Origin of the sequence: Peribacillus simplex, assembly GCF_900156045.1 — a bacterium.
GTDB lineage: Bacteria > Bacillota > Bacilli > Bacillales > DSM-1321 > Peribacillus > Peribacillus simplex_D.
This window is the reverse complement of the sequence record NZ_FTMX01000001.1, coordinates 230,687-461,372: the sequence shown is the minus strand read 5'-3', so window position 1 is coordinate 461,372 and position 230,686 is coordinate 230,687. Positions and strand designations below refer to the sequence as shown.

Below are 230,686 nucleotides of genomic sequence, written 5' to 3'. Positions count from 1 at the left end.
TCAAAATTAAATATACACAGCTCCATTGAAAATCAGGCAAGAATAACATCCGTTAAATAAAGCTAAAACAAAAACCGGGCACATAGCGCCCGGTTTCTTAGGATTGCATCTTATTTTGCCGCTTTAGCCGCTTCGATTGCACCTTCGTAATTTGGATGGTTGGTACCTTCACTCACATATTCTACATATGTGATTTCATCAGAGCTGTTCACTACGAATACAGAGCGTGCCAATAGACGAAGTTCCTGCATGACGACACCATATGCTTCACCGAATGATAGGTCACGGTGATCGGAAAGAACTTGAACATTGTCCAAGCCGCTTGCAGCACACCAGCGTTTTTGTGCGAAAGGAAGATCGTTACTGATCGTCAGTACTTTCACATTATCCAATTTTGCAGCTTCTTCATTGAATTTACGTGTCTGTGCATCACATACACCTGTATCCACGGATGGAACCACGCTGATAATACGGACAGAACCTTTGGATTCGCTTAATGTAACCGGTGATAAGTCATTAGCCAATACTGTAAAATCAGGTGCTTTGTCCCCAACTTTTAGTTCTTGCCCCACTAAAGTGATCGGGTTGTTTTTAAATGTAACTGAAGCCATTAATAATTCCTCCTTTTTCTGCTATATGTACAAGCATAATCATATTTGTTTTACCGGAATTTTGCAATAAATTGAATTGGGAAATGTGAAGGGTGCTTGCACATTTCCGACATCCAGGCCTTTTATGGTCTATTGGCAGACTGCAGCAAAAAGAAAACTCGGCGGGTGCCGAGTCACAGTTAGAAATCTATATCCTGTTTTGGTTCTTGGTACCTCTTTACAGCTGGTTGACTGCCGCCTTGATTACTGCCTTGCTTTTGATTACTGCCTTTCTTGGATAGCATGGACTGAATTTTATCGACGACTTGAGGAGCTAAATCCATCATTTTTTCGAGAAGATGCGTCCCTTCATCCAGATGAATCATTTTCACCCCATGGGAACCGACAATCAAAAAGGCAATCGGTGTTATGGAAACCCCGCCGCCGCTACCGCCGCCAAAAGGCTGCTTGGAACCGCCTTGCTGTCCTTGATGGTTCCCATCCATCATAAATTCGCTGCCACCGGCTGCAAAACCAAATCCCACTTTGGATACGGTTAAAATGACACTTCCATCCGGAGTTTCCACCGGATCCCCGATGATCGTATTCACATCGACCATTTCTTTCAGATTTTCCATCGCTTCTTTCATTAAACCTTGGATCGGATGATCTGACATTTAAATTCCTCCACTCTAGAACGATTGTTTATTGGAATCACCTGATAGCTTCGCTAATCTCCTGGACTTGAAATGCGGCTTTCCGCCTTTCCAATAACGAAGCAGTTTTATTCCAGTCACCATAGCTTGCCCGATTCTAAATTGTAATATGCAGGAAATCGACGTGTTTGCCTGCCATCTCTGAAAGTCGGGTGTAATGGAATAGGAGGGCATGATCCGGAAGTTGAAATAGGTTGTCAGCAACCCGATGATGGAACCTTTAAGTGCCCAGCACGCTCCAGTTAAAACACCGGTGTGTGCAGCGTTTTTAGTACCGACCATGCTATGCCAGGTGAATTTTTTGACTTGGACTTTCCCTGTGAATTGACGGACGATCCTATGAAATCCGATTATATGCTGAAGCATCTCCAGACTGTCTGCGAATTCGTTACGCAAATCTTCGGCTGTGATTTTTTTCTTTTCTTCCTTTTCGGTTTTTCCGTTCATTTCTTTCTCTTCCTTTACTACTATAGCGGCAGAGTCAGCTTCCATTTTGATGACCGGAACCTTGAATGTATAGTGAAAAAGTCCATACCAAGCTGATAATTTAATATGTATTAGGTCATCCGTTTGGATACGTTTGTAGTCGATGGACATTCTTACTTTAGTGAAAACAACAATCAGCAGCACCAAAAGGAGGATACCTATAATCAACAAAAGCCACTTCATGCACCCACACCCCTTCAGCCTATCATTATCGGCATATGAAAAAAAAATAAACCTGCAAAAGCGAAAATCCCGCTCTTACAGATTTATGTATGGAAGAATCATCTTCTGATCAGCACAACGCCCGTGTCTGCAAAGACATCATGCAATGCCTGTTTCTTCGGTAAAAGGCCTGCCAAGAGATAGCCAATCCAAGTAACTTTTGAAATATAGCGGCCAATCAGCTCCCTGAACAATATCGTCCCCCATGAAATGGTTTTTTTCTCTTCCTTCAATGCAACGACCTTCAGTCCAAAAATCATCTTGCCAAGGGTTTGGTTCAAGAATTTGGTCATCAAAACAAAGTATAAGAAGAATACGATCCCCGTTAAGAAGCCCTCTGCGGAAAACCAGAGATCATCTGTCCCTTCATAAAACTTGAAGATGGGATGAATCAAAATCCGGTTCAAACTTCCAATAACCAATAGATCGGCTAAATAGGCCCAAAACCTCATCCAAAAACCAGCAAAATGCACTTTCTTGACTCCGTCATCATCCACGGTCTTACTGGCTGGTGTAAATTCCTGCTGAACGGGAACCCCTGGATCTGCCATTAGATTGGATGAAGCGATTTGTTCATTGTTTTCATTTCGTTCCGTCATCCTTCAGCCCCCCTATTCCGCATACAAATACATTAAGCGTGGAGAATTTGAAGAGGAAAGGATTTTTGTCAAGACTGCCGTTTCCACATCATTTCCCAACATTTTTTGCGCACCCATACTGAATAATGAACCGAAACCAGCCTCATCTGTATAACGGATAACTTGAGCATCCTTTTTACCGATATCCGTTTTCATTGCGGCAATTACATCATCCAAATGGCCGAAATCATCGATTAGATGGTTTTCTTTAGCCTGACGCCCATCATAAATGCGGCCATCGGCAATTTCCCTTACTTCCTTCTCTGTCATACCGCGACCGTCTGCAATGACTTTTACAAATTGATCATAAGAATTATTAATCATATTTTGCAGTATTTCACGTTCTTCACCAGTCATTTCCCGAGTCGGGCTCATAATATCCTTGTGTGGTCCGCTTTTGATGGTTTCGAACTCGACACCATACTTCTTGGCCAGCTTCTCGTAATTATACCCATGCATGATGACACCAAGTGAACCCGTCATCGTTTCTGGGCTAGCATATATCTTATCGGCTGGTGCAGAAATATAATAACCGCCGGAAGCTGCCATTGATCCCATGGAAACATAGACAGGTTTTTTCGCTTTCTTGATATCAAGGATCTTGTCATAAATCTCTGCACTTTCGACGACACCGCCGCCTGGAGAATTCACCCGAAGGATGATGCCTTTGATATCATCATTCTCCTCTGCCATCTTCAGCTTATCCATGAAGGCACGGTGATTATATGTTGCAGAACTAAGTAATGAGGCTTCCCCTGTATCTTGGATCGTACCCTCTACATCAAATACGGCAATAACATTTGAGTAATCATCACCTTCTATGACTTCCTCGTAAAATGCACTTTCGGAAGCAAATAATTCATCAATGATATTTTCCGTATCCGCTGTAACTAGAGTCGTAGCCGCCCCAACAGCAATAGAGACAAAAAATAAAACGGCCGCGATTCCAAGTGCCGCCCAACGCTTTCCATTCATCTGTTTTCCCCCTTAAATATATGTATCCTTCTTACCATACGAACTAATAACAAAAATGTTTCATTCCATGATAAACTAAGTCATATAAAATTGTAGCAAATAATCCTCAAATTGGAAATGCATTGGTCCATTTTGCACAAATTGCATTTATCGTAAACAGGATAAAGAAAGCCCTTTCATCACCATACATACATACTAGGGGGGAACATGATGAACACTCGAAGGAATATTTATTTTTTCCATGCACCGAATGCAGAGATGATTAGCAAGGTAGAATACTTGTCAGACTTGGCGAAGCAACATTCGTATGAAGTCATCCAGGATTTCACGAAAGCAAACATCATCGTAAGCATCGGTGATGACGGCACATTCCTGCAGGCAGCCCGAAAAACCGGATTCAGGGATGACTGTTTATATGCGGGCATTTCCACCACAGGTAACTTGAATATGTATTGCGATTTCCACTTGGAAGACAGTGATAAAATGATCGATGCCATGACAAAAGAGCAAATCGAGGTCCGTAAATACCCAACCATCGCTATCCAGTTGGACGATCAGCCCTCCTTTTATGCCCTTAATGAACTCAGTATCCGGTCTTCCATCACCAAAACGTTCATCATGGATATCTTCATCGATCAACTCCATTTTGAAACTTTTCGCGGGGACGGAATCATCATTGCGACTCCGACTGGAAGCACCGCCTATAATAAATCGGTCAATGGGTCCGTTGTCGATCCCCTCCTCCCTTGCTTTCAAGTGAGCGAGCTTGCTTCCGTCAATAATAATACCTATCGGACCCTAGGTTCCTCATTTATTTTAAGCGGTGATAAGACGCTGACCGTCCGCCTTGAAGAAAATGGGCCAAGCTATCCGATCATCGGAATGGACAATGAAGCACTAAGCATCAATCATGTCGAAAAGGTAAAGGTCCGGTTAAGCGGTAAAGTCATCAAGACCGTTAAATTAAAAGACAATTCCTTTTGGGAAAAGGTTAAAAGGACCTTTCTATGAACTAAAAAAGGTACCGGGTATGGTAACCGGTACCTTTAAATATGATAAAAACCTTTCGTATTTTGATAAAGGATTTCATAGACATCCTCAATCGGCAACCCTTTAATCGAAGCAATCTGGCGCACACTGTCATGCATCATGCCAGGGTGGGTCCATTTCCCATTGAAATCCCCTTCAAACAGCCATGGTCCATCCGTTTCAATCATCATCAGCTTAAGTGGGTATACCGAAACTAATTCCTGTATTTCCCTCTCATAACAAACATCAGGTGTAATCGAAATGCGGTAGCCCTTTTCGGCCATTCTTTCGACTGTCCGGATATCGCCTTTAAACCAATGAAAGTGTGCCTGTGTGATTTGATGCTTATCCAAAAGGTCGCAAACGATTGGTGCATCGTCATGGACGGCATGGAGGATAACCGGCTTTTCAACCTCTTTAGCTAAGGTCAGGAACCTCTCCAGTATCACTATATACGCTGAGTTATCAATATCGGGATTTTCCTGCCTTAAGTAATAGGGTAGCCCAACCTCACCTATCGCAACCATATCTTGACGATGTTCCCGCATCCAGTTCAAAAGTTCGTTCACTTCTTCATCACTTGGGAGGGGCTGCTCTGGATGAAAACCAAAGGCAGGCTTTATTCGTGAATCCTGCTGTGAGAGCTGATAATTGTTAATCGAAGAAGCCAAATTCATGGAAACAGTCAGCAAGGATTCCATATGAACCTTTTCCATGTCAGTCAGAATCTGCTTCCGCTTAACAACATCATACCGGTCCAAATGGACATGACTGTCGATGATCCTCAAGTTCAATCGCCTCCCTTAAGTAGAAATAGTTGGCTTCAGTGCTGCATATAAGTCTCTCTTCAGATGAAAAAACTCATCACTAAGAAGCTGTTCTTCACTTCTTGGCCTTGGAAATGGAATTTCCACTTCTTTGATGACAGCAGCCGGTTTTGCTGATAACACATAGATTCTATCTGAAAGGAAAACCGCTTCATCTATGCTATGCGTAACAAATAGCACCGACCTCCGATTTTCTTCCCAAACCGACAATAGCCATTTTTGCATTTGCAATCTTGTCAGTTCATCCAAGGCAGAAAAGGGTTCGTCCAGGCACATCAAGTCCTGTGGACTTAAGATACTCCGAATGAATGCGGCCCTTTGCTTCATGCCTCCAGATAATTCATGCGGATATGCTTTCTCGTACTCTCCTAATCCAGCTTTCATCAAAAGGGCTTTTGCCTTTTCTTTATCTCTGATTCCAGCAAGTTCACTTCCAAGCAAAACATTTTCCAATACCGTCCTCCAAGGTAAAAGGGAAGGCTGCTGAGGCATATAGCTGATATGGCCCTTTAAGCCATTTATCTTTTTACCATCCAGTGAAATGATGCCCTGATCCGGCTTCAAAATGCCGCCGATCAAGTGGAACAACGTACTTTTACCGCTGCCTGATGGCCCAAGGATCGTGACAAACTCCCCATCATCCACATGGAAATTCATATTCTCCACTATATTCTGTTTACCATCGAAAGAATAGGAAACGTCTTTAATTTCCACCTTCATCCTTTTCGCCCTCCTTTCTCTTCCAAGAAACTAAGTATTTCTCCAGGAAGGTGATGATTCCAAAAAAGATCAGGCTCATTCCCATGATGATGAAAATGGCAACAAACACCCGATCTGTCCTGAACGCAGAGGAAGCGAGAGTCATATAAACACCAATCCCCGATTTTGCCCCAAGCCATTCCGAAATAACCGCACCCATTACACTATAGGTGGCCGAAATTTTCAGGCCGGAGAAAATGAACGGGATCGAGTGAGGAAGTTCCAGCTTCCAAAATAACTGGTTTTTTCCCGCTCCCATCATCTTGAAATAATGCTTAAGTTCGTATGGTGTCTGGCGAAAACCGTCCAATGATGCAACCGCAACCGGAAAAAAACATACAAGCGAAATGACTATTAACTTAGGCAGCATGCCAAAGCCAAACCAGATCACCAAGAGCGGCGCCAAAACAATGATGGGTATATTTTGTGATAGTATGAGCAGAGGATAAACCGCGTCCTTCACACCTGGAAATAGGTGTAAGATTGCTGCGATCAGTAAGCCGATGCAGCTTCCGATAAAAAAACCCGACAACGCAAGCTCGGTTGTGGATATAAGGTGTCCGTAAAGATTGCGGGACGACTCAATTCCTTCAATGAAAATGGCCGATGGAGCGGGAAGCAGCCATTCTTCGACTTTCAATAAGACTGTCACTGACTCCCATACTATCAGCAACAATAATAAAAGAAAGAAGGGAGCCCCCTTCTTCCAAATTTTCCTTCCGATCATGCCCGATATTTCTCCGTTAACGTATCCATCGTTATCCCGCTTGGCTGATATAATATTTTCACTTGGGAAATGACATTCGGCGATCCTATTTCAATCATTCTTACATTCATTTTTTCTATCACGGCAAAAAGTTCGGAAAGCTCACCCTCCATTGTCGTTTCAAGCGGGTGAACCTCATACTTGACACCTGATTCTTCAATGATCTTGATTGCTTCATCGACCATAGGGATGACATTTTCCCCTTTAGGAATAATTTGTATACTAATTAATGAGTTGGCCATTGCATTTCCTCCTATTTTGGTAAAAATTCATTGGTAAATGCCTTTTCAGGATCGAAATCACCTTCAAGAAGCTTATTTTCAGTCATCCAATCACTGTAATTCTTCCAAATTTCAAGTTTTTGTTCACCCCATCGCGGAGCATCATCCTGATACTTATCTGCAAGCCACTCCTGGCTTTTCTTCACTAGTTTTGCATCAAGATCCGGTGCAGACTTGGTTAATATGTCTGCTGCATCGGCAGGATTCTTGATCGCAAACTGGTACCCTTTCGATGCTGCATGAACGAATGCTTTAACAGTCTCGGGATCTTCTTTTATCATCTTTTCATTTGTAGTCAAAACAGGCGTATAGTAATCAAGCTTATCAGAGTATTCGGTTAAGTAAACCATATTAAGCTTCTCATTTCGTAATTCAGCCTCAATGCCTGTCCATCCATAATAAATCCAGGCAAAATCTATATCCCTTTTAACCGAAGTGAAAAAATCCGTGTCTCCTGTATTGACTATATCCACTTTATTTACATCCGCATTTTCTTTTTTCATGAGTGAATCAATAATGGCCTTTTCAACCGGAGACCCCCAGCCACCATACGTTTTCCCTTCAAAATCCTTGGGGGTTTTAATGTTCTTTGCCTCAGGGGAAGCGAATCCCGAGGTATTATGCTGAATGACGGCAGCTACCGAAACAATCGGCACACCCTGCACGCGGGCCTGCGTTATGCCCTCCTGGTAACTTACGCCAAATTCAGATTTCCCTGAAGCGACAAGCTTATCAGCCCCGGCTTCACCTGGCATGATAATTTCCACATCAAGACCTTGTTCTTTAAAATAACCTTTTTCCTTGGCTACATACAATCCTGTATGGTTTGTATTCGGTGTCCAATCGAGCACGACCGATACTTTTTTTAATTGTTCATTTCCTTCATTTTTAGATGCTTCTTCTTTTTCATTAGTTCCGCCTGCACCGCATCCACCCAAAAGGAACAACGAAGTTAACAGTGGCAAGAATTTATTCAAGTTTTTATCCTCCTACACATCATATAAGATCCATATGCCCGGAACCATAATGGGGCTCAAGGGTTTATTCAAATACTTGATAAAAAAGCAAAAAACGCCCGAAGATGAATTCGGACGTTAACATACAAAACAGAAAGTCAGTAATAATATGTTCCCTCCGCTGGCATCATCCAGATCAGGTTCAAAGAGTCAGCATCTAAAGGATGCAATCTCAGCCAGCAGTACTGGCCCCCCTACATTTCTCGCACATATGATCTTTTCTCTCTCATTATATCAATTCATGGGGAAAAAGGAATACTAATTTGCTTCTTCTCGCTAATTGGAAAGGTATTCCTTGCACTCTAGGATATCTAGCAAAACATCTTTTGGGATGAAAGCAATAAAATTCTGCCTCTTTTTCATTCCAATCATTCACGGCTGCACTGGTGACTGACACGTTCCAAATAGTCAATTCCTTGCCGGCATTCATATAATGAGCATTACATGTAGACATTTTTGTTTACCGGTTTTATAAACCGTTAATTTCATAAGTAAAAGGTGGATATGATCATGATAAAGATTAATCACAAATGGTTAGATGTCAGTCAAATCCAACCAGGAATAGCATCTGCTAAATCGCTTGAAATTGTCCAATTGCTGGCGGAAGATTCTAACGTTTTTGAATACCGGAACTTTGGAGATTTTAATTTCGAGATACAACTGAGGAACCGAGTCATTGCGGCAGCTATTGCGTTGGATAAAAGTAATGCAGAATTTTCCACACTCGAGGAATCGGAATCCAATAAACAATATTGGCGCCTTTCAAGGGATGGCACCTTTACCCTTCAGCCAGGGGTTCTCCCCCATGCTGCAATCGTTGACATTTTTATAAATGGAAGGCTTTATGCTTTCGAATGCGGGACAGCAATGGTCGTCACTTTTTTAAAGGCCATTTTGGATTTAATCGGCCCTAGGAATTTCGACGACCTTTTTTCAAACCTATTTTTATATGACTGGCACCCTCCACAAAATATGGCTCTCAATATTCATCAAGGAAGGGATTATATACCGGGTGATTGCGTTTACTTCAAAAACCCTGATCACGACGAGGCAACTCCTGAATGGCAAGGTGAAAATGCCATATTATTAGGGCAAAACCTCTTTTATGGCCACGGTATCGGGATTACCAGTGCACAGGGAATCATCACTGAATTAAATAGCCATAGAAAGCCGTTCGCCACCATATCAGCATCCCTGACAGATCATATCATTTTCCTGGATAGTTCCTTCTATAGTCAATTCCAACTAAATATCCCCCGTGCAATGCCAGATCACAGCCCTTTCAGCCTTTCCAATTGTATTGTTTCTGAGATAGGTTCGAATATTTACCTTTTATGACCCTGGCATTTCCCCTATGCCGTAAAACCGTTTCATTAAATACCGCCATAAAAAAAATGCTTGGAGAGAATTCTCCGAAGCATTTTTTGTTATTCACGCACCAATATTCCCTTTGCCTTTGAACCTGCGGGCACTTGCCTGACCCCATTTCGTTATGGATAATGTATAAACAGCCAAGGCTGACCATATGAACAAAAAGGCTAAAAGATGTGCTTTGGTAAAACTTTCATGATAGACGAATACCCCAATCAATAAAGATAAGGTCGGAGCGATATACTGAAAAATGCCAAGCATCGATAACGGGATCTTTTCCGCCCCTTTCGCAAAATATAAAAGTGGCAATGCCGTGACAATCCCGCCGCCCACCAACAGTAAGCTTGTGCTCCACTCTGTAAAGAATTGCATTTCTGATTGGTTCATCAAGTATATCAGGTAGCCCAGGGCAAGCGGCGTTACCATCATCGTTTCGAGCGTCAGCCCGATCGCCGATTCGGCCTTGATCATTTTTTTTGCCAGACCGTATAATCCGAACATCATGGCCAAAACAAGCGAGATCCACGGGATCGTGCCGAAATGAATGCCAAGGATCAAGACTCCGATTCCTGCAAGCAGGAAAGAAATGATTTGGGCCCGGCTCAATTTTTCTTTTAAGACTATCACTCCCAATAGTACACTGACTAGCGGATTGATATAATATCCAAGGCTCGTGTCGAGGATCCGTCCTGAGTTAACGGCCCAGATGAACACTCCCCAATTAGCTGTAACAAGCAGTGACGCCGTTAGTAATGCCGTAAAGAGTTTGGGATTTCCCATAATGTTTTTGACATAAACAAGAAACGCTTGCCATTTTTTCATGAACATCAATAAAACCAGCATGAACACGAAAGACCATAATACCCTCTGAGCTAAAATTTCTGTTGCACCGACTCCCTGAAGGAACTTCCAGTAAATCGGCACGATTCCCCACATCATGTAAGAAAGGGCTGCATAGATCGCCCCTTCTTTTTGTTCATCCACTTTCATAACAAGCCTTCTTTCCATTTACATTCCTTTATCTAATTCCATCTAACAATTTTGTATTTCCATTTCTTTTTTTGCAACTGTTATTTTTTATCATACATGATTTTGTCATCGATGACCGTCATGACCGCCTCAGCTTTTAGAAGATCATCCGGCGCGACAGCAAAAACATCCAGATTAAACACAGTAAAATCGGCATCGTACCCATCTATGATCACACCGCGGCGTTTTTCCTGGCCGATTGCTGCAGCACTGCCTTTTGTATACAGTGAGAAAGCCTCGTATACGGAAAGCCTTTCACCCAAGCCATATACGGTCCGGTCCTCACTGTTGATTTTCATCCTTGTGACAGCTGCATGAATGCCCAAAATTGGATTTAATGGTTCAATGGGTGCATCCGACCCTCCCGCACAAATGATGCCCAAATTCAAATAGGTTTTCCAGGCATAGGAGGATTCCAATAAATCCGCTGGCACCTTTTCTTCCACCCACGGAAAATCGGACGGGACGAAACCCGGTTGGATATCAAAGATTACCGGCAGCTTTGCCGCCCGCTCCAACAGCTCCGGCCGGACAATCTGCGCATGGATGAGCCGGTCCCTCTGCCCCTTTTTCGGGGGAAGGGCTTCTATTGCATTCAAGACGTATTCAAAAGCGAGATCGCCAATCGCATGGACAGCAATCGGCATTCCGGCATCCCTTGCTTTTTTCACCCATTCCTGAAGCTCGTTTTCAGTGAATATCGCGACTCCATTCGTATCCTTTTGATCTACATAAGGCTCGCTCAACAGGGCTGTGCGTCCGCCCAAGGAGCCGTCGGTAAATATCTTCATACTGTCGAATTTGATATATCGCGTACCTTTCTGATAGCCCCCGCCTGCTGCCAGCATTTCTTCAAACGCTTCGTGATGGACGAGCAAATTGGCGCGAAAGGCCATTTCCCGGTCCTCGATTACCGATTTAAACGCCTGATATGTCGGCATGAAGCCATTGTAATAATAAAGGTCCTCAGTATGCCCGCCAGTCAAACCTAGCTTATATGCGTCTTCTATTGCCTCTGTGAGTGCGTTTTCGATATACTCTTGATCAATGCCGGGAAGGCTGTCTAAAATAAGGTTCTGCGCCTGGCTTTCTTTAAATAAACCATTTAAACGCCCGCCGGGATAACGGCAGATCACCCCGCCTGAAGGTTCTTTTATATCCTCTTTAATATCGGCTTCCAAAAGGGCGCGGGAATTGACCACCAAGGCATGACGGCAAATCCTTTTCAATACGATGGGATGTTCTGTCGATATCGCGTCAAGCTCATCCCGTAATATCAATTCAGGACTCGGCCATTCATTTTCATTCCACCCTTCGGCAACAATCCACTTTCCTGCTGGGGTTTTAGAGCACTTTTCCTTCAAGGATTTCAAGATGGACTCCCTGCTATCCATCAAAGAAAGGTCTAAACGAAGCAGCCTTTCACCATGCCCGACCAAATGAAGGTGACTATCCACTAACCCCGGCAGCATCGTTTGTCCCTTTAAGTCGATTTCCCTGGAAATATTGCCGGCATATTCATTTTTCAAATAGTCCAGGCTGCCGGTATCAACAATTACCCCCTTTTCAGTGAAGACTGCCTCCACTTGATCGTTTTCTTTAATCATCGTATAAATCGACCCATTGAACCATAACGTTCCCATACCGGCTTTACACTCCTTATTAAATGATTGTTACTGTGCAGATATGCAGTAAGTGTACCATCTCATATCATGAATTCCCATATTTACGCTTTTATCCAAGCACCTATTAATAAAAAAACGCCAGCCTTGGAGGCTGACGGTAATGCTTTCATTCAATTGTTAAGGAGTGCTTCTTCCCTTTTGCGTAAATCCACCCGTTTGATTTTACCTGATGTCGTTTTGGGCAGCTCTTCTAAAAATTCGATTTTCCTTGGATATTTATATGGGGCAGTCAATTCCTTCACGTGCGATTGGAGCGTCTGGATCAAGCCTTGGCTGTTCGGATCGATATCCTCCATCAAGACTACATATGCCTTGACCACATTTCCCCTTATTTCATCAGGGCTTGCTATAACGGCACACTCTTTAACAAATGGATGCTTAACGAGTGCATCTTCCACTTCAAACGGTCCAATCGTATATCCCGAGCTGATGATGATATCATCAGAACGACCTTCAAACCAGAAATAACCATCTTCATCCTTTTTCGCTTGGTCGCCGGTGATATAATAGTCCCCACGGAACTGCTGCGATGTCCGCTCGGGATCTTTAAAATATTCTTTAAAGAGAGCAGGTGTATCTACATGTACGGCAATATCCCCCACTATGCCAGGAGAACAAGGTTTACCGGAATCATCAATGATTTCCACATGGTTGCCCGGAGTCGGTTTGCCCATGGAGCCCAATTTAATTTCCATCCCTTTCGTGACGCCTACCAACAGGGTATTTTCGGTCTGTCCATATCCATCACGCACTTCAATATGGAAATGGTTTTTAAAGACCTCGAACACCTTTTGATTTAAAGGCTCTCCCGCTGATACTGCACTATGAAGATGGGATAAATCATAGTCATCAAGGTTATCCACCTTTGCCATCAATCGATACTCGGTCGGTGTGCAGCATAATGCATTCACTTTGTAGTCCTGAAGCAGCTGAAGATATTTTTTCGCCTCGAACTTCCCATGATAGGCAAGACCGGCCGCTCCCGTTCCCAGAACCGCCAGGAAAGGACTCCAGATCCACTTTTGCCACCCTGGGCCAGCAGTTGCCCAAACCACATCCGTTTCGCTGATGCCAAGCCAGTTTGCTGCAGACGTTTTCAAATGGGCATAAGCCCATCCATGAGTATGGACGACCCCTTTTGGGTTTCCTGTCGTTCCGGAAGTATACGATAAGAACGCCATATCCTCACTCTTCGTATCGGCCATAGTCAGCTGATCTGATTCCTCATCGGCAAGCTCATTCAAATCCAGCCAATTTTCGATTCGTTTTCCGATTGAAAATTTCAGGAGGCCTTCCGCCCCTTCTATTTCATTCAATTCATGAGTATATTCATGATAACTGATGATTCCTTTGACATTACCATGGTTGACTCGATACTGTAAGTCCTTCGCACGAAGCATTTCGGAACAAGGTATGACAATCATGCCAATTTTCAATGCGGCTAAATACACTTGATAAGCTTCAACCAAACGAGGGATTATGATAAGGACCGTATCACCTTTACCCAGTCCTTTTTTCTTGAAGGCATTTCCAATTTTATTTGCACTCTTTAATAAATTCTCATATGTAAGTTGTTTTTTGTCACCGGTTTCGTTCTCCCAGAGGACGGCAACTTTTTTTGGATCTTTTGCAAAACGTTCCATTTCACTCACTAAGTTGTAATGTTCCGGAGCCAATAAGTCTTCACGCTTCATATTCTTCCCCTCCAATTATGAACTCTTAGTACCTACTCATTATACAAGATAATTCTCTAATATTTCTATTTATTTTTACAAATAAATAAAGGGAGCGGGTGTTACAACCCGCTCTCTTTAGACTGTAGAATTCGATAAAAATCCAGTTTTCACTAAAAAAACCGTTCCAGTTGATTTCAGAAACCCGATCCCTTTCCGCCGACTGTCTGCCAAGCCTCCTCGACGCAAGCGTCTGTGGGGTCTCGGCTAGCCAGTTTTTCGGCAGGAGTGTCGCACATTTCTTCAATCCAGTGAGTTTTCATTTTATATAAAACAGTAAAAAATCATGTAGTATAGCTAAATCTTGTTTAAAATAATGGTTCACACTTTATTCGGACGCCACGAATTTTGTCAACAAAAATAAAGAGAGCGGGTGTAAGAACCCGCTCTCTGTAGCCATATTTATTAAATTATCTGTTGAATCCTCCGCCTAATTGTTGTTCAGCCATTTGAACAAGGCGTTTTGTGATTTCTCCACCAACTGAACCGTTAGCGCGAGATGTTGTGTCGGCACCAAGTTGTACGCCGAATTCTGTAGCGATTTCATATTTCATTTGTTGTAGAGCTTGTTCCACTCCAGGTACCAATAATTCGTTTGAGCTGTTGTTGTTTGCCATGTGTTTTTCACCTCCTTGTGATTATAGAGTGTGTTAAAACACATGGCTTCATTCGTACAATTTTATTGGTAATTACAGGATATTAAAATAAGTCTTCCATCGCTTCTTCCTTATCGAAAGTCTGACCAGGTTTAACCGTTAATATTTCTGTTTCGGAGACCGCTTTTTCAATCAAGGATTCAAAGTCGACGAAGCTTTCATAGTAATTGACTTTTTCACGTTTCGGTTTCGTTTTTGGACTTGCCGGCGTAAAGACCGTGCAGCAATCCTCGTACGGCAGATTGGATATTTCAAAAGTATCAAGCTCTCTGGCAATCTTGATGATTTCTGTCTTATCCATTGTAATCAGCGGACGCAGGATCGGTGTATTCGTCACCTCATTGATGGCAAACATGCTGCTCATCGTCTGGCTCGCAACCTGTCCAAGGCTTTCACCGGTAATCAGCGCCATGGCTTCTTCCTTTTCACGGATTCGATCGGCGACCCGCATCATTAAACGCCGGGTTGTAGTCATTGAGTAGTTTTCCGGGATTTGTTTTTGAATCAATAATTGGATTTCCGTAAATGGAACGATATGCACTTTCATGCTTCCATTTATTTCTGCAAGCTTGCCTGCCAAATCAATGACCTTTTGACGTGAACGTTCGCTTGTGAACGGCGGGCTGTAAAAATGGATCGCTTCCACGTCCAATCCCCGTTTCATCGAAAGGAATCCCGCAACAGGGCTATCAATCCCTCCTGAAAGCATCAGCATCGCCTTCCCGCTTGAACCGAATGGAAGACCGCCTGCCCCCTGGATGATTTCACCTGTCAAATACACGGCTTCGCGTCTCACTTCCACTAGCAGGTTCAAATCAGGGTTCTTTACATCCACTTTTAAATCTTCTGTATTTCGGAGTAAATGCCCGCCGATTGCCCTGTTGATTTCATCCGTATTATATGGAAAATCTTTATCCGCGCGTTTTGTCGTGATTTTGAACGTGTTCACCTCTTCAAGAGTATGATTAAGATAATACAATGCTGCCGTTTTCATCACTTCCAGATCACGCTCTATTTTTATTGCAGGGCTTAATGACTGAATTCCAAAAATGCCTTTCAACCGGTCAATGACAGGCTTATGGTCCGCACCGTTCAAGAGAACGTACATCCGCTCCCGGTTGGCTGTAAGCACTACGCCTTCTATATCTTTTAAACTCCAGCGGATATGTGCCTTCATTTTGTCCACAAAGCCTTTACGGTTTCTTTTTTTCGTGGAGATTTCTCCATAACGGATAATTATATGATCAAATTTCATTTTGCAACCCTCATTATTTTTTCTAAATTAGCGACTATTTTCTGTATCGCCGCCAGAACTTGCTTTGCTTCTTCCATTTCATTTCCATAGGTAGTGCTGATTCGGATGACGCTTTCGGAACGGGCTGAATTATGGAACATCGCATCCACCGTTTTGCTTAAAGTCCTTTTTTTCGAAGAACAGGCACTGGTCGTCGAAACATATATTCCTTCCGATTCAAGTGCATGCAGCAATACCTCGGATTTAAGCCCCGGAACGGAAAAATTCACAATATGGGGTGCACCCTCTTCAGGACTGTTAACCTGTACCCCGTCCATTTCCTTCAAGCCTTTATATAAATAAGTTTTGATTTGCTGCAGCTTATCATGATACAGCAATTGATTGTCCATACTAATACGAAAAGCCTTCGATAGGGCGACGATTCCCGCAACATTTTCGGTGCCGCTCCTGATTTTCGTTTCTTGATTGCCACCATGGAAAAGCGGATCGACCCGAACGCCTTCACGAACATAGAGGATGCCTGTCCCTTTCAAGCCGTGAACCTTGTGGCCGGAAATTGTACATAAATCCACATTGGCTTCACGCAATGACAACGAAACTTTGCCTGTTCCCTGTACATTATCGACATGAAAGAGCACGTTGGGACATTGTTTTAACAACTTGCCAATTTCAGCAATCGGCTGAATCGAGCCAACTTCATTATTAACATGCATGACGGAAACCAAAATGGTATCTTCCCTCAATGCTTCCTTAAGATCCGTTACATCAATTTGCCCAAATTCGTTAACCGGAAGATATGTGATCTCATAGCCCATTTTCGTCAATGATTGGCATGCATCTTCTACAGAAGGATGTTCAATCGCTGTCGTGATTATGTGTTTGCCGCGATTTCCCTGGGAGTGGGCGGCCCCTTTGATGGCAAGATTATTTCCTTCCGTCCCCCCGGAAGTGAAATATATTTCCGAACTCTTCACCTTTAGTAAATCAGCGATCTGCTTTCTAGCTGCGGAAAGCAGTTTTTCGGATTGCACCCCAAGTCCATGAAGCGAAGAGGGGTTCCCGAAATAATTCGAAGTAACCTTCATGAATGATTCGATTACTTCGGGATACGGTTTTGTTGTTGCGCTATTATCAAAATAAATCATGGGTTCACCTTCCATGTTTTTGTATCTATGATGGTCACTCGACTAAATATATGTTTCAATGTTGCTGTTGCAACTTCTAATATTAACATAATTGAATTTGAAAGAGAATGTAAAACACTGGTCTAGGAGACCTGCTTCTTTATAGTCCCGCAGATTTAACTTCCCGCCTAATCTATTACAGGGTCCGGTAAAAGAAAAAACCCGCCTTGGCGGGTTTTTCAGGAAAGGACTTCTTCTATGTTCGCCCCGATTTTTCGTAAACTGCCTGGGTCGACCTTTTCTATGGCCGTGGCTGCCGTTTCCAATGCGGCTTGATATTCATAGCTTCGGAATTTGGCCTCGGCATCCCTAAGGCTCTCGGCAATCATATCATGACTGCTTCGATAGCGATTTCCAAATTGGATCACCTTTTCGGCCAAATACATATGTTCGATCAATTCATTGGTTTTTTCGTGGACCTTATCCACCTGTTGAACCGCCTTTTCCAAATAAATATAAACAACGGCCATGTCAAGCGGCTTTTCTTCAAGTTTCCCCTGAACGTCGTCCATGCTTTCTTTGGCGTCCTGAAGCACCACTTTATACTCTTCTGGAAGACCTGGAATATTGCTTTTGGCAATTAAACGTCCAGTATCGACCATTTTGCGTTTCAAGTCGGCCAATGCATCCCTGGCATCCATTTCATCTTTTCGTAAAGCCTGTAATTTAAGGGTAAAGTCTTTCTGATTTTCCTGTAATTCCTTCAACTGTACAGCCAGTCCCTGCATCTCTTCGCTGATAAGGGAGCTTGCCATCACATTATCCTCCATCTTCAAGACGAGCAATTGATGGCGTTTCGAAATCTGGGCAATCTGCTTTTCCATTTTCCGTTGTGCATCGAGCTCATTTTCCGTCAAATGATATGTGTGTTGAACATGTATGGTTTCAACTTTAAGTTTATCGTTTTCATATTCAAGGTCACTTAACGTTTTTCTAAGAACTTCATCATTTTTCAAGATATACTGTTTTGAAAGTACTTCTTTTTCCAAAAGGTCATAAAGCACCTCAATGCTTTCGCGCATTTCCTTTATGCCCTTTTCCACGGCTTCCGTTTCGGCATTTTCCAATTGTGTTTTATATAGTTCCAGTTCTTCCTCAAGCCGTGATATTTCCAGCTCGAATTGGATATGGCTCAACAGATACCCTTGTCCTGACATCTCCTCATAACCATCCTTCAATTCATGAAGCTGGGAATGCAGCTCTGATTGGCTATCTACCAATAATTTTGGGAGCATTTCCATTTTAACTGACAGAACCGCCAATTTTTCCTTAATGGATAGAACAAGCTCCCTCGCATTCAAATAATTGCCGTTCACGGTCTCTTCTTCATACTTCTGGAGGATTTGCACTACTTCATCCAAGGAATTTTCCAGCTTATCAGCCGCTTTCCCATAATTATGCCTATGCGCAAGCAGGGATTTCTTCAATTGACGGTAGGATTCCTTGATATCCTCAATTTCCAATCGATTCTTTTCCTCACTGCCTACGAGTTCATTCAGTTCGTATAAGATCTTTTTGATCATTTCCTCGATTTCATTCAGCTTGACTGTAATTTTGCGCTGTACCTCTTTTGATCGGCTGAAACGGTATTTATCGACGAATTCCTCGGCATCGAATAAAAGCTCTTCGACTTCGGGCATATGATCCGTAATGATGGCGTCCCATTCAATGCGCCAGTTTTCGAACATTTCCTCTGTTTCACCTGTCATGTTCAATTGTTTGACTTTAGAAAGCTCTTCCAGCACGGGGCGGTGCATGATGCTTATTTTCCAGGATTCCAATCGATCGATTTCTTTAAAATATCTCTTTTTGAAAAAATAACCCCAAATGATGAAAATCAAAATTAATACAATTACCCCAATTATGTAATCCATGGTAAGCCCCCTGTTCTAATCCTTACAGTCTTGCTCGTTTATATATCAATTTTAAAAATGTTAAATTTAATGCTTTTATGATACCATGTTAGCAATAATTTTTGACGAGAAAAATGATTTTTTTGTAGAAAATTGCTACAAATACCTGTTTTTTGGGAGGGAAGAACCATGAAAGCTGACGGCCATGTGCACACTCCGTTTTGCCCACACGGCTCTACGGATAAATTCGATGAATATATTACGCGGGGAATCGAGCTAGGATTAAAGGAAATCACATTTACGGAACATGCTCCATTGCCACGAAATTTTCAAGATCCTACTCCTGAAAAAGACAGCGGCATGGACGCTGCCCTGCTCCTGAATTACTTTCAAGAGCTCCGCGTACTGAAAGAACGCTATAAAGACAAAATCCTGATCAAAACAGGCCTGGAGGTTGACTTTATAGAGGGATATGAAATTGAAACGAAAGAATTCCTCGACGAAATCGGAGAATTCCTTGATGATAGTATACTTTCCGTCCACTTCATCAGGCATCAAAACAGTTGGCATTGCATCGATTTCAGCGATGATGGGTTTGGCGAGATTGCCAATGAACTAGGTTCAGTGGATTCGGTTTATACCAAATATTACGATACACTGGAAAAATCAATAGAAGCTGATTTAGGCATATATAAACCAAAACGGATCGGGCACATTACGCTTGTCCATAAATTCCAGCATCGATATCCGCCGGCATCAAGTTTTGACGAGCGGGTTTACAAGGTTCTCGACATGATCAAGGATCAAAGGTATGAACTAGATTATAATGGAGCAGGACTTGTAAAGCCGCTATGCGGTGAACCCTATCCTCCTGAACGATTTGCAAATCGTGCTTTAGATCTCGGCATTCCGCTTATTTACGGTTCCGATGCCCATCAGGCTAAAGATTTGGGTCAGGGCCATCAGGCACTGATTGCAGGGTTTAAAGGGTAACTCATGTATACACTTAAGGCCGGCCGGCTAACAGTGGCTGTAAGTCTTCGGCAATGAAAAGGGTATCTTGCAGAAAACGTCCGACTTCATTGGCATAAATATTCGTGTAATAGGCTTCTTGCGGGAAGACATGAAGCACATCCATCGCATAATGGGTATGCAGGACAGGTGCCGTCAATAATCCCTTCAACTGCAGCATATACATGGGAACGGAGACCTGCTGGAAACTCCTGCTCTTGATCCCTTGTTCCAAAATATATTGAAAGTAAGACTTTTCCTTAGTAAAATAAGTCGAATGAATTTCGCGGTTCAAATTGGAATCAAGTGAAGATTCCCCATATATGAACCGTGCAGCAAGGAAGTTTTCCCTCTGGAAAGCGAGAATATCCTTTACAAGATTCATCAAGCAATGCTGCGGGCCTTTAAGTTCGAGCAATGTCATGTTCTTCTCAAGGACCAGGATATACTCTTCTAAATAGGAAATGAAACAGAATTCCAGCAATCCCTGCTTATTCTTGAAATAGTAGGCAATATTTGCAGCGTTCACTCTCGCTTTATTCGCAATATCCCGTATGGATGTAGCATGATAGCCTTTTAAATGAAATAAATGCAATGCAGCTTCCACAATGGCTTGTTTCGTTGGCGTCTGGCGATTCATTCAGGCAATCCCTCGCTTTCTTTGAGACAAGTCTTGTGGACTACTTCTTCACGGAAGAGCCTGAATCCTTTAGTAAGTTCTCGACAATTTCCCAACAATAAAGCATCATGATTAGATAGTGCTGTAAAAATATGCGGAAGACAGGTGAACGCTTTTGTTTAATGTCGAAATGTATCAAGGAAAAAAAGAAAAAAACTATGAACTGGTCCAAAAACAACTACTTGCCTTAATCGAAGATGAAACGAACCGGATAGCCAATTTAAGCAATGCGGCAGCTTTACTTAATCTGTTTCTCGATGAGATTAACTGGGTAGGCTTTTATTTATATGAAGATGGCCAATTAATTCTAGGACCCTTTCAAGGTCTTCCAGCCTGTGTCCGCATTCCAATGGGCAAGGGCGTATGCGGGACTTCAGCGGCAACTGAAAAAACCCTGCGCGTAGAGGATGTCCACCAATTCCCTGGACATATCGCCTGCGATGCGGCATCAAGATCTGAAATTGTCATACCGCTCATGAAGGATGGCAAATTGCTCGGTGTCCTCGATATCGACAGCCCGATAACGGACCGTTTTGACGAAATGGATCAGCAAGGACTGGAGAAGTTCGCTGAAATCCTTTCCAATCATCTATAAAGTAAAAGGGAGCGGCAAACCTTGCCTGCTCCCTTTTCCATTACTTGTACATGTACCCGTTCCTTCCTGAATTCATCGACCCTTTTGACATTTTTAGCAAAGAAACAGGATTGAACCACACCCATGGCTCAGGCACCCAAGAAATGTCTCAAACCCTCCATGATTTTTGGATCCATTACCTCATTACGCTTACAATGGAAAAAACCTCTCTATAGATTGCATTTTTTTAATATATTATATTTTCTTGCTGCGATTCACTTTATCTATTCATTAATTAATCACAACTGTCCTTGACTCATTGAGCAGAATATTATACAATACTCTTTGTGTAAAATATTGCAGCCTATGTGACAGCCTTTATGTTCTCATTTTGTTCCTCAATACAGAGGTGTATCTCGTAACTCTCTGCTGCTAGGGCGAAGGTACATGAAAACAAAATGGTCATGATCGTACATTCACACGGTTTTTATTTTACCAAAATAAAAACATTTAAAGGAGGAGTCATCCTATGGCTCGTTATACTGGCCCAAGCTGGAAACTATCCCGTCGTTTAGGAATTTCCCTAACAGGTACTGGTAAAGAATTAGAAAAACGCCCTTATGCTCCAGGACAACATGGTCCTAACCAACGCAGAAAAATTTCTGAATACGGAATGCAACTGCAAGAGAAACAAAAACTTCGTCACATGTATGGAATCACTGAACGTCAATTCCGTACAATGTTCGACCGCGCTGGCAAACTTAAAGGTGTTCATGGTGAAAACTTCATGATTCTTCTTGAATCACGTCTTGACAACCTTGTTTACCGTCTTGGTTTAGCTCGTACACGTCGTCAAGCACGTCAACTTGTTAACCACGGTCACATCACTGTAGACGGAAGCCGCGTAGACATTCCATCTTACAAAGTGTCTCTTGGACAAACAATCTCAGTTCGTGAAAAATCACGCAACTTCTCAATCATCAAAGAATCAGTTGAAGCAACTAACTTCGTTCCTGATTTCCTTACTTTCGATGCTGAGAAATTAGAAGGTACTTTCACTCGTTTACCAGAACGTTCTGAATTGCCTGCTGAAATTAACGAAGCTCTTATCGTTGAGTTCTACTCTCGTTAATAACTTCAAAAAACCCCATCCTTGGATGGGGTTTTTTTTGCACCTAAACATATCCTTGCATGACAAAGCCCGGCTGGGATTCAGCCAGGCTTTGAACAATCATTTCACTAATGTGTATTTCTTCTTGCCGCGACGAACAAGGATGAACTCCCCTTCAATCTTGGAAGCTTCCGTCACTACATATTGCAGATCAGTCACTTTCTCCCCATTTATGGAGATTGCCCCATTCTGAATATCTTCACGGGCTTGACGCTTGGATGGCGAAATTTTCGCTTCAACGATTAAATCGACCAAACCGATATCTTCTTTGCTTTCACGTTCGAAGCTTGGGACATCCTTAAAGCCCAATTTGATTTCCGCTGCACTTAAATTCTTCACCTCACCGCTGAATAGGGCGGCAGAGATTTTGATTGCTTGGTCAAGAGCTTCCTGACCATGAATCAAACGGGTCATTTCTTCCCCTAAAGCTTTTTGCGCTTTACGCAAATGCGGTTCGGACTGTACGGATTGCTCTAACTCTTCAATCGTCTCACGAGATAGGAATGTGAAGAATTTCAGGTATTTCACAACATCAGCATCGGCTGTATTGATCCAGAATTGGTAAAATTCATACGGAGTCGTCTTTTCCGGGTCAAGCCAAATCGCTCCGCCTTCCGTTTTACCGAATTTCGTTCCATCCGCTTTCGTTACGAGCGGGATCGTCATACCGAATGCTTTAGCATTCTCATCATTGGATTTCCTGATCATTTCAAGACCGGTCGTAATGTTTCCCCATTGATCACTGCCGCCAATTTGCAATTTACAGTCGTAATTGCTGTATAAATGACCGAAATCAATCCCTTGTAAGATCGTGTACGCAAATTCAGTAAAGGAAATTCCCGTATCCAGGCGGGAAGCAACCGTATCTTTTGCCAGCATGTAGTTAATGCCGATGTATTTCCCGTAATCACGCAAGAATGTAACCATATCGATTTTACCTATCCAGTCATAGTTATTGACCATGACCGCACCATTTTCACCGTCGAATTCAAAGATGTGGGATAGCTGCCCTTTTATGCAGTCTGCATTATAAAGCACTTTTTCCAGTGTTTGCAGCTGGCGTTCCTCTTTTTTACCGCTTGGATCACCAATAAGTCCAGTCGCACCGCCTACTAGCACAAGCGGACGATGACCGTGCTGCTGGAAACGGCGCAATGTCAAGAATGGCAATAGATGTCCGATGTGCATACTATCCGCAGTTGGATCGACACCACAGTATAAAGAAATTTTCTCTTTTTCCAAAAGGTCCTTAAAACCCTCTTCATCCGTTTGTTGATAAATAATCCCTCTCCACTCGAGGTCTTTAAGCAATTCCATTAAATATTCCTCCTCCATCATAGAAAAAAACCGCAAAAAGCACACAAAAACGCCCCTTCATAAATATGAAGGGACGAATGAATTCGCGGTACCACCCAACTTGAGGACATAATATGCCCTCCGCTCAAGACGAATAACGGTCGTCAGCCGTTTCCTGCTACTAATCATTTCACAGCAAATGCTCCAGGAAGTAATTCATCATACCATTTGTACCGATTTCCACTAACCACCGGCTCTCTGAAACAGGGATAGTCTGACTACTGGGTCCTATCATCGCGATCATTTAATCATTTTATTGTTGTTAATAAACTTTTATCATACATAAGTATCCTTGTCAACATCACCCTTACAGATTATAGAAAAATAAGAAAGATGCCCTTTCCCCTACCTGTTATATGCTATAATATATGTGATTTCAGGGGGTATGATACGATGAATAATAATCAAAAAGATAGATTTCAAACAGTCTGGAAGCAGCTGACCCGTTTTTTTCAAAATGAAAAAACACAAAAGAATGCGCGGGTTACATACCAAGTCATTTGGAATTTAACGCTGATCCTCATTATTGTCGGGATCCTAGGATTCTCATTCGCCGGCGGCGTCGGAGCCGGCTATTTCGCTGCCCTCGTCAATGATGAGCCAGTACGCTCAAAAGAAGATTTGAAAAAAGACATTTACAATTATGAAGAGACCTCTGAAGTATACTTTGCAGATGAAGTATACTTGGGCAAGCTTAAGAGTGACCTTGAGCGTGAAGAAGTGTCCATCGATAAAGTTTCCGAGTATCTTAAAAATGCAGTCATCGCTACAGAAGATGAGTATTTTTATGAGCATGACGGAGTTGTCCCGAAAGCCATCCTGCGTGCCGTTTACCAGGAATTTTCGAATGCAAGCGTCCAATCGGGAGGAAGTACATTAACACAGCAGCTCATTAAAAACCAGGTCCTCACCAACGAAGTATCATTTGAACGGAAAGCAAAAGAAATCCTTCTTGCGCTCCGGGTCGAAAAGTTCTTTGAAAAAGAAGAGATTTTGGAAACCTACTTAAACGTCTCCACTTTGGGACGAAACTCTTCAGGCCGTAACATCGCTGGTGTCGAGTCCGCCGCTGAAGGTATTTTTGGCGTGGAGGCCAAAGATCTGACATTGCCCCAATCAGCCTTTATCGCTGGATTGCCGCAAAGCCCTTTCGGTTATACACCATATACCCAGAAAGGAAAACTGAAAGAAAATCAAGAGCCCGGCATCAACCGGATGAAAACCGTTTTAAAGCGGATGTATAGTAACGGATACATAAAAAAAGAAGAATATGATAAGGCAGTCGCATACGACATAACAAAAGACTTTATCGGTAAAACGGAGATGCCATCCGAGAAATATCCATGGCTCACCTATGAAATCGAAAAACGCTCCATCGAAATCCTATCTGTCAGTCTGGCAAAAGATGATGGATATGAAGAGAAAGATTTAGAGAATGATGACTTAAAAGATCAATATCTAGCACTTGCCGATCGTAAGCTGCGTCAAAACGGCTATCAGATCTATACGACAATCGATAAAAAGATTTATGACAAGATGCAGGAAGTAACGAAAAACTATCCGAATTACGGATATGATAAAACGGCACAAGTTGTCGATCCTGATACGAAAGAAATGAAAACGGTGAGTGAGCCCGTCGAAGCCGGGGCCATTCTTATCGAAAATAAAACAGGAAAAATCATCAGTTTCGTAGGCGGCCGTGATTTCAAGCGGGAACAGACGAACCATGCAACCGCATCACTGCGATCAAATGGATCAACGATGAAGCCTTTGCTCGTATATGGTCCAGGGATTGAGTTAGGAAAGATCTCACCTGGAAGCGTATCGGCCAACGTACCCATTTCCATTCCAGCAGGCAGCAAAGCGTGGCGTCCAGGAAACTATGGCGGCGGAAGCTATACGGGGGTAACGACAGCCCGTGAGGCACTGAAGAATTCCTATAATATCCCGGCAGCGCTCTTTTACATGAAAATAATCAACCAAAGGCCTGCTGCCTATTTGGAAAAAATGGGCTTTACAACTGTAACGAATGGGGATTACTCAAATCTTGCCATGTCATTGGGTGCCATGGACAAAGGTGTAACCGTTGAAGAGAACGTCAATGCATTTGGCACATTTGCCAATTCAGGGGAATTCGTCGATGCTTATATGATCGATAAAATCGTATCGAAAGATGGCGAGGTCATCTATGAACATAAAGCGAAACCAGTGGAAGTATTTTCTCCGCAAGCCGCTTACTTGACGCTTGATATGATGCGTGATGTCGTAAACAGCGGGACGGCCGCTTCGGTCAGGAACCGACTTGCTTTCTCAAGTGATTGGGCAGGTAAGACCGGAACTTCCCAAAACTATTGGGACGCTTGGTTCGTCGCAAGCAATCCAAATGTATCATTCGGTACATGGCTCGGATATGACACACCTAAATCCTTGCAAGGGACCTACAATGGTCTGGAATATAATAAACGTAATATGTATTATTGGGCAGATCTGATCAATGCCGCATACAAAGTCGATCCTAAACTCATCGACCCTGATAAGCGATTTGAAATGCCGGGCGGAATTGTCAACCGTTCCTTCTGTGGCGTTTCAGGACTGCTGCCTTCAAGTGCATGCCAAAAGGCAGGTCTTGTAAAATCAGATTTATTCATCGCCAAATATGCTCCATCCAGGGCGGATGATAGTTTCATAGATGGACAATATGTATCAGTCGGCAGCAAACGCTATGCAGCCCTTCCGCAAACGCCTGGCGAATTCACAAGCGGCGGGTTCATGTTGAATCCCGATTCCTTTGCAGATATCGGATTGAAATATGTCGATGACCCGGGATCCGTGATTCCTGGAGGCGAAAAATCAGGAAATGTCGTCGGGGCGAAAGCGAAATTGAATGATAATGGCAAAGCACCAGATCCCCTATCCATAACGATCAGTAACGGTAAGATTACATGGGGCCTGCATCATGAAGGAGATGTCGTCGGTTATCGTGTCTATAAAAACGGCAAAAAAGTGGCGAGCATCAATGCCGGAGGGAGTCTTGTTTACAAAGTCGGCTCAGGCGGTTCCTATTACGTAACGGCCGTAGACATAGTCGGTAAAGAATCAGCCCCTTCCCAACGTGTTGAAAGCGGCGCTAAAAAAACAGGTTCAAAAGAAGATTCCGCAAAAAATAAAGATGATCGCGGAAAAGATAAAGTAGCTAACGAAGATAAAAAACCAGACTCAAAAGAAGATACCGTTTCAGATAAAAATAAAGAAAAAGAACCAGAAAAAGAAACGGATAAAGATAAAGAGCCAGCTCAAGACATAGATCAAAACAAGGAAAATACAGATAAAGAAAATCAAGAGACCGACAAAGGTCAAAACACAGTCAATGATAAAGAGCAAGACACGGATAAAGCTGAAGAAGAGGAAGAAGAATGACCCTCTTTCTTGAACTAAAACAGGCTGTCGGGTTTGCCCGACAGCCTGTTTCCATATAATCTCCCAAAAAGGCATCCATGAAAGTGACCATGGATGCCTTTTTCCTTCTCAATAATCAGCATGAACCAGATTCTCAATCCTCCATCGATGATAAGTCACCAGTTGGCAAATCAAGTTCCCAAGCCTTCAGGACACGGCGCATGATTTTACCGCTTCTTGTTTTAGGAAGTTTATCCCTGAATTCAATTTCACGAGGTGCCGCATGTGCTGCTAGACCATGTTTTACAAATGTACGAATTTCCTCAATCAACTCATCGTTTGCATCGTATCCGTCACGAAGGGCGATAAACGCTTTGATAATTTCCCCCCGAACCGGATCCGGCTTACCGATGACCCCCGCTTCAGCTACGGCTGGATGCTCGACCAACTTGCTTTCCACTTCGAAAGGACCGACTCTCTCCCCTGCCGTCATGATGACATCATCCACACGTCCTTGGAACCAGAAATAACCATCTTCATCCATATATGCGGAATCTCCAGAAACATACCAATCACCTGGCATAAAGTAGGATTCATATTTCGCTTCATTCTTCCAGACGGTCTTCATCATCGAAGGCCAGCCTTTCTTGATGGCAAGGTTCCCCATTCTATGCGGCGGGAGCTCATTGCCTTGATCATCCACTATTGCCGCCTTCACCCCAGGAATCGGTTTGCCCATCGAACCAGGTTTGATTTCCAGGCAAGGATAATTGCAGATGACCTGAGCCCCGGTCTCCGTCATCCACCATGTATCATGGATACGGTGATTGAACACCTTCATTCCCCAGCGAACCACTTCCGGGTTCAACGGTTCACCGACACTTAAAATATGGCGGAGAGTGCTTAAATCGAACCGCTTAACGATTTCGTCACCTGCGCCCATCAGCATCCTGAAGGCCGTCGGGGCACTATACCATACCGTGACACCAAAGTCTTCCAAGGTCTTGTACCAGGATTCAGGCTTGAACCGCCCCCCTACAATGACATTCGAGGTCCCTGTCAGCCAAGGTCCAAAGATCCCGTAAGACGTCCCTGTCACCCATCCAGGATCCGCTGTGCACCAATACACGTCCTCATCCTGCAAATCAAGGACCCATCTTGCCGTTTGATAATGCTGGATCATCGCATTATGAACGTGAAGCACTCCTTTTGGTTTACCTGTGGAACCGGAGGTATAGTGAAGAATCAGACCGTCATTACGATCCACCCATTCAATTTCGAATCTTTTGTCGGCTTCTTTTAATTTTTTATTGAAGTGATGGTACTTCCCTTCTTCTTTTATATTTTCCCCCACCAAGAAAATATGCTTTAAATGAGGTAGCTCATCCACTGGGACGCGCGGCAAAAGTTCAGGTGTCGTCACAATCACACTTGCCTCACTATCTTCAAGACGATCCCTTATTGCACCTTCCATGAAGGCTTCGAACAACGGCCCTACGACCGCTCCCGTTTTAATCGCACCCAACAATGCAAAATAAAGCTCCGGGGAGCGAGGCATGAAGATGAAAACACGATCACCTTTTTCCACATTGGCAATGTTCCTGAACACATTGGCCGCTTGATTCGTATAATCTTTCATTTCCTTGAATGTATACTTTTCATTTCTTGTATCGTCTTTGTAATAAAGGGCCACTTTATTCTTTTTATATGTTTCGACATGGCGGTCAATTGCTTCATATGCAAGATTCACTTTACCGGTTTCAGACCAGGTGAATTCCTTTTCCGTCTCAGACCAGTCAAACTTCTTGTATTTTTCATCATAATTCTTTAAATTAAAATTACCTTCCACTACTGGTAACGCTTTCACATTCATACGACAAACTCCCCCTTCATTCGGCTCTATATTTTTATTATAGTATAAGAAGACAATTTTCTCAATTTTTAAAATATTGTGCACTTCCATATTAGGGAAAATCCAGCTTGCTGAATTTTGAAAATTACAAGTATGCTATAGTTAAGGTGAATTCATGTTGATGGCTGGAAAAGAAGAAGCACTGTAACAAAAGATTCATATATGTGTTGAACTTTCTAAATTATGCCCCTTGTTTTTATGTATAATTTATTTAAGCTTTCCATTCGGTCAGTTTTTAAAGCAACGCTTCTTATACTCCGGAATGCTAGAGTGTGAGATTACTACATAACAAGGGTGGTGAAAGAATGGAATATAATAAGACCTTTTATACTAAGGAACTGCAGACATTAAGCGGGACGCTCATCATCGAGGGGCCGTTAAGCGGCGAAAAAATGTCCGCTTATGAGTTTCACGAAGACTTGGTCGCCTTCCGCCCGCCTGCTTTGCAGCATAAAGCGTTAATAGAGATCGCAGACTTACCTGAGGGCAGGATCTTTATCGCCCGTGAAAATGAAACGATTGTGGGTTATGTAACATACTTATATCCCGATCCCTTGGAGCGCTGGTCGGAAATTAAGATGGAGGACCTGATTGAGCTTGGTGCAATCGAGGTCATCCCTAAATACCGGGGTGCCTCCGTCGGGAAGAACCTGATCCGCCTTTCCATGGAAGACGATTCGGTTGAAGACTTCATCATCATCACCACTGAATACTATTGGCATTGGGATTTGAAAGGGACAGGTCTGAATATTTGGGACTATCGCAAGGTCATGGAAAAAATGATGAGTGCGGGTGGCTTGGTCTACTTTGCAACAGATGATCCAGAAATCAGTTCCCACCCGGCCAATTGCCTGATGGCCCGTATCGGCAAAAAAGTCCCGCCGGAATCCATCCAGAAGTTCGACCAATTGCGTTTTATGAATCGGTTTATGTATTAAAGAGGCGAGGAAGAGGAGGAAGGAAAATGATTGTAGAAACAATAATGAATGAGGATATTATCACCCTCACTCCAACGGATACAATCCATAGCGCTGTCATGATCATCAAGGAGAAGCGAATTCGCCATATACCCATTGTCGATGACAGCTATCAACTTGTGGGATTAGTCAGCGACCGTGATATTCGGGATGCTGCCCCTTCTATATTCCGTACCGCAGAATACAAAAATGATTTACAAAAACCATTATCAAGCATCATGAAAACGGAAATAATCACGGGGCACCCGCTGGATTTCGTGGAAGAAATCGGGGCTGTTTTTTGTGATAACAATATCAGCTGCCTTCCAATCGTAAAGGGAAGGAAGTTAGTGGGCATCATAACCGGTTCCGATTTACTTCATTCATACGTTGAGTTGACTGGAGTCAATCAGCCCGGTTCCCAAATCGAAATCAGAATCCCGGATAAGGCAGGTTCCCTTCATGATATTGCCCATATTTTCAAAAGGCGCAATTCGAATATCCTGAGCACCCTTGTTTATCCTGAAAAAAATGGAACCGATTATAAAATTCTTGTAATTCGTGTACAGACGATGAATCCATTTATGGTGGTGGAGGATTTGAAGAAAGAAGGCTATACCGTTTTATGGCCTAGCCTACCGGGGATTTCACATGAATGATACATCCCTTTTCGTCTATTCGGATGAACTCCTTACCTACAAATTCAACGATGAACATCCATTCAATCAAAAACGGCTTAAACTCACGCTTGATTTATTAAAAAAACACCATGCCATCAATGATGATCAAATTATCAAGCCCAGAATGGCTACCGATGCAGAATTGGAACTGATCCATGATCACCATTATGTAAACGCTGTCAAATTGGCGGGCCAGGGAAAGCTCCCCCCTGAAAAGGCAGTAAATTATGGGCTGGGAACAGAGGATACCCCCATCTTCCCCAATATGCACGAAGCGAGTGCCATGCTTGTAGGCGGTACCTTGACGGCTGTGGATGCCGTCATGACCGGTCAGTCCCTGCACGCACTTAATCTTGGCGGGGGCCTGCATCACGGTTTCCGCGGGAAAGCCTCAGGCTTTTGCATTTATAATGATAGTTCGGTCGCGATCAAATACCTGCAAAAAAAATATGGGGCACGTGTCTTGTATGTCGATACCGATGCACATCATGGTGACGGAGTCCAATGGTCATTTTATGATGATCCCGATGTATGCACCCTATCCATTCATGAAACGGGGCGCTACTTATTTCCCGGCACCGGCAATATTAACGAGCGGGGCCAGGGAAAAGGCTACGGCTATTCATTCAACATCCCGGTCGATGCGTTCACTGAAGATGAATCCTGGCTCGAATGCTATAGGGCTTCCTTTAAAGAGGTCATTGAATTCTTCAAACCGGATGTCATATTAACGCAAAACGGGGCCGATTCCCATTATTACGATCCGCTCACGCATTTATCTGCCACCATGAAGATTTATAGGGAAATACCAAAGTTGGCCCACGAAATGGCCCATAAGTTTTGCGAAGGACGGTGGATTGCAGTAGGCGGCGGCGGATATGATATATGGCGCGTCGTCCCGAGGGCTTGGGCGAGGGTCTGGCTCGAAATGACGAACAATGATATATCGGGTCCCCTATCAAAGGAATGGCTCGATTGCTGGCAGCCTGAGTCCCCTGTTACCCTGCCGGATGAATGGGATGACATGGAGGATATATACGAACCCATTCCGAGGAAGCCTGAAATTACCGAGAAGAATGCCCTGACGCTTGAAAAGGTCCTTTATCCCATCAGGTCCTCCAAGCAAACGTCGAAAAGCAATGAATAAAGTTAACCAAAAGATCGTTGAAAAACGATCTTTTTTGTTCGGGTGGGAAACAAAAAGAGAGTGCCCCCCGGGACACTCTCCAAACAAGTTTATTTCGTTGATTGACGGTTTTCAATCCGATGCGGCAGGATCACTTTTTCAAGACCTTCCTCCACTTGTTCTTTATTCATCAGCTTTGTAAGAAGCCTCATCGCAACCGCACCAATGTCATATAAAGGTTGGACGATCGTCGTGATTTGCGGACGCACCATCAATGTTAATCTCGTGTTATCGAAGCTGATCACTTCAAAGTCTTCCGGTACATTATACCCTTTGTCCTGTGCGGCATGGACAATTCCAAGCGCCATTTCATCAGCACCGGCGATGAATGCCGTCGGTCTGTCTTCAACTTCCAGGTACTTTTCAAAAGATTCAATTCCTGAATCATATGTATAATCACCTTCAACAATATATCTTTCATCAAATGAAAGACCAGCTTCTTTCAATCCTCGTTTATAACCAGTCAATTTCATTTCATTAATCAGCGCGGAAGGATTTCCGCTTACAAAAGCGATATGCTTGTGTCCTTTTTCAGCAAAGAATGTCACTGCGTCGAATGCCGCCGCCTCATAATCAATATTAACCGATGGAACTTGCCCGCTTTCATCCACCGAACCTGCCAAAACGATTGGAACCGGTGAATTCTTAAACTCTTTGACATGCTCATCAGAAATGTTGCCGCCCATGAACACGATACCATCCACTTGTTTTCCAAGCATCGTATTCAGCAAATGGAATTCCTTATCTATATTCTCATCAGAACTGCTTAGAATGATATTGTATTTATACATCGTGGCTATATCTTCGATGCCCCGTGCCAATTCGGCAAAAAAGATGCTCGAGATATCCGGGATGATGACCCCGACTGTAGTCGTTTTCTTTGAGGCAAGTCCCCTTGCCACTGCATTGGGACGGTACCCTAACTTCTCAATCACATCGGAAACTTTCTTCCTTGTTGCAGGCTTTACATTTGGATTCCCGTTAACTACACGGGAAACGGTGGCCATGGAAACATTCGCCTCACGCGCCACATCATAAATGGTTATATTATTCATTCATCCATTCCTCCATTTCTTTCATTTTCCCCATAAAAGCCCGAATTATTTCGGAAAAAAATCTTTTATGCGTTTTTCTCTATAAGGAAGATTATTTTAGGAACGATCTGCCTAACAAAAATGCAGTCCTACTCTCTTCTCAGTCAAATATTCAATACCCTATTCAAGTATAAAATTCACATAGATATCACTTTATGTATGACTCAATCTTCCGAACAGTTCTCATTCTTGTTATTTATCATACGATAGTAGAATCTTTCCTGCAATCCAATAGTGCTTATTTCGAAGGTTTTTCTGCAAAAACTAGTATTTTACCATTAAAAAAAGCCCTTGCCAAGTTGGTAAGGGCCGTAAGTAGATCATATAAAGACTTTCTTGGCTTATACAGTTACCCAGTTCAAACGTTTAATTTCATCGTAGAATTCATCAAATTGTTTGAAGTCCATTTGCTGTGCAGAATCCGATAAAGCAACGGAAGGATCTGGATGCACTTCAGCCATAACTCCGTCAGCACCGATTGCAAGAGCCGCTTTAGCCGTAGGAAGCAGAAGGTCGCGACGTCCAGTTGAATGCGTTACATCAACCAAGACCGGTAAATGAGTTTCTTGTTTTAAAATCGGTACAGCAGAGATATCAAGCGTATTCCTTGTTGCTTTTTCGTAAGTGCGGATACCGCGTTCACAAAGGATGATGTTGCCATTGCCCTGCGACATGATGTATTCCGCTGCATGAATGAACTCTTCAATCGTTGCAGCCAGTCCGCGCTTTAAAAGAACTGGTTTATTTACAGCACCTGCCGCTTTTAGCAAGTCGAAGTTTTGCATGTTGCGCGCCCCGATTTGGATGACATCGATATGATCGATCGCCGCTTCAATATCGTTGGCACTCACGATTTCACTGATGACAGCCAAGCCGTATTCATCAGCAACACGTTTAAGTATTTGTAACCCTTCCAAACCAAGCCCTTGGAAGTCATATGGAGATGTACGTGGCTTAAATGCACCGCCGCGCATCAATTTCAGACCTTTAGCTTTAATGACTTCCGCCACCGCAGCTGTCTGTTCATAAGATTCAACGGCACATGGTCCGAAAACGAAGCTAGGGATCCCGTTACCTACCAATTCACCCTTAATGTCGATGATCGTGTCTTCAGCCTTTTGTTTTCTTGATACAAGAAGCGTTTTCTTCTGATCATCTTTTTGCAGCTCCAAGCCCAATTTAAAGATTTCTTTGAAAATATGTTTAATCGAACCAAGATCAAGCGGTCCTTGATTATTGGCTTCGATAAGATCCAGCATAGTTCTTTCACGGACCGGATCGTAACGGTTTACACCTTGTTTTTCTTTAACGCGACCAATTTCCTGTACAAGTTCAGCACGTTGATTAATAAGATGTAATAACTGAAGGTTCACATCATCCAGTTGATTACGAAGTCCATCAAGCTCTTTGTTGCTCATTACATATCCATCCCTTCGTTTTTTAAAATAGAAATCGGTTCAGCGGACTTAACCTAAAAAAATCCCATCTGGATCCTCGAACATCCACCCCGATTGTATTATCAATGAAAAATTTAGAATATTTCATGTATGATTAAATCAATTATAAATGAAGTGCCCATAAATGTCACTATATTTTTCTTTAATAATTAAACGCTTTTAAGCATTAAAGTTATGAATGCATAAAATCAGGTGTCACACATGCAGGAAAAAGGATTTAGACTGAATATTTGAACAATCCATTGTAGGAATTATATTGGAAATAGAACAAGAAAGCTATAATTTAATTGATATTTATCTCAAAGAGCATTGGATCATGATCAAACCGTCTGCCACTTGCCTGGAGCTACATGAAAAAAAGGACCTTTAAAGAAAAGGTTTCCCCTGGAGTCCGTTTAAAATTCCCATGGCCACAATAAAAGGCCGGACCCCTTACTAAAGGGATCCGGCCTTCGTCATTCATTCAGTAATGGCCTTGCTCAATGATTCATATGTAATCCGCCAATGAGATTCATTCCAGGCAGGTTTCCCACTTTTAAAAAGGATGGCCTGAGGTGATTGATGTTTGACATCAAATGTTTCTGCCACAAAATTAGATAGTGGACGAGCTTCCTGAACAGCTAAATAGGCCGTTTTAAGTTGTTCGTTTTCCAAGATGTACCTCTCATATTGTTCAAATGCTTCAGCACTGACCGGGCATGTTACACTATGCTTGAAAAGCAGGAATGTATCCTCTTTTAGAAGCTCATTGAATTGTTCTTCTGTTTCGATTTTGCTCATGACCATAAAACATTCTCCTTTCCTTGTCCATATAAATTTTACCATCAAAAAGGCGATGAAGCCATCGAAGCACTCACCGCCTTATTCTTCGTCCCTTTATGCCTCTTCATCCCCATTAAAGGAATCCAAGGAGTTTATTTCATTAGTTTATTCTCTGTTTCATCAAATGCCTTTTTCGCTTCATCAAGTTTTAATTTTGCCGCATTCTTGTTTCCGCTTGCAGGATCTGCAGGATTATTTTCCGAGCCATTGCCGCTAGCAAAGTTCGTTTCGACGGATACGATAGGAGAATCGGAAGTTCCGGTTACATCTATATCCTTATTGCTGGAATTCGTCGTATCATCAGCCGCGTCCCCGTTTTCTTTACCCGTTTTTAGGCTTTTCACTTTATTGACGATATTTGAAGATTTATTGGAAACGATTTCCGTGACGGAACTTGTTTTTTCTTTTGCAGTATCAGCAAGGACTGTCCCTTTTTCCATCGCCGTTTGTCTTAATCTTTCTGTTTTCTCTGAAATGTTTCTAGCTTGTTCATTGAAGTCATTCCTTAATTCCTTGCCTGTTTTCGGAGCCATGAACAAAGCTGTTGCCGCTCCGATCATGCCGCCGATCAAGGCGCCAATCATAAAGTCCTTCGAATTGATCGAGTCGCGTTCGTCCTCATAAGATTTCTGATAGTCCTTTGCCGCAAATTCTTTTTGAGTCATAATACATTCCCCTTTCAATTTTCAGTTCATTTTTTATTTAACTAGATTTTAAGATCTAGAACGTAAAAACCTTTTTTTAGGCAGGTTATCTGTTTCAAGCGCTTCCCTTTCTAACTCCGCCCTTTCAGTCGGGGTCGGGGCAGCCTGTTTGCTTCTGGCCTTCCACTTGTCCCTGATCTCCATGGCTACATTGCTCCATTGTACAATTTGTGAGATTCGTTCTTGATTATTATCAATCTCAGCCTGCACTTTATGGGAAACCTTTTGGATCGAAGAATTAAAGCTAGAGATGGATGTGCCTACATCCTTCACGGCATCCACCACCGTATTCAGGTTTTCCGACTTTTGCTGCAAATCTTCAGCCAACGTATTCGTTTTATGTAATAACTGAGTAGTTTCGAGCGTTATGCCCTGCATTTGGCTCTCTAGTCCTGTCAGCGTCCGGGCCACACTGTCCAGGGTAGTTTGAAGTGATGTCAGTACTTTTGTTAGAAAAATAACAAGTACCAAAAAAGCTATCGCTGCAACAGCAGCACTTACGTATAAAATAATCTCCATTGGAACACCTCCGAAAAAAATCGACTTATTTAATAGCTGTTAGATATTAATTACCCCTTCCCTATTATTATAAACTTATTTATTTTTTCAATATACCCTATCAAACCCTAATCTGGAAATATTGTTGTCTGCATCCAGTTCCTCCGTGAAATTCATGGGTGACACTTATGGCAGGAAATCGGGTATGATAGAAAAGATAAGTCGAATTTAAACAATGGAGGTATTTTTTATGAAAGATCCCAGAATTGGTACATTGGCCAAAAACTTAATCAATTATTCCGTGAAGCTTCAAAAAGGTGAAAGAATCTTGATCGAAAACTTCGGATTGCAGCGTGAACTTGTTAACGCACTTGTGAATGAAGCCTATGCAGCAGGTGGTTACCCATTCGTCCTTTTAAAGGATCACCAAGTGGATCGTGCCTTGCTGATGGGTGCCAAAGAAGAACAGTACAAGTTGATGGGTGAGTTTGAAGCAAACGTAATGAAACAGATGGATGCTTATATCGGGCTTCGTGCCGGGGATAATATCAATGAACAATCCGATGTCCCTTCAGAGAAGATGGCGATCCATGGACAGACAGTCGGTAAAGTACATAGAAATATCCGCGGGCCAAAAACAAAATGGGTCGTACTTCGCTACCCGACAAATTCAATGGCCCAATTAGCCAAAATGAGCACAGAAGCATTCGAAGACTTTTATTTCGAAGTCTGCAACCTCGACTATGGCAAAATGAGCGCAGCAATGGACAATCTTGTTGAATTGATGGATAAAACGGATAAGGTCCGCTTAACTGGGCCCGGTACGGACCTAACCTTCTCCATCAAAGACATTAAAGCCATCAAATGTGCGGGTGAGCTGAACATTCCTGACGGTGAAGTATATACGGCTCCGGTTAAAGATTCCATCAATGGAGTGATTTCGTATAATACTCCGTCCCCTTATCAGGGTTTTACTTTTGAAAACGTGAAGTTGACATTCAAGGATGGAAAAATCGTTGAAGCGGTTGCGAATGATACGGAACGCATCAACAAAATTTTTGATACTGATGAAGGCGCACGATATGTCGGTGAATTTGCAATTGGTGTAAATCCTTATATTCTACATCCGATGCAAGATATCCTCTTTGATGAAAAAATTGATGGAAGTTTTCATTTCACTCCCGGACAATGCTATGATGATGCCTTTAACGGAAACCATTCAGACATTCACTGGGACCTGGTCAATATCCAGCGGCCTGAATATGGCGGCGGGGAAATCCATTTTGATGACGTCTTGATACGTAAGGACGGACGCTTCGTGTTACCGGAACTGGAAAATTTAAATCCAGAAAATTTAAAATAACATAAGGCTGTTTTCGCATACTTTGTAGCTATTTACCAAGTAAATCGGTGTGGTTGATTTCCCATCCAGATGCTCGCTTTCCACGGGGCGGGCGGTGAGCCTCCTCGGCGTGAACGCCTGTGGGGTCTCACCTGTCCCGCTGCTCCCGCAGGAGTCTCGCACTTCCGCTCCAATCAACCTTAAATCGTTTCGTTTTAAAAACAACATCTTTACAAAAAGAGCCTAACATCAAAACCAATAAAAAAACGACCGACCCGCTACTAACGGATGGTCGTTTTTTTTATTTTACCTGCAGTGAATGCTCATAGGCTGCCTGGAACTTTTGAATGTCCCCCGCACCCATGAATAACACGACACTGTTTTCATGATGTTGCAATTTTGATGTTGTATTCTCCGTAATCAGCTCTGCACCCGGAATCTTATCTTGAAGGTCTTCGATCGATAACTTCCCTTGATGTTCACGAGCAGATCCAAAAATTTCACATAAGTATACTTTGTCGGCCAAATTCAAGCTGTCGGCGAATTCATCCAGGAATGCCTGCGTTCTCGAGAAAGTATGTGGCTGGAATACCGCAACAACTTCACGCTCTGGATATTTCTGACGCGCCGAGTCGACAGTCGCAGAAATCTCGGTCGGATGGTGTGCATAATCATCAATGATGATCTGACTTCCGATTTCCTTTTCGGAGAACCGGCGTTTAACTCCGCCAAAAGTCCGCAATTGGGCTTTCACAGCTTCCGTATCCAAGTTTTCATATTTACAAAGTGCAATGACACCAAGTGCATTCAACACATTATGCTTTCCAAAAGTAGGAATAGTGAATGTATCATAGTAATTGTTCCTTACATGCACATCAAAAGTCGTGCCATCCGGAGTGACGGAAACATTTTTCGCTTGAAAATCATTTCCTTCTGCAAATCCGTAAAAAATAACCGGTACTTTCGCCTGAATATGTGGTAAATGCTCATCATCCCCGCACGCAATGATGCCTTTGTTGACTTGAAGGGCCATCGTTTGGAAAGCCTCGAACACGTCTTCGACATTAGCGTAATAATCAGGATGATCAAAATCGATATTCGTCATGATTGCATAATCCGGATAATAGGAAAGGAAATGACGGCGATATTCACATGCTTCGAATACGAAGTAATCAGAATTCGCGATTCCCTTACCCGTTCCATCCCCAATCAAGAAGGATGTCGGTTTAGCGCCCCCCATTACATGGGCAAGCAGGCCGGTCGTCGATGTTTTACCATGCGCTCCCGTAACAGCCACGCTGATGAAGTTTTTCATGAAATCACCCAGGAAGCGGTGATAACGGATGATCGGCAAATCAAGTTCTTTTGCCTTCACGATTTCCGGATGACTATCCGGAAACGCATTTCCTGCAATGATGGTCATTCCAGGTTGAATATTTTCCTCGTTGAAAGGAAGGATTTTAATCCCGGCTTTTTCTAATGCCAATTGTGTAAAAAATTCTTTTTCGTAATCGGAACCCTGCACTTCAATATTCATATCATGCAGTATTTGTGCAAGAGCACTCATACCCGATCCTTTAATTCCCACAAAATGGTAAGCAGTCATAAAGCGAACCTCCACCAATCGTCTACCTGTATGACAGTATATGACGTCATCTTTTATTTGTTTTTTCCATTACGAGACTTGTTAGTAACGCAATTTCTTAATAGGTTTTTCAAGCTCTTATTTTCAATCATTCATCAACAAAAAACTATTATATCACTTTTTTATTCATTCATCCATGTCAGGCAGATGCCAATTTATCAAAACATTGGTTTTTCCCGCAATTAAGGTGATAAAAAAGGGTTTTCACCCTTTCACATTATATTCAATTTCCTTTTATTAGGTTCTCTTAATTAACATGTAAAAATTCCAGTTCTTCTTCCGTAATCAATACATCCCTGGGCCTTGAACCCCTGGATTCGGAAACGACTCCACGTTGCTCCATCATTTCTATTAGACGCGCCGCACGGTTATAACCGACACGGAAACGCCTTTGGACACTCGATGCAGATGCAGCCTGCTGGCTCACGACAAATTCACAGGCCTCGAAAAACAGTTCATCCGCTTCTTCCGTGACCTCGGCCCTGTTCAGCAAGTCTTCCTGTTCAAACAGGTATTTCGGCTGCTGCTCCAGTTTAACATGGTTGACGACTTGATCGATTTCTTCATCACTCACAAAAGTCCCTTGCAGGCGCACCGTTTTCGATGAGCCGTTTTCAGCGAATAACATATCTCCTCTTCCCAGTAACTTTTCTGCTCCGCCGCTATCGATGATTGTACGGGAGTCGACTTGTGAAGAAACCGAAAAAGCGATCCTTGTCGGGATATTTGCCTTGATCAATCCAGTTATGACATCGACTGAAGGTCTTTGAGTGGCTACAATCAAATGGATGCCGCAGGCACGGGCCTTTTGCGCAATCCGGCAAATCGCTTCCTCTACATCAGCCGGGGACATCATCATCAGATCCGCAAGCTCATCGATGATCACCAGGATATAAGGCAGCTTGCTTGAATATTGACCGGCTTTTTCCGCTTGGTCATTAAAGCGGGTGATATCACGCACACCGGCATGTACAAACAATTCATAACGCCGTTCCATCTCCTCTACAGCCCATTTCAACGCAGCCGTAGCGGCTTTTACATCGGTTATGACCGGACTGACCAAATGCGGGATCCGGTTATATGGGGCGAGCTCGACCATTTTCGGATCGATCAACAGTAATTTCAACTCCTGCGGCGTCGCTTTATACAGCAAGCTGACCAGCATGGTGTTGATACAGACACTTTTCCCCGATCCAGTTTGCCCGGCTATCAATCCATGCGGCATCTTTCTCAAATCCGTGATGATCGGCTGACCGGATATATCGAGTCCCAAAGCGACAGCAAGCGGTGATTCATGCTCTTGAAACTCAGTACTTTCCAAAACCTCACGCAAAAATACCGGTTTGCTTTTCCTGTTCGGAATCTCGATGCCAATTGTATGTTTACCCGGAATTGGCGCTTCCATCCGCATATCCTGAGCGGCAAGGCTTAATTTGATGTCATCCATCAAGTTCGTCACTTTATTCACCTTCACTCCCGGCTCCGGATGCACCTCGAAACGAGTTACTGCCGGTCCTTGAGTGACATTGACGACCTTTGCACGGACATTGAAATTTTTCAATGTCTCATCAAGTAATACAGTCTGTTCCTCGAGCCACTCATCGTCATGCACAGCATAAGTGGGAGGCGTCAGCAATTCGATATTCGGAAACACATAATATGGATTATCCTCCGCTTCCACGGAGCCAAAAACTGCCGGGGTATCGCCCTGGCCGCTTACTGCTGCCGCCTCTGTATTAACAACCGCTTCTTGATACCCATTTCCGGAAGTGGGGGATTCCTGTTCCATGAGCGGCTTAATGAACGGGCTGGAACCAATATTGGATTCAACTGTATTTTCAGGCACGGCGGCGGTTTGCGAACCAGCCTTCGTGTCCAAAAAGGTTGATGTAATGACCGGAGTCCCCTCTTTCGGCATAACTCTGCCATCCTCCTGTTCCCGTTCAGGAATGGCGGATGGTTTCGTTTGTCCTGCCTCCGTTTCAGCAGCATCATTCATTGTTCGCTTATCAGGGGAAACTACTGCCCTTTCCGAATTAAGGCTTTTTTTTTCCGGCATCATTTTATTCATGAAGCTGTTTTTTTCCCGGTCTTGCTTAAGCATCATCACATTGAATGGCATATGTTTTTTTGGACGTTTTGGCTGCACTTCAGGTATTGCCTCAGATGGATCACTTTCAGGCAGTGTCCCTTGACTAACGGATGGTTGATTAGATTGTGCAGGAACCGATATGGCTTCAGGCGGTGTGTCGACCGCCTGTTCCATGATGGATACAGCGACTTCGCGTCCAAAATCTACCTGGTCCTGTTCAATGGCCTCTTTTTCCGCCGCAGGCTCAATGATGTCAGTCCGGCTTACCGCTTCTTCTGGCAGTGACTCAATGGAATTCCTGCGAAAGAAAGCGGGTATCTCCGTATCTTCCCTTTTTTCTTCCGCTTGTTCCGGTATTAGAACGGATGGTTCTACCGTCATTTCCTCATGTGACACTTCTTTTGAGCTTTCAGGGATCGATACCGGAATCTCGATATCGGGTCCTTCTTTTTTAAAGATGGGCATTTTGCTTTCTAATTCATATTCGACAATTTCTTCAGAAGGGACTATTTTTTTTTCCGGACGACGGAACCCATAAATGGGTGAAGGGGTTTCCGTTGGGCGGAATGGAGTATTTTTACTTTCTAATTCATATTCGACATTTTCTTCAGAAGGGACTATTTTTTTTCCCGGACGACGGAACCCATAAATGGGTGAAGGGATTTCCGTTGGGCGGAATGGAGTATTTGACGGGACTATTTTTGAGGTTTCCTCCCGGTCGAAGTTTCTCCGTTTTGATTCCGTATCCCTTACAGGCCTTCTCGTTGTTTCTTCGGTCACATTCTTCCCCTGTTTGGGTTCGTTGTCTTCCCTGTTTCTTTCCCTAGGCTTTCTTTTATTCTGCTCCCGGTCTGGAATGAGCGGAAACTTGAACTGTCCTTTTGGATATTGAAACAGGATTTTCGTATCCGGGTCTGGCGTCTGGGACATTTTTTCGACTTTTTGATTGTAAACCTTTATTTCTTCTTCCTTTGACTTCGAAAGCTTCGAAAAATCCATTTTCCTTAATGTCTCTTCATCAAGCGGCTCATCTATAATAATTTCTTCGATTTCAATAATTTCCTCTGCTTGGAACCATTTTTTCATCTTATTTAGCCATTTCAAAACTATCACTCTTTCTACATCTGTAGTTATGTAACTAATTCTACCAGTTATTTTAAAAATATCGAGAAAATTTAAGCTGAATTGGGATTAGTATCTATTTTTTTATCGCTTTCTTACTAACTTAACGTATTTCGCAGAACTCCTACCCTATTAAACCCCTTCTGGAATGAGTCTAAACCTATCCATCACGAAATAACATTAGCCCCTAGTCTACTATTTAAATAAAACACCGCTGTTAAATCGCGTTTACAAAGAGATTAAGTTTTCATGCAGCCTTGGAAGCAGGGCCAATTCATTGCAACATCCTTCAGTGAAACCTCCGGCGGCATCCAATCATCTGCCGCAACCCACAAAACACCGTTCGTTAATACCGAACGGTGTTTTGTGGGTTTCTGCGTTTTTTTTGCAAACAAGGACCAAAGGTACTAGTTCCATTCATAAAAACTGCATACTACCTGCGCCACTGATTTGGAAGCGATCAAAAGGGCATCTTCATCAATGTCGAATTTAGGATGGTGATTGAAATATGCCTTCTCCACCCCTTTCGGTTTACAGCCAATGTAAAAGAAGCAGCCAGGAATCTTTTCTGCATAATACGAAAAATCTTCCGAACCAGAGAAAACCGGAAATTCCACGACCTTCTTAATATCATTGTCATCCATGCTTTCCAGGCTATTTTTCACGAATCCAGTCAGTTCAGGGTCATTATATAACGGAGGATAATCAGGGACATATGTAAGTTCGCACTGAACATCAAATTCCGTTTCTATCCCTTTAACGATCCGGTGGATTTCCTTATCGATCAGCTGTTGGGTCTCTGCCGTCATATAACGGACGTCCCCTTCAATTACTATACGGTCTTTAATGACATTAAAACTTCCTTTTCCATCGAAGGAACCGATTGTGACTACACCCATATCAAAAGGGTTCAAGCGACGGCTGATTACGGTTTGTACGGCTGTCACGAAATGGGCGCCTGCCACGATGGTATCATTAGCCATATGCGGGGATGAACCATGCCCGCCTACACCCTTTACGGCCAATTTGAAATAGGTCCGGCCTGCCATCGAATAGCCGCCGCGATACCCGACAACCCCTGCTGGATGAGACGGAAATAAATGGATTCCAAAAACAGCATCCAGTTCATCCAAAAACCCTGACTCCATGATGCTTTTGGCTCCACCAGGGGGTGTTTCTTCTGCATGTTGATGAATTATTTTGATCGTACCTGATAGGGAATCTTTTAGCTCAATGATGCAGTCCGCCAGTACCAATAAATAAGCGGTATGCCCATCGTGTCCGCAGGCATGCATGACACCTTCATTTTTTGAACGGAACGGAACCTCCGCTTCTTCCGTAATCGGCAGTGCATCGAAATCGGCACGGAGTCCTATCGTTTTCCCTGGTTTTCCGCCTTCGATCGTCACGATGATCCCCAATCCATTTCCTACATTCGTTTGGATCGATACATCTTTCCCCTTATAAAAATCAATGATATATTTTGCCGTTTTCTCTTCTTTGAAGGATAGCTCCGGATTCTCGTGTAAATGACGGCGGATTTGAACCATTTCCCCTTTACGGGCTTCCAGCATGTTCATTAATTTGCTTTTAACATTCACGATCAATCTCCCCCATTATTTCAAGTTGATTAGCATATTAGTAAGTTCATGTTCGCTGCAGACCTTCTGTATGCAAAAAGCCGAATAAAAAAGGACAGGGAAGGGTTGCGTAAACTTACCGCCCCCTTCTCTGTCCTTTTACCTGAGAGTTTAACTCCATTTTGGCCATGGAGATTCCCCCGTTGGCGGCACATTTCCTGCGCGCTCTCCAGAGTTGCGTCCAGCTGCGGTTCCATTTACCTGAGAGATTTGCTCCAAGGGATATTTTTGGAACTTGCTCCTTCGGTGGCTCAATGCTTTGCACTCTCCCACAACGTTCATCCGCTCGTTCTATTGTTTTATTCCATATTTTCAAAATATTACAATTATATTATCGCCGATTAAAAAATAAATATCAACTCCAAGAGTCATGAACTCTATTAAACTTTAAAAGGACCGCTGCCAGATGCTGACACGGTCCTTTTGTGATTCAATATATTATTGTTCACGCTTTTTGTTTTTACCCATAATGAAGATGGGCTCCAACTCATTTTCTTCATAAAGAAATGATAGAGCCGTTATCGGAACATGACCGCTGGCAAAGAAGCTCATCGCCATTTGCGCAAGAATATCATAGCCCGTATCATTCTTCACATCGGCAATGATGATGACGTCCTGATGGGGAATGGCCACAGCCATGGTTCCCTCAATCTTGTCCTTCATTTCCCGAAGCCATGATTCATTCAGGATCCTGCTGGCATCATATCCATCATTCGTGTTCAAAAAATAAAATGCATTACCTGCAACGATATCCGACTTCATTTCAGTGGAGAGGGAACGGGCATTAAAAAGGGCAATTTCACGGATCCTGTCACCCTGCCAATTTTCCCTTTGAATCATCTTTTCATCTATAAGACGGTAGGTTTTCCCTAGATCAAGGGCATAAAAAATCCGGGTTTCAGCCGTATGCTCATCGAATAAAAATGGATTTCCTTCTTCCGATTCCATTGGAAAGGAGGTCGAGCGGATGACTGGGAAAATGAATTTCTCCTTGCCTTCCATGCTGTGTTCTCCCCCCATCACATTCAGGGCCTCTTCCACGTAATAGATAATTTCATCGATGGCCTTTTCCTGTACGTTTTCATAGTTAGCAAGTACAGGAGGCAATTCGATGGTGATCCCCTTCCCGGTCTTCACATTTTCCACCCGTAACGTATCTTGCTTGCTATCGAATTTGAATGCGCGATTTTCATCTTTTAAACGTTCCTTCAGGATATTTTTCAGCTTCGTGCTGTCCATTTTCATGACTGACCCTCCTCTTCATTGAAAAATCCCCAGCGAGAAGGGGAAATTGATTATAGTGATTGTATGAATTCCTCAATTTGTTCTTGCGTTTTGCGATCCTTGCTCACGAATCTGCCTAGCTCTTTACCATTATCATACGCGATGAAACTTGGTATACCGAATACATCATTAGCCGCACACACATCGATGAATTCATCACGGTCCACATGAATGAATGTAAAGTCAGGAAATTTCGTTTCAATCTCCGGCATTATCGGTTCGATTACACGGCAATCCCCACACCATGTCGCTGAGAAAAGAAAGATATGTTTGCCTTCATTTTTTAATGCATCATATTGCTCGACTGTTTGTAAATTTTCCATTTGAATATTCCTCCTGCTCTAAATGACACCTTAGTATTTATAATCCCATCATACCAGACTCTCCAGAAATCAACCATTAATACGGATCGGTTGAAAGGAAGGAATCAGCTTATTTCTGGGGCACGGATGAAACGATTTCCATCATTTGTTTCGCATCGGCTTTTAATTGGTCTTTATCCGTTTCGGTTGTCAGCTTCACCCCGCCGATCCCCACTGCAAGCTCATACTTTTCTTTCGGTATCTCTTTGATCGAAATAAAGCCGAATTTATCATCAGTTTGAAAAGAATGCAGCATTATATTTTGATCATCTTGGTCCTTTATCGCCAAATATAGCACGGAGCTGTCTTCTTTTTCATTTGGATTGACAAATAATATATAAATCTTATCACCTTTTTGTAAAATCAAATTATTATCATGTTCTTCCACTACTTTATAATCCTTTGGCAGATAGACTTGAATTAGCCCTGCCTCTTGATTTGGCTGTTTTTCATCGTCACGAAAAGCCACTTCAGCAGCCTTCATTGCCTTTTCGGTTTGTCTCTCTATACCTGAGCAGCCCACGATCAAACTGCTTATCAACAGGAAAGCAAGGATATTCTTATTCGATAAAGCCATCGTCATTCCTCCAGCCGTCTCTTTTACTATCTTATGGATAATATTATCCTTATTTATGGAATTCATCCATTTTCCAAAAAACATGGTACAATGAAAGCAATTTTAATACCAAGGAGGAAAACTATGAAGTTAACCGTGTATCTTGCTGGGGAGATCCATTCCAATTGGAGAAGTGAACTGAGAGATAAGGCCGCTGCACTGAAGCTTCCTTTAGAATTTGTCGGCCCGATGGAAAATCATGAACGCTCCGATAATATCGGTGAAGATATCCTCGGGGAACAGCCGAATTCCATCCTGAAGGATGCGGCCGCTTCCCAAATCAATAATTTGCGGACAGGTCTTTTGATGAAAAAAGCTGACCTTGTCGTCGCTCTGTTTGGCGAGAAATATAAACAGTGGAATACTGCCATGGACGCAAGCACCGCCATTTCCCTGGGTAAACCGCTTATTTTGATCCGTCCTGAATCCCATCATCATGCCTTAAAGGAATTATCGGAAAAGGCGAGTGTCACGGTAGAATCCGTTAACCAAGCCATGAAGGTGCTTTCTTATATTTTTGAAGAAGGGCTGTAAATCTCCCTGTCCTTAACTGTCCGGCTCAGATTTATAAAGAAACGAAAAAAGCTTGCAGGGCATCCCCTGCAAGCGAAAAACGAATCGTTTATCTTATCCCTTTTTAATGGGAATCCAAATTTCGGAGTAATAGTCAGGGTTTGATGCGTCGTCATTCGCGTATACTTCCAATTCTGGAGTTCCGGCATGTTCATAACCGCTGGTAGGGAACCATTCGGAAAAAATTCGTTTCCAAGCTTGTTGGATGGCTTCAGGCATAGGACCGTGAACTTCGAATGCAACCCACTTGGAAGCCGGTATCGTAAGGGTTGAAAACTCTTCAGGCACTTTCCCGGAATACTCTGCACCTATCCAATAATCCATCGTTTCATTTTTTTCCACAGCCCGCTTATCGACACATACACCAATCAAGCCATCTATTTGGCCATTGTTCAACTTCGCTAACCTATCTCCTGTTCCATCCGAATTCACTTTCTCCCACAACTTTGGAATCCCAATCAAATTCTCTCCATTAACCAAGGAAAACTCTTGCATGATTCCAATCAATTGAAAGGAATCCATTTCAAGGATATTGTATTTCATCGGTTTTGCCCCTTTCAGAATCACCTGTATCACCAGGCGTTCATAGAATTTCAGCTTCCCTATATACTTTCGGGCTTCGCTTGGAGATACCCCATGCTGCCTTCGAAAAGCTTTCGAGAATGCCTCGGGGGTGTCATAGCCATACTTGTAGGCTAAATCAATGACCTTTCCATTTGTTGATGAAATTTCCTGGGCCGCTAAGGTCAGTCTTCGTCGACGGATATAGTCACCAATGGTTATATCCGTTAAAATCGTGAATGTCCGTTGAAAATGAAAAGCTGAGGCATTCGCCTGCCTGGAAATATTCTCGATCGTCAGGTCCTCCAATAAGTGCTCCTCGATATATTCGATGGCCTTTTGGATTGATTCAACCCACCCCATTTCGCTCCCCCCTTATCACTATACTAACAATGCCGCTCTATAAAATCCTGTCCGTTCCTGCTCTGTTTTGGCAGTGTTCGTTTCCATCATTCGAAATTCGCTTTTCCATGACAGTGATTCAAGAATCCTGCTTTCCCATTTTCAGCCTATACTCGTGTTGACCGGCTAACATCCTCATGATATGAAGAAACATTTCCCCCCTGGTGATTCGCTCATTTGTAAATACGCCGATCGCACCTTCCTTTTTGCTAATATTCTCTTGCCTTGTGAAGGCGTCCATCACCGGTCCCAACTCTTCACCGTCCAGCAGCTTCCCAGCAACAATTCCCGGAACCGGGATTCTCGCTCCGGCAGCTACAAAGACCTCACCGTCCCTTGTTGCCATTGCACCCCAATTACATAGAAACAACGCTTGTCCCATTTTCACGACACCGCCTTCAAGCCCGATACCCATTTCGGCATCACTGTGAATCAAGCAGTTCCGGGCACGTGTCATTGCCCCCTCCATCGTTTCCTCGTCTGAAAAAGGCTGTTCCGGGACCCCGCTCTCCACTTGAAGCGAAATGATTTCTGCATCTTCATATACACCAAGCACGGCACTTACTTTTGCCGGATTTTTACTGCCTACTGCTATTTTCAATATAATTACCTTCCTTCTATGTAAAAAAAGCTGATGGAATAGGATTCATGACATCATCCCTTTCCCATTCAGCTTCCACCATCAACCGTTATTAATCAAGGTCTCGAATGTCGTTTTATCACAGGAACGAACCAATTTCCCAATCAGTTCACGTGCAGCGGCATAATCATCAATATGAATCATGGATGCATGTGTATGAATATAGCGGGAACAAATGCCAATCACCCCGCTTGGAATGCCTTCGTTTGCAATATGGACTTGCCCTGCATCCGTGCCGCCTTGGGAAACGAAATATTGATACGGAATCTCATTCGACTCGGCCGTATCAAGGATGAATTCCCTCATGCCGCGATGAGTGACCATCGAACGATCGAAGATGCGGAGCAGTGCCCCTTTTCCTAGCTGGCCAAATTCACTTTTGCTGCCGGACATATCGTTCGCCGGACTTGCATCCAAAGCGAAGAAAAGATCCGGTTTGATCATATGAGCTGCAGTTTGCGCACCCCGTAATCCGACTTCCTCCTGGACGGTTGCCCCGGAATATAAGATATTCGGTAACGTTTCACCTTTTAAATCTTTTAACAATTCTATCGCAAGTCCGCATCCGTAACGATTATCCCACGCTTTTGCGAGGATTTTCTTCTCATTGGCCATAGGAGTGAATGGACAAATCGGTACAATCTGCTGACCTGGCTTAATACCGATTCTCTTCACATCTTCCTTATCATCCGCCCCGATATCAATCAGCATATTTTTGATATCCATTGGTTTTGACCGTTGCGATTCATCAAGCAAATGGGGCGGAATCGAACCGATGACACCAATGACCGGACCGTTATCGGTTATAATCTCGACTCTTTGGGCCAATAGCACTTGGCTCCACCAGCCTCCCAGAGTCTGAAAGCGGATCATTCCATTTTCCGTTACTGAGGTGACCATGAATCCCACTTCATCCATGTGTCCGGCAACTAGTACAGTCGGCCCATCCTCATCGCCTCTTTTAACGCCAAATATTCCGCCAAGGCGATCCTGGACGATTTCATCCGAATACTTTTCCAGCTCCCTCTTCATGAAACTCCGAACTGCATGTTCATTTCCCGAGGCTCCCGGCAATTCCGTCAATGTTTTAAAAAGTTCCAAAGTCTCATGATTCATTTTTATAACCCCTAACCTATGTATTGTTTCTTACTATTTTACAAAACTTAGCATCGTGATACACTAGAAAGTTCTAATTTATCAGTTAATGGGTAAAATTTCAAATTATTAGTCAAATAAAGCGTTCTTCTGTATACTGGAAGAAGCGATTTTAATAAATGCAATGGAGGAGAAATCAATGAATTGGAAAACGTTTTTACTAGGTACTGCAGCCGGGTTTGCTGCTGGCTATGCGACAAAACAACTATTGGATCAATCAAGTAAACCTTCTCCCGATAAAGTCTTGGCCCAAGTGAAGGAAACAGTCAAAAAGGATGGAAATATATATGGCTCATGGATCTTGATGAAGCCGGAGAATTATACAAAAAATGACTTGGACTATGAAGTGTACAAAGGCGGGATCACCAGAAACACAGAGGGTAAACGTGAGCAATTCGAATTTGTTGCAGATGCCTCAACAGGAACGATATTGGAGCTTAATGCGCAAAATGATTAAAACAACAACAGGAGGGCCGTCAAATGACGTCCTCCTTTTGCTTTCCCTCTTATCGCTCCCGTTTCAATTCGGCTATGATTTCCTTACCCGTTACATCCCATTTGATGGCACAATATTGGGCATCATGGTAAAAGCTGTACCAGGACCCATTTTCCAGTCCGGATTTCATCCACTTTTCCTTCGCCTCAATGGAAGTCATGGGATAATCATCATAAGCGAGGACCCAGAGAACATTCGCATGTGCGTGCGTCGGCATGATATCTGCCATGTGAATCAATCTATCCCCGCCATCCTCAATGATGATGATCGCATGTCCATCACTATGCCCCCCGGTATGGATCATTTTAATGCCGTCCGTAATTTCCTGCTCACCTTCAAAAGGACGTACAAGAGAAGCGACAGCCTCCCAGTTTTCTGCCCAATATGTACTTTTTGAACGAATATTCGGGTTTTTCATTTCCGTCCATTCTGTTTGTGTCGTGATGATTTCTGCACGCTCGAAAACAGGCACCCAAGTTTCACCTTCACGTTTCGTCAAACCGCAGGCATGGTCGAAATGTAGATGGGTCATTAAAATGTAATCGATATCATTTGGCTGAATCCCAAGTCTGCCAAGATCTTCGACGAGGTTGGATTCCTCCGTCACCCCAAAATTCCGTTTCTGCTTGTCATTCAGCTTTCCATTGCCAATACCGGAATCTATAAGCATGTTCAATCCATTGGCCTGCACCAAAATCGGATCCGTACGTAACTCGATTTGGTTATTTTCGTTAACAGGATACTTCTTGGCCCAAAGCGGTTTCGGTACAACACCGAACATCGCACCGCCATCCAAGTGAGTCACACCGCCATTCAACCATGTTAATTTAATTTCCCCTATTTGCATCGTTTCCATTTTACCCCTCCTCTCCCTTTAGTTTAACATCCACTTCCATATATTGAAATCGATAACAATCAAGTCATCCTCGTGAATGAAATACACCGCCTTAACAAGGAAAAAAACCAGATGCCGTGCACCTGGTTTTTGATCGATGATTATTGGAACATTGCTTCCAAACGGTATATCCGGTTGCCTTTACTCGAGAACTTTTCTTCATATTCAGTCATGATGTTGCCTTCAAAATTGCTATTGTGTAGATCAAGGCTTACATATTTCAAGAGCATGCCGTACTCGGAAATACTTTTCAAGGAAGATTCGAATAACCCTTGGTTATCCGTCTTGAAGTGAATCTCGCCTTTGTCTGGCAGGATGCCTTCATATACTTCGAGGAAGGTCTTATACGTTAACCGACGTTTTGCATGACGTGATTTCGGCCATGGATCAGAGAAATTCAAGTAGACGCGGTCCACGTCACCTTTTGCAAAATAGTCCCCTAAGTTCGCTGCGTCAACATTCAACAGCTTTAAATTTGGAACATTCGCTTCAATCAGCAAATCCAAAGCAGCTACAATGACGCTTCCATATACTTCAATCCCAATGAAATTCACATCAGGATGGGCTTTTGCCATTTCTGTGATGAAACGGCCTTTTCCCGTACCCACTTCAATATATAACGGATTATCGTTACCGAAAACTTCATGCCATTTACCTTTATGGCTCACTGGCTGATGAATTACATATTGTGGAAAATCATTCAAACGGTCTTCAGCCCAAGGTTTATTTCTTAAACGCATGATGACACCCCTATTTAAAATATAATCGTTCAAACCATAACACGAGTGCATGGATTCCTGCAAGTTGATTTTTTCAGGAAACACACACTGACCAAATAAAAAAACTGCCGGCCATCCAGGCGACAGTCTCTGTAGTTTTCATGTATAAAACTTTCAGCAAAACACACCATAAATAAGTGAAGGGCAGGCGAGAACCGCCTGGGAATCCCTTGAATCATATTCAAGAAAGGAGAGGTATTATATGCCGCTTTCCCATGAACATCAAATGTCACTATTGAAAGATATATTGACCAACCATCAAACAGACTGCTGCGGATCCGTTTCTGAATGTGAACAGGTTGAAAGGCTCGTCAAATCATTAATGATCAATATGGAAATTGACAGCAATGTGAAAACGATACTGTCGGAGATTTACGAATACAGTCAGACAGGCATCGGTACCGCCGATTTAGATGCACATATTTCAACCCACCAGAACGACCTGTCCCAGTGGGTGGATGATATAGATCAATTCTGATCAGCCAACCATCAATAATGCTTCCAGTTTTTGCAGTAACTCATTTCTTTCCTCGTACCGCTTTCTGCGATGATGCCATTGGATGGAAAGCACAAGTTGTGAAACCGTGTGCCATTTCATCCTCATCTCCAGGCCTGCGTCAAGCTTCTTGCCGTAACGGGCAAGCCATTGATTCCACTCTTCCCTTGGGACATAAGAATACAGGAGTATGCCGAGGTCAATGGCCGGATCGCCAATGACCGCTCCGTCCCAATCAATCAGGAACAATCCGTCGGTTTCGGTCATGAGCCAATTATTATGGTTCACATCACAATGACAGACGACTTTTTCGTCGCATTCAATCAACAGGAGATTATTCTGTAAAAAATGGATGGCCTGCTTGATCATCGGAATATCCGTAACATCCGAAGATAACCCGGTTTCTATGTCTGTAAGTATACTTTCAGGTCGTAAAGGGGATTTCCCAAGCCTTTTGAGCATGCTTAACAAAGGATCGGATTGATGAATTTTTTGAAGCAGCTTTGCGACTCTTATATTGTTCATTTCCTGCTGAGATAGCTCCCTGCCTTCCATCCAATGCTGGGCCGTAATTACATCCCCATTTTCCAGGCGTTTTGTCCACATTAACTTTGGAACAATGCCCTCAGCCGAAAGAACAGCTAAAAATGGCGATGAATTTCGTTTAAGGAAGAGCTTCTGCCCCTCTTTCTCGGCAATAAAGGCTTCTCCCGTAGCTCCTCCGGCAGGGGATATATCCCACTCCTGACCTAATAAATGTTCCAACTGGTTCACCTTCGATTTCCTCGCTTAATCATACAAATGTGGGTACGTTCACCTAGTGTATGTATTACCACTACTTTGAGTCCATGTTTTATAAAAAATCCGCCTGCTGGCGAAGCTGCATATATACTTGCATCGGGATGATACCCGCAATTAAAAACATCCTCATTTTAGAGAAATAAAAAAATAGCTATTGAGCAATTAAACAATAGCCATAAATTAAATTTTAGTTGAAAAACGGTTTCTTCGTCAAGTACTATAAAACGATTATACTCATAAAACAAAAACAAATAAATCATTTCATATTTTTGCATGGGTCATCACCCTTGAACATGACGCGCATTTTCTCTTTCAGAACCATTGCAGCTACTTCATGCGTACCAACAATTTCCCCATCGGACTGGATTTTTACTGACCCTTGATTCTTCATTTTTATCATTTTACCGGAAAAAGAATCAACATTTTTAATGTTTAGGTGACCGCCCCAAAAAACGGTGATGAAGACGGTCAATAATTTCAACAAAGTAATATCATGGACCGCAATCACGTTCAACCTGCCATCATCCAGTTTTGACATCGGTGAAATTTTCATCCCACCGCCAAAGTAGGGCTGGTTCGCAATAACAATGAACCAAACCTTTTTCAAAAGATGCCGATCACCATCAATGATCAATTCCATGCAACTGGGCTTGTAAGTAAATATCTTTTTTATAAAAATGAACAGATAAATTAATTTACCCGCCCTGACAAAATTAAACCATTTTTTCAGAGGGGAACGTTCTGCTTCATCGGATATTTCAGCATCAATGCCCATTCCCAGGCAGTTCACGAAATAACCCGCCTTGCCATTCGTCTCGTACCGTCCAATATCAATGGCACGGAAGGCATTATCCTGAAATAAAGAAAGAGCTTCTTCCACACTCTCCGTTTTTTGAATGCCCCTTACATAATCATTGCCGGATCCAGCCGCAATTGAGCCGATGATAGCGTGAGGGAACCCGATGGCGCCATTTATCATTTCATTAATCGTGCCATCTCCCCCGACAGCGATCACCCTGGTATCCTGATTCGTCCCTGATAGAATTTCCTTCGTCAATCTTAGCGCATGCCCCTTTTCACGTGTAAAGAACACCTTATGGGGAACGGCTTTTGATTTCAGTATTTCCTCGGCTTTTTTCCAAATCTTCAAACTTTCTTCATTTCCAGCCATTGGATTGACAATGAAATATACCGTTTCATTAAGGTGCGGCATGCTCATTTCCTTCTGTTTGGTTATAATCGGCTTCCCATTCAGGTCGCAAGCTGGATGTAGTTTGGCAATATTCAAGCAATGCCTGCGCCCCTTTTAACTGCTGTGCCTTAAGAGGGGACGATATAGCCCGCAGCCTTTCAAACCATTCCGGGAAGGTCCGTTTATCCAATATCGTAATATCATAAGGGGCTTCGGGATAATCGACATATCCATTCCGGGATAAAACCACCTTTTTAATCGGCATGTTCACTTCATATAGCTCAAATAACCGGGAGACGATGTTCGTCATCCGATTTGCACCCAACAAAGGGCTGAGCACTTTTTTATCAGGATGCTTATGATGCCTTCGGACCCAGAACCGTTCACTCGAACCGATGAAAGCAGCGTCTTCTTCCGCTTCCAGAAAAGTGATGCACCAAGCATCAACAGGGGTCAATAAAATGACTTCGACTTCAACAGGCGCATTTTTCAATAGAAAGATAGGTTTATATAATACGAGAAACGTATCCGGAAAACGCTGCAGAAAAAAGCGGAGCCTCTCATCCAAAAAGAATGATTGGTCCACAAATGACTTTTCACGAAGCGTCGAACTCCCCCATTTCATTTGAAAACGGAGCAATTGATTTAAAAAATTTTGCTTTAATTCATCCAGACTGTCCGGCTGGAACGGAATTCTTAACGAAAAAACATTAGTATCTTCGATTTGGTTCGGTATTAGCAGTTCTTCCGCTTCTGCCTCCTGTTTACCTGACCGGTGGAATATACCTTTCACTTTTTTAAACAGGCCCTTTGAAGCTTCCTGAGTCGGATCAAATTTGACCTGCGTTTCACTTTCAGTATGTTCGCTATACAGCCCTAGCTCGCCCGCATTATAAGCAGCCTTTAATTTATCCCATTGCTGTTTTTTCAACCGTGCAAATTGTGTTGGATAACGATAAATATCCTGCTCATACCGTGAAATATAATCCTGCATCTTTATGAGCTGTGCCATTCGACCACCACCCATTTCTCTCTATTTTTGAAGGTTTATCGTGAAAATCTTTTCATATGAAGGGGAAGCTCCAAGATGTGTTTGATATAACGCAACCTGAACTGCCTCAAAATGCTTATCCTCCAAATTCGCTATCTGGCGAACGCTCTCCAACGAAAAGGGACTATCCCCCTCGAATTTTCTTGCAAGCGTAATATGAGGCTTAAACGGCTTTTTATCAAGTTCAAAACCTGCTTCGATACAAGAATTATAGACTTTCCTTTGAATGGAAAAAAGCCTTTCTTGCTGCTTGACGCCTGCCCAAAGGATCCTTGGACTCTCACTCTTGCCAAAACCGCCGATATCGCCGAGTTCCAAGCCGAATGAGGCCTCATTGGCAAGCTCGTTTTCCACACGCCTCAAAGCATCCTCTTTCAATGTATCGGGAGCATTGCCCAAAAATGCCATCGTAATATGATAATCGGCTGGATGCAGCCATTTCTTAAATGGAAAGTCTTGCTTTATTTGTTCCGTAACAGCATATAAATAAGCCTTAATATCATCAGGCAATACTAAAGCAAAGAAAAAATGAGTATTCATGGTCACTTACATTCCTTCCTGTTTTCCCTTTAATTTTACCATAATCCCCATTGCATATACCTTTTCCTGGGCTTCCTAATAAATATTCCCTCCTTCAGGAACATTCCCAATCTACCATACTATGAACGAAGGGTCGCATAAAACGAAAAATACAGCAAGAATAAAATAAAAAAGGACCAAAAAATTGGTCCTTTCCTGACATTTCTTCTTTTAGCTGAACAGTGTTTCGTACAGCAGGAACAAGTTCAGTCCAATGATAAGTACAGCTATAAGCCATGCGATGCCCGAGGTGATTTTATGGTTTACCAGGCTGCCCATGATTTTTTCATTGCTTGTAAACATGATCAATGGCACTAAGGCAAACGCGATGCCGAACGAGAGTACAATTTGGCTCATAACAAGTGCTTTGGATGGGTTCACTCCCCATAATATTATGAGCAGGGGCGGAACGGTGGTAATGACCCTTCTTAAATAAATCGGTATATGCCTTTTAATGAATCCTTGCATGACTACATCACCTGTCATTACACCAACGGATGAGCTGGATAAACCGGCAAATAATAATCCTATTCCAAAGAACATCGCGACTGATGGTCCAAGCATCGCACCGAATTGTTGATAGGCAACATCCAAGTCCTCTACAAGTATTCCATTCTTATGAAATAGGGCAGCTGAAACTATGACCATGGCGGCATTGATCGCGCCTGCAATCAACATGGCGATGACAATGTCAATTAGCTCAAAACGATAAATCCTTTTTCTTTCCAAATCGTTTTTTCCGACTATTCTTCTTTGAGTCAAAGAAGAATGAAGGTAGATCGCATGTGGCATAACTGTGGCTCCAAGCATACCGGCCGATAGTAAAATACTGTCCACTCCCTCAAACTTTGGAGTGAAGAGTCCTAATACAACGGCTGAAGTGTCAGGTTTTGCATAAAAAACTTGAGCACCAAATGCTATCACAACGACAAATATCATGACCGTGATCAGAGCTTCGAATGTTCGATAACCCCTGCGCTGGAATTCGAGAATGGCAAAGGAACCAATCGCTGCAATTATTGCCGAAGTGATAAGCGGTAAGTCAAATAGCAAATAAATCCCTAGTGCAGCTCCTATGAATTCAGCTAGGTCGGTTGCCATTATAACGGCTTCGGCCTGAATCCATAATAAGAAAGATGTTTTTTTCGAAAATCTTTCCCTGCATAGCTCTGGAAGGTTCTTTCCAGTGGCTATCCCCAATTTAGCTGATAGTGATTGGATTAGCACAGCCATTAAATTGGATGCGAAGATAACCCATAATAACGTATAGCCATATTTTGATCCGGCTGTAATATTGGTCGCATAATTCCCTGGATCAATATAGGCCACAGCCGCTATAAAGGCAGGCCCTAGATAGGGAAGCAGTTTTTTTATTCCTCTTGAAGAAGATTGATGCAACACATCGGACATATCTATTTCAACTCCTTTTTACACGCAACTCAAATTGTTGCGACAGGTAAACTTTTTAGGTTATTAGCAAGTATATTCCTGGTTCTTGAAAATGTCAAAAAGAGATGATTGCAAAAAGATGTAATTAACGTAAACGGGGATTCGGTGATGGCATCCGCTTCCGGCTACAAAGATAAAAACCCCTTTGCCAATAGTGGCAAAGGGGGTTTTATCTATTTAACGGAACCGCATTGCTTCTCGATTTCCTCGGAAAACAGTTTTTGCAGTCTTTTGGTTATCGGACCGGGTTCCCCGGCTGCAATCGATTGGCCATCGATATTAATAATTGGTGTCACTTCGACGCTTGTGCTTGTATAAAGGACTTCATCGGCTGCCATCATTTCCTCGACGGTGAAGGCCTCCTCGACATATGGAATCCCATGATCAGCGCAAAGTTTCAGCATCACCTGACGGGTAATTCCATTCAGGATCAAGTTTGTGGCCGGATGCGTTTTAAGTAGGCCATCCACCACGATTGAGACATTGGACGAACTTCCCTCCGTCACCGTACCATCACGATGCTGGATCGCTTCATCACAGCCGGCCTCTACCGCTTGCTGTTTAGCCATTATATTACCCAGTAGATTCAAGCTCTTGATATTACAGCGCAGCCAGCGTATATCGTCGGTGGTCACTGCCTTGACCCCTGGCTTGTTTTTTCCTGTATAAGGAATTTCCTTGGTATAGGCAACAAAGACCGGTTCCACCTCAGCCGTTGGAAATGAGTGTGTACGCGGAGATACGCCCCTTGTCAGCTGCATATAGACGATACCGTCCTTCAGTTGATCTTCAGCGATCAGCTCTTCCATGCGGGTTTTGATTTCCGCTGCAGTAAAGGCAACTTTCATCTGTATCAACTTCGCACTGTCCATCAGCCGGTTCAGGTGCATGTCCCCCGCAAATAATTCGCCATTATAAACCCGGATGACTTCATAGACGCCATCTCCGAATTGATATCCCCGGTCTTCAATATCTACCTTTACTTCGGACCTGCTTTTTAGGTCGCCGTTAAAAATGATTTTCCCCATGTCTTTCTCCCTCTTTGCCTCTTATTTAGCCAATTCATGAATGGCACGTGCATAAATGGACGTAGCCTTAAGCATATCTTCAATATCAATATATTCATCTTTCTGATGTGCAATGTCTTCGCTTCCAGGGAAAAGCGGGCCAAATGCAACGCCTTCTTTCAATGAACGGGCGTATGTGCCGCCGCCAATCGAAAGGAGTTCAGCTTTATCACCTGTCTCCGCTTCATAAACTTCCTGCAGCGTCTTGATCAAGAAGCTTTCACTGGCCACAAAATGTGGAGTTGAATGCGAATTGGTCTTCACTTTCAAATTATATGCCGCAAGTCTTTCCTCCAATGCCGCCTTTTGCTGTTCCCACTCAAACGTCACCGGATAACGCATGCTGAAACCAATCGAGCTGTCACCTTGTTTAGAATAATTGAAAACGCCGGCATTGACCGTCAATTCCCCTGTTTGCTCATCCGAATAAGCCACACCCAAATTATTTCCGCGGGAATCTTCAAACAAACGATCCTTTACGAAAGTGAAGTAGGCTTTCGCATGCGGATCAAGAGTAAGATCAGCTAAAAATACGGCTAAATGCAGACCTGCATTCTTTCCATTTTTCGGTTCCATCGCGTGTGCCGAGACACCGATCATTTCAAGCAGCACTTGATTTTTTTGCGGAACTGCTTGGCCCCTCAATGAGTATTTTTGCAAATAATCCTGATAGTTTGCCGCCACTTCAGCAGGGTTGGCCGCTTCCACAATGGCCGTAGCAAAATCCGGTACCATATTCGTCCTTCGACCTGAAGAAAATTCCATAACATTCACTTCAGAGTTCGTGCCATTTCCTGCATCGGCAGGGTGTATAACCGAGAAATCCCAGATTCCTTTTTCCGCACTGATGATCGGGAAGTCAGCATCTGGTGCGAAGCCGATCGAGGGCATTTCCTCCACTTCAAAGTACCGGTCAACGCAGCGCCAGTTCGATTCTTCATCGGTTCCAATGATCATCCTCACACGTTTGTTCAAAGGTTCTCCTAGCTCCCGGACCAGCTTCATCGCATGATAGGCAGCCATCGTCGGCCCTTTATCATCGATTGCCCCGCGAGCATATATGCGGCCATTGCGGATTTCAGCACCGAACGGATCCGAACTCCAGCCATCTCCCTCAGGTACCACGTCGACATGGCATAATATCCCGATTAACTCCTCGCCTTCACCCATTTCGATATGACCAGCGACATTATCGACATTCTTAACAGTAAAACCGTCTTTTTCGCCTAATTGAAGCATGAAATCAAGCGCTTCCTTCACACCTTTACCGAATGGGGCCTCCTCTGTCGGATCTTCTTCATCCAATACACTTTTTATTTTCAATAAGTTTTGTGTGTCCAGTAATAAGTCCATTTTCCGTTTTTCAACTTCTTCTCGCCAATTCAATTCACTCAAAATACGACAACTCCTCTTTTATATATATTTTTCATTTTATCACTTTTACTACCTGATTCGCCAAGCGTTGCTACCTATTCTTCGTATTCCCGTATTATCGCCAACATCAAACTACCGAAAATTCCCTGCATTTTTAAAAAAACATCCTCTTTTATTAAGGCTGTTTTCGTATACTTTGTTGCTATTCACCAAGAAATGCGGTGTGGTTGATTTCCCCTCCATCGCTCGCTTTCCGCGGGGCGGGCGGTGAGCCTCCTCGGCGTTAACGCCTGTGGGGTCTCACCTGTCCCGCTGCTCCCGCAGGAGTCTCGCACTTCCGCTCCAATCAACCTTAAATCGTTTCGTTTTAAAAACAATCTTTACGAAAAGAGCTTTTATTAAAAAGAAGATGATTTCATTAGACTATCGGCATCCATAAGCTTTGCCACTTTTCGGTTCAGCCTTGGGATGTATAGAGCTAAAAATACGGAACGCCCTAAACTGAAAGCCAGGAATGCAAGCCATAATCCATGATTGCCATGATTGCTGACCGCTGTGAATTGGACAAGTAGAAAAGCGAATAGTGCAAGGAGCATTGAGTTCCTTACTGGAACGGCTTCTGTGGCACCGGTAAACACTCCATAAAAAATGAGTCCGATAAAGGCACTGAATGGGAATAGGACTATCCAAAGTCCATATTCATGGGCAAGTTCGATGACGCCGGGAATGTCCGTGAAAAGGAGAATGACCCTATCGCTGAATAGATAGTAAGATGCGGCAAGTATGAACGAAGCATACAAGCCCCACCGCGCCGATAGTGAGAGTGTTTTTTTATAAAGGTTTATATCTCTCGAACCAATCGCCTTCCCGACCAGAAGACTCGACGCGTTCGCGAAGCCATCAAAGCAATAGGCCATCAGGTAATGGATTTGAATGAGTACGGCATTGGCCGCCAGTGTCTCTGTCCCGAAAGTGGCTCCCTTGGCCGTAAAAAGATTGAAAACCGTGATCAGGCAAATGGTCCTGATGAATAAATCCCTGTTGACCACCATCATTTTTTTCAAGGAAGCCCGATCGAACCCCTCCCGGAATGAAAATGAATCCGGTACGTTAACCGCTTTCCGGATGACCCATAGGCCCAGCAAAAAAGCGGAAATCTCTGATATCAATGAAGCGGCAGCAACCCCTGATACAGACCACGAAAAGCCATTTACAAAAACGAGGCATAAGACAATATTGATCACATTCATGAAAACTTGAATGAACAAAGATGTTTTTATCCTGGATTTCCCGATTAACCAGCCTAAGATGACATAGTTCAATAATGCAAAAGGTGCACCCCATATCCTGATGCCGAAATAATCTGCGGCGAAGGCGGAAACGTCCGAATCCGGACCGATTGCACCTAACGAGATATTCAAAATGGGTTTTTGGATCACGATAAAAAGCAGGCCGATGATCGCTGCAATGAAAAAAGGCCGAATCAAGGCCATCAGGCTTTGCTTTTCATCCCGTGCCCCCTCCGCTTGTGCAGCAAAGGCAGATGTACTGACCCGCAGAAAACCAAAAAGCCAATACATCGTATTAAAAATTATCGTTCCGACAGCCACCCCGCCAATATAAGCGGGATCACTCAACTTTCCAACCACAGCCGTATCGACCGCACCGAGCAAGGGCGTACTCATCGTCGAAATCGTAAGCGGGATGGCCAAGGAAAGATACATTCTGTTATTCATAAAATGATGACCTCCTATGTACATAAAAGTTCTGAAAAGTCAGAATTGGAATGACGTTATAAAAATTTGTATTCAAAGTACAAAAAGATTGCAGTGTTCAATTTTAATCACTAGAATTGAACATATGGTGCACCCGACATGCATGAGATGCCTCTACAAGATTACTTGTGAATTGTTTCAAATAGAACGGGTAAAACTATTTTGGATATTGATAATTTACGGTTTCAATATTAGAAGATTGAAAGATTGATACTGCTTTCAACCAGCATCAGTTATGGGAAGTCCATTTTTTCCACAGGCATTCATGCACTTTTTATCCAGCAAGAAAAAGGAAATTCGGAAGCCGGAAAATAAAATGCTTGACGGATTTCCGAAGGAGTTATAGTATTGCTCGTTGATAATATTACTTTTGAACCATGCTTGAACATATATTCATCGTTATAACAACTAATTAGGAGTGATCATGATGGGAAGATTAACTGATAAAGTGGCCATTATCACTGGCGGAGCATCTGGTATGGGCAAGAAAATGGTAGACCTATTCACAAAAGAAGGAGCACAAGTCATTGCTGCTGATATCAATGAAAAAGCTGTAGCTGTTGTGAATGAACTGGATAATGTCCATGGAACTGTACTTGATGTATCTTCAGACGAAAGCTGGAAAAAGGTGACGGACGAAGTTATCGCTAAATTTGGCAAAATCGACATTTTGGTAAACAATGCCGGTATCTCAACAGAAAAAGGCATCAACGATACAACATTGGCCGATTGGCAGCTAATGTTAAGCATCAATGGATTTGGACCATTCCTTGGAATGAAACACGTTGTTCCTCACATGGCTAAAGAAGGTAAAGGCGCAGTTGTAAACATTTCTTCCTTCACCGCTCAAATCGGAATGGGCTTAAACTCTTACTCAGCTTCAAAAGGTGCCGTTCGTGCTATTTCCAAGGCTGCCGCAACGCAATATGGCCGCATGGGCGTCCGTGTCAATGCCGTATTCCCTGGTATCATCGAAACACCAATGACTCAAAAATTAGAAGAGTCAAAAGAGTTAGTCAACCAAATGATCAAAGCAACTCCATTACAACGTTTAGGTCAGCCGGCGGATATTGCAAATGCCGTGCTTTATCTAGCATCCGATGAAGCTTCATATGTAACTGGTGCAGAGCTTGTCATCGACGGCGGATACTCAGCTCAATAATTATAGGCAGAAGAAATGGAAAATCCCGTTTCTAAAGATCCAGAAACGGGATTTTCTGATTCCAATAAAGAAATTTGGTAAGTTGAAATGAGTTACGTTAAAACACCAATGAAATAACCAAAAGTCGTAAATACCAAACACCAGCTGAAAGCCCCTGCTCCTGCAAAGATAAAGTACTTTCGTTTCCCCATTCCATTCATCCCGGAAATGTAACTGGCGAAGTGACGGACTCCTGGGATGAAATAGGCTATGATAATGGTCCAAGGACCGTATTTATTGAACCATTGCTCCAATCTCTCCAACCTCGCGGGGGTCATTTTAATCCACTTGCCATGCTTCCTCAAAAAAGGCTTCCCCACCTTTTTTCCGATGAAATAACTGACAAGCATCCCGGATATCGACCCAAGGAAACTGACAAGGAATGCTCCCTGGACATTCAAAACGGAAATGGATGACAAATAGCCGACAAAAGTCATCATGAACTCATCAGGTACCGGCAAGCCAATAATCCCAATGGCCAACAGTCCATATATCGCAAAATAACCATAGTTTGATATTAAATCTTTTACTATATCCATCTAAAGTACTCCATCTCAGCACCCTATTTTAAAGTAATCCATTTTCTTATGCGGGCCTGGGTAACGTGATTACTCCTTTTTAATAGGATAACCTAATTTAACCCAAATGAGTGGATTTTCATAAAAAAAATAGAAAAAAAAGAAGAATGGACACGTTTTTTGTTGAAATGCCTGTATGATCATGCTAATCGAAGTTTCCTCTTTACGGAAATGAAAAAACGGCAACAATAAAGCGGACTCTATACCTGAGTCCGCTTCTTCTTAATTAACTAGCTTTATTTCATTGATTGGCCAATACACTAGATTCGCCTTGCCTACAATTTCATCGACGGAAATCGTGCCTATTTCACGACTATCCAAACTATTTTGGCGATTGTCCCCCATAAGGAACAACTGGCCTTCCGGCACTGTCATGCTGCCTGTTAAATCTTCTAGCTTGAAGGATTCAGTCAGCGGCACCCCTGCCATCTGATTCTTATATTTGTCCAAGTAAGGTTCTTCATAAGCTTTCCCATTAATATAAAGCGTATCATCTTTATATTCAATATGGTCACCTGGCAGACCGATAACCCTTTTTATATAATCTTTATCTACCGTTGCATGAAAAACGACAATATCAAACCGGTCTATATTATCAATATTCGTTCCAAACTTGGTAAGAACAATTCTCTCGTGGTCTTGCAGAGTCGGCATCATTGACTCACCGTCCACGACAATCGGTGCAAAAATATACGTTCGAATTAAAAAAGCTAGAATGACTGCAATCAATATCGCCTTTATCCATGAAAAAACTTCTTTTCTTTTTTCCAATCGAAGTCCCTCTCTCTATTTTTTATTCATGTCATTATATCATAATCCTTTAATGATCACGTCATACAAATACCTACATTTTACGCACTAACAATTACTTCCATTTCCCATACTGAATTTCGATGCTTTCCAACTCTATTTCCCTGCGCTGCATTGTGGCTGGACAAATCGCATTATATGTACGGACTTTCTCATTTATCTCATCCATTCGTTTCATTAATTCAGATTCCGTTCCATTCATTTTTTTCAATTGAACCAATCCGGATAGCTCTTCCCGAATTTCCTTTTGCCATTTTATCCAAAGCGGAAGGTATCCGGCATCCTTGGCCTTCGTCAAGAAGTTGTCATATATATTTCCCGATAGCGCCGACTCCGGAAGCGGTTTTCCAAAGCCAGGATTATTCTTCAGCCCGCCGTCCCTTTCATATTCCTTAAAAATCTGATCCATCCAGTTCACATGCCCGTGTTCTTTGCCCATAAACATTCCCCCTTCAGATCACTTTTAATTACATGTATTTACAATTATAACATTTTTATCAATATCCACTCCACCCTGGAGAAACAGTCGCTGAACACTTTCTACTATTATATATGCATATCTTTCAGCCAAACACATTCATGCAGCAAAAAAAAGGATCCCCCTATTGCGTAACGGGTTCCCTTTGAGGTGCAAACATTGCAAATCTCATCATATTTTTGTCACTAATATCAAGGGAATTCTCTGATTAAATAACATCAATAAACGCAAAGAAGGGATAGCTTAATGGCTATCCCTTAAATTCCTATCGACTACCTTTAATTAAATAAATTTGTTGTCTATTTTTATAGCTCTTTTCGCAAAGATTGTTGTTTTTAAAACGAAACGATTTAAGGTTGATTGGAGCGGAAGTGCGAGACTCCTGCGGGAGCAGCGGGACAGGCGAGCAATGGAGGGGAAATCAACCACACCGCATTACTTGGTGAATAGCAACAAAGTATGCCAAAACAGCCATTTTTATTGAGTGTCTTCGTCGCTTTTGTATTCCAAAATATCACCTGGCTGACAATCCAAAGTCTTGCATATCGCTTCTAATGTTGAAAAACGAACCGCTTTTGCTTTTCCATTTTTCAGAATGGAAAGATTCGCCATAGTAATTCCAACCCTCTCCGAAAGCTCCGTTACGCTCATTTTTCGTTTTGCTAACATCACATCAATATTAATAATAATTCCCATATCCTCCACCTCAGACCGTCAAATCATTTTCTGATTTAATGTTAATCGCTTCTTTTAGAAGCCGTTGGAGGACAGCAGCAAATACAGCGATAACGATAGAGGCGAAAATAATGATCAATCCGATTGGTATGAAACTTGGAGGGTCAACTCTCTTCCCCATGAGATAGTAGAGCGGCATACCTAGCAGATACAAGGTACTGATTGTGATGGCACAGTATTTTATATTCTGTAATGCTTTTACCGATAATGCCGAGAACGCTTGGTTCTTATCAATATAGCTTAAAAGTTTAAAAGCCTGATAAAGAGCAAAGTAAAAAGGAATCGCTGCTGCGTACATATCGATTATAACGAGAAATTTCATATAAGCCATTTTTGGATACAATTCTCCAGCAAAATCCCCAATCTTAGGCACTAAAAATATGCACAAAGCGAGAATTGGGATTCCAATAAGAATAACAGCCATCTTCAAAAAGAGTGTTGTTCCTCGTTTCATAAAGTCACCTCACTTATTTAATGTCAGTTTTGACTTTACCACGCGTTTTATTGTTTTACAATAAATTATTATTGTTATCAAAATATCCTTTTAATTTCGACAAAAATGCATTTCTCATTACAAAGAAATGCTCTTACTTTAAAATGTTAAATTTACAACTTGTTCAACAAAACTTCCAAATAGTTTAATAAAGTAAATCAACAATGAAAGATAACAGAGCCTACTTAAAATAAATAAAATCCTTCGTAATTCACAGTTAAATTCGCACTGTACAATACTTATTTCCATATTCGAGAAAAAACATCAAAGAGTGTAGTAATATCAAGGAAATAAAAAACGTGAATTCATGTGTGAATTCACGGTAAAAATGTATTGTGAAATTGACTTTTTCCCTTCTATTTAACAGTGATTTTCCGTTTTACTTCTGCCTTGTTCTTCGATTTATCCGTAACTGTGTAAGTCAATGTATAGGTGCCTTTTTTCTTCGTATTCACAGTTCCTGTTATTTTGATCTTACTTGTTAAACTTCCATCAAGATTATCTTTCGCGGATACACCTGATTTAGGATTGAATGACGAGTTATAGGCAATGGTTTTGCTTTTTGCACCGGAAATGACCGGATTGGTGCTGTCTACGGTAATCTTTCTTGTGACTGCCGCAGTATTTTTCGATGAATCAGTGACTGTATACTTTAATGTATACGTTCCTTTTTTCTTTGTATTCACCGTACCTGTCACCTTTATTTTACTAGTCATGTTGCCATCCAGGTTATCTTTCGCGGATACACCTGATTTAGGGCTGAATGTCGAATAATAGCCGACGGTTTTACTATTGGCTCCCGAGATGACTGGCTTGGTGCCATCTATCGTGATCTTTCTTGTGACTGTCGCTGCATTTTTCGATGAATCGGTGACCGTATACTTCAATGTATAGGTCCCCTTTTTCTTCGTATTCACTGTACCCGTCACTTTGATTTTACTAGTCAAGCTGCCATCGGCATTATCCATGGCATTCACGTTTGTTTTTGGATTGAATGAAGAATTAAGTTTGATGGTTTTATTCCCGGCACTTGAAATCACAGGCTTGACTTTATCATAAACGGTTATTTTCCTTGTGACCTTGGCAACATTCCCAGCTTTGTCAGCTACCGTATAAGTCAAATTATAGGTGCCCACTTTCTTGGTATCCACCTTACCTTCCACACGTATGGCACTCGTTAAGTCACCATCTTTATCATCCTTCGCCTTTACGCTGGTTTTAGGATTGAAAGATGAGTTGAACGGAATCGATTTACCAGCAGCACCTGAAATCACAGGCATATTCGTATCCTTGATGGGCAGGACAGCCGATGGCCTATTGGAGATGTAAGCCGATGAAACATACCCCTTAATACTCTTGTCTTCCGTTTGTACAGGGTAAAAGACAAATTTATTTCCCTTGGATTCGTGATAGACAAAATCCCCTGTGACGATCAAGCTTGTATTGGGCGGCACAAGCACCGCTCCTGCCGTAGTGCTTATTTCTTTCCTGATATTTGCACTGGATGTCGTCACAACTTTGTCTCCTGCCTTGAACCAATAAACAGAGTCATGCGTTTGGTCTGTCAGTGTGTATTCAAGATTTTTAAAGATGATATTTTCTGTGCTTTCCCGGTCATATTGAAAATCCGTTGTTTTGAATGGATATTTGGCCAGTTTTGTGCCATCCAAATAACTTTGCTTTTCTATCTCGGAAAAAACTTCCTCTTGGTAGGCATTAGGATTTATTTTACCGTTTTCCTGGTAAAGAGGACTGTTAACCGGTTTTGTCCCATTGTATGCCATGACAGGGAAATACCAATTTTCGATGACCCTGCGTCCTGCACCTTTGATCTTGGGCAAATCCCTTCTTGAATACATGCCACTCAGTACCTCGACGCCTGCCTCTATATTGTAGACTATATCATTTTCCAGCTTTTTCTGGTCATACCCACTTTTATTGGTAAGCTGCATAAGACCGGTACCGCCATCGCCTGATATAATCGGTTTACCGTCCTCATTAAATTGCCTCCAATCCCCGTTTTCCTGCGTAGCCACCGCTTTTACAACTTCAGGAGGGATTTCGGCCTCTATTGCCGCATTCGTCAGTAAGCAGTTAATCTGCTTATGGGAAGGATTCACATTGGATTGAATCTCACCGAATGATGAACACGCATTGGTTATTCCAGACTCCGCAAAAGCCTGTCCATTGAACAAACCGAGCGTTAAACAGGTCAGTGCCCCAACCTTCATTAAAGGTATCTTCATCGATCGAACTCCAGTCTATCTATATTTAAATCTATAATAATAGTAACATGATAGACTGGTGATTGCAGGTATAAAAAGGTATATTCCCCTAAAATATCCCCACAGTACAAAAGGAGCTTACCCGCATTTTCGGGACAGCTCCTTTGTTCTCAACTCACACTATGTACAGTGTCGGATCAAACGATCACTTCCACCGTTTCCCTCGGCTTCCTTACAAGGCACATAATGCCCGGTATGATGAAGAAAATAAGCGGCCACACATGAAAGATCGTCAGAATGCCCGTAATGATCAATAAGATCCCGGCTCCCTTCGCTTTGCCGCCTTTTAATAGAAAGATAGAGATCAAACCGCCCGCCAATGCAATGAACAGCGATATGACTCCCGCCCATAGTATGCCCATGAACAACTTGATCGACATATCTACCTCAGACGAGGAAAACTCAGAATCTGTCATTAAAGAGTAGTCCATCATTTCTTTCATATCGATACTGTTGACATAAACGGCCGCTATGATCATCATGATTAAAAAAATCGCAGCGATACCTACGCCTATGATACTTAATACGAATTCCCATGTCCGTTTCATTTACTTCGCCTCCCTGGAAAAGTCACTTATATATAATACCCAATCTGTGAAGGAATAAAAGACTTTTATTCCTTACTCCTCAAATCCTATGAAGGTCCATTGTCTGACCAAATCCATTAACACCCACCTCTACCCTAATGACCAGAAGAAAGGGCAGTCTATCATCATTTTTTTCAATCGTTCATGTAATTCATCTCTTTTAATTTCTAAATTATTCATCTTTGTCATATGTATATCGCCAATATTAAACATGAAGTCACCCCCCATTCCTGAAATCCCCAATAAAGGCAGTAAGTGCGGGCTGTTATTAAGGATTTCCAGATTCTCCCGTAATTAAATGATAACACGATAGGCCATAATACTGAACGCAAACAACATTTCAACAGGTATGAATAACGAATCCCCACCAAAGGAAATAGACTCTGTTTTATCAGAGCCTAGAGACATTCCTATTCAAGATTAACTCCACCAATTGTTCGACAGACGGTTCTTTCGGCATCATGTCCAATGTAAATCCATAGTCTTTAAGTCTATTGCCGGTACTTTCCCCAATTACCCCGATGGAGGCTTGGTTTAGAAGCCCTTCAACATCCACGTCTGCCTTTTTCCCATATTGCATCAGCATATCAACTGAATGCCGATTCGAAAATAGTACCGTTCCGACAGCTATCCCTTCCAGCATTCTCGGAAGGATTTCAAGAAATCTTTCATCGACGGATTTATCGACTGATTGAAAATAGTCTCCGTCCCCATGAGCCGGATCTCTTTGATCTCTGTTTCGATCTCCAACAACCAACAGGGTTCCGGCTTCCGACATCTCGGATATGAGCTCGGCCATCAGTCCCCGTTGCTGTAAAGCCTTTTTCGATTTCCTTGATAACACATAAAGTTTAGAAGAAATCCGGCGGAAATCAATAGCATGTTCAGTAAGTGAATCCAAGAATCCATGGACACTTTCGGGCGAAGTGAAGAGAATCCGATCATACAAAAGAAATGAGAGCAGCTGACTTTCATCTATTTTCACTTTAGCCGCATTCCATTTAGGAAACTCGATGACTTCGCCGCCAAGCTCATGCAGGGTTTCTGCCAAGGAGCTTTTTGCCGTCCCTGTCCGGGCCACTAAAAATCGTTGCCCAAAAAGTGGCTTCTTTTCGAACCATTGCAGTTTTCCCCTTAGTGAAATGATATCCCCGACCAAGGTTATTGCAGGATTGCCAAGCGACCTTTCACTTACCCTTTCGACGATATCATCCAAGGTCCCCTCGACACTTTCCTGTCTTCCATAAGTGCCCCATTGTATGACGAGTGCCGGCGTATCCCTCGGCTTTCCATGATTGATCAAATTTTCACGGATATACGGAAGGTTGGCCACACCCATATAAAAGGCAACCGTATCGATACTTTTCACAAGCCCGTTCCAATCCATATCCTTCTTCGTTTGGTCATGGCCCGTCACCATCGCAAAGGAACGTCCATAATCCCGATGCGTGACGGGGACTCCCGCGTACATGGATGCAGCAATGCTGGAAGTAACCCCAGGAATGACTTCAAATGGAATTCCCACATCTATCAACGATTCAGCTTCCTCCCCAACTCTTCCAAAAACGGATGGGTCCCCGCCTTTCAAGCGAACGACCCGATGCCCTGCCAATGCTTTGGAAACAAGCAGCTCATTGATTTCCCCTTGACTGATGCCATTCGTATAAGGTGTCTTGCCACAATATATCAATTCACAATCGAGGGTGGCAGCCTCCAACAGCTTGGGATTAAGCAATCTGTCATATAAAATGATGTCCGCCTTTTCAATCGCTTTTTGACCTTTTACGCTAATAAGGCCCACATCACCCGGACCAGCACCCACAAAAAAGACCTTGCCCTTGGTCATGCCGAACTCACCCCTATCTGCTTGCTATTCCATGATAATATTTCACCAGCTCCACCATTGCACTGCCCATCCGCTGATCTTCAGGATATATGACCCGCTCGATCCCTTCATCGATTACAACCTGCGCCGTTACCTTTCCGACCGCAAGAGCGATTACATCTGATGCAAACAGGTCGGTTATCTTATCCTCCACACCTTGTTCACGAACAAATCTCATTAAATTTCGCGGCTGCGGTGCACTCGTGAACACAACCGAATCAATTTTGCCTTCAAGGATTTCTTGGATCAGCTGCTGCATCGTTTCTTTTTCAGGCGGTATATGTTCATATGGCAGGATTTCTTTATGTTCCACTTTTTGTTCATCCAACCAGTTCATCAAAAGAGGCGCCGGATCGCCGTGAAGCTGCAAAGCGACCTTTACACCTTTAGGCAGATGGCCTTCCAGATTGCGAACAAGCCCTGCCGTACTGCCATCATCATCCCGGATTAATGGCTGCAGGCCAAGCTTTTTCAGCATATTCACCGTTTTATAGCCCCTGGCTGCAATTTTCATGGACTTTAAAGCTTCTATGAAACGATCTCCCGCTTCCATCTTCACTGCCGTTTTATATAATAATTCCGTCCCCACTCCCGTCGTAAGGATGATCCAATCGAACTCCCCTGCCATCAACCGGGTGACATCCTCTTCCAAATGGGAATCATCCAGGAATACCGTCCCCTGTGCCGGGCGAACGAGCGGGACTCCTCCAAGATTTTGAACGATTTTACTAAGTTCTTCCGTCTTCCGCGCTCCCAATAAAGCAACGGTCCTGCCATTAAGCTTACTCATCCATGCCCCTCCTATATGTACATTCAATTGAATCCATCTCAACCATTATACAAATTTTCAGTCTTTGAAACTATAAAAAACGAATTCCATATCAAAATCAACGCTTTTTCTTTCTCATATCCTATATAGATTCAATGGATTAGCAGCATTTTTCTTCTTATAAGTCCCATACTCGTGAATTTCGGGCTTTTACTCGTAAATTTTGAGCTTTTACTCGTGAGTTTGGAGCAAATACTCGTGAGTTTTGGGCTTTTACTCGTGAGTTGGAAGCACAGTAAAAAAAGCTGCCAGCAGGACAGCAATTTTTCAACGATCTGACTTTTGTTAATTCTTGTTTAGTGCCCTTTGGGCAATATGCTCCTGTTCCTTTTTTACAAAAACATCATATTGAGTATTTTCATGGCGATTTTGAAAGTTTTCAGAGCCTAAATTCATAGGCGTTTTCGTTTTGAATCGTATCTCTTCCCTTTCCAATTTCGCAACCACTTTAAAATAATTTTCATTCCCGAATGCCGTATAAATACATGTCCAATATTTATAGGAAATTAGTTTGGCAGTTACTGCACATGCAATCACGAAGACTAGTATTCCAATCATTATATACACATTTTAGCTCCCTTTCGTTTCGGACTTTTTCGAAAAGCCATCCCGTACACTATATTCTTTGCCATACATAACATTTCCTTTAAGTAAAAAAGGAGACCCAGTTTTGGGTCTCCTTCTTCATATCTGCATTATTTTTCCGGCACGTTACAAGATCCGTCCGTACAGGTGTCGCCTGTTGCTGGATCATTCACGATTGTAAGCGGATTTTCCTCAGCCCATACTTTTTTTATCGTATCCAGGAATGCTTCCGTCGGCTGGGCGCCGGAGATTCCATACTTGCGGTTAATGACGAAGAATGGCACACCTGTAATACCAAGCAGGCTTCCTTCTTGCTCATTTCCCCTAACCTCTGCAGTGAATGCCGTTCCTGCCAGCATGGTCTCCGTCTCGGACTTTTCAAGGCCAACCTCTTCAGCCAAACTAGCCAATGTAGCGTGATCGCCAATATGTTTGCCTTCCGTAAAGTAAGCTTTAAATAGGCGTTCATTCATTTCTTTCTCTTTACCTTTTGATTCAGCAAAGTGCATCAAGCGGTGGGCATCGAACGAATTCGTTAAGACCACTTTGTCCAAATGATAATCGAGTCCCAATTCTTTAGCCTGTTGAGTCAGGTTTTGGCTGCTCGCTTCCACCTGCGCCGGAGACATGCCGTATTTCTTGGCCAGCATTTCATTTTGAGTCATATTGATATCCCGCTCAGCCTCTGGATTCAACTCAAAACTGCGAAATGAAACCTCTACCTTATCTTTATTCTCAAACTGCTTTAACGCCTCTTCGAATCGACGCTTTCCTATATAACAGAACGGACATTGATAATCCGACCAAATTTCCACCTTCATGTAAAATACCTCCTCATTTTAAATGCAATCGCATTAAGCACATTATATAATCCTGGGTATCCTCTTGCAAGGATATTACCCCAGACACTCATTTTCAAAGTTGGTGAAATCGACTTTTTTCATGAATTCTTCCAATGTATAGCCCTTTAGCAGGCGCAATGTTTCCTTTTCGGCTTCGTTCATGATCTCCTCCAAGGCCGTATCAAGCTGCTTCCCGACTTCACCGCATTCGCTCGTTTCCAAACAAACAAGGCATTCCGGCCTTACCGCTTGATACACATCGGCCAAAGTAAGCTGATACGCAGGCACCTTCATGCTATATCCGCCTTCCCGTCCTTCCTTCGTTTCGACGATCCCCGCAGCTGCAAGCTGGGCCATCACCCTTCTTAAAAAAGTGGCGTGTGACTTCACCTTTAAGGCGATTGCCGAACTTGTCAGGAGCTTTTCACTTTGTGCGAGCCAAACCAGAGAGTGAATGGCAATAGCAAACCGCGGCGGCCCGATTTGATTGTTTCGATTACCTGAAGACATGATTATCCCCCCTTACACCTTATCCATGGTAAGGCCATTATACTATGTTACGTGCTCCCGAACAAATGTCGCCGTTTCCGTTTTTTTCGATCGCAGCGCAAGATTTCCATCCTTTTGCCGGGTTTTCCAATTCTACTGAATGATTTGTACATTTTCATATAAATAAGCTTCTTCGGGCGCCTTTATTTTCTTCGACTCTTTTAAATCGATCACAGGTACGGGTTCCCCTTTATAGTTTCCTTTTTTTAACGTCCCTGTAATCGTATACCAATCATTTGTCTTCATTCCTTCCACATTCCCGTTGACCATATATCCGTATAACGTCGCATCGACCACACAGCAGGACATGGAGAGGCGGGAGATGGCCATTTGTTTTTTCGTAAATGCATCCTCACGGTATATGAACCCCGAAATCTCTATTTCCTTCCCCTCGATCGTATCGAGGTTGTTCAGTAAATCATCCAGCACTTCAAAATAATTATCATCGGTTACGGAGATTTTCTCCCCATTCGCATGTTTCCCTGAATCATATGAACTTACCATCTGTGCCTTCTGCTTCGCCAGCCCCCTTTTCGCCAACACTTCACCGCTTAATGTAAAATCGGTCAAGATGAAGCCCAGAAGAATCGGAATGAAGAACAAACTATATTTCAGGATCAGTGCGGACGCGGAAGACTCTCCATTCGATCCGCAATCACAATGATGTCCACCTTGTTTTTGTTTTTTCATTCGGATAAGGCTGATCACTAAAAAGGCAAAAAGCGCCGCCAATGCATATGGAATCATTTTGGGTGCAATCAATTTCGTTAAATATCCTGAAACATACAATTTAAAGATCATGAGACCCAGTCCAAGCAGCAGCAATCCTTCAAGTCTTTGGATAAATAAACGTTTCATCAGAAGCCCCCCTTACTGATCAATCCGCCTGCAATCAGGCAGAGGCTGAAGACGACTGCGAAAACAAGCAGGACATACGTGACGACGAAGCTCCGCTTAAAACAGGACATCATGATCAGGACATTTTTCAAATCCAGCATGGGACCAAATACAAGGAAACCGAGTATGGAGCCTGGCAGAAAGCTATGGGAAAAGGAGGCGGCAACGAATGCATCAGCTGATGAACAGAGTGAAAGCACAAATGCTATTCCCATCATCAATGCCGTGCCTTTTATTGGCGCCTGACCAATATCGGCCATCACGGACCGATCCATCAACACTTGAAAAACACTGGCAAACAAGGCCCCGATGATAAAGTATCTGCCGACCATAAAAAACTCCTGTGAAGTATGTTCAATGAAGCTTGTCCATTTACTGGACTGAATATCATGTTCATGCCCGTGTACCAGTACCAGTTCCAGCTTCTCCTCTTTCACCACATCTTTAGTGCTGAATATATGAATGAATAAACCTGCGATTATGGCCGTCAGGACACAAAGAATGATTCTTCCATATAGAATGGCCGGATTATTTTGGAACGCATAATAAGTGGAGCCGAACACGATGACATTCAATATTGGGGCAGTTACGAGCAAAACCACACCTGCATGGACCGGGACACCCTTTTGGATCAATCTCCGGACGACCGGGATGATTGCACATTCGCAAACCGGAATGACCAGCGCCGCCCCTATCGCAGCAAAAATGGCCGTCAGGGGTCTTTTTGGGATCATCCGCTGAATGATTTCTTCACTGATGAACAACTGGATGAACGATGAGGCAATGGCCCCCAGGAACAGGAAAGGAATCGATTCTAAAAACAATCCCAAAAATACGACGAACACGGAGTGAAGCATCGGGTAACCTGAGAAATCAATCGCTTCGGGAATGAATACATCGCCTAGAAAAAAGAATGCCAGCATCAAGAACAGCAGAACCACTAACAGCAAATTTCCCGTGTATCGTTTCAAAAGCATATTCTACCACCTCGCAAATCATAATTATTACGATTTAAGTTCGGATTCGGTCTAGTATATGCTTTTGATAGGATGAACAGAACAAGATAAAAAGAGAATGGAAGACATTCCCCACCCTCATTTATTTCTTCGATATAGATCCCTGCTCTTGTAACCTTCCCCTAAAATCGTTTTCATTTCCTGGCGCCGTTTCACTTGGGTCGCCTCTTGTTTTGCACTATACACGTAACGGGCCCAATCCTTGCGATACCCCGGGGTAAGTGATTGATAGAACGCAAGCAAATCAGGAGAATCCTGCAAATCTTTCTCAATTTCAGAAATCATTTCGATATAATCATCTACTGATTGGCTTGCTTTAGTAGATGGACGGTTCCTATTTTTCGAATCTTCTTTCAGTCCGACTACCGTAAAGACATCATCCAACCCGACCATACGTGCAAACTTCAGGTCACTCGAGCCAACATAACCGTCATCATCCGCACCAAGGCCTTGCATCAGATCATCACGATGAATATATGTAGCATATTCTTTATTACCTTTCTTGGGGTAAGCCAAAAAAATATAACCGTTTTTACTCAAATGATTTTTCTCGATCACCTTATCCACGATTCCTTTTAAAGAATCCATATCCAATACAAAAGCAAATATAAGATCATAGGCACTTTCATTAAGCTCTGTATCGTAATCCGGCAGCTCTGCTAAATAATCCGCCCCGGCTGGCAGATTCAAGACTGCCACCCTTTCATATTTATGTAAATTCAGTTTTTCTACTATTGTTTTAGCCATTGGCAATCACCATCCTCGTTCATTTGACTATCTTCAGTTTATAAGCTCCCCATTGCGTTAGCAACTTTTCTAATTGTTTCCTTCTTCAAGAGAAACAGGACGGGAAATAATTCTTCCGTCCTGTTTAAATATATTTGTTTGAACACCGAAGGCTAAAGCACCTAGTAACACACCAATCGACCAGCCTCCCATTGCATCACCCGCAAATGTAACATCATATCCCAAGCCCAGCAACATGCTGAACAAAGTTTCGACTAAGTAACGGATTCTTAGCCAATGAACTTAACGTAATTTAATGGAACCGCCATCCACCATGATTGTTTGACCAGTAATATAATCAGAATCCTCACTTGCCAGGAATACAGCTGTACGTCCGATGTCACTTTCAAGCTCACCAAGTCTTCTTAGAGGAATTTTAGCTAGCATGTTTTGATAATATTCTGGTTGCTCTTCTGCCCATTGAAGCATGCCAGGTGATTTGGCGATCGGGGAAATGATATTTACATTGATGCCGAATGGACCGAATTCATTTGCTGCAACACGGGTAATTCCTCGGATTGCTTCTTTTGCTGCTGCATACGTACCTTGATTGACATCCCCATTAATCCCGGCACCTGATGCAAAGTTAATGATTTTACCCTGTGTTTCCTTTAAGTAAGGCAATGCAGCTTGCATGAGGTAGAAGGTTGGATAGAATCCCGTATTAAAGGATAAATCCAATTCTTTTTGTGTTGTGTCAGCAATGGACGCCATTCGTGAAGCGTGTGCATTATTTACCAAGATATCAATTTTCCCGAATTTATCAGCCACTTCTTTAACGATTGAAGCCAATTTGTCATGCTCTGCAAGATTAGCTTGGATGAATAGGGATTCAGGTTGATATTCTTGTAAGTCTTTTATCGTTTGGTTCCCAAGCTCTTCATTTAAATCGATGATTGCCACTTTTGCTCCTTCTTTAACAAAAGCCATGGCCATACCTTTACCAATTCCGCCAGCTGCACCAGTGATGATAGCGGTTTTCCCTTGAAGTCTACTCATTTTTCTATCCCCTTTTTATATACATGTATTTTTGAAATGCAATGAACTGCCTCTATGCATATAGCATTCAATCATGCTTTTTTAAATCAGGATTGTGAATATGCACATGAGCATGAACCCATAATATATAACGTTGACTTGTAAGTCAATCAAAAAGTTGACTGATGAGTCAATCAAAAATGTATTTGCTGAAAAACGAGGAGAATCACCCTTTTCCATCGAAATAAGTTAGTGAATGTTAAAAGCCCCCTCACTATTTTTTATGCTAAACTTATATGGTAGAGTGTTTATGAACAGAAGAATTTCCTACCGGTCTTTTTTTCAAATAAGCCCTAATGATGAAATATTATTCAGCAAGTGAGGAATCAACGATGGCTCCAAAAAATGATGAACAATTTAAGATAATCCGAGATCAACGCTATGAGGAAATCAGTAGTGCTGCACTGAAGATTTTCGCACGCAAGGGCTTTGCCGCAACAAAAATCAGCGATATTACTTCATCCGTGAATTTAAGTCATGGACTCTTTTACCATTACTTCAAATCAAAAGAGAATATTTATGTTTCCATTATCATGAACGTACTGGATATGTTTATTGAAACAGTGAATGAAGCGGAAAATAGAAAGGGCACACCTTGGGATCAACTGGTTTGGTTCACCGAACTCACTTTTTCCGGTTCACCAGAGGAAGCATCGGACCGCCGTGTTCTTGTTAATGAAGCCCAGCATTCTGACACGCTCTCTAATGAGATTAAACAACAATTGAATCAAAAATATGCTACAGCCATGAAAGGGATTGCCCGTATTATCAGTAAAGGACAGCAGGGAGGAATTTTTGTGGATGGTGATCCATTGGAACTTGCCATATACTTTATTTCACTTAATCAAGGACTTTTATTATGGAATTCAAAAGATATCCATCCCATTAAGGTTTCCGTTAACCAAGTAATGCGTCAATTACAGGCATAAACTTAAGTAATGTGCATAGGCATTAGGGTATCAACGCACCTGAAAAAATGAATACACCGGAAATACAGACCTTACTCCGGATCTGTATTTCTTCCTCCAAACATTATTAATACCATTGAAAACATTTCTTTTCGTTGTACATGCGAGACATCTTTTAAACTCTTTCTAAACCCTGCTTAAAAGCATAGTGTCACACTCCGGCAAACATGAAGCACTACTATCCATGGATCCAACTTTAAATCAGGTGTTTTTTCCGTCGTTTTTATGCATTCTTTATGCAATCAGATATCCCTTTATTTTTTTCCTATATCAAAAATTCAGTGATGCTTTCATATGGGGGTGTCACAAAAGGGGAGTTCTCATGAACTATATCGAGTATGATTTGCTATTCGAATCAAGGAAACAGTTAATAGAGGAAATTACGGAGTTGGATGAAAATATGCTCCACCATAAGCCAGCACCTGAAGTATGGGGCATCGCCCAAATTTGCCATCATTTATATCTTACGGAACAGGTTTTTACAGAAGCCATAACAAATGGCATTCGGGAAAGGGATTTTAATAATATCATTCAAAAAAACATTTACCTGGTTACTAATAGAAAAAAGAAATTCGTAGCCCCTGACATCGTTTCACCCTCTTCAACCCCATTTCAATTATCGAGCCTTATGGATTTGCTGGGAGAATCTAGGGATCGATTATTACAGGTTCTTTATGATATGGATTCAGATATCTTGTTAAATAGAAAGAAAGCCAAGCATCCCCTATTCGGGGACCTCTCATTGGATCAATGGATTGAATTATTATCCTTACATGAACAAAGGCATATCAAACAGATACAAGAAATAAAGTCCGCCCTTATATAAGCCTTTCATGGCAATGGCAACATTTAAATCGATTTCCAAACAAAGAGACCACTTCATTTTTTGTGGTCTTCTTTCATGCATTCTATGAAACGAACTCAACTTTCGGGGCTGCACCAATATGATAGAAACCATATTTCCTATTCTGGCATCAAGATGATACTTTTAGTTTCCTTTTGATTTGTGTTGCGAAGATTTCAAGGCAGATTGCAATCATCAGGATAAAATAAGTGATTGCTCCAATTTCACTCAAGTCGAAGTAAAATCCACTTGCCATGAACATATCGAAGCCGATTCCTCCTGCGCCTGCCGCTGCACCCATTGCGACCGCCACTGCAAAATTGATTTCAAAGCGCATGAAAGTCCATGAAATGATATAAGTGATCGAAGATGGAATGATGACTTGGAACACGATTTGCCACCAATTCGCTCCGCTTGCTTGCAGGGCTTCTATAGCACCTTTATCAATTTCCTCGAAGGATTCCGAGTAGGCCTTTACAAGGTAACTTATGGAGTGAAACGTCATCCCTATAACTGCCGCTACACTGCCCAACCCTGCAGCGACTGCAAAAATGAGGACCCATAACACGGTAGGCACGGCTCTAATCAGGGCAACCGATCCCTTTATGGCAATCGATAATGACTTGGACGAGATATTTCCAGCCGCTAATAGTCCCAACATCAAAGCAATGATTGCACCAAATATTGTCGTTAAGAAAGCTAAACCTAATGTAACCGACACCTGATAAAGCGCTTGGGTGAAGGTAAAGTGCTTCAAATGCGGCTCAAAAAACATGGTCTTCAAATTATCGACGGTCAATAATAGCGCGTCCCACAGTTTAACATCCTTATAATCAAAACTGGCAAAAGCATATATGGTCAAAACTGCTAGTACCAGCACACTCAACCTAATGGAGATCGAGGATTTCGAGAAGGGCTTTTTGGATAGTCGTTCAAGTAGCATTTTATCTATATCCTGGCCAGTAGGAGAAGGAAATGGTTTGATCGGACCCTCTGCCTGCATCATAAAATCACCCTCCTCACATAATTTGAGATCAATTCAATACATAATATCGAAATGATGATCGTTATGACGACAAGACTGGCAATGTCATAACTCAAGTTTTTATAATAAAGATTAAACGTAAAACCAATACCCGATCCTGTAAGCAGTCCGACCAATGTTGCATTCCTGATATTCGTTTCTATCATAAAAAGTACCCAGCTGATCATTTGCGGAATTGCTGAAGGGATGACAGACTGCGAAATGACGGTTAGATAACTTGCACCGGTAGTCTGCAAAGCTTCTACGGAACTGCAGCTCACTTCATCGATCGTTTCGATGAAAGCTCTTGTTAAAAACCCGAAAGATCCAAAAAACAAGGCAAAATAACCGGTCAAGGAACTTTGTCCGAATGAAAATAACAGAACTAACGCCCATATTGAGACATCAATATTTCTAAATAAAACGGCTACCCCGCGGCTAAACCCTCCAAAGAAAGCATTCACCCTTGTCGTATTGGAACCCAATATCGCAAATACAAAGGCCAATATTCCCGCGAGTGTGGTTGCAGCAACGGATATTAAAAGCGTTTCTTTCAGCTTTATCAAAATGTCCGGGAGTTTGGCAAGGGAATCCTTTGTTGGATAAAAATTCGATAACGACCATTGTATGGCCTTAGGAACCGAAGTAACCCCTTTTGCGATGCTGAATTCTGTAATGATAATGGAAACAGCCGTCGCAGCCCCTATAAGCAAAAACAATGCAAGTGAATTTCTTCTCTTTTTTGCAAAAACATCAGCCGACATGGGAACCTCCCAAATCAAAAATCAATTTTCCTTCATCTGATCCATAAATCTGATGGATATCATTTGAGGTAATATTTTGAGTTGTGCCATTGAAAACAATCTTCCCGCCATTCACACCGATGATTCGATCCGAATATTTCAGGGCAACATCGACCTGATGCAGGTTGACCACAACTGTGATTCCCATGGAAGTGCAGATATTCCTTAAATGATCCATGATCACTTTGGAAGAATTCGGGTCAAGGGAGGCAATCGGTTCATCGCATAATAGCAATTTAGGATTTTGGATAAGTGCCCGCGCAATGCCAACCCGTTGTTTCTGGCCTCCGCTCAACTGATCGGATCTTTTATAGATCAGATCTTCCAGACCGAGAATTTGGAGAACTTTAGCAGCCTGAAGTTTCTCCTCTTCACTATAAAGGCCAAGGATTCCAGCCAGTGTAGATTTATAGCCTAATCGTCCATGCAGGGTATTTTCAATCACACTTAGTCTATTTACAAGATTGTAATGTTGAAAAACCATCCCTATTTTCCTGCGTACTTTCTTTAACTCCCTTTTATTCACCTTGTATACATGATCATTATCAAAAATGATTTCTCCGCTAGAAGCATCGATCATCCTATTGATGCATCGCAGAAGAGTTGATTTCCCTGCTCCAGATGGCCCTATGATGGAAACGAACTCTCCTTCTTTCACAGTGAAGTCAATATTGGATAACGCCTTTGTACCATTTCCAAAATGTTTTGAGACATTTTTCACTTCCAATAATGTTTTCATGTATGATCCTCCTGCATTTTACTGCCTTTATTTAGATAATTCCCGAATTGGATTGAACCAGTCATCCTCAACTTCCACCATTTTTTCTTTTCCGCTCACCCGTTTAAATAGACCTGATGATTTAGAATCTTCCGGTACAAAAACTTTCTCGTTATTTGCCATTTCATCGGACATCAACGTTTCAAGAATTTTTTCACGTGTTTCCTCACTGACCAATTCGGTGTTGACAACGAAAGGTGCATTCAGAACCGGAGTCACAGAAATGAGTGAGAATGTTTTATCTACAACTGTGTTGAAGGGTTCAGCTGCATCCTTCTTTACCTTATACACGGCACCTGCTTTATTCTCTTCCCCATCAGCCAGCTCTACATAATTATTGACACATGTGTCACAAAAAGCCGCCACTTCCGCTTTCCCGGTCAAAAGATTAACGGCCGATCCTTGGTGTGAACCGCCATATAGCACTTCACTGAAGAATTTATCTTTCCCGCCTTCCAATAAATCCTCGGCCTTTAATTCCTTAAACTTATCTTGCTGCGAAAAATAATCAACGATTCCTGTGGAAGGAACTTTGAAGCCGGATGTGGAGCTATTTGATACGAAAGAGAACTTTTTCCCTTGTATACCATCAATCTTGTATTCGCCGTTGATTTTATAGTCATCTGCATTTTGAACGGCCAGCCAGCTATTATAGACTGCATCATCCAACGTACCTGATTCACCGCTTGGAACAACTAGAGGTTGAACACTATCGTTTTTGTTGTTTGCTTCAATATATCCTTGCGCTCCCAGGAATGCTAAATCTGCGTTTCCATTAGCAATTGCCTCGATTGCAATGTTATAATCCGTAGTGGTCTTATGTTCGACTTTCATTCCTGTGGCATCCTCCAGGATCTTCCCGATTTCATCGCGGGTTTCCCCTAAATCTTCCCCGGATTCATTTGGCAGCCATGCCACGGTTAATGTATCATCTTCATTTGCACCTGTTGAATTAGTGGAAGAACAGCCTGTGAACACCAGCAAAATAACTAACATCAATATGGACATCATCGATTTTTTCACGTTAAATCTTCCCTCCCATTTAAAAGATCTTTTCTTATTTAAGTCACTTCCCATATAACAATACCGGTACAATGCTAACCTGCCGTTAAGACGGCTGAATATTCAGTAAAATTCTTGTGAATTCGCCGTTAAATTTTTTGAATAGCTTGAGTGAAACATCCATTCTGCATGCTATATTCTTTATTTACTAACCGATTCATGAACTCCAAGTCATGAAAAATGCCCAGCATTGTCGTTCCTTCGTTCATTAGCTGTTCCAGCAGGGTTTTCACCTTCACTTTAGAATCGTGATCCAAACTTGCAGTCGGTTCATCCAGCAGGAGGAGACGCGGCCTTTTCACCATTGCCCTAGCTATATTTAACCTTAGCTTCTCCCCTCCTGAAAAAGTAGCAGGGTAGCTGTCCCATAGCTCTTTTCCTATTTCAAAGTGGTCGAGGATTTTTTCCGTTTCGATATGGGCCATTTCCCTGGTCCGTCCAATTTCAAGGATGGCACCGGTAACGAGCTGCCTTGCTGTAGTTCTTGGCATGACATTTAAAAATTGGGATACATAGCCTATCTCATGCTTACGCAGGTAAATCATTTCCCTTTCAGTAGCTTTTGCCAGATTAATCGCACCATAGTGGGAAGATTCATACCAGATGTCTCCTTCTTGAACCCGATAGGTACCATAAATCGATTTCAGGATCGTTGATTTTCCGCTGCCGCTCTTGCCTGTAATGCCAATGAATTCGCCTTTTTTCACTGTGATCGTAATGTTGCTGACCGCATGGATTTTCTTGCGTTGATTATGTAAAATAAAAGACTTGGATAAATCATTGATCTCCAATATGTTCTCCACTTTGCCACCCGCTTTCTAAAATTCAGATCCTGTAATTCGTTTTTTGAATCAATTTTCCGTCTACAATCACAGTTGTTATTACAGGGAAATCACCCGAAATTTTTTCAATGATAAGAATGTCAGCCTTTTTCCCTTCGTGAATCGATCCAATTTCGTCCTCCATCTTGACTGCCTTTGCGGGATTAATCGTAACTAGCTTAAACATATCGACAAGATCCATCCCATGATTTTCGACCAATTCAAACATTGAATGCAGCAGTGCCGCAGGGTAATAATCACTGCATAATATGTCTATGCTTCCATCCTGAATGGCTTCAGAGGCACTTAAGTTCCCGCTGTGAGAACCTCCCAAAAGCACATTTGGTGCACCGGCTATGGTATACATCCCCATATCATGGGCCTTACGGGCAATTTCAAGTGTGATTGGAAATTCACTTATACTCGTTCCAAAGCTGTGAACCAATTCAAGCTTCTCTATTGAATCATCATCATGTGAGGCAACGGCAATATTATTTTCCCTTGCTAGAAGTGCAATTTCCTTCATTCTTTCAATTGTCAGCTTTTCTTTCACTTGATGAGTCCGGATCATCACATCAATGGCTTCATCACTATAATTGTTATATCCCCTTAAAGTGTTTCGATATATCTCTAGATGCCGATACTGCCCTTGTCCAGGAGTGTGGTCCATGAATGAGACCAGATGCACTTTCTTTTCGGAAACATATTCTTTTAAACTATCAATATCCTCCAAATTATCGATTTCATACCGGGCATGAAACCGATGACGGACCAGGTGCTTCATCGTATGTGTTTGATCAATTAAGTCGATGAGCTTCCTTACATTCTCAGGCTCCCGAATTGGCTTATATGCGTATTCAGTCGATTTATAGAGCGACAGGGAATGAAACATGGTCGTGATCCCGTGCGTGATCAGTTCCTTTTCCGTTTCTCTTAAGCTCAAATGAAAATTCATTAAAGAAGTCGGGCGCGGCGCAGTCATATGTTCAATATAATCCGAATGGAGATCAATGAAACCAGGTGAAACATATCCACCCAAAGCATCCAGCACTTCCATCTCAGGACTCGTTTCTATTTCCCCCACAGGTGCAATCCGGCAAATTCTATCATCCTTAATTAAGAGATCATGGTCCATCAGGATCGAGTCTTCCGTTATTATTTTTCCATTTTTAATCAGCAACAATGTCTCTTCCCCCATTTTCCTTTAGTTTCTTTTACAGCAGTGAGTGTACTAATTGTTGGGTATAAGGATGCTGTGGATCTTCGAGTATTTGATCTGTTAAACCTTGCTCGATTACTTTACCCTCCAGCATGACGAGCGTACGGTCTGCAAGCATACGGATTACGCCCAAATCATGGGATACCAATACAATGCTGATATTCAAATCTCGTTGGAGACCTTTAATTAGATCCAATACACTTGCTTGAACTGATAAATCCAAACCCGTGGTGACCTCATCCAAAAGCAGTATGGGGGGATTGTTGGACAATGCTTTGGCTATCTGGACCCGTTGCTGCATTCCGCCTGAGAAATTCCTTGGTTCTTCTTTCATTCGATGAATGGGAATATTGACTGCTTCAAGGAGCTCGGCGCCTCTTGTTTCCATGCTGCCAACATGTCTGTTCCCAGCTGAAATTAACTTTTCGGCTATATTGCCTATAGAGGAGAAATCCATTTTCAACCCTAGAATCGGGTTTTGATAAACCTTCCCCATCAGGTGGTTTCGAACGAATCTTTTTTTCTGGGCAGACTCCATGAATAAATTCTTTTTTCCATCCTCAAAGCCAGCTACATACATTTCTCCATCTGTTACTTCATCGTCAAAATATAAACTTTTCATTAAAGTGGATTTGCCGCTGCCGCTTTCCCCTACAATTCCGAGAACTTCACCATGATACAAATCAAACGTCACATCTCTACAGGCATATACCGTCCCGCATCCATGACAATAGTTTTCCGCCACTTTTCCCGATTTCATATGTTTACAAATTGAACATCCATTACCGTACTGTTTGTTCATTTGTTTAACCGATAATACGGGTACCTCAAGCACAGACATTTAATTCACTCCCAATGATTGTTTTTGATTGACCATTTCAAGGCAATTGCTAGTATCATTGCATTGGAAATACGTTTCCCCTGATTCCTCATCAACAAGTTCATCCAAAAACACATCATTGGACTCGCAGAGAATGCAAGCATGATTTGTAAAGGACTCGATTTCAAATTCATAATCATCAAATGCCAAAGATGATACATTTGTATAAGGAGGTACTGCATAAACCTTTTTCTCCCTGCCTGCACCTAACAAAATGAGCGCTTCACTTTCGTCCAGCTTGGCATTATCGAATCTTGGTATGGGACTTGGTGCCATGACATACCTGTCGTGGACCATAACCGGATGGTCTGCATCCGTCGCCATTATTCCGTACTTCATGATTTGTTCAAATAACATAAGCCATGCTCCGCTATACTCTCTCTCAGCATGAAGCTTTTTCGTTTCATGTTCGCTCGGCTCAAAGTTCCTTAAAGGTTCCGGTAATGGAACTTGAAGAATTAAAATTTGGTCTCGTTGCAACGGCACTTCCGGCACCCTGTGCCTGGACTGGATTAAAGAGGCATCTTTTGTGCTATCCGTTGTCCTTACCCCAGTCGTGTCAGATACGAGTTTTTTTATGTTAACGGCATTAACGGATTCATCCGAGCCTTGGTCGATCACCTTAAGGACGTCATCCTTTCCGATCAATGACAATGTCAACTGCAGGCCGCCCGTGCCCCAACCACGCCCAATCGGCATTTCCCTTGAAGCGAATGGGACTTGATAACCGGGAATGGCAATTGCCTTCAGTGTCGCCCTTCTAATTTCCCGTTTCGACCCTTCATCAAAGAATGCAAAATTATAGGTTTTATTCATGCAATCCAACCTCCTGCTCTGTGGTCTTATCTTTTGACTTCCGAATGCTATCAAGCTTGGATTGGAACGTAACATAATGAGGCATCTTCAAATGGGAGATGAAACCCGTTGATTCCACTGAATCTATATGATAAAGGACGAATTCCTCGTTGTGACTTGGAAACTCCTTGTTGGGTTTTTCCAGGCAATTATCCAGGATGCCCATTGCGATTGCTTTGGTTTCATTCTGTCCCATGCACATGCCATAGCCAACTTCAAACTCCATTTCTTTTTTGCCTTGTTCTTTCTCTACCGTAAGCGGAATGAGCATCTCTACCTCCGTTGCTGTAAAGTCCCCAATATAATAGCTATCTTCCTCTTGCCCTTCGTCCAGCAGCGGGTGATCGATATGGACGGGCAGCTTGCCTACGCGTAGCTCTCCTACTGTCGGATGCAGTGCACCATATCCACGAATGACTGCATAAGCAAGTGATGTCACTGCACCGGTTTGACCTCTTGTTAAAACTTGCAGGCGTTCACTCCGCATTGAAGGAAACTCAAGACTTTTCCTTGTAACATCCCCAGGCTGCAAATCATTGTTTTCACAGCTTGCTAATAAGCCTTCACTTCTTAAGTAGTCCAAAACTTTAGTCAGGGAGTTTAAATCAGCCGTATCGTTCTGATATTCTGTTGAATGATTTTCTTCTTGAAAAGCCCGTAACCAATCTTGAATGCTTAGATCCGATTCATTTTCCAGCTCCGAATCTAGTAATCGATGCGTATAATCGGTCGTGGCACCTAAAATCTGTCCGCCAGGTACATCCTTAAAACTAGCAGAAATCCGCCGTTCCACTTTCATATTTTCAGAACTGATCACTCGTGAAACATGTTTTCGCGGCAAAGTGGATCGATAGGCCCTCAAGAGGAAAACAGCTTCTTCCGGATTGCCTTCAGCCTGTTTAATGGCTAGTGCAGCCAGTGATTGATCATACAAACTGCTTTCTGACATAACCTGATCAATCAGCCCTCTCATCCCAGCTTCTATCTTATGCAGCTCTATAGCCGTCCCTTTTTTGACCCGTTCATACTTTAAGCGTTTGATGGATTCCTCAATCGCCTTTGTTCCGCCCTTTACTGCAACATATCCCATATAATCTCACCTCCATTTTCTTTGATTTCAGTCGTTCTCGGTAAAGCTATTAAACGATCTTGTCGATCCACAAAATACATATCGATTCCTAAAGGGAATTCTATGTTTTTTTCGTTCCTTACGCCAAGCCAGGCGGAGACGTTCGGAAGGCTTATGAATGATTCCTCTTGAATTCCCGGTCCTGAAAGGATCATTGAGTCCCCCTTCGTTACATCCGGTACTTCCAGAATGATCATCGCCGATTCATGGGGGTTCAATAGATTTCCTACCTTTGCTATATTTATCGCTTCCTTCATTTGCTCCTCGGAGGCATCATGTAAAATAAAGATGAAATCCGCTTCCGGCAAATCGACAGGCTTTGAATAAGTAAGCTGATTGATCATTCTTGACACCGCCTCCCCCTCCTTTGCAATGACCTTAAAAGTCACTTCAGGGTCAAGTACAGTAAGCGCAAGCAGGATGGTCGAGGATAAGCATTCCATTTGAACATCCAATGTCCTGGCTTCCCTTTCCAAAACCACTAAAGTTCCAGGTCTTGAAGTCGCCGTTACAAGCTTTCTATAAACAGTTTGTATATCATGAACTACATCCAAATTCATTGCTTTCCCCCCTTATTGAACATCCATTGTTTCAAAGTTGACCTTGGTTCTTAAGATTGATCGATTCAGCTCTTGAAGATTTTTCTGTATATTCTCCTTCTCATTTTCCAAAACATGTGACCATGATCTCGTTTCGCCAAGATCAGCCTGATAAGCAGCATCAATGATAGCTAAACGATGTGCCAGCTCTTCCCGATGTCCCATAACGATGCCATTCCCGATTGACTCCTGAATTTGGACCGTGCATTCAGTCACCAGCATTTCCCCAAGATAAAACAAGCTCTTTTTTGCCGTTTCCCTTGTCTTTAGCAACACAAGGGCACTCTCTGGCTTTTGAATGACGGTAACTTTATATTTCATTGCTATTTCCTTGGCAAATTCCTTCGCAATGTCCTCAGAGCCTTGAATCAAAATCTCGGTTCTTTCCCTTCTTCTCATTCCAATGGCCTCCAATGTTTTAGTTTCCCGCTACATCTTCAATGTATCTTGTTGCCAAGTGAACGTACGTTAAGAAAGAGTAAATCTTTGTATGAAATTTGTTAAAGCCGACCTGCACTATTCAAAATTTCGTCCCATTACTCGTGAATTCGAGCTTTACTCGTGAGTTTCGTACTTTTACTCGTGAATTCGAAGCATTTACTCGTGAGTTTCGTACTTTTACTCGTGAATTCAGAGCATTTACTTGTGAATTCGAGCGATATCTCGAATGGAAGTTTTTATATAACATATGTGAAACAATCGCTTCGATAGATTATGACCGTGTGCTCAAGGACTTGATTGCTCCGCTTATCCCGGCATAACGATTCCACTTGCAAAAGTGGAATTAAACTTGAACACTGCAAAATATCCCGTTCGACAAGAGTAGGAAAAATCACGTTCAGTGTGCTGCTGCTGGATCCGAATTCCACAAAACCACGCTGCCTATAATACTGAAACATAGAGGTAATGTCAGGACCGTCATTTTCAATTTCAGGAAATGTTGATTTTGCTACAAAAGATGTATGAAGAGCAATCGGGAAATCGTCCATTAACCTAAGCCTGCCAATTTTAAAGACCTTGTCATCCCTGTCCACCTCGAGGCTTTGAAAAACCTTCTGATCGTAAGAAATTTCTTCGCAAAAAATAGTTCTCGTTTGAAAGGAAAACTGGAATTCTTTCATTTTCTCGGTGAAACTGACATCTCCGGATAGAATTAACGGAATTTGCTTCTTGCTTTCCTGGACATAACTTCCCTTACCTTGCTTTGAATAGATAAAGCCTAAATCTTGAAGCTGCTCGTATGCCTTCCTGACAACCATTCTTGGAACATTAAATTGATCAGCGAGTATATGCTCCGAAGGTAACTTTTTATCCAATTGAAAGGTCCCACTCTTAATTTCCGATATTAAATGATCCACTAAAAAGTTTTTTTCCGCCAACAGAAATCCCCCTTTAAATATTAGATCAGCCCAATACCCATTTTTCCTTGTTAATGTCAGTGTAATGAGAAAATATGAAGCTACCATGATTTTCTTGTAAAAAAAAAGTCCTGGTCAATTACCAGAACGAAAGGGAATACTTTTTTTATGGACCTTTTCAATACAACATCCTGCATCGTTCAGTCTTTCAAAATGCTCATCCAGCATATGATCAGGTCGCTTTCACAGCAAAATTCCTGGTTTCACAGATCGATATTTTTCAATACGACATCAGTAATGGACATGCTTTTTTTCCTTAATTTCAAAGCATCCACACATTCCTTTCCTGGGCTCATACTGCCAAGCAGAATCGGGTTCTCCCCATAATCCCCATGAAAATCCGAACCTCCTGTCTTAATGAGATTATATTGATCTGCATATGAAATCGCTCTTTCCTCTTCTTCATGACCATGATGCGGATGAAGAACTTCAATCCCTTCAAGCCCTGCTTCTACAAGATCAGGAATCATTTCGAAGCTCCCGTATTGTCCAGGATGAGCAAGGACCGGAACGCCCCCGGCAGCACGAATCGCCTTCACAGCAAGGATGGCATCCACATACTCCATAGGAATAAAGGCAATGCCTGGCTCTTCTCCATTTTGGCCGCGACTGAAGATCTTCTTATACAAATCTCCATAGATAGAATCCGTATACCCCGATTCCCTTAGCGCCAGCATAATATGCTGTTTATAAACACCGGTTCCTCCCTTGAATTTAGAAACCTGATCCCAAGTTATTCGATATCCTGCATGAATCAGCCGTTCCACCATTTTTTCAGAAGCTGCATTCCTCTTATGAATCAGCGGATTACATAGCTCCTCAAGTGCCTTATGACCAGGCTCAACAAAATAGCCCAAAATATGTACACGCCTTCCTCTTGCAAAGTCATAACCAGAAACTTCTATACCAGGGATGATTTCGATTCCTACTTCCTTCCCACGTTTCACCATCTCTTGCACTCTCATCGTTGTATCGTGATTCGTAATCGCTAAATGGCCAATGCTCTCCCTTTTTGCAACCTCCAATAGTTCTTCAAAAGAACTGGAACCATCTGAAATGTTCGTATGACAATGTAATTCAACCTTCATGCCAATCCCCCCATTCTTTTTCGTTACACATTATCATTTTAACTTAGTGCCATGTCGGTCCCGTTAAGAAGATGTAAAAAAACGTAAAGGTGTAAAAGCCATACAGTTTGGTGAAAATACTTAAGTATTTAAGGCAGTGGACAAATAAAAACATCCAAGTTGATTTCAGAAATCCGTTCCCTTTCCCAGGAGTTTCGCAAATTTCCTCAATCCAATTAGGATTACAGGTATAAACCTTTAAGGACAGTTCTAGAGTCTTTTTTAAAGTCATGCTATAGGATGAGAACAGCCTGTTGTTTTTACTAATAAAAACGTTCGAGTTGATTTCAGAAATCCGCTCCCTTTCCGCCGACTGTCTGCCAAGCCTCCTCGACGCAAGCGCCTGCGGTGTCTCGGCTAGCCAGGTATTCGGCAGGAGTGTCGCAAATTTCTTCAATCCAATTAGGATTACAGGAATAAACCATGAAGGGTTTTAAAATCATGCTTCGGGATGAGACCATTCCAATTAGGTCTCAAACATAAAGAAAAGCGAGTGCCTGGAGAGGAAATCAACGTTCCCATTTTACAAACCCACAAAAAAACTGTTGGCAAACAATGATTATCTAGTTTGTAGACAAAAGCAGTTCTATCTTTTAAAACAAAGTTGATTGGAACGGAAGGCGCGAGACTCCTGCTTAGAAAAGCGAGTGCCTGGAGGGGAAATCAACGTTCCCATTTTGCAAACCCTCATAAAAACTGATTGGCAAACAATGATTATCTAGTTTGTAGACAAAAGCAGCTCTATCTTTTAAAACAAAGTTGATTGGAACGGAAGGCGCGAGACTCCTGCTTAGAAAAGCGAGTCCAAGGGAGACCCCACAGGCGCAAAAGCGCCGAGGAGGCTACCGGACCGCCCGCGGAAAGCGAGTGCCTGGAGGGGAAATCAACGTTCCCATCCACAAACCCTCAAAAAAACTGATTGGCAAACAATGATTATCTAGTTTGTAGACAAAAGCAGTTCTATCTTTTAAAACAAAGTTGATTGGAGCGGAGGGCGCGAGACTCCTGCGGGAAAAGCGTGTCCAAGGGAGCCCCCGCAGGCGCAAAAGCGCCGAGGAGGCTCCCGGACCGCCCGCAGGCGCAAAAGCGCCGAGGAGGCTCCCGGACCGCCCGCAGGCGCAAAAGCGCCGAGGAGGCTCCCGGACCGCCCGCGGAAAGCGAGTGCCTGGAGAGGAAAACAACGTTCCCCTCAAAAAAACTGTTGGCAAAAGAAATCATGTTCGTTCGTCTTTTTCAGCTACCGCCCTGTAACGGATTTTCCATCTAGCTGAAATAAAATCAAAATAAAACCATTAAAAATTTTGACTTACTGTCAAAAATGATGTACATTACCTATTGGGCGAACAATTTTAATATTAAAAGATAAAAATATTCGTATATAGAGGTGCATAACATGGAAAACGTGTTTGATTATGAAGATATTCAATTAATTCCTGCAAAATGTGTAGTAAATAGTCGTTCTGAGTGTGATACATCCGTTACTTTGGGTAAACATACATTCAAGTTACCTGTAGTACCTGCCAATATGCAAACGATCATTGATGAAAAGATTGCTATTTACTTAGCTGAAAACGGTTACTTTTATGTAATGCATCGTTTTGAACCAGAAAACCGACTGACTTTCATTAAAGATATGCATTCACGAGAATTGATCGCTTCCATCAGTGTAGGCGTTAAAGAAGAAGAATACGGATTCATTGAACAATTATCGGCTGACAACATTGTACCTGAATACATTACTATAGATATTGCACACGGCCATTCCAATGCCGTGATAAAGATGATACAGCATATTAAAAAACATTTACCTGAAAGTTTTGTCATTGCCGGAAATGTGGGAACTCCTGAAGCGGTACGGGAATTGGAACATGCCGGTGCGGATGCTACAAAGGTTGGCATCGGGCCAGGGAAAGTTTGCATCACCAAAATCAAGACTGGATTTGGAACGGGAGGCTGGCAGCTAGCTGCACTTCGCTGGTGTGCAAAAGCGGCAAGCAAGCCAATCATAGCTGACGGCGGCATTCGCACGAACGGTGATATTGCTAAATCAGTTAGATTTGGAGCTTCCATGGTCATGATCGGCTCACTATTTGCTGGACATGAAGAATCTCCAGGTCAAACGATCGAGAAAGATGGAAAGGCATTTAAAGAATACTTTGGTTCAGCTTCTGAATTCCAAAAAGGTGAAAAGAAAAACGTTGAAGGTAAAAAGATGTATGTCGAGCACAAAGGATCTTTGGAAGATACGTTGAAGGAAATGGAACAAGATCTTCAGTCTTCCATTTCATATGCCGGCGGAACCAAGTTGGAAGCCATCCGGAATGTGGACTATGTGGTCGTTAAGAACTCAATCTTTAACGGTGACAAAGTTTATTAAGAAGGAATCATTAATAAAAAAACGGCCTAATCAATCGATTAGGCCGTTTTTTTATAATCATATCTTTTTAACAAATTGGGATTTTAATTTCATTGCACCAAAACCATCAATCTTGCAATCAATATCATGATCTCCATCAACTAGACGGATGCTTTTGACTTTAGTACCCATTTTTAAGACGGATGAGCTCCCTTTCACTTTAAGGTCCTTGATTACCGTAACGGTATCACCATCGTTCAAGGCATTTCCATTAGCATCCTTGATCGTCTTCTTTTGATCACCATTTTCCGTTTCCGCTTCCACCGCCCACTCATGGGCGCATTCCGGGCAAACAAAAAGACTTCCGTCTTCGTATGTATATTCTGAATCACATGCAGGGCAATTAGGAAAATCAGACATAAATTCACTTCCTCCATTCGTTATTGTCAATTCTAATATAATAATGGTTTACACACAACCGGCAGGCTATTACAGCTCCTGTTCCTCCCTTCCTCTAGAACCTATTGAGTTTTTACTATATACTTTTAAGAAAAAGCTGGAAAGTGCGGTGAACCCCTTGTTTAAACTACTATTGATAGAGGATGATACGACGTTATTCAATGAAATTAAAGATAGATTGGCGCAATGGTCTTATGATATTTACGGAATCGGCGATTTTAGTAAAGTGGTTCAGGAATTCACGGAAATAAAACCTGATTTGGTCATCATTGACATACAGTTACCGAAGTTTGATGGGTTTCATTGGTGCAGAATGATCCGGTCCCATTCCAATGTTCCCATCATCTTTTTATCTTCCCGTGATCATCCTACCGACATGGTGATGTCCATGCAGCTTGGAGCTGATGATTTCATTCAGAAGCCTTTTCATTTCGATGTACTCATCGCAAAGATACAGGCCACCCTACGCCGTGTCTATAATTACAATACCGAAAAGGTCGAATTGAAAACCTGGTGCGGGTCAACTGTGGATTACGAGAAGAACACGGTAACGGCCGAGACTGGCACAATCGAATTGACGAAAAATGAAATTTTCATCTTAAAAAAGCTCATTGAACAGAAAAACAAGATCGTAAGCCGCGAAGAATTGATTAACAGCTTATGGGATGACAAACGTTTCATAAGCGATAACACCCTTACAGTGAATGTGAACCGTTTACGAAAGAGGTTGGATGAACTGGGTTTAGGGCATTTCATCGAAACGAAGGTTGGACAGGGCTATATCGCCGTAGAAGAGGCAAATGCATGATCAGAAAATATCTCATGGAAAGGTTCAGCTGGATTCTATTCTACATACTTCTTCATCTATTCATTATCTTTGTCGCTTATCTTGATTCGGCGATACCGTTAAAGCCCATACTGTATATTGTTTTTTTATCATTGCTCATATTTATTATTTTTTTGATATTCCGCTATAAAAAAGAAACGTATTTTTATAAAAGTCTAGAAGCGCGGGAAGACAACCTGGATATTACGAATATAGCTGAACCGGAAAGCCCTTTCGAAAAAATCATAGAAAACAGCATCATTAACCAAACCGAAATATTGAAGCAGTCCGCATCAATTGGTCAAATGACTTTAGAGCAGGAGAAGGATGAATTATTAGCTTGGATTCATGAAGTGAAGACACCATTGACGGCGATGCATTTAATGATTGACCGCTTGGATGATGAATTGCTGAAATCGCATTTGACTTATGAGTGGCTCCGCATTCACCTACTTCTTGATCAGCAGCTCCATCAAGGGCGCATGCCTTTCATCGAAAATGATTTGTATATAGAGAAAACCGATTTGGAAACAATAATCTTTGATGAGATTAAAACGCTGCAATCATGGTGCATTCAAAAAGGGATCGGCTTCGACATACAATTGGATGTAACCGAAGTGCTTACCGATGCCAAATGGCTGGCCTTCATCATGAGGCAGCTCCTGACCAACTCCATTAAATACAGTGAAAACTCGGATATCGCGATATATAGCCATGAACAAGCTGGACAAACGGTTCTTGAAGTGAAGGATTCCGGACGGGGCATCGACCCAAAGGATTTATCCCGCATATTTGATAAAGGATTCACTTCCACGACAAATCATCGTGACACTGCGGCAACCGGCATGGGATTATATTTAACAAAGAATGCAGCCAAGTCCCTATTCATCTCCATTGATGTGAAATCAGAGCTTGGAACCGGAACGACCTTTGAGTTGACCTTCCCAAAAAGAAATGATTTCGTGAATATCACAAGCATGTGACAAAAGTGTCACATGCTTTTATTCTTTGTTCGTCCAAACGAAGGAAAAGAAATTCATGGCCTTTTATAATGAGGATATAGAAAAGAAGGAGTGTATCCAAATGAATATATTAGAAGCGAAAAAAATCCATAAAAGCTATGGTAATAAATTTAATAAACAAGAAGTTTTAAAGGGTCTTGATATAGGCATACAAGAAGGTGAATTCGTAAGCATCATGGGTGCATCCGGTTCAGGAAAAACGACTTTGCTTAATGTCCTCTCCTCGATCGATAAAATCAGCAACGGCACCATTACGATCGATGGAAAAGTGATTTCAGGGATGAAAGAAAAGAAGTTGGCCGAATTTCGGAAGAACCACCTTGGCTTCATCTTCCAGGAATATAACTTATTGGACACACTGACTGTCAAAGAAAATATCCTTCTGCCCTTATCCATTACAAAAACACCTCATAATGAAGCGGCCCAAAAGTTTGATAGCGTGGCGAAGGAACTGGGCATATATGAAGTGAAAGATAAATACCCAAATGAAATTTCCGGTGGTCAAAAACAGCGCACGTCTGCAGCACGGGCTTTCATCCATGATCCAAGCATCATTTTTGCGGATGAACCGACTGGGGCGCTTGACTCCAAATCGGCTTCCGATTTACTGAACAAACTGAGCGAAATGAATCAAAAGCGCAAAGCGACCATCATCATGGTAACCCATGACCCAGTGGCGGCCAGTTATTGCAGCCGAGTCATTTTCATTAAAGATGGACAAATATATACACAATTGAATAAAGGGGAACAATCCAGACAAACCTTCTTCAAGGACATCATGAAAACACAAGGTGTATTGGGAGGGGTTCAAAATGAGCATTAATCAACTCATCTTTCGAAATCTGAAGAAGAATCTGAAGAACTATTATCTGTATGTGTTTGCCCTGGTCTTCAGCTCTTCCCTTTATTTTGCCTTTGTCACCTTGCAATATGACCCATCGCTGGATGAAGTGGAGGGTACGATGAAAGGGGCCGCCTCCATCAAGGCTGCATCGATCCTGCTTGTTGCAATTGTTTCCATATTCCTTTTATATGCCAATAGCATTTTCATAAAAAGACGCAGTAAAGAAATTGGCTTATTCCAATTGATAGGCATGACCAAGAACAGGATATTCCGTATCCTGAGTGTGGAAAACCTGATCCTGTATTTCTGTTCCGTATTCCTGGGAATCTTTGTAGGGTTTGCCGCATCAAAATTGATCATCATGATACTATTTAAAATAATGGGTGTCCAGGCGATCGCGACCCTAAAATTTTCTTTTCTGCCGCTTGTTCAGACCATTCTTGTTTTTAGCGCCATCTATCTTTTCATCATGTTGATGAATTATGCCTTCATTAAAAGGCAGACCATTCTTTCATTATTTAGAGTGACTTCAATGACGGAAGGAAAAGTGAAAAAGGTTTCGATGTTCGAAATGATCATCGGGATATTCGGAATCATCCTGATCATTGCCGGCTATGTCGTCTCATCCAAATTATTCGATGGAGCTTTTTCAGAGATGACCGAGCTATTTATGGCCATGGTCTTCATTTTGGGAACCGTCATCATCGGTACCTACCTATTCTATAAAGGATCCGTAAGCTTCATCTTCAATATCGTCCGTAAAAAGAAAAATGGCTATTTGAACATCAATGAAGTATTGTCCCTTTCATCCATCATGTTCCGGATGAAATCGAATGCGGTATTATTGACGATCATCACGACCGTTTCCGCTCTGGCGATTGGATTATTATCATTAAGTTATATCTCCTACTACTCCGCGGAGAAGAGTGCACAAAGCAGTATCCCTACCGATTTTTCGATGACGGATATGAAAGATGCAGATGCATTCAAAGAAGCTTTATCAGACAGTAAAATAGATTATGACGCAAAGGTGATCGATGTCATTCAAGTGGATGTCAATGTAAAGGAAATAATGGAGACCAGCCTGGAAGGAGTGAACTTCGATCCGGACATCATGACCGTTCCCGTCATCAGTGATGAATCCGTCAAAGGAATCAACCTCGCCGAAGATGAGACCCTTTTCAGCGGATACAGTAATATGATGGAGAAAGTCATGTCCTTGAAGGATTCCGGAAAGATTGAACTGAAGGGCAAACACGAAGTGATTCCGCAAACATATATGGGATTGAAAGATGATACCTACTTGTCCTACTATTTTACGAGTGGCGGAATGCCCGTTGCCATTGTAGACCAAACGATTTTCGACCGTTTGAAAAAGGATATCGACCCGAAAATCCAAAAGGTTTCATCTGTAAATATCGGAATTGATGTGAAGGATGAAGCTGAACTTGAAAAAGCGAATGATCTATTCAATAAAATGAGTTTCAAAGAAGAACATGTGAATGATTCCCAATTTGAAATGTTCAATACCCAGAAGAAGAATATGGGCCTTATCATGTTCATCGTCGGCTTCTTGGGATTAACCTTCCTCATCACATCCGGTTGCATCCTCTATTTCAAGCAAATGGATGAAAGTGAAGGTGAAAAATCCAATTACACCATCTTAAGGAAACTGGGATTCACGCGAGGTGACTTACTAAGAGGAATCCAAGCAAAACAAGTTTTCAATTTCGGCATTCCTTTAGTCGTCGGGCTGCTTCACAGTTATTTCGCAGTCCAATCAGGATGGTTCTTATTCGGGACCGAAGTTTGGACACCGATGATCATCGTAATGGCATTATACACGGCATTGTATTCGATCTTCGGAATCCTATCCGTATTCCATTACAAGAAGGTCATCAAGGAATCTCTATAAGTGCTAAAAAGCTCCAGGGCCCATGAGGCCCTGGAGCTTTTATTTTCCCTTTAAAGTACCCCAGCCGGTTTCATCATTTCCTTGATCAATTCCCTGTTGCGCTTTTTAAAGATTTCATTATGGGAAGAAACCATCCCCACTCCGTGAGCGTCAGGCTGGATATATTGCTTTGCTTTGTTTACGGCGTTTGCTGCATCTTGAAAAGTACCTGCTATCAGGTTCAACTTACCTTCATGCTTAAGGATATCACCGGCAGCGTATATTCCATCCATCGACGATTCACTTGTAGAAGTACCTTCAATATAATAATTGTCGGCTATGGCTATATCCACTTTACTATTTCGAAGCAGCGATGTATCACGCTCATAACCATGATTGATGATGACTTCGTCAATCGGCAAGTAAGAAACCTCTCCCGTTGCGTGATTCGTCAATTCAACATGCTCAATTGATTCATGATCAGAGCAGGCGATCAGTTTTGTAATCGTCGTATTCAAGAAACAAACAGCAGAGCTTTCCATCAATTGCCTTGCTTGTGATTCATGACCTGCTAAACTATCTTTCCTATATGTCAGATACACCTTTTTGGCGATGGGCTCCAATTCATTTGCCCAGTCTATTGCAGAATTCCCGCCGCCCGAAATGATTACAGTCTTATCCTTGAAACGATTGAAAGACTTAACAGTATAGTTTAAATTGGAGACTTCAAACCTTTCTGCCCCGTCTATTTCCAACTTTTGCGGATTCAGGATTCCGCCGCCAACCGCGACAATGATCGTCTTGGAAAAGTGCATTTGACCTGAAGCCGTATGTAAAACGAAGATACCTTCTTCATTGCGTGTGATGGATTCCACTTTTTCATTCAAGACGACTGCTGGATCGAATGTTAAACCTTGCTCCACTAGCTGCTCAATCAATTTTTCCCCAGTAGTCGGTGTCAGCCCTCCTACATCCCAAATCATTTTCTCCGGATAGACATGAATTTTCCCGCCTAGCCTTGGCTGGTATTCAATCAGTTTAACTTTCATTTCTCTAAGTCCGCTATAAAAAGTGGAGTAAAGGCCTGCTGGCCCTCCTCCAATAACCGTTACATCAAATAAATCTTGCTTCATTTACGTCCACTCCCCGGTAATCAACTGTGATTGATTATCATTCTCATTTAATCGTACACCCTTTTCTCACTTTTTACAATATGGATTTATTAAAAAACTCTGTTCATTTTAAAAATCAACAGAGTTGTTTATTATCAATCACTAAAACTTACCATTCATTTAGAAGGTATGAATGATAAATGGAACATTACCACCAGAATGTAAAATTAGGTTAAAAATGGTGTATAGAGAGTTTTTTCTATTCGTCTCATTCCTCTTAGTAGACGGAGAGATATTGCGGAACACACTGTTACCTATGCGCCCCGTGGTTGGCGGCTGATAACTACTTCGTAGGTACTCCCACTTGCTGAATGAGTTGATATGCTTTCAAAGCCATTTCAACGTTTAATCTGTTCTCTGGCATATCAAAGTCAAGATCAAGAATCTTTTTTATTTTTTCCAGCCGATGATAGAGTGTTTGTCTTACAACATGTAATTTTTGAGCAGTAAGCTTCTTTGAGCGATCAAGCTCAAAGTATTTTGCTAAAGTCATAAGCAATTCCGTTCCATATTCCTTATCATAGGATATTAAAGGAGAGAGATAGTCTTCAATAAAATGGGCTGTATCTTGATCATGCTGAATTAATTGTATCAACCGAAAGATGCCAAGGTCTTCGTAAAAGGCACTTGTTGAAAACGTACGATAATTTAAAGCTAACTGCGCTTCTCGATAACCAGTATGAGCATCCAAAAGTAACTGGTATTGTCGCCCAACGCCTATACGGATTTGGATAGATTCACCTTCTTTAACATATAGCAAGGCATTGATCACTTTCGTGAAGCGTGCCTTAGAGGAATCGGCAGTTCCAAGATCAGTAGCTAATACAATAATCTGATTTCTTACTGATGTGATATAGGGTGTAAAAGAATATTTTGCGAACCCAGATCGAATTTTTAAAGAATAATGATAAATAGCAGATTCATTTTCTTCATCCGATAAACTTAATGAAGACGGATGAAGAACATCTTCGATATCAACGATTGCAATTCGATATTGTATAGAAGCACGCTTAGATTTTAACGAAATAAATCCCCTTGCTTGTTCCTCATTATTAATGCGTCTATAAAGTAAATCATTTAGCCATGTAGATTCTAAACGTAATCGTTTTTCATCCAAATAATGTTTGCGCAATAGGTCTTGCGAGATTGCTAGAGAAGCACGATCAAGGATTAGGAAATCAAATTCATCCGATTCACGATCTAAAACCATAACAAGGTACGCCCAGATTTGATCCATTGCTCCGATCGGTTGGAGAAGAATGGTATGGTTTAGTGCCTTCCATTCAACGGGCGAATCATTTGTAATTCGGTCTTGCCAGTGTTCTTTATCTTCATAAATGGTTTGAAGTAGCTGTTCCATGAATTCATTTTTCAATCCTGGAATCGAAAAAGGTGTTCCTTCGATTGGAAGATAGATAATTGGTGCTTCTGTCTTCTGTTGCAACAACTTTAAAATATTTGATAACCCATGAGTAGTGAGTGACAATGAATGGAACTTTCTTGAAATCGAATCTAATGTAACCAACTTCTCATGATGAGCATTAATGATAAACGAATGTAGATCCTGTGCTATTTCGACGAAATTTATGAATTCTTTGAAAATAATAATCGGAAAGTTATACTCATCTGCCATTTCGATCATTTCTTTAGGGACCTTTTCGAAGTGGTGTCCAAGTTCTATACATAAACATGAAGCGTTTCGTTCGATAAGATTTAGCAAAAATGATGTATTAGAGGAGTCTCTCCATTCAAACCCAAATCCGGTGGAGAGTATCAGTTCCCCTCCCTGAAAGATGGTATCATCAAAAAACGGAATTTCAAGGACATGTGTCCATTTGACTTGACGGTGCAACCCGTTTGCCCCCGCAACTACCTCCGTCTTTGAAAAGAGTGAGCGCTTAAGAACATCTTGTACTGTAAGCATATGTACCTCCTCATTTAATAATTGTTAGCTGTATCATTTTATTATAACTATACTAGAAAGTCTAAACCCACAAAATATGGATCCCCATCCCTGTTTAACCCCAAGTAATGCGTTCTGTCACTTGCTTCGATGAAATACCTTAATCAACCTGATAATCTTTCATAATGGTATCCATTTACACCATTTTTCCTTAGTTATAAGTGGGCATGAACGATGGATTACTAAAACTTAAAACGACTAAAACATTAGATAAACAATGGAAAAATCACCACTTTTTCACCAATGCTTATTCATAAAAGTTCAAAATGACCAAAAGTGCTTGGTTAAAAAAAAACTAATATAAATTTAACCTCGTGTCTAATGAAAGGGTTGTCATTACCCTGTAAGATTTTAGAATGTTCAATAAATTAAATACAATTAAAAAGGAGAATGAACAATGATAGTAGGAGTTCCTAAAGAATTAAAAACTGCAGAGACTAGAGTGGGATTAAATCCAACATGGGTAAAAAAATTAACAGCTTATGGTCATGAAGTACTAATACAGAGCATGGCAGGGGAAGCTAGTGGTTTTTGTGACGAGAAATATGTTTTGGCTGGAGCAAAAATAGTAAACACGATTGACGAAATTTATGAGAAGGCAGAATTTGTTGTTAAAGTGAAGGAACTTCAACCCTATGAATACGGCCTTCTTAAAGAAGATCAAATGATAATGGCATGGTTTCATTTGGCGGAAGATGTAAATCATGAAATGACACAGGCATTACTAGATAAAAAAGCAATTTCATTATCAATGGAATTAATCGTTTTACCTGATGGGACTAGACCTACGATTAAACCAATGAGTGAAATTGCAGGAACATTAGCAATGCTTGAAGCAGTCAAATATGCTCAATATGGTTATGGTGGAAAAGGAATACTTCTCCGGAAACTGGCCGGTTTACCGTCGAGCAATGTACTCATACTTGGTGGTGGCAATGCTGGACTCAATACTGCGCAAGTTGCTGTGGGTCTTGGATTGAATGTAACAATCATGGAAGCATCAATGAAACGCATTGATTATTTGAACAATCAGTTGCCACAGGTGGACATTTTGTGTTGGGATAAAGATATGATGTTCGAAGAACTTATTCAAAGTGATGTTTTAATTAATACAATTTATCCGATGCCAGGGGTAACCGAGCCTCTCATTACACGAGAGATGGTCAGTAAGATGAAACCTAATTCTATTATTATTGATATTGCAGGGACGGGTATAATTGAAACCTCACGTTATACGACTTTAGAGGATCCAGTTTACTACGAACAAGAAGTCCTACATTACTGTGTCCCGAATATGCCGGCTCTATGTCCACAAACCTCGACAAATATGATGTTAATGACAACCGGCCCCTATATTATGAACATTGCGAATAATGGTTTGAAAGAGGTTGTAGAAAATGATGTAATAGTAAGAAATTGTATCAGCACTTTGAACGGTGATATTGTTCATCACGAAGTTGGGATCAATCATAACATGCCTTATACAGATATAAAAACAGAGTTACTAATGTCAAAATAATAAAGCGTCCTTAGATTTATCTCATATTCTACTTTTCATTTCTATTGATTAGAAATCAGTATAAACGTTATTGAACAAGTCGCTACTAAAGAAATTCCAGGAGTCAGTAAAGATGCCAGCGAGAAGATTTTTGCAGGAATAACCTTTGTTATTCTGCAGTCGGAATTCCTTACGAGGAATGGGGAAATAAGACAACAAATTCATGGATCATTCAAAGTAGGCTCCCTAGCATCTTTCTGACTTTTTTATAATTTCTAGAAAACCACGTATTAAAAAAGCCATGGATTTAATAATATTGTTCCTATTTCTTACAAAAGGTTAAATCAGGTAAAAGAGGAGAGTGTTTCACATGTCAAATTTAAGAAAAACGGATAGAACACTGACACTCATTCCAGTTGTATTGTTTGGTTTTTCATTTATGGGGTTAACCACAGCTTTTACTACGTATGGTATTGCGGCCAATATTTCCCACGGCACTGTTCCAGGGGCAATGATAGTTGCTCTAGTGGTAATGATGTTTACTGCTTACAGTTATGGGAAAATGGCAATTGCGTTTCCATCTTCTGGTTCTGCCTATGTTTATACGCAAAAATCGCTCAATCCCTCTGTTGGATTTCTTGTCGGATGGGTGATCTTAATGGATTATTTATTTATGCCAATGGTGAATTATTTAGTATTTGGCATTTTTTTCTCAGCTGCCTTTCCTACAATTCCAAGTTACATCTGGATTGCAGGTATGCTGATTCTCGTCACTTTTATTAATATTAAAGGATTGAAGATCGCCACAAATGTAAACGCATTCATAACGATTTTTGCCTTTCTTTTTATCCTTATCTTTATAGGTTTTTCTATTAAGGAAATTTTTATGGGAGAAAGCACGGCAACTCTTTTATCTCTTGAGCCATTCTATAATTCGAAAGAACCCTTTTCTTATACAATAGCCGGAGCAGCATTATTATGCTTTTGTTTCCTTGGGTTTGAATCAGTTACAGCGTTTGCGGAAGAGACAGTGAACCCTAAGAAAACAATTCCCCGAGCTGTTATTTTAATTACTCTTGGTGGCGGTTTAATCTTTACAAGTGTTTCATATTTCTCGTATCTTGTATGGCCAGAATATAGCACATTTAATAATCCTGATTCGGCTGCCTACGAAATTATTAAACTTGTTGGTGGAAAGGCGATGTACTCCATATATCTTGCGCTGTACGCACTAGCTGTATTGGGTAGTGCCATGTCGTCTCAGGCAAGTGCATCACGAGTCCTCTATACGATGGGGCGAGACGGACAGTTTCCTGAAAAGTTCTTTGGCACCCTGCATCCGAGATATAGAACACCCGTAAATAATATACTGATCATCAGTTTTGTCTCTTTGCTTGCTTTATTTTTAAGTTTAGATCTTGTAGCATCATTTATTAATTTCGGGGCGTTTCTTGCGTACACTTGTGTTAATATTTCAGTAATTGCTCATTATTATATTAGAAATAGAGAACGTTCGGTAAAAGGAACTGTCTTATATTTATTTGTTCCTATCATTGGAGCTGCTCTTGATATTTTACTGCTTGTGAATCTTGATGCGCACTCAAAAGTACTTGGAGTAAGTTGGTTAATAATAGGCTTCATTTATTTACTTGTATTGACAAAAGGACTTAAAAAACAGCCGCCAGTACTGAAAATCGAAGAAAATTATAGTGTAGATTTAAAATAAAGTCACGATGTTTATAAAAAAGATGAAAAACGATTTAGACACAACTATTTTCGGTATAAGACCTACAGATCATTATTGGTCTATCGAATGGTTATCTACCGAAAAGATTGATGGCGTAAGTTATCCTCACCTTGTAAATGAAATAAAAAGAATCAAGATAACAATCAGTCCAAAAGTGAAAAAGTGCAGCATCTTTCCTACTCAAGGATGAAAGATGCTGCACTTTTCTGGCACTGAATGTTAGCTTGAACGAGGTCTTTTCCCTTCTGGTATAAGAAGGTTGATTCGATCTATGAGTTCAGGCAGTTCTTCGATCGTTTTGATGGTGAAGTCTGCCCCGTTTTGCATAAAGGTGTCTGCCGTTTTAGAGATGAGATTTTGTTTATCTCGTTCTGGTAAACTTGTATACTCATTCAAACTCAATCCCATCTCGGAGCTTCCGACAATGATTCCGACCGACCATACCCCAGCATTGACTCCCTCTTGCATATCGGAAATGGTATCACCTACCTTCACTACCTTCCATGATGCGGTTAACTTCAATTTTTCCATATTCCGATATATCATGTAAGGGTAAGGCCTTCCAATCGAATGGGTTGCATCCGGGGTGACATGGAAATCCGGCCGATACCCTTTTTTCAAAGCATTTGCTACGACGACCTCCATCATTGTATCCGTATAACCAGTTGTCGACCCAATCTTCAGGCCACGGTTTCTTAACACTTCCACTGTCTCGATAACCCCTGGTATTGGATCTGTATAATCCGCCAATGACATCATCAGTGCCGGTTCGAATTCAGCATATAGTTTTTCAACGTCTTCCTCATTGAATGGCCTTCCGTATTGTTCTACCCATAATGAAGATATCCTTGGCATGGTCAGCATCGCACGAATATGGTCGATTTTCAGCATGCCCATCGGAGCTCTGGCTTCCTCCATCGTCACGTCCAGTCCAGCATTCTTAAAAATATCCACAAAAACATTCACTGGTGCAAAACATCCAAAATCCACAGCTGTTCCAGCCCAATCCAAAATGATTCCCTCTACCTTATTCATACTGTCACCACTTTCATATATTTTTCCACGATCCTGCCAAGTTCCTCGATATCTTCTTCATGGATTTCACCAATATTGCCGATTCGGAATGTATCTATGTCAGTCAGCTTTCCAGGGTATATTACGTAACCCCTCTCTTTGATAAAATTGTAGAAGTCCCCAAAATTAAAGGTTTCATCAGGAAAAAGGAATGTTGTAATGATGGGTGATTGTCTATCAGGTGAGATATATGCCTGAATGCCCAAATTACCCATCAGCTCCCTCAGCCTATCATTATTATTTTTATAGCGGGCGAATCTGGCTGGAATGCCGCCTTCTTCCGTTAATTCTTCCAACGCTTTAGCAAACGCGGCCACTACATGTGTAGGAGATGTGAAACGCCATTTCCCATCCTTGTCCATCTCTTTCCACTGATCATATAAATCCAGGGACAAACTGCGGGCATTGCCTTCACAAGCCAACAATTTATCAAGCTTTGCAATGACGAAACCAAAACCAGGGATTCCTTGAATGCATTTATTTGCACTACTGATCAAATAATCAATTCCGAGTTCAGGTACATTCATGTCCACTCCGCCAAAGCTGCTCATCGCATCAATGATCAAGGTTTTCCCTTGTTCCTTTGATATCTCAGCAACCATTTCTATCGGATTTAACATCCCTGTCGTCGTTTCACAATGAACCATTGCAATATGTGTAATGTCACTATCATCCAGTAAAATGTTCCGGATTTCAGTCTCCTTTGGAAATTCATTGTACTCAACGCCATATTCCACATGATTCAGTCCGATGCACTCGGCCATTTTCACAATCCTTTTTCCATATGCGCCATTCGTTATGATCAGCACTTTATCGGATTTTGAAAGTGCAGTCGTCAGCACTGATTCTACAACAAACGATCCGCTTCCCTGCATAAGTACAGCCGTATATTCCCCGTTCGCAGCATATGCCAATTCAAGAAGCTGGGCTCTGATTTTTTGCGTGATTTCTTTATAATCATTTTCCCACGTACAGCGGTCAACAAGCATTTCCTGTTTCACCGTACTTGTAGTGGTCAGCGGTCCAGGCGTTAAAAGTTTATATGTATTCATTTTCCTTCACTCCTCACTGTATTTATCATTGTGCTGATTTAAAGAACTCTTGATGCTGTTTTAATAATTCGACCGTTAGGGGCTGCTTGAATTTCTTAGGGTGGGCCGGTTTGTTCTTTTCCGTTACCTTTTCACCTTCATAAAGTGCGACCGGGTAATGTTCCAACAGTTCTTCTCTAGCATCTTTACTGATCGTTTCTGCCATTTTCATCGCTAAATTTGTTTTAGCTTCATTATCTTTATTCACGACAGCTACGGATTCCGTGTAGGAGAAATTCCCCTCAATCGGATCGACAAACTTGATCGGTAAGCCCGACTCTTTAGCCATCACGGCCTGATAGCGTAAACCAAAACCGGCAGCCACTTCCCCTGCTTGCACTTTATTGATTGGACCTGAACCTGAGCTCTCAAGATGCGGACCGCTATTTGCTATTAGGTCATGAAGAACCTTTTTCCCTTCTGCGTCACCGTATTGACTGATTATTGCTTGAACTAACAGCCACCCTGTTGAAGAGTCCAGGATGTTAGGAATTGAAACGAGCCCTTTATATTCCGGCTTTGTTAAATCCTTAATCGTGGTAGGCATCGGCAGGCCTTTTTGTTTGAGAACTTCCGTATTCACAAAAACGGAACCGGTATTTGCCAAAATCGGCGTATAATAGGCAGGATGTTGTTCCAATGCTTTTGTACTGAATGACAGGTCCTTAAACATGGAGTGCTGATCTTGGGCACTTTCGATGAAATAGGAACTCATCGTCACGACATCGGCCTCGATTTCAGCGCCTTCTGCCAGCAGTTTCCCTCCTAATTCAGATGTGCCTAATGATTGAAGGACATATTTCCCTTCGTATCCGGCATCTTTCAGGGAAGTCTCCATTGCTGCAGTGGCTTCTTCATCACCATTCGTATAAATGACCACCTTTTCTTCATCCGCTTTGCCGCTGTTACGGCCCACCAATGCAAATACCAAACCTAAAGCAACTAGAGACAGTAAGGCTATCTTCATCGTTTTAAACATAATATCCCCCTCATTAATGTTTGAATTGTCGTTTTTGATAATGATCACAAAGCAGTTTCACGACTAGATTTGTAAAAAAGATAAGTAAAGACAGGATGAATATTTCATTGAATTTGGCAAAATGCTGAAGCTCTTTAATTTTACTGGCCACTAATGTGGTTTGGGCGGTGACCAAAAAGATGATTCCGCTGATCGTCACCATACTATTGATGAAATAGTAGCTGAACATCTCGATGACCGTGGATGCCGAGTTAGGCAAGATGACACGATAGATTGTCCTGATCCAGCTATCCCCCAATAGATTCCCTGTGGTTTCCCAAGCAGGGTTCATTTTGGATAAAGCGTTCTTCGCCATTAAATAGGGTGTCGTAAAGAAATGGACCATGTTACATAGAATGATGATGGCAAAGGTCCCCTTCCAGCTGCTGCCGTTGAACAGCAGCAAATACGATAAACCCAACACCATTCCCGGTACTGTATTCGTCAACATCGAAATGACATCCATTGACGATTTCCCCTTAAGGGGCGTCCGGACATTCAAAACAGCCGAGCTAAAGGCGATGAACGTTCCCAGTACGGCCGTCATCAAGGCGACGAATAAGGAGTTTTTATAGACTGCCGTTAAATCGCTCGATTGGAATGTGTCGATAAAGTGCTTTAAGGTGAACGAGAGGTCGTAAGGGAAACTAGTTAAAAATGGTGCAATGAACATGACCGCAAATACTGAAAGCATCCCTAATAAGACCAGCAGCGAGATACCCCCAAAACATATATCCCTCCCTTTATGCTGCGTCAATTCGATATCGCTGAACTTGTCATAATGAAAGTTCAGTTTTTCGAGATAGTTTAATAGGAAAACACTGAATACTACCGGAATGAGCATGAGAATGGCAATCACTGCACCATTATTGAAATCAGGGATTGAACCCAGCATGACTTGATACAGTTGCGTCGCAACAACGGAGTAAGTCCCGCCGACCGAAGCCGGTATCCCAAAATCGGTAAAGCTCAAGATGAAGGAAAGTACAAAAGCTCCACCCAAAGTTCCCGCCAATGGCCGTATGATCGTATTCATGAAACTTCTTATCGTTCCGTCACCCATTAATTTTGAAACGATGATGAACTTTTTATCCATGTACTTGAAGGCATTATTAATGAGTAGAAAAGCTGATGGCAATGTATAAATCACATAACCTATCAATAATCCATTAAATCCGTATATATCGAATAGATTCCTTCCAAAAATCTTCGTTATGATACCTTGATTGCCGAAAGAGTAGATGATCGCAAACCCGAATGTGATTGTCGGCAGCAGCATTGGAATTAGGATCCCAGTTTTAATTACACTTTTTAACGGCCTATATAATCGGGTGCAATGGATGGAATAGGCCAGGAAAAAGGCTAAAATGGTCGTAATGACGGCTGTGAGACCCGAAATTTTCACGCTGTTTCCAAACGACTTCATCAGCTCTGCATTCGAAAGGACCGTTAGATAGTTCGAGAGATTGATTCCATCAGCCGTTTCAAAAGAACGGACGAACAATGTGCCAAGCGGCAAGAAAAGAAAAGCGGCAAATAGCAGTAAGATAGGTATATAAATGACTCTCATTGCCGGTTTTACATCAGGCATACTTTTCACCGAATAAGTTATAAATGTTTTCTCTCTTGATCTCCAGTTGCTTAAGAATGAATTGCTTAACAAAATCATTGGCTGGCTGATTGATGATCTCTTGTGGTGATCCAAATTGAGAAATATTCCCTTGATTAATGATCAGAATTTTATCGGACATCGTCAAAGCCTCTTCCGGGTCATGTGTCACTATGATTGTCGTCAGCTTATATTCCCGGGCAATGGATTTGATGCGTTCCTTTATCGATTCCTTGATCACACCATCCAAAGCACTCAGGGGCTCATCAAGTAAGAGGATCTTCGGTTTCATCACCAGAGTCCTTGCGATCGAAACCCTTTGTTTCTGACCCCCGGATAATTCACTGATCCTTTTTTTCAAATGCGGTGTTAATTCCAGGAAATCGATGTATTCCTGAAGCTCTTCCTTGGAAACGGATCCCTTCCTGTTCCTCAATCCATAAACGATATTTTCATAGGCGTTTAAATGCGGGAAAAGAGCGTAATCCTGGAAAACGATATTAAATCCCCGGTCTTTCATGGGCACGTTACTCAAATCGGCATCATTGAAAATGATTTTTCCATGATTGATACCCGTCAAGCCCAAAATTATATGTAATAAAGTAGTTTTGCCGCTTCCACTTGGTCCTAATAGTGAAACGATCTCCCCCGTTTTAATTTCAAGATTTATATTATCCAAAACTGATTTTCCATCGAATTGCTTGCTAATATTTTGTAATTTTAGCAAACCGTTCACCTCCTTTAATACACCCTTAGTATAAAAGCCATTTGTAAAACGAATTTGAGTTTTTTGTAAATACTCTGTAAATATTGAACATTTCTTTACTAACTTTATACTAACTTTTGACCAACTAGTGATATTATTATCATCTACTTGTTGAATATATTTATGGTACACAGTACACTTAAAATGATTACCAGGAAGAAAGATATGAAGAATAGGCGGGTGAAACTTATGCTTCCTCTTGAAAGGCAAAAGAAGATCATCGAGTTATTAACGATTAGAAAAGTTATGAAGATTGCCGAGCTTACTGAAGAACTGCAAGTTTCCATCGAAACCATCAGAAGGGATATGAACCTTCTTACAAAGCAAGGAAAAATAGAAAAGATCTACGGCGGCGTCAAGCTGGTTCAATCGAAGTTTGGAGAGTCGACAATAGATGAACGGATGTTCAGTCAATTAGAAGAAAAGGAAACCATCGCCCAAAAATGCAGTGAGTATATTAACGATGGGGATTGCATTTATATCGATAGTGGTTCGACAACCTATCAAATCGCTAAATATATAAAACAGAAAAAGAGACTGACCGTGATAACCAGTTCGATCCCAGTTATAAATGAGCTCATTCATAGCGATATCGAGATTTTGATCATAGGGGGGAAAGTCAGGCGAAATGAACAATCCATTGTTGCATTTGAATACTTATTCAACTTTAGTGAGTTGAATATTTCGAAAGCATTCATTTGTGCGAGTGGCATAACCGTTGAAAAAGGCATATCCGACTATAATTTAGAAGAAGCGAATACACGAAAAAAAATCATAGATTTATCTCAAGAAGTCTATGTTGCCGCTGATAGCACAAAGTTCGGGAAAGACGTGACCATCGGGATATCGCCACTGGATAAAATCGATTACATCATCACTGACGATCATTTACATAAAGATTTCATCTCTTCGTTTAAAGATACCGACACACATTTGATTCTTTCTTAAAAGCAAGAAAAAACGGGAACTATACAGTAGTATGGTTCTCGTTTTTTCTTGAGGTTTTTAAAATTCGATCGTTGATTTCACCTCCAGGCACTCCCTTTCCGCGGGCGGTCCGGGAGCCTCCTCGGCGCCTTTGCGCCTGTGGGGTCTCCCTTAGACACGCTTTTCCCGCAGGAGTCTCGCGCCTTCCGCTCCAATCAACTTTGTTTTAAAAGATAGAGCTGCTTTTGTCTACAAACTAGATAATCATTGTTTGCCTACAGTTTTTTTGTAAGTTTGTAAAATGCGAACGCTGATTTCCTCTCCAGGCACTCCCTTTCCGCGGGCGGTCCGGGAACCTCCTCGGCGCTATGCGCCTGTGGGGTCCCCCCTGGACGCGCATTTCCCGCAGGAGTTTCGTGCCTTCCGTTTCAATCAACTTTGTTTTAAAAGATGGAGCTGCTTTTGTATACAAACTAGATAATCATTGTTTGACTACAGTTTTTTTGTGAGTTTGTAAAATGGGATCGCTGATTTCCTCTCCAGGCACTCCCTTTCCGCGGGCGGTCCGGGAGCCTCCTCGGCGCTTTGCGCCTGCGGGGTCTCCCTTAGACACGCTTTTCCCGCAGGAGTTTCGTGCCTTCCGTTTCAATCAACTGGTGCTGGATTTCCGATTAACGGTTCCGGACAAATAAAAAAATGCCCTTTCATACAGGGCATTTTCATTGATCCAATTAATTTACGAATAGATATAACTTTCGATGATATTCCACAAATGCCTGCTGGTCCTTTTCCGTGAAGTCCATCCATTTTACTTTCTTGCATCTTTCTTCTAATCTTTCATTCAGTTCATCTTCTATTTCATTCATGAAACGAATGATTTCCCCATAAGACATATTGAAATGACGGGCTGCGAGCCTGGGAGGGGAATGCTTTACCAGCAATCTCATGAATTGATCGACCGTGTCCGCCTTCGATGCAAGATAATCTTCTTCGTTCACGATGAATTCATACACTTGTTTTTTGACACCAGAAAGTCTGGTTACTTCGTCGCGCAATAAAAACTCCATTAATCTTTCGTTCATATGGCTCTACCTCGAATTGGTTTATATTTAAATCCTTTTAGATATGTATGAAAAATCTATACTGCCCGATACCTCATTATGACATCGTAACAGCAAGCCATCAAGCACCTATTCATACACAAAGCGTAGTAATTACGATTTATGATCATTTTAAGGAAAGTAACATGTATATTCCTTAAAAGTCAACGTTCGTGTTGTGTGACATCTCGAATGTTGAAATGCATATAAAGCGTCCTGTATTGGCAAAATATGATCAAGAATAAATGGAACAACTCTTTATTAATTTTTGTATATGTATAAAGAATACTTTTGTTAAAATTTGATATAATAAATGTAATATTTAGTCAATTAGTATCTTTTCCTAGAATTTGCTTTTGCAAAGGGGTAGAATGAAGCTAATGACATCTTATTTTTTCTAAATGTTTCCGAGGAGTTATAGGGTGGGTATAGCAAGTACATAGTGACAGCTGAAATGCTGTCCGACATATCGGTTGTTTTCATTTGTTCAAAATAACAATGAAAAGAATAAGGAGTGATTTTTTGAAACCTTCAACAAATCGCATGTTAACCCGTATTAAATCCGTTTATATGTTCATTAGTAATAACGGTACGGTTTCTACTCAAGAGCTTGTAGAAGAATTTGGCATCACTCCTCGAACTGTGCAGCGCGATTTAAATGTCTTAGCATACAATGACCTTGTTCAAAGCCCAAGCCGAGGCCTTTGGACGACAACAAGTAAAAAGGTGAAGATGTCATCGTAAAATGAACGACCACCCGAACAAGATCGATATGTAAAATACTTTGAGGCGGACAATTTTTGTCCGCCTCATTTTTTGTGTCCATATATCATTCAGCCGGTTGGCCCGCCTTTAACTGTTCAAGCTCCTCCGCCGTCAACTCACGGTATTCACCAAGCTCAAGTTCCTCATCAAGCTGTAAACTCCCCATGGAAAGACGCTTTAGGTAGACGACACGTTTGCCAACGGCCTCAAACATCCGCTTCACCTGATGGAACTTCCCTTCCATGATCGTCAGCTCGATATCCGATGTCAGACCTGATTTTAAAATGTTCAATTCACCTGGTTTTGTTTCATATCCATCATCCAAGGTCACGCCGTTGCGGAATGCCTCGATATCCCGTTCCGTCACTTCACCATCAATGACCGCAAAATATGTTTTAGGGACATGTTTTTTCGGGGAAAGCAGTTGGTGGGCAAGTTTTCCGTCATTCGTGATCAGCAATAAACCTTCTGTGTCCTTATCAAGACGGCCTACAGGAAATGGCTCGAAAACCGAATCTTCCGGCTCCAAGATATCAATGACCGTTTCTTGGTAGTTGTCTTCCGTTGCCGACAATACGCCTGGCGGTTTATTCATCATTAAATAAATGAATTCCCTGTATTCAACCCGTTCACCATGAACCGTCACGATTTCCGTGTCAGGGTCCACTTGTTCCTTCGGATCCTTGAGCAGCCTGTCATTGACCTTGACGGCGCCGGATTTCAGGAGCTTTTTCACTTCTTTCCTGCTGCCATAACCAATATTGGATAAAATCTTATCAATTCTCATCGTTTCCTCCTAAAGCCTTTTCCATAAAAAGCCTTGCCCACTTTAATGACAGGCAAGGCCACGATATTTTAATTTGGGGATTCACCATTCAATACCCTTTTTTTTACACATCAAACTTCCAGCTTATAATCCTAATTTAGCTTTTAACCGATCGATCCGGGCACCGAATAAACGATGGGCAAGTTTGCTTTTCAAGGAAAGCGCCGCATAAATGAGCGCTCCAAGAATTGCACAAACGGCCACGATCAAGATCGCCTGGAATCGCCCTTCCGTTGTCAGCCACAGCGATAATAAACTGTTCATGCCCCATGCAGCCAGTCCCATTATCACTGAAAAAACACTGATCAACACAGATCTTCTGATGGTAAGGCTGTAACGATATCCAGTAAAGTAGGTAATGACATACAAATTCAGCAGCACAGCAGCCAAGTAGCCGAATGCCGTAGCATAAACGGAGCCTTCCGTTTCAAACAACTTGATTAACGGGATATTCAAGCTCAATTTGATTAAAAAGCCCACAAGCAGGCTGAGCACCGTATATTTTTGCTGATTGATCCCTTGTAAAATCGCCGCCGAAACGGAAAAAAGCGCAAACAAGATGGAAACGGGCGCATATGCCTTCAATACACTGATTCCAAGTGGATCATGGCTGTAAAAGGCACTATAGATCGGATCTGCCAGCACCGACATGCCAACGACCGCCGGAATCGTAATGAACAACAAAATTTGGAAAGCTTGGTTCAGCTGGCGGTTTAACTCTTCCGAATCCTCGCTTACATATGCCTTCGTCACCGAAGGGAGAAGCGCCATTGAAAACCCGGTTGCAAGCGTCATCGGAATCAAGACAAGCTTCTGGGCATATACATTCAACACCCCAAGGGCATCTTCTGCGACATGCTGCAACCCGATGGACGACATTGCCTTATTGAAGGACAATAAGTCCGCAAACTGAAACATTGGCATCGCGATTCCGACGAATATGAAAGGAATCGATGATAGAAATATTTCTTTATAGATCTCCTTAAGGGAAATGTCCATCGTCCCCCGGTCTTTCTTCATCAAGCTGTCCAAATGGGGTTTTTGTTTTTTCCAATACCAAAATAACACCACTAAACCGCCGACAGCCCCGACCGTCGCCGCGAAGGTAGCTATTTGGATGGCTCTCACTAACTCTCCATCCAGGACATTCAAAACAACATACACACCGGCCAAAAGGAACACGATGCGGACAATTTGTTCGATTACCTGAGATATGGCCGTTGGCTCCATCGCCTCATGACCTTGAAAGAAGCCGCGGATGATGCTCATGAACGGTACAAAAATCAAGGCGAAGCTGACTGCACGTATGATCTCCGTGACATCTCTGACATCTTCCTGCCTGACCCCAAAGACTCCAGTGAACAATGGTGCCATCGTATAGAGAATCAAAAAAGCGAGAAAACCGGTTACTAGCATTAATTTCAGGCTCGATTTAAATAACTTCTCACCGACGGCGTACTCCTCAAGCGCATTATACTTCGAAATGAATTTTGAAACAGCAAGCGGCATGCCTGCCGTTGCAAAGCTAATGAAAATGGTATATGGAACATACCCATATTGATAAAGGGTAGCCCCTTTATTCCCAACCATATGTTCAAATGGGATGACGTAAAATAAACCAAGTACCTTGGAAATGATCGCTCCCAGCGTTAATATAAAAGCCCCTTTTAAAAACTTAGATGACATCTAATCCCTTCCTGCCTCTGTCAGTTACGTTTCACACGCTCTTTATCTTATCATATTAAAGTATTTTTTCTATAGAAAACTACACTCAAGTTTATCGTTTTCGAAGATAATACACAAACAAATAATTCCTTTTTATCTACATTCGCAATCTGACGGGCTCTTGCTATATAATGAAGGGACTGAAAATGATAAAGTGGTGATCAATTTGAAATATGATGTAGTGGTAATTGGCGGCGGTCCTTCCGGATTGATGGCAGCAATAGCTGCCGGGGAAAAAGGGGCCCATGTATTGTTAGTGGATAAGGGCGAGAAGCTTGGCAGGAAGCTAGCCATCTCTGGCGGCGGACGCTGCAACGTGACGAACAGGCTCTCAATCGATGAAATCATTCAGCATATCCCTGGAAACGGGCGATTTCTATACAGTGCTTTCTCAGAGTTCAATAATGAAGACATTATTCAATTCTTTGAAAAATTGGGCGTGGCCCTTAAAGAAGAGGACCATGGCCGGATGTTCCCTGTCAACGATAAAGCGCAAAGTGTCGTGGATGCCCTTCTGACGCGCTTGTCTAGTTTAAAAGTAACGATCTATAAGAACTCTCCAGTAGCGGAAGTTCTCTATGAACATGGAAAAACAAGCGGTGTCCGGTTGAAAGATGGACAAACCATTGATACAGATGCAGTCGTGATTGCAGTCGGCGGGAAATCGGTTCCCCACACCGGTTCGACCGGCGATGGCTACGCATGGGCTAAAAAGGCGGGGCATACGATTACCGAACTGTTTCCAACTGAAGTTCCCGTACTTAGCCATGAAACATTCATTAAAGATCGAACACTCCAAGGTCTCGCACTTCGCGATGTTTCATTGAGTGTCCTTAACCCAAAGGGCAAGGCCCTGATCACACACCGAATGGATATGCTCTTCACCCATTTTGGCGTCTCCGGTCCAGCTGTTCTAAGATGCAGCCAATTCGTCGTGAAAGCGATGAAAAAATGGAACCTGTCGGAAGTGACAATGAAACTCGATGCCCTTCCGGACCGAAACAAGGAAGAGGTCTTTCAAGACATCATGAAGGAAATTAAAGCCGAACCGAAAAAAGCCATTAAAAATACCTTAAAAGGTTTAGTTCCTGAACGATACCTTCACTTTCTGCTTGAGCGAAGCGGCATCGACCTTCAAGAACAAGGAGCGACGATATCAAATGAAAAAATCCGCCGCTTTGCAGAACTATGCAAGGACTTCCAATTCGGAGTACACGGCACCCAGCCGCTAGAAAAAGCCTTCGTCACGGGCGGCGGCGTATCCGTCAAAGAAATACACCCAAAAGAAATGGCATCCAAACTGATGGACGGACTGTATTTCTGCGGTGAAATTCTGGATATACACGGATACACAGGCGGCTATAATATCACATCGGCATTAGTAACCGGAAGACTAGCCGGTATGAATGCTGCCATACATGCCCGTTCATGATTCCTAAAAAGAGGCTGATCCGCTTGGATCAGCCTCTTTTAATGCGCTTTCGTAAGTCTATACATCATTTCGGTGTTTGTTAGGCTTCAATCCCTGGCATAGGCGCCGTTATTTGGGCCGTCCGCACCCGCGCCGCCTCTTTTATCCGGCTTTCCCGTTTAAAATATTTCTGGATGATAGCGGAAAACTTCGAGGTCAATGGTATTTCGTTCCGTGAATGTGATGCCTTCACTCTCGAGCATCGCCTTCTGGTGTTCTGCGGCGCCCTCTGCTTTTATGCCGATTTCTCCCTTGGCATTTATTACCCGGTGCCAAGGAAGGTCATGTTTTTTGCTGCTTGAATGAAGGATCCTTACGACCTGCCTTGCACCGCGCGGACTACCGGCGAGCTGTCCGATTTGACCATATGTCATCACTTTACCGGAAGGGATATGCTGTATGATAGTAATTACCCGTTCAGTAAAACTTTCCAAATAACTCGCCCCTTTTATTCTATCCGTTTGCCAACATCGTGATTTTTTCATCGGTTATCAAGACCCCATGATGCTTGATCAAGTTTGATTTAAGCTCGGCAGGCATTCTGCAGTCATCGTATGCACAAACGGAAATCAATCCTTGTTCCTTGATCAGTTTGTCGATTCCTTTTTCATATTCGCCTATCGCTAAGCTGACTTGATCGTCATGGCCCCATTCAACATGGCCCCAAGTCCGTACGTGCTGATTTCGTTTAGTGAATGTATCGATATTTTCCAAAAAATAATTAACCATCGTTGACGGATGGAAGTCTCCATGAAAACAATAAAAATCAAAATTATTCATAAGATGCACTTGCTCCAATTGCTCCTCATTTAAATGAAGCTGCAATTTCTTATACACGAAAGGAAAGATACGGTCATTTTCGACGACCAGGATATGGTCACCCTGTTCAACACCGGCAATGATGAAAGTTGCCTCATTTTCAATGTAGGCTTCCAATTCATTAAAACAGTATAAAATATGGCCACCATCCGATTGCTGTATTTTTTCTAGTAGTTGTATCATTTTATTACCCAAAATGGATCTCTCCTTTAAATACACCAATCCGCACTATGTATTATGTTTAACTTTAACCATTATCTCCGTATTTGTAAAATTCATAGAAGAATATAGTCATTTTTTCCTAATGTTATCTGTTTTGATCGGGAATTTCGTTAAGTCGAATTGAGTCTGCTTTTAGTCCACTCATTGAAAGACCAAGGCAGCCCAATTCAGCAGACTCCGTTCTTCATACATTTTCCTTTTTTTATGTTAACCCTTAAATCACGGGATAATACGGCACAAAACGAGGAGCAGCAATGCATCAATACCGTGGAAGACACCATCGAAACATTTGGAAAGCTCGATATTCTCTGTAACCACGTCGGTATTCAATTTCAGCAATTAAGCTTGCTTGATATTACGGATGAGCAATTCGATGATACCTTTAAAGTCAATATCTATTCCCACTTCTACACGACCCGTGCTGCCCTTCCCCATCTAAAAGCTGGGTCCTCCATCATTAATACATCTTCTGTCGTGACGTTTAATGGGAATATGCAATTAATTGATTACACGGCGACTAAAGGGGCCAATATTGGTTTTACCCGTGCCTTGGCAAACAGTCTTGTCGATCAAGGCATCCGGGTTAACGCCATTGCGCCCGGAAGGTTCTGGACACCGCTCATCCCGGGAAGTAACGAAAAAAAGACTACCTTGGATTGCCCGCCTTGCAGCAATAGGTAGTCTGATATGAATGTTATGGCCTTGCCGGCCGGCCTTTATTTTTTCTTATAAATGATCATCGCACTGAAACAATAGATCTGTTCTTCTTCCTCTTCACCTGTAGTGGCGACATTATATTTGATATCGACGATTTGATTATCGCGAATGTCTTCAAGGAAAAAGTTCATTTCGTCCTCTAGATCCTTTTCATGCTCATAATCAAATAATTTGACTTGTATCATCGGCTCTCCCCGCCCTTTTACTATAATGATAGTTATTGTGCAGGATGCCCATTTATCATAATGTTTATACTTGATTTGTTTGGAACGCGGATAAGATTGCAACAACTTCATCCCCGACTTCTTCTGTAGTAGCTGCCCCGCCCATATCAGGAGTCAGCGCCTTTTTATCGATCATCACCTGTTCGATCACGTCCAAAATTTTTGCACCCCAAATCTCATGCCCAAAGAAATCGAGAATCTGACTGGCGGACCATATGGCCGCAAGTGGATTGGCGATGCCTTGATGTGCTATATCCGGGGCTGAACCATGAATCGGTTCGAACATCGAGGGATAAATCCGTTCCGGGTTTAAATTGGCACCTGCTGCCAGTCCCATCCCGCCTGCAATGGCAGCACCTAAATCCGTGATGATGTCACCGAATAAATTGGAGGTGACGACGATTTGAAAGCGTTCGGGCTGTTTGACAAAATACATGCTTGCCGCATCGACCAGATAGGAATTCGTTTCTACTTCCGGATACTCCTGTCCAATTTCTTCAAAAACCTGATCCCAAAAAACCATTGAATAATTCAATGCGTTCGCCTTGCTTATGCTCGTTAGCGTCCTGCCCGTCTTGCGCGCAAGTTCATACGCATAACGGATGATCCTCTCCGTCCCTTTTCGAGAAAAGACCCCCGTCTGCAGCACCACTTCTTCCGGCTTGCCTTTAAATAGCCAATCACCTGCACCGGAATATTCCCCTTCACTGTTTTCACGGATGACAACCATATCGATTTGGTCACGAGTCACGTCTTTTAATGGACAGGGTGCACCTTGAAGTAATTTAACGGGTCGAACATTCACATATTGGTCAAATCCCTTTCTGATTTTAAGCAGAAGTTCACGTAAGGAAATATGGTCCGGGACACCAGGGTAACCGACAGCCCCAAGATACACGGCGTCAAACTTCATCAGTTGTTCCAGTCCGTCGTCGGGTAGCATTTTGCCGTGCTCAAGGTAATATTCACAGCCCCATGGAAAATAGGTGAACTCGAAAGAAAAATCCCCGGCAATTGCAGCCACTTCCTTAAGTACCTTTACACCCTCATTAATCACCTCAGGGCCAATCCCGTCACCCGCAATGACCGCTATTTTATGAACATTCATTCTTCCACTCTCCTTTTTCTATATTTTCTGATTTCGACATCCTAATTTTAACATATAATTTTTGCATTCCCGTCAGGTGAGGTTCACACAGAAAAAAGAGCCCTTTCATGATGAAAGGGCTCTTTTTTTCACGCCTTTAAATATGCGCGTCTTTCCGCATATTCACGGCACTGTGAACAAACCATGATCTTTTTTCTTTCTTCATTCAAATAAGCCGTCACATTCTTGGATTTACGCTTACAAAAGTAACAGGTCTTTTTGAAGAACTTCACTTAACGATGACTTCGCCGTCCCATTCAAGCATTCCGCCAACCATGTTTGCCACTTTATATCCTTGTTCCTGAAGATAATGGCATACATTTTCACTGCGGCGTCCTGAACGGCAGATAAAAATATATTCTTTTTCTTTATCAAAATAGTCAAGATTCGCCGGGATGTCATTCATGCGAATATGTTTCGCGCCTTCGATCATTCCCTCTTGCACTTCTTCGTCTTCACGAACATCGACAAGTTCCATCGCTTCTCCTGCCTCAAGCTTAGCTTCCACTTCTTCAGTTGTAATGATTTTGATTTCTTCCATAATTAGCACCTCGAATTATCGTTTGATTTATCTTTTTCATTATAGCAAAATTTCCAGTTAAACATCACGTAATGGATTCGCTGATGAAAATTCCCTCATGCCATGCATTTATTTTCAGAAATTATCTTCAAAGCCGCTATCAGAATACCAAAGGAGATCGAATAAATGGCTACGATCCCTATCCCTACTCTAGGCCAGAATTAAAAAACGCCGGCGAATATAATATTCGCCGGCGTTTTTAAAAAAATCCGTATCAATGCTTGAATCCCAGTTGATATTGTTTAGGGATTTCCGCTTTTATATTCAAAGCTTTAGATGCTTCAAGTGCCCAATAAGGGTTTCGCAGCATTCCTCTGCCGACGGCAACCAAATCCGCTTCTTCATTGCCAATGATTGAATTTGCAAGAATCGGATCATCTAATCGACCTACAGCAATCACGGGAATATCCAATGCATTTTTGATTTCCCTGGCCAACGGAGTTTGATAGCTAGCATGGGTACCAGGTCTTCCTTCTGCTCCAATCGGGCCTTCTCCTCCAGAGCTTACATGGAACATATCGACGCCCGCTTCTTTAAAGACTTGTGAAAAGGCAATGCTTTCCTCAATGCCATATCCGCCTTCAACGTATTCTTTTGCAGAAATGCGCATGATTAAAGGCATGTCGGCAGGCATTTCGCTTTTCACTGCTTTAATGACTTCCACTCCAAATTTGGTCAGGTCTTTTCCATATTCGTCATCACGTTTATTCGTAAGCGGTGATGTGAATTGATGGATTAAATACCCGTGTGCACCATGTAATTCGATTACGTCAAATCCTGCTGTAACAGCCCTTCTGGCCGATGCCCGGAATTTATCGACCATTTCCTTCACTTCTTCCGTTTCTAAAGCTCTTGGTGTTTTGTATGTTTCATCAAACGCAATGGCTGATGGTGCCACCGGAGTTTCGGCATCCTCCGCTTTACGGCCTGCATGGGCAATTTGTATCCCGATTTTTGCACCGTATTGATGAACTTCCTTAACGATGTTGGAGAAAGCTCCAATTTGGTCGTCGGACCATAATCCAAGATCACGATTCGAAATGCGCCCATCAGGCTCCACATCGGTCATTTCCACTATAATTAATCCCGTGCCGCCAACTGCCCTGCTTACATAATGTTGCTGGTGCCAGTTTGTTGGTATACCATCTTCCGCTTCGACGGAGTACTGGCACATCGGCGGCATGACGACCCTATTTTTAAGTTCAAGTTCTTTTATGCGATAAGGTGAAAATAAATCATTCATAATTTTTTATCTCCTTTTTTATATAATGCATGCACATGCATTTATATCATCTGATGAATTCTGTGTCAACTAATCAGATTCCCGAATCTTTCCTTGTAAACAACATCGTCTGTTGGTACAGCTTTCCCATCCCCACCAATGCGGAGATCCAATAAAAAAAGGCTGTTTTCGCATACTTTGTTGCTATTTTCCAAGTAAAGCGGTGTGGTTGATTCCCCCTCCAGATGCTCGCTTTCCGAGGGGCGGGCGGTGAGCCTCCTCGGCGTAAACTCCTGTTTGGTCTCACCTGTCCCGCTGCTCCCGCAGGAGTCTCGCACTTGCGCTCCAATCAACCTTAAATCGTTTTGTTTTAAAAACAACATTCTTTACGAAAAGAGCTAAAAAAAAGAGAAAGACGGATATCCCGTCCCTCTCTTTCATACTTGATTAAAAGTCGAAATTATCAGGATCTGGACCAACACGGTGATTCTGATTCAATCCATCAATTTGGTTCATTTCCTCTTCCGTCAATTCGAAATCGAATATAGATGAGTTTTCTACAATACGATGTTCTTTAGTGGATTTTGGAATCGTTACAATCCCATTTTGTATATCCCAGCGCAAAATGACTTGTGCAACTGATTTGCCATGTTTGGTCGCAATTGCTTGTAAAACGTCATTATCCAGAAGTTCACCTTGCATCAATGGTGACCACGCTTCAAGTTGTATCCCTTGTTCTTTACAGAATGCCTGAACTTCTTTTTGAGTTAAACGCGGATGGCATTCCACTTGATTGACCATCGGCTTCACTTCTGCATCTTCCAGTAAATCTTTAAGATGGTGAATCTGGAAATTGCTCACACCGATCGCTTTTACTTTCCCTTCTTTATAAAGAGTTTCCAACGCTCTCCAGGCTTCTTTATATTTTCCTTCCACTGGCCAATGGATAAGATATAAATCCAAGTACTCCAAGCCAAGTTTCTTCAAGCTTTTTTCGTAAGCCGCAATTGCTGACTCATATCCTAAATCGGCATTCCAGACTTTTGAAGTTACGAATAAGTCTTCCCTGGAGATACCGGCTTCTTTTATGCCCTCACGGATCCCTTGTCCGACCCCTTCTTCATTTTCATAAATGGCAGCCGTATCGATACTGCGATAACCATGTTTAATGGCCGCTTTAACTGCATTTACCAGCTCCGGTCCTTCTTCCACCTTAAATACGCCCAATCCGAACCAAGGCATTTTAACTCCATTATGCAACGTCGTTGTATCTTGTAAATTTTTCACCATTATACTCTACCTCCAAATTTTTTCTTCATTGTTTTAAGATTGTAATGCGTTTAAGTATCAGTATCATTACATCCCTTCAAGGAACCTTCCATCATTCGCTGAAGGGATGCAATGATACTAGCTTATTGATACTCTAAACTCATAGCATGCTTTTTCTAACATGCATCACTTTTTCAATCCTATGCTATTTTGTGATTGCCCTTGGAACGGTCTTTACTTTCCAAAGCACGGCTCCAAGCTGTTAAAATCACTGCTGCAAACACCATGACTCCACCTATCCACGCTGTATGGATCAGTCCGATCGAATCCGTAATCACCCCTCCTAAGTATGCACCAAGGGCGATTCCCGCATTGAAGGCGGCAATATTGATGGCTGACGCCACGTCCACTGCACTCGGCACGAAACGCTCCGCTAACATGACGACATACACTTGAAGCCCCGGAACATTCATGAATGCAAACAATCCCATTAAAATGATCGTAATTAACCCGGCTATCTTAAACGGTGCCGTGAAAGTCAATACCACAAGTACAATGGCTTGAATAAGAAACATATAGAATAGGGCATTAATAGGATTGCGATTGGCGAATTTCCCGCCAAGGGTATTTCCTATTGCTATTGCTACTCCATATATTAGCAAAATCAAGGCGACAGTTCCTTCTTTAAACCCTGTCACTTCCTGAAGTAATGGCGACAGGTAGGTGAAGACAACGAATGTACCTCCATACCCTAATGCTGTAATGATGAATACCAGCAGCAATCGGCCATTCGTCACCAATTTGATTTGATCACGGAACGTGGTCCGTGCAGCCTTTCTTAAATCGGATGGGACCAGGATGCCGTTTCCGATGAAAGCAATCAAGCCGATTGCCACAATGATGATGAAAGCGAATCTCCAGCCGAATTGCTGACCGATGAAGGTTCCAAAAGGAACTCCGGTCACCGTTGCCACCGTCAAACCTGTAAACATGATGGCGATGGCACTCGCCCTGCGGTTTTCAGGGACCAAATCAGCCGCAATCGTAGCGCCGATTGACATGAAGATACCATGTGCAAGCGCTGAAATGACACGTGCGATCAATAATACACCGACCGTGGTCGCAGAAGCCGCTAATGCATTTCCGGCAATGAACACGACCATTATCCAAAGCAATAAAGTCTTTCGCGACATATTCGATGTCAGGGATGTCAGGATAGGTGCCCCGAACATGACCCCCAAGGCGTATAAGGAAACCGTCAATCCCGCCGTCGTCACTGTAATGTGTAAATCTTTAGAAATGAGCGGCAATAATCCCACGCTGATGAACTCTGTTGTTCCAATTGCAAAGGCACTGATCGCTAAAGCCAGCAATGCCCATGTACTTCTATTTTTATTTGAAATCATATCCTCTTCTCCTTCTTGTCATTTTGTACTATCATTGAAATTGCCTAAGCAACTTTTTTTATAAATGGTACAGTGGAATTCGGTGTGCAAATGTTATTATGAGATATAATGCAAATAAAAAACAGTACGTACTTTAAAGTTATATAGGAACCTTTTAGTACCTATAAAATAAGGAGAGTATGCCAATCATGCAAAAAAAGAAATACAATATATCAGTTGAAGCGACACTGGAAGTAATGGGCGGAAAGTGGAAATGCGTAATCCTCTGCCATCTGACCCACGGAAAAAAGCGGACCAGTGAATTGAAGCGCCTTATGCCGAACATCACCCAAAAAATGCTGACCCAACAATTGAGGGAGTTGGAAAAGGACGAGGTCATCAATCGTATCGTTTACAACCAAGTCCCCCCTAAAGTGGAATATGAACTTAGTGAGTATGGGCAAAGCCTGGAAAGTATCCTGTCCGCACTGTGTACGTGGGGGGAAAATCACATAACCAGAGTGTATGGAGATAAGTTTTCGGTTCTCGAGGAAAGTGTATTGAATGATCCATTGAAGTAATTCCAAATAAAAAGATTAGCTCGAAGCGGCTAATCTTTTTTTGTATATAATGAATGATCCTGATTTAACTTCCGCAGTAATAAATTTCACCACCGTTTTATCCCTTCTTATTTTTGGTATAATATGTAATAACACAACTTAAAATTTTTGATTTTGTAAACGAGGAAGTATAATGGTGAAACCAAGGAGTGACATATGAGGGTCATATTAGAATTGATACGCATCATATTAATATTCGGGATAGCCGGAACAATCATTTCGACCATTGTAAACGGCATATATATCAACATAGGAGTGAATCAGTACGGCTGGCTAGGCTCGATTGCGATACTGCTTTTATTATTCGTCTGGTACAGAAATAAACTTCAGTTCAGTGGCTGGTATTCGGGAAAAGGGAAGGAAAAGCTTCCAAAAATGGCCTCACAAACACTCATTCTGTGTTCAGTATTTTTGTTATGTGCCCCGCCTGTTTTAAGTGTGCTGCAGATGATCTTTCATTAATCGGGATTCTATATCCTGGATAGAGCAGGAGTGAACGATTTGCGGAAATTGTTTAATATTGTGGTCCTCATACTCCTACTCTCTGGATTATGGTATGGATATGGTAAAGATATTCAGGAGTCTGGATTCAAAGCGGGGTTCGGTGCCTTTGCAGCGGATGTTCGTTCCTTTATAACCGGGCCCGAGGTTACGACTGGCTTGGAAAAACTGAGTACTGGAGTCAGCAGTCTCATTGGCTCGTTGACGGAAACATTGGATACCGCTTCTGAAAAAGAATCGCAGGAAACGGAGAAAGTGAAAAAACCTGCACTGGAGGCACCTGCTGATGCATCCTTCTCGGTCCGTAATATCGAAATTGGCGACACGAAGGATGATGTAGAAAAATTGGCTGGTGAAGCTAAACGGAATACGCGGAATGAATATGGCGTGGACTGGTTTGCCTATCACGAAAATTATCAAAATTTCTTTATGGTTGCCTACGATAACAACAATAAAGTTGTTGGTTTATATACGAATCAAGATTTGATTTCCTCGAAGGAAGGCATTAAACGCGGCACTCCCAAAGAAACCGTGACCGGGAAAATGGGGGAGCCTGTAACAAAACTGCTTAAAGGAAACGTCTATTACCAGATTCGAAGTGACAGCGGCGAATACGATATGTTTGAAATGGATAATAGCTATGTGACCATTTTTTATGACAAACATGAGAAAAATACAGTAACGGCAATCCAAATCATCGACGCAGAACTCGAAAAGCAAAAGAGCGGCTATTTTGCAGAAGCCGGCCCCGGATTAAAGAAGGGCTTTGAATATCAATTATTCGATTTGACTAATGCATCACGGGTCAATCATGGCCTCTCCGTGCTTTCATGGGATAAACGAGTGAAGGTCACGGCACAGGATCATAGTGCAGATATGGCCGTGAATCAATACTTCAACCATACAAACCTTGAAGGGGAATCCCCCTTCGACCGGATGGAAGATGACAAAATCACTTTTCGAATGGCGGGGGAAAACCTGGCTGCCGGTCAGAATAGCAGTATTTTTGCCCACGAGGGCCTAATGAATTCCATTGGCCACAGGGAAAACAAATTACAGAAGGACTTCGAATCGCTCGGTGTCGGAGTTGCTTTTGATGAGGAAAATAAACCATATTATACGGAGAACTATTTGACGAAATGAACGAAAAAGCTGTGCATGGGAAAAATCCTGCACAGCTTTTTTCATACAAGAGAGAGCATCCATTTATAAAAATGGATGCCCATGTTTTAAATCACCAAACGAATAATCCAACGACCATGGCACTCAGCAAGGAAACAGCCATCCCGCTAACCAGCAGTTTCCAAACATTCCTTCCAATAATGTTCGATTTCTCATCGTTGAGGATGGAATTGAATGTTCCATAAATCATGCCCACTGTACTGAAGTTGGCAAATGACGTCAGATAAGTGACAGCCACAGCAACTGTATGCGGAGACAGTGTACTGACTTTATCTTTTAAATCGAGCAAGGCAACGAACTCATTCGTGGCAAGCTTGATTCCCATCAATTGAGCGACGTACATGGCATCTTGTCCAGATAGTCCAAGCAGGAATGCAAATGGACTAAAAATGACAGAGAAAATCTTTTGAATGGTCAAGCCATCCACAAAGAAACCGAAAATGCCGTTTACGCTAGCCGTTAACGCCACATAGCCGATAACCATTGCCATGATGACGAAGACCATTTTGGCCCCGACCAGCATACTGTTGGAAATGGTGGAAAAGAAATCTTTACGTTCCTCTTTAGAAGGCACATAAACGACGTCTTCCTCTTTACTGACGTCGACGGGATTCAGCATGTTAGCTATCAGCAAGGCATTTAAGCAGTTCAAAGGTATCGCTACAAAAACATAGGTTGCCGGTACCATGGACAGGTAGGCTCCAATGATGGAACCACTGATGCTGCTCATGCTCATGATTCCAAATGTCAATAGACGCTGATCCTTAATCGCACTGAGCTGCATGCGGAGAACGGCAAGTGCCTCGGTATTCCCAAGGAACATCATCTGAATCGAAAAGAAACTTTCAAGTTTTGGCAAACCGGATACTTTTGAGATGAGCCATCCCACTTTATCAATGATCCAGGTAAGAATACCGAAATACGATAAAACATCAAAAAACGTAATAATGAAGATAATTGGCATCAATGCGCTGAAAAAGAAATCGACTTGTTCATTTGCCATAAGTGAAGGAAAGACAAAAGAAATCCCTTCATTTGCACATTCAATCAACCAGGTGAAGAATGAAGCGATCAGATTGATTACCCATGCCCCAATTTTAGTGGATAACATGAACCATGTGATAAGTAATTCAAGAACCAGCAAGGTAAGAATGGCTTTCCACTTAACGTTCCTTTTATTAGGTGAACAAAGGTAAACGATGCCCATTACAACCAAAACACCTAGTATATTCAATAAGAAATACATGCTTTCATCCCCTTTGGATATATTATTTCCCATTCATATTTTTTATATAAAAAGCCCTCACCTTTTTACACTTTCAGCCGTAGGAAGAAAGTGTGAAAAAGTAAGAGCCTTCATTGAAACGTTATGTGGATCAAGCCTCTTCATGCGAACCAACATAAACCTGTTCATCTCTTCTATTTTCATACTTCCTTGTAGTCCGGCATTACGGCTGCCAGGTAGAAACTATCAGACCATCATCACTGATATTATACAAGGATATTTTTTTAAATAAATTTCTCAGGAAAGATATCATTTTAAATCAGTTTATTTTTAATTACAATACGTTTCAAAGTAGTTATATTAATATAAATTTTTCGAAAACAGTCAAAAAAGTCTCCAAGGGCCAATGTTGGGTAATACTTATGAAGGAGCTGGCTTAAACCCTCCCAGTTGTCTCAATTCACCATACTAACCACTACATCTCCTTTACAGGAAATAAGGACGTGAATTTTTTGTGGATTTTTTTAATAGCCAGGAAACTCTTACTGCAATTCAGTGGACTTTAAGAGCCATCATATCCTTCTTCTTCTTACTTTTTTCGGTTAAATTGATGGGGCAACGGTCCATTTCCCAATTAAGATTACTTGATTTCATAATGGCATTGATTATTGGGAACATTCTTGCCCACCCTTTGTCTGATGAACGGTTAGGTTTGAAGGGCTCAATGATCACGACCTTTGCATTAGTCATCTTATATATAATTAGTGTGTTTACGAGCCTTAAGTGGGGCAAACTCCGAAAGTTTTTTGACTCAGCCCCCTTTCCGCTTATCGAAAATGGACAAATCATTTACAAAAGCCTAGCAAGGGCCCGAATCTCCATCGATGATTTATTATCGGAATTAAGAAAGGAAAAGGTCGAAGATATTCAAAAGGTATCCCTTGCATTATGGGAACCGGGTGGTACCATTTCATTGTTTTTATACCCTCAATATGAAGCCGTAACACCAGCAGATATGCACCTAGCAACAAATGCCTTCCATTTTCCTAAAACGATCATTAAAGAGGGGAAGATTGATTCTAAAGAATTAAATCGGGGCGGTAAAGACGAAGAATGGCTGAAAAAAAAAATCAAAACAACATATAATGCCGACGTGAACGATATTTTATTAGCAACTCTTGATAATAACGAAAACTTAAAGGTCTTTTTCTACAAATAAGAACACTTTTGCAGCCAAAATAAAATCCCCTTAAGCATGGTGTAAAGCCTACGTATGAGTGTAGGCTTATAACACGTTCAACTTAAAGGGGATTTATTAACTCTTTTTTTACTCCGACCAATTCAGTGTATTCAAGAACTTATAAACATCTTCATACACTTGATTACGTTCCTTACCCAATGTGATGATATGACCTGATTTTTCGTACCATATCAAGTGTTTATGCTGCGTATCGACTTCATTGAAAATCGCTGTAGCACTCTCCGTATAGTCGGGATCATCCAAACGTCCTTGTAAAACAAGAGTTGGCGATGTGATTAAATCTAAATCTTCACCTGTCTCATTGATAATATCCAACACATCTTGTAGTTGAGGCATAGGCTCTTCTTCCAGCAGCTTCACTTCTGTAGCAATTTGGTCTGCATCTTTGCCCTCAAACTTCTTATAAGCCTGTGCATAATTGAGCAAACGGTTCTTTTGTCGATCGATACTTTTTCCTTGTGTCGGAGCGCACATTGAAACCACCCCTGTTACAGGCAATTCAATTCCCACTTTTAATGAGAAAACTCCTCCTAAAGAAATTCCCACAACGGCAATTTCCTCATAGCCTTCCTCTTTAAGGAATTGATAACCATCAACTACGTCTTTCCACCATTCCTTTGGACCTGTTTTAACAAGTTCCTCGGCTGATACTCCGTGCCCACTATAAAGAGGTCCGTGGCAAGTATAGTCGAGATCATTCAAGTATTTCCCCAATTTCTTCATATCTCCTGTACTTCCGGTAAACCCGTGAAGTAAAAGAACAGCTCTTTTTCCACCTATATATGTGAATGACTCAGGTGCTTTCACTTTCATCTATCTAGGACCTTCTTTCTTTGCTCTTGTTGATAAATAGAATCTAAATGATTTTCGAAAAAAAATCAATTAATACCCCTTGAGTAGTGATTCTTCTATCCTATTCCGAATTTTCATTAAAACAATTAAAACATGTATATAATATCCTTACCACACTCTTCACAACTCATCCGTTCCGAAGCACATTTTACTATGATTAAAATTATTTAGCAATCGTCATTTAACCATTTTTTTTTAGAAAAGTAAAATGCACCTTGTGATACGATGTACAACGTATTACACTTTAAAAATGAAAAGGAGGAGAATTTATTTGGATAAAGAATTAATGAAGGGAAGCATTGACCTCCTTTTGCTTTCACTTCTCTCACAAAAAAAGCTATACGGCTATGAAATCACGAAGATCTTGAAGAAAATGAGCATGGGCACATATCAAATAAGTGAAGGCACCCTCTACTCCGCCCTTAAACGGTTAGAAAAAAAAGAATTCATAAAAGGCCATTGGAAAGAGTCAGAATCAGGCCGCAGGAAATATTATCAAGTCACCGAAAAAGGACAAACCGAACTTGAACGGAAACGAGAATGCTTTTATTTCCTGGAAAAACTAGTTCGGAAAAGCGCAGAGCAATTCTAAACAAAATAAAAAGCTCCCTGCACCCATTATTGGAACGGCGCAGGAAGCTTTTTTTGCTGTTTTACTCATGAATTCATTCTGCATTCATTGATTTCGCACCGTTTACTCGTGAATTCATTCTGCATTCATGATTTCGCACCGTTTACTCGTGAGTTTGGGCTATTTACTCGTGAATTCAGCATTTTTACTCGTGAGTTTTGCTGTTTTACTCGTGAATTCAGCACTTTTACTCGTGAGTTACTCCGTTCACGCAAAAAAAGGACCTAATTAGGTCCTTTTTTGTCTATTCCTTTATGCTTGCGATAATTGGCACAGGAGAGCTTCATGCATTCCCCTTGGACATGCGGGCCATATTTTTCACGAAAGGCCTCGAGGCAATAGCATTTATCTTCTTCTTTTTTGGTTCCATCCATCGAGTGCATCCCTCCTAGCTTTAACTGGAGACTACACGTTTCTCCAGTTCTACGTTGATTCGACCCAACAGTACGGCACCGATTGACTGAATGATCGTTTTAACGATGATTTGGCCGATGACCGCAGCGGGTACTGCTTCCCATGGCAATATATTGGCACCCAATGGACTTAGGCCCATCACGACAAATATCACCGAATCAAAAAACCCTCCAACGATTCCGCTGTAAAACACCCTCCAACTCATCGGAAGTTTTAAACGGGTATAAATTTCCGTATCCGCTGTTTCTGCGACCACGAACGATAATGCGGAAGCAAATACGATCAATAACGTATCCCCTAATAAAAATGATACACACGCAGATAAAATAAGTGCAGTGACGATACATATATAGGTCTTTGCGCGGCCGAATTTATTCTGGACGAGATCTCGAAAGATGAAGGTTCCCCCGATGAGCAATGTACCCATCGGAATGATGAACATGCCAAAATGCAAGGGCGCAAAGGCTGCTGTAACCACATTCGCCGTGATGATGGATACTAAATACAATAAAATTCTTAACATTTCTTAATTCTCCTTATACAGAAAAAACAGCACCCTAAGAAAGAGCACTGTTCCCCTTAGTTTTTTTGAGAGGGTAGCTAGAACCTCTTCCGCCCGAGCGGATTATCATTTTCCTTATTTATCGTAGCTTGAAAGCGATTGGAAATCAAGAAGTTTCCATATGGCTTGCACGAACAAATGTAAACGCAATGACCCTGCCGATTTTTGTCGCAGAAAACTGCTTGACCGGCTGTATATGAAAAGACGACAATGATTGATAGAATAATGTTACGATCTTGATATGAAGTATAAACGCGAGGAGGAAAAGGATGATGAAAAAGCCATCGTTTGTTCATGTTATTTATATCGCGACCACACCAGAGAAGCTTTGGGAAGCCCTGACGAGCGGTGAGGTCACGAAGAAGTACCATTTTGGATGCCAAGTCCAGTCTGACTGGCAAGAAGGCTCAAGCGTTAAATATTTGCTGGAAGATGGGCATATTACTGATCATGGTAAAGTACTTAAGTGTGAGCCGCTGCACCTGCTCTCGTTCACTTGGAACATGGTAGGAGACGAAACACCTCGCGAGCAGCCTACTCGTGTCACTTATATACTGCAGCCTATGGATGATTCGACTGTGAAGTTAACGCTTAGGCATGAGGAGCTTTTGGAGACGGATTTCGTATATGATGATAATACCTTTGAAGGCTTGAATAATGGATGGCCAGCGATTCTAAGTAACCTGAAGAGCTTGCTTGAAACTGGACGGACCCTGCCGCCAATAACAGTAGATCGGAATAATTAAGTGGTAGAAAACTATAAAAAATCGAAAGAGAGTTGACAGTGATGGATACGCAAATAATCACGAAATTTAAAATAGCCAAACCAACCAATGAAGTATTTGAAGCTATAGTGGACCCAGAAAGAATCGGGAATTTCTGGTTCTCATCGAGTTCTGAAAGATGGGAACAAGGCAGGATGCTTACATTGAGATATAACGAATACGAAGCTGAAGTGGTTATTAATGTATTGGAAGTCGAGGAAAATAGGAAAATCGTGTTCTCATGGGGAGGAAATGATCAAGAAACGATTGTTACAATTACACTAAAAGAGTTGGATGATATGAGTACAATTATTGAAGTGAACGAATCAGGTTTGAAAGAGGATGACCCCGAATTGATAAATAAAATGATCGGACAAAAAGAAGGTTGGGTTTATACATTAACATGTTTAAAGGGTTATTTGGAAAATGGCGTTAATACTTTGAGGGCATCATTAGTTTTTTAATTATTAAAGGGTGCTGGTTCAGATGTTATGTCCTTTTGATAAGGCACCCGTTAATCAATCGCCTTCTAGATGTCGATTGTCTATAAAAATCAACTAAATTTTTATACTGGAGGAGGCTTAGATGTTTCCAAGAATAAACTCAAGGATGAATATCGCCTTTGAGTTTTTTTACTTTCCGTATGGTTTCACATGAAAATCAATCGGAAATCACTTTTAGATATATGCCCTTCGAAGCTTTTTTATAGGCTTCAATTCCTATTTTCTTGACTTTTTCTGATAAACTAGATTCACAATCATATCCATACTTCTTCAGTATAAATGGGATTTCGGATTCCATAATGACATGATCATATATCTTTTCATGATAATCTTCATCCTTACAATCCAGAACGAAATCAATAACATGTGAGAATGCAGTATGGGATAAGTCATGCAGCAAGCCCGCGATTTGTTCCTCCAATGAACCTCCAAGCTCTTTAATTAAAAGTATCACACCAAGTGAATGGTCAAATCGTGTAACGTCCCACTTCTCATTAACTAAATAACTTGCCCCGCCTTGATGTATCCCCTTCATTCTTGGGACGGGTTTGCTTACTATCAGCTCTTCAAGAACTCCCTCTACAATATTGTTCCCATAGACACTATCCAAAACTACCAGTAACTGCCTCCTCGCCCATTAGTTTACTCATTACAGGTAGGTGATCTCACTGATCTTTTTCTGTAAAAATTATTTCCCCCATTTCATTTTGCTCATATTGCTTTTTTGCCAATTTTTTTATTTCCTCCTCATCATTCAAATCGATATCACCTGGATTGACCTCATCAATTCCCTCTATGATTATCATTTCATTTATTATTACCTGATCTCTTGGATTCACTTTAATAAAGTCTTCTACAGGTTTTGTTTTATCTTTATACGGTTTAGTTAATAAAAAATAGCCGGTCAAGACTATAAAAATTGATGCCAAAATACCGAATTTCTTTTTCATTTATTCATCCCCTCCAACACTTCACGAATACCCTTACAATACCACATAAGGGTATTTATGGCATTTGAATTCAAGCGTATATATTGTTGGTTCCTGTTTTTCTGTTACAGGAATTTCTATCTCCTATGATTTCAACCTTTAAAAATAGCTGTAAATTCCTGCTTCATTGAGTTGCTATGGATATAGGAACATCATACCCACTAGTATTTACGCTAACTGGTTGCGAGGGAATAATCCATCTGCAATGTCCTGCATCCTCTCCTTTTCTCTCTCTTGATCAAATGGAAAAATTCAACTTAAAAAACAGTACTTTATAATATGATCTAATAATTGACATTTGGAAATCAGTGAGTTATTATCCTAATTAACCAGCGGTCAATAAATAAGGAGGTGTCCAAATGTCGCCAAGGAAATCGGCAGGTAAAGAATTGTCCAGGGACATGGTCTTGAATGAAGCCAGAAACCTTTTTGCAACGATGGGGTATTCGAATGTCTCGATGAGGCAATTGGCTAAATCATTGGATTGCAGCCATGGGGCCATATACTATCATTTTAAAAATAAGGCAGAAATATTTTATAGTTTGGTGAAAACGGATTTTTCCGTTTTAAATACTTTAATCGATGATATCATCATGTCGGAAAATGACCCTTCTGTAAAAATGGAAAAGATTTTATTGTGCTTCTTGGAGTTCGGTTTAACCCAACAGAATCATTATTCCATCATGTTTTTATCGAAGGAAAAAGAAATTCAGCAGTTACTTCAATTCGATTCTAATAAAACATATGAAAAGCTAATCCAGTCCCTGACGGACCTAACGGACAACAAATTGAATCCTGCATCCATATGGTCGATTTTTCTTTCTCTTCACGGATTCATCACTTTTTATATTAATTCTGAACTATCTTATCAAGATGTAAAAGGCCTAGCTTACTTTCATGTAAAAAATATCATCAGAAACATCATATAATTTTTAAGTATTATTGACCATTGGTCAAATAACAATTGGGAGGGTTTAAAATGGTAAAGAAATTCCTTCATATGGAAGGAATCATGGTGCTTTTAGCGGTGATTTACATCTATTCGTTATATGAATTCAGCTGGTGGATTTTCCTGTTATTGATTTTGTCTCCTGATGTTTCCATGCTTGCCTATCTGATCAATGATCGAATTGGAGCAAAGGTTTATAACCTATTTCACACGTATACCCTGTCCATCTTCATGATTTTGCTTGCCATTTTTCTAAAGTCTGATGCTCTTTTGATGATTGGTTTAATTTGGACCGCACATATTGGAATGGATCGCTTTTTTGGGTATGGCCTCAAATACACATCTTCCTTCAAAGCTACACACATTCAAAGGCTTTAAAAAGCTTAAAAGGCAGTGTGATAATGCCATCACACTGCCTTTTGCTCACTTTTATACGCCCCGCTTATTTCCCCATATATAGGTATGAAGCTGGGGCAGCACTTTCACATCATTCAATTCATCATCTGCTATCACTTTATCTATTAACTCTTCGTACTTCTTCAAAAGACCGCTGATCAATTGACGATCATCCGCCGTCCTGCTATCGTCATTGCCGACCTGCAAATAAAAAGGAATATCCGGGTAACGCCCATGTACATGTTTGGCATATTGATAATCTTCCTCGTTAAAGACGACAATCTTCAATGAGACATGGTTTTCAGGATTTCGATTGGCAAGGTTCGAGAGGATTTGGTCGAGCACCGAAAAGTCCGTGTTCATTTTAGAGCTCGGCGGCTTGGGTGAAATCGTCAGTTCATCAATATCGAGAAACCAATCCTGCCATCGGCTCCCTTGTGTTTCGACACCTATCTTCATTTTATTTTCATGTAAGATCGCTATCAAGCCGTTTAGGTTTTTCAGCAGAGCCGGGTTTCCGCCTGATATCGTCACGAAGGAAAAACCGGAACCCCCAATTCGCTTCAGCTCATCCCATATTTCTTCAGCAGTCATTTGGACGGTATCTTCCTTACCGGTGCCATCCCAAGTAAATGCGGAATCACACCAGGCACATGAATAATCGCAGCCGGCCGTCCGAACGAACATGGTTTTTTGACCAATGACCATTCCTTCACCTTGGATGGTCGGTCCGAAGATTTCCATAACCGGGAGTTTACTCACTTTCCATCCACTCCCGTCTGGCTTCGGCATAGCTTGTCGGCGTTTCGTATAGTCGAACAAATTCGACTCTAGCACCCTCATATTCTTTTAATGAAAGGGCTTCGGCCATTTTTTCATAAATCCAGACAACCATATTTTCAGCTGTTGTATTCATGAGCGGTAGGGTTTCATTCAAATAACGATGATCCAGGTGGATTTCAATTTCATTTTTCCATATATCCTTGATGTCCCCGAAGTCTATCATCAAACCGCGTGAATCCGTATACCCGCTCAATCCGAAAATGACCTTATATGTGTGGCCATGCAGGTTCTTGCATTTGCCTTCATAGTCATGCAGATGGTGCGCCGCGTCAAAGGTGAATTCCTTACTCACGAGAACCCTCTTGTTTGTATACTTCAATTGGCTGCGCTGAATATCTTCATCTATTTTTTGGAGTTTATCCACTATAGTAAAACCGTACATCATGAAAGCACCTTCCGTCTGCTTACATAGTCATCCAGTCCTTTTTTTCGCAGATTACATGCCGGACAATCTCCACAGCCGTCGGAGATAATTCCGTTATAGCAAGTCAGGGTCTTTTCGCGGACAAAGTCGAATGCGCCAAGCTGATCCGCAAGCTCCCATGTTTCCTCTTTATTAAGCCACATTAGCGGCGTATCAATCACGAATGACTGGTCCATCGACAAGTTCAAGGTCACATTCAACGATTTAATGAATACATCGCGGCAGTCTGGATATCCGCTGAAATCCGTTTCACAGACACCGGTGACAATATGTTTAGCGCCAATCTGACTCGCCAGCACTCCGGCAAACGAAAGGAACAGCAAATTCCTCCCAGGTACGAAGGTAGACGGCAATTCCCCTTCTTCTCCGTCCGCAACTGCAATATCACTTCTCGTCAATGCATTCGGTGCCAGTTGGTTCAGCAGCGACATGTCAAGGATATGATGGTTCACACCCAATTCCTTGGCAATGTTTTGAGCACATTCGATTTCCAAGCTATGGCGCTGATTATAATCGAACGTCACCGCTTCCACTTCCTCAAATCTCTCCAATGCCCAGAACAGGCACGTCGTACTGTCCTGACCTCCGCTAAACACAACCACTGCCTTTTCTTTCTTCTTCATTTCTATAAAACTCCTTTTTACGGAAAAAAACAGCACCCTAAGAATAGAGCACTGTTTCTCCTTAGTTTTTTTGAGAGGGTAGCTAGAACCTCTTCCGCCTTAACGCGGAATATTATATTTTTCCAAGTCAATAGTAACTTGAAAACGATAATAAATCAAGATGATTATATTTAGTGAATATTAGATCTGATGGAAAATTTGGTTATCTTTTCATTGCTTAAATATCCCACATATCCGTCCGATAAAATAGTGTAAATAAAATATCGATAAAGGGGTCCATTAATTTGAAAAGCATTAAAGGAAAGGTATTGGTGGCATTTTCACTCATCATATCTTTATGTGTCATCTTAGGAGCATTCAACATTTACAGCAGCAACAAGTCACTGGTATATTCCCAGGATATCATCGAAAAGGAACTTCCGCTTCTTATCCAAGATGAAAAGCTACTATATAATCTAGCACAAAGAACCGCATTCGCCCGAGCCTATATTCTATATGGTGACGAGAGTTATAAAGAAAGGTTCTTACAATATACTGAAGACAGCAAGGTCATCCAGGAAGAGCTCCTCGCTTTAAGCGATTCTGATAAAGCGAAGGAATTGATCGAGAAAAGCGTGGATTGGAGGACGATGATTGTAGACCGGGTATTCACACAATATGAAAAGGGAAATGAAGAACGCGCGAAAGAGATACTCAAAAATGAAGTGGCGCCAATCAGCAATGAAGTAATGGAAGGTTTCAAGGAGCTTGCCTCGGAACGCGAGGAATTGATTGTCGCTTCAGGTGAAACCGTCATCGCAAGCGGGAAATCGGCTAAGACGACAAGTATCATCATCTCCATTGCGGCAGTCCTTATCGGCCTTCTGCTGGCGCTTGTGACTGCCAACCTCATTACCACCCCCCTTCTTAAAATTAGGGACAGGATGAAAATGGTGGCTGACGGAGAGCTGAATCATGAACCCCTGGAACAAAAGTCATATGATGAAATGGGCGAATTAACGGTATCCGCCAACCAAATGCAGAAAAACCTTCGTGATACGATCGAAAAAATGCTCGTTGTATCCGAATCCGTTTCCAACCAAAGTGAGGATCTGACTCAATCAGCAAATGAAGTCCAGCAGGGCAGCAAACAAATAGCGACTACAATGCATGAACTTTCGGAAGGCTCGGAGTCACAAGCCAACCGGGCAGCTGAAATGGTTCGCATGATGGATGATTTCACCGGCAGGATCAGGTTGGCCCGCCTGGAAGGAGTGGATGTAGCTAAAAGTTCTACCGAAATCCTTTCCTTGACCAAGGAGGGCACCACTTTAATGCGCAGTTCGGTCCAACAGATGCAATGTATTGATGGGATTGTAAAAAATGCCGTAGAGCAAGTGAAAGGGCTCGATTCTCAATCGCAGCAAATTTCGCAGCTTGTGCAGGTCATCAAGGATATATCCAATCAAACCAATCTATTGGCGCTGAATGCAGCCATAGAAGCCGCTCGTGCTGGTGAACATGGCAAGGGCTTTGCCGTCGTCGCCGATGAAGTGCGGAAACTCGCTGAAGAGGTCACACACTCCGTTGGGGATATCACCAATATTGTCTCAGCCATTCAAACGGATTCAAAAACAGTCGTCCACTCCCTGGAAGATGGTTATGCACAAGTGGATGAAGGCACGAAACAGATCACGCTCACAGGCCAAACCTTTGAAACAATCAATCACTCTGTCGGGAATATGGAAATGAAAATACAGCATATTACAGACGAATTGAACTATATCTCCACAAATAGCCAAGTAATCAATCAGGCTATCGAAGATATTGCAGCGGTTTCTGAAGAGTCCGCGGCTGGAATCGAACAAGTTTCCGCCTCTGCTCAGCAATCCAGCTCTTTAATGGATGAAATCACGAATCATGCAAGTGAACTTGCATCTTCGGCAGATCTGCTGACTGAACAGGTTAGGAAGTTCCAATTATGACACTAGCAATTTCCCGTCACATGTATGCGGGAAATTGCTTTTCCTTCCCATTATATTTGGTTGTTTCATTTCCGTATATTCGGGGAATAAATAACTATACACAATAATAAACCATTAAAAGGCAAATCTATCAAAAGCGGCTGGAAGTGAACATTTTCCTTTATTTTCAGAATATTTAGTGTATAATTGATTAAAGGAATATTTTAACTTAAATAACCATCACTTCCAATAACCGCTACTGCAATTCCCGTCATTTCCTTTCAACACCATGCACAGGCACTTATACTCAGTAAGTATCCATTGCATGCTTTCTCTCGAATCAAACCGTTCATAACTTTATTCACACAAAAACACGATTTCCACTCCAAATCTGTAAAAAAAGGTTAAATTACACGATTGATATGTTACTATTAAACTAAGACCTTTTAACCCCATAAGGAGGAATTCATATGAAACGTTTTTTCAAATTCATAACAGATTTTAACGAAAGAAGAGCACTGAAACGGGAAACCGAAGAATTCTTTCGCAAAGAATACGAAAATTATATGAAGATGAATCCTGACAATCAAGGAAAAAGAAGGCGATTAGTTCCTAGACTTTATGTGATTGATGGCGGTAAACAGGGCCCCAACCTTGAGATTTCTGACAGAAAGAAATCAAGTTAACCTGATTCCTTCCATAATCGGCTACAAAAGCTGTAGCTCAAGACCCACAAACGTTAAATGTCAATGATGATCGGAAATTCGTGACCATTCCATTCATTTACAATATATAAGCCGAAAGCTCAGATATGCTTCTGAGCTTTTTTTATTTTGCATTCATCTATAAACACTATATCTATAGAAGAAACTAGGTATTTTTTAAAAAAAATGGATTAACTTTAGTTTATTTCATGTTTCAGGTAAAAGATCAATAATAGTCCCGCGGGTATTCTCTGAGGAAATAACAGGAAAATATCAAAAAAAAGAGATGTGTTCTTTTACTCATCTTTTTCCAAATTCAAAAGAGTTCAACTAATTGAGTCGTTAGATGCAATATCTTACATTGAATGACAAATGCATAAATATTGTTACGTTTATGTCGAACATTGGGTATAAACAATTATCAATCTGTAATAAACGTCACTTTTAAAAACCAATTATTATTCAAATATAGCCATTAAGAATCAGGTTCAAATACTCATGAAACTACTTTGATTCTGACCAAAATGGGTTTTTATTAAACTTTCCATAATTTAGTGTAAATAAACCGAGGATTCCCTCGATTTCCAGCCATATCTTTGTACTCATAAAACAATTTACCCCATTAGATACTATTACACTCTAATATACATTTATTTGAAAAAGATGATAGTAACTATATTACGATAGAATAATTGGCTCTTGCCTATTAAGTTTAAAATCATGTAGTGTGTATTCAGTAATTCAAATATTTGAAAAAAAGAGAGGTTAAAAAATGGCACCGATATTTATTTGTGCGATCTTTTTGCTTGGTTATGGCATTTTTGAACAAAAACGCCATCAGAAGCGTCTCGACTCCATCCCGGTACGTGTGAATGTGAATGGGATTCGAGGGAAATCGACTGTAACGCGTCTAATTACAGGTGTGATCCAGGAAGCTAAGTACAAAACAGTAGGTAAAACAACCGGAACATCAGCAAGAATGATCTATTGGTTTACCGATAAGGAAAAACCGATTGTACGTCGCCCGGAAGGACCAAACATAGGAGAACAGCGGCGTGTAGTTAAAGAAGTTGCCGACTTAGGCACGGAAGCACTGGTTTGTGAGTGCATGGCCGTACAGCCTGACTATCAACTAATCTTCCAAAACAAAATGATCCAAGCAAACATTGGCGTAATCGTGAATGTATTGGAAGACCATATGGATGTCATGGGACCGACTTTGGATGAGGTTGCTGAAGCTTTCACTGCTACCATTCCCTATAATGGTCACTTAATAACCATCGAAAGTGAATATTTGGACTTTTTCAAGCAAATTGCCAAAGAACGCAACACAAAAGTGATCGTTGCAGACAATTCGAGAATTTCGGAAGATTTTCTACGCGAGTTCGACTATATGGTATTTCCTGATAATGCATCACTGGCCTTGGCCGTTGCGGAAGCTTTAGGCATTGATGAAAAAACAGCTTTTCGCGGAATGTTGAATGCACATCCCGATCCAGGTGCCATGCGGATCACCAAATTCGGGGATCCCATCCAGCCAACTTTCTTTGTCAATGGCTTTGCTGCAAATGACGCGTCATCGACGCTGAACATCTGGGAACGTGTCAATACGTTCGGATACAGCACAGAACCTCCTATCGTTATCATGAATTGCCGTCCCGACCGCGTGGACCGTACTGAGCAGTTTGCCAGAGATGTATTGCCTTACATAAAATCTGAAATCGTCATTTCCATTGGTGAAACCACATCACCGATCACTCGGGCATTCGAGCAAGGTCAATTGGATACAAAAGAATATTGGGATTTAGAAAACTGGTCAACTGAAGAAATCGTTGCCCGCCTCCGCCCATTGATGAAAAATCGCATCGTCTACGGTGTCGGGAATATTCACGGTGCAGCGGAACCTTTAATTGAAGCATTCATGAAATCTAAAACAAAGCAAAAAGCAAGTTAAGTAGGAGGAACCTTAATGTTTGGATCGGATTTATATGTAGCCCTAGTACTGGGAGTAACACTTAGCCTTATATTTTCAGAAAAGACGGGTGTCGTACCCGCAGGACTTATCGTGCCAGGTTATTTGGCATTAGTATTTGACCAATGGGAAATCATGCTGACCATCCTGATCATTAGTGTCGTAACTTATTTGATCGTCACTCACGGCCTTTCAAGATGGGTGATTTTATATGGAAGAAGAAAATTCGCAGCCATGATGGTGACCGGGATTTGCTTGAAACTACTATTGGACTTCGTCTACCCCGTCATGCCATTTGAAATATTCGAGTTTCGGGGAATCGGTATAATTGTACCCGGATTGATTGCGAATACCATACAAAGACAAGGAATGCCATTGACACTTGGCAGCACGCTTTTATTATCCGGCTTGACTTTCGGTTTAATGAACGTGTACTACCTATTCTGAGGTGCAAAAAATGAAACGGACTTTAAATGCAAAAGAAAAAACACTTATCTTTATTAAACGCACGAAGAAAAAGAATCTTAAATACACTGGAATCATACTACCTATATTACTAATCGCTTTAGTCATTACCACTTGGATGGGACGGGCTGAGGAAGTGAAAATAACCGCATCAAAATCCGATCAGCCATTGACGATGACAATGGTCGGTGATGTGATGATGGGACGTTATGTTGAAGAAGTGACGGAAAAGCACGGGCATGAATACCTCTTCCGTTATATGAAGCCTTATTTTGCCCATTCAGACTATGTCAGTGGGAATTATGAGCATACCGCTTTAAAAGAAGAAGTATCCAACTATAAGGGAGCAGATACGCCCATACGGTTAAACTCCAATGTTAGCGGTGTGGAAGCGGTTAAAAATGCTGGCTTCTCTGTAATGACTTTGGCCAATAACCATATGATGGACTATGAAGAACAAGGACTTATAGATACGATTGATCAATTCAAAAGTGCGGATATGCATTATGTCGGTGTTGGATCGAACACTGAGGAAGCCAAAAATAGCATCGACTATGCGGATGTTAATGGCGTACGTGTCGCAACACTTGGCTTCACAGATGTTTACGGTAAGGATGCCGTGTCAAAAAGTGATAAAGCCGGACTATTGAACTCCAACCCTGATTTATTATTTGAAATGATCGGCAAAGCAAGGGATGCCAAGCAAGGCAACGCAGACTTGGTTGTAGTGAATATGCACTGGGGACAAGAGTATTCAACATCTACAACCGACCGTCAAACGGACTTGGCTAAAGCTATCATCGATGCTGGGGCTGACATCATCATTGGCCATCACCCACACGTGCTTCAATCGTTTGATGTGTATAAAGATGGAATCATTTTCTATAGCTTAGGAAATTTCATTTTCGATCAAGGATGGACACGCACAAAGGATTCAGCCATGGTTCAATACCATTTAGCGGAAGACGGAAAAGCTACAATCGATGTCGTTCCACTGCAAATTGAAGAAGCAACACCAAGGCCAGCTACCTCTTCAATCGACAAATCACGTGTTTACCGCCAGTTGACGAAGGAAACGAGTGAAAACGCCCAATGGTCGAAAAAAGAGGATCACATCGAGATTAACTTGGATCACAAGAAGGTAATCGACCATAAGGCACAGCGTGAGCAAGAAGAAAAAGCAGCACAAGCAGCAAAGGCAGCGAAAGAAGCAAAGGAAAAGAAAGCTGCACAAGAGAAAAAGGCAGCACAAGCTATACAACAGGACATGCAGCCTATTCAGTAAGGATCGATTGGATACTACTATGTGAAAAGAGAAACAACTTGGAAGCTCAACGAGAAGGGGGAATAATCGATGATTAACCGTACGACTGGAAAAATATTCATTTCACTTTGCGTGCTCATATATTTAGCTGGATGTTCGAAGACACCCCCTATTTCTGACACGAATGATCCGATAGAGAGTAAAACGGAACAATCATATGGGGTCAGTTCTTCAAATCCAATCGCAATAGATGTCGGGATGGATATATTGAAAAATGGTGGAACGGCGGCGGATGCCGCCATTGCGGTATCCTATGTATTAGGTGTAGTTGAACCTTATGGATCTGGCGTGGGTGGCGGCGGCGGTATGCTGATTGCACCGGAATCCGGCGATCCCAAATTTATCGATTATCGTGAATCCTCTCCGGAAGACCCAAGTTCAAGGCACAATGCAGGGATTCCTGGCTTAGTGGCCGGCATGCAGGTTATAAGTGATAAGTATGGGAGCGTACCAATGGCAGACCTTCTCCAGCCGGCGATAGATTTGGCTGAAGGCGGATTTGAAGTCGACAAAATGTTATCATCACGCTTAGAAGCGGCTCAGCCAAGGATATCTTCCGATGCGACTTCACTTTTTTATCCTGATGGCGATGCCATTGAACCAGGCAAAACACTCGTCCAGGAAAAACTTGCTGAAACATTGAAGCAGATTCAAAAGGAAGGTCCTGATGGTTTTTATAAAGGGGAAATCGCACGGGATATTAAAAGAGAAACAGATATCGACTTGATGGATTTAAAGCGCTATGAGGTGAAAGAACGTAAGCCGGTCCAAGGAACATTTGCCGGTTATGATGCCTTTACCGCCCCTCCGCCCTTCTCCGGGATTACCGTTCTTGAAATGTTAAAGCTCTCCGAGGAAATGAACCTCGGTGATTCTTCAAGCAAATCAGCTTATATGAAGGTATTGGGGGGCATCACAGATACTGCTTATCAAGATCGGTCCGCCAATATTGGGGATGGAATAAGTCACTCCAAGGCGGAAAAATTGCTCTCCCCCATTCACTTGGATAATCTTAAAAATAAGATCAAAAGTGAAAAATGGGAAGATAAAGAATCGAATGGTTCCGAAGAACATGAAAGTACGACACATTTTGTGATCATGGACAAGTATGGCACTGTCGTTTCCGCAACAAATACGCTCAGCAACTTTTTCGGATCTGGTGATTATACGAATGGATTTTTCCTTAACGATCAATTGAAAAATTTCCGGTCCGGCTTGAACGCCCAAGAGGCATATAAACGGTCTAGAACTTTCACCGCTCCTACCATTCTCAAGAAACCAGGGCAGGAATCGATCGGGATAGGCTCACCAGGCGGCGATAGGATTCCTCAAGTATTGACGCAGGTCCTTTATTCATATACAGAGAATGAAGGCTCATTTCAGGATATCATCGACCGTAATCGGTTCGTCTATGATGGAAAGAAGATTTATACGGAATCCAGGCTTTCGAATGAAATAATATCAGACCTGGAAGATTCAGGATATGAAGTCATCCAGAAGATCTCCCCCATGTATTACGGCGGGGTTCAAGTACTCGTTAAAAACGAGAAAAACGGACAAGTATCCGGAGCTGGGGATAAAAGAAGAAATGGAAGCTGGAAAGCCCAGCAATAAAAAGGGGATCCATCCCCTCCTTTTCTAAATACCATATGAATTTTAGCGATGTATAAGGGGACTTAGAATATGAATATCGTAAAAAAAATTACAAGCTGGGTCATACCCGTTTTTCTAATAGCAGCACTGCTTGTGACCATGAATACATTTAAACGGACAGAAACGTTAACACCCGAAGAGCAAAAGAAAATCGAACAATATACGACTATCGAAAAATAAAAAAAGCTGGGGCATCCCCGCTTTTTTTATTTTTGCCGTCAACGGATATGGAAGATTAAATACACTTCAGATACGGAGGATAACCATGAATGAAAATAGCTATACCGATTTTATTGAACTGCAGCAAAATGAACAAGAAGAACTCGATTACCGCATCATGGCTCACCACAGGAATCCTGATATCGCAATTCTAGCCATACACGGCGGGAACATCGAACCGGGAACTAGCGAGATTGCAGCCGCACTTGGAGAGAGACTTTGTGCAAGCACCTATCTATTCGAAGGTCTTAAACCAAGGGGTAACCAGGTCCTCCATATAACATCCTGCTTGTTCAATGAACCGGCCGGCGTTTCAATGGCAGCGAACGCCCAGACCACCCTTTCGATCCATGGCCACTACGACTTGCATAATGCGCTGGTTTACATTGGCGGTAGGAACGAACCCTATAAGAACCTTATTCAGCAATGCCTAAACAAAGCTGGATTTCAAACTGATCATGCACCGCAGCACCTTTCAGGCATGAAAGGAAACAACATCACCAACTCATCCAAGACGGGTGCAGGCGTACAATTGGAACTTTCCACAAAGCTTAGGAAAAGCTTTTTCAAAGGTGATGACTTTACCAGTAAGAACAGGGTCAATCCGAGTGATCTTTTTAATCGGTTCGTTACTGCCATTGAAAAAGCGACCCTTGAATATAAACAGGTTGAATGACTTTCTTAGTCCATGAGGCTTTCAACTTGACCGAAGCTTTCGAATTTCTCGGCAAAATAACCTGACGAAAGGTTGGAGATATGAACGCCTGCATTTTCCGTTGTATGGAGAAAACGGCCATCACCTAGATATATACCTACATGGGTCACACCCAGCCTTGTTCCTGTATCCCTAAAAAACACTAAATCCCCGGCCTTTGGATTTTCGATTTTGGGGAGCAATGAGAAGTAATCCTCAGCGGAGCCCCGTTTTACTGAAAGGCCCTGCTCCTTCATGACCCAATAAATGAAGCCGCTGCAATCCATTCCATTCATCGGATCTTCTCCCCCGAAAACATAGGGGAATCCGCGAAAAGTGTATGCATACTTGATGACATCATATGCTTTATCATATGCAGCCTCCTGGTTTACATAAAACGGATATAACGGGTTGCTGTATAGTTGAAGGTACTGTCCATTCATCAACTCATCAGTACTTAACGCGTTACGACTTTTGATCGTATTCACTGAAATGCTGTAATTCTCCGATATACTTTTAAGCGTTTCTCCCGTTTGGACGATATGCTCTCCTTTTGGCGTGTATGTTTTGTACACCACTTGGTATTTTGCAAAGTAATCTTCTGTAGTGGATCTCACCTGAACCGTTTCTGCACCATATCCAGAATTGACAAATTGGTTTTTGCCGACATATATACCCGCAGTCACGACCTTTAAGCTGTCTTTATCCAGAAAGAATATAATATCCCCGGTCTTCGGAGTGGCAGTATCCATCCCTTGCTTATAGAAACCATCTACTGTCAAACGGTCAACCGGCACATTTAGCCGGGAAAGCACCCAATGAATCAATCCGCTCGAATCAAACCCTTTTTCTGGCGTCTCCTCTCCAGCTGACTTTTTAAACCCTATAAAAGATTTCGCATATCTCGCAATTTTTTTTCCTCTCTCCGACCATTGATAGACGGAAGGAGTATACGCCGTTTGAATGATTGCCAACTTTTGGCCCGCAAATAACCTATCATCCGGTAAACCATTCGTTTTCATTAATTGCTTAGCCGATATATCATATGTCCTGGCAATCGATTCTACCGTTTCGCCAGGGATTACAGTATGCACAGGATCTGCAGCATCGGCCTTTAAACCAGGTAAAAAAGTAAAACTAACCATGAATACCACTGTAAGTATCATACGGCTTATTTTTCCATTAAACATTTTAATCCTTCCTTTATACACTGAAATATTTTTTAATTTACGATGTTCAAGTAAATTCCATCATATGAATCTTCGATCCTATCATCCACTCGAGCGGATGTGTCTTAATGCTCATCACCACAATATTATCGGCGAACCAAATGAAACCTTTAGCCTATTTTTTACAAAAAAAATTATCAGCAGGATTCAATAAAACACCTTAAAAATAAATCAGCGCTGAAAAATTTCACCCCACCCGAGATAAGTGAAAATCGAAGAATTCCTAGAGGATTTTATTTTTTTGTGCAGAATGGGTAAAGTTGGATTAAAGGGATCCCGGTCATGACGTGCATATACGGCTTGCCCTATTTATGAAGTGGATAACGATATAGGAGTGAAGATTTTTGATTAAGATGACAAAGAAAGCCCGGCAGGCAATTAAAGATATGCAGCATAGTTTGGGAGGGGAAACGTATTTAAGGTTTGGCATAAACAGACCTTGCTGTAACCAGATGAACTATACATTAAGCTTGGCAATCTCTAAAAAGGAGCATGAGGAAATACTCGTTTTACATGATATAAAAATGTTGCTCGATCCATCGGACTCCCATCTTATAGATCAAACGGAAATTGATTGTGAAGGCGATGGTTTTTTGATCAGGAACCCGAATCCGCTGGTATCACCCATCATCTAGCAGAAGAAAATAAGGGGAAAGCTTAAATGGCCTTCCCCCCGTTTCTATGAAACTATGGCATGTACACGGTTTTAATATGTGATAGCTTCAAAAACACATGATCTCCATTGGCTGTCTTTAATTCAACCAAGTTGTTTTCCGCCTTTTTAAGCATACCGATTTTCATCGGGTCCTCTCCCCCATCAAATACTACTAGCTTTCCTGCATTTTTCTTTAATTGGTCTTCCAAAGAACGTAGCATCGGTACATCTGAAGGGTTGACAGGAAAACTCTCTTTACTGAGTGTATAGGGTGTGGCATTTTGATTGTACGGAGTAAGCCATTTAAGGTGATGCAGCGAGACATACATCATTTTATATACAGGCGAGTAGAATGCAAAGTAATCATTGAAAACATTGGTGATATAGCCGTGTAAAGGAATGTGTCCAGCAACATGGATTGCTGAAAAAACTCCTTTTGCGCTCATTAGTGTTTTACGATAGGAAATCGACGCCATGTCTTCCATCATGGGGGACTCCATAGGATTTTTAATCTCGTTATCTATCTCTGTACTCAGATTGAATCTATGGACGTGCAGCATAGGAAAATACAAAAACTGCTTTCCATTGAACAACACTAGAATATCCGTGCTCAAATCAGTTAGAATTCCTTTGAAAGTTTTTTTTCCTGAGATTTGGACATCAATCTGTTTACCCAGTAATGCAAACGCATCACTCATTACTATCTCCTCCTAGGGGGTTATTCAGCTAAAAATCATTTGCACCCAATAAAATAATAAGAGCAGTGTCAGCACTGTCGTAATTGGTATGACTATCAGGGATACACTTAAATAATCTTTCCACTTTATATTCACTTTGTATTGTTTCAGGATATGCATCCAGATAAGTGAGGCAAGAGTACCGATGGGCAATAACAATGATCCCATGTCACTACCGATTATATTAGCTAGATAAATAGTTTTTAATGTGATCGGATCCAGTCCCATTTCGGTTAAGGTAATGGTTCCTATCATTAGTGCCGGATGATTATTGAAAATGTTTGATAAAATCGAAACCAATCCTCCCATGACAAAGCTAGCACTCAGTAACCCTTGATTTACAATCGGTTCGCATATCTGTACGAGCATGGCTGTAAGGCCTACATTATGGAGACCATAAATGATGACATACATGGAGAATGCGAATATCAGGATGTGCCATGGGGTCTTTTTTAGGATATCGACAGGGTTTGTTCGTAAATGATACCATCTCCAGATCAGTAAAGATAAAGAGCCAAGTACAGCAACCCACTCGATTGGAATGGAAAAATAAGAAGCTACAAAGAGTAAACAGCGCACCACGAACACATAGAGCAATACTTTCAACATGAATCTTGTGCGTTGCCTTTTTGTTTCAACCGTCATTTTTCCCTTTAAAGGATGGAAATTCTTAGTGAAGAAACTTTCCTCAATGTCATAAGAAATATTCGGCAGTTTCTTGGGCAGTTTTTTCTTGACCACTGCGAACATCAACCATGACATGAAGATCAACCCCAAAGTTGCAGGTACAAACATCATGGCAGTATGCATATAAAGCGACATATGAACAATTTTCAAAGCGATTAAATTGACTATATTACTCACGCCTATAGGCGCACTTGAAGCTGTTGCAATCAATGCTCCACTCAAAAGATACGGGATGGCTTCATGTGGTTTTAATCTGAGATTTTTCAAAAGCAAGATCAATATGGGGGTCGTAATCATGATGCTGCCGTCGTTATTGAATAACAAGGTCATTAAAAAGCACAATAATTGAATGTACCAATACAGGCGATACCCCGATCCTCTGGCAAGGTTGGCAAGTCTCGCAGCCGCCCAGTGAAAAAAGCCGAAACTTTCCAAGATGACTGCCATGACAATCGTTGCCATGATGGTGATCGATGCGCCCCCGATTTTATTGATGATATCCAAAATATCGCCTTGGGATACTGTGCCAGTCAGCAAAATTATCACGGCACCGATTGAAGCTGGCCATGCTTCATTGATACCTCCTGGCCTCCACAATATAACTATCATTGTCATGACAAACACAAAAATAGTCATTCCTATTTCGAAATGCATGTTGTTCTCCCCTTTTTGGGCCTTGAGCCATTGGGCCCTACTTGTCCGATTCCTATATATTATTCCCCTTTGTAAAAAAAGCATGGATACTTGACCAGCTCCTCTAAATTGTACTTTTGTACTTCTAGTGATTTTGTCCACTAAAGAGAGATGCCCTGTTCACAGAAATCAGGGTCAATGGCAATACAACCAAAAAGGGGAAACCACTTAGTGGCTTCCCCTTTTGCAACGCTTATGTTTTCCATTCCGCTAATTCTTTATCTGGAATTCCCCAACCGTGTGCTCCAAATCAGTTATTAACTGTGTAAGCTGCTGTGTATATTGAGCAAGTTCATTGGATGCAGCGGCTTGTTCTCCATCGATGATGCAATTTCTTCTGATGAAGCCGTCGTTTGCTGAGATACGGCTGTGATTTCTTCTATCACTTTAATTACCTAGCAGCAGAATCATTCCGATAACTACCATCCAATTAAATACTTTCCTCAAAAACTCCATCTTTTCCTCCTTAGCCAAATCTATGAGGCTGACAAATATCCAATCCCCTATGATATTCAATAATATCCTTATCTGCCGGAACTGGCTCCAGTCCTTCATCTTGCCAGTGATGTACCATTACTCGGGGGCATCTTTCGAGATCGGTTTTCCGGCTTCGATCAACACTTTGCTGCCCAGTAGGAAAAAGCCTTGAATGAACAGCAATAAACCAGTTCCTATAAGCAGCCATTCTATTTTAATGATATCGGATATCGGTCCGAATACAAGCATCCCCAGCGGCATCATCGAAGTCGAGATCATCCCTAAAACACCAAATACCCTCCCAAGAAGATCACCCTCGACCTTCTCCTGTAACAAGACCGTGGACGGCGTATTAAAGATGGGCATCGCCAATCCGACTACCCCCATGATGACCAAGTAAATCCAGAAAACGGGGATGATTCCAAGAGCGAAAGTACAGGCACCAATTATAAGGCTCGCAAGTGTCATCGTATGGATCTTGTTTTTAAAGCCTCCCCAGGATGCCATGAAAATCCCGCCTAGCATCATACCAATGGCAAAGGTGATTTCTATCGCAGTCAACCGCCAAACATCATTCCCGAAAGAGCGTGTGACCTGAAGCGGTGTAAGAAATGCAACAGGTGCGGCAAGCACGAAGAAAAATGCGAAAAACATAAAGAATTTCTTAAGAAAGTCGTGATTCCTGATATAGCTGAATCCTTCTTGCAAATCGGTGAAATAGCTGGTTGTTTGCTTTTGTAATGCCTTCGCATGTGCTGGAATTTTCAAAAATGCCAACAATGTGAAGATGGCAATTGCAGCTGTAATCACATCAATGAAGAAAATGGTTTCGATTGAAGCCATCGTAAGCAGCGCGCCGCTCACCATGGGGGAAACGAGCATCACTAGCGCTTGTATGCTTCCATTCGTTCCGTTCACCTTCGTAAGCTTATCCTCTGGCACAAGCTGAGGAAGAATGGCACCGACGGCAGGAGTCTGGATTCCCGTTCCGATTGCCCGGACAGCGGACATGACGAAAAGCAGCCAAAGCTCATCGTAGCCGATTAAAAACAGGATGGCCAATATCAGCGTTGAAATGGCAATCAATGAATCCGAAAGAATGATCAGCATCTTCCGATTATAGCGGTCTGCCCATACCCCAGCGATTGGGGAGAGTATAAAGGTAGGCACGAAACCACAAACGATGGATATCGTCATCATGACACCCGACTGTGTATTCAACGTGATATACCACATGATGGCATACTGAACCAAGGACGAACCAAAGAGGGATATGGTCTGACTGCCTAGAAAAAGAATGATATTCTTTTTCCAATTGTCCTTTACTTGTTCATTTAATGATTTCATCTCTCAAACACCTCATTCTATTTTCAATATTTTTTTCTTTATGCCCTAAAAAAAACACAGGCTATCTGCCTGTGTTTAGAGTAAATGGATCAGAACCTATCTAAAGAAACCTGAGATGATGATTATTTTCACGATAAAAAATAATCTCCCACCGGCCTTCGGTTTGGTCAATATAATGGAGAATCAACCCTCACGTATCCATATGACCTCCATGGATAGGTAAGGTATTTCTCCTTAATCATTCTTCTATTTTAAAGTCAACTGGAATAGCGAAACCCTTTGCTGCGGCTTCAGCTGGCCAGCAAAAAAAAGAGGTTGACTCGTCTCTTTTTCGCAAAAGCGTAAAATGAAGGTTTCCTTAAAAAATAGACAGACCATTCCCATCTACCCTGCGGACATGCAGAGTCCTTGAACGTATTCAATTAACGGTTCAAAGATTGGAAACGCAGTCTGATAAAAGTCACTAGGAAAACCTCCATTTCTTAAAAGTTACAGTCATCTTAACATGGCACCATCTGGAATATCAACAATAAACTTCCTTCATATCATTAGCATCAGTTCGGTTTTATTTATTCACCTGCATTCCATTCATCCATCAAGTCGTTCGACGGCGACCGTATATTCCTTATGCCATTTTTTCCATTCATCCATTGGGAAGTCCTGATGATGACCATCAATTAAATCACTCAACATATCGAGGCAAACATGCCAGCCAGCCAAATCTTTTGATGTATGATCATTAACTGGCGTGATGTATTCTTTCAATACTAATGAGCATCCATCCTTTTCAGGGGATACCTCGAAACGAACCCAGCCCTCACCCCAATCAAAATCCAAAACGGCAGATTCTTGGAATTCCCTGATCTTCATATCAAATGATTTCCCTGACCCATCATTGAAATTGAACTTTATGGTCCCGTCTTTTCGAAGGTCCTTCATTTCCAGGTTGGACATCCACTTTTCCACCTTATCATTCTCCGTTAAAGCACTCCATACCTCTTCCACCGAATGATTAAGCGGGCGATTGAATCTTGCGATAATCCCATTACCCTCTTTTTGGATTACAGCTTGCATATACATTCCCCCATTCAATTCTTTTTTTTATAATAAAATATGGTTGGATGGAAATCACCATTTGCAGATTGCGCATAATCGGGAATCCTGCCTGCCTGAATATATCCCAATGAATTATACAGGGAGTTAGAAGGATCTCCTTCCCTTGTATCAAGGACCAATAATGTCCGTCCCTCCTGCTTGGCCCTCTTCTCAGCCTCTAGCATTAGTGAACGCCCTATTCCATTTCTTCTATACCCAGTATGCGTCATTAATTTTGCGATTTCCGCACGATGGCCGCCGTTTTGCTTTGAACATAAATGTAACTGTACGCTCCCGACAATCTCACCCTGTAATTTAGCGACAAACAGAATCACATCAGGATTTAGGGCACCACCCCAGTAATCTATGGCCTCAGACTGTTTCATGGGAGGTAAAAAACCAATGGACGCGCCATCTTCCACCACCTGCACCAAAAGTTCCGAAAGTTCATTAAGATGGTATTCGATTGATGTTAATTGTTCGATTTTCACATTGGCATTCACATAATCACACCTTTCAGAGTCATATTCACCATCCCTGGCGCTTTGATAAAGAAGTAATGTGAGCCAGATGATGGCGTCCGTGCCATGCATAAATGCCTATATTTTTACCGACTGTCACCTCTCCTGAATCAGGATGGATAAATGTTCGGCTCAGGTCATCCGCATGAAGACCAGTTAAAAGTTTGCACATTCGGATATGTATACTTTCGATTAGTGTTAGAGAAACTTCAATCGGCAAATCATAATCAGGCAGCTCTGCCCATTGCCCTTCCTCGTACGTTTTAATGACCGGGCTTTCTTCCGTAAGGGCCAATTTGAAGCGGATAACCGCATTCATATGACTATCAGCAACATGATGCACCACCTGGCGGACAGTCCATCCTCCAGGCCGATAAGCCGTATCAAGCTTTTCATCATCCATGTTACATACCGCTTCCCGCAGCATCCGAGGCAAAGCTTCAATCTCGTTGATCCATCCCTCGGCTACATCACTAGTAATTTCCCCGTCAAACTGAAACTTTCCAACCGGATATCTTAAATCCATCTTCATTCCCCCTTGATGCTCAAAAAAAAGCATCTATATATATTCTTTATTCTTATTCTTTATTGATTAAGACAAATCCTTTTTACCGGCAATTCTTTGTTTTGCAAGCCTGCACATGCTTTCATTAACAGGAATTTTAATCCAATCATTATTACGTATACTTTTTCCACATTTAGCAACCATAACAAAAGAATGGCATGTGCATCAATCCACTCTTTAAACAATGGAAATGGGGATAGGATCATCTTGAAGAAAATCAGTTCGATACAAACCCTTAGTATCTTCTTTTTATCAATCGGCCTTCTTAATCATGTTATTTTGATCCCTTTCCTCCTATCCACCGGCGGAAGGGATTCTTGGTTTTTTTCTATCCTTATTATTGGTTTGATACCGATTTGGGTCTACATATTATCGAGGATAATCAAGAATATGAATAATCAATCCCTGACAAATTGGCTTGATAATAGATTTGGGAAACCTATTAAAAATATCGTTTTATTCTTTATCGTGATTTATCTGATCAGCCTTGTATTGGCAACAACCAAGGAAACGATTGATTGGATCACGACAACCTTTCTTTTTGAAACCCCAAGTTTAGCGATTATCATTCCGTTTACGCTGCTATGCATCTTTCTTGCCCATTCAGGTATGCACTCCATCGCCATTTGCTCTTCTGTATTATTGCCAATAGTCATCATACTTGGCATTTTCGTTGCGACCGGAAATATGCCGACTAAAGACTATAGCCACCTCCTTCCCCTTTTCGAGAATGGCTATTTTCATGGTGTTAAGTCCTTGCAGTATTCTGGTTATGGTCTTGCCGAACTGATTTTAATCGCTTTTTTCCAGGAAAAGCTTACTGATAAGATCAGTCGGAAAGTATTGGTTTTCCTATGTCTCGGTTTATTGTTTCTACTTATGGGCCCATTAACAGCAGCACTCGCCGAATTCAGCCCGACCTTAGCCGAAGCCATGAGGTACCCTGCCTATGAACAGTGGCGGCTGCTGACTATTGGAAAATATATTGAACATACAGATTTCTTTTCCATTTATCAATGGCTTGCTGGTGCATATATCCGTGTTTCACTGGCATTATTCATAATAATGGAAATCTTTAATAGGAAAACGGAAAAAATGAAGGTAGGAATTCTTTTCGCTGTCGGCTTTCTCATGGTCGTCATCTCCATCGTACCATTCAGTAATTTCAAGTTTTTGCATGTGACCCAGACCTATTATTATCCTGGCGTTTTTTATTTCCTGTTACTTTTGTCCGCCTTTTTGTTTATCGGCACGTTCATTAGATCTAAGGAGGGGAAACGACATGAGAATGAAACGATCCAAAAATGAACCAACCCTGATTGAATTAAAGGAGGAAACATTTCGGGAGTTATTCAGTTCAAGCTCGGATATCATGTTTGATACGATTTATATCGGAGAAACCGAAAGACCCATTCCTGTCCTTATATTTTATTGCTCGGGTATGGCCGATATCAGTTTACTGAACGAGGGGATTTTGGAAAAGTTAAACAAAATGATGGAATTGGATGAGAGAATCGATGAAGAAGAGGCAATCAACAAGCTAAAACCATTGGTAGATTTGACTAAAGTGACGATTGATAGTGAATTCAATAGCGTCCAGCAGCTGATTTTCTCAGGGAATGCCTTATTATTCATTCCATCAACCCAAAAGTTATTTTCAATAAATTTGTCCAATGTTCCGAACAGGCAGCCTGAGGAGTCTTCCTTCGAGGTCTCTGTAAGAGGACCAAGAGATGGATTTGTCGAGGATTTATCCATGAATACCGCTTTAGTCAGAAAGCGGCTAAAAACAAAATCGCTTGCCTATGAAGACTTTATTGTCGGCAGGCGCAGTCAAACAAAAGTCGCACTAATGTACATGGATGACATCATTGATAAAGAACTGGTCAAAAATGTGAGGTCCAAGATTAACTCCCTAGATATTGATATATTGGTAAGCAGCCAACAATTGGAGGAATTGATCACAAACAGTAAATTTAGTATCTTTCCACTCACTCATTATACAAGTCGCCCCGACTTTGCAGTGGAAGCACTCAATCAAGGAAGATTCATTTTGATCGTGGACGGTATGCCTACAATAATAGTGGCACCTTCTACCCTACTATTGCAAATAAAAACAGCAGAAGATTCGAATCTTCCTTATCTATTTGTAAGTCTTGAGCGACTTCTTCGCATTATGGGGCTTGGCATTACCGTTTTATTGCCGGGGTTCTGGATATCCATTTCCGCTTTCAACATTGAACAGGTGCCGTTCCCATTATTGGCCACCATCACCCTTTCAAGGCTTGGACTTCCCTTATCCGCCACCATGGAATTCATTCTCATGCTCCTTTTATTTGAATTATTTCGAGAATCCGGAGTCAGGTTACCTAAAGCGGTTGGGCAGACAGTTGCTGTTGTAGGCGGCCTCATTGTCGGTGATGCCGCGATAAGGGCCGGACTGACCTCACAAACCATGCTTGTGGTTACTGCCGTAACCTCTGTCGCATCCTATACTCTTGTAAACCAGTCTTTAACAGGGGCCGTAACGATTCTGCGTATGTTTGTGCTGTTACTAAGCTGTATTTATGGAATCTACGGCACGATTATCGGTTTCCTTACCATTGTCACTTTACTATCCAGGCTTGATTCATTCGGAATTTCATATATTGGAGGAATGAACCCGCCAATATTCCCTAAACTACTGGATTCATTCATAATGAGGCCATGGAATTCCCTGAGCAAACGATCCTTGGCCGCTAATGATAAGACCAGAAAGGGGCAGTAGAGCCATGTTCCGCATCTGCAAAATATTATTAACCATCCCTCTATTGCTTTTACTTTCTGGCTGCTGGGATGAAAAAACGATCCAGGACTTCCATTATATAACGGCCATCGGGATAGATTTCAAAGATGGGGAATACATTGTATATACGCAACTTGTGGACTTCGCTGCGGTAGCTAAAACGGAGGCAAAACCCTCTCAAGCTCCGCCCTTATATGTAGGGAAAGAAAAAGGGCGTTCCATCTCAATCGCTGTAAATAAACTAATGCAGAATACTCAACAGGCTCTCTATATCGGGCATGTTTCCACATTTGTCATCAGTGAAAATGTATTGAAGCAGCAAAGTACAGAAGTGGTGGATTTTATATACAGAAATCAATTACTTAGGTACTCAGCCAATATCTTTGCCACAAAAAGTTCCATAGATGAGCTTTTCTCCATTAACGGTTATTTTAATTTGTCGCCTTTATACACGACATTATATTTACCAGAAGATGTCTATCGTAATCGATCATACATCGAGCCCATTACGGTCCAAAAGTATTATTCCAATCAGCGGGAAAAATCATCAACGACCATCCTGCCCTCCATTTCCTGGAACGATACAGTATGGAAAGAAAAAGATAAAAAAAGAAGAAGCATCTATATGGATGGTGCATTTGCCATTTATTATAAAGTGTCCCAGCCCTGGTTCTCTGAAAAGGAATTGAGCGGCATACGCTGGCTCACTAAAAGGACCAACAAAACTCCCGTAAACATTAACATGAATAAGCAAGACATCTATGCATCTTTCTCCCATCCGCATTATCAAGTAAAGCCTGTTCTCAAGGATGGAAAGTACAAATTCGATATTGACGTTGACGTATCTGGAAAAATTCTGGGGCTTGATACACAAATGGATATCCATAAAATAAAACGGAAATTCGAAACCCAAATAAAAAATGAAATCCAATCAACATTCATGAAAGGGATTCAAAAGAACGCAGACCCTTTAAGCTTAGGCAAAATCCTTTATATCAAAGAGACAAAATACTGGCAAAAAAATCATATAAAAGAGCCGAAGGATTACTTAGATAAGGATTCACTACATGATATAAACGTAAAGGTACACATCCTTAACACAGGCGGATTAGAAGCTAAACCACTCGAGTAACGAATAAAAGAGGATTTGGTTTGTATTTTCAGTGCACAATTAAATTTGATAATGTTACATTCACGAGTAAATCGGCTTAATTCACGAGTATTTGCTCCCATTTCACGAGTAATCGCTTATATCTCGTGAGTATGCTGCTGCATTCTATGAGTAATGCCCCTTTCACGAGTAAATTGACTTAACTCACGAGTATTTGCTCCAAACTCACGAGTAAACGCTTATATTTCGTGAGTTTGCTGCTTAATTCTATGAGTAATGCCCCTTTCACGAGTAAATCGGCTTAATTCACGAGTATTTGCTCCCATTTCACGAGTAAATTGACTTAATTCACGAGTATTTGCTCCCAACTCACGAGTAAATTGACTTAATTCACGAGTATTTGCTCCCAACTCACGAGTAAATTGACCAAATTCACGAGTATTTGCCCCAAACTCACGAGTAAACGCTTATATTTCGTGAGTTTGCTGCTTAATTCTATGAGCTATGCCCCTTTCACGAGTAAATTGACCAAATTCACGAGTATTTGCTCCAAACTTACGAGTAAACGCTTATATTTCGTGAGTTTGCTGCTTAATTCTATGAGTTATGCCCCTTTCACGAGTAAATCGGCTTAATTCACGAGTATTTGCTCCAAACTCACGAGTAAATTGACCAAATTCACGAGTATTTGCTCCAAACTCACGAGTAAACGCTTATATCTCGTGAGTTTGCTGCTTAATTCTATGAGTAATGCCCCTTTCACGAGTAAATTGACCAATCTCAATCCATGAGTTTGTTGCCCAACTTGGGTTTAATAGCCCTTTTCATGTAGGATGGCGCCTTTTTGGGCTCCATCCTGATTTTTGGCGAAGGAAAATGTGCTCCTGAATTTGGCGGGAAGCATGATAAAATGGTAAATTTAGAGTATTCTAACAATTGGAGGTCCATTTATGAGCATACAGAAGGCTACATTACATGAGCTGGAATCACTGACGGAACTTTTTGATTTATACAGAGTGTTTTATGAGCAAACATCCGATCTTGGTCGTGCAAGGGAGTTTTTAAGGGAAAGGCTGACAAATGGGGAGTCTGTGGTTTTTATGGCCTATGATGAAGGAAATCCTATTGGTTTTGTACAATTATATCCTTCTTTTTCATCTGTGAGTATGATGCGGTCATGGGTATTGAATGATTTATTCGTGAAGGAGTCCGCTCGCAAAAAGGGATTTGGCGAGGAGTTATTGAACGCGGCCATCACTTTTGCACGTGAAACAGGTGCCAAAGGGGTTTCACTGGAGACAGGCAAGGATAATGTAAACGCACAGAAACTTTATGAAAAGATTGGTTTCGTCCGTGAATCGAACCATTTTTTTTATTTCACCATTTAATATAAAAAAGTGTAGGGAAAACCTTCCCTACACTTGGATGCTATTTATCTAGTATATTATTTAGCAGTTTCCATGCTGGCTTGAATTTCTTTAATTAGAAGTTCGGCACCTTCAGGGCTAAGTATTAATTTACCGTCAGCAAGTTTCATATTGTCATCGGAAACTTCACCTGTAACTTGGCAAGTCATGTTAGGTTTATATTTTTGAAGGATGATGCGGTCTTGTTCTACATAAATCTCAAGAGCGTCTTTCTCATTAATTCCTAATGTTCGGCGCAGTTCAATTGGAATGACTACCCGCCCTAATTCGTCAACTTTACGTACAATACCTGTAGATTTCATTTAATTTACCTCACTAACTTTCTTGCGAATGTTGCATTTATTTATTTCGTCACCATTCGACATTATTTGCACTTCTATAAAGATACCACTACCTACCATATTCGTCAATTCTCGTATCTTCATATATTATCTGCCTCTATATGTTTTTTATATAAAATATTAGCACCCCCTCATAATCCGCGTCATAATAACGTTTCTTGTTTGTTTTGTTGGTACATATTGTTAAATAAAACATTAGAATGGTAACGTCTTCATTTAATTCCAACAGCCATTCTTTTCATTTGATGTCGAATGATGGAGAATGAATTTCACTAGGCTAAAAGAATCCTGTTGATTTTCTATTGCTTTTGAAGGACAATTTAAATTGATCGCTTATAATATTTCGAAAATTCATTCCATTTTTACATAGTGGATTTTTATGGGGAATCTTTCAGAAAGCCGAAACGATTGCCATGCTTCCAGAGTCTTACTGACTCCTAAAACAGATTGAGGTGAGTCAATTGCGTCCGATTATATTAGGTATTTGTTCCGCTTTCTTTTTTGCATTTACATTTGTTTTAAATCAGGCCATGGAGTTATCTGGCGGAAGTTGGATATGGAGTGCTTCGCTGCGTTATATCTTTATGGTGCCTTTTCTGTTGTGTATCGTGTTGAGCAGAAAAAATCTGCGTCCCCTTTTACGAGTGATGAGAGAAAAGCCGGGTCCTTGGCTGCTTTGGAGTTTTGTCGGTTTTGGGTTATTTTATGCTCCTTTATGCTTTGCATCCGCCTACTCACCTGGCTGGTTAATTGCCGGCACTTGGCAAATCACTATCATTTCGGGTGCATTACTTGCGCCGCTGTTTTTTGAGAATGTCCAAACGAAAGATGGGCTCGAAAGGCAAAGAGGAAAGGTTTCTGTGAAAGGTCTCCTCATGTCCATGATCATCCTGCTTGGAATCATCCTGATGCAGCTGGAACACACCAAGCACATTTCAATGGCCAATCTTTGGCTGGGAGTCATCCCAATCGTCATCGCCTCTTTTGCATACCCATTGGGAAATCGCAAAATGATGGAAGTATCCGAAGGACGGTTGGATGCTTATCAGCGGGTATTGGGAATGACTTTGGCGAGTCTGCCATTCTGGTTCCTGCTTTCATTGTACGGTTTCTTTACAGTAGGGGCGCCGACGAAGATGCAAAGTTTCCAATCCCTTTTGGTAGCACTATTTTCCGGAGTCATCGCCACGGTCCTTTTTTTCAAGGCGACCGATTTGGTAAGCGGAAATATGCAGAAATTAGCTTCCGTTGAAGCTACACAATCGATGGAGGTCCTTTTTGCACTGGCTGGCGAATTACTATTCCTATCTTTACCGATGCCTTCTCCGTTATCGTGGTTCGGCATCTTTATCGTCATCATAGGAATGATCCTGCATAGCTATGTATCACATAAAAAAGAAGGTCCATCCCGGAAACGGATAGTGAGTGCCTAAATAGCAAGTTCAAAAAGCCCCGAAATCTTATCGGGGCTTTTTCGACCTGAAAACAGAACCTGACTATGTACTTTTTTTCCATTGACAGGTCATGATAAATTGATGATTTTTTAGTGAAGCAAAGAGCTCACCATCCATTTTGTTCATTAAACTTTTTGCAATAGATAGCCCTAGTCCCGCTCCTTTTTTATTTCTTGCTGTATCTCCTGTATAAAACCTATCAAAGATCCTCTCTACATCTTGTTCTGTCATTACATCTGTTTTGTTACGAATGGTAAAGACAATGGAAGATGATTCTTCTTTTAATGATATCTCTACCGAACCACTTGCATGCTTAAGAACATTACTCACTAAATTTTCAACAACTCTTTTTACTGCCGCTGGATCTGCATATAACATGATCTCTTCATCAGGCATGTCGATATCCACTTGTAAATGTCGCTCATGAAATGCATCATAATAGTTCATGAGCACTTCCCAGATACTCTGATTGAGATGGAATGTTTGAAACTGTAGCTCATGATCCATGGACTCCACTATAGATAATTCAAAAAATTCATTGAGTAAGTCTTGTAATCTTTTCGTTCGCCTTTTGACAATTCCAATATACTCTGCTCTTTCTTTTAAAGTTAAGTGCTCATCTTCTAACAACTGAATATAACCTAAAATGGAAGTTAGAGGCGTTCGCAGGTCATGGGACATATTGGCAATTGCCTGCTTCAATGTCTCTTCCGTTCGCTTTTGTTCCACCTTCATCTCAATCATGGAATCGAAATAACCATTGATTTCCACTGCCAGCCTTTCGATATCCCGATCAAAATATTCAATATCCAATTTCTTTTCTATATATCGATAACGATAATCTTGGAGCTGTTTCGTCATTCTTTTCATTTCTCGCTTCATGAAAAAAAGCCGGAAGAGAAAAACAACCGCTATGAACATACATATTACTGTTAAATGGATCATTTGCCTCCCCCTTTTTCATTACTTGATTTCTTTGCGGGAAAATACAAAGCAGCTTCCTATTGCACATACGGCAATAGTTAAAATTGGAACAATAAGCATCGTAAATAACTCTGTTTGTTCAAGTATGGTAGTAGGAATATCTTTTGATAATTTAATGATGCTATGATCATATATAGTTTGAATGATAGGGGAGTTTTTCGCGAATATTGAAAATGCAGCTTCCAATCCGAAAATGAACACAAATAAAAATGAAATGGTCTTTCCACTATCAGTAAAGATGAATCCTATGAGTGTCATAAAAGAGGCAAATGCTGCCCCATACAAAGCAAGTAACCCTATCAATGGAACAATAATTTCAACTACGGACAGGTTAGGGAATAAATGCGACCCTGATCCAAAGAATAAAGTGGACACTATCCAAAGAACAAGTGGGAATAAAATAGAAATAATGATTGCCCCGATCGTAAAGACTGACAGTTTCGCAAGAACGATTTCCATTCTTTTATTTCCACCGGATATCAAATTTTTCATCACACCTGTTGAATAATCACTTGAAATAAAAAATCCAGCTAAAATACAAGGTGCATATTTCAAAACAAGTTCATTCTGATTAACAAACGCTATCACAACGTCTAACCCTTTCATCTCTCCACTTGTACCCCTAATTAGCATCTCACTGGGAGCAAGAATTCCTATTAATATAATGGTTAATGTAATGGCCCAGAAAGAGCGATCATGTTTTAGCTTATAGAATTCCGCTTTCATAAGATTATTCATGGTTGCCGCCCCCAATAAGCTTTGTAAAGTATTCTTCTAAATCTTCACCCATTGGCATAAACTGCTCAATCCCCATTGGCAGCTAATGTTGTAGAAACAAGGCCTGGTTCACCTACAAATTTATATAATTTGATGATTCCGTCAGGCATTACTTCAAATTCTTTCGTACCTAATTCTTCTTCCAGCACTGCTACTCCCTGATGCGGCTTGTCTACTTTTATGTGTAAATAATGCTGACATTTTTCTTGTAAATCTTTCGCTGTTAACTCCTCTAATAAGTTTCCATCGTGAATGATCCCATAATGAGTTGCCAATAAATTCAATTCACTTAAGATATGACTGGAAATAAGAATCGTAATTCCTTTCTCACGGTTCAACTTCAATAGCAACTCACGGATTTCGACTACTCCCATTGGATCTAAGCCGTTTATCGGTTCATCCAGAATAAGAAATTCAGGCTCTGACAACAACGCCATCGCCAGTCCCAGTCTTTGTTTCATACCTAATGAAAAATTTCTCGTTTTTTTCTTTCCTGTATGTTGCAGCCCTACAAGTGCCAACGTTTTTTCAATGCATTCTTTCCCGGGAATGCCTCTTTGCACTCGATGGACCTCCAGGTTTTGCTTAGCAGTCATATGAGGAAATAAAGCTGGCCCTTCAATAATGGTTCCGACTCTTTTTCTTGCTTCAATCAATTTTTTTGGATCGGTTTCCCCAAATAGTTCGATGCTTCCCTCACTTGCAAAGGCTAATCCTGCCACAAGTTTAATGAAGGTTGACTTCCCTGCTCCATTTTGACCAATGAAGCCATATATGGCACCTTTTTTGATAGAAAGATTCACGTTATTTAATGCAGTGGTATGTTTATATTTTTTTGATAAACCGGATGTCCTTAATATATATTCACTCATTTTTTTCCTCCCTTATCTGTGATTCATCATAAAATGAAAATCATAAGGGATTATAAAGAAAACCTTAAGAAAACCTTAAGTTATTTTAATCGATATCCCATTCCCCAAATGGTTTCAATATACTCTTCATTAGGGTTCGCTTTAGCCAATTTACTTCTCAGATTACTCATATGGACGTTCACCGTATTCTCATCCCTTAAATAATCATCTCCCCAAACCGCTTCAAACACATTTGCTTTTGAAAATATTTTTTGAGGATGGGAGATAAGTAATTCTAAAATGGCATACTCTCTTGCCGTTAGTATTACCTTCCTCTCATTTACGATAACTATTTTCGTATCAGTATCCACTGCAATGCCTTTATATGTAAGCTGGTTCTTTCCCACTATTCTTTTCATGGTTGAGGACCTTCTTAAATGAGCATCAATTCTTGCCAATACTTCTTCAATATCAAATGGCTTCGTAATAAAATCATCTGCCCCCGCACGCAAACCATTTATTTTCGTTTGCTGTTCTCCTTTTGCGGAAATAATCAAAACAGGGACATGATGATTCTCTCTAATTTTCCGAAGAACTTCCTCCCCGTCCATTCCTGGAAGCATTAAATCCAATAACACCATATCCCAGTTCTTTTTCTCTACATACAATAATGCTTCCGTCCCTGAAAACGCCGGCTGAGGGACATAGCCACTTTTTTTCATCATATTACAAAGCAATCCACTAATATCATTATCATCTTCAACAATTAATATATGTACCTGTTTCAAGGAGCCACCTTCTTTCCCAATGCAATCTAATTCTTATATTAGCATTCTTTGTTAAAGTCCGAAAAATTGACCTCACCCGTTTTCTATAACATATCTATCCTTTCATTATATCGATGATGTTTGTTACCTGACAAAACACAAACTGGAATATATCGTTTTAAAAAAACGTTCAGTTGTTTCAGATTCCTTTCCGCCGACTCGGCTAGTCAGTTTTTCGGCAGGAGTGTCGCAAATTTCCTTAAGTCAGTTAGGGGGTTCGGGAAGAGGCCATTCCGAACCCCTCCGGACTATAGCAAAATTCGAGGAAAAGCCAGTTTGACTATAGTTTTTTTATTTAGAAAACGTTCCAGTTGATTGGAGCGGGTGTTCGAGTTCGAGACTCCTGCGGGAAAAGCGCGTCTAGGGGAGACCCCGCAGGCGCATGCCGAGGAGGCTCCACGACCGCCCGCGGAAAGCGAGTGCCTGGAGCGGAAATCTACGTCCAAATTGTACAAGCATAAAAGACGTTTGGTAACTTATCTCTCAGCAAATGTTCCCGAAACAACTGACTCAAAGCAGCCCTTCAACTCCTCAGGCATGGTTTCCATCTAACTGTTGTAACTAAGTTGATTGGAGTGATTGGAGTGGAAGGTACGAGACTCCTGCGGGAAAAGCGCGTCTAGGGGAGACCCCGCAGGCGCATGCCGAGGAGGCTCCACGACCGCCCGCGGAAAGCGAGTGCCTGGAGCGGAAATCTACGGCCAGATTCACCGCAATAAAAACGTTCAAGTGATTTCTTTCCATATATATTTAAGTGAAAATTCATCATGGATTACCAAGTCTTGCTTTCAAATCATGTCCCTCGATAAAATTGACGCAGTGCAACTCACTGCGCCTTGCTGTATATAGATGAAGGGCATTTTTTCTGATGTTATATTCAGTCATCCCAGGCTGCAAACGTTACGGGACAATATTAGGAAAAAATGGGCATGGCCCTGGCAAATCTTTTACCTTGAGTAAGTTCAAAAAGTATGTATAATGAAGGGTAATTGCATATGTCAAAGGTTTTCTAGGGTTCCGCAGTGCGTCCATTGCTGGTCTGGTCCGAGAGAAAACTCACAGCATGCTGTGCCACGGAAGGATAAAAGCCTGGGAGAAACTGTTTAACGGTTATCTCTCGGGCTTTTTTTGTTTTTTGGTAAAGAATAAAATTGGAGGTGCGGTATTCATGAGCACAAACTGGATTAAAGTATTCATTGCAGCTTTTTTTGAAGTATTTTGGGTGATTGGCTTAAAACATGCAGATGACTTTTGGACTTGGTCTGGAACGGTCATTTCGATCATCATCAGTTTTTATTTGATGATAATGGCTGGCAGGAAGCTTCCTGTCGGAACGGTATATGCCGTTTTTGTCGGTATGGGGACGGCCGGGACCGTTTTTTCCGAAATCATTTTCTTTGGGGAATCCTTCAAGCTGAGCAAAACGCTATTGATCCTCCTCTTATTATCAGGAGTGATCGGCTTGAAATTAGTGACTGATGATAAAGCTGAGAAAGGGGATGAATCTTAATGGCTTGGGTCTCTTTAATCTTAGCGGGGCTATTTGAAATGTTTGGGGTTGCGATGATAAATAAATTGCACAAAGACCGTAATTGGCAATCCTTGCTGCTGTTATTCATCGGATTCGGAGCAAGTTTCCTATTTCTTGCTTTTGCCATGCAAACCTTGCCGATGGGGACGGCTTATGCAATCTGGACAGGGATTGGCGCATCAGGAGGAGCGATAATCGGGATGCTCTTATACGGAGAATCCAAAGATTGGCGAAGGGTCATTTTTATAGCCATGGTCCTTGGCGCAGCAGTTGGATTAAAACTTGTTTCATAGGAATGAGTGATGGTGATTTTCGTAGAAATTCAGAAAGTAAAAAGGCATATGACACCACAATTCTTTATAAAAGATTTTGAAAATCAAAGACGACACATATATGTCCTTATGTGCCGTCTTTTGCACTAACTTGAATTAAGTAGTATTTTTCACGCGAATGCCGGATTTCATTTTATAAAAATTGACTTGCATCCATCTTAGTGGACTCTTTCCCCTTAACCTGTTTTAGCGTCGCTACTATAAGAAAGCTAACAATCACTAATAAGAGCCATGAACTTACCTTTCCTAGATGAACGAGACTCCATGCATCGGTTTGGTTTGGATATTCCCAAGCGCCAAAGAACGTTGCGATATTTTCGGCTATCCAGATAAAAAATCCGATGAGAACGAATGAAAGCGCGATTGGCATACGATAACGAGTTCCGCCAACCTCGTAAGTGACCCATGACCGCCAAAAGACGATGATGACAAGTCCAGATAACCACCAACGGACATCAATCCAATAATGGTGGGTGAAAAAATTCAAATAAATCGCAGCGGCAAGAGATACAACGGCCAAAAACGGTGGCCACTTGACCAGTTCAACCTTTAGCCTCCTCCACGCCTGGCAAAGATAACTCGCTACACTTGCGTACATGAATCCGCTATACAGAGGCACTCCAAAAACTTTAAAATATCCTTCCCCTGGATAAGTCCAGGAGCCCATATGTACCTTGAAAAGTTCAAGAGCAAGTCCAATAAGGTGGAACAATGTGATAACCTTTAGTTCATCCTTTGTTTCAAGCCCGGAACGCACCATCCACCACTGCATCAGAAGGCAGATGATGAGCAGCCAGTCATACCGCGGCAGGAAGGGAAGCGGTATGAATTTTGTAATAGCCAAAGAGGCAAAAATAACGGCAGGAAACAAGCATGATAAAGCCTGCTCCCAACCAAAACGAACGAGTTGTTTCAGTGCTCTCGTGATTGGTGCCTCCATTTTTTTAATGGTTAAATTCATGAGTAACTCCCCTTTGATGAAATCTTTCTTTTTCTTCCACTTTTTAATTTTGAGTGTCTTCATCATTTCGGTATTCTAAAATATCTCCGGGTTGACATTCTAAAGCCTTACAAATCGCCTCTAAAGTTGTTAATCTAATCGCTTTTGCCTTACCGTTTTTCAATATGGAGAGATTGGCCATCGTTATTCCAACCCTCTCGGAAAGTTCTGTAACACTCATTTTCCTTTTAGCCAGCATCACATCAATATTGATTATAATCGCCAAATTATTCACCTCAGACTATTAAGTCATTTTCTGATTTTATATCGATGGCCTCTTGTAAAAGCCTTTGAAGAACAGCAGCAAAGACTGCAATCACCAATGAAGCAAAAATAACGACCATTCCGATCACTATGATACCTGGGGCATCGTCCTTTTCCGCTATGAGATAAAAGAGCGGCATGCCTACCACATACAAGCCACTGATCGTGATTGCACAATTTTTTATAGTCTTTAAAGCTTTTACAGATAATTCCGAGAAAGCATTGTTCTTGTCAATATAGCTTAAAAGTTTAAAGGCTTGATATAAGGCAAAGTAAAAAGGTATCGCAGATGCATACAAATCGATAAAAACGAGATATTTCAAATAAGTCATATCCGGATATAATTCTGCTGCAAAGTTCGCTATCTCAGGCACCAAAAAGATGCACAAAGCAAGAACCGGCATTCCAATAAAGATAACGGCTATCTTTAAAAAGAGTGTTGTTCCTAGTTTCATTAAAAGCACCTCACTTATTTATTGTCCATTTAATTTAACATATGATTTATCGTTTTACAATAAAACATTGTTGTTTTTTATTATATTATTATTGTTACCGAATTATCCTTTTCTTTTTAAAAAGGCTGTTTTCGCTTACTTTGTTGCTATTTTCCAAGTAAAGCGGTGTGGTTGATTTCCCCTCCAGATGCTCGCTTTCCGCGGGGCGGACGGTGAGCCTCCTCGGCGTAAACGCCTGTGGGGTCTCACCTGTCCCGCTACTCCCGCAGGAGTCTCGCACTTGCGCTCCAATCAACCTTAAATCGTTTCGTTTTAAAAACAACAATCTTTACGAAAAGAGCCTTAAAAAAAGAAAAAAAGCATTCCTCATTACAAAGAAATGCTTCATGACTAAACTATTCAATTCATAAATTGTTCCTGTCCACTATTTTACGTAACTGTATTTCCCTCCTTATATCATCAGGATTTCCCTGATATCCTCTTCTGTAAGGGCAGAATGAGACTTATCGCCAGGGTCGATGATTTCTTCAATAAGGTGTCTCTTTTTCTCTTGAAGTTCATTCATTTTTTCTTCGATTGTGCCGCGGGCAATAAGTTTGATGACTTGAACCTCATTCTTCTGCCCCATTCGATGGGCACGGTCCGCAGCTTGTTCTTCAACTGCCGGATTCCACCAAAGGTCATATAGAATGACTGTATCGGCACCCGTCAGATTGAGACCCGTACCGCCCGCTTTCAATGAAATGAGGAATATATCCCGTTCTCCCGCATTAAACCGATTGCAGATTTCCACACGGTCCTTTGATGGAGTTTGTCCATCCAGGTAGAAAAAGGGTTGTCCTTTCATGGCCAAATCCCTGCCGATAATTTGAAGCATTTTTGTAAATTGCGAGAAAATCAGCACCCGTCTTCCAGAATGCTTCGATTCCTCGACAATTTGCATCAGTTGCTCATATTTTGCTGAACTGCCTTTATATCCGTCCACAAACAAAGCGGGGTGACAGCATATTTGCCGAAGCCGTGTCAAGCCTGCGAGGATCCTGATCCGATTTTTCCGGAGAGTGTCCTTGTCCAGGTGTTTCAGCGTATCATGCCGCAGCTTCGCCAGATAGGCGCCGTACAGCTTCTTCTGATCAGGGAGCAGTTCCATCGATTCCAGCGACTCGATTTTTTCCGGCAGTTCCGCCAGTACGTCCTCTTTCATTCTCCGCAGCAAAAATGGACGGATCCTGCGGGAAATCTGCTTCCTTGAGAGGTTGCTGTACTCCTTTAGCCCCATGAATAGTTCAGGGAATACGACGTGGAAAAGGGACCAGAGCTCTTCCAGTGAGTTCTCGATGGGCGTACCAGTCAATGCGAAGCGATGTGCCGCTTTTATCTTCTTGGCGGCTCGTGCCGTTTGTGTCACTGGGTTCTTAAAGGCCTGTGCTTCATCGAAAAACACCGTATGGAAGTCCTCTTTTCCAAACGACGTGATGTCTTTCCGGAGCAATGGATAAGAGGTGATCACTACATCCACGTCCCCTACTTCCTTAAACAGCTTCGTCCTTTCCGTCTTGTCGCCATCCACGACGACGGCTTGGATATCAGGAGCGAATTTAGTGAATTCACTCAGCCAATTGTAGGTCAATGATGATGGGCAGACAATAAGCGCCGGAACCTTTTTCTTACGGATGTCAGGAAGCTCGGATAAAATGAACGTGATGCTTTGCAATGTTTTCCCCAGCCCCATATCATCAGCAAGAATCCCGCCAAAACCGTATTGGGCAAGCATTTTCATCCATTTGTAGCCGTTTTTTTGATATTCGCGCAAGATCGGGTCCAGACTATTTGGAACCACGAACTCCAAGGCGCCCGGATTCCTGATGTTATCCAAAAACTGCCGGAAGGATTCTTCCATTGTGAATGTCTGGCTGTCATTAACGGAATCCAGGAGCTGCAGCCCTTTTACGATTGGCATGTTCAGCCTGCTTTCCCAGTCTACATCCTGTACGGGCAGTGCATTCAGAAAACGATTGATTTCCTCGTATTCCCTTGTTTCAAGGGAAAGCAGCGATCCATTCCTTAAACGATAGTATTTCCTTTTTTCTTCAAGTGCAGCTAAGACCTCACGTATTTGCTTATCTGGGATATCATCCATTTCAAATTTGAATTCGAGCCAATTAGTACGTTCCTTTTTAATTTTCACCCTAATGCGCGGTGCAGCATTCCCACGGGAAATTCGGTTTCTTACAGCAGTCGTGGCATAGATTTGTACAAGCTTCTGGAGTTTCGGAACGATGTGGTACAAAAACTCATACTCCAACTCTTCGTTATGCAAGAAATAGCCGCCGTCCGTCTTGGCAAACTGGCTATCCTCCATCAGCTTTAATATCTCCGCCTCCTTCTCTACATCCCTTATAACTTTGGATTCCTGTTTTTCCAAAGGGTTGATGACGATATTTCCATATTGGAATTCCAGTCCGGCAAGCAGTCTGTTTTTCACGCGATCCAAGTATAATTTCGCAACCAGCGGTGTCTTCAAGAACAATTCGGTGATGGATCTTGCTAAATGGACTTCACCGAGTCTTTTCAAACCTGGTACCACTTTGTCCATGAATAATTCCAGCTGGTCATGATGGATTGGAATTTGATTCATCCCCGAATCCTCCATCATTTGCTTTAACTCTGAAAGGCGTTGGAAATCCTCATTTTCGAGCTGAACCAATTTCCCCTCAAATAAAACCAATGTGTATGCATTCATGACGATCATCTCATGCAGCCTTTTAATATTAAGTTGATAACCTTTGATATCGCTTTCGGTAAAGTCAAACTGTAAAGGAAGCGGTCCTTTTGATAAACGAAAGCCATTGAATGCAAGGCCACCATAGGCAAGCTTCACCAATGGCGCTACTTCAAGGATCGGGACAAGCCTTCGAAAAGAAGATGGAGGCAAAAGTAATAAGTGGTTATCCAATGTATATTCAGATTTATCCGTCAGGGCGTCAACATAGACTTTTTCATCCGATATCACTGTAATGAGCTCCTGAATCACGATATCATTTTCATTCTGAAAACAATGCAGCACCGGGTCATATATAAATGAAAGGGACACTTGGGCAGGCTTTCCTTCTTTAACTCGCTTCAGGAAATCCCGGACATTCGCCACATTGAAAGAACCGATTTTCATTTCCAGTCCTAACATATATTGATCCGTTCCCATCCATACTGGTTTACATGTAAATTCTGCTTCAAGCATCTTTCTTTTTTCAAAGTGGCGCTGATGACCGCTTTTGCGTACAGGCTGATTATTGAAAAGGGTCAGCAAATCTTCTGACAACTTCTTATTGGCTGAAGCATCAGAACTGTCTGCATTTACAGGGATCGTTCCATCTCGCTGATGGTCGTAAACCGATAACAGGACGGCTGCAATATGCTGGCAATCCCTTGGAAAGGAAGCTAGCGTAGGACAGCTGCATTTCGTCCGGAACCCCCCGACAGCATCCACTTCTATCGTGACATGGAAGTCTTCCTTGCCTTTAACCGTCGCTTCGCATCCAACAGGCAGGTAACTTTCAAATGTCACCTTATTGGCACGATGAAAAGCTTCCCCTCTTTTGAAGGAGACGGCCCCGCACATGTCTTTTATGATTTTTTGATTCAATTTGATATCCAAATTGCCGTCCTCCTTCCGAGGTTTTTTGTTGAGTGATTTTACATTCCGCTGAAAAAATAAGCTCATTTTATCATCATACTATGAAATGGGTTTACGGGGTTGTAAAAAAGCAAAAAGACAAACTCCCATATTCGGAGTTCATCTCTATTTCAGCACCGGGAATTTGCAGCATCATTGTTGTCCTTTCGTGTTGCCTTTCTTTTTTTTTCGATAAAAGAAGCTGAACAATAGGAATACAAGAAGAATGAGAAACAGGATAAATTCAGCGGGGTCCTTCACCAAAAATGGGTTAAAGGCATGCTTGATTGAATTATCCAAATCAAATCCCATTAATATATCCATACCTAAAGATATGACCAATAAAGGGGCTAGGATCAAAACTGTAATACCAAAGATTTTCATTTCTCATCAATTCCACCTTTTAGGAACTTATTTTGGTGCTTTGTTTTCCTTTTTTTCGATTCTTAAAAAAGGCAATGATCAAGAGAAGCAATGGGATGATCACCTGAAATGGCAGATGGATGTAATTTGGTACGGCACCTAGCCCTTCATAGATATGTTCTGTATAGCTGCTTGCTATAATGATCGAGATCAATAAAATGATCATGCCAACAGGGTAAGCAAGTCTGGAGGGCTGTTTAACATTGAAAACATTCGCCGTACCCGATACCGCTACATAAGTAAATACACATATCTTGATGAACCCGCCAATCATCAACAAAAACAAGAAGTACACATCGAGACGTTCGAGAAAGCCAGCTACCTCTATGGACTGAATGAGGCTAAGAAGAGGGTATTGCGAACGTGTTGTAAGGTCCACACCTAGTACAGCAATATTCACAGCCATTATTACCGAGAGAAAAATGCCGCTTGTCGCCAAGCCCGCCATTCCAATTTTTTTCAATCGCTGAGGTTCTTTCATATAAGGAAAAATCATTAAAAACACTATGACCTCGCCAAATGGAAAGAATACGGTTTTGGTGAAACCCATTTTCAACATCTCTGTCCCGCTGATTTCAAAAATGGGTTTTAAGTTGTTTAAATGGATCATGCCTGAAGCAATAATTAGAAGCATGAAGGTCATTAAAAGTAAATTCTCCAGGACAAAGAATAGTTCCCCCGTCCTCGCCAATACTTCTATCCCCTTACGGACCGTATACACCACGACTAAAATGAATACAGCGTTCGCAACAAATAACGGAATATGAGGATAGGCAAAAGTAAGCAGTGTATCTCCGAAATCCCTTAGCACCCTTGCAGAAAGATAGATGAAATAAAGGATGTATAGAAAAGCTACGATCCTGCCTAGAAAATTCCCCAAAATAAGTCTTATAAATTCTGTTAACAGCTTATCTGGGTAGTATTGAAAGAGGCCATAATAAATGAAAAATAATAAAAATCCGCCTATCATCGCAATAAGGATGACTAGCCAAGCAGCCTGCTTGGCTTCACCTGCAAGCGGAACCAAAAGTGCACTGCCCATTTCAAACAGGAAAATAAGGACGAACAGCTGGTAACCGCTGATTTTTGCCTTTTCCATGAGGATGCCACTTCCTTTCCATCATTGATCATTCTTTTTTAAATTCGAAAGATACGGCTTATTACGTAATCCAGTACGGCGAATGAAAGCTTCTGCCTGCACATCTACTTCCAGTTTAGGAAAAGAAACATCGTCCCAGTTTTTTTCGATTTTCTTCCATTCTTTAGGGTGGGATTCATGCATGATTTCACCAAAGCCAAAAATATCGGCTTTATTTTTCTGTGCCCGAACGATCGCATCTTCCATCGTCTTCTTCAAGTCTTTCCCTAACTTCTTTTCAATATCTATCAGAACATGCGTATCGGTTAGATCCAAAGGAACCTTCACCTCCCGGATATCTCCTTCTGCACGGACCTTTATAAATGCCTTAGGTTTTCCATTTTCCATTTTTACCGAAATGTTGGTTTTTTGACGAATCACCGAATAGATGATTGCGTCTTTTTCCCCCCCCCAATTAAGGTTTGTATGGGTATTTTCGATCCTATCCAATACCCACATAGATCCTATTGCCTTATCACCATCCAGCCAGTCAATCAATTTCCCATCTTTAAAAACAGCAATTCCTGCTGCATTAGGGTTTGCCTCAATATCCGAAGACATGGTATTCTCCATTTTATCCTCTTTACCTGTGTTTCCTTTCACGGTAAAACCACTTATTATCGGTTCTTTCCCGGTACTAAGCAAATTCTTGATCACTTCTTGGAGATTGATGCTAATACTTTTCCCCTGGGTTTTCTCAGTGGTTTCAATCGTCTTAATAACTTTCTCAGCAGATACCTTATCGATTGCGGTTAACGTTTCGACAATGTCCCTTGCTTTCACACCCCGTGCAATCACGATCCTCGTAGTTGCCCGGAATTCCGGTGAGCGCTCAAATGCGTCGAAAATATCGTTGAGGCCCTCTTTTTTTGCTAGTTCCTCACCGATGACAACCAAGTTGGCATGGGCAAAATACATATCCCGCGAGATTTTAGTTGAAGCGATACTATCCAGTTCAAGCACATTATCTCCGGTGGCCCTATAAATGGATATCGGTGGATTTGTTCCGCCGCCGCCCTGAAGAGCTCCCGCAACGTTGCCTGGATTAATGGTTTGGAACGTCCCCACTAACTTCCCTTCTTTATTTCTGTCAAGTCCAACCGCCGAGACGATGGCCATTTCGTTCAACTCTGTTTTATCCCAACAGCCTGAGGTGAATGTAGTACAGATCACCAACAAGGATAGAATTAGCTTTTTACGATTCATTGCCTTCACCTTTCCCGTCAGAAGTTTTCATTCCACGCGATTCAGGAGGCAGAGGTCTTTGATTATCGCCTTCCCTTATCAGGTTATTTTCGTTGGATAATAATTTTGGCCTTTCCTTGAAAGCCCACATAGGTCTTCTGAAAAATGTGTCGCCCAGCCCTTCCGGATTCAGAGGGGCGAGCGGTGTCATATAAGGAACTCCAAGTGAACGCAGGCTGCATAAATGAACAATAAGTATGAAAAAGGCTAAAATCATCCCATAAAAGCCTAAAGTTCCGGCACAAATGATGAATCCGAACCGCACAATGCGGGCAGAAATTGCTATGGAATAAGAGGGGGTTGCAAAACTGGCAATCGCCGTGATCGAGACGATGATGACCATTGCCGGCGATACGATACCAGCTTGGACAGCAGCCTGCCCGATGACCAATGCTCCGACAATGGACATGGTCGAACCAACAGCCTTTGGCATCCGAAGACTTGCTTCCCGTAATATTTCGAAGGTCATTTCCATTAGAAGCGCTTCAATGACGGCAGGCAAAGGAACCGTTTCCCTTTGGGCCGCTACAATGACCAGCAACTTCGTTGGGATCATTTCCTGATGAAAAGTCGTGGCTGCAACATAGACAGCCGGTCCGACTATAGAAATAATGAAAACGATGATCCGTAAAAAACGTGTGGCTGAAGCAATGTCGAAGCGATTATAGTAGTCTTCGACAGATTGGAAAAACTGTACGAATAATGCCGGGGCTATCAAGACGAAAGGCGATCCATTAACGAATATCGCCACTCTTCCTTCCAGAAGATTTCCTGCAACCATATCCGGTCTTTCTGTATGATTAAGGGTTGGGAATGGGGTCATGACCTGGTCTTCTATCAATTGTTCAATATATCCTGATTCAAGAATGCTATCGATGTTAATTCGATTTAAGCGCTTCTTGACCTCTTCGACAATCCCTTCTTTGACAATTCCATTTATATACATGATGGAAACGTCCGTTTTTGTCACCGTGCCAATTTTCATCGACTCTATCCATAAATCCGGGGTATTGATGATCCGGCGTAACATGGCGATGTTCGTTCCATTCGATTCCGTAAACCCTTCTCTTGATCCCCGGACAGTCAAATGCGTGCTTGGCTCCTGAATCGAGCGCTTTTCTCCGCCTCTTGTACTGGCAACCAGGGCGATGTTTATTCCATCAACAAAAATGATGCTATCGCCTGATAATAATGACAAAAACAATTTTTCCCAATCGTTAACAGTTTCTACACCACCGAGGGAAACCACGTCTTCTGAGATTATATCCAATGCTTCTTGTGGAAGCATTTTTTCTGCTAGATGAGGATTTTTCATGATTGACTCAATTAAAAAGTCCGTAACGCTTGGATTATCAACCAGTCCTTGCACATACAAGATAGTTGTTTTCATCTCCGGATTTTGACCGATTTTCAACGTTCGGATAATGATGTCCGGACTGTTTCCCGTCTTTTTCTTCACGATTTCCAGATTGGCAGAAATGGAACTTTCAATATAATCAGGCGTTTTGCTTTTGGATTGATTTTCATCTTCCTTTTTCTTTTCACGTTGCTTCACTTGTTTCTTTTGTTTGAAAAAAGAAGCCATAGCACCGAACCTCATTCCTTTTTCGTTTCACTCATTTTGTCCAAAGCACTCCCCCTTTATTCTGAGTTCAGCCGCCTTCCTTTCATAAGAAAAAGGCTGTCGCAATGACAGCCTTTGGTGTTCATTTCGGTTATGTAATGAAAGGCCGGCTCGAACGGGCCCAATCAACTAAACTGAAATTATACTTTGCCTTTATTCCTTCTAAAAATCAAAACAACGAAAATAATGAATAGCAAGGCCAATATCGCATAAACGATATTTGAATAAATGTCCATATACCCTACAATATCTTCCCATGAAGATCCAACAGCTGCCCCGATATTCACTAAGATGATGTTCCAAATCAATGTTCCGGATGTTGTGTAAAGCAGAAAGAGCCAAAAGCTCATATGGGACATGCCTGCCGGAATCGAAATCAGGCTTCTGATCAGCGGAACCAATCTGCAGAAAAACACGGTCCATGACCCGTACTTGTCAAACCATGAATTCGCCTTATGGACGTCCGATACCGTTAACCTAAGAATATGGCCCCATCTTTCCACGAACTTTTCAATAACCTTCACATCAAGAAGTAAACCAATTCCATAAAGGACGACTGCTCCCGCCACTGACCCTATTGTCGATGCGATCACGACGCCCAATATCGTCATGTTCGCTGTTGTCGTCATGAAACCGCCAAAAGTAAGAATGACCTCAGACGGGATCGGCGGGAAAATATTTTCCAATGCTATCAATAGAAAGATTCCCATATATCCAAAATCATTCATGAATTCCGTAATCCAGTTTTCCATTTAATACGCTCCTAACTTTCTTGAATCAACAGCTGACTTATTACCTGCCGGCTGCTTATCTTGCAATAACCTTGCTCCCTTTTTTAACGATCTTTGTTCTTCCGACGGTCTTGATACCTTTGGAAAAACCAAATGGAAATCGCAATCCAACAACCCCCCGCCAAATATCCGGCAATGATATCACTAGGATAATGGACCCCTAAATATATCCGGCTTATACCGATCGAGAGGATCATCATCATGCTGATCAGAATCAATAGAATCCTTGCCCACCTAGCCGTTATGTGACGCCATAGCAGAAACGTGAGAATACCGTATAAAGAGAATGCATTCATGGCATGTCCACTAGGGAAACTGTACCCCCCTATTTCGATGAGCCGATGTAAATCGGGCCGGGCGCGTTGAAAGATTAGCTTAACCATCAAATTGAGAAGAGGTGAACCAATCATGACTGCAGTGAATAGGACTAGTTCCAGACGATGCTTCAAAACCGTATATAAGAAAAATAAAATGACCAAGGAAAGGATGATGATGGAACCGGTTGAACCTATGTAGGTAAAGAACTTCATGATGTCCGTCAGAAGGGGAGATTCCATTCCCTGCACCAAGGAAATCACATCTTCATCAAATTTCAGGTATTCATTTGCACTTATGGTAAATGCCATGAAACTGAACCCGATTAAAGAAAGTGCACTTACTATAAAAGCAATGGTTAATTGCTGCTTTAATTTCATAATAACATCCTTTCACTTTTTAAAACCGTTTCATTTGGAAATTTCCATTTTATCATATCTTCTTCATTGCATGGTTAAAGTAAATGCTTCATCGCCCGCCAACCTAATTCGGGGAACATGCCTGGGCAAAAAATTTGCTACTTTATCATACTACTCTATTCGTCATTGTCACCTCAACTTCAGGTTACTATAAGATTTCCTGTCGAACGTTTCAGGAAGTGGCAGGAACATATATGCCATGCGTCCCTGCAAAAAAGAAAAGGCTGTTTTCGCATACTTTGTTGCTATTTACCAAGTAAAGCGGTTGGTTGATTTCCCCTCCTGATGCTCGCTTTCCGCGGGACGGGCGGTGAGCCTCCTCGGCGTAAACGCCTGTGGGGTCTCACCTGTCCCGCTGCTCCCGCAGGAGTCTCGCACTTGCGCTCCAATCAACCTTAAATAGTATAGTTATTAAAAACAACAATCTTTTCGAAAAGAGCCAAAGAAAAAAACCTTATGCAGGTTAGTGCACAAGGTTTTTTCGTTTTTTAAACTGTAGGGAACGCCCTAAGCGGCAGGGATGTCAAAGTTTGCCCGGTCGCTGAATCGGTAAGATTCTCTTCTAACTGGAATGATGGCACCGCTTCAATATGTTTGAATTTCTTCAGGAATGCAGTAAGCGCAATCTTTGCTTCGAGTCTGGCCAACGGCGCTCCCAGGCAGAAATGAGGGCCATTTCCGAAGGTAAGGTGTTTCTTATTATTAGGGCGATGGATATTAAGGGTGAAAGGATCTTCAAACATCTCTTCGTCCAAATTAGCTGCGCTCATCCAAACAACCACGTTATCGCCTTCTTTCAATTCCACTCCCAATAGATCGTTATCTTCCTTTACGGTGCGATCCAATTTAATAAGATTGAATCGGAAACGGAGCATTTCTTCGACGGCCTCCGGAACCAGATCCAGGTTTTCATGCAACTCTTGATAAACTTCTTTGTCATCATATAGCAAGGAATAAAAGCTATTGGCCAGTAAATGACTTGTTGTCTCGACCCCCGCCCCTAAAATCAGCATGGTCGTCCGGACAACCTCATCATCCGTAAACATTTCCCCATCCACTTCTGACTTCAATAGATCTGAGATGATATCATCTGCCGGGTTTAATCGTTTTTGCACAACAATCGGATACAAATACTGATAGTATTCTTTTGCTGCCACTTGCTTCAATTCATTTACTTCTTCTTGTTTTTCTTTATCAAACGGAAGGAATAAGATATCCACCCATTTCTTAAACAATAAACGATCTTTCGAGGGAACGCCCATCAAATCCGACATGACAATGATCGGAAGCGGACTCGCCAATGATTGCACAATATCGATTTCCGTATCCTCATCCATTTCCCCGATCAATTCATCTGCAATTTCCTGAATGCGAGGTTCCCAGTTTTGAAGACTTCTAGGTGTGAAGGCTGCGGCCAGCAGCGAACGGCGTTTTCTATGCTCAGGTGGATCAGCTTCGGTTATTTGGATCTTATCAGGCACAGAACCTTCATCACTATCCGTTCCAACCGATATGGTAGTCCGTTTCCGAACACTTGAAAAATGTTTATAATCACTAAGAACCCGCTTCACATCTTCATATTTAAAAACATTCCACGTATCCGTTCCTTCGTGATAACTCACGGGGTCATTTTCTAGCATCCGTTTGCACCAAGCATACGGACTAAACTCCTCCGTTCGTGTTTTAAACCTAGTAATTTCTTTTACTGCAATAACTTCTTTCATGATACCGACTCCTCCCACTTCTCAAAAGTTACCTAACAAAAGGATCGAATGTTCAGCATTCTCCATCTCCGTCGATTTGTTATAGGGTCGAGCATTCCTGATAGACTTTTTCACGAATCCTTAAATACACATCTATTCCATTATAGGGTAAAACGCCGCAACAAACCATGCATCTTCCATACCAGCAGCCTTACATGAAATTTGCACCACAATCCCAACAACCCTATGTAAAACTGCTTATTTTTTACAATTCACTTTCTTTTTCTATTTTTTTATGTCTCTCAATTGATGCTCAAAATCCAACCCTCCTTTTCAAATTCGGAGACAGTACTTTTCACTAAGTTATTTCAATATAGATTATTTTTATAATTGCCGGAGTGTGAACCGGAATGCCTCCACTGCATAGAGAAAACAGCTGCACAAGCAGCTGTCCAGTTACTGGATTGAAGAAATTTACGACACTCCTGCCGAATAACTGGCTAGCCGAGACCTGCTAGATGCTTGCTTTGATGAGGCTTGGCAGACAGTCGGCGGAAAGGGAGCGGATTTCTGAAATCAACTGGAACGTTTTTTAAATAAAAAAACTGCAGGCAAACTCGTTATTCTTCGAGTTGCCTGCAGTCTGAACCGCTGCACGATGCTGCCGTCAATTTTTACCCCTTTTAATCATTTCATGTAAATCATCCATTTTCTTTTCCATGATATCCAGTCTGGTTTTACGTTGCTTCATGGAACGGAAAAGAGATACGGTCCCAACAATGATCAGGATTAGAAATACAAGGCAAATCAATTGGTATATCATATCGGCAATATTAAAACCACTACTCACTATGTAATCCCCCTAAATGGCATTCTCAATATTCTATTATACACCAGGAAAAATGAACAATTTAACCTTTTTAAGGGGAATCGGGAATAAAAAACCGATAGCCATTTGCTATCGGTTGATCTTTTATCCCTCTATTTGTTGATCGTCGTCAATATCTTCTTGTGGCACGATTAATTCGTTATAGAATGCAGCAGTTGTTGTTCCTGCATAAGGAATCAACCATAGTAAACCAATTCCCAGCGTGAACATGCAAAGGATGCCCCAACCGATGAAGCTTAGGTGCATAAGGAAATACTTCCATTTTAAGCCCTTCATTCTTTTTCTGCTCTCTGTAATGGCTTCAAGCACCGTGTATTCAGGATGATCCTTCAATAAGAAAAACTGCTGCGAATAAGCGATAGCCTTGATGATACCCGGAATGATTAATAATAATGACCATAAAAAAATGAAAATTGCTTGTAAGATGGATGCCCCAATAAGCTTGAAAGAGGTTTTTCCATCTTTATAGATTGCGAATACTTCTGGAATATCAGGGTTTCCTTCCCTAACCAAATTCAGGTAGAACCATGTGGTTGAAATGGTAAGCGGGATTAGGGCAATGGAAAAGACCATGCTGAAGATATCAGTCCATAATGGTGCTTCTTCCTGCATGAGCCATTGTGAAAACCCACCGCTTCCGATCACTTCGACAATTAAAGGTAAAACGAGGTTGATCAAGAACAAAAGCAACATAAGCGAAACAGTTACTCCCCATTTACCTCCCAATGACTGAAGGGCTTTCCTCTTTAATTCTGAGATTCTCATACTCTGTTTTAACTCCCCTTTTTTTAATGGCGGAATTCTGAATGTTCCTTTTTCATTGATTCAGAAAAACCACTATTTATTTGTTGTCTAAATCGCACGTTGTATTTTAACATAATATCGCTAATCGTGGGCTTATATTCCTAGAAAGCACACACGGATAGAGTCAAGCGGTTAAACCGGTTTCGAGCAACCATGATCAACTCCTTTCTTGCCTTTGGTCTACTGGCTTGTTTGTTCCATAACAGTTTATGAAGGGGAATATGTCAATATGCCCTTCTAAATTAAAATACCTTCGCGAAACCAAACCCTGATAGGAGGGTAAACGGTCAGCGAAGGCGCTTGTATTTATATTGGTAAAAAGTCCTTTCGTTAATCTAGTTCTTTTTTCCTTATCCCGGGTGGACCGGGCCGCTCATTTAATTCTATCCTAAAATCTTTTGAACAGCATGGATAAAAATGTTAACACCGTACTCCATGGCATCTTCGTCAAAAGTAAAACGCGGATGATGGTGGGGATAGGTGATTCCCTTTTTCTTATTCCCTGCTCCTATCAAAAAATAATTGCTAGGTGCTTTCTGTTGGAAAGCCGAAAAGTCCTCAGCCCCCATCGTGGGTTTTTGATGGTCGACCGAATGTTCTCCATAAACTTCACAGACGGTTTCTTCAATGAGCTTGCTGACTTCATTGTCATTTATGACTGGCCGATATCCAGTAAGATAGTTAAATTCATAAGAGGCACCATGTGCTTCCGTAATGCCTTTGATTATCCTTTCCATAAGAATTGGCATGGATCCCCGGAATTTCAAATCAAAACTTCGAACCGTCCCGCTGATCTCTACGGAGTTTGCAATGACATTGGCCGCTTCCCCTCCAACGAACTTTCCGATGGAGAGAACCAAGTTGTCCAAGGGATCTGTATTGCGGGACACAATATACTGAAGATTCGTAACGACCTGGGCACCGATCGCGATGCTGTCAATCGTTTCATGAGGTGCAGAACCGTGGCCACCCTTTCCTTTAATGGTCAGAAAGAACCCATCCGGCGCAGCCATCATCGGTCCATACACGATGCCAACTTTCCCGACTTCAAAGGTGGACATGAGGTGGGCACCTATCACGATATCCACACCTTCCATAACGCCTGCATCTACCATTTCCTGCGCTCCCCCAGGAAAATACTCTTCGGCATGCTGAAAAAAGAAGCGGACTTCACCTTTCAGGCTATGTTTCATTCCGGAAAGGATTTTCGCCGTACCAAGAAGCATCGCCGTATGACCATCGTGACCGCAAGCATGCATGACACCTGGTGTTTTGGATTTAAAATCGAAAGAGTTCTCTTCCTCGATCGGCAGTGCATCCATGTCTGCACGGATGCCTAATGTTTTTCCTGGCTGTGTACCAATCAAGCGGGCCATCACACTGTATTTTGTCGGACGAGTAACTTCCAGGTTTCCAAATGACAACAGGGTTTCGTATACGAATTGCGATGTCTTCTCTTCTTGATAGGATAATTCCGGATGCTGGTGAAGATGACGTCGCCAAGCAATTACATCTTCTCTTACACTTTTTATTTCCGGATATAACTTCAAACTTTGCATGACCATTTCCTCCTCCAATATGAACTATAAGATCTATCCATCCAGTAAATCAGCAAGTTGTGTGCCAATTATTAATTTCCTGCAATTAACCTGCCCGCTCCTTGAACAAAAGGATTTCAGCAACCCCTTTTCGTCTTATACAATCAAACGGCAACATCGATTCCAAGGCTTCCTCGCATGGAAGTGTAAAAATTTTTACCCTCTAGCGTAAAATTTTTTTTACTATTATTGACCATCCATACCAAGAAAGCGAAAGGAACGAAAAGGAAACCCGCCCCCTTTTCGTCCCTATTTCTTCTATTTAGTTAGCGTCCTTTCTTTTTGATAAACCAAGGAACCTCCCATATAGGTTTCTTCCACTGTAATCCTATCGATTTCCTCCGGTCTGATCGCCAAAATATCTTGGTCAAGCACAATGAAATCTGCATGATAGCCCGGAGTGAGCTGGCCGACATCGGGGATTCTCGTTATCTCCTGAGCGGCCCTTGTATATAGTGTAATCGCGGTAGGCACATCTACACGCTGATCCTGACCTGTGTCCGTACCGTCATAGGCGACGCGAGTTACGGCTGCCTTGATTCCAACGAACGGATTGACCGGGTCGACCCATGCCGTTGCAGGTGCATCGGAAGAGAATGCCAGTTTAATGCCTGCTTCTAACATGGATTGGATGGGGTAGGTTCGCCTTGTGCGATCTGCACCCAGATTATTAAGGTAGCTTTCTATTTCGGCATATAAAAAGATTGGTTGGGGAACAAATGCGATACCCGTTTCAGCTGCCCGCTGAAGTGCTTGCTTTGTAGGCATGGCTGCATGTTCGATCCTTATCGATGGACCATCCGCGATCCATCCCGTTTTTCCGTAAAAGGTATTCACGATTAAATCGATCGCTTGCTCCCCCATTGCATGTATGACCAATTGAATATTGTTTTTCCTGGCTGCCTCAGCTGCACTTAACAACTCTGCCTCTGATGTCATCTGTATGCCATGGTTCTTTTCTTCCCCTAAAAATGGCGGATCGACCCACGCCGTTTGACCTGACACACTGCCATCCGAGAATAACTTAACCCCGCCTATATGATTCTGGCTTTCTCTGTTTGTTTTACCCTTATCCAGGATCATATCATTCTTCATATCTTCCCAAATGTAGTATAAAACTGTACGTTGCATTAAGCCCTTTTCGCTTGCTGCCCTATACATATCCAAGTAATCGATCGGCTGGGTCCTTGCCAGGAGTTCAGTGATTGCCGTAATCCCATGAGATAATAATTTGGGACTCAGTTCGGCAAGAGTATCTGTTTCTTCCTCAAATGTTTGAACCGGCATCACTTTATTGACCAATTCTTTTGCATTTTCCCGTAATATCCCTGTCGGCTCCCCTTCTGAATCCCTGTCAATCTCCCCCCCTGCTGGATTTGGCGTGTCCTTCGTGATACCGGCCAATTCCAATGCCTTGCTGTTGACGACGATAATATGGCCGCAGGTCCGCGTTATGACAACAGGGACATCCGTTGTCGCCCTATCCAAATCGTAGCGTGAAGGAGACCGTCCTTCCGTCAATTTCCCTTCATCATATCCCCAGCTTTCAATCCAATCCCCTGAATTATGGGATTTACACTGTTCACGAACGGCCTTGATCAAATCCTCAATCGATTCAACGACAGGGGGCATACAGGGAATTTGCTTGGCTGCCTTAGCTAAAAATAGCGGATGCAGATGTGCATCAATTAGTCCGGGAAGTACCCGCCGCCCCAGGAGATCGATCCGTTCCCCATTCATTCCATCTGTCTCTGACTGTTCTCCAACCCACTCGATGCGCCCATTACGTACAACCATGGCACTCGCATAAGGTTGTTTTGGATTCGATGTAAATATTTTTCCATTTATATAAATAAAATTCATATTTCGTTTATTCTCATTCATACTTTCCCTCTCCTTAATAAGTAAAATCAAATGATGAAATCTTAACCATTCATTTACCACATTAAAACTTATGGCGTTTCAAAACATTTAAGATGAATGGTTTTCGCCATTCATGGGGCTTGAAGGAATTCCCTGAGCCTGTTTTCCGTGGATGAACGTTCCTGCCACGAATCCCAGTACTGCCGGAATGAGCCATGCAAACCCATACGAACTGAATGGAATGATGGAAATGAAATCATTCATGAATCCCATATGGACGCCGATGCTTTCCAATGTTTCGCATAAACTGATGATGAAAGTGGCCAGGACCGCCCCCTTATAGGCTCCCGCGTTTGGTATGTATCTGCGGAAAACGCCAAGTAAGACAATCACAATCGATACAGGGTAAATTCCCATGAATAACGGTACGGAGTAATCGATGATCTTTTCGACACCCATTAGCCCCATCAACACCCCAGTGGCACAAACGACGATCACACAATTGCGGTAACTCACTCTTTGCTTCGTCAACCCGCTAAGGAAGTCTGCTATCGAAGCAGTTATTCCAATCGAGGTGGTAAGGCACGCTAATGAAACCGCTATAGCCAATGCAATGGTGCCGTAATCACCAAGCAGATTATAAACCAGGCCCGTCACCAGCTGCGCACTATCCATGTCATTTGGGAATAACCCGCTGCCTGTAGCGCCGATATACAGAAGCCCTCCGTATATGATAAGCAATCCCAAACCGGCCACTATGGTTCCATTCATGACCACTTTCTTCATTTTGGAAGGCTCCGCATATCCTTTTGCTGCAATCGAGCCAATGAAAACCGAGGCACAAAGAAGGCCCGTGAACACGTCACCCGTCTGATAAGCACTAAAAAACGAGTGGCCAAACGGATTTTGAATTTCCGTATTTACAGGCGCCCCCAATGGATCGAATGTGCCTTTGATGACGATAAAAAGTAGAATCGCGAACAGTGCAGGCGTTAGCACTTGTCCGACTTTATCAATGAGATTGGATCGATCGCTGGCAAAATAAAAATTCAATCCAAAGAAAACGATCATCGTCACAAAAGATGGCACATTCGGGAATAATGTATGAACCCCCATCTCATGGGTGGTAGCGGCCGTCCGGGGTACAGTGACGAGCATCGCAATCCCTATCATGACGACCAGATTGTATACCTTATAAAACCAGGGGCTTATCGGCCTTGTCAGTTCTTCAAATTTCCCTTTTGAATTCAGGACCGCCACAACTCCCAGTATAGGGAGTATGATTCCCGTAAGAATGAAGCCAATTAGCGCCGGAAGCCAATCCGACCCTGATGCAAGTCCAATCGACGGAGGAAAAATCAGGTTGCCAGCTCCAAAAAATACGGCAAATAAAGCAAAACCAAAAATAAGGCTGTCACGTACTATCTTGTTTGTATTCATCCATTCACCTCTATTTTTTTTATCACTCAATGAAACTCTCTTTTAATACGCCTATCACTTATGTAAGCAAATTCCGTGCCAATCTTAACAATATTTTAATTATTTTTTAACATGACTGGCAGATGACGCTACCCACAAGGCAAAAAGGGTCACGATTCTATTTAGCCTATAGAATCGTGGCCCTTTGATTATCAAAATCCATTAAGAAGGGGTGAAATTTTTCCCTCTAGCGTAAAAAATTTTTTACCGCAATTTATGTTTTTCCATTTTATATTTCAATAATTGTTTGGAGATACCAAGCTGCCTGGCAGATTCCGCAATTTTCCCATTCGAATTTTTCAATTGACGTTCAATGATCTCTTTTTCATATTGCTGAACCGCATCCTTTAAGGAATCCACATTAAGATTATTGTCTTCAGCCATTGGAGCTCCCGTATAATCTCTGATTCTTCCAGGGATATCATCAAGGGTGATTATACTGGACTGGACATGATTATATGCCGTCTCGACCGCATTTTTCAATTCCCTGATATTCCCTGGCCAAGGATATCTTTTAAAGCATTGGAGCACTTCATCCTGAACACCGTCTATATAAATGTTCATCGTATTGTTGTAAAAATTCAGATAATGATCAACAAGGACTTCTATATCCTCTTTTCTTTCCATCAAGCTTGGCAAGTCAATCTGCACGACACCAATTCTATAGAATAAATCTTCCCGCAACCGTTTCTCCGCCAGTAAAATATCCGGTACCTCATTCGTTGCTGAAATCACCCTAATGTCCAAGCGGATATTTTTCTTTCCGCCCAGTCTCCTGATCGTTTTCTCTTCAATCGCCTTCAGAAGCTTCACCTGAAGATCAATATCCAGGGAATTGATTTCATCCAGAAATAAAGTTCCGCCTTCCGCCTGTTCGAATAGACCCGGCATGTCTTCCGATCCGGTGAAGCTCCCTTTATTCGTACCAAATAAAGTGCTTTCCCATAAACTAGCAGGAACCGCACTGCAGTTAAGTGAAATGAAGGGCTTTCCAAATCGATCGCTTAAATTATGGATCGCCTGGGCGATAAGTTCTTTCCCTGTGCCCGTTTCCCCAACGATCAAAACATTTGAGGTCGTTAGTGCAATTCTTCCAAGCTTATCTTTAATGCTTTCCATTTTAGGGTTAACCGTAATGATATCATCGACCGTATAAACGGTATTATTTCTCCTGAAGATTTTATGGCTCGAATATTTGTCCAAATATTGAATGGCATCCTTGGAAAAGAAACGCTTAGAGAATTCTACGGCTCCAATGATTTTACCGTTTTCGGCTATCGGATATGTGGAATTGATCGTTTCGATGACCTCTCCCGTTTTGGTGATCATCTCTTGTTTTATATTACATAACGGCTTTCCCGTCCTTAACACATTCATCAGCGTACTATTTTCGTTCGTGATGTTTTTATAAAAGGAAGTGACACTCTTACCCATGAATTCTTCCGGCCTTATCCCAAGCTCTTTTAGGACATTTAAATCTGCCATATCATAAAAAATGATCATCCCTTTATCATCTACGACCAAAACGTTATCAAAATCGGATAATTGCCTGAATATATCCACATTCATATTCCCCTTCCAGCCTCCTCTCAGCTTTACATATTCCCCGACAATCCCCACAGGTCGGTCCATTCACTTTGAAGCTTCCTGGTTTGGAACTGCTTCGTGCATTGTCCAATCATTCTGATATTTTACCATGAAACAGGGCGTTTTTTCTTTTCAAACTTTTTCCTGGCTTTATCATCACCTTTTAAATGATCACAACAAAAAAAGAGCATCCCAAAGCGGAAATCGCTTCCGCCTTTGGAATACCCTCTTTCCTATAATCAATCAGAGCCAGTTATAACAAAATCGTCTTGGAGCAAAGCTAAAGGAAGCTTTCTATTAATAGGATCCCCTGCCGAAACATTAATTTCAGTAATGTGACCACTGGCACCTATTGAAACATCAATCAATTTCCCATCCTCCGTTTTCACTAAAAAGAGCCTCTCCCATTCATAAACATAGGAATTCTTTTGAACGTAAACTTGTTCGACGGTCCCATCCTGAGCACACTCGATGGTATGAATCGGTTTTAACACGGAATCACTCCTCCACCCTCCATTATTTGACTAAAGCTTATACCCAGCCACGGAATATCGAGGCTTCTGCCATTTTTCTGACACCGACCATATACGCCGCCAGCCTCATATCCACTTTTCTTGTCCCGGACATTTCATAAACTTGATTAAATGAATTGACCAATAACTCTTTTAATTTGGTTTGGACTTCTGCATCTTCCCAATAATAACCTTGATTATTTTGAACCCATTCAAAGTAAGAAACTGTCACACCGCCTGAACTTGCCAATACATCAGGTACGAGAAGTACATTGCGTTCCGTCAGGATCTTGGTCGCCTCCAAAGTGGTAGGTCCATTCGCTGCCTCCACGACAATTTGGGCTTTGATAAGATGTGCATTTTCTTTGGTGATTTGATTGGAAATGGCAGCAGGCACTAAAATATCACAATCTTGTTCCAGAAGTTCCTGATTGGTGATTGTATTATCGAATAGTGTCGTTACCGTTCCAAAACTATCCCTTTTATCAAGTAAGTAATCGATATCCAGACCATCTTGGTTATAAATGGCACCATATGCGTCCGATATGCCAATCACTTTCGCACCTGCATCATGCATGAATTTGGCCAAAAAGCTTCCTGCGTTCCCAAATCCTTGGACGATGATGCGTGCACCTTTCAATTCTATGCCCTTACGCTTTGCCGCTTCCTCGATACAGATGGTGACACCTTGTGCAGTCGCCTTTTCCCTGCCGTGTGAACCGCCCAGTACCAGTGGCTTACCTGTAATGAAACCAGGAGAATCGTGTTCTCTTATTCTACTGTACTCGTCCATCATCCATGCCATGATTTGTGAATTTGTATAAACATCCGGGGCCGGAATATCTTTTGTCGGCCCCACTATTTGGCTGATTGCCCGAACGTATCCACGGCTAAGCCTTTCCAATTCACCAATGGACATTTGGCGCGGATCACAGATGATGCCGCCTTTTCCTCCGCCATATGGCAGATTCACGATTCCGCATTTCAAACTCATCCACATTGAAAGTGCCTTGACTTCTTCCTCATCCACTTCGGGATGAAAACGGATTCCGCCTTTCGTCGGACCGACAGCATCGTTGTGCTGGGCACGGTATCCAGTGAAAATCTTCGTCGTATTGTCATCCATCTTAATCGGAATCCGGACGGTCAGCATCCGGAGAGGCTCCTTCAAAAGCTCGAACACTTCTTCAGAATAGCCAAGCTTATCAAGCGCCTCCTTGATTACGACCTGTGTTGAATCAAGCAAGCTGGCAGTTTCTTTTTCTTCTTTGATCGTTGTACTCAATGGAATTCACCTCATAGGTATATTAGGATAAAACTCTTTTAATGCGTTCGATTGCCCAATCCAAGTCTTCTTTTGTAATCACTAATGGCGGAGCAAAACGGATAACTGTATCATGTGTTTCTTTACATAGCAGTTTTTCTTCTTTAAGCTGCTCACAATAAGGTCTTGCTGCTTCTGTTAATTCGACTCCGATGAATAAGCCTCTGCCGCGGATATCTTTAATCATTGGATTCTTGATTTCTTTTAAACTATCCATAAAGTATTGTCCAAGCTCCAATGAACGTTCCGCAAGCTTCTCTTCTTCAAGGACTTCCAATGAAGCGATGGAAACCGCACATGCCAATGGATTGCCGCCGAATGTAGAACCATGGGAACCAGGATTGAACACGCCAAGAATTTCACGGTTTGCAGCTACGCAAGAGATTGGGAAAACCCCGCCGCCAAGCGCTTTTCCTAAAATGTACATATCCGGAACTACTCCATCCCAGTCAGAGGCGAACATTTTTCCTGAACGTCCAAGTCCTGACTGAATTTCATCAGAAACGAATAGGACATTATTTTCTTTACATAATTCGTAAGCTTCTTTTAAGAATCCTTGTGGCGGTATGATGATTCCCGCTTCACCTTGAATCGGTTCGATTAAAAATCCAGCCGTTTGCGGTGTAATCGCTTCTTTCAATGCATCAAGGTCGCCGTAAGGGATAAGCTTGATCCCTGGCAGCATCGGTCCGAAGCCCCTTCTATATTCCTCATCGGATGACAAGGACACCGCTGCCATCGTACGGCCATGGAAGTTCCCGACACATGCAATGATTTCAGCTTGGTTTTCTGCGATTCCCTTAACATCATAGCCCCAGCGTCTAACAGCTTTGATTGCTGTTTCAACGGCTTCAGCACCCGTATTCATAGGCAGTGCCATGTCTTTTTGCGTAATGCGTGAAACCATTTCATACCATGGGCCCAATTTATCACTATGGAATGCACGGGACGTTAATGTTACGCGATCAGCTTGCTTTTTTAATTCGTCGATGATTTTCGGATGCCTGTGGCCTTGGTTCACTGCTGAATAGGCACTAAGCATATCCATATATTTGTTGCCTTCAGGATCTTCCACCCAAACTCCTTCTGCCTTCGCAATGACGATTGGAAGTGGATTATAATTGTTTGCACCATATTGTTCTGTTTGCTCGATTAATTTTTCCGTTAAAGTTGTCATGTTGATTCCCCCTAAAATTTATAGCGTTTCAGATGTTGTTTTTCCTTGAAGGTGAAGAACTAAATAATCAGGACCGCCCGCTTTTGAATCCGTACCTGACATATTGAATCCGCCAAATGGCTGATATCCTACAATGGCACCAGTACAGCCGCGATTGAAGTACAAGTTACCTACGTGGAAATCCTCACGCGCTTGTTCAATATGTTCAATGTTGTTCGAGATGACCGCACCCGTTAATCCATAATCCGTGTTATTGGCAATCTCGATTGCATGATTGAAATCTTTTGCCTTACAGAATGCAACCACCGGTCCGAAAATCTCTTCTTTCATGACACGTGCGTTCTCATCCACATCGGCAATGATAGTTGGCTGGATGAAGAAACCTTTTGAATTGTCTCCTTCTCCCCCTGCAACAAGTTTCCCTTCTTCTTTACCGATTTCAACGTAGCTCATGACTTTGTCGTAAGCTGCTTGATCGATGACCGGACCCATGAAGTTGTTTACATCCGTTGGTTCCCCGACTGTTTTTTCTTTCGTTAATTCAATCGCACGATTCAAGACTTGGTCATATACATCTTCCACTATGACGGCACGTGAACAAGCAGAACATTTTTGACCGGAGAATCCGAATGCAGAAGCGACGATTGATTGTGCCGCCAATTCCAGATCAGCCTCTTTATCAACAACGATCGTATCTTTACCGCCCATCTCAGCGATGACACGTTTTAACCAGATTTGGCCTTCCTGAACTTTTGCAGCACGCTCATAAATGCGGATTCCAACATCACGAGATCCAGTAAAGCTGATGAAACGTGTACGAGGATGATCTACCAAATAATCGCCCACTTCTGCACCGCTTCCTGGAATGAAGTTCACGACTCCTGCAGGCAAGCCCGCTTCTTCCAACACTTCGATGAATTTAGCTGCAATGACCGGTGTTGTACTCGCCGGTTTCAATAAGACTGTATTTCCTGAAACAAGAGCAGCCGTCGTCATGCCTGCCATGATCGCAAACGGGAAGTTCCAAGGTGAGATGATGACACCGACACCAAGTGGAATATAACTGAAAGCATTATGTTCAATCGGGCGGCTTTCCACTGGCATGCCATCTTTAAGCTTCAGCATTTGACGTGCATAGTATTCCATGAAGTCGATCGCTTCCGCTGTATCTGCATCCGCCTCATTCCATGGCTTTCCTGCTTCTTTAACCAATAGTGCCGAGAAATAATGTTTTCTTCTCCTAATGGTGGCTGCAGCCCTGAATAAAATATTTGCACGCACTTCCGCGTTAGTTTTTCTCCAAGTTTGGAATGTTTTATCTGCCGCTTGCATCGCTTGCTCAGCAAGATCCTTATTCGCTTTAGACACAGTTCCGATAACTTCTTCTTTATTTGCCGGGTTTACAGAGGTAATGACTTCATCAGTAAACACTTTTTCACCATTAATGATCAGCGGATATTTCTTCCCTAACTCACTAGCTACATCATTCAATGCCGCTTGAAAAGCTTTTTTATTTTCTTCGATTTTAAAATTAGTAAATGGTTCGTGTTTATATGGTTGGACCATTATGGCTCATCTCCCTAAAGTTTATGTTTTTACTTCTCGCTTATTAATCAAGCAAGTTCCGTGCCAACTTTTCATTTTTTTGAAAAAATAATGTTTTTTCTTTAAAAATGCAATGAAATTCAGCACTTTTGGGGCAAAATTGACATAGTATGCCATTATTTTTTGCTCTAAACCCTATTTTTGTCGTTTTAACCTTACACTTTTTATTAATGCAAAATTCATGCCAACTCGAAAAACCATAAAAAACAGCTTTTTTTCACTTTTTCCGCAAAATATTTTTGCACTTCAATGCAAAATAATCTTGCTGTGCAAATTTTATTTGCGCCTTTGCTTCAATTCCTCTACAATAGCTCTAAGAAAAGAAGAAAAACGGGAGGCATTCATGCATTTAGATCAAATCGTTAAAATAGAAGGTTTCCAAACCATCCTCCATTCACTTGTGGACGTAATCGATATCGGGTTACATATAATCGATATAAAAGGCCGGACCATTATATATAACAAGAAAATGGCAGAAATCGAAGGCATGGATTCAGAAGAGGTATTAGGGAAAAAGATTCACGAGATCTTTATATTCAAGGAAGAAGCGGAGAGCACATTAATACGGGCGCTTCATTCTGGAAGGAAAACCGAAAACTCGAAGCAGACCTACTTCAATAATCTCGGACAGGAAATTACAACAATTAATAATACGTTCCCGATTTTGGATCAGAACCAAAATATCATTGGAGCCATTGAAGTGGCAAAGGATATAACGAATCTTGAAAGAATCATTAAAGATAATATCCTGAATAAAGGCGATACGAAATATACGTTTGACAGCATCATCGGCACGAGTGAGAATTTCTTGGAAGTCATTGAAAAAAGCAAGCGTTCGACCAGGACGGCATCCTCCATCCTCATCGTTGGGGAGACGGGAACGGGAAAAGAACTCTTTGCCCAAAGCATCCATAATGGCAGCAGCCGTTCGACACATCCTTTCATCAGCCAAAACTGTGCTGCCCTGCCAGATAGTCTTATTGAAGGAATTCTTTTTGGTACGAAGAAAGGGGCCTTCACCGGATCGATTGAAAGGCCAGGTTTATTCGAACAGGCACAGGGCGGGACCATCCTGCTAGATGAAATCAATTCCTTAAATCCGAATATGCAGGCGAAATTATTAAGGGCCCTTCAAGAAAGGACGATTCGCCGTGTTGGGGATACGAAGGATAAAAAAATTGACGTACGGGTCATAGCAACGATAAATGAAGATCCAATAGATGCCATTTCAAATGATCATTTACGAAAGGATTTATATTATCGATTAAGCGTCGTTTCGTTATTCATCCCGCCTCTTCGTGAACGGAAAGAGGATATTCCCTTGCTGGCGCAATCTTTCATCGAGAAATTCAATGCGCTGTTCGAATTGAATATTGAAGGGATCAGTGAAGAGGTCTACTCGCTTTTTTATGATTACGACTGGCCCGGGAACGTAAGGGAACTTGAACATATCATTGAGGGGTCCATGAATTTAATGGAACCTGGCGATACAAAGATTGCCATCACCCACCTTCCGACTTTATTTAGGAAGAAAGCCCATTTGGAAGACATTCATCCCGAAAGAAAAGAGAATCATGCAAATGGAGATTTACAGGAGTCGACCTTATCTCTTGATGATTATATCGCCAATACTGAAAAGCAATATTTGGAGAAGATCTTGAAGGAACATGGCATGAATATCTCCAAGGCTGCCAAGGCCTTGAATATCAGCCGCCAAAGCCTTCAATACCGCTTGAAAAAGTATCAGGTCAAATAACCTCATTTCCGCACAAATAAGGCCCCCATTAATATGGAGGGCCTTATCTTATTACCTGCTATTCATTCAACTCGCAATCAGAATGTTTCAGCCGCTTTTGCAACCTTTTCCAAACCATCCGCGATGATTTCTTGTGTCCGGTCCGGATACTGATTATGGCCTTCAATGACCACGACCTCCGGATTGTTGATCCCCCATAGGCCAATGATATTTTTCACTAAATTCACGGCCATTTCAGCAGAAGCCATACCTTCCAATGCATAATCGGAACCGCGGGCATTCAATAGCATGACTTTTTTATCACCAGCATACCCGACAGGACCTTCCGCCGTATAATTGAACATTTTACCGGCTTGTGCCAAATAGGAAAGATATGTGATTAGCGGTGCAGGAACCGTTGAGTTCCATAGAGGGAAAGCGAATACCACTTTATCCATGGCCAGGAATTGATTTAAATATTGGTCAACCAGTTCTGCTGCCTTTTCCTCTTCGGCTGTCAGTTCAAGACCTTGGTTGCGTTTATACAACCCGGTTATCGCCGTATTTCCATAGTAAGGAAGTTCTTCTTTAAATAAATCCAGCTCGGTCACTTCATCTGTACGGTGTGTCTCTTTATATGCTTTTAAGAATGTGTCATACATTTTCGAGCTGATTGCCTGATCTGCTGGACGATCATTCACTTTAACGAATAATACTTTTGTCATTTTTTCATTCTCCCCTGCCGCGGTTTCTTTATTTCCAAATAATCTACTTAAGAATCCCATTATTACCCTCACCCTTGCTTTCTGCTTTTAAATTAGACTACTAAATGAATCTCATTGCCAGATGGATCTGTTACAGCGAAAAACCCTTCTTTTTCCGTGACGGCAGCCCCGATTCCTTTCAGTTGCTCCGTTACTTTGTTTCTCGCATCTTCATCTGCAAAAACGAGAGTATACCAGTTCAGCCCCACACTATTTTCCTTTGGAGCAGGGGCGCCCACGCCATTCCATGTGTTCAACCCAATGTGATGATGATATCCGCCGGTTGAAGTAAAGAGCGCTCCTCCATATCGATTCACAACGGTAAAACCAAGACCTTGCATGTAAAACTCCTCCGTTTTACGTAAATCCGCTACATGCAGATGAATATGCCCCATTAAAGTACCTGCAGGGAGTTTGCTCCACTCACCATCGCTTTCTTCCAGAAGGTCATTCCCATCCAACGGATCCGTGCCCATAGCGACTTCCCCACCGGCCCATTTCCAATCAGTGGATGGCCGGTCAGAGTATACTTCAATGCCATTGCCATCCGGATCGGTAATGTACAGCGCTTCACTTACTTCATGATCCGCCGCTCCAAATGGATATTTCGTTTGAAGTAAATGGCGTAAAAAAATCGATAAGTCGGCACGGCTTGGCAGCAAAAGGGCAAAGTGATATAAGCCCGTCGTCCGCCCTTCTTTCGGAATCACATCCGCAGGCTGCTCAAGTGTCAGCAACGGGGTTTTTCCGTCTGTCGTTAAAACAGCTTGCCGGTCGGTTTTCTTCAATACTTGAAGACCGATGATTTCTTGATAAAACAGAATGGCCTTATTCAAATCCAAAACATTTATACTGACTTCGCCAACAAAAGTAATTGGTTTTTGATGAAAATTTTTATCCATATTATCACTTCCCTTTTTTATTGAAAATCACATGATCCAAAGAAAGAACCGTGCGGTTTGCACACGCTAGATAGACAGACATGGCCAGCAGTGCCAAGTCCAGTTCGTAGCCCGCCGCTTGCCCGTTTCCAAGAAAGCCGGCAGGTAATTTTGCCGTGAAAATCGCCATCGCCATAATGACCGCAAATAGGACGGAAACGATTCGTGTTCCCAAACCCAGTATAACCGCAAGTCCTCCGATCAATTCGATTATTGCAACGATGTACGCCATGAAGCCTGGAATGCCAAGACTATCGAAAAATCCAGCCGTATTCCCTATGCCCCCTTGAAACTTTGAAACTCCGTGAATGAAAAAAGTTAGACCTAAAATCACTCTTAAAAAAACTTGACCTGCATCATTTTTATTCATGTATGAATTCTCCTTTTGTTAGTTACTTTATGTAAGTGATTATATTTTAATAAGCTTGTAATGTCAAGTAAGTTTATAGGAATATCTTTTTCCTCCCCAAAAAAACGAATTGCCGAAGCAACCCGTTCCATGTTGTCACTATTTGAATGTGTAATAAATGGTTGAATTGATGATGAAAGAATCCGCAATCGTTCTTCCGACTTCCTCACATGCCACTTTACTGAACTTTGTCGCATCTACGGGCTCATATAATAATTGATGAATGCCGTCAACCGACCGTATTGCGACGGTTGCGCCAGGGTTCGTCTGAAATATCCGTTCCAGTATTTCTTCTTTATTAGGAACCAGGCTGGCAATCCATAGAAGATCGAACTCCGTGTAGTCATGAAGGGCGCCATCATTGAGGATATAGTCTGAATTCCCTTCGTCATCCAGTTCTTGGACGATGCGTCTGCCAAGTGAATGGGCTTGTTCATCTATATCGAGACATGTCATTTTCGCACCCAACTCCCGTTGAAGCAGCAATGGACTTAATGGCAGAGGACCCGTCCCTACAAATGCGAATGATTGAATATCATTTTTCACCTTTTTCAATTCACTGATTTCAGTTTGAATCAGTTCTTTGTAGTTATCCCAATATATGAAAGAACGGAAGTCATCCAGGGTGTTCACACTGCCAACAAATAATTTGGCATAATGATCCTCCATCAATGTTTCAGCAATCGTCAGCTTTTCAAGCATGGTACCCCGAGTCGACAGGATTTCATCATGGTTGAGAATTTCTTCTGCTACATGCTGATCCAAAGGTTTCGAAATCATCGAAACCAGCTCGGTTAAAACGCGATTGATGATTTCGTTATTTGGTGATAAATCATCTTCTTTTAGTAAAATTTTATAAGTATCCATATATGTATGAATGATTTTTTCCTGGTTTCTAGACCATTTGATCGTTTTCAAGGCACACACTCCCATTAGGAAATAATTTTTTGCTTAACCATGGTATATACAAAGCCAAAAATACCGAGCGTCCTAGGCTGATTAGGAATGGCCAAGGCCAAATATGATCGATGGTTCACCTTACTTCCTCCTTAAGAGTCAAACTCCTCTTTAATCGAAACCATTACGATTTATATCTCAAATAAACTCAACCTCATTATTCAAACATCGAAATAAGTTCTTTTGTGTATGAATGGCGATCGCTGCAAAAAAGCTGTTCGTTTTCGAAAGAATCCACAATAACACCCCCTTTCATCACCATGATCCGTTGGCTCATCTCCTGTACAGCCGACAGATCATGAGAAATGAAAAGGTAGGAAATGTCCAAAGTCTCCTGCAGCCCCTTTAACAATTTCAGCACCGCTGCTTGTGACAGAACGTCCAGGCTTGAAGTTGGTTCATCCAATATAATGAGGGCCGGTTCAATGCTGATCGCTCGTGCAATGGTCACCCGCTGCTTTTGTCCGCCGCTTAGCTCATGCGGGTAGCGTTCAGCAAGACTCTTTGGAAGCTCCACGGTTTCCAGCAGCTGGCCGATATAGTTCGCTTCACTTGTATACGTAAAATGTTTCATATTGACCTGGCTGCCAAATTGAAGATATGGATCCATCAGTGAATCTTTTATCCTTAGTTTTGGATTCAAGGCCGATACAGGATTTTGCAAAACGGCTTGGATGTTCTTGCGATACGGTTTTAAACTGCGTTCGCTTTTGTTTTGCAGTTCGGTTCCTTCAAATAGGATGCCGCCCTGGTCAAAAGATTCAATCTGAAGGATGAGCCTTGCCAGTGTGCTTTTTCCGCAGCCGCTCTCGCCCACTAACCCGAGGCATTCCTTCCTTTCGATGCTGAAATTCACGTTCCTTAGTATTTCCACTCCGTTATCATAGCTTTTATGAACATTTCGCACTTCTAATAACGTCATCCTGACACTCCTTCAAGCTTAAATGGAATTCTGCTCAATGATGGCGATGATTGAATCATTTTATTCGTATAAGCATGCTGCGGATGATTCAATACCTGATTTTTATCACCGGTCTCAATGATGGCCCCGTCTTTCATGACCGCAATGCGATCCGCATACTTCTTGACATGACGTAAATCATGGGTAATGAACAAGACCGCACATCCGGTTTCTTTTTGGAGCCTTGATAACAGCTGTAAGACCTTAAAGGAAGATACACTGTCCAAGGCTGTGGTCGGTTCATCCGCTATCAAAATATCCGGTTCAAGCAGCAGGGCTATCGAAATGGATACACGCTGAAGCTGCCCACCGCTTAATTGAAAAGGGTATCTGCCGTAGATATCTTCATTTAGCCCCACCGATATGAGCGCCTTGACCGCTTGCTGCCTCCTTGCCTTTTTGGAAAGGTTCAAATGTGTTCGCTGATATTCGTCGAAATGTTGGCCGATAGTAAGGAACGGTGTGAATGATCCCTGGTAATCTTGAAAAATATAAGCCAGGCGCTTTCCGCGAATCTTCCTGATTTCAGAGGAAGATAGCGTTAAAAGATTCTTGTCCCCGTACCATATTTCCCCCTTCGCTTGGAGATTGGGTGCAAGCAGCTGACATATGGCCATGGCCGTCATGCTTTTGCCGCTCCCGCTTTGTCCGACAAGTGCGAACCACTCACCTTCCTGCACATCTAACGAAAGATCCTTGACGATATTTTGTTGCTTTCCCATGATATTTAGCTGCCTCACGGATAAAATGCTCATGATTCCACCTCCTTTTTCACATCGAATGCATCGCGCAAATAATCACCGAGTATGTTGGATAGAAGGACGACAAATACGATGGCGAGCCCCGGGTAAATCATCAGCAACATATTGGATTGAAAGTATGGACGGGCATCATTAAGCATGGCTCCCCACTCTGGTGCCGGCGGCTGTGCCCCGAGCCCGATATATGATAAGGAAGATATGAGCAAAATGATTTTTCCTAAATCAAGGCTAGCCAATACAAGCACGTTCCCGATAATGTGCGGAAATAAATGCTTCCTCATAATCCCAAATGGACTTAATCCATTGATTGTAGCAGCTGTGACATAATCCTTCCGACGTTCGGTGATCACCGTACTTCGCACAAGCCTGGAATAATTCACCCATTTCACTAGAACGATCGCCAACAGGAGATTTTCAATCCCTGGTCCTAATAAGCCACTAAGCACAATGGCAACGATCGTATCAGGGAAGGCGAGAAATGCGTCCGCAATGCGCATGAAGATCCGATCGATCAGACCTCCTTTAAAACCGGCAATCAACCCGAACGGGACGCCGATGATAACAGCGGCAAACAGAGATATGAGACTGTAGCCAACCGTCAGCTGTGCGCCGAGCAGAAGACGTGTCAATACATCACGACCTAGATGATCCGTCCCTAGCGGATGTTCCAAGCTTGCCGGCCATAGCCTTTCTCCCAGATTGACCAGTGATGGATCATGTTTCAGGATAAGAAAGGTGTAAGCCGTAACGGTAAGGACTGTAGCCATCACCGTAAAAAGGATGGTCATTCTCCAGCGCCTTTTGGATCTTTTTTTGATAACTAACTCCATTTTCCATGCTTCCTTTCCTTCAGCCTTAGCTCCGGATTTAAATAGTGATAAGATAAATCCACGGCACTATTAACCATGAATACAACGATGGCCATGACCAACAGGTACCCTTGAATGACTGGATAATCCCGTGACCGAATCGAGTCCACGACCATCTTACCTATGCCTGGATAGGCAAAAATCACTTCGATCACCACTACACCGCCGATCAAGCTGCCAAGGCTGACACCGAATACGGTAATGACCGGGGGCAGGCTATAACGAAATGCATGGGCAAAGAATATCCGCATTTCTGAAATCCCCCTTGATCGGGCAGCCCTGATGAAATCATGGCTGAGGGAATCTATCAAACTCGAACGTAGCAAACGGACGTACACACTTGTGATGGCAAGCCCCAACGTGACTGACGGCAGAATCAAAGAACGAAATCCGTCCCTGCCCATTGTTGGAAGGGCCCCCCACCGTACCGCAAATAAATCCATCAAGAGCAGCCCCAGCCAAAAGCTAGGAATGGCTGCGCCCAACAAAGAAACGGCACGGCTTAACTGATCAATCCAGCTTCCCCTGTACAAGGCAGCAAGCGAACCTAATGGAATGGCTATACCAAGCATCACAAGCAATGCGCCGACCGCCAGCTCAAGTGTTGCAGGCAGCCCGCTCATGATCATCTCCATCACAGGCTGATTCGTCATATAGGAATTACCGAAATCCAATTGGATAAAGTCCGCAAACCAATCGCCATATTGCACGAACAGCGGATCATTGAACCCCAATTCTTCACGAAGCTCATTGACTTGCTCGTTTGTGATCGAAACATCATCCACTTGTAGTATCGAGAGAACCGGGTCCCCTGGTGCAAGCCGAACAAAAAGGATAGAGATGAATGTAATCACAAGGACAAAAATCACGACCTCAATGAATCGTCTGACTAAGATGCGGAACATTCACTTCACATCCAGTTCATTCGTCAGCATGTAGTATTCGCTTCTCGAAGTGATCCAGTTTTTAACTTTTTCGGCATCATAAGCAACAAGTGTATTCGGATGTAAAATGAATGAATTATACACCTGTTCATCAACATACATCGCAATATCCTCAGCTAAATCCGAGCGCTTATCCTGCTCGACGGTTACGTTCAGCTTATCAATCAGGGATGTCAGGTGATCATCATCGGCCCCACTGAAGTTCAAGGCTCCCTTTGGATGATAAGTAGCATTTAAATAATAGCCGGCATCCCCGCGCGGAGCCGTTAAATTGCTGTAGGTCGTTAAATCCCAATCGCGATTGGCAGCCATATACTCTTCAGGGATTTCTATTTGCTTGATTTTCACATCAATCCCCAATTGGCCGGCATCCGATTGAAAAACTTGGGCAATTAACGGCAGGTCGGCACGTGAACTGTATGTAAGAAGTGTAAACGTTAACGGTTTGCCGTCTTTTTGTATGACGCCATCCACTTTTTTATATCCCGCCTGATCAAGAAACCCCCTAGCCGCTTCCATTCCATTCTCTTTTTTCGGATAGTCCGGAGCAAAAGAGAAAGTGGATGGAAATGGCCCTGTTGCCACTTCTGCATGACCATGTAAAATCGTATCCGCAATGGATGAACGGTCGATCAAGGCATCTATCGCCTTTCGGACGTGTATGTCCTGCAATGCTTTTCGTTCCAAATTCATCGTCATTTGATGTACGCGGAAAGTGGATGTCGATTCAACCTTCACACCATCTATCGCCTCTAAATTTTCCAGGCTTTCCGCTTCCGGACGGAAAACGATATCGGCGTCTCCCGATTCAAGGGCGAGAGACCTCGCATTCGCATCCTCATTAAACGAAAACCTGGCTCTCTCAAGCTTTGCGGCTCCATCCCAGTAAGACTCATACCGAATTAAATCAACAGCCGTACCAGGCATGAATTTTGAAACGGCAAATGGCCCAGTTCCTATCGGCTTGTTTATATAGTCACTTTCCTTCACGTCAATAATCGATGTATTTGGATGGACCAATTCAGAAGGAAACTCAGGAAAGGGAACCTCCGTCTTAATGGTCAGCGCATTCCCGTCCGCTTCAATCGATTCAATGCGCAAAGCATTCTTGATCGCCGGACTATCCTTCATCGCCCTCTCCAAGGAAGCCTTCACCGCTTTGCCATCCATCGGCCTTCCATTCTGAAAAGTCACACCCTCCCTTAACTTGAAATTCCATAACTGACCATCCTTGCTATCCCAGCTTTTCGCCAGCCAAGGTTCGATGGTCAAATCCTCATCATTGAGATGCACCAACGTCTCAGTGATCCCCGCCCTTAGTGACACATAACTTGTATCAACATTCGGATCAAGCGAGCTAGTCGCAAAATTAAAAAGCAAATTCACTTCCTTCTCCCTTCCCACTTGTTCTTTCTCAGACTCGGTGGAACAAGCAGCCAAAAGAAAGAATGATAAACATACAATAAAAATCGTTTTACTTTTTCTGAACACGATAGATTTCCTCCATTACAACTATTTTTATTGGCCGATGCAAAATCGTATTGATTACGATTTATATTACAGCTTTGCCTTACTATCATGACAAATCAGGCAACGCATTGCCGAATGCTTATCCGAAATCAAACTATGTAATGCCTCGAGAGTAAACCTTAATTTACGAGTATTTGTGCCAAACTCACGAGTATTTGCTCCAATCTCACGAGTAAATGAACCAAACTCACGAGTAAATGCGCCAATTTCACGAGTATTTGCTCCAAACTCACGAGTAAATGAACCAAGTTACGAGTGAACGCTCTAAATCTCGTGCATTACCCGCAAAATCTTGTGTAAAATCAACCTACTCGTGTTTGAACACCCATTCACGAGTATTTGTGCCAAATTCACGAGTATTTGCGCCAATTTCACGAGTATTTGCTCCAAACTCACGAGTAAATGAACCAAACTCACGAGTATTTGCTCCAAACTCACGAGTAACGGCTCTAAATCTCGTGCAATAGCACCCAAAATCTTAAGTAATTGCGCCTAACTCTTGATGTACTGCACCAATCTGGATTTTGTAAAACCTAATCTCATAAAAAATCTCCTTTCAAACAAATCAAAATGATTACGATTTACACTGTAAACTGTCTTCCATTATAAAACGTAATGATTACTGTTTACAAGGTTTTTTTGAGTTTTAAAGTTTAGCGTATACATAATTGGCTTTTTGATTAAGAAAAAACTCCTGAAAAATGATTTCAGGAGTTCTTCGGCTTTTATTTCAAGTTGTTGTAGTGGTTGATAACTTCTTTGGTTATTTCGTTATTTTCGTCCAATCCGCTAACTTCCTTAAGTGCGGTAGCAATACCGTGTTCTTTGATCATCGTTTGCATTTTTTGGGCTTCTTCATCTTCGTTAAAATCAAAGAGTAAAGCGGCGGCTATCGCTTTCGCCAGATTAGTATAGGAAAGTCCGGCTTTTTTAGCTTCTACGGCAGGGCGGACGAGGCGGTCGTTTGGCCCGAGCTTGCGCAGCGGTGAACGGCCGACTCTATTCACCGAGTCATTCAGGTAGGAGTTTTTAAATCGATTAATGATTTTTTCGATATACTGCTGATGCTCATCTGCATCCAAACCGTATTGCTTTATTAAATAGGCGCCCGTTTCCCCTAGGGTATTCTTGACTTGCTCTACAATGCCTGCGTCCTCCAATGATTGGTCAATCGTCGATTTTTTATTTTTGAGATAACCGAGGTAAGCAATGACAGCATGTCCTGTATTAACGGTGAACAGTTTTCTCTCAATGAATGGAGCCAGTTCTTTTACAATGGTCATCCCTTCAACTGCAGGAATGCTTTCATCCGTTTCAACGACCCATTCATAATAAGGTTCCACCAAAACATCGAGTGATCCTTCGTTATTTTGGATAGGAACGATGCGATCGACTGCTGAGTTAAAGAAGTATACTTTACCAGCTAGTTTTTCTTTTGTATCTTGATCCAAGTTTTCTAGAATGTAGCCTTCTAAAAGGTCTGTTGCCGATATTTGGTTTTCACAAGCTATCACATATAGTTTTTCATCGGTTTCCTTCACCCTTGCGGCTAGTCCTTTTGCAATTAAAGGAGCGATATGAGGCAAAATATTGGGACCGATAGCAGTGGTGAGGTAGGTTGCTTCGGAAATTGCTTTAATGATTTCCTCGTCCTGCTTTAAGCTGTTTAAACCCGAAACATTTTTTACTGTTACGGATTCTTGTTGATCAGTAGCCAGTTTGACTTGATATTGCTTTTTATCATTTAACTGATCGATGATTTGATCGGCTATGTCCACAAAAGTCACATGATATCCAGATTGTGAAAAGAGTGCTCCGATAAATCCTCTTCCAATGTTTCCTGCACCGAAATGTACTGCTTGTTTCATTACAATCATCCCTTTATCAAGTTAGTATATAAATAATCCAAAAATATGGCTTCCAGCCTTCTGTTAATCATTTCCTCGTCCGAAGATGAAAAAATCATGATGGATTCATTGCTTTCAATTAAGCTCGAGCTTATTAAGCTGACGATTTCCTGCTGCTTCACACTCAATTCTTCAGGTGCCAGCATCAACAGTAAATTTTTCATATGGACGTCATTTCCATCCATACCTTTGACCAGACGATATTCCTCCAGGTGCGCCACCTGGAATATCAGTTCTTTCACATTTTTGTGTCTCGTATGGAAAAGGCCCATTCCAGTGCCAGGAATGCCTAAACCACCTTTTTTTTCCCGTTCGTTCAAGGATTCGACCACATCACCCGCACCCATTAGAAGTGATTCTTTTTCAGCCATCCTGACCATTTCTTCGATGATTTCTGGATGTCCTTTCAGATGCGGCAGCCGATAAAACCGGAAATTATCCATGATCGACTCGATGCTCTGCTGGGCATCTTTCAATTCCTGCAGCACTTCTTTCAATTCGCCATCCTCTTTTTTGGTCAGGGTATCCTTATGGGCTGAATGACTGCCATAACGCTTATTCTTCGTGAAGTTTTCGATATTCTTCCTTAAATAATTCCTGATGTTCAATATATTCTCTTCACTCAAAAGAGGGGATACAAGAATATAATCACTATCGATATACGGAAGCCGGACGGTAGAAATGATTACATCATAGTTTTTCAGGCTGCCCTGCTGCTGGATGTCTTTGATCGTCTTGATTTCGACAGTCTCGATTTCGATGATTTCTTTTTTGATCCGGCTTGCAAGCATCTTCGACGTGCCGATACCTGTCGGGCAAACGATGAGTGCCCTTATTGATATTTCTTCTTCCCGCAGCACTAATGCAGATCCGAAATGCAGGACGATGAAGGCTATTTCATCTTCAGGAAATTCTTTTATTTCTTTGAATCCCTTTTCCAGACTGGTCTTTACTGCCAAAAAGAGAACCGGATACTTTCGTTTAATATCTTCGGTTAAGGGGTTGTACAATCCCATTTCTTGTTTGATCCGGAAAAGCGATGGTTCCATATGGGCAAGGAGCCCTTGATACAATGGGAAATCCTTGGTCAAATCGATTTGCAGTTGTGCCGAAACATCTTTTATCAGGTTTCTTATCAGTTGGCCAAGCAACACACTGTCATATGGAACGGCATCCGCCGCATGAAGCTTGGAACCTTTAAGGATGGCTGCCAGGTAGCTTATATCATCGATGGTAAAAGAGACTTCCAGCATGGTGCTTAGTTCCTTGCCTATTTTATTCATGAGATTATTCTCATCGGAAAGTTCGCTTATTTTCTTGAAGTCCTTCTCCAAAAAAAATTGGCTCTCATTCCTTTGCAGGGTCACATAAATATGTACAATCAACCCTATATACCCGCTATCCGCCAAACGGGAATGGATACTGTTAAAAGTGGAAAACAGCACCCCATCGATAGCCAGAAGATATTCGGGATCGAAATAGTCGAGGATTTTCGCCTCTGGGAATTTTCCTTCTTGCAACAAAAATAAACTTTCAATCAACTCTTCATTAAAAAAGTGCAAAAAATAGGCGGCCTGGGCTTTCCGTTTATTTTCTTCGGTTCCGGCAAGCTCTATTCCGACTCCCCTTTTTCTCGTAATCACGATATTGAAATTCTTTAACCATTCAGTCAGTTCGTCTAAATAGGTTGTAAGAGTCGTTATGCTTATACCGAGATCCCCCGCAAGAACTTGGGTTTTATATGATTCTTCCTGCAGTAAAGCTAAAAGGAGATGTAACTTTCTTTCTTGTGGCGTTTGATCGATTGGATGATTGCCCATCAGGTGCTGTACAAGCCGAAAGACTTGTTCATTCTTCCCGTCGATGGTCAGTCCCTCATGTGTATTGCGTGTTAAATGCAACTCAAATGATTGCAGGATTTTTTCTATGGACTTCAGATCACGTTGAACAGTCCGGACACTGACATTCAATTGTGTCGCAATGGATAAGGCTGTATGTTTTCCAGAAGTTTTTATGATCAATTCTATGATTGATTTTTCCCTTGAAGTAATATACATGCTACCAACTCATTTCAGGTGGAGTAACACGAGAAAATACTGAATAGAAAAGCGTAAAACGCTTTTCTATTCTTGGTTAAGTTTATTTAATTATTTCCGACATTTATAATATTCATCAATTCCCTGGCTGACGTGGCTTTAACCATCTTTTCGATATTCTCCATCTCAGAGCAGGTAACTGCAATGCCAGATAGAATTTCAAGATGTGTCCCGTCCTTGCCGGCAATGCCGAATATCAATCGTGCCTTTTGGCCGTCAAAGTCGACACCATCAGGAATTTGTAAAACGGTAAATCCGGATTTAAGAACATCTTTCTTAGCTTCCTCAGTTCCGTGCGGAATGGCTACATCATTTCCCATATAGGTCGAAGTCAATTCATCACGGGCAATCATTGCTTCAATATAGCTTTCCTTAACGTAACCTGCATTGACCAAAGCTCTTCCCGCAAAGCGAATCGCTTCTTCCTTATTGGCGAATTGTTGATTAAGGAAGACGTTTTCTTCGCGAAGCAATTCATTATCATCCTGTTCATCATCGTTGATGCCAGGTTCGATAGAATGTTCACGAACACCGGGAACCTTCTCTCCAGCATCTTCGACGATTTCATGCAGCTCATCGGTGCCATCGTCCTGAAGCCGTGCAAGCAATGAATCGTATTCAGGGCTCGATAGGAAATTATCGACGGATACATGATAAGCATTCGGTACTTTATTCTGTGCCCTTGGAGTTAACTCTTCCTGTGTTATGACGATTTGTGCATCAGCAGGAATGTTCGAGATCGCCGTATTGGTCACGGTGATATTCAATCCGGCTTCCTTCACCTTCTTGCGAAGCAGCGAAGCTCCCATCGCACTTGATCCCATCCCAGCATCGCAGGCAAATATTATTTTGCTGACGTTTGTTGGCATCGTTCCCGGATCTGAAGCGAATACATCGGCAACAGAGCTTTTCTTGCCTTTCATTTCTTGCATTTTTTTCGCGGCATCTTCAATATTCTCTTCAGATTGCTTTCCTGTTTTCAGGATGAATGCACCGACGATGAATGAAACAAGGGCGGCTACGATCACGCCTGCAAAGTTAGCAATATAAGCGCCCGCATTATGCGGAGTTACTGCTGTAATGGCAAGTATGCTGCCTGGAGAAGCAGGAGCGAACAATCCTCCGCCTAGCAGGACCAATGTGAATACTCCACTCATGCCTCCGAGAATGACCGCTAAGAATAACATCGGCTTCATTAGGATATAAGGGAAATAAATTTCATGGATCCCGCCGAAGAAATGAATGATGGCAGCTCCTGGAGCCGATTTCTTCGCCGTCCCTTTTCCAAAAAAGCAATAGGCAAGCAATACGCCGATACCCGGTCCAGGATTCGATTCCAGAAGGAACAGGATGGAAGCCCCTGTTTGTTTAACTTGCTCTACACCGATTGGTGATAGTACACCATGATTGATCGCATTGTTCAAGAACAATACCTTGGCAGGCTCGATCAGGATACTTGTCAACGGCAGTAAACCTGTACCGACAAGCCAATCGACTCCTGCTACAAGCCAGCCTGTAAATACGTCTACAGCAGGCCCGATGGCCAAGAAGGATAGAATGGACAATAAACCGCCAATTATCCCCGCTGAGAAATTATTAACAAGCATTTCAAAACCGGCTTTTATTTTCCCTTCAATCAATTGATCGAATTTCTTGATGACATAACCGCCGAACGGTCCCATTATCATGGCGCCGAGGAACATCGGGATATCAGATCCGACGATGACACCCATTGTCGCAATGGCACCGACTACGCCGCCACGGTGGTCATGGATTAGCTTACCACCTGTATACCCAATTAAAAGCGGCAGTAAAAACGTAACCATCGGTGTAACCATTTTGGCAAGGCTTTCATTTGGCAGGAAACCAGATGGGATGAATAGGGCAGTGATTAGCCCCCATGCTATGAAAGCTGATATATTCGGCATGACCATTGAACTTAGAAAGTTACCGAACTTTTGAACTGCAACTTTTATATTAAAGTGAGCCATTTTGCTCTCTTCCCTTCATATTGATATAGTTTCCTTTAATTTTAAGGTACGTACCTTCCGCATTCAATAAAAGTAAAAGCTAACTTTGTCGCGAAAGAGAAGACAAACATAATGTATCTCACTTTTCCAGATTTATTCAGCACTTGATGCAGACAGAAAAGAGTCCCGTTCGCATCTTGACGAACGGGACTCTTTAGGACTTTATAGTGGGATGATTCCCAATAGGACACATACCAGTATCATGACAAGCGTCGATCCGCATGCCCATTTCAGGAAGGTGCGCTGCAATGCACCGAAATCTTCCCCTACCATTCCAACCAATAGATAGGTAGATGGAACAAGCGGGCTTAATAGATGGACGGGCAACCCTAATAGTGAAGCTCTGCCGATCATGGCAGGGTCAATTCCATAAGCAGCTCCCGCTTTAGCAAGCAATGGGAGTACACCATAATAAAATGCATCATTAGACATGAAGAACGTAAATGGTGCTGAGATGATGGCCGTGATGACAGCAAAATGTGCGCCCATTTGATCTGGAATATGCTGAATCAAAGAGTTTGCCATGGCATCGACCATTTCCGTACCGGCAAGGATTCCAGTGAAGACACCTGCTGCAAAAATCATCGAAATTACAGATAAAGCATTGTCTGCATAGTTTGCCACACGCTCTTTTTGATCACTGAGTTTCGGATAATTAACCGTGATGGCAATGGCAAAACCTATCATGAACAGTACCGCTGAAGGCATAAGCTCCATGATCAGCGCCACTAGCAATGTAAGAGTCAATGCGTAATTGAATATTATCAATTTAGGACGCTTAAGATAAGCATCTTCCGTTGCAGCTGCTTGCTGTGCCATAACACGATAGTCGACTTCTATGATCCCGATTCTTTTTCTTTCTTTTTTACCCATGCAATATGCCATGAAAAGGACGAACAGGACTCCGCCGATCATCGCTGGAATGACAGGGGTGAAAACATCGGACATATCAAGTTTTAATGCGGTCATCACCCGCGCTGTAGGGCCTCCCCAAGGAAGAAGGTTCATGACTCCAGATGATGAAACGGCAATACCGGCCAATACAAGCGGCCTCATGCCAATCCGTTTATAGAGCGGAAGCATGGCTGAAATCGTTATCATATATGTGGTTGTACCATCTCCATCCAAGGAAATCAGCAAAGCCAGGACTGCCGTGCCGATGGCAATTTTCACTGGATCTCCTTTTACAACCTTAAGTATCGTATTAATGATTGGATCAAAAACGCCAGCATCGATCAAAATGCCAAAGAAAAGGATCGCAAATAAAATCATTATTCCAGTTGGCGCAACGTCTTTGATCCCTTCCAGCGCCATCTCACCCATTTTACCGCCAAACCCGCCAATAAGTGCAAAGGCACTTGGCACTGCAATCAAAGCTATCATGGCTGAAAGTCGCCTTGTCATAATTAATATCATAAACGTAACTATCATCAAGTATCCTAATAAAGCGAGCATATCAATCACTCCTTATCTTCTAATAAGGTAAATTGTATATGAAACCGCTTCATTTGTAAGCGTTATCAATTTATTGTGTTTTAAAACTATTTTGTTAATTTTGTTCATTGTGTTCACGGAAACGATTTTTCGAGACTGAACCGGCGCCACTCCCCGGGTTGTATGGCGGGTTCTTCAAGGAAACGATTGCAATTATTAAGAAAACTTAGACTATATCTTCATTGCTGGCAAAGGCATGATACAGCGCATTTATTCTTCAAAAGATAGATTTGCCGGTCCATCCAAGAGGTCACAGCCGTAATCTATATTGGTCGTTGGTGTATCTTTACTGACTTCCTCGAATTCTAGTTCATCGATCCATACTTTGCCACGCCCTGATAGAAGGACCCCGAATGAAATGATGGCACTGTTTTCGGGTACATCCAGGACAATATAATAATGGTTCCATTCCGTATCGTTAACGATGGGCCGGTTCCCCATATTGTCGAATTGCAAAACATCATGAAGGGCATTATCCACCCTCATCCATAAGCCACAAAATCCATCAACATCTTTTGATTTTAAAAAACCCGACAGTTTCATTCTTTTACCAAGGTAATTTTCCGCCTTGAATTGTTGCATCATCGTTGCAAATTCCTCCTTGGATTCAGCAGTGACGGATTTCAGGAAACCTGATGCCTGGCCTTTATGGAATGTCTCCCGGTCAATTCCCATTTTATAATTGAATGGATGACTCCCGCTTAAATTCCATCCTTTTAATAATTGTTCGTTTTTCATCGTCATTTCCTCCTTTTGCAAGGTTAATTTACTTACGAGTTTCCGATATTGCCCTGGCGGCAGTTCATAATATTTCTTAAATGAACGAGTAAAGGATTCTTGTGTTTCAAAGCGGTAATAAAAAGCGATGTCGATTATTTTTTCATCTGTATAAAGCAGCATGTTAGCTGCATTGGCGATCCTTCGATATCGAATATATTCTGATACGGTCACACCAACCTCCTTGTGAAAAATACGATGGTAATGATATTTCGAAAAACCTGCGAATCGTGCGATGTTTTCCAAGGATAACTCCTCTTGTAAACTATTCTCTATATATTCAATCGTTTTTTGGATGATGGGACTGTATCTCATTTCCGAACCTCCTTAAGAATAAGATAACAGATTAAAACATCGTTTTTTTGACAAATATTGCTTTTTTGAAACCTGCATAAAAAAACACCTTCAATCTTGAAGGTGCTTCACACTTAATTCTATTGAACTTTATAATATCTTCGCTCAGGTCTTCCCACTACCCCGTATACGACTTCCGCTTTACATTTCTTTACGGATATCAAATATTCCAGATAGCGTCTCGCGGTTGTCCTGGAAGCGCCGATCTGGCCGCTCACTTGCTCAGCCGACAAACCGATATCGCTTGCTTTGAGTACCTCGATCACTTTCGCCAAAGTGATTTCGTCGACCCCTTTCGGTAAGGCCGGCCCATCGTTCGTTTCCGAAATCGCAGATCCCTTATTCAAAATGAGATCAACAAAATCCTGATCTATCTCTTGTTTCGATTTCATCAGATGGACTTTCTTCAGATACTCTTCGATAACTTGATTGAAGCGCTTCATTTCCACTGGTTTAATTAAATAATTCTCTACACCATAGTGTAGCGCCTTTTCAAGTTGGTCTTTATCCGTTGCCGCGGTAATCATGATGATATCCACATTCGGGAACTTTTTCCTTATGTCCGGAAGGAGGTCTGTACCAAGTTGATCTGGCATATATACATCAAGCAATAGCAGATCCGGGCTTTTTTGTTCCAAGATCCGAAGCGTTTTTTTGGCATTGACGGCTTTTCCGACCACTTCTATTTCATCAAAGTTTTTTAAGAATTTTTCATGGATATCCGCAACACGAAAATCATCTTCTGCGATGACTGCTCTTATCTTCAGCATTCTTTCCCTCCTCACTTTTCTTTAGGAAGATACACGGTGAATATTGTGTTTCCATCCTCGCTGTAAACTTCGATGATGCCGCCAAGCTCTTTGACAACATGATCAGCATTCGCAAGTCCATAACCACTCGGACTTCCGCTGTTTTTCGAAGTGAAACCCCGATCGAAAATGTGGGCGATGGCATCCTCAGGTATTCCTTTTCCGTTATCACTCACTTCAAATACCATATCATTTCCGATATCTGTGGCGAAAAATTTCACGAGCGGCTCTTCCACGCTTGAAACCGCTTCAAGTGCATTATCAATAATGTTGCCTAGAATCAATGTTAATTGTGACAATTTTATATGATCCGGCAGTTTCTCTAGATAACTTTGGGTGTCTATTTCAAAGATGATCTTCTTCTCCGATGCCTTCCCTATCTTTCCAAGTAAAAGGGCTTGTACCTTTGTATCTTTTATCTGTTCGAACACGACACGGTTCAAGGAATGCAATTCGGATGTTTCGCTTTGAATCATATCTATTGCTTCATCATATTCGCCTAATTGTATCAAACCTGAAAGGACGTATAGTTTATTGGTGAACTCATGGGTTTGTGCCCGTAAATCCTCTGAATGCATCTTCACTTCCGATAATGTGTTGACCATTTCCTCAATTTCCGTTCGATCACGGAACGAAGCGACAACACCGCTTACCCCTTCACTATCGAAGATTGGCGTACAATTGACGATAACGGATTTGTCTTTCCATGAAATCTCCTTATCCACCTGCGGTTCACCGGACTTCAGCACTTCAAATAAATATTTCGAAGGAAATAGGCCATCCACATTCAAATGGCGAACGGACTCTTTAATATCCAGCAATTTTTTTGCCGGCTGATTCATCGAGGTAATCAACCCATTTTGGTCAATGGCCAGAATCCCCTCTTTCACCGATTGAAGCACTGCATTTTTTTCTTTATATAAATTGGCGATTTCGAATGGTTCCAGCCCCAATGTATCTTTACGTATGCTCCTTGCCAGCATATAACTGCCAATGATCGATATCATGATGGCCACTAAAGATACAATCATCTCTTTCGACAAGTCCTTGAAAATTTGGGCGCGGACATCGTCAACTAAAAAACCGACGGAGACGATTCCAATTATTTTTCCATCCGCATTGAATACCGGTGACTTCCCCCGAATGGAAAGACCGAGTGATCCTGCCGCTTCGGAGACATAATATTCGCCTTCCTGAAGGGCCCTGGCATTATCCCCGCCTTCCATCCGCTTCCCAATTTCGGAAGCCAGCGGATGTGAATAGCGAATTCCCTCTTTATTCCCGACTACGATGAACTCAGCCCCTGTTTCCCTGCGGATCTTTTCGGCAATCGGCTGAATTGTGCGAGCGGGATCATCCGTTTCAAAGGCATCCGTTACGGTAGGCATGAAGCTAATCGTCTTTGAAAGTTCCAACGCCAATTGACCTTTATCCTTCGCTATTTGCCTTCCTTCCATATAGGAAAAAGTAGTCGTCAATAATATAATCAAAAACAGGCTCAACGATAAGACTAACCCGAGAATCTTGGTTTCCAGTGATACTTTCCTCATATTCAACAGCATCCTCTATTTTCATTTTCATTCACTAAATTTTATAGGAGCATAATGATTTTACCATTTCTATTAAATATTGAACATTGTTGGCCGTTTATTTCGCCACATTCAAAAACGAAGGAATATATGACTATTTAAGAAAGAGTGTCACTCCGATCATGATATGAGGATCAAGTCGCAATTGTTTTACACCATGTATCTCCTTTCCCTAGTCGGAGTGATGACCGCTTTTGGGGGACATTCAACGATAGGCTTTTCCTTTAATGATGTTTTTCTTTGGATAGTGCTGCTTCTGTCTTGCTGCCATATCTTTTCGTATTGGAAGCAAAACAATCAGAAACATAAAATGCTCAAAGGAAACATCTCCTTTGAGCATTTTTTCAAAAACAGCTAAATGAATTGATTTGTCTTGTATCGATACCAAAAAACGTCCAGAACCTGCCATTCCACCTGAAGCCGGCAACAGAACGCGGACCGACGAAAATAGGGTAATACCAGAAACGTGCACCATTATTAAGCCATATAAAAGTATTCCTGAACAGGCAAAACGAAATGGCACCTGGATCTATGGCAAATGTTGAAGCCGATTGCTGTTGGGGGATAAATGCTGGCGGGGGAGCTGTTGGTGCTTGCGAACCCGGCGGTGGACCTGGCTGCCCTGGAAATTGAGGCGCACCGGGAAAACCGGGTTGGCCTGGAAAGCCCGGTGATCCTGGGATGCCCGGAAAGCCGGGTAGACCAGGAAACTGCCGTTCAAGATAAACTTGATCTTCATAATGATACGTTGGGTACATATACATGGTCATTCACCTCTATATGATTGAATGTAATAAGTTATGATATATGGACTCAAGGTGTTTGGGCTGGAAATGCAATTTATCTCCGAATTTAGATATATATTAACGCAATCTGTAGTTTTATCTCCGAATCTAGAGCTATATCGACGCATTCTACTATTTATCTCCGAATTTAGGGATATATCGACGATTTCTACTGTTTTATCTCCGAATTTAGGGATATATCGACGCATTCTACTGTTTTATCTCCGAATTTAGAGATATATCGACGCATTCTACTTTTTTATCTCCGAATTTAGAGATATATCGACGCATTCTACTTTTTTATCTCCGAATAGGGATATACACGAAGTCAATATAGCAATCTCCATAAATAGAAGGTCGCATAGGATTCCCAATCGGCCCACGCTTCCGAAAGTTTCAGGATTTCCGCTTTCGTTGGTTTTGCTTCCGTTTCCATGACCAGTTTCATGGAATTATGCAGACCGACGTCATCGATGGGAAAGGCTGCGGGAAAACGCAAACAGCGCATCAAGACATAGTTCGCTGTCCACGGACCGATTCCCCGTATTTTGGTCAGCATTTTTTCGGCCTCTTTTACATCCTTTGCACTCAACAGCTTTTCTATAGTAAGTTCCCCTTCTGCAATCAGTTGAGCGACGCCTATTAAATATTCACACTTCTTCACCGTCATCCTCAAATCGGCAAAATCTTCGACCGTCAATTTCGCGATCACATCAGGCTTTGGAAATAGCCAATATTGCTTTCCTTCGAATTCAACAAAATCACCAAATCCCTCCACAAGCCTCCGTTTCAAGGTATAGGCATAAGTCAAGTTAATCTGCTGTCCAAGTATTCCCCAGGCAATCGCTTCAAATAAATCCGGGATGCCCATATTTCTCAAACCGAAGAATTGGCTTACCGGCTTTTGCAATAAAGGGTCATTTTGGGCCAGCTCATAAAAAGGAAGCAGGTTTGTCTCAAGATCGAACCAGTGACGAACGTATTGGGAAACAGCATCCTTTACCTGATTATCCATCGGTGTTGTTCGTCCTGGAAACCGCACGGTCAGCTCCGTTTCATTCATCGCACTGATTTCCACTAGGAGTGTCTCGTTTTCGACAACAAGTGCTCGATAAATTTTTTGATCAACAATATCGAACAGACATTCATTGGAGGATCTTGATAAGTATGTAAGATTTTCCGAAAAACTAAACTCCTTTGGTGCATGAATCCTCAATTCAATCATGCCTTCATCCATTGATAATGTCCTCCTTTGTCATATTCTCTTTATTCTATTGAAAAATGGATACGTTATCTTGCGCTTTCATTCAACTCCCTTATTTTAACAAAACAATCCTATCCATAGGAAAATTTCCCCTTATTTAATCATTACGTTATCTTGCTTTTATATTATCAAAATGTTTGTATATCACCCCTTTCTTGTATACTAAAAGCAGAGGTGAATGTGTTGAATCCGAAAAAAGCAGATTTCCCGAATGAATATTGGAAAGCTATTATAGATTGTGATGCAGCATATGATGATCATTTTTTATATGGAGTAATAACGACGGGCATCTTTTGCAGGCCCTCCTGTAAATCCAGGGTGCCGAATAAGGAAAACGTGAAGATTTTCAAAAATGCCATGATGGCTTTGGAAGAAGATTTCCGGCCTTGTAAACGATGTAAACCGGAAGGATTGAATTTGCCGACAGAAGAATGGGTTGAACAAATAGCCGAATGGATCGACACCCATTACACCGAACCCCTTACATTGAACAAATTGGCGGATATTTCCCACGGCAGCCCCTATCATTTACAACGATCATTCAAGCGTGTGAAGGGGATATCGCCAACTGAATACATTCAACGGCTACGCCTTGAAAAAGCAACGTGGCTGCTGGAAAAGTCCGAACAGCCAATAACTGAAATAGGCTTGGCTGTCGGGTTCTCCAGTACACCCTATTTCATGGCGCTATTCAAAAGGAAAATGGGGAATACCCCTTCAGGATATCGGAAAGCTTATCTCAAAACTCAAGCTTTGGAGCGTGATGAAAATGAAGAATGATAAAGAACAAACCATTGATTGGTCCATATTGCGTTATGATAGGTGGCAGTTATATGTGGCCAAAACGGAAAAAGGGCTTTGCTATATAGGCTCACCCGGTCAAACGTATGAAGAACTGGAGTCTTGGCTACAAAAACGCTTTCCAAATGCGAGACTTATTGAAAATGAAAAAGCATTAACACCCTATCTAAAAGAACTCCAAGAATATTTCGAAGGGACCAGGCAGACCTTCTCTCTTCCGACAGATGTAAAGGGCACGCCCTTTCAAGAAGAAATTTGGGCAGCGCTAAATCAAATACCTTACGGAAAAACCTGTTCCTATTCCGATATTGCCCAAATCATCCAAAGACCTGCAGCTGTTCGGGCGGTCGGTACGGCCATTGGTGCCAATCCTGTTCTGATTACGGTGCCATGTCATCGGGTCATCGGAAAAAACGGGAAAATTACCGGTTACCGTGGAGGTACGGAGATGAAACAATATCTACTTCACTTGGAAGCGGAAACGAAAGTGTGACTACAATCTGACCGCAAAAAAAAGCATCCTGCCAAAGGATGCTTTTTGCCTTTGTATTTTAGTACCAAATGGTCACCGCTTTATTATATGCATCACTATTAGGGATCGCATGTATCCCTTGGGCCTGTGCCTTGCGCGGGTCATAATCATATACCATTGGTGTATAGCACGAGGTCTGCCCTTTGTTCACGACACCATTGCCCCCCGAACTGGCACATGTATAGGCCTTACCATCAGTACTTCGGACGATCCTGGCGTCCGCTTCATGGTTGTATACGGCGGGACGTGTCACGGTCACTTTTGCCCAGGCGGTTTTACAGACAGTGCTGAATTTCAATTCTACGTACGAATTTGAATCGATCCATTTTTTATCCTTCGTTACCGCCGAACTTGCACAACTATTATAGAATGGACTTTTTCCATCATAAGTATGTGTTTCGGCCAGAGCCTGATTTTTTCCAAACCCAAAGTCGACAAGAAACATCGACAGTGTCATCACCATGGATAAACCTATCATTTTAAGCTTTTTATTCAATTCATTCATCCTTTCTTTCCATAAAAATTGATGAAGGCTTTCCTTTTTCATTAATACCAGTCGGTTTCACCTGCTGTATATGGCCAAAAAGCGACCGCTTTTGCTTTTCGCGGATCTAAATCATAGACCATTGGTGTATAGCATGACGTTTGACCTTTATTTATTTCGCCATTTCCTCCAGGAGATGCACAGCTAAATTGTTTATTATCAGTATTTCGGACAACCAAAGCCGTTGCCTCCCCATCTGCTTTAGCCGGTCTGCTTAGAGTGAGCTTTGCCCAAGCCGTTTTACAAGTCGTGCTGAATTTCAACTCCAAGTTGGCGGAAGCACCGTTGGCATAAATTTTCACGGCCTTCTTCGTTACTGCACTATTCGCACAATTATTATAGTAAGGACTTTTTCCATCATAGGTGTGTGTTTCTGCTGATGCTTTGCTTGCAAAAAGATCAAGGGAGCCAAAAAGGACTAAAGAAGCTACAAAAAATGAAATACATAAAACCATTTTCTTCATTATCTCACTCATCCCCTTAACAAAATTTGTACACTGTTCATCTTACAATTTTGTCATATTCTTACAAGTGATAAATTCCCTAGTTCATGAAAAACTACATCTCCACCTTTAACTTGCAGCCTGCCATCACTATTACAGTCTAGTATGTCTCGCTTTATCAACCGAATCACCACAGGACAAAGTCATTATCCCTATGAGCGATTCAGGACAAATAAGGTAACAACTAAGGACTTTTGCGTATCGAGCTGAGACAAAACGAGCCAATAGACTGCAGTTGATCAGGAAAGATACAGGTCGATGTACTTAATGTTTTTTTAAAGAAAAAAGAAAAAGCCCCGACAAAACTCAAATCGTTTTGCCGGGGCTTCATTTTCATTTAGCGAGGTTTTCCCTGATCAATCTAATGATGCTTTCATAATAGGAAAGATCATGCGGAACGAACTCGTCCCGTCCAACATACCGATCGATCATCATCCTACGGCCTTCGTGATTCATTTCAAATCCCTTAATATTCACTTTGTCCTCCGCTCCGGTCCAAAGCTCTTCGAAGTCATTCAGCGCAACCTTCACCATTCCGGAAACCTCTTCTGGCTGCAGGGTGAAATCATCGAAGCTATGTGCACTTTCATATAGAAAGACGTTTGCCAGTTCTTTGTCGATGAAATCTTCTTTCGTTTGATGGTATTCAATGATCCCTAATGGAACCAACTCGTCAAAGGAAACGTCAATGCCTATTTCTTCTTTAATCTCCCTGACTCCGTCGTATACCGTTTCATGAGCCAGCAAATGGCCTGCAGCCGTAATATCCAATAGGTTCGGATAATCTTTTTTCATCGCACAACGATGCTGAAGATATAGGTGATCCACGCCCGCTTCCGAACTTGCGAACCAGCAGTGGAAAACCTCATGCCAATGCCCCAATCTATGTACTTCCTCACGCGAAGCCACGCCTGTTTGTATGCGATTGGAATCGAAAACTTTCAACAACTCAGTTTCCATGGAAGCTTCACCCTTTTTCTTTTCTCCAATTTTTCGGGTTTAAATAACCTTTATATTTAGCAGCCACTTCTTTCCCGACCAAAAGCGCGCCTGCCCAAAACATGACTTCCGCAAAGACGATCGCACCTGTTATGACCCCTGCTTTAGCCGCAGTCGAAAATGGCGTAAAAGGAGCTACGACAGGAATGATCCAAGTGAGAAGGGAAATGATCAGGAATCCCATCCCTACTTTGTAAAACCTCGACTTCTTTACTTCCTTAACTTCTTTATCCAATTAAATAACCTCCGTCATGATGATTTTCATTTAATTACCCTGCCAAACATTCCACTTTCAAATATACCATTGAATATATTCTTTTTTTATACGTTTGATTGTTCATTTCGTTTCATAAATATGAGAAATAAAGAAATTCCATTTGAGGAAAACTAGTGCAGGTATTTGATAAGAGGTCATGGTATCCATTAATGAATTGACTTTACTATTCTTAATGGATTTAATAATCTTATACAAACTGTTCTTAAAACACTTGCATGCAGGAAAGGAAAATCCAATGTACATTGAATTCATTGCCACAACGATAGAAGATGCCATTATTATCGAAGAGTCGGGCGCAGACCGAATCGAGCTTGTCAGTTCTTTGTCCGAGGGGGGATTGACTCCCAGCCACGCCCTGATAGAAGCTGTCGTCCATTCAGTAAAGATTCCAGTCAACGTGATGGTAAGGCCTCATAGCCAGTCGTTTTGTTATACGCAATATGATTTGGAAATCATGAAAAAAGATATTCAAATCATTCGATCACTGGGGGCGAACGGGGTCGTATTGGGTGCATTAAATGAAGAAAATGAAATCAATCTACCATACCTCGAAGAACTATTGACAGTATGTGAAGGGTTGGAGATTACATTTCACCGGGCCATCGATGATACAAACGACCCAGTCATTTCAGCTGAAATGCTGGCACGATATCCTGAAATCACAACGATATTGACGTCAGGTGGGCATGGGGATTTCCCCAGCCGCATGAACACGATTCAACAAATGAAAAGAGTCTGCGGCGACATAGCGATACTGGTTGGAAGCGGCTTAAATAAGGATAATATCCTTGCTATCCATTCCGAACTGCATACCGGCCACTATCATTTTGGTACGGCTGTTCGAAAAAACAACAGTATCATTGAAGGAGTTACATTAGAAAAAGCTAAGGAAATCGTAAACATGCTAAAGAAATAATGTTGGAAAGGGACCGCTTCTTTGGTCCCTTTTATGATGTAGATCTCTTTTTTTGTAAAAGACTGTTTTCGCATACTTTATTGCTATTTACCAAGTAAAGCGGTGTAGTTGATTTCCCCTCCAGATGCTCACCTGCCCCGCTGCTCCCGCAGGAGTCTCGCACTTGCTCTCTAATCAACCTTAAATCGTTTTGTTTCAAAAACAACAATCTTTACGAAAAGAGCCTTGTAAAAAGACCGAGTCCCAAAACCAAAAAAATAATGCCGCCGAAAGACTTATTGCATAGTGATTCATTGTAGTTAAAACTTCCATACTGAAGTCAAAATTGAGCACCGAACTATAAATGAATACAGCCAGCAAAGAGAAAAAAATATAAAGGCATAAATAAAGTAAACTGAATTTTTTAGGATGTTTATTGAAAAGGACCTGTAGCGGAACGGCAAATAATAAATAAGGGATAATGACATAAAAAGACAACACGATAATACCAAGCAACCCCCAGGAGCCCCAGCTAAACATAACCATCCCTGTGGAAAGCGACAGACAGGATGAGACTAGACTAAAAAAATAATAAGGAATTACATCGCTTAGATCCGAGACCTTTTGACTCATTTTCCAAAGTTCCATTTTAACCCATACCTCGAGATGACTGAATTTTTTTATTTCTGGATTGCCCATCATGTTTTTTCCTTAGACATAACTTCTTTGTTGCATTCGTTATAAGAAGAAACACCTCTAAAAACAGTTCTTTAGAGTGTGGGCCTAGTTCCAATTACGACAGTGGCGTCCAGTTCATCACACTTTACCACCCGTGGCATCATTCCGTATCTACCAAAGATTTCTACGGTCTGCATCGCTTGCCGCTCACTGGTCTCGACTAACAAATGGGAGCCCGGTGCCAACCAAAGTGTTGCCGAAGCCGCCACCCTTCTCTGAACATCAAGCCCATCCGCCCCGCCATCTAATGCCACCCTCGCCTCATGCATGCGCGCTTCATGGGGTAAAAGACCGATTCCCTCAGTAGGGACGTATGGTGCGTTTGCGACAAGTACGTCAACACGTCCCCGTAAATTGGCCGGAAGCGGTTCATAGAGGTCCCCTTCGTATACCTGACCATTGACTGAAATGACGTTACGACGCGCGCACCGCACCGCTGCTGGGTCAATGTCGACGGCGTACAGCTCGATATCTTCGAGAACATCGCCCACAGCGGAACCAACCGCGCCCGTGCCGCAGCACAAGTCCACCACGACTGCTCCTGGCATAGCGAGCGCTGCCGCTTGGCGGACTAAAAACTCGGTCCTTTTGCGGGGTACGAAGACTCCGAGATCAACCTCTAACCGGATACCGCAGAATTCCACCCAGCCGATGACGTGTTCAAGGGGCAAACCCGCAATCCGTCTATCCACCATCCCGGCCAGTTCGGCCGTTGTCCCCGCCGCGATGATGAGCAACCGGGCCTCTTCCTCGGCGAAAACACAACCTGCGGACCGAAGTTTAGTGACGATGCTTGTATAAATGGCATCTCCATTAAAAACAGCCACTTTACTTCCATCAACATCATTGATTTCCCCAAGGTTAAAGGCGGCATTCCTAAATTCCATAAGTTTCCCCCTATTCTCTATAAATCCGAATATTATAAATATTACCATAACTCCCTTTAGCTATAAAATAAGAAGGTTGCCGGAGCAACCTTCCATCTAATCTTGGGATTCAATTTTTGTTAGCGTCAGCAAAATGCCCCATCGCATCGCACATGAATTTTGCTAAACCATCACCGTATTTGTCGATATTTTTGGTGAAGCGTTGATCATCGACGTACATTTGACCTAATCCTTTAAAAGCATCCAGTGAGTATGTGCCGAAGTTATTGTTCAAACAATCATACCATTCTTTAATTGCCTCTTGTGCCTCCTCCGACTTGGGCGAGTCATTTCGGATTGACGCAAGTTTTATATAGATATCCGATACAATTTTCTGTGCATCTTTGGACATGCCCGCCACTTTTGCCTTCGACTCATCGACAGCTTTATCCCCCCAAAGCCTGCGGGCTTCTTCTTCATATGGATTCTGACTGAAGTCAAATCCTTCAAATTTTTCTTTATTCGTCATTTGAATTTCCCCTTTCATATGCTTAATCGATTTTTCGACCGTCTTAATTAATTTATCGAGCTGCCTGCGTTTCTCCAGTAACATTTTTTGATGTTGCTTTAACGCATCCTGTTTATCGAACGAAGAGCTGGTTATCATCTGTTTTATTTCCTTTAACGACATGCCAAGTTCCCTGAAAAACAGGATTTGCTGCAACATTTCAAGATTATCATTCGAATAGAGGCGATAACCTGAATCGGTTATTTCCTCTGGCGATAATAACCCGATTTCATCATAATAATGCAGTGTCCGCACACTAATTCCAACTAAATCGGCCAGCTCTTTCACTCTCATTGCCACGGCTTCTACCTCCTTTCGATATCATTTACTTTAAGGTATTACGCAACGTCAGAGTCAAATGGAAAAATGAAAATTTTCCGCCCGATTATAAAAGACGATCCTTCCTAATGAAGAATCGCATGTTAGTATAGTTCACTCTTTGTAAAAGTTTAGGATTAAAGCCAAATCTATGTATTAACTTTCCCATTACACGTTAGTTTCTGTCTTTTACTTTTGCTGTTTTTGCATACTTTGTTTATATTTACCAAGTGAAGCGGTGTGGTTGATTTCCCCTCCAGATGCTCGCTTTCCGCGGGGCGGGCGGTGAGCCTCCTCGGCGTAAACGCCTGTGGGGTCTCACCTGTCCCGCTGCTCCCGCAGGAGTCTCGCACTTGCGCTCCAATCAACCTTAAATCGTATTGTTTTAAAAACAACAATCTTTACGAAAAAAGCCTTTACTTTTGAGTTTGCGCCTTATACTCGGGTCACTTTAGGTGTTATTTTGCACTTATTTTACGTGAATAACAAAAAGGTCCGGTACCACAGTTCGTGTAACCAGGGGCAAAGTAGACAATAATCATGCAGCATCTATACTTTGCTCCGTTCATTATTTATTGTCTGTGTTACCATCCTGTATCTTCCGGTATAGAGTCATACAAGAGATACCGGCCTATTCAGCAGCATCCGTACGACTCATCCCTTGATCCATTAGATATAAAGCTTAATTCACCCTTTCCTCATCGGTTTTCGTCTTCCGGAATTTTCCCCTCGTTTCCTTGCACCCTGAATCCCTTCCTTTGTCCTTTCAGAAGTTAAATCTCTTTCAAATTGAGCAAATAAGTCCGACTTTAAAATACGTTTAAAATCCCCAAGGAAAGCCCAAAATGCTTATATATCACAAGAAGAAGAGAGTTTAAATGAACTATGGATTTTTGTTAAATAAAGAAGGTGGAAAATAGATGCTGGATACCGAAAAAATATCAGCGCACCAATATAGAACACTAGTGATTTTTTTTACGATCGGGACAACAATTATCACTGTTCCGACAACAATGGCCGCCGAGGCGAAACAGGATGGTTGGATTGGAGCTGTTTTAGGTGTAGCTGTTGGGTTAATTATCATCTGGTTCTACAGCAAGCTTGGGCTGTTGTTTCCTGAAAAAACGTTTGTAGAAATGCATGAAAATTTGTTTGGAAAATGGATTGGTAAAATGATTTCTCTTTTTTTTCTTTCCATGTCATTTTTATATGGATCTGAACTTTTGTTCTATGTAGGAAAATTTATAAGTATACAATTTTTCCCGGAAATACCTATAGCCGCAATTAATATTTCAATGGCCACTATTGTAATCATGAGTGTTCGTCTTGGATTAGAGACGTTTACCCGTAGCGCTGAAATTTTCATTGTGTTTTTCTTCATTCTTTTTATTATTTTAACAGTTTTTATTGCTCCTCAAATCAATCTTGAAAACCTTCAGCCTGTATTTGAAGTAGAAACTAAACCATTGTTAAGGGCAGTCTTTTTCTTTGTAGAATTCTCTACTGTTACTTCCGTAGCGTTGTTAATGATTTTTCCGGCTTTTGTAAATCAACCTAAAGCCGCAAGTAAATCTTTCATGATTGGATACCTAATCGGCGGTCTTGTAATGATTATCGTCATCTTCTTAACTATATCTGTACTTGGAGCTGAGAGTACTGCCAGGCATAACTATCCCACTTATACACTAGCGAGAAAAATTAATATAGGAAATTTTGTACAACGAATTGAAGCAGTATTAGCTATCATGTGGATTCTTTCCATCTATATGAAAATGACAATTTATTTATATGCTGTTGTTATCGGTATCGCACAAATATTAAATTTAAAAAATCATCGACCTTTAATAGTACCTTTGGGGGGAATTAGTGTACTCCTTTCACTCGTAATGTTTTCGAATGTCATTGAGCAACAAACTTGGGATCAGGAAATTGCAGTATTTTTTTCATATACCGTTGGGTTTCTTTTACCTTTAATCATGCTTTGCATCGCCGTGTTTCGGAAAATGGTCAAGGTACAAAACAGTTCGAGGAAATGAACCGTGCGATTCCTGGAATCACAAAGCAGGTGCTGACCATTCAACTTCACGAAATGGAAAAAGACGGATTGATATCGAGGAAAAAGTAGAATATCAAGTAACATGCTTTGGTTTGAGTTTAAAGCCCAGTTGGAAGAGACACCGACGAATAATGAGTCCGTGATTAGTCCAAGAAAAGGGCGCGATTGAACAATAAACAGTTGCTTTTTTTACTAAACAGATCAAAATGGTCCTATAAATGATTTGATGTAAATTATTAAGAAACCCAGCCTATCTTCTCATGTGAAGGTAGCTGGAGTTTTAAAGTTGGATGTGCAAAGTAACACTCGTGAATTTAAAAACTTTCTTATTCATGAAGCGTTTGCTCTGCATGAAAATTAGCGCCGATCTTAGCTTTACTTCTACCTCCAATGATCGGGAATGCTTAATGAGAGCGGTAATTTTGTCTTCATATCGCCTTTAGCCGAGTTAATCTGTGCTTGTGTGATAAAGAAACTTCCGGTAAGATTGGCACCGCTTAAATCAGCGTCCCTAAAGTCTGCACCGATAAGATCCGTCACTCTCATGTCAGCTTCTCTGAGGTCGGATGCGATAAGCAAAGCTCCTCTTAAGTTCTCTCCCCTAAGGTCAGCACCTCTCAACTTTGCCCCGATAAGGTCACTTCCCCTACCTATTTTGTTCTGTTTTTTTTGTTTTTTCTTAGTTGAAACCTTAGCACGTACGAGTTCACTTGTGCGCAGAAGTAAATCATTAACGATCGCTCTATGAGCTGGTACATTCAGGTCCATGATAGACTTTGGACTTTGCTTAGTGAGATAATCCGTTTCTTCAAAAGCCGCTTGCAATTCCCGGTGAAGAGGTTGCGCATCTTCTAAATTCAGTGCTTCATTTAAGTAGCAAAGCATTTCATGAAGTTGTTGCATAATAGGAAAAACCTCGAACATTTCCTTTGCTGACAATGGGTTGTCTCTCCAATCGTTTCCATTATATGTGAGTTGAGATACCTTTTGACCGGCACCGAAGCATTCATAAACCGTGCAGCCCTTATATCCTTTTGCTCTGAGGTTTTCATGGATGCCGCAACGATAATCCGATTGCAGGTTTGAACATGGTGTTCCTCCATCTTTATCAAATGCAAAATCAGCAGATTTTGCATAAGGCAAAGCTACACAGCACAAACCAAAACAATTTTCACAGTCTGCACGTAAATGATTAAGAATACTATCGTTATTGGTTAATTGGTTAAACAATACATACACTTCCTTCTATTAAATAAAACCAATCGTTTCATACTAGTAGATTTTTTGTTTTCTTCTATTTTATCAAAAATTCCAGTAAATCTATATATTAACAAAATACAAGTAAACACGAAATGAGGTAATGAGAGGGAAAACAAGTGATCTCCAAATTATTAATCATGTTATAATTTCTACAAGATGTCACGGGACTCTAGTTGAATAAGATAAGGGAGTGTAGGCATGTATCCTTTTAATGGCCGGAAAAAAGGGGAGACAAAAAAAGAAATGCAGTATTGCAACTACACGTTGGAAACAGAGGCAGAAGGAGATATAGACGAAATGTCTTTTCAAATTGCAAGAATTCTTCGGGCAACTTCCAAAGAGATCATCTTTTTATGTATTGGTTCAGAACGTTCTACAGGAGATTCATTCGGACCTTTAGTGGGGACGATGCTAAGAGAAAAACAAGTACCTTATCATGTCTTTGGAACACTCGCAGATCCTGTTCACGCTCTTAATTTGAAAAGTGTTTTGAAAGAAATAAAAAAGCAATTTAATAATCCCTTTATTTTTGGCATCGATGCTTGTTTGGGTGGTTATCATCAAATTGGTTCCATTTTTCTGACAGAAGGTCCTTTTAGCCCTGGTGAAGCCATGAATAAATCCTTACCTGAATTGGGTGATTATCACCTAAAAGCCGTCGTGAATTATTTAGATCCCCCTTTCCCCCAACAATCCTTAAATGATACGAGTCTGGATACTATCATGAACCTGGCGAAGATTACCACAAGAATCATTGTTAAAACCGTCTAAAATAATAGTAAAACCCCAATAAAGCTTTAGCTTTTTCGGGGTACACTTAAATGCATGGTCTTGAAGGAAACTCGAATGTTTTGTGTTTTAATCATCATATTTTGTAAAGTTCCGCTTCCAATTTCATATTAACCTTTTATTGTTAACTAGCCATAAACACCTCTACGATTCATACTATCATTATGCTAAACCTGGGTCATTATAGTAAATGATTTCTGAAAGAACCTTATTGCCTTGAATATTCCAGAAAACTTCCCTTGCTGCTTGTTCTGTTTCAAATTCATACATTACAATATCTCTGTTTTGATAGAGTGTGATGACCCACATTGAAAATCCTCCAATTTAAAAAATATCGATTTGCTCAATCGGCAAGATAGGGTAACTATATGACTCCCAAGATTATCGCTGCTATTGTCATGACAGTGACAGTCCCTAATGCCCATTTCACGGCAAACCGCTGTAAATCCCCAAAGTCAGTGCCCACTAAACCTATTAGCAAATGTGCTGCAGCTACCAAAGGACTCAATACGTGTATCGGCTGCCCTATTAACGAGGCGCGCCCTATTTCTGCCGCGCTGATTCCATAAGCATCAGCGGCCTGAGCGATAATTGGAAGTACGCCAAAATAGAATGCATTATTAGACATAAAGAAAGTAAATGGGGCACTTGCATACGCTACAATTACCGGTAAAAATGGTCCTAAAGGTTCTGGAATAAGCGAAACCAACGTAATGGCCATTGCATCAATCATTTTCGTTCCAGACATGATGCCGGTAAAAATCCCGGCTGCAATGACAATTGAAACAACGGCCAATGCATTTTTCGAATGAACGGCTATTCGATCCTGCTGATCTTTCAGATTAGGATAATTGACCAATAAGGCTACGGCGAAAGCAATCATGAATAAAATGGTCAAAGACATAAAATCAATGATTAAAGATGCCATGAGCACAATCGTTAAAATGAAGTTGAACCAGACCAATTTCGGTCGACGATAATCATGGGAGACCGTTGTTGCCGCTAACTCGGAATTGGCTTCTGAATTCATTTCTTTAGTGTGATTATGCTGGATCTCCACTACGCCCAATCTCTTTCGTTCCCCTTTTCCCAATATAAAAGCCACGACAAGAACCCAAATGAGCCCAAAACCCATGACAGGAATCATTGGCAAGAACAATTCCGATGCGTCAAGATTTAACGAAGCCATTGCCATAGCGGAAGCTCCCCCCCAAGGTGTCATATTCATTACACCCATGGATAACATGGCAACAGTGGCTAATATTATTTTGTTCATACCTAAACGCTTATATAGGGGTAAAAGAGCTGAGACCGTAATGATGTAAGTAGTTGTACCGTCCCCATCTAATGCGACGGTCATTGAGAGAATAGCGGTTCCCAAAACTATTTTTAAAGGATCTCCTTTTACTATCTTCAATATTTTAGAAATGAGAGGATCAAATAAACCCGAATCTATCATTATTCCAAAATATAAAATCGCAAATAAAATCATTATGGCTGTAGAAGCTATTCCTTCAACACCATCCTGCATCATGGGTCCCAGTTCTGTAAAAAACCCTCCGATCACGCCAAATATGATTGGAACGAGCATAATGGCCACTAATGCCGATAATCGCTTCGACATAATTAAATACATGAATACAGCAATCATGGAAAATCCTAAAATGGATAACATCTTCAAGCTCCCTTCTGTTTAACGCCACCTGTTTTGATAGCGCTTTCTTTAGAGACTATCATCCATCAAGCCTTTTTCACATATAATGAAAGTAATAAGAGTTTTAATCATTTTTTTCACGCCTGAAAAAGAAAAAACCCCCATTGATGAAAACGAACTTCATCAACAGGGATTTAAAGGTGTTTTATTTTATATTTTCTTTCAGGCCTTCCAATATTTCCATACAAAACCTCAACTTCCATTTCATCACAGGATACTAAATACTCCAAATACCTGCGCATGGTTGAATAACTAATTCCAACTAGTTGACCTAGTTCATCAGCATTTAAACTGCCATTGACGTTTTGAATCTTACTTCTGACCATTTTCAAAGTATGTTTGTCAATCCCCTTGGGAAGAGGATTTATTTGGATATCATTTGCTTTATTTGGGTTACTTATGGTCCGAAAAAGAGTATCGACTTTATCTTGATTTACTAAGTTGTTATTATGCAGCTGCTGTCTCGTCAGGTCGTATTGGTTGAGCGTCGCTAGAAGCTTATCGATAATGATGGGTTTTATTAGGTAACCAAAAGCCCCTCCCCTAATCGCTTCACTGACTGTTTCGGTATCATTTGCTGCGGTGATCAGAATTACATCAATGCCCCGGTATTCTTTCCTAATTTCCCGAAGAAGGTCAATTCCATTCATATCCGGTAAAAAGATATCCAATAAAATTAAGTCCGGCTGTGCGGCATGTAATATATTTAACGCTTGCTTGCCTGTGCTAGCCGTAGCAATGACAGTAAATTGATCTAATTGATTGGTAAATTGTTTATATATATTCACTGCATTCTCGTCATCTTCAACAATGACAACTGTAATCGGTCCTTTGGGCATTCTCACGCCTCCTTTTCTGCTTTTATATCCTTCGGGAAGGTGATTGTAAATCTTGCTCCGCCCAAATAACTTTGACCAATATAAATTTCACCACTTAAAAGACCAATGGAGTTTTTTACAATGGCCAAGCCGATCCCATGATTTTCCCCATTTTTAGTCGTATATCCATCTGTAAAAATAATATCTTCCATTGCATGAGGGATACCTGGACCGTTATCCTCAATATCAAATATAATTTCGTTTCCTAAATCAGTAAACGAAACTTTGACCTTTCCCTCATTTTTGTTTTTTTGCCGTGCTGCCTCCATCGCATTATCGATGACATTACCAATAACGGAAACCAAGTGATGGGAATCCTCAGGTTTTAATGAACTGTTTAAATTGCTTTCCTGTTCTATTTCTAATATAACCTGCAATTCTTTTGAACGGTTTATCTTTCCAAGTAAACAGGCGGCGATTAACGGATCTTTAACCGATGACATAAGAAACGAAATGATATCTTGCCTCTCCCTCACTTCAGAAGAGATGATATTCAATGCCCTATCATATTGTTTTAAACTTAGTAATCCATAAATGGTATTTAATTTATTTAAAAACTCATGGTTTTGTGCCCGCATATTTTCTGAAAAGGCCTTGATTTCTGAAAATTCATTTGTTAATTGTTCAATTTCGGATACTGTTCTTATTGTTAAAACGATGCCCCTGACGTCATTATGATTTAGGATTGGGGATAAATCCAAAATGTATAGCTGTTGGCCTAAAAGTAACTTACGATTGAACTGTCCCTCTTTTGTGCTGATTACTATTTTGATGAGTTTTTCTAAATGCCCATTCACAACCCGCTTTCCCACCATAAGCTGATGATCATGAAACAATTCACGTGCTCTTTTATTCATGGAAGTAACCTGTTTTTCAATATTAATCGTAATGGTAGCATATCGAATGGCATCAAGTGTCGCTTCCCTTTCTTGAAATAGAAAAGAAATTTCCTCCGGCTCAAGACCTAAAATAAGCTTTTTTAAGCGTCGCGCTATAAATATTGCCCATAAGATTCCTACACCAATTGGGATAAGTGACAAATGAATAATCTTCATTTTATAATCGGATAGTTGATCTTGCACATTCTCTACCAAAAACCCTACAGATGAAACACCGATAACTTCCCCTTTA

Annotated in this window: 223 protein-coding genes, 4 pseudogenes, 6 riboswitches and 1 other annotated feature (1 of these 234 only partly in view); of the genes and pseudogenes, 59 read left to right on the top strand and 168 right to left on the bottom strand. The window is 41.9% G+C overall.

The window, feature by feature from the left end; translation table 11 throughout:
• Positions 1–110: 110 nt before the first annotated feature.
• The 5 genes from tpx to sppA all read right to left on the bottom strand — a co-directional run bounded on the left by tpx (position 111) and on the right by sppA (position 3,627).
• Positions 111–611 (bottom strand): thiol peroxidase, encoded by a 501-nt coding sequence (gene tpx / locus BW986_RS02195; protein WP_076364711.1) that lies wholly within the window; start codon positions 609–611, stop codon positions 111–113.
• A gap of 179 nt (positions 612–790) precedes the next feature.
• The gene (ytfJ, locus tag BW986_RS02190) at positions 791–1,267 is read right to left on the bottom strand and encodes a GerW family sporulation protein (RefSeq protein ID WP_076364709.1); all 477 of its coding nucleotides are present in this window, start codon (positions 1,265–1,267) and stop codon (positions 791–793) included.
• A 15-nt stretch (positions 1,268–1,282) separates the two neighbouring features.
• Entirely contained in the window at positions 1,283–1,975 is a 693-nt protein-coding gene (locus tag BW986_RS02185; RefSeq protein WP_076364707.1) for a DUF2953 domain-containing protein, read from the bottom strand.
• 98 nt (positions 1,976–2,073) lie between these two features.
• Positions 2,074–2,613, bottom strand: a complete 540-nt coding sequence (locus BW986_RS02180) for an RDD family protein (protein WP_076364705.1) — start codon at positions 2,611–2,613, stop codon at positions 2,074–2,076.
• 12 nt (positions 2,614–2,625) lie between these two features.
• Positions 2,626–3,627, bottom strand: coding sequence for a signal peptide peptidase SppA (sppA, locus tag BW986_RS02175; RefSeq protein ID WP_076364703.1), 1,002 nt, complete (start codon positions 3,625–3,627; stop codon positions 2,626–2,628).
• A 210-nt stretch (positions 3,628–3,837) separates the two neighbouring features.
• Between sppA and BW986_RS02170 the strand changes: the two genes are divergently transcribed.
• On the top strand, positions 3,838–4,638 hold the full coding sequence (locus tag BW986_RS02170; RefSeq protein WP_076364701.1) for an NAD kinase: 801 nt from the start codon (positions 3,838–3,840) through the stop codon (positions 4,636–4,638).
• Between the two features lie 35 nt (positions 4,639–4,673).
• On the opposite strand, the gene BW986_RS02165 is transcribed toward BW986_RS02170, so the two are convergent.
• From BW986_RS02165 to BW986_RS02145, 5 genes are read right to left on the bottom strand one after another with little or no spacing between them, the layout of a single operon-like run.
• Positions 4,674–5,444, bottom strand: a complete 771-nt coding sequence (locus tag BW986_RS02165; RefSeq protein WP_076364699.1) for a TatD family hydrolase — start codon at positions 5,442–5,444, stop codon at positions 4,674–4,676.
• A gap of 15 nt (positions 5,445–5,459) precedes the next feature.
• A complete protein-coding gene (locus tag BW986_RS02160; RefSeq protein ID WP_076364697.1) occupies positions 5,460–6,203 on the bottom strand; it encodes an ABC transporter ATP-binding protein in 744 nt (247 codons plus the stop codon).
• Positions 6,187–6,969 carry an ABC transporter permease gene (locus BW986_RS02155; RefSeq protein WP_076364695.1) on the bottom strand — a complete coding sequence of 261 codons (783 nt, stop codon included), beginning with the start codon at positions 6,967–6,969 and terminating at the stop codon, positions 6,187–6,189. The genes BW986_RS02160 and BW986_RS02155 overlap by 17 nt, the downstream gene beginning before the upstream one ends.
• On the bottom strand, positions 6,966–7,250 hold the full coding sequence (locus tag BW986_RS02150) for a thiamine-binding protein (RefSeq protein WP_034309193.1): 285 nt from the start codon (positions 7,248–7,250) through the stop codon (positions 6,966–6,968). The genes BW986_RS02155 and BW986_RS02150 overlap by 4 nt, the downstream gene beginning before the upstream one ends.
• 11 nt (positions 7,251–7,261) lie before the next feature.
• Positions 7,262–8,266: an ABC transporter substrate-binding protein gene (locus BW986_RS02145; RefSeq protein ID WP_076364693.1), complete on the bottom strand. Its 1,005-nt coding sequence runs from the start codon at positions 8,264–8,266 to the stop codon at positions 7,262–7,264.
• Between the two features lie 135 nt (positions 8,267–8,401).
• Positions 8,402–8,511: riboswitch (TPP riboswitch) on the bottom strand.
• 304 nt (positions 8,512–8,815) lie between these two features.
• Here BW986_RS02145 and BW986_RS02140 point away from each other — a divergent pair.
• The gene (locus tag BW986_RS02140) at positions 8,816–9,643 is read left to right on the top strand and encodes a hypothetical protein (protein WP_076364691.1); all 828 of its coding nucleotides are present in this window, start codon (positions 8,816–8,818) and stop codon (positions 9,641–9,643) included.
• 93 nt (positions 9,644–9,736) lie between these two features.
• Here BW986_RS02140 and rarD read toward each other — a convergent pair whose 3' ends face one another.
• The 7 genes from rarD to ezrA all read right to left on the bottom strand — a co-directional run bounded on the left by rarD (position 9,737) and on the right by ezrA (position 19,092).
• Entirely contained in the window at positions 9,737–10,666 is a 930-nt protein-coding gene (rarD, locus tag BW986_RS02135; RefSeq protein WP_076364689.1) for an EamA family transporter RarD, read from the bottom strand.
• 80 nt (positions 10,667–10,746) lie between these two features.
• Positions 10,747–12,348 carry an amidohydrolase gene (locus BW986_RS02130; protein ID WP_076364686.1) on the bottom strand — a complete coding sequence of 534 codons (1,602 nt, stop codon included), beginning with the start codon at positions 12,346–12,348 and terminating at the stop codon, positions 10,747–10,749.
• A 152-nt stretch (positions 12,349–12,500) separates the two neighbouring features.
• Positions 12,501–14,084 (bottom strand): acyl-CoA synthetase MbcS, encoded by a 1,584-nt coding sequence (mbcS, locus tag BW986_RS02125; protein ID WP_076364684.1) that lies wholly within the window; start codon positions 14,082–14,084, stop codon positions 12,501–12,503.
• A 449-nt stretch (positions 14,085–14,533) separates the two neighbouring features.
• Positions 14,534–14,740, bottom strand: a complete 207-nt coding sequence (locus BW986_RS02120; RefSeq protein ID WP_034309203.1) for an alpha/beta-type small acid-soluble spore protein — start codon at positions 14,738–14,740, stop codon at positions 14,534–14,536.
• Between the two features lie 82 nt (positions 14,741–14,822).
• Entirely contained in the window at positions 14,823–16,034 is a 1,212-nt protein-coding gene (gene thiI / locus BW986_RS02115; RefSeq protein WP_076364682.1) for a tRNA uracil 4-sulfurtransferase ThiI, read from the bottom strand.
• Positions 16,031–17,179, bottom strand: coding sequence for a cysteine desulfurase family protein (locus BW986_RS02110; protein WP_076364680.1), 1,149 nt, complete (start codon positions 17,177–17,179; stop codon positions 16,031–16,033). The genes thiI and BW986_RS02110 overlap by 4 nt, the downstream gene beginning before the upstream one ends.
• 218 nt (positions 17,180–17,397) lie before the next feature.
• Positions 17,398–19,092 carry a septation ring formation regulator EzrA gene (gene ezrA, locus BW986_RS02105; RefSeq protein ID WP_076364678.1) on the bottom strand — a complete coding sequence of 565 codons (1,695 nt, stop codon included), beginning with the start codon at positions 19,090–19,092 and terminating at the stop codon, positions 17,398–17,400.
• 168 nt (positions 19,093–19,260) lie between these two features.
• Here ezrA and hisJ point away from each other — a divergent pair, with 168 nt between their 5' ends.
• The gene (hisJ, locus tag BW986_RS02100) at positions 19,261–20,064 is read left to right on the top strand and encodes a histidinol-phosphatase HisJ (protein WP_076364676.1); all 804 of its coding nucleotides are present in this window, start codon (positions 19,261–19,263) and stop codon (positions 20,062–20,064) included.
• Between the two features lie 13 nt (positions 20,065–20,077).
• On the opposite strand, the gene refZ is transcribed toward hisJ, so the two are convergent.
• A complete protein-coding gene (gene refZ, locus BW986_RS02095) occupies positions 20,078–20,722 on the bottom strand; it encodes a forespore capture DNA-binding protein RefZ (protein WP_076364674.1) in 645 nt (214 codons plus the stop codon).
• 154 nt (positions 20,723–20,876) lie between these two features.
• On the opposite strand from refZ, the gene BW986_RS02090 reads away from it, so the two are divergent.
• Complete coding sequence (locus BW986_RS02090) at positions 20,877–21,356, top strand: GAF domain-containing protein (RefSeq protein WP_076364671.1); 480 nt, start codon at positions 20,877–20,879, stop codon at positions 21,354–21,356.
• 508 nt (positions 21,357–21,864) lie between these two features.
• Complete coding sequence (gene rpsD / locus BW986_RS02085; protein WP_034309220.1) at positions 21,865–22,467, top strand: 30S ribosomal protein S4; 603 nt, start codon at positions 21,865–21,867, stop codon at positions 22,465–22,467.
• A 99-nt stretch (positions 22,468–22,566) separates the two neighbouring features.
• On the opposite strand, the gene tyrS is transcribed toward rpsD, so the two are convergent.
• Entirely contained in the window at positions 22,567–23,823 is a 1,257-nt protein-coding gene (gene tyrS, locus BW986_RS02080; protein WP_076364669.1) for a tyrosine--tRNA ligase, read from the bottom strand.
• Between the two features lie 66 nt (positions 23,824–23,889).
• Positions 23,890–24,106: a binding site (T-box leader), on the bottom strand.
• 149 nt (positions 24,107–24,255) lie between these two features.
• On the opposite strand from tyrS, the gene BW986_RS02075 reads away from it, so the two are divergent.
• Positions 24,256–27,279 carry a transglycosylase domain-containing protein gene (locus BW986_RS02075; RefSeq protein WP_076364667.1) on the top strand — a complete coding sequence of 1,008 codons (3,024 nt, stop codon included), beginning with the start codon at positions 24,256–24,258 and terminating at the stop codon, positions 27,277–27,279.
• Between the two features lie 133 nt (positions 27,280–27,412).
• On the opposite strand, the gene acsA is transcribed toward BW986_RS02075, so the two are convergent.
• Entirely contained in the window at positions 27,413–29,131 is a 1,719-nt protein-coding gene (gene acsA / locus BW986_RS02070) for an acetate--CoA ligase (protein ID WP_076364665.1), read from the bottom strand.
• Positions 29,132–29,475: 344 nt separating this feature from the next.
• Here acsA and BW986_RS02065 point away from each other — a divergent pair, with 344 nt between their 5' ends.
• From BW986_RS02065 to BW986_RS02055, 3 genes are read left to right on the top strand one after another with little or no spacing between them, the layout of a single operon-like run.
• Entirely contained in the window at positions 29,476–30,108 is a 633-nt protein-coding gene (locus BW986_RS02065; RefSeq protein ID WP_076364663.1) for a GNAT family N-acetyltransferase, read from the top strand.
• A 26-nt stretch (positions 30,109–30,134) separates the two neighbouring features.
• Complete coding sequence (locus BW986_RS02060; RefSeq protein WP_076364661.1) at positions 30,135–30,785, top strand: acetoin utilization AcuB family protein; 651 nt, start codon at positions 30,135–30,137, stop codon at positions 30,783–30,785.
• A complete protein-coding gene (locus BW986_RS02055; RefSeq protein WP_076364659.1) occupies positions 30,778–31,953 on the top strand; it encodes an acetoin utilization protein AcuC in 1,176 nt (391 codons plus the stop codon). The genes BW986_RS02060 and BW986_RS02055 overlap by 8 nt, the downstream gene beginning before the upstream one ends.
• A gap of 89 nt (positions 31,954–32,042) precedes the next feature.
• Here BW986_RS02055 and ccpA read toward each other — a convergent pair whose 3' ends face one another.
• The 5 genes from ccpA to BW986_RS02030 form a co-directional block, all read right to left on the bottom strand.
• Positions 32,043–33,047 carry a catabolite control protein A gene (ccpA, locus tag BW986_RS02050; protein WP_076364657.1) on the bottom strand — a complete coding sequence of 335 codons (1,005 nt, stop codon included), beginning with the start codon at positions 33,045–33,047 and terminating at the stop codon, positions 32,043–32,045.
• 380 nt (positions 33,048–33,427) lie between these two features.
• Positions 33,428–34,504 carry a bifunctional 3-deoxy-7-phosphoheptulonate synthase/chorismate mutase gene (locus tag BW986_RS02045; protein WP_076364654.1) on the bottom strand — a complete coding sequence of 359 codons (1,077 nt, stop codon included), beginning with the start codon at positions 34,502–34,504 and terminating at the stop codon, positions 33,428–33,430.
• 498 nt (positions 34,505–35,002) lie between these two features.
• Positions 35,003–35,329 carry a bacillithiol system redox-active protein YtxJ gene (ytxJ, locus tag BW986_RS02040; protein ID WP_076364652.1) on the bottom strand — a complete coding sequence of 109 codons (327 nt, stop codon included), beginning with the start codon at positions 35,327–35,329 and terminating at the stop codon, positions 35,003–35,005.
• A gap of 128 nt (positions 35,330–35,457) precedes the next feature.
• Positions 35,458–36,030 (bottom strand): YtxH domain-containing protein, encoded by a 573-nt coding sequence (locus tag BW986_RS02035; protein WP_076364650.1) that lies wholly within the window; start codon positions 36,028–36,030, stop codon positions 35,458–35,460.
• 48 nt (positions 36,031–36,078) lie between these two features.
• On the bottom strand, positions 36,079–36,588 hold the full coding sequence (locus tag BW986_RS02030; protein WP_076364648.1) for a DUF948 domain-containing protein: 510 nt from the start codon (positions 36,586–36,588) through the stop codon (positions 36,079–36,081).
• 229 nt (positions 36,589–36,817) lie between these two features.
• Here BW986_RS02030 and BW986_RS02025 point away from each other — a divergent pair, with 229 nt between their 5' ends.
• Positions 36,818–37,930, top strand: coding sequence for an aminopeptidase (locus BW986_RS02025; protein ID WP_076364646.1), 1,113 nt, complete (start codon positions 36,818–36,820; stop codon positions 37,928–37,930).
• A 280-nt stretch (positions 37,931–38,210) separates the two neighbouring features.
• On the opposite strand, the gene murC is transcribed toward BW986_RS02025, so the two are convergent.
• The 6 genes from murC to BW986_RS01995 form a co-directional block, all read right to left on the bottom strand.
• Complete coding sequence (murC, locus tag BW986_RS02020) at positions 38,211–39,515, bottom strand: UDP-N-acetylmuramate--L-alanine ligase (protein ID WP_076364644.1); 1,305 nt, start codon at positions 39,513–39,515, stop codon at positions 38,211–38,213.
• 286 nt (positions 39,516–39,801) lie between these two features.
• Positions 39,802–42,750, bottom strand: a complete 2,949-nt coding sequence (locus tag BW986_RS02015) for a DNA translocase FtsK (RefSeq protein ID WP_464682929.1) — start codon at positions 42,748–42,750, stop codon at positions 39,802–39,804.
• Positions 42,751–43,175: 425 nt separating this feature from the next.
• Complete coding sequence (locus BW986_RS02010; protein WP_076366249.1) at positions 43,176–44,348, bottom strand: amidohydrolase; 1,173 nt, start codon at positions 44,346–44,348, stop codon at positions 43,176–43,178.
• 238 nt (positions 44,349–44,586) lie between these two features.
• Positions 44,587–44,690, bottom strand: a riboswitch (glycine riboswitch).
• 156 nt (positions 44,691–44,846) lie between these two features.
• Complete coding sequence (locus BW986_RS02005; protein ID WP_076364642.1) at positions 44,847–45,653, bottom strand: DUF1444 domain-containing protein; 807 nt, start codon at positions 45,651–45,653, stop codon at positions 44,847–44,849.
• Between the two features lie 50 nt (positions 45,654–45,703).
• A complete protein-coding gene (locus tag BW986_RS02000) occupies positions 45,704–46,015 on the bottom strand; it encodes a thioredoxin family protein (RefSeq protein WP_076364640.1) in 312 nt (103 codons plus the stop codon).
• A gap of 109 nt (positions 46,016–46,124) precedes the next feature.
• Positions 46,125–46,631: a hypothetical protein gene (locus BW986_RS01995; RefSeq protein WP_076364638.1), complete on the bottom strand. Its 507-nt coding sequence runs from the start codon at positions 46,629–46,631 to the stop codon at positions 46,125–46,127.
• Between the two features lie 123 nt (positions 46,632–46,754).
• Here BW986_RS01995 and BW986_RS01990 point away from each other — a divergent pair, with 123 nt between their 5' ends.
• Positions 46,755–47,204, top strand: coding sequence for a YtoQ family protein (locus BW986_RS01990; protein ID WP_076364636.1), 450 nt, complete (start codon positions 46,755–46,757; stop codon positions 47,202–47,204).
• 93 nt (positions 47,205–47,297) lie between these two features.
• On the opposite strand, the gene BW986_RS01985 is transcribed toward BW986_RS01990, so the two are convergent.
• From BW986_RS01985 to BW986_RS01975, 3 genes are all read right to left on the bottom strand, one after another.
• Complete coding sequence (locus BW986_RS01985; RefSeq protein ID WP_076364634.1) at positions 47,298–48,167, bottom strand: AraC family transcriptional regulator; 870 nt, start codon at positions 48,165–48,167, stop codon at positions 47,298–47,300.
• Between the two features lie 118 nt (positions 48,168–48,285).
• Positions 48,286–48,807, bottom strand: coding sequence for a DUF84 family protein (locus tag BW986_RS01980; RefSeq protein WP_076364632.1), 522 nt, complete (start codon positions 48,805–48,807; stop codon positions 48,286–48,288).
• A gap of 81 nt (positions 48,808–48,888) precedes the next feature.
• Positions 48,889–49,962, bottom strand: coding sequence for a M42 family metallopeptidase (locus BW986_RS01975; protein ID WP_076364630.1), 1,074 nt, complete (start codon positions 49,960–49,962; stop codon positions 48,889–48,891).
• Positions 49,963–50,140: 178 nt separating this feature from the next.
• On the opposite strand from BW986_RS01975, the gene BW986_RS01970 reads away from it, so the two are divergent.
• Positions 50,141–50,458 (top strand): PepSY domain-containing protein, encoded by a 318-nt coding sequence (locus BW986_RS01970; protein WP_076364628.1) that lies wholly within the window; start codon positions 50,141–50,143, stop codon positions 50,456–50,458.
• Positions 50,459–50,507: 49 nt separating this feature from the next.
• Here BW986_RS01970 and BW986_RS01965 read toward each other — a convergent pair whose 3' ends face one another.
• On the bottom strand, positions 50,508–51,353 hold the full coding sequence (locus BW986_RS01965; RefSeq protein WP_076364626.1) for a YtnP family quorum-quenching lactonase: 846 nt from the start codon (positions 51,351–51,353) through the stop codon (positions 50,508–50,510).
• A gap of 140 nt (positions 51,354–51,493) precedes the next feature.
• Complete coding sequence (trmB, locus tag BW986_RS01960) at positions 51,494–52,132, bottom strand: tRNA (guanosine(46)-N7)-methyltransferase TrmB (RefSeq protein ID WP_076364624.1); 639 nt, start codon at positions 52,130–52,132, stop codon at positions 51,494–51,496.
• A 241-nt stretch (positions 52,133–52,373) separates the two neighbouring features.
• Between trmB and BW986_RS01955 the strand changes: the two genes are divergently transcribed.
• On the top strand, positions 52,374–52,649 hold the full coding sequence (locus BW986_RS01955) for a YtzH-like family protein (protein WP_076364622.1): 276 nt from the start codon (positions 52,374–52,376) through the stop codon (positions 52,647–52,649).
• Here BW986_RS01955 and BW986_RS01950 read toward each other — a convergent pair whose 3' ends face one another.
• From BW986_RS01950 to BW986_RS01915, 8 genes are all read right to left on the bottom strand, one after another.
• Positions 52,650–53,432, bottom strand: coding sequence for a phosphotransferase family protein (locus BW986_RS01950; RefSeq protein WP_076366247.1), 783 nt, complete (start codon positions 53,430–53,432; stop codon positions 52,650–52,652).
• A gap of 292 nt (positions 53,433–53,724) precedes the next feature.
• Positions 53,725–54,756, bottom strand: coding sequence for a diacylglycerol/lipid kinase family protein (locus BW986_RS01945; RefSeq protein WP_142244515.1), 1,032 nt, complete (start codon positions 54,754–54,756; stop codon positions 53,725–53,727).
• The gene (locus BW986_RS01940; protein ID WP_076364618.1) at positions 54,668–55,672 is read right to left on the bottom strand and encodes a hypothetical protein; all 1,005 of its coding nucleotides are present in this window, start codon (positions 55,670–55,672) and stop codon (positions 54,668–54,670) included. Before BW986_RS01940 ends, BW986_RS01945 begins: the two co-directional genes overlap by 89 nt.
• 21 nt (positions 55,673–55,693) lie before the next feature.
• On the bottom strand, positions 55,694–56,251 hold the full coding sequence (thpR, locus tag BW986_RS01935) for an RNA 2',3'-cyclic phosphodiesterase (protein WP_076366245.1): 558 nt from the start codon (positions 56,249–56,251) through the stop codon (positions 55,694–55,696).
• Between the two features lie 210 nt (positions 56,252–56,461).
• Complete coding sequence (locus BW986_RS01930; protein ID WP_076364616.1) at positions 56,462–57,700, bottom strand: Nramp family divalent metal transporter; 1,239 nt, start codon at positions 57,698–57,700, stop codon at positions 56,462–56,464.
• A 212-nt stretch (positions 57,701–57,912) separates the two neighbouring features.
• Positions 57,913–58,767, bottom strand: coding sequence for a D-amino-acid transaminase (gene dat / locus BW986_RS01925; RefSeq protein WP_076364614.1), 855 nt, complete (start codon positions 58,765–58,767; stop codon positions 57,913–57,915).
• A 21-nt stretch (positions 58,768–58,788) separates the two neighbouring features.
• Entirely contained in the window at positions 58,789–60,201 is a 1,413-nt protein-coding gene (gene pepV / locus BW986_RS01920; protein WP_076364612.1) for a dipeptidase PepV, read from the bottom strand.
• Between the two features lie 377 nt (positions 60,202–60,578).
• Entirely contained in the window at positions 60,579–61,916 is a 1,338-nt protein-coding gene (locus BW986_RS01915) for an MATE family efflux transporter (RefSeq protein ID WP_076364610.1), read from the bottom strand.
• 466 nt (positions 61,917–62,382) lie between these two features.
• On the opposite strand from BW986_RS01915, the gene BW986_RS01910 reads away from it, so the two are divergent.
• Positions 62,383–63,117, top strand: coding sequence for an SDR family NAD(P)-dependent oxidoreductase (locus BW986_RS01910; protein ID WP_076364608.1), 735 nt, complete (start codon positions 62,383–62,385; stop codon positions 63,115–63,117).
• Positions 63,118–63,209: 92 nt separating this feature from the next.
• On the opposite strand, the gene BW986_RS01905 is transcribed toward BW986_RS01910, so the two are convergent.
• The 18 genes from BW986_RS01905 to BW986_RS01830 form a co-directional block, all read right to left on the bottom strand.
• Positions 63,210–63,695 (bottom strand): DedA family protein, encoded by a 486-nt coding sequence (locus BW986_RS01905; RefSeq protein WP_076364606.1) that lies wholly within the window; start codon positions 63,693–63,695, stop codon positions 63,210–63,212.
• 261 nt (positions 63,696–63,956) lie between these two features.
• On the bottom strand, positions 63,957–64,505 hold the full coding sequence (gene lepB, locus BW986_RS01900) for a signal peptidase I (protein ID WP_076364604.1): 549 nt from the start codon (positions 64,503–64,505) through the stop codon (positions 63,957–63,959).
• A gap of 94 nt (positions 64,506–64,599) precedes the next feature.
• Entirely contained in the window at positions 64,600–64,983 is a 384-nt protein-coding gene (locus BW986_RS01895; protein ID WP_260320578.1) for a DUF1992 domain-containing protein, read from the bottom strand.
• Between the two features lie 516 nt (positions 64,984–65,499).
• Positions 65,500–65,718 (bottom strand): helix-turn-helix domain-containing protein, encoded by a 219-nt coding sequence (locus tag BW986_RS01890; RefSeq protein ID WP_076364602.1) that lies wholly within the window; start codon positions 65,716–65,718, stop codon positions 65,500–65,502.
• 10 nt (positions 65,719–65,728) lie between these two features.
• Complete coding sequence (locus BW986_RS01885) at positions 65,729–66,211, bottom strand: DUF2975 domain-containing protein (RefSeq protein WP_076364600.1); 483 nt, start codon at positions 66,209–66,211, stop codon at positions 65,729–65,731.
• Between the two features lie 395 nt (positions 66,212–66,606).
• Positions 66,607–68,496, bottom strand: a complete 1,890-nt coding sequence (locus BW986_RS01880; RefSeq protein WP_076364598.1) for an immunoglobulin-like domain-containing protein — start codon at positions 68,494–68,496, stop codon at positions 66,607–66,609.
• Positions 68,497–68,672: 176 nt separating this feature from the next.
• Complete coding sequence (locus BW986_RS01875; protein ID WP_076364596.1) at positions 68,673–69,083, bottom strand: DUF4064 domain-containing protein; 411 nt, start codon at positions 69,081–69,083, stop codon at positions 68,673–68,675.
• A gap of 129 nt (positions 69,084–69,212) precedes the next feature.
• Positions 69,213–69,335 carry a hypothetical protein gene (locus BW986_RS30580; RefSeq protein WP_260320567.1) on the bottom strand — a complete coding sequence of 41 codons (123 nt, stop codon included), beginning with the start codon at positions 69,333–69,335 and terminating at the stop codon, positions 69,213–69,215.
• Between the two features lie 178 nt (positions 69,336–69,513).
• Positions 69,514–70,968 carry a uroporphyrinogen-III C-methyltransferase gene (gene cobA / locus BW986_RS01870; protein WP_076364594.1) on the bottom strand — a complete coding sequence of 485 codons (1,455 nt, stop codon included), beginning with the start codon at positions 70,966–70,968 and terminating at the stop codon, positions 69,514–69,516.
• 13 nt (positions 70,969–70,981) lie between these two features.
• Positions 70,982–71,797: a uroporphyrinogen-III synthase gene (locus BW986_RS01865; RefSeq protein ID WP_076364592.1), complete on the bottom strand. Its 816-nt coding sequence runs from the start codon at positions 71,795–71,797 to the stop codon at positions 70,982–70,984.
• A gap of 324 nt (positions 71,798–72,121) precedes the next feature.
• Complete coding sequence (locus BW986_RS01860) at positions 72,122–72,403, bottom strand: hypothetical protein (RefSeq protein ID WP_076364590.1); 282 nt, start codon at positions 72,401–72,403, stop codon at positions 72,122–72,124.
• A gap of 128 nt (positions 72,404–72,531) precedes the next feature.
• On the bottom strand, positions 72,532–73,242 hold the full coding sequence (locus BW986_RS01855) for a DsbA family oxidoreductase (RefSeq protein ID WP_076364588.1): 711 nt from the start codon (positions 73,240–73,242) through the stop codon (positions 72,532–72,534).
• Between the two features lie 75 nt (positions 73,243–73,317).
• Positions 73,318–73,773 carry an RrF2 family transcriptional regulator gene (locus BW986_RS01850; protein WP_076364586.1) on the bottom strand — a complete coding sequence of 152 codons (456 nt, stop codon included), beginning with the start codon at positions 73,771–73,773 and terminating at the stop codon, positions 73,318–73,320.
• 132 nt (positions 73,774–73,905) lie between these two features.
• Positions 73,906–74,670 (bottom strand): TIGR03943 family putative permease subunit, encoded by a 765-nt coding sequence (locus BW986_RS01845; protein ID WP_076364584.1) that lies wholly within the window; start codon positions 74,668–74,670, stop codon positions 73,906–73,908.
• The gene (locus BW986_RS01840; protein WP_076364582.1) at positions 74,670–75,686 is read right to left on the bottom strand and encodes a permease; all 1,017 of its coding nucleotides are present in this window, start codon (positions 75,684–75,686) and stop codon (positions 74,670–74,672) included. The genes BW986_RS01845 and BW986_RS01840 overlap by 1 nt, the downstream gene beginning before the upstream one ends.
• Before the next feature lie 117 nt (positions 75,687–75,803).
• Positions 75,804–76,472 (bottom strand): YdeI/OmpD-associated family protein, encoded by a 669-nt coding sequence (locus tag BW986_RS01835; protein ID WP_076364580.1) that lies wholly within the window; start codon positions 76,470–76,472, stop codon positions 75,804–75,806.
• Between the two features lie 69 nt (positions 76,473–76,541).
• Entirely contained in the window at positions 76,542–76,697 is a 156-nt protein-coding gene (locus BW986_RS29965; RefSeq protein ID WP_179085986.1) for a hypothetical protein, read from the bottom strand.
• Positions 76,698–76,754: 57 nt separating this feature from the next.
• Positions 76,755–77,510, bottom strand: coding sequence for an SDR family NAD(P)-dependent oxidoreductase (locus BW986_RS01830; RefSeq protein ID WP_076364578.1), 756 nt, complete (start codon positions 77,508–77,510; stop codon positions 76,755–76,757).
• A 371-nt stretch (positions 77,511–77,881) separates the two neighbouring features.
• Here BW986_RS01830 and BW986_RS01825 point away from each other — a divergent pair, with 371 nt between their 5' ends.
• Positions 77,882–78,478, top strand: coding sequence for a TetR/AcrR family transcriptional regulator (locus BW986_RS01825; protein WP_076364576.1), 597 nt, complete (start codon positions 77,882–77,884; stop codon positions 78,476–78,478).
• Between the two features lie 361 nt (positions 78,479–78,839).
• Positions 78,840–79,343 carry a DinB family protein gene (locus BW986_RS01820; RefSeq protein ID WP_076364574.1) on the top strand — a complete coding sequence of 168 codons (504 nt, stop codon included), beginning with the start codon at positions 78,840–78,842 and terminating at the stop codon, positions 79,341–79,343.
• A 148-nt stretch (positions 79,344–79,491) separates the two neighbouring features.
• Here BW986_RS01820 and BW986_RS01815 read toward each other — a convergent pair whose 3' ends face one another.
• From BW986_RS01815 to BW986_RS01755, 13 genes are all read right to left on the bottom strand, one after another.
• Positions 79,492–80,304 carry a PhnE/PtxC family ABC transporter permease gene (locus BW986_RS01815; protein ID WP_179086012.1) on the bottom strand — a complete coding sequence of 271 codons (813 nt, stop codon included), beginning with the start codon at positions 80,302–80,304 and terminating at the stop codon, positions 79,492–79,494.
• A gap of 59 nt (positions 80,305–80,363) precedes the next feature.
• Positions 80,364–81,149, bottom strand: a complete 786-nt coding sequence (locus BW986_RS01810) for a PhnE/PtxC family ABC transporter permease (RefSeq protein ID WP_076364572.1) — start codon at positions 81,147–81,149, stop codon at positions 80,364–80,366.
• A complete protein-coding gene (phnC, locus tag BW986_RS01805) occupies positions 81,139–81,927 on the bottom strand; it encodes a phosphonate ABC transporter ATP-binding protein (RefSeq protein WP_076364570.1) in 789 nt (262 codons plus the stop codon). Before phnC ends, BW986_RS01810 begins: the two co-directional genes overlap by 11 nt.
• 27 nt (positions 81,928–81,954) lie before the next feature.
• Positions 81,955–82,989, bottom strand: coding sequence for a phosphate/phosphite/phosphonate ABC transporter substrate-binding protein (gene phnD / locus BW986_RS01800; protein WP_076364568.1), 1,035 nt, complete (start codon positions 82,987–82,989; stop codon positions 81,955–81,957).
• 128 nt (positions 82,990–83,117) lie between these two features.
• Entirely contained in the window at positions 83,118–83,831 is a 714-nt protein-coding gene (locus tag BW986_RS01795; RefSeq protein WP_076364566.1) for a phosphonate C-P lyase system protein PhnL, read from the bottom strand.
• A gap of 22 nt (positions 83,832–83,853) precedes the next feature.
• Positions 83,854–85,032, bottom strand: a complete 1,179-nt coding sequence (phnM, locus tag BW986_RS01790) for a phosphonate metabolism protein PhnM (RefSeq protein WP_076364564.1) — start codon at positions 85,030–85,032, stop codon at positions 83,854–83,856.
• Between the two features lie 31 nt (positions 85,033–85,063).
• Complete coding sequence (locus tag BW986_RS01785; RefSeq protein ID WP_076364562.1) at positions 85,064–85,909, bottom strand: ATP-binding cassette domain-containing protein; 846 nt, start codon at positions 85,907–85,909, stop codon at positions 85,064–85,066.
• Complete coding sequence (locus tag BW986_RS01780; RefSeq protein ID WP_076364560.1) at positions 85,910–86,764, bottom strand: alpha-D-ribose 1-methylphosphonate 5-phosphate C-P-lyase PhnJ; 855 nt, start codon at positions 86,762–86,764, stop codon at positions 85,910–85,912. It lies immediately after the preceding gene.
• The gene (locus BW986_RS01775) at positions 86,757–87,893 is read right to left on the bottom strand and encodes a carbon-phosphorus lyase complex subunit PhnI (protein ID WP_076364558.1); all 1,137 of its coding nucleotides are present in this window, start codon (positions 87,891–87,893) and stop codon (positions 86,757–86,759) included. Before BW986_RS01775 ends, BW986_RS01780 begins: the two co-directional genes overlap by 8 nt.
• Positions 87,875–88,492, bottom strand: coding sequence for a phosphonate C-P lyase system protein PhnH (gene phnH / locus BW986_RS01770; RefSeq protein ID WP_076364556.1), 618 nt, complete (start codon positions 88,490–88,492; stop codon positions 87,875–87,877). The genes BW986_RS01775 and phnH overlap by 19 nt, the downstream gene beginning before the upstream one ends.
• Positions 88,493–88,504: 12 nt before the next feature.
• Entirely contained in the window at positions 88,505–88,930 is a 426-nt protein-coding gene (phnG, locus tag BW986_RS01765; protein ID WP_076364554.1) for a phosphonate C-P lyase system protein PhnG, read from the bottom strand.
• Between the two features lie 278 nt (positions 88,931–89,208).
• The gene (locus BW986_RS01760) at positions 89,209–89,910 is read right to left on the bottom strand and encodes a GntR family transcriptional regulator (protein WP_076364552.1); all 702 of its coding nucleotides are present in this window, start codon (positions 89,908–89,910) and stop codon (positions 89,209–89,211) included.
• 242 nt (positions 89,911–90,152) lie between these two features.
• Positions 90,153–91,037: a PHP domain-containing protein gene (locus BW986_RS01755; RefSeq protein ID WP_076364550.1), complete on the bottom strand. Its 885-nt coding sequence runs from the start codon at positions 91,035–91,037 to the stop codon at positions 90,153–90,155.
• Positions 91,038–92,469: 1,432 nt separating this feature from the next.
• Between BW986_RS01755 and guaC the strand changes: the two genes are divergently transcribed.
• Positions 92,470–93,453: a GMP reductase gene (gene guaC / locus BW986_RS01750; RefSeq protein WP_076364548.1), complete on the top strand. Its 984-nt coding sequence runs from the start codon at positions 92,470–92,472 to the stop codon at positions 93,451–93,453.
• Positions 93,454–93,510: 57 nt separating this feature from the next.
• On the opposite strand, the gene BW986_RS01745 is transcribed toward guaC, so the two are convergent.
• Positions 93,511–93,852 (bottom strand): zinc ribbon domain-containing protein YjdM, encoded by a 342-nt coding sequence (locus BW986_RS01745; protein WP_076364546.1) that lies wholly within the window; start codon positions 93,850–93,852, stop codon positions 93,511–93,513.
• Between the two features lie 157 nt (positions 93,853–94,009).
• Between BW986_RS01745 and BW986_RS01740 the strand changes: the two genes are divergently transcribed.
• The 4 genes from BW986_RS01740 (at position 94,010) to BW986_RS01725 (ending at position 98,498) form a co-directional block, all read left to right on the top strand.
• Positions 94,010–94,699, top strand: coding sequence for a response regulator transcription factor (locus tag BW986_RS01740; RefSeq protein WP_076364544.1), 690 nt, complete (start codon positions 94,010–94,012; stop codon positions 94,697–94,699).
• Positions 94,696–95,700 carry a sensor histidine kinase gene (locus BW986_RS01735; RefSeq protein WP_076364542.1) on the top strand — a complete coding sequence of 335 codons (1,005 nt, stop codon included), beginning with the start codon at positions 94,696–94,698 and terminating at the stop codon, positions 95,698–95,700. Before BW986_RS01740 ends, BW986_RS01735 begins: the two co-directional genes overlap by 4 nt.
• Before the next feature lie 100 nt (positions 95,701–95,800).
• Positions 95,801–96,562 (top strand): ABC transporter ATP-binding protein, encoded by a 762-nt coding sequence (locus tag BW986_RS01730; protein WP_076366239.1) that lies wholly within the window; start codon positions 95,801–95,803, stop codon positions 96,560–96,562.
• Entirely contained in the window at positions 96,552–98,498 is a 1,947-nt protein-coding gene (locus BW986_RS01725; protein WP_076364540.1) for an ABC transporter permease, read from the top strand. The genes BW986_RS01730 and BW986_RS01725 overlap by 11 nt, the downstream gene beginning before the upstream one ends.
• A 50-nt stretch (positions 98,499–98,548) precedes the next feature.
• On the opposite strand, the gene BW986_RS01720 is transcribed toward BW986_RS01725, so the two are convergent.
• Together BW986_RS01720 and BW986_RS01715 are read right to left on the bottom strand one after the other, a co-directional pair.
• The gene (locus tag BW986_RS01720) at positions 98,549–99,610 is read right to left on the bottom strand and encodes an NAD(P)/FAD-dependent oxidoreductase (protein WP_076364538.1); all 1,062 of its coding nucleotides are present in this window, start codon (positions 99,608–99,610) and stop codon (positions 98,549–98,551) included.
• A gap of 322 nt (positions 99,611–99,932) precedes the next feature.
• A complete protein-coding gene (locus BW986_RS01715) occupies positions 99,933–101,573 on the bottom strand; it encodes a PucR family transcriptional regulator (RefSeq protein WP_076364536.1) in 1,641 nt (546 codons plus the stop codon).
• Between the two features lie 436 nt (positions 101,574–102,009).
• Between BW986_RS01715 and BW986_RS01710 the strand changes: the two genes are divergently transcribed.
• Positions 102,010–103,131, top strand: a complete 1,122-nt coding sequence (locus tag BW986_RS01710) for an alanine dehydrogenase (RefSeq protein WP_076364534.1) — start codon at positions 102,010–102,012, stop codon at positions 103,129–103,131.
• Between the two features lie 349 nt (positions 103,132–103,480).
• Entirely contained in the window at positions 103,481–104,836 is a 1,356-nt protein-coding gene (locus BW986_RS01705; protein WP_076364532.1) for an APC family permease, read from the top strand.
• 240 nt (positions 104,837–105,076) lie between these two features.
• Here the strand turns inward: BW986_RS01705 and phnX are convergent, their stop codons facing one another.
• Genes phnX through BW986_RS01680 form a run of 5 tightly spaced genes read right to left on the bottom strand, consistent with a single transcriptional unit; the run spans position 105,077 to position 110,376 of the window.
• Entirely contained in the window at positions 105,077–105,892 is an 816-nt protein-coding gene (gene phnX / locus BW986_RS01700; RefSeq protein WP_076364530.1) for a phosphonoacetaldehyde hydrolase, read from the bottom strand.
• Positions 105,889–106,983: a 2-aminoethylphosphonate--pyruvate transaminase gene (gene phnW / locus BW986_RS01695; protein ID WP_076364528.1), complete on the bottom strand. Its 1,095-nt coding sequence runs from the start codon at positions 106,981–106,983 to the stop codon at positions 105,889–105,891. Before phnW ends, phnX begins: the two co-directional genes overlap by 4 nt.
• Positions 106,984–107,008: 25 nt before the next feature.
• The gene (locus BW986_RS01690) at positions 107,009–108,001 is read right to left on the bottom strand and encodes an extracellular solute-binding protein (protein WP_076364526.1); all 993 of its coding nucleotides are present in this window, start codon (positions 107,999–108,001) and stop codon (positions 107,009–107,011) included.
• A gap of 13 nt (positions 108,002–108,014) precedes the next feature.
• Positions 108,015–109,631 (bottom strand): ABC transporter permease subunit, encoded by a 1,617-nt coding sequence (locus BW986_RS01685; protein ID WP_076364524.1) that lies wholly within the window; start codon positions 109,629–109,631, stop codon positions 108,015–108,017.
• Complete coding sequence (locus BW986_RS01680) at positions 109,624–110,376, bottom strand: ABC transporter ATP-binding protein (RefSeq protein WP_076364522.1); 753 nt, start codon at positions 110,374–110,376, stop codon at positions 109,624–109,626. The genes BW986_RS01685 and BW986_RS01680 overlap by 8 nt, the downstream gene beginning before the upstream one ends.
• Positions 110,377–110,604: 228 nt before the next feature.
• On the opposite strand from BW986_RS01680, the gene BW986_RS01675 reads away from it, so the two are divergent.
• Positions 110,605–111,363 carry a DeoR/GlpR family DNA-binding transcription regulator gene (locus tag BW986_RS01675; protein WP_076366237.1) on the top strand — a complete coding sequence of 253 codons (759 nt, stop codon included), beginning with the start codon at positions 110,605–110,607 and terminating at the stop codon, positions 111,361–111,363.
• 710 nt (positions 111,364–112,073) lie between these two features.
• Here the strand turns inward: BW986_RS01675 and BW986_RS01670 are convergent.
• Complete coding sequence (locus tag BW986_RS01670; RefSeq protein ID WP_076364520.1) at positions 112,074–112,424, bottom strand: hypothetical protein; 351 nt, start codon at positions 112,422–112,424, stop codon at positions 112,074–112,076.
• A gap of 540 nt (positions 112,425–112,964) precedes the next feature.
• Between BW986_RS01670 and BW986_RS01665 the strand changes: the two genes are divergently transcribed.
• On the top strand, positions 112,965–113,186 hold the full coding sequence (locus BW986_RS01665) for a DeoR family transcriptional regulator (RefSeq protein WP_034309346.1): 222 nt from the start codon (positions 112,965–112,967) through the stop codon (positions 113,184–113,186).
• Between the two features lie 85 nt (positions 113,187–113,271).
• Here the strand turns inward: BW986_RS01665 and BW986_RS01660 are convergent, their stop codons facing one another.
• Both BW986_RS01660 and BW986_RS01655 read right to left on the bottom strand, forming a co-directional pair.
• A complete protein-coding gene (locus tag BW986_RS01660; protein ID WP_076364518.1) occupies positions 113,272–113,994 on the bottom strand; it encodes a pseudouridine synthase in 723 nt (240 codons plus the stop codon).
• Positions 113,995–114,117: 123 nt separating this feature from the next.
• Positions 114,118–115,719 (bottom strand): putative polysaccharide biosynthesis protein, encoded by a 1,602-nt coding sequence (locus tag BW986_RS01655; protein WP_076364516.1) that lies wholly within the window; start codon positions 115,717–115,719, stop codon positions 114,118–114,120.
• Positions 115,720–115,924: 205 nt separating this feature from the next.
• On the opposite strand from BW986_RS01655, the gene BW986_RS01650 reads away from it, so the two are divergent.
• Positions 115,925–117,190, top strand: a complete 1,266-nt coding sequence (locus BW986_RS01650; protein ID WP_076364514.1) for a BaiN/RdsA family NAD(P)/FAD-dependent oxidoreductase — start codon at positions 115,925–115,927, stop codon at positions 117,188–117,190.
• Between the two features lie 158 nt (positions 117,191–117,348).
• Here BW986_RS01650 and BW986_RS01645 read toward each other — a convergent pair whose 3' ends face one another.
• Both BW986_RS01645 and BW986_RS01640 read right to left on the bottom strand, forming a co-directional pair.
• Entirely contained in the window at positions 117,349–117,603 is a 255-nt protein-coding gene (locus BW986_RS01645; RefSeq protein ID WP_397221676.1) for an MGMT family protein, read from the bottom strand.
• A gap of 79 nt (positions 117,604–117,682) precedes the next feature.
• Positions 117,683–118,243 carry an MEDS domain-containing protein gene (locus BW986_RS01640; RefSeq protein ID WP_081395476.1) on the bottom strand — a complete coding sequence of 187 codons (561 nt, stop codon included), beginning with the start codon at positions 118,241–118,243 and terminating at the stop codon, positions 117,683–117,685.
• A 270-nt stretch (positions 118,244–118,513) separates the two neighbouring features.
• Between BW986_RS01640 and BW986_RS01635 the strand changes: the two are divergent.
• A pseudogene (locus BW986_RS01635) lies at positions 118,514–118,903 on the top strand (SDR family oxidoreductase); the annotation flags it as partial.
• Between the two features lie 83 nt (positions 118,904–118,986).
• Here the strand turns inward: BW986_RS01635 and BW986_RS01630 are convergent.
• From BW986_RS01630 to BW986_RS01605, 6 genes are all read right to left on the bottom strand, one after another.
• The gene (locus BW986_RS01630) at positions 118,987–119,172 is read right to left on the bottom strand and encodes a sporulation protein Cse60 (protein WP_048682016.1); all 186 of its coding nucleotides are present in this window, start codon (positions 119,170–119,172) and stop codon (positions 118,987–118,989) included.
• Between the two features lie 64 nt (positions 119,173–119,236).
• A complete protein-coding gene (locus BW986_RS01625; RefSeq protein ID WP_076364510.1) occupies positions 119,237–120,319 on the bottom strand; it encodes a tartrate dehydrogenase in 1,083 nt (360 codons plus the stop codon).
• A gap of 268 nt (positions 120,320–120,587) precedes the next feature.
• The gene (locus BW986_RS01620) at positions 120,588–120,899 is read right to left on the bottom strand and encodes a rhodanese-like domain-containing protein (RefSeq protein ID WP_034309364.1); all 312 of its coding nucleotides are present in this window, start codon (positions 120,897–120,899) and stop codon (positions 120,588–120,590) included.
• Positions 120,900–121,152: 253 nt separating this feature from the next.
• Positions 121,153–122,181: an NADH:flavin oxidoreductase/NADH oxidase gene (locus tag BW986_RS01615; RefSeq protein WP_076364508.1), complete on the bottom strand. Its 1,029-nt coding sequence runs from the start codon at positions 122,179–122,181 to the stop codon at positions 121,153–121,155.
• Positions 122,182–122,607: 426 nt separating this feature from the next.
• Positions 122,608–123,450 (bottom strand): aldo/keto reductase, encoded by an 843-nt coding sequence (locus tag BW986_RS01610; RefSeq protein ID WP_076364506.1) that lies wholly within the window; start codon positions 123,448–123,450, stop codon positions 122,608–122,610.
• Between the two features lie 179 nt (positions 123,451–123,629).
• Complete coding sequence (locus BW986_RS01605) at positions 123,630–124,835, bottom strand: MFS transporter (RefSeq protein ID WP_076364504.1); 1,206 nt, start codon at positions 124,833–124,835, stop codon at positions 123,630–123,632.
• A 188-nt stretch (positions 124,836–125,023) separates the two neighbouring features.
• Between BW986_RS01605 and BW986_RS01600 the strand changes: the two genes are divergently transcribed.
• The 3 genes from BW986_RS01600 to BW986_RS01590 all read left to right on the top strand — a co-directional run bounded on the left by BW986_RS01600 (position 125,024) and on the right by BW986_RS01590 (position 127,078).
• On the top strand, positions 125,024–125,395 hold the full coding sequence (locus BW986_RS01600; protein WP_076364502.1) for a winged helix-turn-helix transcriptional regulator: 372 nt from the start codon (positions 125,024–125,026) through the stop codon (positions 125,393–125,395).
• 195 nt (positions 125,396–125,590) lie between these two features.
• On the top strand, positions 125,591–125,896 hold the full coding sequence (locus BW986_RS01595; RefSeq protein ID WP_076364500.1) for a hypothetical protein: 306 nt from the start codon (positions 125,591–125,593) through the stop codon (positions 125,894–125,896).
• A 39-nt stretch (positions 125,897–125,935) separates the two neighbouring features.
• The gene (locus tag BW986_RS01590) at positions 125,936–127,078 is read left to right on the top strand and encodes a CAP domain-containing protein (RefSeq protein ID WP_076364498.1); all 1,143 of its coding nucleotides are present in this window, start codon (positions 125,936–125,938) and stop codon (positions 127,076–127,078) included.
• A gap of 91 nt (positions 127,079–127,169) precedes the next feature.
• Here BW986_RS01590 and BW986_RS01585 read toward each other — a convergent pair whose 3' ends face one another.
• Positions 127,170–128,363, bottom strand: coding sequence for a NupC/NupG family nucleoside CNT transporter (locus BW986_RS01585; RefSeq protein ID WP_076364496.1), 1,194 nt, complete (start codon positions 128,361–128,363; stop codon positions 127,170–127,172).
• A gap of 172 nt (positions 128,364–128,535) precedes the next feature.
• Positions 128,536–128,636, bottom strand: a riboswitch (purine riboswitch).
• 220 nt (positions 128,637–128,856) lie between these two features.
• Between BW986_RS01585 and BW986_RS01580 the strand changes: the two genes are divergently transcribed.
• Positions 128,857–129,561: a DUF421 domain-containing protein gene (locus tag BW986_RS01580; protein ID WP_076364494.1), complete on the top strand. Its 705-nt coding sequence runs from the start codon at positions 128,857–128,859 to the stop codon at positions 129,559–129,561.
• 108 nt (positions 129,562–129,669) lie between these two features.
• Here BW986_RS01580 and BW986_RS01575 read toward each other — a convergent pair whose 3' ends face one another.
• Positions 129,670–130,416 carry an alpha/beta hydrolase gene (locus tag BW986_RS01575; protein WP_076364492.1) on the bottom strand — a complete coding sequence of 249 codons (747 nt, stop codon included), beginning with the start codon at positions 130,414–130,416 and terminating at the stop codon, positions 129,670–129,672.
• A gap of 310 nt (positions 130,417–130,726) precedes the next feature.
• Here BW986_RS01575 and BW986_RS01570 point away from each other — a divergent pair, with 310 nt between their 5' ends.
• Positions 130,727–131,047: a PadR family transcriptional regulator gene (locus tag BW986_RS01570; protein WP_076364490.1), complete on the top strand. Its 321-nt coding sequence runs from the start codon at positions 130,727–130,729 to the stop codon at positions 131,045–131,047.
• A 263-nt stretch (positions 131,048–131,310) separates the two neighbouring features.
• Here the strand turns inward: BW986_RS01570 and BW986_RS29960 are convergent, their stop codons facing one another.
• Positions 131,311–131,460 carry a hypothetical protein gene (locus BW986_RS29960; protein WP_155726451.1) on the bottom strand — a complete coding sequence of 50 codons (150 nt, stop codon included), beginning with the start codon at positions 131,458–131,460 and terminating at the stop codon, positions 131,311–131,313.
• Between the two features lie 20 nt (positions 131,461–131,480).
• Positions 131,481–132,023, bottom strand: coding sequence for a VUT family protein (locus BW986_RS01565; protein ID WP_076364488.1), 543 nt, complete (start codon positions 132,021–132,023; stop codon positions 131,481–131,483).
• A gap of 50 nt (positions 132,024–132,073) precedes the next feature.
• Positions 132,074–132,116: riboswitch (PreQ1 riboswitch) on the bottom strand.
• A gap of 215 nt (positions 132,117–132,331) precedes the next feature.
• On the opposite strand from BW986_RS01565, the gene BW986_RS01560 reads away from it, so the two are divergent.
• Together BW986_RS01560 and BW986_RS01555 are read left to right on the top strand one after the other, a co-directional pair.
• On the top strand, positions 132,332–132,808 hold the full coding sequence (locus tag BW986_RS01560) for an SRPBCC family protein (protein ID WP_221408314.1): 477 nt from the start codon (positions 132,332–132,334) through the stop codon (positions 132,806–132,808).
• Between the two features lie 41 nt (positions 132,809–132,849).
• A complete protein-coding gene (locus BW986_RS01555; RefSeq protein WP_076364486.1) occupies positions 132,850–133,290 on the top strand; it encodes an SRPBCC family protein in 441 nt (146 codons plus the stop codon).
• Positions 133,291–133,552: 262 nt separating this feature from the next.
• Here BW986_RS01555 and BW986_RS01550 read toward each other — a convergent pair.
• Both BW986_RS01550 and BW986_RS01545 read right to left on the bottom strand, forming a co-directional pair.
• Positions 133,553–133,948 (bottom strand): annotated as a pseudogene (locus tag BW986_RS01550) (HD domain-containing protein); the annotation flags it as partial.
• Between the two features lie 46 nt (positions 133,949–133,994).
• Positions 133,995–134,279 carry a hypothetical protein gene (locus BW986_RS01545; protein WP_076364484.1) on the bottom strand — a complete coding sequence of 95 codons (285 nt, stop codon included), beginning with the start codon at positions 134,277–134,279 and terminating at the stop codon, positions 133,995–133,997.
• Between the two features lie 398 nt (positions 134,280–134,677).
• On the opposite strand from BW986_RS01545, the gene BW986_RS01540 reads away from it, so the two are divergent.
• Positions 134,678–135,247: a TetR/AcrR family transcriptional regulator gene (locus BW986_RS01540; RefSeq protein ID WP_076364482.1), complete on the top strand. Its 570-nt coding sequence runs from the start codon at positions 134,678–134,680 to the stop codon at positions 135,245–135,247.
• A 50-nt stretch (positions 135,248–135,297) separates the two neighbouring features.
• Positions 135,298–135,645 (top strand): DUF4260 domain-containing protein, encoded by a 348-nt coding sequence (locus tag BW986_RS01535; protein ID WP_076364480.1) that lies wholly within the window; start codon positions 135,298–135,300, stop codon positions 135,643–135,645.
• A gap of 51 nt (positions 135,646–135,696) precedes the next feature.
• On the opposite strand, the gene queE is transcribed toward BW986_RS01535, so the two are convergent.
• The 3 genes from queE to queC are packed head-to-tail and all read right to left on the bottom strand — an operon-like array spanning position 135,697 to position 137,553.
• Positions 135,697–136,425 (bottom strand): 7-carboxy-7-deazaguanine synthase QueE, encoded by a 729-nt coding sequence (queE, locus tag BW986_RS01530; protein ID WP_076364478.1) that lies wholly within the window; start codon positions 136,423–136,425, stop codon positions 135,697–135,699.
• Positions 136,418–136,888 carry a 6-carboxytetrahydropterin synthase QueD gene (gene queD / locus BW986_RS01525; RefSeq protein WP_076366231.1) on the bottom strand — a complete coding sequence of 157 codons (471 nt, stop codon included), beginning with the start codon at positions 136,886–136,888 and terminating at the stop codon, positions 136,418–136,420. Before queD ends, queE begins: the two co-directional genes overlap by 8 nt.
• Positions 136,888–137,553 (bottom strand): 7-cyano-7-deazaguanine synthase QueC, encoded by a 666-nt coding sequence (gene queC, locus BW986_RS01520; protein WP_034309401.1) that lies wholly within the window; start codon positions 137,551–137,553, stop codon positions 136,888–136,890. The genes queD and queC overlap by 1 nt, the downstream gene beginning before the upstream one ends.
• Positions 137,554–137,608: 55 nt before the next feature.
• A riboswitch (PreQ1 riboswitch) is annotated at positions 137,609–137,651 on the bottom strand.
• A gap of 186 nt (positions 137,652–137,837) precedes the next feature.
• Between queC and BW986_RS01515 the strand changes: the two genes are divergently transcribed.
• From BW986_RS01515 to BW986_RS01485, 8 genes are all read left to right on the top strand, one after another.
• A complete protein-coding gene (locus BW986_RS01515) occupies positions 137,838–139,517 on the top strand; it encodes a methyl-accepting chemotaxis protein (protein ID WP_081395474.1) in 1,680 nt (559 codons plus the stop codon).
• Between the two features lie 449 nt (positions 139,518–139,966).
• The gene (locus BW986_RS01510; protein WP_076364473.1) at positions 139,967–140,182 is read left to right on the top strand and encodes a hypothetical protein; all 216 of its coding nucleotides are present in this window, start codon (positions 139,967–139,969) and stop codon (positions 140,180–140,182) included.
• Between the two features lie 790 nt (positions 140,183–140,972).
• Entirely contained in the window at positions 140,973–142,154 is a 1,182-nt protein-coding gene (pgsB, locus tag BW986_RS01505; protein WP_076364471.1) for a poly-gamma-glutamate synthase PgsB, read from the top strand.
• 15 nt (positions 142,155–142,169) lie between these two features.
• The gene (gene pgsC, locus BW986_RS01500) at positions 142,170–142,619 is read left to right on the top strand and encodes a poly-gamma-glutamate biosynthesis protein PgsC (RefSeq protein WP_063232582.1); all 450 of its coding nucleotides are present in this window, start codon (positions 142,170–142,172) and stop codon (positions 142,617–142,619) included.
• A gap of 10 nt (positions 142,620–142,629) precedes the next feature.
• A complete protein-coding gene (locus tag BW986_RS01495; protein WP_076364469.1) occupies positions 142,630–143,922 on the top strand; it encodes a CapA family protein in 1,293 nt (430 codons plus the stop codon).
• A gap of 69 nt (positions 143,923–143,991) precedes the next feature.
• Positions 143,992–145,575, top strand: coding sequence for a gamma-glutamyltransferase family protein (locus tag BW986_RS01490; protein WP_081395473.1), 1,584 nt, complete (start codon positions 143,992–143,994; stop codon positions 145,573–145,575).
• Positions 145,576–145,644: 69 nt separating this feature from the next.
• Positions 145,645–145,794, top strand: a complete 150-nt coding sequence (locus BW986_RS29955; protein WP_179085976.1) for a CapE family protein — start codon at positions 145,645–145,647, stop codon at positions 145,792–145,794.
• An 85-nt stretch (positions 145,795–145,879) separates the two neighbouring features.
• Positions 145,880–146,509, top strand: coding sequence for a poly-gamma-glutamate hydrolase family protein (locus BW986_RS01485; RefSeq protein WP_076364467.1), 630 nt, complete (start codon positions 145,880–145,882; stop codon positions 146,507–146,509).
• 5 nt (positions 146,510–146,514) lie between these two features.
• On the opposite strand, the gene BW986_RS01480 is transcribed toward BW986_RS01485, so the two are convergent.
• On the bottom strand, positions 146,515–147,717 hold the full coding sequence (locus BW986_RS01480; RefSeq protein WP_076364465.1) for a C40 family peptidase: 1,203 nt from the start codon (positions 147,715–147,717) through the stop codon (positions 146,515–146,517).
• Between the two features lie 392 nt (positions 147,718–148,109).
• Here BW986_RS01480 and BW986_RS01475 point away from each other — a divergent pair, with 392 nt between their 5' ends.
• Complete coding sequence (locus tag BW986_RS01475) at positions 148,110–148,391, top strand: HesB/IscA family protein (protein ID WP_260320749.1); 282 nt, start codon at positions 148,110–148,112, stop codon at positions 148,389–148,391.
• 52 nt (positions 148,392–148,443) lie between these two features.
• Here BW986_RS01475 and BW986_RS01470 read toward each other — a convergent pair whose 3' ends face one another.
• From BW986_RS01470 to BW986_RS01445, 6 genes are all read right to left on the bottom strand, one after another.
• Positions 148,444–149,109, bottom strand: a complete 666-nt coding sequence (locus BW986_RS01470) for a DUF2642 domain-containing protein (protein WP_076364461.1) — start codon at positions 149,107–149,109, stop codon at positions 148,444–148,446.
• 24 nt (positions 149,110–149,133) lie between these two features.
• Positions 149,134–150,489: an arsenic transporter gene (locus tag BW986_RS01465; RefSeq protein ID WP_076364459.1), complete on the bottom strand. Its 1,356-nt coding sequence runs from the start codon at positions 150,487–150,489 to the stop codon at positions 149,134–149,136.
• 612 nt (positions 150,490–151,101) lie between these two features.
• Positions 151,102–152,352 (bottom strand): MFS transporter, encoded by a 1,251-nt coding sequence (locus BW986_RS01460; protein WP_076364457.1) that lies wholly within the window; start codon positions 152,350–152,352, stop codon positions 151,102–151,104.
• Between the two features lie 588 nt (positions 152,353–152,940).
• Complete coding sequence (locus tag BW986_RS01455) at positions 152,941–153,426, bottom strand: SRPBCC family protein (protein ID WP_076364455.1); 486 nt, start codon at positions 153,424–153,426, stop codon at positions 152,941–152,943.
• A gap of 14 nt (positions 153,427–153,440) precedes the next feature.
• Complete coding sequence (locus BW986_RS01450) at positions 153,441–153,950, bottom strand: GNAT family N-acetyltransferase (RefSeq protein ID WP_076364453.1); 510 nt, start codon at positions 153,948–153,950, stop codon at positions 153,441–153,443.
• Positions 153,951–153,975: 25 nt separating this feature from the next.
• Complete coding sequence (locus BW986_RS01445; protein WP_081395471.1) at positions 153,976–154,494, bottom strand: YfiT family bacillithiol transferase; 519 nt, start codon at positions 154,492–154,494, stop codon at positions 153,976–153,978.
• 192 nt (positions 154,495–154,686) lie between these two features.
• On the opposite strand from BW986_RS01445, the gene BW986_RS01435 reads away from it, so the two are divergent.
• From BW986_RS01435 to BW986_RS01420, 4 genes are all read left to right on the top strand, one after another.
• A complete protein-coding gene (locus BW986_RS01435; protein ID WP_081395470.1) occupies positions 154,687–155,841 on the top strand; it encodes an endospore germination permease in 1,155 nt (384 codons plus the stop codon).
• Entirely contained in the window at positions 155,816–157,300 is a 1,485-nt protein-coding gene (locus tag BW986_RS01430) for a spore germination protein (protein ID WP_076364448.1), read from the top strand. Before BW986_RS01435 ends, BW986_RS01430 begins: the two co-directional genes overlap by 26 nt.
• Positions 157,301–157,304: 4 nt before the next feature.
• Complete coding sequence (locus BW986_RS01425; protein ID WP_076364446.1) at positions 157,305–158,450, top strand: Ger(x)C family spore germination protein; 1,146 nt, start codon at positions 157,305–157,307, stop codon at positions 158,448–158,450.
• A 929-nt stretch (positions 158,451–159,379) separates the two neighbouring features.
• Positions 159,380–159,817, top strand: coding sequence for a GNAT family N-acetyltransferase (locus BW986_RS01420; RefSeq protein WP_076364444.1), 438 nt, complete (start codon positions 159,380–159,382; stop codon positions 159,815–159,817).
• Between the two features lie 56 nt (positions 159,818–159,873).
• Here the strand turns inward: BW986_RS01420 and BW986_RS01415 are convergent, their stop codons facing one another.
• Entirely contained in the window at positions 159,874–160,158 is a 285-nt protein-coding gene (locus tag BW986_RS01415; protein WP_076364442.1) for a transition state genes transcriptional regulator AbrB, read from the bottom strand.
• Between the two features lie 500 nt (positions 160,159–160,658).
• Between BW986_RS01415 and BW986_RS01410 the strand changes: the two genes are divergently transcribed.
• Positions 160,659–161,630, top strand: a complete 972-nt coding sequence (locus BW986_RS01410; RefSeq protein ID WP_076364440.1) for a DMT family transporter — start codon at positions 160,659–160,661, stop codon at positions 161,628–161,630.
• 63 nt (positions 161,631–161,693) lie between these two features.
• On the opposite strand, the gene BW986_RS01405 is transcribed toward BW986_RS01410, so the two are convergent.
• The 4 genes and pseudogenes from BW986_RS01405 to BW986_RS01390 form a co-directional block, all read right to left on the bottom strand.
• A complete protein-coding gene (locus BW986_RS01405) occupies positions 161,694–162,596 on the bottom strand; it encodes a sensor histidine kinase (protein ID WP_076364438.1) in 903 nt (300 codons plus the stop codon).
• 18 nt (positions 162,597–162,614) lie between these two features.
• The gene (locus BW986_RS01400) at positions 162,615–163,373 is read right to left on the bottom strand and encodes an ABC transporter permease (RefSeq protein ID WP_076364436.1); all 759 of its coding nucleotides are present in this window, start codon (positions 163,371–163,373) and stop codon (positions 162,615–162,617) included.
• Positions 163,366–164,284: pseudogene (locus BW986_RS01395) on the bottom strand (ABC transporter ATP-binding protein). The gene BW986_RS01400 and the pseudogene BW986_RS01395 overlap by 8 nt, the downstream one beginning before the upstream one ends.
• A gap of 80 nt (positions 164,285–164,364) precedes the next feature.
• The gene (locus BW986_RS01390; protein WP_076364434.1) at positions 164,365–165,051 is read right to left on the bottom strand and encodes a response regulator transcription factor; all 687 of its coding nucleotides are present in this window, start codon (positions 165,049–165,051) and stop codon (positions 164,365–164,367) included.
• A gap of 1,037 nt (positions 165,052–166,088) precedes the next feature.
• Positions 166,089–166,188, top strand: a riboswitch (guanidine-I (ykkC/yxkD leader).
• Positions 166,189–166,258: 70 nt separating this feature from the next.
• Between BW986_RS01390 and BW986_RS01385 the strand changes: the two genes are divergently transcribed.
• Positions 166,259–166,600 carry a DMT family transporter gene (locus BW986_RS01385; protein ID WP_063232562.1) on the top strand — a complete coding sequence of 114 codons (342 nt, stop codon included), beginning with the start codon at positions 166,259–166,261 and terminating at the stop codon, positions 166,598–166,600.
• Positions 166,600–166,914, top strand: a complete 315-nt coding sequence (locus BW986_RS01380) for a DMT family transporter (protein WP_076364432.1) — start codon at positions 166,600–166,602, stop codon at positions 166,912–166,914. Before BW986_RS01385 ends, BW986_RS01380 begins: the two co-directional genes overlap by 1 nt.
• A 172-nt stretch (positions 166,915–167,086) precedes the next feature.
• Here the strand turns inward: BW986_RS01380 and BW986_RS01375 are convergent, their stop codons facing one another.
• The 21 genes from BW986_RS01375 to pruA form a co-directional block, all read right to left on the bottom strand.
• Positions 167,087–167,914, bottom strand: coding sequence for a DUF817 domain-containing protein (locus BW986_RS01375; protein ID WP_076366225.1), 828 nt, complete (start codon positions 167,912–167,914; stop codon positions 167,087–167,089).
• A 43-nt stretch (positions 167,915–167,957) separates the two neighbouring features.
• On the bottom strand, positions 167,958–168,179 hold the full coding sequence (locus tag BW986_RS01370) for a helix-turn-helix domain-containing protein (RefSeq protein ID WP_076364430.1): 222 nt from the start codon (positions 168,177–168,179) through the stop codon (positions 167,958–167,960).
• A 10-nt stretch (positions 168,180–168,189) separates the two neighbouring features.
• A complete protein-coding gene (locus BW986_RS01365; protein WP_076364428.1) occupies positions 168,190–168,672 on the bottom strand; it encodes a DUF2975 domain-containing protein in 483 nt (160 codons plus the stop codon).
• 451 nt (positions 168,673–169,123) lie between these two features.
• Positions 169,124–172,327 carry a DEAD/DEAH box helicase gene (locus BW986_RS01355; protein WP_076364424.1) on the bottom strand — a complete coding sequence of 1,068 codons (3,204 nt, stop codon included), beginning with the start codon at positions 172,325–172,327 and terminating at the stop codon, positions 169,124–169,126.
• Between the two features lie 171 nt (positions 172,328–172,498).
• Entirely contained in the window at positions 172,499–172,729 is a 231-nt protein-coding gene (locus BW986_RS01350) for a YczF family membrane protein (protein ID WP_076364422.1), read from the bottom strand.
• A 19-nt stretch (positions 172,730–172,748) separates the two neighbouring features.
• Positions 172,749–173,867: a GerAB/ArcD/ProY family transporter gene (locus BW986_RS01345; RefSeq protein WP_076364420.1), complete on the bottom strand. Its 1,119-nt coding sequence runs from the start codon at positions 173,865–173,867 to the stop codon at positions 172,749–172,751.
• 21 nt (positions 173,868–173,888) lie between these two features.
• Complete coding sequence (locus tag BW986_RS01340; protein ID WP_076364418.1) at positions 173,889–175,112, bottom strand: Ger(x)C family spore germination protein; 1,224 nt, start codon at positions 175,110–175,112, stop codon at positions 173,889–173,891.
• A complete protein-coding gene (locus BW986_RS01335; RefSeq protein WP_076364416.1) occupies positions 175,102–176,736 on the bottom strand; it encodes a spore germination protein in 1,635 nt (544 codons plus the stop codon). Before BW986_RS01335 ends, BW986_RS01340 begins: the two co-directional genes overlap by 11 nt.
• A gap of 179 nt (positions 176,737–176,915) precedes the next feature.
• Positions 176,916–177,527 carry a DedA family protein gene (locus BW986_RS01330; RefSeq protein WP_076364414.1) on the bottom strand — a complete coding sequence of 204 codons (612 nt, stop codon included), beginning with the start codon at positions 177,525–177,527 and terminating at the stop codon, positions 176,916–176,918.
• Between the two features lie 83 nt (positions 177,528–177,610).
• Complete coding sequence (locus BW986_RS01325) at positions 177,611–178,261, bottom strand: phosphatase PAP2 family protein (protein ID WP_076364412.1); 651 nt, start codon at positions 178,259–178,261, stop codon at positions 177,611–177,613.
• Between the two features lie 527 nt (positions 178,262–178,788).
• Positions 178,789–180,027, bottom strand: coding sequence for a cytochrome P450 (locus BW986_RS01320; RefSeq protein ID WP_076366223.1), 1,239 nt, complete (start codon positions 180,025–180,027; stop codon positions 178,789–178,791).
• A gap of 643 nt (positions 180,028–180,670) precedes the next feature.
• The gene (locus BW986_RS01315; RefSeq protein ID WP_076364410.1) at positions 180,671–180,853 is read right to left on the bottom strand and encodes a DUF4083 family protein; all 183 of its coding nucleotides are present in this window, start codon (positions 180,851–180,853) and stop codon (positions 180,671–180,673) included.
• A 123-nt stretch (positions 180,854–180,976) separates the two neighbouring features.
• Entirely contained in the window at positions 180,977–181,657 is a 681-nt protein-coding gene (locus BW986_RS01310; protein WP_076364408.1) for a DUF975 family protein, read from the bottom strand.
• A gap of 422 nt (positions 181,658–182,079) precedes the next feature.
• Complete coding sequence (locus BW986_RS01305; RefSeq protein ID WP_076364406.1) at positions 182,080–183,255, bottom strand: M20 family metallopeptidase; 1,176 nt, start codon at positions 183,253–183,255, stop codon at positions 182,080–182,082.
• 297 nt (positions 183,256–183,552) lie between these two features.
• Positions 183,553–185,178, bottom strand: coding sequence for an amidohydrolase (locus tag BW986_RS01300; protein WP_260320528.1), 1,626 nt, complete (start codon positions 185,176–185,178; stop codon positions 183,553–183,555).
• An 87-nt stretch (positions 185,179–185,265) separates the two neighbouring features.
• Positions 185,266–186,597, bottom strand: a complete 1,332-nt coding sequence (gene brnQ, locus BW986_RS01295) for a branched-chain amino acid transport system II carrier protein (protein ID WP_076366219.1) — start codon at positions 186,595–186,597, stop codon at positions 185,266–185,268.
• A 243-nt stretch (positions 186,598–186,840) separates the two neighbouring features.
• Positions 186,841–188,268: a sigma-54 interaction domain-containing protein gene (locus tag BW986_RS01290; protein WP_081395468.1), complete on the bottom strand. Its 1,428-nt coding sequence runs from the start codon at positions 188,266–188,268 to the stop codon at positions 186,841–186,843.
• 194 nt (positions 188,269–188,462) lie between these two features.
• Complete coding sequence (locus tag BW986_RS01285) at positions 188,463–188,717, bottom strand: biotin/lipoyl attachment domain-containing protein (protein WP_076364404.1); 255 nt, start codon at positions 188,715–188,717, stop codon at positions 188,463–188,465.
• A gap of 37 nt (positions 188,718–188,754) precedes the next feature.
• Positions 188,755–190,020 (bottom strand): Glu/Leu/Phe/Val family dehydrogenase, encoded by a 1,266-nt coding sequence (locus BW986_RS01280; protein ID WP_076364402.1) that lies wholly within the window; start codon positions 190,018–190,020, stop codon positions 188,755–188,757.
• 22 nt (positions 190,021–190,042) lie between these two features.
• The gene (locus BW986_RS01275) at positions 190,043–191,236 is read right to left on the bottom strand and encodes an ornithine--oxo-acid transaminase (protein ID WP_076364400.1); all 1,194 of its coding nucleotides are present in this window, start codon (positions 191,234–191,236) and stop codon (positions 190,043–190,045) included.
• Between the two features lie 18 nt (positions 191,237–191,254).
• The gene (gene pruA / locus BW986_RS01270; RefSeq protein WP_076364398.1) at positions 191,255–192,802 is read right to left on the bottom strand and encodes an L-glutamate gamma-semialdehyde dehydrogenase; all 1,548 of its coding nucleotides are present in this window, start codon (positions 192,800–192,802) and stop codon (positions 191,255–191,257) included.
• A 382-nt stretch (positions 192,803–193,184) separates the two neighbouring features.
• On the opposite strand from pruA, the gene BW986_RS01265 reads away from it, so the two are divergent.
• Positions 193,185–194,597 (top strand): sigma-54 interaction domain-containing protein, encoded by a 1,413-nt coding sequence (locus BW986_RS01265; protein WP_076364396.1) that lies wholly within the window; start codon positions 193,185–193,187, stop codon positions 194,595–194,597.
• Between the two features lie 77 nt (positions 194,598–194,674).
• Here the strand turns inward: BW986_RS01265 and BW986_RS01260 are convergent, their stop codons facing one another.
• The 19 genes from BW986_RS01260 to BW986_RS01175 form a co-directional block, all read right to left on the bottom strand.
• Complete coding sequence (locus BW986_RS01260) at positions 194,675–195,361, bottom strand: FMN-dependent NADH-azoreductase (RefSeq protein ID WP_076364394.1); 687 nt, start codon at positions 195,359–195,361, stop codon at positions 194,675–194,677.
• Positions 195,362–195,393: 32 nt separating this feature from the next.
• Positions 195,394–196,242, bottom strand: a complete 849-nt coding sequence (locus BW986_RS01255; RefSeq protein WP_076364392.1) for a VOC family protein — start codon at positions 196,240–196,242, stop codon at positions 195,394–195,396.
• A gap of 4 nt (positions 196,243–196,246) precedes the next feature.
• On the bottom strand, positions 196,247–196,651 hold the full coding sequence (locus BW986_RS01250) for a DoxX family protein (protein WP_076364390.1): 405 nt from the start codon (positions 196,649–196,651) through the stop codon (positions 196,247–196,249).
• A 138-nt stretch (positions 196,652–196,789) separates the two neighbouring features.
• Positions 196,790–197,608 (bottom strand): nicotianamine synthase family protein, encoded by an 819-nt coding sequence (locus BW986_RS01245; RefSeq protein WP_179085985.1) that lies wholly within the window; start codon positions 197,606–197,608, stop codon positions 196,790–196,792.
• A gap of 196 nt (positions 197,609–197,804) precedes the next feature.
• The gene (locus tag BW986_RS01240) at positions 197,805–198,569 is read right to left on the bottom strand and encodes an ABC transporter ATP-binding protein (protein ID WP_076364386.1); all 765 of its coding nucleotides are present in this window, start codon (positions 198,567–198,569) and stop codon (positions 197,805–197,807) included.
• Entirely contained in the window at positions 198,566–199,363 is a 798-nt protein-coding gene (locus BW986_RS01235; protein WP_076364383.1) for an ABC transporter ATP-binding protein, read from the bottom strand. Before BW986_RS01235 ends, BW986_RS01240 begins: the two co-directional genes overlap by 4 nt.
• Complete coding sequence (gene nikC / locus BW986_RS01230; RefSeq protein ID WP_081395467.1) at positions 199,360–200,199, bottom strand: nickel transporter permease; 840 nt, start codon at positions 200,197–200,199, stop codon at positions 199,360–199,362. Before nikC ends, BW986_RS01235 begins: the two co-directional genes overlap by 4 nt.
• The gene (gene nikB, locus BW986_RS01225) at positions 200,190–201,143 is read right to left on the bottom strand and encodes a nickel ABC transporter permease (protein ID WP_076364381.1); all 954 of its coding nucleotides are present in this window, start codon (positions 201,141–201,143) and stop codon (positions 200,190–200,192) included. The genes nikC and nikB overlap by 10 nt, the downstream gene beginning before the upstream one ends.
• A complete protein-coding gene (gene nikA, locus BW986_RS01220; RefSeq protein WP_076364379.1) occupies positions 201,144–202,673 on the bottom strand; it encodes a nickel ABC transporter substrate-binding protein in 1,530 nt (509 codons plus the stop codon).
• A gap of 764 nt (positions 202,674–203,437) precedes the next feature.
• On the bottom strand, positions 203,438–204,580 hold the full coding sequence (locus tag BW986_RS01215) for a mannitol-1-phosphate 5-dehydrogenase (RefSeq protein WP_076364377.1): 1,143 nt from the start codon (positions 204,578–204,580) through the stop codon (positions 203,438–203,440).
• Between the two features lie 5 nt (positions 204,581–204,585).
• Positions 204,586–206,676 (bottom strand): BglG family transcription antiterminator, encoded by a 2,091-nt coding sequence (locus BW986_RS01210; RefSeq protein WP_076364375.1) that lies wholly within the window; start codon positions 206,674–206,676, stop codon positions 204,586–204,588.
• A gap of 86 nt (positions 206,677–206,762) precedes the next feature.
• Positions 206,763–208,706, bottom strand: coding sequence for a PTS mannitol transporter subunit IICBA (locus tag BW986_RS01205; protein WP_076364373.1), 1,944 nt, complete (start codon positions 208,704–208,706; stop codon positions 206,763–206,765).
• A 201-nt stretch (positions 208,707–208,907) separates the two neighbouring features.
• The gene (locus BW986_RS01200; RefSeq protein ID WP_076364371.1) at positions 208,908–210,200 is read right to left on the bottom strand and encodes a CitMHS family transporter; all 1,293 of its coding nucleotides are present in this window, start codon (positions 210,198–210,200) and stop codon (positions 208,908–208,910) included.
• A 249-nt stretch (positions 210,201–210,449) separates the two neighbouring features.
• Positions 210,450–211,331, bottom strand: coding sequence for a helix-turn-helix transcriptional regulator (locus BW986_RS01195; RefSeq protein ID WP_076364369.1), 882 nt, complete (start codon positions 211,329–211,331; stop codon positions 210,450–210,452).
• A 119-nt stretch (positions 211,332–211,450) separates the two neighbouring features.
• Complete coding sequence (locus BW986_RS01190) at positions 211,451–212,140, bottom strand: response regulator (protein ID WP_076364367.1); 690 nt, start codon at positions 212,138–212,140, stop codon at positions 211,451–211,453.
• An 11-nt stretch (positions 212,141–212,151) separates the two neighbouring features.
• Complete coding sequence (locus BW986_RS01185; protein ID WP_076364365.1) at positions 212,152–213,729, bottom strand: ATP-binding protein; 1,578 nt, start codon at positions 213,727–213,729, stop codon at positions 212,152–212,154.
• 244 nt (positions 213,730–213,973) lie between these two features.
• The gene (locus tag BW986_RS29950; protein WP_179085975.1) at positions 213,974–214,177 is read right to left on the bottom strand and encodes a hypothetical protein; all 204 of its coding nucleotides are present in this window, start codon (positions 214,175–214,177) and stop codon (positions 213,974–213,976) included.
• Positions 214,113–214,532 (bottom strand): collagen-like protein, encoded by a 420-nt coding sequence (locus tag BW986_RS01180; RefSeq protein WP_076364363.1) that lies wholly within the window; start codon positions 214,530–214,532, stop codon positions 214,113–214,115. The genes BW986_RS29950 and BW986_RS01180 overlap by 65 nt, the downstream gene beginning before the upstream one ends.
• A gap of 349 nt (positions 214,533–214,881) precedes the next feature.
• On the bottom strand, positions 214,882–215,790 hold the full coding sequence (locus tag BW986_RS01175; RefSeq protein WP_076364361.1) for a DNA-3-methyladenine glycosylase family protein: 909 nt from the start codon (positions 215,788–215,790) through the stop codon (positions 214,882–214,884).
• A 210-nt stretch (positions 215,791–216,000) separates the two neighbouring features.
• Between BW986_RS01175 and BW986_RS01170 the strand changes: the two genes are divergently transcribed.
• Together BW986_RS01170 and BW986_RS01165 are read left to right on the top strand one after the other, a co-directional pair.
• Positions 216,001–216,597 (top strand): bifunctional transcriptional activator/DNA repair enzyme AdaA, encoded by a 597-nt coding sequence (locus BW986_RS01170; RefSeq protein WP_076364359.1) that lies wholly within the window; start codon positions 216,001–216,003, stop codon positions 216,595–216,597.
• A complete protein-coding gene (locus BW986_RS01165) occupies positions 216,587–217,111 on the top strand; it encodes a methylated-DNA--[protein]-cysteine S-methyltransferase (RefSeq protein ID WP_076364357.1) in 525 nt (174 codons plus the stop codon). The genes BW986_RS01170 and BW986_RS01165 overlap by 11 nt, the downstream gene beginning before the upstream one ends.
• Positions 217,112–217,169: 58 nt before the next feature.
• On the opposite strand, the gene BW986_RS01160 is transcribed toward BW986_RS01165, so the two are convergent.
• The 4 genes from BW986_RS01160 to BW986_RS01145 all read right to left on the bottom strand — a co-directional run bounded on the left by BW986_RS01160 (position 217,170) and on the right by BW986_RS01145 (position 219,431).
• Complete coding sequence (locus tag BW986_RS01160; protein WP_179086009.1) at positions 217,170–217,613, bottom strand: DUF2690 domain-containing protein; 444 nt, start codon at positions 217,611–217,613, stop codon at positions 217,170–217,172.
• Positions 217,614–217,696: 83 nt separating this feature from the next.
• The gene (locus BW986_RS01155) at positions 217,697–218,158 is read right to left on the bottom strand and encodes a DUF2690 domain-containing protein (protein ID WP_076364355.1); all 462 of its coding nucleotides are present in this window, start codon (positions 218,156–218,158) and stop codon (positions 217,697–217,699) included.
• Between the two features lie 372 nt (positions 218,159–218,530).
• A complete protein-coding gene (locus BW986_RS01150) occupies positions 218,531–219,157 on the bottom strand; it encodes an NUDIX hydrolase (RefSeq protein ID WP_076364353.1) in 627 nt (208 codons plus the stop codon).
• A gap of 7 nt (positions 219,158–219,164) precedes the next feature.
• On the bottom strand, positions 219,165–219,431 hold the full coding sequence (locus BW986_RS01145) for a transporter suffix domain-containing protein (protein ID WP_311316524.1): 267 nt from the start codon (positions 219,429–219,431) through the stop codon (positions 219,165–219,167).
• A 178-nt stretch (positions 219,432–219,609) separates the two neighbouring features.
• Between BW986_RS01145 and BW986_RS01140 the strand changes: the two genes are divergently transcribed.
• Positions 219,610–220,389: a copper homeostasis protein CutC gene (locus BW986_RS01140; protein ID WP_260320507.1), complete on the top strand. Its 780-nt coding sequence runs from the start codon at positions 219,610–219,612 to the stop codon at positions 220,387–220,389.
• 195 nt (positions 220,390–220,584) lie between these two features.
• Here BW986_RS01140 and BW986_RS31180 read toward each other — a convergent pair whose 3' ends face one another.
• The 4 genes and pseudogenes from BW986_RS31180 to BW986_RS01115 all read right to left on the bottom strand — a co-directional run.
• Positions 220,585–221,001: a UPF0715 family protein gene (locus BW986_RS31180; RefSeq protein WP_076366207.1), complete on the bottom strand. Its 417-nt coding sequence runs from the start codon at positions 220,999–221,001 to the stop codon at positions 220,585–220,587.
• Positions 221,002–221,138: 137 nt separating this feature from the next.
• Positions 221,139–221,993, bottom strand: a complete 855-nt coding sequence (locus BW986_RS01130; protein ID WP_081395465.1) for a putative protein N(5)-glutamine methyltransferase — start codon at positions 221,991–221,993, stop codon at positions 221,139–221,141.
• 109 nt (positions 221,994–222,102) lie between these two features.
• Positions 222,103–222,840: a MerR family transcriptional regulator gene (locus BW986_RS01125; protein WP_076364351.1), complete on the bottom strand. Its 738-nt coding sequence runs from the start codon at positions 222,838–222,840 to the stop codon at positions 222,103–222,105.
• Positions 222,841–223,489: 649 nt separating this feature from the next.
• Positions 223,490–223,653: pseudogene (locus BW986_RS01115) on the bottom strand (recombinase family protein); the annotation flags it as partial.
• A 125-nt stretch (positions 223,654–223,778) separates the two neighbouring features.
• On the opposite strand from BW986_RS01115, the gene BW986_RS01110 reads away from it, so the two are divergent.
• Both BW986_RS01110 and BW986_RS31175 read left to right on the top strand, forming a co-directional pair.
• Positions 223,779–224,894, top strand: coding sequence for a GerAB/ArcD/ProY family transporter (locus BW986_RS01110; protein WP_076364347.1), 1,116 nt, complete (start codon positions 223,779–223,781; stop codon positions 224,892–224,894).
• Positions 224,891–224,983 carry a winged helix-turn-helix transcriptional regulator gene (locus BW986_RS31175; protein ID WP_076364345.1) on the top strand — a complete coding sequence of 31 codons (93 nt, stop codon included), beginning with the start codon at positions 224,891–224,893 and terminating at the stop codon, positions 224,981–224,983. The genes BW986_RS01110 and BW986_RS31175 overlap by 4 nt, the downstream gene beginning before the upstream one ends.
• Before the next feature lie 312 nt (positions 224,984–225,295).
• Here the strand turns inward: BW986_RS31175 and BW986_RS01100 are convergent, their stop codons facing one another.
• The gene (locus BW986_RS01100) at positions 225,296–226,144 is read right to left on the bottom strand and encodes a pentapeptide repeat-containing protein (protein WP_076364343.1); all 849 of its coding nucleotides are present in this window, start codon (positions 226,142–226,144) and stop codon (positions 225,296–225,298) included.
• Positions 226,145–226,372: 228 nt separating this feature from the next.
• Between BW986_RS01100 and yyaC the strand changes: the two genes are divergently transcribed.
• Positions 226,373–226,945 (top strand): spore protease YyaC, encoded by a 573-nt coding sequence (gene yyaC, locus BW986_RS01095; protein WP_076364341.1) that lies wholly within the window; start codon positions 226,373–226,375, stop codon positions 226,943–226,945.
• A 180-nt stretch (positions 226,946–227,125) separates the two neighbouring features.
• Here the strand turns inward: yyaC and BW986_RS29945 are convergent, their stop codons facing one another.
• From BW986_RS29945 to BW986_RS01080, 4 genes are all read right to left on the bottom strand, one after another.
• Positions 227,126–227,272, bottom strand: a complete 147-nt coding sequence (locus BW986_RS29945) for a hypothetical protein (protein WP_179085983.1) — start codon at positions 227,270–227,272, stop codon at positions 227,126–227,128.
• 55 nt (positions 227,273–227,327) lie between these two features.
• Positions 227,328–228,638: a CitMHS family transporter gene (locus BW986_RS01090; RefSeq protein ID WP_076364339.1), complete on the bottom strand. Its 1,311-nt coding sequence runs from the start codon at positions 228,636–228,638 to the stop codon at positions 227,328–227,330.
• A 173-nt stretch (positions 228,639–228,811) separates the two neighbouring features.
• Positions 228,812–229,516, bottom strand: a complete 705-nt coding sequence (locus BW986_RS01085) for a response regulator (RefSeq protein WP_076364337.1) — start codon at positions 229,514–229,516, stop codon at positions 228,812–228,814.
• A 2-nt stretch (positions 229,517–229,518) separates the two neighbouring features.
• A protein-coding gene (locus BW986_RS01080; protein ID WP_260320503.1) for an ATP-binding protein crosses the window boundary here: on the bottom strand, positions 229,519–230,686 show its 3' portion. 422 nt of this gene lie beyond the right edge of the window; the window shows 1,168 of its 1,590 coding nt (coding positions 423–1,590); its start codon lies off the right edge, out of view — the gene reads right to left on this strand; it ends in the stop codon at positions 229,519–229,521.

What these genes read in the sequence shown, in the direction of transcription:
- tpx (WP_076364711.1), bottom strand. Translation starts at nt 611, where the DNA reads ATGGCTTCAGTTACATTTAAAAACAACCCGATCACTTTAGTGGGGCAA.
- ytfJ (WP_076364709.1), bottom strand. Translation starts at nt 1,267, where the DNA reads ATGTCAGATCATCCGATCCAAGGTTTAATGAAAGAAGCGATGGAAAAT.
- BW986_RS02185 (WP_076364707.1), bottom strand. Translation starts at nt 1,975, where the DNA reads ATGAAGTGGCTTTTGTTGATTATAGGTATCCTCCTTTTGGTGCTGCTG.
- BW986_RS02180 (WP_076364705.1), bottom strand. Translation starts at nt 2,613, where the DNA reads ATGACGGAACGAAATGAAAACAATGAACAAATCGCTTCATCCAATCTA.
- sppA (WP_076364703.1), bottom strand. Translation starts at nt 3,627, where the DNA reads ATGAATGGAAAGCGTTGGGCGGCACTTGGAATCGCGGCCGTTTTATTT.
- BW986_RS02170 (WP_076364701.1), top strand. Translation starts at nt 3,838, where the DNA reads ATGAACACTCGAAGGAATATTTATTTTTTCCATGCACCGAATGCAGAG.
- BW986_RS02160 (WP_076364697.1), bottom strand. Translation starts at nt 6,203, where the DNA reads ATGAAGGTGGAAATTAAAGACGTTTCCTATTCTTTCGATGGTAAACAG.
- BW986_RS02155 (WP_076364695.1), bottom strand. Translation starts at nt 6,969, where the DNA reads ATGATCGGAAGGAAAATTTGGAAGAAGGGGGCTCCCTTCTTTCTTTTA.
- BW986_RS02150 (WP_034309193.1), bottom strand. Translation starts at nt 7,250, where the DNA reads ATGGCCAACTCATTAATTAGTATACAAATTATTCCTAAAGGGGAAAAT.
- BW986_RS02140 (WP_076364691.1), top strand. Translation starts at nt 8,816, where the DNA reads ATGATAAAGATTAATCACAAATGGTTAGATGTCAGTCAAATCCAACCA.
- rarD (WP_076364689.1), bottom strand. Translation starts at nt 10,666, where the DNA reads ATGAAAGTGGATGAACAAAAAGAAGGGGCGATCTATGCAGCCCTTTCT.
- BW986_RS02130 (WP_076364686.1), bottom strand. Translation starts at nt 12,348, where the DNA reads ATGGGAACGTTATGGTTCAATGGGTCGATTTATACGATGATTAAAGAA.
- mbcS (WP_076364684.1), bottom strand. Translation starts at nt 14,084, where the DNA reads ATGAAGCGTGAAGACTTATTGGCTCCGGAACATTACAACTTAGTGAGT.
- BW986_RS02120 (WP_034309203.1), bottom strand. Translation starts at nt 14,740, where the DNA reads ATGGCAAACAACAACAGCTCAAACGAATTATTGGTACCTGGAGTGGAA.
- thiI (WP_076364682.1), bottom strand. Translation starts at nt 16,034, where the DNA reads ATGAAATTTGATCATATAATTATCCGTTATGGAGAAATCTCCACGAAA.
- BW986_RS02110 (WP_076364680.1), bottom strand. Translation starts at nt 17,179, where the DNA reads ATGATTTATTTTGATAATAGCGCAACAACAAAACCGTATCCCGAAGTA.
- ezrA (WP_076364678.1), bottom strand. Translation starts at nt 19,092, where the DNA reads ATGGATTACATAATTGGGGTAATTGTATTAATTTTGATTTTCATCATT.
- hisJ (WP_076364676.1), top strand. Translation starts at nt 19,261, where the DNA reads ATGAAAGCTGACGGCCATGTGCACACTCCGTTTTGCCCACACGGCTCT.
- refZ (WP_076364674.1), bottom strand. Translation starts at nt 20,722, where the DNA reads ATGAATCGCCAGACGCCAACGAAACAAGCCATTGTGGAAGCTGCATTG.
- rpsD (WP_034309220.1), top strand. Translation starts at nt 21,865, where the DNA reads ATGGCTCGTTATACTGGCCCAAGCTGGAAACTATCCCGTCGTTTAGGA.
- tyrS (WP_076364669.1), bottom strand. Translation starts at nt 23,823, where the DNA reads ATGGAATTGCTTAAAGACCTCGAGTGGAGAGGGATTATTTATCAACAA.
- BW986_RS02075 (WP_076364667.1), top strand. Translation starts at nt 24,256, where the DNA reads ATGAATAATAATCAAAAAGATAGATTTCAAACAGTCTGGAAGCAGCTG.
- acsA (WP_076364665.1), bottom strand. Translation starts at nt 29,131, where the DNA reads ATGAATGTGAAAGCGTTACCAGTAGTGGAAGGTAATTTTAATTTAAAG.
- BW986_RS02065 (WP_076364663.1), top strand. Translation starts at nt 29,476, where the DNA reads ATGGAATATAATAAGACCTTTTATACTAAGGAACTGCAGACATTAAGC.
- BW986_RS02060 (WP_076364661.1), top strand. Translation starts at nt 30,135, where the DNA reads ATGATTGTAGAAACAATAATGAATGAGGATATTATCACCCTCACTCCA.
- BW986_RS02055 (WP_076364659.1), top strand. Translation starts at nt 30,778, where the DNA reads ATGAATGATACATCCCTTTTCGTCTATTCGGATGAACTCCTTACCTAC.
- ccpA (WP_076364657.1), bottom strand. Translation starts at nt 33,047, where the DNA reads ATGAATAATATAACCATTTATGATGTGGCGCGTGAGGCGAATGTTTCC.
- BW986_RS02045 (WP_076364654.1), bottom strand. Translation starts at nt 34,504, where the DNA reads ATGAGCAACAAAGAGCTTGATGGACTTCGTAATCAACTGGATGATGTG.
- ytxJ (WP_076364652.1), bottom strand. Translation starts at nt 35,329, where the DNA reads ATGGTCATGAGCAAAATCGAAACAGAAGAACAATTCAATGAGCTTCTA.
- BW986_RS02035 (WP_076364650.1), bottom strand. Translation starts at nt 36,030, where the DNA reads ATGACTCAAAAAGAATTTGCGGCAAAGGACTATCAGAAATCTTATGAG.
- BW986_RS02030 (WP_076364648.1), bottom strand. Translation starts at nt 36,588, where the DNA reads ATGGAGATTATTTTATACGTAAGTGCTGCTGTTGCAGCGATAGCTTTT.
- BW986_RS02025 (WP_076364646.1), top strand. Translation starts at nt 36,818, where the DNA reads ATGAAAGATCCCAGAATTGGTACATTGGCCAAAAACTTAATCAATTAT.
- murC (WP_076364644.1), bottom strand. Translation starts at nt 39,515, where the DNA reads ATGACTGCTTACCATTTTGTGGGAATTAAAGGATCGGGTATGAGTGCT.
- BW986_RS02010 (WP_076366249.1), bottom strand. Translation starts at nt 44,348, where the DNA reads ATGAACATGCTGGAAGCCCGTAAAGGGGAAATGGTTCAAATCCGCCGT.
- BW986_RS02005 (WP_076364642.1), bottom strand. Translation starts at nt 45,653, where the DNA reads ATGAAAATGGACAGCACGAAGCTGAAAAATATCCTGAAGGAACGTTTA.
- BW986_RS02000 (WP_076364640.1), bottom strand. Translation starts at nt 46,015, where the DNA reads ATGGAAAATTTACAAACAGTCGAGCAATATGATGCATTAAAAAATGAA.
- BW986_RS01995 (WP_076364638.1), bottom strand. Translation starts at nt 46,631, where the DNA reads ATGGCTTTATCGAATAAGAATATCCTTGCTTTCCTGTTGATAAGCAGT.
- BW986_RS01990 (WP_076364636.1), top strand. Translation starts at nt 46,755, where the DNA reads ATGAAGTTAACCGTGTATCTTGCTGGGGAGATCCATTCCAATTGGAGA.
- BW986_RS01985 (WP_076364634.1), bottom strand. Translation starts at nt 48,167, where the DNA reads ATGGGGTGGGTTGAATCAATCCAAAAGGCCATCGAATATATCGAGGAG.
- BW986_RS01975 (WP_076364630.1), bottom strand. Translation starts at nt 49,962, where the DNA reads ATGAATCATGAGACTTTGGAACTTTTTAAAACATTGACGGAATTGCCG.
- BW986_RS01970 (WP_076364628.1), top strand. Translation starts at nt 50,141, where the DNA reads ATGAATTGGAAAACGTTTTTACTAGGTACTGCAGCCGGGTTTGCTGCT.
- BW986_RS01965 (WP_076364626.1), bottom strand. Translation starts at nt 51,353, where the DNA reads ATGGAAACGATGCAAATAGGGGAAATTAAATTAACATGGTTGAATGGC.
- trmB (WP_076364624.1), bottom strand. Translation starts at nt 52,132, where the DNA reads ATGCGTTTAAGAAATAAACCTTGGGCTGAAGACCGTTTGAATGATTTT.
- BW986_RS01955 (WP_076364622.1), top strand. Translation starts at nt 52,374, where the DNA reads ATGCCGCTTTCCCATGAACATCAAATGTCACTATTGAAAGATATATTG.
- BW986_RS01940 (WP_076364618.1), bottom strand. Translation starts at nt 55,672, where the DNA reads ATGGCACAGCTCATAAAGATGCAGGATTATATTTCACGGTATGAGCAG.
- thpR (WP_076366245.1), bottom strand. Translation starts at nt 56,251, where the DNA reads ATGAATACTCATTTTTTCTTTGCTTTAGTATTGCCTGATGATATTAAG.
- BW986_RS01930 (WP_076364616.1), bottom strand. Translation starts at nt 57,700, where the DNA reads ATGTCCGATGTGTTGCATCAATCTTCTTCAAGAGGAATAAAAAAACTG.
- dat (WP_076364614.1), bottom strand. Translation starts at nt 58,767, where the DNA reads ATGGGGAAAATCATTTTTAACGGCGACCTAAAAAGCAGGTCCGAAGTA.
- BW986_RS01915 (WP_076364610.1), bottom strand. Translation starts at nt 61,916, where the DNA reads ATGAATAACAGAATGTATCTTTCCTTGGCCATCCCGCTTACGATTTCG.
- BW986_RS01910 (WP_076364608.1), top strand. Translation starts at nt 62,383, where the DNA reads ATGGGAAGATTAACTGATAAAGTGGCCATTATCACTGGCGGAGCATCT.
- BW986_RS01905 (WP_076364606.1), bottom strand. Translation starts at nt 63,695, where the DNA reads ATGGATATAGTAAAAGATTTAATATCAAACTATGGTTATTTTGCGATA.
- BW986_RS01895 (WP_260320578.1), bottom strand. Translation starts at nt 64,983, where the DNA reads ATGGGCAAAGAACACGGGCATGTGAACTGGATGGATCAGATTTTTAAG.
- BW986_RS01890 (WP_076364602.1), bottom strand. Translation starts at nt 65,718, where the DNA reads ATGGGAATTATTATTAATATTGATGTGATGTTAGCAAAACGAAAAATG.
- BW986_RS01885 (WP_076364600.1), bottom strand. Translation starts at nt 66,211, where the DNA reads ATGAAACGAGGAACAACACTCTTTTTGAAGATGGCTGTTATTCTTATT.
- BW986_RS01880 (WP_076364598.1), bottom strand. Translation starts at nt 68,496, where the DNA reads ATGAAGATACCTTTAATGAAGGTTGGGGCACTGACCTGTTTAACGCTC.
- BW986_RS01875 (WP_076364596.1), bottom strand. Translation starts at nt 69,083, where the DNA reads ATGAAACGGACATGGGAATTCGTATTAAGTATCATAGGCGTAGGTATC.
- BW986_RS30580 (WP_260320567.1), bottom strand. Translation starts at nt 69,335, where the DNA reads ATGTTTAATATTGGCGATATACATATGACAAAGATGAATAATTTAGAA.
- cobA (WP_076364594.1), bottom strand. Translation starts at nt 70,968, where the DNA reads ATGACCAAGGGCAAGGTCTTTTTTGTGGGTGCTGGTCCGGGTGATGTG.
- BW986_RS01865 (WP_076364592.1), bottom strand. Translation starts at nt 71,797, where the DNA reads ATGAGTAAGCTTAATGGCAGGACCGTTGCTTTATTGGGAGCGCGGAAG.
- BW986_RS01855 (WP_076364588.1), bottom strand. Translation starts at nt 73,242, where the DNA reads ATGAAGGTGGAAATTTGGTCGGATTATCAATGTCCGTTCTGTTATATA.
- BW986_RS01850 (WP_076364586.1), bottom strand. Translation starts at nt 73,773, where the DNA reads ATGTCTTCAGGTAATCGAAACAATCAAATCGGGCCGCCGCGGTTTGCT.
- BW986_RS01845 (WP_076364584.1), bottom strand. Translation starts at nt 74,670, where the DNA reads ATGAAACGTTTATTTATCCAAAGACTTGAAGGATTGCTGCTGCTTGGA.
- BW986_RS01840 (WP_076364582.1), bottom strand. Translation starts at nt 75,686, where the DNA reads ATGCTTTTGAAACGATACACGGGAAATTTGCTGTTAGTGGTTCTGCTG.
- BW986_RS01835 (WP_076364580.1), bottom strand. Translation starts at nt 76,472, where the DNA reads ATGGCTAAAACAATAGTAGAAAAACTGAATTTACATAAATATGAAAGG.
- BW986_RS01830 (WP_076364578.1), bottom strand. Translation starts at nt 77,510, where the DNA reads ATGAGTAGACTTCAAGGGAAAACCGCTATCATCACTGGTGCAGCTGGC.
- BW986_RS01825 (WP_076364576.1), top strand. Translation starts at nt 77,882, where the DNA reads ATGGCTCCAAAAAATGATGAACAATTTAAGATAATCCGAGATCAACGC.
- BW986_RS01820 (WP_076364574.1), top strand. Translation starts at nt 78,840, where the DNA reads ATGAACTATATCGAGTATGATTTGCTATTCGAATCAAGGAAACAGTTA.
- BW986_RS01815 (WP_179086012.1), bottom strand. Translation starts at nt 80,304, where the DNA reads ATGCTACTTGAACGACTATCCAAAAAGCCCTTCTCGAAATCCTCGATC.
- BW986_RS01810 (WP_076364572.1), bottom strand. Translation starts at nt 81,149, where the DNA reads ATGTCGGCTGATGTTTTTGCAAAAAAGAGAAGAAATTCACTTGCATTG.
- phnC (WP_076364570.1), bottom strand. Translation starts at nt 81,927, where the DNA reads ATGAAAACATTATTGGAAGTGAAAAATGTCTCAAAACATTTTGGAAAT.
- BW986_RS01785 (WP_076364562.1), bottom strand. Translation starts at nt 85,909, where the DNA reads ATGTCTGTGCTTGAGGTACCCGTATTATCGGTTAAACAAATGAACAAA.
- BW986_RS01780 (WP_076364560.1), bottom strand. Translation starts at nt 86,764, where the DNA reads ATGAATAAAACCTATAATTTTGCATTCTTTGATGAAGGGTCGAAACGG.
- BW986_RS01775 (WP_076364558.1), bottom strand. Translation starts at nt 87,893, where the DNA reads ATGGGATATGTTGCAGTAAAGGGCGGAACAAAGGCGATTGAGGAATCC.
- phnH (WP_076364556.1), bottom strand. Translation starts at nt 88,492, where the DNA reads ATGAATTTGGATGTAGTTCATGATATACAAACTGTTTATAGAAAGCTT.
- phnG (WP_076364554.1), bottom strand. Translation starts at nt 88,930, where the DNA reads ATGAGAAGAAGGGAAAGAACCGAGATTTTGATTCAAGGCTCTGAGGAC.
- BW986_RS01755 (WP_076364550.1), bottom strand. Translation starts at nt 91,037, where the DNA reads ATGAAGGTTGAATTACATTGTCATACGAACATTTCAGATGGTTCCAGT.
- guaC (WP_076364548.1), top strand. Translation starts at nt 92,470, where the DNA reads ATGGAAAACGTGTTTGATTATGAAGATATTCAATTAATTCCTGCAAAA.
- BW986_RS01745 (WP_076364546.1), bottom strand. Translation starts at nt 93,852, where the DNA reads ATGTCTGATTTTCCTAATTGCCCTGCATGTGATTCAGAATATACATAC.
- BW986_RS01735 (WP_076364542.1), top strand. Translation starts at nt 94,696, where the DNA reads ATGATCAGAAAATATCTCATGGAAAGGTTCAGCTGGATTCTATTCTAC.
- BW986_RS01730 (WP_076366239.1), top strand. Translation starts at nt 95,801, where the DNA reads ATGAATATATTAGAAGCGAAAAAAATCCATAAAAGCTATGGTAATAAA.
- BW986_RS01725 (WP_076364540.1), top strand. Translation starts at nt 96,552, where the DNA reads ATGAGCATTAATCAACTCATCTTTCGAAATCTGAAGAAGAATCTGAAG.
- BW986_RS01720 (WP_076364538.1), bottom strand. Translation starts at nt 99,610, where the DNA reads ATGAAGCAAGATTTATTTGATGTAACGGTTATTGGAGGAGGGCCAGCA.
- BW986_RS01715 (WP_076364536.1), bottom strand. Translation starts at nt 101,573, where the DNA reads ATGCTTACAGTACAAGATGTTCTTAAGCGCTCACTCTTTTCAAAGACG.
- BW986_RS01710 (WP_076364534.1), top strand. Translation starts at nt 102,010, where the DNA reads ATGATAGTAGGAGTTCCTAAAGAATTAAAAACTGCAGAGACTAGAGTG.
- BW986_RS01705 (WP_076364532.1), top strand. Translation starts at nt 103,481, where the DNA reads ATGTCAAATTTAAGAAAAACGGATAGAACACTGACACTCATTCCAGTT.
- phnX (WP_076364530.1), bottom strand. Translation starts at nt 105,892, where the DNA reads ATGAATAAGGTAGAGGGAATCATTTTGGATTGGGCTGGAACAGCTGTG.
- phnW (WP_076364528.1), bottom strand. Translation starts at nt 106,983, where the DNA reads ATGAATACATATAAACTTTTAACGCCTGGACCGCTGACCACTACAAGT.
- BW986_RS01690 (WP_076364526.1), bottom strand. Translation starts at nt 108,001, where the DNA reads ATGTTTAAAACGATGAAGATAGCCTTACTGTCTCTAGTTGCTTTAGGT.
- BW986_RS01685 (WP_076364524.1), bottom strand. Translation starts at nt 109,631, where the DNA reads ATGCCTGATGTAAAACCGGCAATGAGAGTCATTTATATACCTATCTTA.
- BW986_RS01675 (WP_076366237.1), top strand. Translation starts at nt 110,605, where the DNA reads ATGCTTCCTCTTGAAAGGCAAAAGAAGATCATCGAGTTATTAACGATT.
- BW986_RS01670 (WP_076364520.1), bottom strand. Translation starts at nt 112,424, where the DNA reads ATGAACGAAAGATTAATGGAGTTTTTATTGCGCGACGAAGTAACCAGA.
- BW986_RS01660 (WP_076364518.1), bottom strand. Translation starts at nt 113,994, where the DNA reads ATGAGAATTGATAAGATTTTATCCAATATTGGTTATGGCAGCAGGAAA.
- BW986_RS01655 (WP_076364516.1), bottom strand. Translation starts at nt 115,719, where the DNA reads ATGTCATCTAAGTTTTTAAAAGGGGCTTTTATATTAACGCTGGGAGCG.
- BW986_RS01645 (WP_397221676.1), bottom strand. Translation starts at nt 117,603, where the DNA reads ATGACATATGGTCAAATCGGACAGCTCGCCGGTAGTCCGCGCGGTGCA.
- BW986_RS01630 (WP_048682016.1), bottom strand. Translation starts at nt 119,172, where the DNA reads ATGATACAAGTCAAATTATTTGATTATGAGCATGAAAAGGATCTAGAG.
- BW986_RS01625 (WP_076364510.1), bottom strand. Translation starts at nt 120,319, where the DNA reads ATGAATGTTCATAAAATAGCGGTCATTGCGGGTGACGGGATTGGCCCT.
- BW986_RS01620 (WP_034309364.1), bottom strand. Translation starts at nt 120,899, where the DNA reads ATGGAAGAAATCAAAATCATTACAACTGAAGAAGTGGAAGCTAAGCTT.
- BW986_RS01615 (WP_076364508.1), bottom strand. Translation starts at nt 122,181, where the DNA reads ATGAATGATTTATTTTCACCTTATCGCATAAAAGAACTTGAACTTAAA.
- BW986_RS01610 (WP_076364506.1), bottom strand. Translation starts at nt 123,450, where the DNA reads ATGGTGAAAAATTTACAAGATACAACGACGTTGCATAATGGAGTTAAA.
- BW986_RS01605 (WP_076364504.1), bottom strand. Translation starts at nt 124,835, where the DNA reads ATGATTTCAAATAAAAATAGAAGTACATGGGCATTGCTGGCTTTAGCG.
- BW986_RS01600 (WP_076364502.1), top strand. Translation starts at nt 125,024, where the DNA reads ATGCAAAAAAAGAAATACAATATATCAGTTGAAGCGACACTGGAAGTA.
- BW986_RS01595 (WP_076364500.1), top strand. Translation starts at nt 125,591, where the DNA reads ATGAGGGTCATATTAGAATTGATACGCATCATATTAATATTCGGGATA.
- BW986_RS01585 (WP_076364496.1), bottom strand. Translation starts at nt 128,363, where the DNA reads ATGTATTTCTTATTGAATATACTAGGTGTTTTGGTTGTAATGGGCATC.
- BW986_RS01575 (WP_076364492.1), bottom strand. Translation starts at nt 130,416, where the DNA reads ATGAAAGTGAAAGCACCTGAGTCATTCACATATATAGGTGGAAAAAGA.
- BW986_RS29960 (WP_155726451.1), bottom strand. Translation starts at nt 131,460, where the DNA reads ATGGATGGAACCAAAAAAGAAGAAGATAAATGCTATTGCCTCGAGGCC.
- BW986_RS01565 (WP_076364488.1), bottom strand. Translation starts at nt 132,023, where the DNA reads ATGTTAAGAATTTTATTGTATTTAGTATCCATCATCACGGCGAATGTG.
- BW986_RS01560 (WP_221408314.1), top strand. Translation starts at nt 132,332, where the DNA reads ATGATGAAAAAGCCATCGTTTGTTCATGTTATTTATATCGCGACCACA.
- BW986_RS01555 (WP_076364486.1), top strand. Translation starts at nt 132,850, where the DNA reads ATGGATACGCAAATAATCACGAAATTTAAAATAGCCAAACCAACCAAT.
- BW986_RS01545 (WP_076364484.1), bottom strand. Translation starts at nt 134,279, where the DNA reads ATGAAAAAGAAATTCGGTATTTTGGCATCAATTTTTATAGTCTTGACC.
- BW986_RS01540 (WP_076364482.1), top strand. Translation starts at nt 134,678, where the DNA reads ATGTCGCCAAGGAAATCGGCAGGTAAAGAATTGTCCAGGGACATGGTC.
- BW986_RS01535 (WP_076364480.1), top strand. Translation starts at nt 135,298, where the DNA reads ATGGTAAAGAAATTCCTTCATATGGAAGGAATCATGGTGCTTTTAGCG.
- queD (WP_076366231.1), bottom strand. Translation starts at nt 136,888, where the DNA reads ATGTACGGTTTTACTATAGTGGATAAACTCCAAAAAATAGATGAAGAT.
- queC (WP_034309401.1), bottom strand. Translation starts at nt 137,553, where the DNA reads ATGAAGAAGAAAGAAAAGGCAGTGGTTGTGTTTAGCGGAGGTCAGGAC.
- BW986_RS01510 (WP_076364473.1), top strand. Translation starts at nt 139,967, where the DNA reads ATGAAACGTTTTTTCAAATTCATAACAGATTTTAACGAAAGAAGAGCA.
- pgsB (WP_076364471.1), top strand. Translation starts at nt 140,973, where the DNA reads ATGGCACCGATATTTATTTGTGCGATCTTTTTGCTTGGTTATGGCATT.
- pgsC (WP_063232582.1), top strand. Translation starts at nt 142,170, where the DNA reads ATGTTTGGATCGGATTTATATGTAGCCCTAGTACTGGGAGTAACACTT.
- BW986_RS01495 (WP_076364469.1), top strand. Translation starts at nt 142,630, where the DNA reads ATGAAACGGACTTTAAATGCAAAAGAAAAAACACTTATCTTTATTAAA.
- BW986_RS01490 (WP_081395473.1), top strand. Translation starts at nt 143,992, where the DNA reads ATGATTAACCGTACGACTGGAAAAATATTCATTTCACTTTGCGTGCTC.
- BW986_RS29955 (WP_179085976.1), top strand. Translation starts at nt 145,645, where the DNA reads ATGAATATCGTAAAAAAAATTACAAGCTGGGTCATACCCGTTTTTCTA.
- BW986_RS01485 (WP_076364467.1), top strand. Translation starts at nt 145,880, where the DNA reads ATGAATGAAAATAGCTATACCGATTTTATTGAACTGCAGCAAAATGAA.
- BW986_RS01480 (WP_076364465.1), bottom strand. Translation starts at nt 147,717, where the DNA reads ATGTTTAATGGAAAAATAAGCCGTATGATACTTACAGTGGTATTCATG.
- BW986_RS01475 (WP_260320749.1), top strand. Translation starts at nt 148,110, where the DNA reads ATGACAAAGAAAGCCCGGCAGGCAATTAAAGATATGCAGCATAGTTTG.
- BW986_RS01470 (WP_076364461.1), bottom strand. Translation starts at nt 149,109, where the DNA reads ATGAGTGATGCGTTTGCATTACTGGGTAAACAGATTGATGTCCAAATC.
- BW986_RS01465 (WP_076364459.1), bottom strand. Translation starts at nt 150,489, where the DNA reads ATGCATTTCGAAATAGGAATGACTATTTTTGTGTTTGTCATGACAATG.
- BW986_RS01460 (WP_076364457.1), bottom strand. Translation starts at nt 152,352, where the DNA reads ATGAAATCATTAAATGAACAAGTAAAGGACAATTGGAAAAAGAATATC.
- BW986_RS01455 (WP_076364455.1), bottom strand. Translation starts at nt 153,426, where the DNA reads ATGCAAGCTGTAATCCAAAAAGAGGGTAATGGGATTATCGCAAGATTC.
- BW986_RS01445 (WP_081395471.1), bottom strand. Translation starts at nt 154,494, where the DNA reads ATGGATTTAAGATATCCGGTTGGAAAGTTTCAGTTTGACGGGGAAATT.
- BW986_RS01435 (WP_081395470.1), top strand. Translation starts at nt 154,687, where the DNA reads ATGGCATGTGCATCAATCCACTCTTTAAACAATGGAAATGGGGATAGG.
- BW986_RS01430 (WP_076364448.1), top strand. Translation starts at nt 155,816, where the DNA reads ATGAGAATGAAACGATCCAAAAATGAACCAACCCTGATTGAATTAAAG.
- BW986_RS01425 (WP_076364446.1), top strand. Translation starts at nt 157,305, where the DNA reads ATGTTCCGCATCTGCAAAATATTATTAACCATCCCTCTATTGCTTTTA.
- BW986_RS01420 (WP_076364444.1), top strand. Translation starts at nt 159,380, where the DNA reads ATGAGCATACAGAAGGCTACATTACATGAGCTGGAATCACTGACGGAA.
- BW986_RS01415 (WP_076364442.1), bottom strand. Translation starts at nt 160,158, where the DNA reads ATGAAATCTACAGGTATTGTACGTAAAGTTGACGAATTAGGGCGGGTA.
- BW986_RS01405 (WP_076364438.1), bottom strand. Translation starts at nt 162,596, where the DNA reads ATGATCCATTTAACAGTAATATGTATGTTCATAGCGGTTGTTTTTCTC.
- BW986_RS01400 (WP_076364436.1), bottom strand. Translation starts at nt 163,373, where the DNA reads ATGAATAATCTTATGAAAGCGGAATTCTATAAGCTAAAACATGATCGC.
- BW986_RS01385 (WP_063232562.1), top strand. Translation starts at nt 166,259, where the DNA reads ATGAGCACAAACTGGATTAAAGTATTCATTGCAGCTTTTTTTGAAGTA.
- BW986_RS01380 (WP_076364432.1), top strand. Translation starts at nt 166,600, where the DNA reads ATGGCTTGGGTCTCTTTAATCTTAGCGGGGCTATTTGAAATGTTTGGG.
- BW986_RS01375 (WP_076366225.1), bottom strand. Translation starts at nt 167,914, where the DNA reads ATGAATTTAACCATTAAAAAAATGGAGGCACCAATCACGAGAGCACTG.
- BW986_RS01365 (WP_076364428.1), bottom strand. Translation starts at nt 168,672, where the DNA reads ATGAAACTAGGAACAACACTCTTTTTAAAGATAGCCGTTATCTTTATT.
- BW986_RS01350 (WP_076364422.1), bottom strand. Translation starts at nt 172,729, where the DNA reads ATGAAAATCTTTGGTATTACAGTTTTGATCCTAGCCCCTTTATTGGTC.
- BW986_RS01345 (WP_076364420.1), bottom strand. Translation starts at nt 173,867, where the DNA reads ATGGAAAAGGCAAAAATCAGCGGTTACCAGCTGTTCGTCCTTATTTTC.
- BW986_RS01340 (WP_076364418.1), bottom strand. Translation starts at nt 175,112, where the DNA reads ATGAATCGTAAAAAGCTAATTCTATCCTTGTTGGTGATCTGTACTACA.
- BW986_RS01335 (WP_076364416.1), bottom strand. Translation starts at nt 176,736, where the DNA reads ATGGCTTCTTTTTTCAAACAAAAGAAACAAGTGAAGCAACGTGAAAAG.
- BW986_RS01330 (WP_076364414.1), bottom strand. Translation starts at nt 177,527, where the DNA reads ATGGAAAACTGGATTACGGAATTCATGAATGATTTTGGATATATGGGA.
- BW986_RS01325 (WP_076364412.1), bottom strand. Translation starts at nt 178,261, where the DNA reads ATGAAATTAAAGCAGCAATTAACCATTGCTTTTATAGTAAGTGCACTT.
- BW986_RS01310 (WP_076364408.1), bottom strand. Translation starts at nt 181,657, where the DNA reads ATGAGAATCTCAGAATTAAAGAGGAAAGCCCTTCAGTCATTGGGAGGT.
- BW986_RS01305 (WP_076364406.1), bottom strand. Translation starts at nt 183,255, where the DNA reads ATGCAAAGTTTGAAGTTATATCCGGAAATAAAAAGTGTAAGAGAAGAT.
- BW986_RS01300 (WP_260320528.1), bottom strand. Translation starts at nt 185,178, where the DNA reads ATGAATGAGAATAAACGAAATATGAATTTTATTTATATAAATGGAAAA.
- brnQ (WP_076366219.1), bottom strand. Translation starts at nt 186,597, where the DNA reads ATGAATACAAACAAGATAGTACGTGACAGCCTTATTTTTGGTTTTGCT.
- BW986_RS01290 (WP_081395468.1), bottom strand. Translation starts at nt 188,268, where the DNA reads ATGGACCGACCTGTGGGGATTGTCGGGGAATATGTAAAGCTGAGAGGA.
- BW986_RS01275 (WP_076364400.1), bottom strand. Translation starts at nt 191,236, where the DNA reads ATGACAACTTTAACGGAAAAATTAATCGAGCAAACAGAACAATATGGT.
- pruA (WP_076364398.1), bottom strand. Translation starts at nt 192,802, where the DNA reads ATGGTCCAACCATATAAACACGAACCATTTACTAATTTTAAAATCGAA.
- BW986_RS01265 (WP_076364396.1), top strand. Translation starts at nt 193,185, where the DNA reads ATGCATTTAGATCAAATCGTTAAAATAGAAGGTTTCCAAACCATCCTC.
- BW986_RS01260 (WP_076364394.1), bottom strand. Translation starts at nt 195,361, where the DNA reads ATGGGATTCTTAAGTAGATTATTTGGAAATAAAGAAACCGCGGCAGGG.
- BW986_RS01255 (WP_076364392.1), bottom strand. Translation starts at nt 196,242, where the DNA reads ATGGATAAAAATTTTCATCAAAAACCAATTACTTTTGTTGGCGAAGTC.
- BW986_RS01250 (WP_076364390.1), bottom strand. Translation starts at nt 196,651, where the DNA reads ATGAATAAAAATGATGCAGGTCAAGTTTTTTTAAGAGTGATTTTAGGT.
- BW986_RS01240 (WP_076364386.1), bottom strand. Translation starts at nt 198,569, where the DNA reads ATGACGTTATTAGAAGTGCGAAATGTTCATAAAAGCTATGATAACGGA.
- BW986_RS01235 (WP_076364383.1), bottom strand. Translation starts at nt 199,363, where the DNA reads ATGAGCATTTTATCCGTGAGGCAGCTAAATATCATGGGAAAGCAACAA.
- nikC (WP_081395467.1), bottom strand. Translation starts at nt 200,199, where the DNA reads ATGGAGTTAGTTATCAAAAAAAGATCCAAAAGGCGCTGGAGAATGACC.
- nikB (WP_076364381.1), bottom strand. Translation starts at nt 201,143, where the DNA reads ATGTTCCGCATCTTAGTCAGACGATTCATTGAGGTCGTGATTTTTGTC.
- BW986_RS01215 (WP_076364377.1), bottom strand. Translation starts at nt 204,580, where the DNA reads ATGAAACAAGCAGTACATTTCGGTGCAGGAAACATTGGAAGAGGATTT.
- BW986_RS01210 (WP_076364375.1), bottom strand. Translation starts at nt 206,676, where the DNA reads ATGTATATTACTTCAAGGGAAAAATCAATCATAGAATTGATCATAAAA.
- BW986_RS01205 (WP_076364373.1), bottom strand. Translation starts at nt 208,706, where the DNA reads ATGGCTCACTTTAATATAAAAGTTGCAGTTCAAAAGTTCGGTAACTTT.
- BW986_RS01200 (WP_076364371.1), bottom strand. Translation starts at nt 210,200, where the DNA reads ATGCTCGCTTTATTAGGATACTTGATGATAGTTACGTTTATGATATTA.
- BW986_RS01195 (WP_076364369.1), bottom strand. Translation starts at nt 211,331, where the DNA reads ATGAGATACAGTCCCATCATCCAAAAAACGATTGAATATATAGAGAAT.
- BW986_RS01190 (WP_076364367.1), bottom strand. Translation starts at nt 212,140, where the DNA reads ATGCTGAAGATAAGAGCAGTCATCGCAGAAGATGATTTTCGTGTTGCG.
- BW986_RS01185 (WP_076364365.1), bottom strand. Translation starts at nt 213,729, where the DNA reads ATGAGGAAAGTATCACTGGAAACCAAGATTCTCGGGTTAGTCTTATCG.
- BW986_RS29950 (WP_179085975.1), bottom strand. Translation starts at nt 214,177, where the DNA reads ATGGCAGGTTCTGGACGTTTTTTGGTATCGATACAAGACAAATCAATT.
- BW986_RS01180 (WP_076364363.1), bottom strand. Translation starts at nt 214,532, where the DNA reads ATGTATATGTACCCAACGTATCATTATGAAGATCAAGTTTATCTTGAA.
- BW986_RS01175 (WP_076364361.1), bottom strand. Translation starts at nt 215,790, where the DNA reads ATGGATGAAGGCATGATTGAATTGAGGATTCATGCACCAAAGGAGTTT.
- BW986_RS01165 (WP_076364357.1), top strand. Translation starts at nt 216,587, where the DNA reads ATGAAGAATGATAAAGAACAAACCATTGATTGGTCCATATTGCGTTAT.
- BW986_RS01160 (WP_179086009.1), bottom strand. Translation starts at nt 217,613, where the DNA reads ATGGTGATGACACTGTCGATGTTTCTTGTCGACTTTGGGTTTGGAAAA.
- BW986_RS01155 (WP_076364355.1), bottom strand. Translation starts at nt 218,158, where the DNA reads ATGAAGAAAATGGTTTTATGTATTTCATTTTTTGTAGCTTCTTTAGTC.
- BW986_RS01150 (WP_076364353.1), bottom strand. Translation starts at nt 219,157, where the DNA reads ATGGAAACTGAGTTGTTGAAAGTTTTCGATTCCAATCGCATACAAACA.
- BW986_RS01140 (WP_260320507.1), top strand. Translation starts at nt 219,610, where the DNA reads ATGGTATCCATTAATGAATTGACTTTACTATTCTTAATGGATTTAATA.
- BW986_RS31180 (WP_076366207.1), bottom strand. Translation starts at nt 221,001, where the DNA reads ATGAGTCAAAAGGTCTCGGATCTAAGCGATGTAATTCCTTATTATTTT.
- BW986_RS01130 (WP_081395465.1), bottom strand. Translation starts at nt 221,993, where the DNA reads ATGGAATTTAGGAATGCCGCCTTTAACCTTGGGGAAATCAATGATGTT.
- BW986_RS01110 (WP_076364347.1), top strand. Translation starts at nt 223,779, where the DNA reads ATGCTGGATACCGAAAAAATATCAGCGCACCAATATAGAACACTAGTG.
- BW986_RS31175 (WP_076364345.1), top strand. Translation starts at nt 224,891, where the DNA reads ATGAACCGTGCGATTCCTGGAATCACAAAGCAGGTGCTGACCATTCAA.
- yyaC (WP_076364341.1), top strand. Translation starts at nt 226,373, where the DNA reads ATGTATCCTTTTAATGGCCGGAAAAAAGGGGAGACAAAAAAAGAAATG.
- BW986_RS29945 (WP_179085983.1), bottom strand. Translation starts at nt 227,272, where the DNA reads ATGTGGGTCATCACACTCTATCAAAACAGAGATATTGTAATGTATGAA.
- BW986_RS01090 (WP_076364339.1), bottom strand. Translation starts at nt 228,638, where the DNA reads ATGTTATCCATTTTAGGATTTTCCATGATTGCTGTATTCATGTATTTA.
- BW986_RS01085 (WP_076364337.1), bottom strand. Translation starts at nt 229,516, where the DNA reads ATGCCCAAAGGACCGATTACAGTTGTCATTGTTGAAGATGACGAGAAT.